The sequence below is a fragment of the Phycicoccus sp. M110.8 genome (assembly GCF_032464895.1).
In the GTDB taxonomy this organism is placed as follows: Bacteria; Actinomycetota; Actinomycetes; order Actinomycetales; family Dermatophilaceae; genus Pedococcus.
On record NZ_JAWDIC010000001.1, the window covers coordinates 1,982,734 to 2,213,419 of the forward strand.

Genomic DNA, 230,686 nt, shown 5'->3' on the forward strand with positions numbered 1-230,686 from the left:
TGACGACCATGTTCGTCAGGGCTGCCTTGGTGGCGGCGTAGTCCACGAGGTGGGAGCTGGGCTGGTAGGCCTGCACGGAGGTCGTCACCACGATGCTGCCGCCGTCGGCCAGCTGCGGCGCCAGCTCGTGCACCAGCCAGAAGGTCGAGAACACGTTGGTCTCGAACGTCCGCCGCACCTGGTCGGGCGGGAACTCGCGCAGCTCGTCGTGGGACATCTGGAACGCGGCGTTGCAGACCAGCACGTCGAGGCCGCCCAGGGCCGACACCGCGTGGTCGGCGAGCTCGACGTTGGCCTGGTGCTCCCGCAGGTCGGTGGCAAAGGACACGCCCTTCCGGCCCTCCGCCCGGATCGCCGCGACGGTGTCGTCGGCGTCGGCCTGCTCCTGGGGAAGGTGGGCGATGGCGACGTCCGCGCCCTCCTTCGCGAAGGCGATCGCGGTGGCCCGGCCGATGCCGGAGTCGCCGCCGGTGACCAGGGCGCGCCGCCCGGTGAGCCGGCCCCGTCCCTGCCAGGAGGTCTCGCCGTGGTCGGGTCGCGGGTCCAGGTCCGCGAGGCTGCCGGGCCACTCCTGCTCCTGGGCGGGGATCGACGAGAGGTCTGCGCGTTCGCTCATGCCCGCCTCTACCCGCGCCGGGCGGAGGTATGCCTGGCACGGTCGGTCACCGCATCCTCGGCCGAACGGCCGGAAACGGAGGCGTTCGCGCCGTTCCCGGCGGGAGGGGTGCGGCCGCGGCATACGGTCGCGACCGACCCCACCACCACGAAGGACGACCCGACGATGACGCCTGCCCCGCGACGGGCACAGTGCCGGCCCGCCGCCCTCGCCGGCGTCCTCGCCGGTGTGCTCGCCCTCGCCGCGTGCACCACGGACCCCGCACCCGCGACGGCGCCGACCACCCCGGTCGCTGCCCCGGCCAGCTGGAAGCCCGCGCTCGCCGACCCGCGGTCCTGGGCTCCGCACCCGACCACCGCCGGCGGGTTGTCCACGGTGGCGGCCGCCCAGGGGGACCGGCTGCTGCTGCACACCGGGCACGGCGACGTCGACTTCTGGTCGGGCGTCAACCTCGGGAGCACCACCCCCGGCCACAGCCCGGGCGAGCTCGCGATCAGCCGCGAGGAGTACCGGCGCTGGTTCGCCCAGATGGGCCAGATGGGCGTGCACACGCTGCGCGTCTACACGATCCACCCGCCGGCGATGTACGAGGAGCTCAAGGCGTACGACGAGGCGCACCGGGACGCGCCCATCTACCTGGTGCAGGGGGTCTACCTGCCGGACGAGTCCTACCTGCGCAGCCACGACCTGTTCGCGGCCGGGCCGACCGCCGCGATGGATGCCGAGCTGCGGGACGCGTCCGCAGCCGTGCACGGCGACCTCACGCGCGCCCCGCGGACCGGGCGCGCCGGCGGCACGTGGACGGCCGACGTGTCGCCGTGGGTGGCGGCCTGGATCGTCGGCGTGGAGTGGGACGGGTACGCCACCCGTGCCTCCGACGCCCGCAACGCTGCGAAGCCGCTGCACCGCGGCCGGTACTTCGCCAACACGACGGACGCGACCCCGACCGAGCGCTGGCTGGCGGCCCGGATGGACGAGCTCGCGACACGCGAGGCGGCGCGAGGGGTCTCGGCACCCATCGCGTTCGTCAACTGGCCCACCACCGACCCGCTGCGCCACCCGGCGGAGCCGCTCAGGAGCGAGGACGCCGTCGGCGTCGACGCCGACCACGTGCTGCCGACGAAGGCCTGGCCGGGCGGGACGTTCGCCAGCTTCCACGCCTACCCGTACTACCCGGACTTCCTGCGGCACCAGCCCGCCTACGCGAAGGCCGACGACCCGTACCTCGCCTACCTGCTCGACCTGAAGCGGCACTTCGCACCGCACATGCCGCTGCTCGTCACCGAGTTCGGCGTGCCGTCCTCGCTGGGCTCGGCCCACGACGGCACCAACGGCCGCGACCAGGGCGACCACAGCGAGCAGGAGGCGCTCGCGATGGACGCCTCGATGCTGCGGTCCTTCAAGGACGCCGGGCTCGCGGGCGGCCTGCTCTTCTCCTGGGTCGACGAGTGGTTCAAGTTCACCTGGAACACCATCGGGCGGCAGGCCGTCGTCGACGGCGAGCGCCGGGCGGTGTGGCACGACCCGCTGACCAACGAGCAGCACTTCGGGCTGGTCGCGCAGGACCCGTCACGGGTGGGCCGGAGCGTCCCGTGGGAGTCACGCTCCGGCGTGCAGCGGGTCACGGTCGACCACGACGCGTCCTGGGCCTACCTCACGATCGACCTGGACAAGGCGCCGACGGCGCCCGTGCGGCTGGGCTTCGACGTCGTCCCCGGCGGACTGGCCCTGCCCGGGGGCTCGACCAGGGCCGGGGGCGCCTACGACTACGCGGTCACCGTCGACCCGGCGGCGCGGACCGCCACGATGGTCGTCGACGGGGCGATCGACCCGGTGCTGCTCGACGGCCTGCCCGCGGCCTCCGTGCCCAGGCCCGCGGCCGACGGCTGGTCGCTGGAGCGGCTGACCGTGAACCGGCCGTTCGTCCTCCCGCTGACCGGGCAGCACAGCCCCGCCGAGTTCCTCGAGGTGGGCCGGCTGAGGCGCGGCTCCTGGGACCCTGCCGCCGCAGACTTCGACGACCGCTCCACCTGGCAGCTGCAAGGCGCCCGGGTCACCCTGCGGCTGCCGTGGTCGATGCTCGGCCTCGGTGACCCGTCCTCGAGGACGGCTGTGGTCCCGCGCGACCGGCGGCCGGTCGCCGTCCCGGTGCAGGACATCGGCGTCGTCGTCGACGCGGGCCCCGGGGGCCGGGCCGACCTGCGCCTGCGCTGGGACACCTGGAACCGGGCGACGCACACCGAGCGGGTCAAGGCCGGCGCACAGGTCTTCGTGGACGCGCTGGCCGACGTCTCGCGCTGAGGCAGCCGGCGCCGACCGGGTGAGGCCGCCGCGGCGAGGCTCGCCGGGGGAGAGGTGCCGAGGGGCCGGTCAGCGCCGCAGCCGGGCACCGCGCAGGGCGAGGACCAGCCCGACGATCGCGACCACCGGCCCGACGACGGCCCACAGGGTCACGCCGGTCATGGGGCTGCCGCCGACCACGCCGAGACCCTGGAGGGTCCACAGGACCCCGACAGCGAAGACCGCGCCGCCGAGCGCGAGGGCGAGGGGTCGGGACATGCGGCCAGCGTATGCCGTCGTGGACGCGTGACCACGAGAACGCGGCGGTGCCGCGGGACTTCACGGACATCACCGGCATACGGGCCTGTGGCTCTTGACCACAGGCATCCGCAGGAGGACCGTCGCGAACGAGCCCAAGCGCGCGGCGGGCAGCCGGGGGGCCGTGGCCGCTGCGGCGGGGCGGGGTGTGCCGGGTGGTCTTCGTGGTACGACCACCCGGCACACGACCTGTGCACAGCTCGTCGTCGGCTCAGAAGTCGTCGTCGAAGCCGACCTGGCCGGTCACGCCCACCTGGTAGGCCGAGACCCTGCGCTCGAAGAAGTTCGACAGCTCCTGCACGTCCTGCAGCTCCATGAACGCCAGCGGGTTCCTCGCCCCGTACTCCGGCTCGAGACCGAGCTGCGCCAGGCGCCGGTCGGCGACCGACTCCAGGTAGGTGCGCATGTCCGTCGTGGAGAGCCCGGCGACCCCGCCACCGAGGAGGTCCTCGGCGAACTGCGCCTCGGCGTCGACGGCCTCGCGCAGCATGGCCCGCACCTGCGCCGCCATCTCGTCGTCGAACAGGTCCGGCTCCTCGGCGCGCACCGTCTCGACCACGTCGAACGCGAACGCCATGTGCATCGACTCGTCCCGGAACACCCAGTTGGTGCCCGACGCCAGGCCGTTGAGCAGCCCGCGCGAGCGCAGGAAGTACACGTACGCGAACGCGCCGTAGAAGAACAGGCCCTCGATGCAGGCGGCGAAGCAGATCAGGTTGAGCAGGAACGCCTTGCGGTGCTCGCGCGTCTCGAGCCGGTCGAGCTCGAACACCGAGTCGATCCAGCGGAAGCAGAAGTCGGCCTTGTGCTTGATCGAGGGGATGGTGTCGACCGCCGCGAACGCCTCCGCCCGCTCCCTCTCGTCGGGCACGTAGGTGTCGAGCAGCGTCAGGTAGAACTGCACGTGCACCGCCTCCTCGAACAGCTGCCGGCTCAGGTACAGCCGGCCTTCGGGGGAGTTGACGTGCTGGTAGAGGTTGAGCACGAGGTTGTTGGCCACGATGGTGTCGCCGGTCGCGAAGAAGGCGACGAGGCGGGAGACCAGGTGGCGCTCGGCGTCGGTGAGCCGTTTCAGGTCCTTGAGGTCGGAGTGCAGGTCGACCTCCTCGACCGTCCACGTGTTCTTGATGGCGTCGCGGTACCGCTCGTAGAAGTGCGGGTACCGCATCGGCCGCAGGGTGAGGTTCATGCCCGGGTCGAGCAGCATCCGGGTGCTCGTGTGGTCACTGGCGGTGGTGGTGGTGGTCTGGTCGACGGTCACTGGCAGGCCTCGCAGCTCTCGGGGTTCTCCAGGGAGCACGCGATGGCCTCCTGGTCGGTCGGGGTCAGGGTGGGCTGTGCCGCGGCGGACGTCGCGGTGGTCGGGTTGGGCACCCTCGCGGCGACGGAGACCGTCGCCTGCTGGATCCGCGTCGCGGGTCGTGAGCGCAGGTAGTACGTCGTCTTCAGCCCGGCCTTCCACGCGTACAGGTACATCGAGCTGAGCTTCCCGATGGTGGGCGCGGCGAGGAACAGGTTGAGCGACTGGCTCTGGTCGACGTACGGCTGGCGGGCCGCGGCGAGGTCGATCAGCGCCCGCTGCGGCAGCTCCCACGCGGTGCGGAACAGCAGCCGCACGTCCTCGGGCAGGTCCAGCACCCCCTGCACCGAGCCCTCGCTGCGCTTGACGGCCTCGCGCACCTCGGGCGTCCAGAGCCCGCGGTCCTTGAGCTCGCGCACCAGGGCGGTGTTGACCTGGAGGAACTCGCCCGAGAGCGTCTCCCGCTTGAACAGGTTCGACACCTGCGGCTCGATGCACTCGTAGCAGCCGGCGATCGAGGCGATCGTCGCCGTGGGGGCGATCGCCACGAGCAGGCTGTTGCGCAGCCCGTGGTCGGCGACGGCCGCGCGCAGCGCGCCCCACCGCTCGGTCTGGGTCGGCGTCACCCCCCAGAGGTCCGGCTGGAGGTCGCCGCGGGCCGCCCGCGTCTGCCCGTATGCCGGGTGCGCGCCGTGCTCGGCCGCGAGCTCGGCGGAGCGCTCCAGGGCCGAGAGGTAGACCTCCTCGGCGATGCGGGTCGACAGCTCACGCGCCTCGTCGGAGTCGAACGGCAGCCGGAGGGCGAAGAAGACGTCCTGCAGCCCCATCATCCCCAGCCCGACCGGGCGCCAGCGCGGGTTCGAGGCGGCCGACTCGGTGCTCGGGTAGTAGTTCACGTCGATGACCCGGTCGAGGTAGGTCACCGCGGTGCGGACCGTGGATCGCAGTGCGCCCCAGTCGATCCCGTCACGTGCGGCGGTGAGGTGCCGGGCCAGGTTGACCGAGCCGAGGTTGCAGACGGCGGTCTCGCCGTCGCTGCTGACCTCGATGATCTCGGTGCACAGGTTGGACAGGTGCACGACGGGGGAGCCCGGGCCCTGCTCGTCCGAGGTCTGGTTGCAGGTGCGGTTGCTGGCGTCCTTGAAGGTCATCCAGCCGTTCCCGGTCTGCGCCAGCGTCCGCATCATCTTCCCGTAGAGCTCGCGCGCGCTCACGGTGCGCACGACGCGGCCCTCGCGCTCCGCCGCGGCATACGCCCGCTCGAAGGCGGGACCCCACAGGTCGGGCAGCTCGGGCACCTCGCTGGGGTCGATGAGCGACCACTGCTCGTCGGCCTCGACCCGGCGCATGAACTCGTCGGGGACCCAGTTGGCGAGGTTGAGGTTGTGCGTGCGCCGGGCGTCCTCGCCGGTGTTGTCGCGCAGCTCGAGGAACTCCTCCACGTCGGGGTGCCACGGCTCGAGGTAGACGCAGGCGGCGCCCTTGCGCCGGCCGCCCTGGTTGACGGCGGCGACCGAGGAGTCGAGCGTGCGCAGCCACGGGACGATGCCGTTGGAGTGGCCGTTCGTGCCGCGGATCAGGGCGCCGCGGCCGCGGACCCGCGACCACGAGATGCCGATGCCGCCGGCGAACTTCGACAGCTTGGCAACCTGTGCGTAGCGTTCGTAGATCGAGTCGAGCTCGTCGCGCGGGCTGTCGACGAGGTAGCACGACGACATCTGCGTGTGCCGGGTGCCCGAGTTGAAGAGGGTCGGCGAGCTCGGCAGGTAGGCCAGGCTCGACATCAGCCGGTAGAAGTCGATCGCCTCCTGCGGGGTGTGCGCGAGGCCGCAGGCGACCCGCAGCAGCCAGTACTGCGGGGTCTCGATGACGTCGCGGGTCTGCGGGTGGCGCAGCAGGTAGCGGTCGTAGACGGTGCGCAGGCCGAAGTACTCGAACCGCCGGTCGGCGGACGGGTCGACGGCGTGGTCGAGCTTGCGCGCGTTCGCCTCGACGAAGGCGGCGGTCTCGTCGCCGACCAGCCCCTCGAGGTGGCCGAGCCGCACCGCCTGGCTGAACGACGCGACCTGCGCGCCGCGCACCTCCTTGTCGATGTAGTTCGACAGCAGCCGGGCCGCGAGCCGGGAGTACTCCGGCTCGGTGGCGGTCATCTCGGCCGCCGTCTGGATCGACAGCCGGTCGAGCTCGGCCGTCGTCGCGCCGTCGTAGAGCCCGCTGATCGTGCGGGTGGCGACCGTCATGGGGTCGACCTCGGGGAGGTCGTCGCACCAGCGCTCGACGGCGCGGACGATCTTCATGACGTCGACGGGTTCGGCGTCGCCGTTGCGCTTGCGCACCTGCATGGTGCTGCGGCGCGGCGTGGTTTCGGTGGTCTCCGGGGCGCCGGGCGCCCGGTCCTCGACCTGGGTCATCTGCTCTCTCCTCGCGAGCTGTTCCGGAGGAGCCGGGCCACGCGGGGAGGGGACGACGACACGGGGGCGCGTCCCCGGCATACCGCTGCCGCGCACGTCGCACCGCTGTCGCTGGACCCGCCCTCGAGGCCACGACTCCACCACGCGCGGGTGCGCGTGGCCGCTGGCAGGTCTTCGGACTCCCGGGCGTGCCGTGGACGGCAGGTGCCGACCACGGTTCCTACTGGCCGTCGCTTCCCACGCCCGGGGGCGCAGTGCTTGGTTGACGGCGGTCGTTCCCGGTCACCGCTGCGGGGCAGTCCCGGAGTCGCACCGGGTTCCCTCTTGCCCCGGAGCCGATGGATCTCGGCCCCGGACCAGCTGGGGACCACCATATGGGGTGGCGGGTGCGGAATCTCGGCACCAGATGTGGTGTCCGCGTGTCCCGGCGTGTCGCGCCGGGGTCGAAGGTCCCTGTGCCGGCCGGCGGCGGGCGCCCACCATGGGGCCGTGTCCGCGACCGGCCCCGACCGGCGGGCGCGGTCGCCGCTGCCCGCCTCCCGTGGCGCGCGGTGGCTGCGCGAGGGGGAGGCCGTCGCCGCCGCGCTGCTGGCGATCGCCCTGCTCGCCTTCGGCCTGCCGCGCGTGGCGGGCGTGGGCTGGGACCAGGTCGGTGCGGTGCTGGCCCAGCTGACCGTGGCCGAGGTCGGGCTGCTCACCGCCGTGTGGCTCGCCGGGCTCGCCGTGCAGACGGTGGCGCTCTCGGCCGCCCTGCCCGGCCTGAGCCACCGGCGGGCGTTCTTCCTCAACATCACCGGCAGCGCGGTGTCGAACCTCCTGCCGCTGGGGGGCGCGGCCGGGTCGGCCGTCAACTACTGGGCCGTGCGGGCCTGGGGCTTCGGGACCGCCGCGTTCCTGCGGTGGGCCCTGCTCACGAACATCTGGGACGTGCTGGGCCGGCTCGCGGTCCCGGCCCTGGCGCTCGGCTGGTTCCTCGCCTCGGGCACGCACTCCGAGGCGCTCACCACCGCGGGCCTGGGTGCCTGCGCCACCCTGCTGGCGCTGGTCGTGGTGACCGTGGTCGTGCTGCGCGAGCCCCGCCGCGTCGCGTGGCTGGGACGGGTGGTCGACCCCGTCGCGACCCTCCTGCGCCGCCTGCCCGCGCCGGGCACGTCCTACTCCGACCGCGTGGTGGCGGCCGTCGCGTCGGTCGCCGACCTCGTGCGGGTCGCGTGGGTGCGGCTGACGGTGGGCAAGCTCGCGTATGCCGTGATGCAGGCGGTGCTGCTCTGGCTCTGCCTCGACCTGCTCGGGGCGCGACCGCCGCTCGTGGTGGTGGCCGGGGCGTTCGCGGTGGAGCGGCTGCTGTCGCTGGCGGTCATCTCGCCGGCCGCGACCGGGATCGTCGAGCTGGGCATGACGGGGCTGCTCGTCGCCCTGGGCACCGCCCCTGCCCCTGCCGCGGCCGCCGTCCTGCTCTACCGCCTGTTCGTGATCGGCATGGAGGTCCCGGTCGGCGGGGCGCTGCTGGGCTGGTGGCTGCTGCGCCGGCTGCGGGACCGCGCGCGGGCTCGCCGGGCGACGGGGCCCGCCGTCGACCCCGGGCCCAAGGGCCCTAGGACGCCCACGGCGACGGCGCGACGGTCGAGGTGACACAGGAGGTCCTTCCATGGCTGCGTTCCCGACCGCACCGGCGGCGCCCGCACCGCGCCCGGTCGCCTACCCCGTCCACCTCGACGCCGACACGAGCCCGCACGCCTCCCGCTGGCTGTGGCTGGTGAAGTGGCTGCTGGCGATCCCCCACGTCATCGTCCTGGCGTTCCTCTGGGCGGCGTTCGCCGTGCTGAGCATCGTGGCGTTCTTCGCGATCCTCATCACGGGCGAGTACCCGCGGGCCCTGTTCGACTTCAACGCCGGGGTGCTGCGGTGGAGCTGGCGTGTGGCGTACTGGTCCTACGGCGCCCTCGGCACCGACCGCTACCCGCCGTTCACGCTCGCCGAGGTGCCGGACTACCCGGCCCACCTCGAGATCGACTACCCGGAGCACCTCTCGCGGGGCCTCGTGCTCGTGAAGTGGTGGCTGCTCGCCATCCCGCACTACGTCGTGGTCGCGGTCCTCGTGGGGTCGGGCTCGTACGCCGTGCACACGGCCGACCGCTGGCGGACGGTCGGCGCACAGACCGGGCTCATCGGTGTGCTCGCACTCGTCGCCGGAGTCGCGCTCGCCGTGACCGGGCGGTACCCGCAGGCCCTCTACGACCTGCTGCTCGGGCTCAACCGCTGGGTGATCCGGGTCGCCGCCTACGTCGGCCTCATGACCGACGCCTACCCCCCGTTCCGCCTCGACCAGGGTCCGCACGAGCCGTTCGCCATGGCCTTCGCCGCAGGGGGCGCGCCCGCGCCCACCGCCGGTGGTCCGGCGACCGGGTCGGTCGTCCCCTCGGGGTCCGGGGTTGGGGCAGGGCCGGCGCCCGGGGCGGGAACCGGCCCCGCGCAGCCGGGCGTCGCGGGTGGCGGACCGGGTGGGACCTACCCGCCCGCGCCGGCAGGGCCGCCGTCCGGACCCGTCGGTCCCGCCGCCCCGCGCACCGGGTGGGTCGCGGGACGGGTCGTCGGGGTGGTGGCCGGGTCCGTCGCGGTCCTGGTGTCGCTCGGCATGCTCACCGGTGGGCTGGCCCTCGTCGTCGCCGACAACGCCGCGCGCCAGGACGGCCTGGTCACCGTGGTCGACCGCACCGTCCGCTCGGCGGGGTATGCCGTCGTCACCCCGTCGGCCGTGGTGGACAGCAGGTCCGACGGGACCGACTGGGCCGCCAGGGTGGTCGGAGACGTGCGCATCCGGGTGACGCCGCAGTCCGCCGGCCAGTCGGTGTTCGTCGGCATCGGGCCGACGGCCGACGTCGACCGCTACCTGGCCGGGGTGGCGCGCACCCAGGTGGCCACGCGGTCCTCCGGCGACCGTGACCTGGCCGGGGTCGCCCCGGCGACGACGCCGACCGCGGCCCCGTTCTGGGTCGCCCGGGCGCAGGGCACCGGCACGGTCGACCTGCGGTGGCGTCCCACCAGCGGCGACTGGTCCGTCGTCGTCATGAACTCCGACGCCTCCGCCGGGGTCTCCGCCGCCGTGCTGGCGGGCGCCGAGCTCCCGTGGCTCGGCACGGTCGGCGTGGTGCTGCTCGTCCTGGGTGTGCTGCTGCTCGTCGCCGGGGCGGTCCTCGTCGTGGTGATGGTCCAGCGCGCCTCGGTGCGGCACCCCGGCCCACCCGTCCAGGCGGCCACGCCGTGAGCCGGCAGGGTCGCCCGGTGACCCTGCGTGGGTCCACGGCGACAGCGGTCGTGCTGGCCGTGGCGGTCCTGTTGCTGGTCGGCGCGTGTGCCGCCGACGCCAACCCGTCGGTGTCCTCCAGCCCGGGCGTCCCGGGCTTCTGGCTCGGCCTGTGGCAGGGGTTGATCAGCCCGATCACGTTCCTGGTGTCGCTGTTCCGCGACGACGTGGGCATCTACGCCGTGCGCAACTCCGGCGCCTGGTACGACTTCGGCTTCATGCTCGGCGTCTCCATCATCTTCGGCGGGAGCGCCCGCTCGGGCGCCGCAGCGAGCCGGGCGGCACCCCGGCGCCGGCGGCCCGGCAGCTGAGGGGCCCACCGGCACGACGTGCGGGGGGTGTGTCGGGTCAGGCCGGGCGGAGCCAGGCGGCGGCGTCGACCGGGAGCATCCCGGCGTCCACCGGCGCGCTGGCGAGCAGCACCTGCGTGTCGCCGGGCAGTGCGACCGGCGCGGACGAGATGTTGACGACGCACCGCAGGACCGACCCGCGCTCCAGGTCGAGCACCCCGTCGGCCGACTCCCGCCACCGCAGGCCCACGGCGCCGAGGCCCGGCAGGTCCCGCCTCAGGTGCAGGGCCTCGCGGTAGAGGTTGAGCATCGAGCCGGGGTCGTCGCGCTCGCGCTCCACGGTGTACCGGTCCCAGCCCTCGGGCTGCGGGAGCCAGGTCGACGCGCCCGCAGGGCTGAACGCGTACGGCGGGTGCTCGCCGGCCCACGGCAGGGGGACCCGGCAGCCGTCGCGGCCGCGCATCGTCCCGCCGCTGCGGGCGAACATCGGGTCCTGGAGCACCTCGTCCGGCAGGTCGTCGACGTTGGGCAGGCCGAGCTCCTCGCCCTGGTAGACGTAGGCGCCGCCCGGCAGTGCGAGCATGAGCAGCGCGGCCGCCCGGGCCCGGCGCGTGCCGAGCTCGAGGTCGGACTCCTCGCCGGCGCCGTCGGTGATGAAGACCGAGCTCGTCGTGCGGCGGCCGTACCGCGTGACGAGCCGGGTCTCGTCGTGGCTGCTCAGCACCCAGGTCGACGGGACGCCGATGGGTTCGTACGACGCGAGCGTCGCGTCGATCACCGACCGCAGCGCGCCGGCGTCCCACGCGGACTTCATGTACGGGAAGTTGAAGGCCGAGTGCATCTCGTCCGGCCGGAGGTACTTCGCCAGCCGCTCGGGCCCGTTGACGACGGCCTCGGCGACGAACACGCGGTCGCCCTCGTAGGTGTCGGCGATCCGGCGCCACCGGCGGAAGACCTCGTGCACGGTGTCGACGTCCCAGTGCGGGTTGTCGGTCCACTCCAGCGTGCGGAACTCGGCGACGTCGCCGTAGTCGGCGTCGGGCAGCCCGGCCGCCTTGCCCATGGCCGGGGCCGCGTCGATCCGCAGGCCGTCGACGCCGCGGTCGAGCCAGAACCGCAGCACGTCGTCGAAGTCGGCGAGCACGTCGGGGTTGGTCCAGTCGAGGTCCGGCTGCTCGAGCGCGAACATGTGCATGAACCACTGGCCCGGCCGGCCGTCGGCCTCGGTGACGCGCTCCCAGGCGGAGCCGCCGAAGCAGCTGATCCAGTTGTTGGGGGGCTCGTCGCCGCCGGGTCCGCGGCCGTCGCGGAAGAGGTACCGCGCCCGCTCCCGCGACCCCGGACCCGCCGCCAGCGCAGCCCGGAACCACGGGTGCTGGTCGGACGTGTGGTTGGGGACGACGTCGATGATGACCTTGAGGCCGAGCTCGTGCGCCCGGGCGATCACGGCGTCCGCGTCGGCGAGCGTGCCGAACATCGGGTGGATGTCGAGGAAGTCGCTGACGTCGTAGCCGCCGTCGGCCATGGGGGAGGGGAACCACGGCGAGATCCAGATCCCGTCGACCCCGAGGTCGGCGAGGTAGGGCAGGCCCTCCAGCAGGCCGGGCAGGTCGCCCTCGCCGTCGCCGTTCCCGTCGGCGAAGCTGCGCGGGTACACCTGGTAGATGACGGCGTCGCGCCACCACGCGCCGGCCGAGCCGCCGGTGGCCGCGTCGGGGGACGCGCTGGGGGACGCGCTGGGGAGGGTGTCGGTCATGCTGCGCTCCTGGGGCCGCGCCGGTGGGGCGATCCGAACCTAGTGCGCGCGGTCGTCCGTGTGCACCCGCTGACCGCGACCAGTCCGGCGTTCGGCCGGCGGCGGACCGCCGCCGGGGCCTGCGCCGACCGCGGCGGCGAACCGGGCCGACCAGTCGGCGAGCTCGGCCCGCACCTCCGGGGTGGCCTCCTCGATCGTGAACGGCGCGCCGATCACCCCGAGGCCGAAGATCGCCCACCGCGGCTCGAGCGCCTCCATCTCGATGCGGCACGAGTGCTCGTCCACCGGGGTAAGCGAGGCCCACGGCCCGGTCCGCGGCTCGACCTGGGCGGCGGGGGCGTGCACCAGCACGCGTACGGTCGTGCGGACCTCGTTGCGGGACAGGCCGTTGCGCACGTATGCCGCGGCGTCGCCGCCGGGCACCTCCCGCGGGCGGAACCGCGCCCGCGTGCCCTCGGGCTCGCTCAGCCGGTCCATCCGGAAGGAGCGCCAGTCCTGCCGGTCGAGGTCGTAGCCGAGCAGGTACCACCGGCGCCCGACGGTGACCAGCCGGTGCGGCTCGACGTGCCGCCGCAGGTCCGAGCCGGCCGCCTGGCCACCCCGGGCCCGGTAGGTGAACCGGAGCCGCTCGGTGTCGCGTGTCGCCTGGGCGACGACCGCGAGCACGTCGGCGCGCACCGTCGGTGCCTGGGAGAACGGCGAGTCGTCCGTGACGGCGCGCAGCGCCTCCGCCCGGCGCCGGAGCCTCGGTGGCAGGACCTGGACCACCTTCGACAGGGCGCTGACCGACGCCTCCGACAGCGTGCCGCTGGTGAGCTGCGCGGCACCGTTGAGCGCGACCACCATGGCGATCGCCTCGTCCTCCTCGACGGTCAGCGGCGGCATGGCGGCTCCGGCGCCGAGCTGGTAGCCGCCCTCGACGCCGCGCACCGAGTCGACGGGGTAGCCGAGCTCGCGCAGCCGCTCGATGTCCCGGCGCAGGGTGCGCTCGGACACCTCGAGCCGGCCCGCCAGCTCCCCGCCGGGCCAGAACCGGTGGGTCTGCAGCAGCGACAGCAGCCGGAGGGTGCGCGAGCTCGTGTTGGCCATGGGTCGACAGTCTCGCACCATGCGGTCAGGAAGTGACCGGAATGCTCCCTAGCGTCGTCGGGAGAAGCACACCGCAGCAGTCCTCGACGAAGGAGACCCCGATGAGCACCACGCTGGACACCGACCTCCCGGCCCCGGTCCCCGCGGCCGCCCCACCTGTCCCGCCCGACGAGGCGGGCGCGGCGCCGACGGCCTCCGCCCGCGCCCGCGGCCCCCTGCCGGTCGGCCGGGCCCGCACCATCGCCCTGCTCAGCCTGTTCCTGGCCTCGACGATGGAGCTGCTCGACACGACCATCGTCAACGTCGCCCTGCCGACCATCGAGTCCGGGCTGCGCGCCACCGACACGCAGCTGCAGTGGATGGCCGCGGCATACCCGCTCGCCTTCGCCCTCGCCCTCATCACCGGCTCGCGGCTGGGGGACCTGCTCGGTCGCAAGCGGGTCTTCGTCGCCGGGCTCGTCGGATTCACGGCCACCTCGGCCGCCTGCGGCCTGGCCCCCACCGCCGAGGCGCTCGTCGCCTTCCGGGCGGTGCAGGGCGTCGCGGCCGCGGCGATGATCCCGCAGGTGCTCTCCAGCCTGCAGGTGATGTACCGGCCGCACGAGCGGGCCCGGGCGATGGGCATGTTCACCGGGCTCGCCGGCCTGTCGGCGGTGCTCGGCCCCGTCATCGGCGCCGTGCTCACCCAGGCGGACGTGGCCGGACTGGGCTGGCGCGCGATCTTCCTCGTCAACGTCCCCTTCGGGCTGGCCGCGGTCGCGGCGGCCCTGCGCTGGGTGCCCGAGTCGGTCGCCGAGCGGCGCCCGCGGATCGACCTGCGCGGGGTCGTGGTGCTGGCGCTCGGGCTGCTGGGCGTGCTCTACCCGCTCACGCTCGGGCGCGAGCTCGGCTGGCCCGCCTGGGTGTATGCCGCGATGGCGGCCGGCGTGGCCGTCCTCGTCCTGTTCGGCCGGGCCCAGTGGCGGGCCGAGCGGGCGGGCCGCGAGCCGCTGGTGGCGACGAGCCTGTACCGCGGCCGCGGGTTCGCCGCAGGGTCGACGATGAACGCCCTGCTCTTCGCCTCGATGTCGTCGTACTTCCTGTGCCAGACCGTCTACCTGCAGGCAGGGCTCGGCTGGTCGGTGCTGCGGGCCGGGCTCGCCGGAGTGCCGTTCGCGCTGACCACCACGGTGTTCGCCGGGGTCGGCGTCGCGGTCCTCGCGCCGCGGATCGGCCGACGGGTGCTGCAGATCGGGGCCCTGACCTGGGCTGCCGGCGCCGTGCTCATCGGCGTGGCCGTGCACGGGGCGGACGCCTCGACGTCGCTGTGGGCGTTCCTGCCGGGGTTCGTCGTCGCGGGTGCCGGGTTCGGCCTCATGGTGTCGCCCATCGGGGTGTTCACGCTGGCCGACGTGCCGGTCGACAAGGCCGGGTCGGCGTCCGGGCTGTTCAGCACCACCGGGCAGCTCGCAGGGGCGACCGGGGTGGCGGCCGTGGGGTCGCTGTTCTTCTCCGTGGCGCAGGCGCACGCGTCGTCCTCGCCGGTCGAGGTCTTCCGGCCCGCGGTCGAGGCGTCGCTGGCAGTGCTGGTCGGGCTCATGCTCGTGGCCGCCCTCGTCGCCCGCGCGCTACCCCGCCACCCCCTGGTCACGGCCGAGGCGGCCGGCGTCGTGGCGGACGCCGACTGAGCCGCCGCGGCGTCCCCACCCTCGCTCGGCGTGGGTGGGGGCGTCGCGTCGTCAGCGGGGTGCGTCCTGCCGGCCGCGCGCAGGGGCGCCGGCCCGCGCGAGCTCGTGCACCCGTCGCGCGGCGGCCACGACCAGCGCCACGGCCAGCGGCAGCTCGACGAGCACCGCGCTGAGCACGGAGCCGAGGCGGTCACTCGCGTTGGCGGTGGTCACGTCGAACCACGCGTCGGCGCCCAGCATCCCGGCGGCCGCCACCGCAGCGAGCGCGAACTCGGGCCGGCGGCGCAGGCCCAGCCACGCGGTGGCCGCGAGCAGCGCCGCGACGAGGACGTCGAACCCGACCCACGCCAGGCTCCACGTCGACACGGTGTAGCGGGTGGGCAGCGAGACGCCCAGGTATGCCGCCCACGGGACCAGGGCGGCCGCGGCGAGGAGCAGGAGCAGCCGCCGGAGGCGCGTCGGGCGCTCGTGGTTCCGCAGGTCATGGATGACGCTCATGTCGGCCTCCTCGTCCCCGTGCCCGACCCGGTCGGGTCGTCGGCGCGGTTCGAGCATCGCCCCGCGGGCTGGCCGCCACCCGGGCCGCACCTGTGCCGGTGCTGTGACTGCGCGCGCCGGGCAGGCCTGTGCCAGCCGGATCAGGACCAGCCGTGGACGACGAGCAGCGCCACCTCGACCGCCGCCCCGACGGTGGCGAGGCCCAGGACCACAGCGGTGGTGGTCCACGCCGACCACCGCCAGGTGAGGGCGCCCGTCGTGCGGCGCTCGGGCGCTCGGAAGACCGACCACCAGCGGTTGTCGGCGAGCGGGCCGTACCGGCCGTCCGGTCGAGGGACGAAGGGCGCCCACCAGCTCCCCTCGCGCCGGGCTCGCAGCCCCTCCTGCGCGACGGTGACGGTGACGGCGCGGAAGACCCAGGCCAGCGCGGCGAGCAGGAGCAGCGCGACCACGACGAGGAACGTGCGCGCGCCCCAGAGGAAGAGCTGGCCGCTCACCGGCGGCGGGTGTCGAGGAACTCGCCGATCCGGCCGATCGCCTCGGTGAGCACCTCGACGTCCGGCAGGGTCACGAGCCGGAAGTGGTCGGGCTCGAACCAGTTGAAGCCGGTGCCGTGCGTCACGAGGATCTTCTTCTCGCGCAGCAGCTCGATGACGAACGCCTGGTCGTCCTCGATCGGGAACTGCTCGGGATCGAGGCGCGGGAAGCAGTACAGCGCCCCGTGCGGCTCGACGCAGGACACGCCCTCGATCTCGTTGAGCAGCCGCCAGGCCGTCTTGCTCTGCTCGTAGAACCGGCCGCCGGGGTGGATGTACTCCTCGATCGACTGGTAGCCGCCGAGCGCGGTCTGGATCGCGTGCTGCCCGGGGACGTTGGCGCACATCCGCATGTTCGCCAGCAGGGTCAGGCCCTCGAGGAAGTCCGACGCGAGCGACTTCGGGCCGGACACCATGACCCACCCCGCCCGGTAGCCGCACACGCGGTAGGCCTTCGACAGCCCGCTGAAGGTGAGGCACAGGACGTCGTCACCGGCATACGTCGCGGTGTGGTGGTGCACCGGCTGGTGCTGGTCGTCGGCGAAGAGGATCTTCTCGTAGATCTCGTCGGACATGAGGACGAGGTCGTGGCGCCGGGCGATGTCGACGAGCCCGCGCACCGTCCCCTCGCTGTAGACAGCGCCGGTGGGGTTGTTGGGGTTGATGACGACGAGGGCGTGGGTGTTGGGGGTGATCTTGGCCTCGATGTCCTCGAGGTCGGGGTTCCAGCCGTTCGACTCGTCGCAGCGGTAGTGGACCGGGGTGCCACCGGCGAGCGTCACCGCGCCGGTCCACAGCGGGTAGTCGGGGGCCGGCACGAGGATCTCGTTGCCCTCGTCGACGAAGGCCGTCAGCACCATGGAGATGAGCTCCGAGACGCCGTTGCCGATGAAGACGTCGTCGACGTGCGTGTCGGTCAGGCCGCGCGACTGGTAGTAGTGCGCGACGGCCGTCCGGGCCGAGTAGATGCCGCGGGAGTCGCTGTAGCCCTGGGCGTTCGGCAGGTGGTGGACCATGTCCTGCAGCACGGCCTGCGGCGCCTCGAAGCCGAACGGTGCGGGGTTGCCGATGTTGAGCTTGAGGATCTTGTGGCCCTCGGCCTCCAGCCGCTGCGCCTCGACCAGGATCGGGCCACGGACGTCGTAGCGGACCTGGTGCAGCTTGCGGGACTGGGTGATGCGGCGCACGCGTGCAGTGTGCCAAACCCCGGCGGGTACGGCCCTCCAGGCGCCACCACCCGGACGGCGCGGCTTCGTCACACGCACCCTCGCACGCCGCCCCGCGCCCCTCCCCGGGTCAGCGGCTCCGTGACGGGTCCAGCAGCTCCACGGTGGTGACGACCCGGGTCAGCCCGGGCGTGCGGGGCGTCGAGGAGAAGCCGAACGAGCACGGCGGGTCGACCGGGGCGAGGTCGCCGAGGTCGGTGCCGCGCCAGGTGCCCGACAGGGAGGTGACCCGGTGCAGGTCGGTCGCGCCGTACCACTCGCGCCGGCCCTCGAGCGCCGCGCCGCGGGTGCGGACGCCGCGGAGCACGGTCCTCGCGACCGGGTCGACCGCGCCGGCCCACCACGTGCTCGTGGCGACGGGCTCGGGCACGGCGCGCAGCAGCCAGCCCAGCGGTGCCCGCCGGCCGATGCCGAGGCGCAGGGACAGCACCCCGCCGGCGGTGACCCGCCAGCCGCGACCGCGCGGGCCACGGTCCTCGGCGACGGCCACCGGCACCTGGACGACCTCGTCGAACGCGTAGGTCTGCGCCACGAAGTCGGCCACCCCGGGCGACGGCGCGAGCAGCGTCCGGTGACCCGCTGCGTCCTCCACCATGACGTCGGCGAAGGTGCCGAGCGGTGACTCGAGCCAGCGCCCGACGACGAGCCGCGCACCCGAGGTCGAGCCCGCGCCCGCGATCGCGCCCACGAACCGCAGCCGGCTCACGGCGCGGGCCAGCCGGGTGCGGGCCTGCGGGGTGCGGGCCTGCAGGGTGTGGCTGGGTGTGGGGCGGGCACGGGGCTCTGCCTTCCGGACGGGGACCCGCGCCGGCTGCCGGCGCGGTCGGGCCAGTATCGCCCGGGTCGCCGGGCCGCGCCCCGGACGGCGACACGCGTGCGACCTCCGCCGGGCGACGTACCGTGGCCGCGGGCTGCGCCCGTACTCTTTCGCCATGTCCCGTTCCCCGCTCGGCGAGCTCGAGGTCGAGCTCACGCGGCTCATGCGGCGGGCGCGCAGCGCCCAGCAGCGGACCGCCGCCGAGGTGCACCCGGACCTGGACTCCGCCGGGTATGCCGTCCTGATCGCCGTGCGCGACCTGTCCGCCTCGGGCGGGGGCGCCCGCGGCGGCGAGGTGTCCGAGGTGCTGGGCCTGCACAAGTCGACGACCAGCCGGAACCTCACGACCCTCGAGGACCTCGGCCTCGTCGAGCGGATCCCCGACCCCGACGACGCGCGGGCCCGCCAGGTGCGGCTGACGCCGCAGGGCGCCGAGGCGCTCGACCGCTCGGTCCTCGGGCGCCGCGCGCGCCTGCGGGCTCAGCTGCAGGCCTGGGAGGCGGCCGACATCGCCGCCCTCGCCCGCCTCCTGCGCAAGCTCAACGACTCCGGCACCTGACCGCAGCGCCGCCTGACTCCGGAGCCGGGCCGCCTGACACCGGAACCGGCTGACGCGCTCCTCCCCGCGCGACCCCGAGGGGGCCCGACCGCCGGCGCTCTGTCCTTCCGCACAACGGCGGTTGCGCGGCAACCCGCGGCTCATCAACCCGCGGTGTGCCGAGCAACCGCCGTTTTGGTGCTGTCGGGTATCAAGTTGCATTCAGCAACTAAGTGATTTAAAGTTGCGTAGCGCAACCAAAGGAGTTCCCCAATGACCACCACGGCCCCCACGGCACCGACGAGCGGCGCGCCCACCGACGCCGCCGTCGACCACGCCCTGGAGGTGCTGTCGGCACTGACCGGGCTGATCCGCACCAGCCGGTCGATCGGCCGCCGCCTCCAGGAGGAGGGCGCCGGCGCGTCGGGCACCCCCGTCGCCGTCCTCAAGGCCCTGGCCCGCGCCGACGGGCACGACCGCCCCGGTGACCTCGCCGTCGCCGCCGGCGTAGCCCCCTCGGTCGTGAGCAGGGTCCTGCCCAAGCTCGAGGAGGACGGCCTCGTCCGCCGCCGCCCCGACGAGTCCGACGCCCGGTCCTGCCGGATCGCCCTCACCGACGAGGGCGTGGCGCACCTGGCCCGGGTGCAGCGCCTGACCGCCGCGCGCCTCGCGCCGGCGCTCGACGGAATACCCCCCGGCGACCTCGACCGGCTGCCCCGGCTGCTCGCCGAGCTCGACCGCGCGCTCGTGCGCGCCACCGACCCCCACCCCGCAACGACGCGGCACCACGAGACCACCACGACCCCACAGGACAACGACTGATGTCAGCCACCACCGTGCCCGCCACCGGGATCCCCGAACAGACCGGGGAGATGAGCCACCGGCAGATCCTCGAGGCCATGACCGGCCTGCTCGCCGGCCTGTTCACCGCCCTGATGAGCAGCACGATCGTCTCGACCGCGCTGCCCACCATCATCGGCGACCTGCACGGCACCCAGCGCCAGTACACCTGGGTCATCACCGCCTCCCTGCTCGCGACCACCGTGAGCACCCCCATCTGGGGCAAGCTCTCGGACCTGTTCAGCAAGAAGCTGCTCGTCCAGCTGTCGCTCGCCGTGTTCGTCCTCGGCTCGGTGGCCGCCGGCCAGTCGCACAGCGTCGGGTTCCTCATCGCCTGCCGCGTCGTCCAGGGACTCGGCATGGGCGGTCTCACCGCCCTGACCCAGTCGATCCTCGGCGCCATGATCGCCCCCCGTGAGCGTGGCCGGTACTCCGGCTACATGGGCGCCGTCATGGCCGTCTCCACCGTGAGCGGCCCGCTCCTGGGTGGCTTCATCGTCGACAGCGGCCTGGGCTGGCGCTGGACGTTCTACGTCTGCGTCCCGCTCGCGATCATCGCGATGTTCATCCTCCAGGCGACGCTGCACATCACCACGCCCAAGCGGATGCCGAAGATCGACTACCTGGGCGCGGTCCTCATCGCCATCACGTCCTCGCTGCCGCTGCTCTGGGTCACCTTCGCGGGCAACGACTTCCCGTGGTGGTCGACGCAGACCGCCCTCTACCTCGGCGGCACCCTCGTCGGCCTGGCGCTGACGATCGTCGTGGAGCTGCGCGCTGCCGAGCCGATCATCCCGATCCGGCTGCTGCGCAACCTCACCACCGGCCTGGTCATCATCGCCAGCGTGGCGGTCGGCGTCGCGATGTTCGGCGGCACGACCTTCCTCAGCCAGTACTTCCAGGTCTCGCGCGGCTACAGCCCCACCCACGCGGGGCTGCTCACCATCCCGCTCATGGGTGCGCTGCTGCTGTCCTCGACCATCGGTGGCCGCTACGTCAGCAACACCGGCAAGTGGAAGGGCATCATCGTCGTCGGCGGCGTCCTGCTCACCGCGGGCCTGGTCTGGCTCGGCCGGCTCGACCACCTCACCCCGCTGTGGCAGATCGGCACGGCCATGGCCCTCATGGGCCTGGGCATGGGCATGATGATGCAGAACCTCGTCCTCGCCGTGCAGAACTCGGTCGACGTCCGCGACATCGGCGCCGCCTCCGCGAGCATCGCGTTCTTCCGCACCCTCGGTGGCGCCATGGGCGTCTCCGTTCTGGGTGCGGTGCTGGCCAACGGGGTGCGCGACCACGTCGCGGAGGGCCTGCGCGCCCTCGGCCCGAAGGCGGCTGCGGCGGCACAGTCCGGCGGCGGTACCGGCACGCTCGACATCAAGGACATGCCGGCACCGATCCGCGAGATCGTCCGCGCCGCCTACGGCGACTCCACCGGGCACATCTTCCTCATCGCCGCGGTGTTCGGCGTCGTGGCCCTGCTGGCGGTGCTCTTCGTCAAGGAGGTGCCGCTGCGCACCACCGTCTCGATGACGGAGGAGTCCCCGGTCGCCGCGGCCGCGGCGACCGCCGCCACCACCGGGACGGGTGCGCCGGAGGCCACCGGCCTGGTCACGTCGACCGGCGCGCAGGAGCGCACCGACAGCCCGGCCGAGGACGTCCTGGCCGGTCCGTCGGCGGCCGAGCCCGTGGTGGTCGAGCCGGCGGTGGCGGCCCCCGAGCGGGTGCTCGAGCCGCAGTCGCAGGCGGATGCCGAGGAGCTCACCGCCGTCGCGGCCCTCGACGTCCTCAGCGCTGCCGAGCAGGAGGTCCGGCGACGCGCCCGGGCCGGCGACGAGGCCGTCGCGGCGGCTCGCACGCTGGTCACGTCGCTGGGGCGCGAGGTCGAGGAGGCGCTCGAGGGCTTCCAGCGCGGGCTCGCCTCGGTCCTGCGGGACCTCGACGACCCGGCGGCCGGACGCCACTCCACCCACCGCGTCGCCGAGCAGCTGCACGACCTCGAGTTCACCCTCCTGCGCAGCAGCCAGGCCACGGCCGACCGGGTCGTCGCGGCGGCGCACGCCGAGGCCGAGACGATCGTGGCCCGTGCCCGGCTCGAGGCCAGCCGCGTGGGCGGACGGTCCGCGCCGGCTGCGGACCGCGACCTCCCGGCGGACCGCATCCCCTCCGCCGACCGCACCGATGCCGCGGACCCCACCTTCCCGGCGGACGGCGCGGCCTCCGGGGACGGCTCCACGGCAGGGCAGGAGCCGGCCGAGCCGGTCAGCCTGCCGAACCGGCCGGCCCAGGACTGAGGCGCCCCGCCCCCACGTCGCCGTGGTCCTGCCCCGCTCGCTCGAGCGGGAGCAGGACCACGGCGCGGGTGCCGGGTCCCGCGTCCTCGAGCCGGACCGAGCCCCCGTGCCGGCCCACGAGCTCGCGGACGATCGCCAGGCCCAGCCCGCTGCCGCCGCTGTCGCGGTCGCGGGCGTCGTCGAGCCGGGCGAACCGGTCGAACACGCGCTCGCGGTCGGCCTCCGGGATGCCGGACCCGTCGTCGGAGACGGTGACCTGCGCGACGTCCGGGCCGTCCTTCGCCGGGTGACGGGAGACCTCGACCACGACGCCCGACGCGGCGTGCCGCACCGCGTTGTCGAGCAGGGCCGACAGCGCCCGGTCCAGCTCCTCGGGCCGGCCCCGCATCACCACGGGACCCGCTCCCCCCACGGGACCGGCTCCTTGCGGGGGGCCTGTTGCCTCGGCCCCGTCACCGGCCCGGACGGTCACGGGCACGCGCGCCACGGCATACCGCGCCACGACACCGGCCGCGAGTGAGCCGAGGTCCACCGGCTCCAGCCGTCGGGACGGGCTCGGTGCTCCCGCCCGCGCGAGCACGAGCAGGTCGTCGACGATGCGTCCGAGGCGCTCGACCTCGGGCAGCAGGTCGGCTGCCAGCCCGTTGCCCTCGCCGAGGCGTTGGGCCACCTCGAGCTGGGTGCGCATCGTGGCGAGCGGGCTGCGCAGCTCGTGGGCCGCGTCCGCCACGAACGCACGCTGCCGCGCGCTCGCGTCCGCCAGCCGGGCGAGCATGCCGTTGAGGGTCGTCGCCAGCGCCTGCACCTCGTCGCGGGTCGGCGGCACCGGCAGCCGCTCGCCGGGGTCGGCGGCCTCGCCGATCCGCTCGGCGCCCCGGCGCAGCGCCTCGACCGGGCGCAGGGCCGACCCGATGACGCGCCAGGCGATGGCCGCGATGACCAGGAGGAAGGCGGGGAAGGCGACGAGCAGCAGGGTGCGCACGACCCGCCGGCTCGTCTCGAGGTCGGCCGTGGGCACCGCTGCGACCACGAGCACGGGCGCGTCCGACGGGCCGGCCGCGACCCCCGCCACCTCGAGCGGACCCGACACACCGGCGCGCGAGCCCGGCACCCGCACCGGGTCGCCGCGCAGGACCCGCGGCCTCTCCTGCGGCGTCACCACCGGGGTGAGCCGGTCGGCCGCGACCGAGCCGGAGAGCACCCGGTTCTGGGCGTCGAGCACCTGCACGAGCTGCGCCCCGCTCACCGGCACCGGGTCGGGCAGCCGCCCGTCGTTGACGAGCACCGCCACGTCCTGCGCGCTGGAGCGGGCCTCGGCGCGGACGGCGCGGTCGAGCGCGGCGCCGGTCGCGGCATACAGCACGCCCCCGCCGAGCAGCAGCGCGCCGATGATGCCGACGAGGCCGATCGTCATGAGGCGCACCCGCAGGGTCCGCCGCGAGTACCAGCCCGAGACCCTCATGCCCGCAGGCGGTAACCGCTGCCGCGCACCGTCTCGATCCGTTCCCGGCCGAGCTTGCGGCGCAGGTAGCCGATGTAGACCTCGACCACGTTGGGGTCGCCGCGCTGGCCGGCACCCCAGACGTCGTCGAGCAGCGACTCCTTGGACACCACGCTCGGGTGCGCGCGCAGCAGGTGCTCGAGCACGAGGAACTCGGTGCGGGACAGGTCGACCGCAGCCCCCTCGACCTCCACCCGGCGCGACGACGGGTCGAGGGTGATGCCCGCCGCGTCGAGGACCGGCGGCCGCGGCGCCGGGCCGCGGCGCATGAGGGCGCGCAGCCGGGCGACCAGGACGACGAACGAGAAGGGCTTGGTCAGGTAGTCGTCGGCGCCGTAGTCGAGCCCGTCGGCCTGGTCGTACTCGCCGTCCTTGGCCGACAGCAGCAGCACGGGCACGCCGTTGCCCTCCTCGCGCAGGGTCCGCACGACCGTGTAGCCCGACAGGCCCGGCAGCATGATGTCGAGCACCACGGCGTCGTACCCGCCGAAGCGCGCCGACTCCAGCCCGGACGGCCCGTCGGCGGCCACGTCGACGACGAAGCCCTCGGCGCCGAGTCCCCTGGCCAGCGCAGCGGCCATCCGCTGCTCGTCCTCGACCACCAGCACCCGCACGGCGACCACTCTGGCACGACGGCCCGCAACGGGACCGCCGCTCGGGTGCAGGGCAGCTCCGCGTCGTCTCAGACTCCTCACAGGTGGGCGGGCGCACGATGTCCCCATGAGCGTGTTCTCGACCCATCCCGCCACCCGCTGGCTCGCCCCCGGCGCAGCCGTCGTCCTCGTCGGGGGAGTGGCCCTCGCGGCCAACCACCGCGCGAGCGCGGACCCGAGCCTGCCGCCGCGGTCGGCGGCCCAGCTGCTCGTCGACGTCCAGCAGGCGCGCCTGGCGGGCCTGTCGGGCACCGTCGTGCAGACCTCCAACCTCGGCCTGCCCTCCATCGCCGGCCTCGCCGGCGGCGGTGGGGCCGAGGGCGGCTCGGGCGGGTCGTCCGCGCTCTCCTCGACGGTCGCCGGCACGCACACCTGGCGGGTGTGGCTCGCCGGGCAGGACAAGCAGCGGCTCGCGCTCGTGGGGAGCCTCGGCGAGTCCGACCTGATCCGCGACGGCCGCAACGTGTGGATGTGGTCGAGCAAGGACAAGACCGCCACCCACACCGTGCTGCCGGCCGAGTCGGCAACCGGTGACCACTCCGGCGCGGCGGGCGGCGCCCCCGGCACCGGCGGCTCGACGCCGTCAGCCACCGACCTGCCGAAGACGCCGCAGGAGGCGGCGCAGCGCGCGCTCGCGGCCCTCGACCCCACCACCTCGGTGACGACGAGCGGCACCTCCTCGGTCGCGGGCCGCTCGGCCTACGACCTGGTCCTCAAGCCCAGGGACGCGCAGAGCCTCGTCGCCCAGGTGCGCATCTCGATCGACGCCACGAAGCACGTGCCGCTGCGGGTGCAGGTCTACTCGACCAAGATCGCCAACCCGGCGTTCGAGGTCGGCTTCACCAGCGTCGACTTCGCCACCCCGGCGGCCTCGCAGTTCGCGTTCAACCCGCCGCCCGGCACCAAGGTCACCGAGCACACCCTCCCGGCGAAGGCGGACCTGCAGAGGGGCTCCGCGACCGCGCGCGCCCAGGCGGCCGCCGCCCGCCCGACCGTCGTCGGCAAGGGCTGGACGACCGTCCTGGTCGGCAAGCTCCCCGCCTCGACCCCGTCCGGCAGCACGGGCAGTGGCAAGCCCGGCGACAAGGCCGGCGCGACCGGCCCCAACGGTGCCCAGCTGCAGCGGATGCTGGCGCTGCTGCCCAAGGTCTCCGGCTCGTGGGGCTCGGGGCACCTGCTCAGCGGCACCCTCTTCTCGGCGGTGGTGACGACCGACGGACGGTATGCCGTGGGCGCGGTCGCACCGGACCGCCTCTACGCGGCGCTGGCAGCCAAGTGACGCAGCTGGCGGACCCGACGCGGCGGGCGACCCTGGGGGCGCCCGCCCCGTCGGGTCGGGGGGACGCCGACGACTCGCTCGCGGTGCGCACCGACGGGCTCACCAAGCGGTTTGGCCACCAGGTGGCCGTGGACTCGCTGGACCTGCGGGTCCCCCGCGGTGCCGTCTACGGCTTCCTCGGCCCCAACGGCTCGGGCAAGACCACCACGATCCGCATGCTGCTCGGCCTGGTCGAGCCGACGGCCGGGAGCCGGTCGCTGCTCGGGCTGCCGATCCCGCAGGGGGCGACCGAGGCCCTGCACCGGGTCGGCTCGCTGGTCGAGGGGCCCGCCTTCCACCCCTACCTCTCGGGCCGGGCGAACCTCGTCCGCCTGGACGCCGCCGACCTCCTCGCCGACCCGCGGACCAGCGCCGAGCGGATCGACCGGGCGCTGGACCGCGTCGGGCTGCGGGCCGCCGCCGGCAAGCGCTACCGCGCCTACTCCCTCGGCATGCGGCAGCGGCTGGCCATCGCCGCGGCGCTGCTCGCACCGCGCGACCTGCTCGTCCTCGACGAGCCCACCAACGGCCTGGACCCCCAGGGCACCCGCGAGGTCCGCAACCTCATCGGCTCGCTCGCCTCGGACGGCACCACCGTCCTCGTCTCCAGCCACCTGCTGTCGGAGGTCGAGCAGATCTGCACCCACCTCGGCGTCATGCGCGAGGGCCGGATGGTGGCGCAGGGCACGACCGCCGAGGTGCGCGGAGCCGGCGTGGTGACCGTGCGCGTCGAGACCGGCCAGCCCGAGCGGGCGGCCGAGGTGCTGACCCGGATGGGCGCGACGTCCGTCAGCACGAGCCCGACCGGCGTGCGCGCCGACGCGGGTGACCTCGAGCCCGAGGCGGTCGTCGCCGAGCTCGTGCGGGCCGGGGTGGGGGTGCGCGGGTTCGCGCTCGACCGCCCGAGCCTGGAGGACCTTTTCGTCACGCTCACGGGGGAGGGCTTCGATGTCAGCGGCTGACGTCTCGACCAGCACGACCGGCACGACCACGACCACCGGGGCGACGGGCCGCGCCACGGCTCGACCGGCCCCGCACCGCCTGCTGTCCACCCGTCTGCTGCGCTCCGAGCTGCGGCTCATCGGTGGTCGCCGGCGCAACCAGGCAGGCCTGGCGGTCCTCGCGGCGGTGCCGATCGTCATGGCGATCGCGGTGAAGATGTCGACGCCCCGGGCCGGGGAGGGTCCGGACTTCCTCTCCTCGATCACGAGCAACGGCCTGTTCGTCCCGCTCGCCGCCCTCGGGGTGGAGATGGGGATGTTCCTGCCGCTGGCGATGTCGATGCTCGCCGGGGACGCGATCGCCGGCGAGGCCAACATCGGCACGCTGCGCTACCTGCTCACCGTCCCGGTCGGCCGCACCCGCCTGCTGCTCGTGAAGTACGCGTCCCTGTGCATCGGCGCGTTCTGGGGCGTGCTGGCCGTCGCCGTGCCCGGCGCCGTCGTGGGCATCGCGATCTTCGGGACCGGACCGCTGACGACGCTGTCGGGCAGCCAGATCTCCTTCGGCGCGGCGCTCTGGCGGCTGCTGCTCGTCATGCTCTACCTGTCGGCCGGCCTGGCCGCGCTCGCCGCCGTGGGCCTGTTCATCTCCACCCTCACGGAGCAGCCGATCGCGGCGGCCATCGCGCTGATGATCTTCACGATCGTGTCGTGGATCCTCGACTCCGTGCCGCAGCTGGCCTGGCTGCACCCCTGGCTCGTCGTCGACCACTGGCTCGCCTTCGGCGACCTGCTGCGCGACCCCATGGGCGGCAGCGGCGAGATCACCCGTGGGCTGGCCCTGGCGGCGGCGTATGCCGTGGTCTTCTGGACCGCCGCGTGGGCCCGGTTCGCCGGCAAGGACATCACGAGCTGAGCCGCGGCGCGGGGAGCCCGGGGCGGGTTCGCGGTATGCCGGGGGGCGCCGCGGGCCCGCCCCGTCACCTCGCCCCGCCGTGGAAAGGCCTGGGCGCCCCGCCGTGGACACCCCGGCGGGCACGGCGCGGATGTGGTGACGAGCGACACCTGCTGGGCGGTATCGCGCTTACCGGTCGGTAACTAGGCTCGACGGCCATGACGACCCTTGCAGGCAGGACGATCCTCATGTCCGGCGGCAGCCGCGGCATCGGCCTCGCGATCGCGGTGCGCGCCGCCCGCGACGGCGCCAACGTGGCCCTGGTCGCCAAGACCGACCAGCCCGACCCGCGCCTCGCCGGCACGATCCACACCGCCGCCGACGCGATCCGCGAGGCCGGCGGCAACGCCCTGCCGATCGTCGGCGACATCCGGGACGACGCGACCATCGCCGACGCGGTCGAGGGCACCGTGGCCGAGTTCGGCGGCATCGACGTCGTCGTCAACAACGCCAGCGTCCTCAACCTCAGCCCGACCGCCGACCTCGACCCCAAGCGGTACGACCTGATGCAGGACGTCAACGTGCGCGGCACCTTCATGCTCACCCGCGCCGCGATCCCCCACCTGCTCGCGAGCCCCGACCCCAAGGTCCTCACCCTGAGCCCGCCCATCAACCTGGACCCGCGCTGGTTCGCCGGGCACCCGGCATACACGATGGCCAAGTACGGCATGACGATGGCGGCCCTCGGCTTCGCCCACGAGCTCGGGCAGAAGGGCGTCTCCTCCACCTGCCTGTGGCCGGCGACGCTGGTGGCCACCGACGCGATCGGCAACCTGCCCGGCGGCGACCAGATGGTGGCGGTGAGCCGCAAGCCGGACATCGTGGCCGACGCGGCGTACGAGGTGCTCACCACGGATGGCCAGGAGCTCAACGGGCAGACGATCATCGACGAGGACCTGCTGCGGTCGCGCGGCGTCACCGACTTCGCGGCGTACTCGATGACCGGTCGCGACGAGGGCCTGGCGCCGGACATCTTCCTGTCCTGACACGGGGCTTGTCCGGCCGCCCGCGGCGCGGTGGGATGGGCCCATGACATCGCTGTCGCACGCCGTGGGCGAGACCGAGCCGGCCCTGCTCGAGCAGACCATCCCCGACAACCTCGACGCGACCGTGGCCCGGTTCGGGGAGCGCGAGGCGCTCGTCGACGTGCAGCAGGGCATCCGGTGGACGTATGCCGAGTTCGCCGGGCAGGTGGACCGGCTCGCCCGGGCGCTGCTCGCCTCTGGGGTGGCCAAGGGGGAGCGGGTCGGCATCTGGTCGCCGAACCGCGCCGAGTGGACGGTCGTGCAGTACGCCACGGCGAAGATCGGTGCGATCCTCGTCAACATCAACCCGGCCTACCGCACGCACGAGCTCGACTACGTGCTCGGGCAGGCGGGCATCACGCGCGTGTTCCTCGCCGACTCGTTCAAGACCAGCGACTACGTCGCGATGCTGGCCGAGGTGCGCTACAACCGGCCCGACGTCAGCGACGCCTGGGTCTTCGGGCAGCAGTCGTGGGACGACCTGCTCGCCCGCGCGGAAGAGGTCTCGCAAGAGCAGGTGGCGGAGGTCCAGCGCGGCCTCGCGCCGGGTGACGCCATCAACATCCAGTACACGTCCGGCACGACGGGGTTCCCCAAGGGGGCCACCCTCAGCCACCGCAACATCCTCAACAACGGCTACTTCGTCGGCGAGCTGTGCCGCTACACCGAGGCCGACCGGATCTGCATCCCCGTGCCCTTCTACCACTGCTTCGGCATGGTGATGGGCAACCTCGCGGCCACCACCCACGGCGCCTGCATGGTGATCCCGGCGCCCGGGTTCGACCCGGCGGCGACGCTCAGGGCGACCGCCGACGAGAAGTGCACCAGCCTCTACGGCGTCCCCACGATGTTCATCGCGGAGTGGGCGCTGGCCGACCACGCGGCCTACGACCTGTCCTCGGTGCGCACCGGGATCATGGCCGGGTCGCCGTGTCCCGCGACGATGATGCAGAAGCTCATCGACGCCGGCATCGACGAGATGACCATCTGCTACGGCATGACCGAGACCTCGCCGGTGTCGACCCAGACCCGCGTGGACGACTCGTTCGAGCACAAGGTCGGCACGGTGGGGCGGGTCATGCCGCACCTGGAGATCAAGGTGGTCGACCCGGTGACCGGCGAGACGGTCCCCCGCGGGACGCCGGGGGAGTTCTGCACCAAGGGGTACTCGGTGATGCTCGGGTACTGGGAGCAGCAGGACAAGACCGACGAGGTGCTGCAGGACGGCTGGATGCACACCGGCGACATCGCGGTCATGGACGAGGACGGCTACGTCCAGATCACCGGCCGGATCAAGGACATGGTCATCCGCGGTGGGGAGAACATCTACCCGCGCGAGATCGAGGAGTTCCTCTACACCCACCCCGACGTCCTCGACGCCCAGGTGATCGGGGTGCCCGACGAGCGGTACGGCGAGGAGCTGTGCGCGTGGATCCGGATGCGCGAGGGGGCGCAGCCGCTCGACGCCGAGGGGGTGCGCGCGTTCGCCACCGGGAAGCTCGCGCACTACAAGATCCCGCGCTACGTCATGGTCGTCGACGAGTTCCCCATGACGGTCACGGGCAAGGTCCGCAAGGTCGAGATGCGGGAGAAGACGGTCGCCGACCTCGGCCTGCACGCCTGACCCCGGCACGCTCCACCCACGACGGAGCCCGGCACCCCCTCCGGTGTGCCGGGCTCCTCGTGTGCGGTCGGGCGCCTGACGCCGTGCCGACCGACGACCAGTGCGCCGGCCGGGCGGCGTGTCCCGGCCGGCGCGCCGTGGTCAGGCGCGAGCCGGTCGCTGCTCCGCGGGGTGGCTCGGCCACCAGAACCGCTCGCCGAGCAGGCTGACCAGCGCCGGGACGAGCACGCTGCGCACGACCAGGGTGTCGAGCAGCACGCCGAACCCGACGATGACGCCGATCTGGGCCAGCTGGACCAGCGGCAGCACGCCGAGCACGGCGAACACCGCGGCGAGGAGGATGCCGGCGCTCGTGATCACGCCACCGGTGACGGCCAGCGCGGTGACGATGGACTCGCGGGCGTGGGAGCCACCGGCGGCCTCCTCGCGGGCCCGGGTGGTGAGGAAGATGTTGTAGTCGACCCCGAGGGCCACGAGGAACAGGAACGCCAGCAGCGGGGTGCTGACGGCCAGCGGCGGGTAGTCGAGCAGGTGCTGGAACGCGAACCAGCTCGCGCCCATGCTCGCGACGTACGTCGCGACGACCGTGGCCACGAGGACCAGCGCGGCGACCACGGAGCGCAGCAGGAGCAGGAGCACCACCACGACGATCCCCAGGATGAGGGGGAACAGCACCACGCGGTCGCGGTCGGCGGTGGTCTTGGCGTCCAGGGCCTCCGCGTCGCTGCCGCCCACGAGGGCGTCGGCGCCGGGGACGGCGTGGACCGCGGTGCGCAGCGCGCGGACCTGGTCGAACGCCTTGGTGGTCCCGGGGGACGCGTCGAGGACGGCGCTCAGCTCGACGAGCCGGTCGTCGCCCCCTGCCTTCCGGACGTCCTGCACGCCCTCGACCCCCTTGGCGGCATCGGTGACGGCCGCGGCGGCCGAGGCCTTGGCGATGATGGTTGCGGGCTCGCTCGTGCCGGCGGGGAAGGCGGCGGCGAGCTGTTCCTGGCCGACGACGGCCTCCGGCTTCTTCAGGAACTGCTCGTTCGGGGACTGCCCCACCGACAGGGTGAGGCCGCCCAGCGCGAGGACGACGAGCACGGCCACCGACGAGACGGCCACGACCACGGGCCGCCGCGTCACCGCGTCGCCGAGGCGGCGCCACACCCCGGCGTGGCTGGGGTCGAGGGTGCCCACGCGGGGGACGAACGGCCAGAACAGCCGGCGCCCGAAGAGGACCATGGCGGCGGGCAGCACGAGGAGGGCGTACAGCAGGGCGACGACGATGCCCAGGGCGCCGGCGTAGCCCAGCGACTGTGCGAAGGGATCGTCGGCGAGGCCGAGGCTGAGCAGGGCCAGGGTGACGGTGCCGCCGCTGGCCAGGATGGCGGGCGCGGCGGAGCCCAGGGCGGCTCGCATGGCGTCGTGGCGGTCCTCAGTGCGGCGCAGCTCCTCGCGGTAGCGGGCGATGAGCAGCAGGGCGTAGTTGGTGCCGGCACCGAAGACCAGCACCGACGTGATGCCGGTGACCGCGCCGTCGGCGCGGACGTCGCTGATGCGCGACAGGATGGTGAGCGCCTTGCTCGCGACCTGGTCGCCGGTGCCGACGACGGTGAGGGGCACGAGCCACAGCCAGGGGCTGCGGTAGGTGATGAGCAGCAGGACGGCCACCACGGCCGCGGTCGCGCCGAGCAGGCGGATGTCGGCGCCCTCGAAGACGGCGCCGATGTCGGCGCCGAAGGCCGGTCCGCCCGTCACCGTCGCGGTCAGGCCCTGGGGCAGGCCCTCGCGGACGGCGGTACGCAGGGCCGCGACCGCGTCGGAGTTCTCGCCGTCCGGCAGGTCGGCCTTGAGCGGCACGATGACGATCGCGGTGCCCTTGTCGTCGGACAGCTGGGGCGGGATGGCTCCCGCGGGCGCGCCGCCCGCACCGGTGCCGCCGGGCGCGCCGCCGGCGTCGGGCGCCCACTGCGTCACCGCCGCCACGCCGCTGTCGCGCGAGGCCTCCACGGCCTTGACGTCGACCGGGCCGGAGGCGGCCTTGTAGACGACGATGGCCGGGGCCACGCCGCTGGACGGGAGCTGCTCACGCAGCGCGATGACCTGGGCGGCCTCGGCGCTGTCGGGCAGGGACGCCGCGGTCGTCGAGACGGCCTTGGGCTCGCCGGCGAAGGCGAAGGCGGCGGCGGAGACGAGCACCGCGAGCACCACGACGACCCACTTGGCGCGTCGGCCGACCAGGCGGCCGAGCACGCGCCCGACCGGGGAGAAGAAGCCGTGCGGGTCGCGGGTGGGCGTTTTGTCTCCACTCTGGAACATTTCCATGATGGAAATACTAGACTGACCCGGTGACGTACCGCGACCCGACGCCTCCTGCGGCCATGGAGGCGGCCATCATCGAGCGGCTCCGCGAGTTCACGACCGCCATGGACCACTACATCGACGCCCACGGCGGTCGCCACGGGCTGCACCGCACCGACCTCAACGCGCTGGGCCACGTGATGGAGGCCAACCGTCGGGGTGAGGACCTGGGTCCGGGGGAGCTCGCGTCGGCGCTCAACCTCAGCGCGCCCGCCACGTCCGCCCTCCTCGCCCGGCTCGAGGGGGTCGGCCACGTCCAGCGCCGGCACAGCGCCACCGACCGCAGGCGCGTGTCGATCGAGATGACCGACGAGGCGATGCAGGTCGGCCGGGACGTCTTCGCCCCCATCGGTGGCGCGATCCGGGACGTCATCGCCGGCTTCACCCCCGAGGAGCGCGAGGTCGTGCTCCGCTTCCTCGGCGAGGTCGTGGACCGCACCAACGCCGCGGCCCGGCAGGCGCCGCCGGACCCGGCGGCCCGCTGACCGGGGTCCGCGGGCCCATGGCGCCGGCCCTCCAAGCCCCTGACCTGCGCGTATGCCGCGAGCTCGCGCCCCGCTCGGCATGCCACCACGCGGTTTCGGGGCTACGTTCGAGGGTGCGGCCGGCACCCCGGCCGCAGGGATCAGGAGGTCGGGATGGACACCAGCACCATCATCTGGATCATCGTCGTGGTGGTCGTCGTCGCCGTCGCGGTGGCGCTGTTCGCGCGGCGGTCGTCGGCGCGTCGCGTCGAGGCGCAGCGCGCCGAGGCGGACAGCATCCGCGAGGAGGCGCGCGAGCACGACCGTGAGCTGCGCGCACGGGAAGCCCGCGCCGAGGAGACCGAGGCGCAGGCAGCGGCGGCGCGTGCCGAGGCCGACCGCAAGGCCGCGGAGGCCAAGCGGCTCGAGGCCGAGGCGGAGCGCCACGGCCAGGGCGCGGAGGAGGTGCGCGCCGTCCGGGACGACCACCTGCGCCGCGCCGACGAGCGCGACCCGGACGTCGACACCGACGAGGCGTCGCGGGACGACACCGCCGACGGCGTCGGCGGCCGGACGGAGATGACTGACCGGGACGCGATGGACGCCGACGAGGTCGACCGCGCGCCGCTGGGCCGCCGCTCCGAGGTGGACGGCTCCGAGCCGGTGGCACCCGCCGCGACCGGTGCCCGGGACGGGCGCGAGGGCGAGTACCGCCGCGACTGACCCGCGCCCCGAGCCGTGCCGCGGAGTGGGGCGGTGGAATGTCTTGACGACGGTCGGCGTTGGCGAGGATAGTTGAATTTGAAACTATCCGATGGAGGGACCATGCCAGCCGTCACCGTCTCCGACCTCACCGTCCTGCCCCGGGTGCCCGCACCCTCGCCGGCGGCCACGTCGCGCCCCGTGCGGTCGATCACCAGCGCCCCGGGCGGGCTCGAGGGCGAGGGCTTCCCGGTGAAGCGCGCCTTCGCCGGCGTCGACCTGCGCGACCTCGACCCCTTCATCCACATGGACGAGATGGGCGAGGTCGAGTACGCCCCGGGCGAGCCCAAGGGCACGCCGTGGCACCCCCACCGCGGCTTCGAGACCGTCACCTACATCATCGACGGGATCTTCGACCACCAGGACTCCTTCGGTGGTGGTGGCACGATCACCAACGGTGACACCCAGTGGATGACGGCCGGCTCCGGGATCCTGCACATCGAGGCCCCGCCGGAGCACCTCGTCGTCAGCGGCGGCCTCTTCCACGGCTTCCAGCTGTGGGTGAACCTGCCGCGCGTCGACAAGCTCAAGCCCCCGGCATACCAGGACCTGCGGTCCTCGGAGGTCGGGCTCCTGACGTCCGCGGACGGTGGCGCGCTGCTGCGCGTCATCGCCGGCGAGGTCGCCGGGGTGACCGGGCCCGGCTCGACGCACACGCCGATGGCGATGGTGCACGCGACGGTCGCCCCGGGCGGCGAGGTCGTCCTGCCGTGGCGCAGCGACTTCAACGCCCTGGTCTACGTCATGAGCGGCGACGGCTTCGTCGGTCCGGACCAGTCGCCGATCGGCACGGGTCAGCTGGCCGTGCTCGGCGCGGGCGACACGCTGCGGCTGTCGTCGGCGCGCACCCAGCAGGAGCGGTATGCCGCCGGGCTCGACGTGCTCGTCCTCGGCGGGCGGCCGATCCGCGAGCCCGTCGCGTGGGCCGGGCCGTTCGTCATGAACACCAAGGCCGAGGTCATGAAGGCGTTCGAGGACTTCCAGGCCGGCCGGCTGGGCCAGCCCGTCCCGCACGGTGACGTGGGCGGCGCCACGTCCTGACGGCGGACCGGGGGAGGGTCCTCGGGTGGCAGGTCGTGAGGCGATACGATACGGTTCGTATCGTATCGAGAGGAGGCGAGCACAGATGACCCGGACCATGACTCGCACCCGCGCGGAGCACCGCGCCCGCGCCGCCCACGAGGCTCGGCGCTACCCCCACGACTACCTGCACACCGACCGCACCTACGAGCAGTCGCAGCGCGACATCGGCGGCAGCCTGTTCCTCGGCGCCGTCACGCTCATCGCGCTGATGGCGCTCATCGTGACCGGCCTGCTGTTCTAGCAGCAGGCCGGCCCTGCGCACGACGAAGCCCCCACCCGGTCCGGGTGGGGGCTTCGTCGCTGCCTCAGGCCTCGGGCAGGGCCGCGAAGGTCGCCTTGGCGTCGCGGTACCAGCCCATCGAGCGCTTCGGGTGGCGCCAGCGCCCCTTCATGTCGTCGCGGGCCTGCTGGTGGGTGGTGTCGCCGGCCCTCTCCGCCTCCCTGAGGTGCCGGTCCTGGGCCTTGATGACCTCGTCGGCGCTCTCGCCGCGGTGCTCGAGCTCGCAGGGTCCGCCGAGCTGGCGGCAGGTCATGGTCTTCATCGCTTCTCCTCCGGCCGGTCGGCCTCGGTGTCGGGGTGGGTGGTGCCTCTGCCTGTCTGACGTCCGGGGCGGCGGAAGTGTGACCGGCCACGCGAGCGGGTCCCGCGGGACCCGGTCAGTCGCGCGGTGCGGCCGCCTCGCGACGCGTCACCCGCGACAGCACCTCCGGCTCGGCGCGGAACGTGATCGCGGTGACGAGCCCGTCGACGAGGGTGAAGTCGAACAGGACCTTGGCCTCGCCCTGCAGGTACCAGGCGGCGCCGGGACGGTCGTCGACGAGGACGGGCAGCGCGGACTTCGCGGACCCGTTGAAGAAGGTCGCCACCTCGTCGCGGCCCTCGATCCGCTGCGGCGTCCCCGCGAGGACGGCCGCGTCGTCTGCCGTGATGACGGCGTCGGGGGCCAGCAGCTGCACCAGCCGCGTGAAGTCGCCCTGGCGCGCGGCGGCCAGGAACGCGTCGACGACCTCCCAGTCGGCCAGCGCGTCCTCCGACGCGGGCTGGCGCACCTTCGCCCTCGCGCGGGAGGCCAGCTTGCGTGCCGCCGCCGGGGTGCTGTCGAGCACCGCGGCGATCGTCGCGAACTCGAAGCCGAACGTGTCGTGCAGGACGAACGCCACCCGCTCCTGCGGGGTCAGCCGGTCGAGCACCACCTGCAGGGCGACACCGACCGTGTCGGCGAGCACGACGTCGTCGGCCGGGTCGGGGGCCTGCTCGGCCACCTCGACCTCCGGCACCGGCACCGAGCGCCGGGCCCGCAACCGGTCGAGGCACAGCCGCGTCGTGACGGTGGTCAGCCACGCGGGCAGGTTCTCGATGTCGTCGCCCGCGGCGTCGAGCCGCAGCCAGGCCTGCTGCACCACGTCCTCGGCCTCGGCCGGGTCGCTGAGCACGCGCGTGGCGAGCCCCACCAGCCGTGGCCGCTCCGCCACGAAGATCTCCGTCCGGTCCACGGTGCCGACCCTTCCACGAAACGACGCTGTCGCCCCACTGACGCACCACGTGCCGCCGATGTGACGGCGCGAGGCCGGCGCGGACCTCGCGTTCGGACGGCGCGAAGGTGGCGTCTCACGGGGTCCAGACAGTGGACGCGACAGGCGACCGTGCTCACAAACCCGCCACTCTCGGACGCCCAGCCCATAGGTTTGGGCGCGTCACGGCCTTCCAACGACGGGAGCAACAGTGCGGATCGGTGTCCCTGCGGAGTCCAAGCCGGGTGAGACCCGGGTCGCCGCCACGCCCAAGACGGTGGGGCAGCTCGTCGGCCTCGGGTACGACGTGGTCGTCGAGCGCGGTGCGGGGGCGCGTGCCTCCTTCCCCGACGAGTCGTATGCCGCGGCGGGCGCCACCTGCGTCGACCCGGGCGAGGCGTGGACCTCCGACGTCGTGCTCAAGGTCAACGCCCCCGACGAGTCCGAGGTCGCGCGCCTGCGGGCGGGCACCCTGCTCGCCTGCCTGCTCTCGCCGGCCTTGCGCCCGGACCTGGTCGAGCAGCTCACCGCCGCGGGCGTCACCGCGCTCGCCATGGACGCCGTCCCGCGCATCTCCCGGGCCCAGTCGCTCGACGTGCTGTCCTCCATGGCGAACATCGGCGGCTACCGGGCGGTCATCGAGGCCGCGCACGAGTTCGGGTCGCTCTTCACCGGCCAGGTCACCGCTGCTGGGAAGGTGCCCCCGGCGACGGTGCTCGTCGTGGGTGCCGGTGTCGCCGGCCTCGCGGCCATCGGCACGGCCAACAGCCTCGGTGCCGTGGTTCGCGCGTTCGACGCCCGCTCGGAGGTCGGCGAGCAGGTCGAGTCGATGGGCGCGAAGTTCCTTCGGATCGACGTGGAGGACGAGGGCCCGTCGGCGACCGGCTACGCCAAGGAGATGGGCGAGGACTTCAACCGCAAGGCCGCCGAGCTCTACGCCCAGCAGGTCCGCGAGGTCGACATCGTCATCACGACCGCGCTCATCCCCGGTCGCCCGGCGCCCCGGCTGATCACAGAGGAGATGGTGGCCTCGATGAAGCCGGGCTCGGTCGTCGTCGACATGGCCGCCGCGAACGGTGGCAACGTCGCCGGCGCCGTCGCCGACGAGCTGGTCACGACGCCGAACGGCGTCAAGATCATCGGCTACACCGACCTGCCCGGGCGGCTGCCGACGCAGGCGAGCCAGCTCTTCGGCACCAACCTCGTCAACCTGCTCAAGCTGCTCACCCCCGGCAAGGACGGCCGCGTCGTCCTCGACCTCGACGACGTCGTCCAGCGCGGCATGACCGTCTGCCGCGACGGCGAGACCCTGTGGCCCCCGCCGCCCGTCCAGGTGAGCGCCGCGCCCGCGGCGCCTGCGGCCAAGGCACCCGAACCCGCGGCCCCCAAGCCGCCACCCGACCCCAGGCGCCGGTATGCCGTGATGGCCCTGGCCGCGGTCCTGTTCGGCCTCGTGGCGGCCAACTCCCCGTCGGTCTTCCTCGGCCACTTCACGGTCTTCGCGCTCGCGGTCATCGTCGGCTTCTACGTCATCTCCAACGTCGCCCACGCCCTGCACACGCCACTGATGTCGGAGACCAACGCGATCAGCGGCATCATCCTGGTCGGCGCGATCCTGCAGGTCGGCAGCGGCGACCCGGTCGTGCGCACCATCGCCCTGGTCGGCATCGTCATCGCGAGCATCAACATCTTCGGCGGCTTCGCGGTGACCGGCCGCATGCTCCAGATGTTCCGGAAGGACTGACCGGTGGCCACCCACATCGATCGCCCCCGCTCCTCGTCCCTCCGGGCCTCGCTCCTTCGTCGCTCGTGTCCTCGGGAGGTCGTCGCGTGACCAGCAACCTCGTGCAGGCGGCATACATCGTCTCGGCCGTCCTCTTCGTCCTCTCCCTCGCCGGCCTCTCGAAGCACGAGAAGGCCAAGGAGGGCAACGCGTTCGGCATCGCCGGCATGGTGATCGCCCTCGTCGCCACCCTGTGGCTGTCGGCGTCACGGTCGGGGAACGGGCTCGTCACCATCCTGCTCGTGCTCGTCGCGATGGCGGTCGGCGGCTCGATCGGGCTGTGGCGGGCGCGCGTCGTCGAGATGACCCAGATGCCCGAGCTCGTCGCGATGCTGCACTCGTTCGTCGGCCTCGCCGCGGTGCTCGTCGGCTTCAACTCGTTCGCGGAGGGCGGCGACGCGGGGACGGGCGAGACCCTCCACCTCGTCGAGGTCTTCCTCGGTGTCTTCATCGGCGCCGTCACCTTCACCGGGTCGATCGTCGCGTTCCTCAAGCTGTCGGCGCGGATCAAGTCCTCGCCGCTCATGCTGCCGGCGCGCCACTGGCTCAACCTCGCCGCGCTCGTCGTCTCGGCCGGCCTGCTGGTGTGGTTCGTGGCGTCGGCGTCGATCCTGCCGCTGGCGCTCATGACCGTCATCGCGCTGGCGTTCGGCTGGCACCTCGTCGCCTCCATCGGGGGCGGCGACATGCCGGTCGTGGTGTCGATGCTCAACAGCTACTCGGGCTGGGCGGCCGCCGCGGCGGGCTTCATGCTCGGCAACGACCTGCTCATCGTCACCGGCGCCCTCGTCGGCTCCTCCGGTGCGATCCTGAGCTACATCATGTGCCGGGCGATGAACCGCTCGTTCTTCTCGGTCATCGCCGGCGGCTTCGGCCAGGAGGTCGCGGTCGGCGCGGACACCGACTACGGCGACCACCGCGAGACCACCGCGGAGGACGTCGCAGAGCTGTTGCGCGACGCGTCGTCGGTCGTCATCACCCCCGGCTACGGCATGGCCGTGGCCCAGGCGCAGTACCCCGTCGCCGAGCTCACCAGCCAGCTGCGCAGGAAGGGCGTCAACGTCCGGTTCGGCATCCACCCCGTCGCCGGCCGCCTCCCCGGGCACATGAACGTCCTGCTCGCCGAGGCGAAGGTGCCCTACGACATCGTCCTGGAGATGGACGAGGTCAACGACGACTTCCCCGACACCGACGTCGTCCTCGTCATCGGCGCCAACGACACGGTGAACCCCTCGGCGTCCGAGGAGCCGTCCAGCCCCATCGCGGGGATGCCGGTGCTCGAGGTGTGGAAGGCGCGCAACGTGGTCGTCTTCAAGCGGTCCATGGCGACCGGGTATGCCGGGGTGCAGAACCCGCTGTTCTTCAAGGAGAACAGCGCGATGCTCTTCGGCGACGCCAAGGAGCGCGTCGAGGACATCATCAAGGCGCTCTAGCGGTCGGGCCACCGGCGCCGCCCGCGCCTCAGCGGTCGCTCCCCCGGCGCCCGCGCCTCAGCGGTCGGTCCACTCCTCCGGACCGGGGTGACCCGGTTCGGCGACCACGCACAGCTCGTTGCCCTCGGGGTCCGCCATGACCTGCCACCAGACGCCCACCGTCTCGAGCAGGTCGACCACCGGCTCCCCGAGCCGGCTGCCGCCGAGGTCCTCCAGTCGCGAGACGAGCCCGGGCAGGCCGAGGTCGAGCGGCGGGTGGACGTCGACGTGCATGCGGTTCTTGCCGCGCCGGTCCTCCGGGACCTGCTGGAGGATGAAGACGGGGCCCCTGGGCTCGCCCTCGGCGGGCCTCAGGACGACGAAGCCCGGCAGCTCGGAGGCGACCCGGTAGCCCATCGCCGCGGACCAGAACGGCGTCAGGCCCTGGGCGTCGAGGCAGTCGAGGACGACCGACAGGTGCATGGTCAGGTCCCGGACAGGCTGGGGACCTCACCCTCGCGGGCCCGGCCGGCGAGGCGGCTGTTCCGGTAGCTGTAGGCGCCGTAGATGACGAAGCCGAGCGCCATCCACACGAGGAACCGGATCCAGGTCTCGACCGACAGGTTGAGCATGAGGTAGAGCGAGGCGAGGGCGGCGAACCCGGGCAGCCACGGCGACAGCGGCACCCGGAAGGCCCGCTGGATGTCGGGACGGCGCCGGCGCAGGATCGGCACCGCGATCGAGACGAGGGTGAACGCGGCGAGCGTGCCGATGTTCACCATCTCCTCGAGGTCGACGTGGTTGCCGAGGTAGCCGGCGATGAACGCGACGACGACGCCGACGAGCACCGTGATCCGGATCGGGGTCCCCGTGCGCGGGTTGGTGCGGCCGAGGCCGGAGGGCAGCAGCCGGTCGCGGCACATCGCGAACAGCACGCGGGTCGCCCCGATGATGAGCGTCATGACGACGGTCGTGAGGCCGGCGACGGCGCCGCACGAGATGACCGTCGCGTACGCCGACTTGCCCACGTCCTTGAAGGCTGTGGCCAGCGCGGCGTCCGGGTCGATCTTGTCGTACTTGACCATGCCCGTGATGACGAAGGCGACGGCGACGTAGAGGATCGTGCAGATCACCAGCGAGGCGATGATGCCGATGGGCAGGTCCCGCTGCGGGTTCTTCGCCTCCTCGGCGGTGGTGGCCACCACGTCGAAGCCGATGTAGGCGAAGAACACGATGCCGGCGCCGGCGAAGATGCCGCCGAGGCCGTAGGTCGACGGGGTGAAGCCCAGGGCGGCCTGGATGAGGGGCTGGGTCAGCCCGGACGCGGACTCGCCCGCCTTGGCCGGCGGCACGAACGGCGTGTAGTTCGCCGTCTTGATGTAGGCGATGCCCGCGACGATGACGAACAGCACGATGAAGAGCTTGATCGCGACGAGCACGAGGTTGACCCGCATCGACTCCTTGATGCCCCAGGCCACGAGCGCGGTCAGCACGGCGACGAGCAGGAACGCGAGCAGGTTGAACTGTCCGCCCGGGTTGTCCTTGGTCAGCGGCGCCAGGGCGGAGGGGAGGTGGATGCCGAGGTCGTTCAGCAGGAGGTTGGCGTAGGACGACCACCCCTGCGACACCACCCCGGCCCCGAGGGCCAGCTCGAGCAGGAGGTCCCAGCCGATGATCCACGCCACGATCTCGCCCAGCGAGGCGTACGAGAACGTGTAGGCCGAGCCCGACACGGGCACGGTCGAGGCGAACTCCGCGTAGCAGAGGGCGGCGAGCCCGCAGACGACCGCGGCCACGACGAAGGAGATGGTGATCGCCGGCCCGGCATACGCCTGCGCGGCCTTGCCGGTGAAGGTGAAGATGCCGGCGCCGATGATGACGCCGATGCCGAACACCGTCAGGTCGAGCCAGGACAGGCTCTTCTTGAGGGCGAACTCCGGGTCGTCGGTCTCGCTGATGGACTGTTCGACCGACTTGGTCCGCATCACGGACATGGGCGCGACCTCCAGTGGCTCGACGGCGAGGCCACGGCGGTGTGGCCCGGTTGGCCGACCACGCTAGCGCTCGTCGTCCTCCCGGGCGCGGCGACGCCGCAGCGGGATCGGCCCGGTGTCCGCGCTGCGGTCACGGGCCCGCAGGTCGGGCGACCGGTAGAGGGTGTCCCCCCGGTCGCCGGTCGGCGTGCCCGGGTCCCCGGCCGAGGGGTGCGCCGGGGTGTGTCGCGGCGAGTTCCAGTCGGCATACGGGTCGGGCAGGTCCGCGCGGACCGGCACCGGCTCGGTCCACGGCTCGTCGCCCCACAGCTCCTGCCCGGGCTCCTGCGCCTGCGGTTCGTCCCACTGCTCGTCCCACGGCCGGCCGGCCGCGCCCCACGGGCCGCGTCCTGCCCGGTCGCGGCCCGGGCCGCGGAACATCTCCGCGCAGATGACGCGGTAGTTGTGGTCGGGCTGGGGGACCCAGTTGACCTCGTGCAGGGCCTGGTCCTGGCCGGCGGACTCCATGACGAAGCGGCCGTAGCCGAGGAGTCGCCCGGGCACCGACCGCTCGTAGGACATGTCCGTGACCTTCGTCAGCGGCATCATCGCGACCTTGCGGGTGATGAAGCCGTAGAAGAGCAGCAGCCGCTTGTCGGTGGCGACGAACCAGTCGTGCCGCCACTCGACCACCCGGTAGGTCATCCGCGCCACGAGCGCGAACCAGAGCCACCAGATGCCGGTGCTGAACCACCCGAGCGACGCCGGGATCCGGGCGTCGACGGACAGGGCGACGAACGCGCCCACGAGCACGCTGCCGACGGGCTCGGCCACCTTGCCCCAGTGCTGGTGGACGGCCGTGACGAGCCGTTCGCCGTCGAGCAGGTACCGGTCGAGCTCGGCGTGCCGGCGCGGCTGGGACAGGGGCCCCGGCTCGGGGAGGCTCACGGCCGCGGCCCGCTAGCGGCCGAGGAGGGAGTCGAAGAAGGTGCCGATGCCCCGGGCGCCGTCGGCGAGGATCGAGCCGGACGTCTTGACGATGTCGGCGGCCTGGTGCGGGGACGTGATGATCGCGTAGGCGGCGAACGCGACGAGGACCCAGACCAGGATCTTCTTTGCGCGCTGCATGGACACTCCTCGGACGTGGGGGGCCGGTCCGCCCGAGCGGGCACACCTCGACCCCCCATCCTGCCGGAGGGGGTCCTCCGTTCGGGGGAGGCGCGCCCGGCCCGTTCGGCCGAGGCCCGGTCAGACCAGGCCGTAGAGGCGGTCGCCCGCGTCGCCGAGCCCGGGGACGATGTAGCCCTTGTCGTTGAGCCGCTCGTCCATGGCGCCGGTGACGATGGTGACCGGGATGTCGAGGTCGGCGAGGGACTCCTCGACGTGCTTGACGCCCTCGGGGGTTGCGAGCAGGCACACGGCGGTGATGTCGTCCGCGCCCCGGTCGGCGAGGTAGCGGATGGCGTCGGCGAGGGTGCCGCCGGTGGCGAGCATGGGGTCGACGACGTAGCACTGGCGGCCGCGCAGGTCGTCGGGCAGGCGGTTCGCGTAGGTGATCGCCTCGAGCGTCTCCTCGTTGCGCTGCATGCCGAGGAAGCCCACCTCCGCGCTCGGCAGCAGCCGCACCATGCCCTCGAGCATGCCGAGCCCGGCGCGCAGGATGGGCACGATGAGCGGCTTGGGGTTGGACAGCTTGATGCCCGTGGTGGGCGCGACCGGGGTCTCGATGTCGAACGGCTCGACCCGCACGTCACGGGTGGCCTCGTACGCGAGCAGCGTCACCAGCTCCTCGGTCAGCCGCCGGAAGGTGGGGCTGTCCGTCCGCTTGTCACGCAGGTAGGTGAGCTTGTGCGTGATGAGGGGGTGGTCGGCAACGTGGACGCGCATAGGCGAAACTTAGCGCGTGACCTCCACCCGCGGCCCGGCGCCCGACGGCAGGTATGCCGCGTGGATGGGGGAGGCGCTCGACCTCGCCGCGCAGGCCGCGCTCGAGGGTGACGTGCCCGTGGGTGCGGTCGTCGTGGACGCCGCCGGTGAGGTCATCGGGCGGGGTCGCAACCTGCGCGAGGTCGAGCACGACCCGACGGCGCACGCCGAGGTCGTGGCGCTGCGCGAGGCCGCCTCCCGCCGTGGGGAGTGGCGGCTGGAGGGGTGCACCCTCGTCGTCACCCTCGAGCCCTGCCCCATGTGCGCGGGCGCCCTGCTCCTGTCCCGGGTGGACCGGCTCGTGCTGGGCGCCTGGGACCCGAAGCTGGGCGCGACGGGCTCGGTCTGGGACCTGGTCCGTGACCGCCGCGCCAACCACTTCGTCGAGGTCGTGGGCGGGGTCCGCGAGCAGGAGTGCTCGGCCCTGCTGCTCGACTTCTTCGCCACCCACCGAGAGGCAGCCCGGTCGTGAGCGGACTCGTCAGCAGCCTGGTCGACACGGTCCTCGGCGCCCCGCCGTGGCTGGTCTACCTCATCGTGGGCCTGGTCGTCTTCGCCGAGGACGCGCTCTTCGTGGGGTTCGTCCTCCCGGGCGAGACGCTCGCCATCATCGGCGGCGTGACGGCCAGCATCGGCCACACGTCGTTCGTGGTGGTGCTGCTCATCGTGATCGTGTGCGCGATCGTGGGCGACTCGGTCGGGTACGAGATCGGCAAGCACTTCGGCCCCCGGGTGCTGGAGCTGTCGCTCCTGAAGAAGCGGCGCAAGCGGCTGGACGAGGCGCAGGACTTTCTGCGCCGCCGGGGCGGCTCCGCGGTCTTCCTCGGGCGCTGGACGGCGTTCTTCCGTGCCGTCATGCCGGCGCTGGCCGGCCTGAGCGGTATGCCGTACCGCATGTTCCTGCCGTGGAACGCGGTCGGTGGCATCGCCTGGGGCGCGACGGCCGTCACCGGCGGCTACCTCGCCGGGGAGTCCTACCGCCGCGTGGAGAAGTGGCTGGGGACCGGCGCGGCGGTCGTGGTCGGCGTCATCGTCCTCGTCGCGGTGGTGGTCGTCGTCGTGCGGCGTCGCCGCCGCGAGCGCGCCCGCTCTGCCGGCTGACGGCACACCCGGACGGCTCGCTCGCACCTCGGGCGACGGCATACGCGCGGCGCGCGGGCCGCGGGCCGGCCTCGAGGTCCACGAGTTCACCTGATCGTCGCCCGGGCGGGGACCCCGTGTTCACCTCGGCGCGGGAGAACACGGTCGTCCCCCCCTCGACAGGAGCCCTCCATGCGTCGCACCCGTGCCCTCGCGGCAACGGCCGCCACCGCCGCCGTTGCCGCCTTCGTCCTCACCTCCGGTCCGGCGCAGGCCGCCGACGGGCAGTCCAAGCCCGGCCACGAGACCTTCGCGGTCATCGGCGACGTGCCCTACGGCGCCACGCAGGTGGCCGAGTTCCCCGGCTGGGTCGACCAGATCAACGCCGACCCGGACGTGTCCCTGGCCTTCCACGTCGGCGACATCAAGAACGGCTCGACCCGGTGCGACGACGCCTACTACCGGATGATCCGCGCCCAGTTCGACCGGTTCGTCGACCCGCTCGTGTACACGCCCGGCGACAACGAGTGGACCGACTGCCACCGTGCCAACAACGGCGCGTACAACCCGCTCGAGCGGCTCGCGTTCGACCGCTCGGTGTTCTTCGACCACCCGGGCACGACCCTCGGGGCCCCGGCAAAGGTGTCGGTCGCCGACCCGGCGTTCCCCGAGAACGTCTCGCTGCGGCGGGACGGTGTCGACTTCGCCGCCCTGCACGTCGTCGGCTCGAACAACGACCTCCAGCCGTGGACCGGCATCGGTGAGACGACCGCCACCCCCGAGCAGGTGGCCGAGGAGCGGGCGCGGATGGACGCCTCGATCGCGCTGCTCCGCAGGACCTTCGCCGAGGCGCAGCAGCGCCACGACCGGGCCGTCGTCGTGCTCCAGCAGGCCGACATGTTCGACCCGACGTACACGCCCACGGCCGACGACATCTCGGCGTTCACGCCGCTGGTGCAGGCCCTGGTCGACGAGACCTCGGCGTTCGACGGCGACGTCTACCTCGTCAACGGCGACTCGCACGTCTACAACTACGACCGGCCCCTGGCGCCGGGCTCGGTGTGGCTCGAGCGGTACGGCGTCACCGGGTCCGCCGCCGGACTGCAGCGGATCACGGTCGACGGCTCGAGCAACAACAGGGACTGGCTCAAGGTGACCGTGAACCGGCCCGGTGCCGACCGCGTCCTGAGCTGGGAGCGCGTGCCCTACACGAGCTGACCGGGCTGGGTCCCGGTCACGCCGGCTCCGGTTCCGCCTCGCGGGCCGGGGCCGGCTGCGTGTCGGCCCGGACGCTCGGCATGAGCACGCCGGCGACGACCGTGAGGGCGGCGGCCAGCAGGACGGCGACGAAGACGGCCCTCCCGGACGACGTGGCGGTGGCGGGGTCGGTCTCGGGGCGTCCCGTGGACGCGACGACCGCGTTCGCGACTGCGCCGAAGACGGCTGCACCCAGGGCGCTGCCGATGGAGCGGGCGAACATGTTGGTGCCCGTCGCAACCCCGCGCTCGTGCCACTCGACGCTGGCCTGGGCCGCGATGAGCGACGGCGTTGCGACCAGGCCCATGCCCATGCCCACGACGAAGCAGGTCACGGCGACGACGAGGACCGACGGGTGCGCGGACAGCAGGGCGAGGGCCGCGGCCCCCAGCAGCACCAGGGCGAGCCCGATGAGGATGGTCGGGCGGAAGCCCCAGCGCAGGTAGAACAGCCGGCCCGACACGGTGGCCGCGAGGGGCCAGCCCAGGGTGAGCGCCGCGAGGGCGAGGCCGCCGACGAGCGGGGAGACCCCGAGCGAGTTCTCGAGGTAGGTCGGGACGAACGACGTCAGGCCGATGAGGATCACGCCGACGCCGAGCGACAGGGCGGTCGTGGTGACGAGCAGACGCCGGCTGAGGACCCACAGCGGGAGCACGGGCTCGGCGGCGCGGCGCTCGATCCACGGGAAGAGGGCCAGCAGCGCGGCGCCGGCGGCGAAGGCCGCGATGCTCGTCGGGGAGGACCAGGCCCAGGCCTGGCCGCCCTCGAGGACGCCCAGGATGACCAGTGCCATCCCGGCCGTCAGGACGGCCGAGCCGGCGTAGTCGATCCGGTGTGCACGGCGCTCGACGGACTCGTGGAAGTCGCGCGCGATGAGGAAGGCGGCCAGGAGGCAGAGCGGCACGTTGACGAAGAAGATCCAGCGCCAGATCCCCAGCTGCGAGAACACGCCACCCAGGGTGGGGCCGACGACCGAGGAGATCGCCCACACGCTGGCGAGGTAGCCCTGGGTCGTCGCCCGCTCGGCCACCGTGTAGATGTCGCCGGCGATGGTGATCGCCATCGGCTGGACCGCGCCGGCCCCGAGGCCCTGGACCGCACGGAAGGCGATGAGCGCCGGCATGCTCCAGGCGAACCCGCACAGGACGGATCCGGCGAGGAAGAGCCCGATGCCGAGCAGCATGAGCGGCTTGCGGCCGAAGATGTCGGCGAGCTTGGCGTAGACCGGGACCGAGACGCCCTGGGCGAGCAGGTACACCGAGAACAGCCACGGGAACTGGGCGAAGCCGCCCAGGTCGCGGACGATCGACGGCACGGCCGTGGCGAGGATCGTGGCGTCGATCGCGATGAGGCCGGTGGAGACCATGAGGGCCAGCAGGATGGGGCCGCGCTCGGAGCGCAGGCCGACGGCAGCACGGGACGTCGTGGTCACGTCCTGGTTCAAGTCCGCCGCGGGGGCGCCGCATTCCCGGGCATCCCAGGGACCGGTCACGGGCGGTGCCGGATGCCGGGCTGGGACCGGGACCGGGGCTGCCGGGGCGATTTCGGAACCGGTCCACCCCTCGGGTACCCTGCTCGGCGGTGGCGTGTCCGAGCGGCCTAAGGAGAACGCCTCGAAAGCGTTTGTGGGTGAAAGTCCACCGAGGGTTCAAATCCCTCCGCCACCGCCATACGACGAAGGTCACCCCGATGCGAAGCGAGGGGTGGCCTTCGTCGTATCTGGCGGGTGATGGGCACGTGGGATTTGGGAGGAGCGCGGGGACCGGCGAGGAACGAGCCGGCACCCGCGCGACGGCTCCCTCCGCCACCAGGGAACAAGACGCAGTGTCGCCGTTACCACGTCACTGATCAGCCCGGCCGATCAGTGACGTAGCACCCGCGACGCGTACGCCGCCCGAGGACCCCGGGGCTGCCGCGCCAGGCTCGGCCGCCCGGCATGCGCCCGGGGGAGTAGGTGGCGCTGCCGCGTGCGGGCGACGCCCACACGTCTCCTGCGCTCGTACGCTGGCGGCATGACCGCGCGCGACTCGCTGCCGTGGGGACCCCCGTGGGCGCGGGGCCGCGCGCACTGGGGGTATGCCGGGCCGCCGCCGGCCGCCCGCGTGCTGTTCGTGCTCGTGGCGGCCCTGGTGCAGGTCGGCGGCACGTTCGGGGCCGCGCACGGCCAGCCGGACCGGCGCCCGGTGGACGCGCTCGGCGTCTGCCTGCTGCTGGTCGGCCCGGCCGCCTTGGCCTTCCTCTCCAAGCGGCCCCGGGGCGTGGTGGTCGTGGTGGCTGCGGCGACCGGGGTCTTCCTCGGCCTCGGGTACCCGTACGGCCCCGTGTACCTCAGCCTCGCGGTCTCGCTGGTCGCGGCCGTCGTCGGCGGGCACAGGGGGACCGCGTGGCTCGCGGGCCTCGCCGTCGTGGCGGCCGACGGGAGCGGTCGCCTCCTCGGCGGGCGCAGCGCGTGGTCCTGGGCCGCCCTCGCCGGCGAGCTGGCCTGGCTGCTCGTGATCCTCTCGGTCGGTGAGCTCGTGCGCGGCCGGGCCGAGCGGGCGGCCTCCTTCCGGCAGGCGGCCCAGGAGCGGCGACGGCGCCAGGCGGGTGAGGAACGCCTGCGGATCGCCCAGGAGCTGCACGACGTCGTCGCCCACCACATGTCGCTCATCAACGTGCAGGCGGGCGTCGCGCTGCACCTGGCCGACCGGCGGCCGGAGGCCGTCGAGCCCGCCCTGCGGGCGATCCGCGACGCGAGCAAGGAGGCGCTCACCGAGCTGCGTTCGCTCGTGGACGTGCTCCGCGACCCCGACCGGCCGGCGCCGCTGTCGCCCGTCGGCACCCTGTCCGCCCTCGACGACATGGTCGAGCGTGCCGGCCACGCCGGCCTGCAGGTGCGCAAGACCGTGGAGGGCACCGCCCGGTCCGTCCCCGCCGCGGTCGAGCTGGCCGCGACGCGCATCGTGCAGGAGGCGGTCACCAACGTCGTGCGCCACGCCGGCGCCCACCACGCCGAGGTCCGGCTCCTCTACGGTGACGGCGTGCTGGGGGTGCGCGTCGACGACGACGGCGACGGGGGCGTCACCGACTCCGAGTCGTCGGTGGGCAACGGGATCAGGGGTATGCGTGAGCGCGCCGCCGCCCTCGGCGGGACCCTGCGTCTCGCCGCCTCACCCCTCGGGGGCACGCGCGTCGACGCGGTGCTGCCGACGGGCCCGGGACCGGGCGAGGACACCGTCGGGAGGACGCCATGATCAGGGTGGTGCTCGCCGACGACCAGGTCCTGCTCCGCGCGGGCATCCGGGCGCTGCTCGACGCCGAGGACGACATCGAGGTGGTCGGCGAGGCGTCCGACGGTGCGGAGGCCGTCGAGGTCGTGCGCCGCACCGCGCCCGACGTCGTGCTCATGGACATCCGGATGCCGCGCACGGACGGGCTGGCAGCGACCCGGGCGATCACGCAGGACCTTGCGACGACCGCCACGCGGGTGGTCGTGCTCACCACCTTCGACCTCGACGAGTACGTCTTCGAGGCGGTCCGCATCGGCGCGAGCGGGTTTCTCGTCAAGGACACCGAGCCCGCAGAGCTGCTGCGCGGCATCCGGGCGGTCGCCTCCGGCGACGCGCTCCTGTCGCCCGGCGTGACGCGGCGCCTCATCGGCGAGTTCGCCACCAGGAGCCGTCCAACCACCGTGCGCGCCGACCTCGGGGTCCTCACCGAGCGCGAGCGTGAGGTCGTGGCGCTCGTCGGCGAGGGCCTGTCGAACGACGAGATCGCGGCCCGGCTGTTCCTCAGCCCGGCGACCGCCAAGACCCACGTCAGCAGGGCGATGGTCAAGCTCCAGGTGCGCGACCGTGCCCAGCTCGTCGTCCTCGCCTACGAGAGCGGGCTGGTGCGCCCCGGCTGGTCCCAGGACTGACGCCGGCGGGAGCCCCCGCCTGCGGGGCCCCGCCGCACGTCCCGGGCCCATCGGCATACCGCCCCGGAGGTAGGGGAGGTGTCGCCCGCGGAGGGATTCGCGCGCCGGCTCACGGCCGAAGGATGGAGACATCATCCGACCCGACCAAGGAGCACACCATGGGCCTCGCCCTCCCCGCCACAGCACTCCCCGCCGCAGCCCTCGCCGCCAACGGCCACTGGAACGGGCCCGGCCCGTGGTGGCCGATCTTCCCGCTGCTGTGGTTCCTGTTCGTGATCGCACTGTTCGCGACCTTCGGCTTCCTCGGCCGGCGCCGGTGGTCACGCTTCCACGCCCAGTCCGGCCAGCGAGCCGGCGAGGCCCGGCTGGCCGAGCGCTACGCGGCCGGTGAGATCGACGAGCAGGAGTACGAGCGACGCCTCGCCACCCTGCAGCGGCTGGGGTCCCGGGACCGTTGACCGGCGTGCCGCGCGGGCAGACGATGGTGGTGTCAGGTCCGCCACGGATCGACGGACCACGTCTCCACAGAGGTGGTTGACATGAGAAACCGGATGCACCCGCAGGACATCATCCCGCTCGTTGTCGGCATCTACGCCGCGCTGGCACCCATCTGGACCACGACGACGACCAAGGCGACCTGGACCATGGTCGTCCTCGGTGTGGTCACCGCGGTCCTCGCGCTCGTCGAGATGTTCCGTCCCGACATGATGAGCGTCGAGGGGCTCATGGCGGTCATGGGTGTGCTGTTCTTCATCGCCCCGTGGGTGATGGGGTTCTCGGACCTGCGTGCCATGTCCTGGACGGCGTGGATCGCCGGCGTCGTCACCGTCGTGGTCGGTGCCGCCGACCTGCAGGTCACGCGCAGCCACCGCGGAGGCATGGCGGCCCAGCACTGACCACCTCGGTGGTCGGTGACGGTCGCGGCCCGGCCGGCGCGTGCCGGCCGGGTGTGCTCGGCGAACCGCGCGTGCCTCAGGTGATCTCAGGCCTGAGATGAACCGGGGCCTCAGGTGAAGCTGAGCAGGGCCAGGGCGTAGGCGCACTCGACGTCGGGGTCGCGGAACACCGCGCGCCCCACGTCGGGGTCGACCACGTCCACGACCCACGCGTCGTCCTCGCGGCGCAGGCCGGTGAAGCGGTCGCCGAGCAGCTCGCGGAGCTGGTCCTCGCGCGGCAGCCACAGGGCCGTGTCGAGCGTGACCGAGTCGAGCGCCCACTCCGTCGTGCCGTTGAAGCCGAGCAGCGGCTGGCCGTGGAACGTGTGCACGTCGATCGTGAGGTGGCTGATCCAGAACACCTCGCCGACGACGTTGGGCTGGTCGATGGTGAACCGGTCGCCGGGCGCCGGCTCCCACAGCACGCCGGCCTCCACGAGCTGCCGGGCGAGCTCGACCGTGATCATGGCCCGAGCCTACGTCCGGGGTCCGTGGGGGCGCGCGGTCACGGCCCGGTATGCCGCGCGGCCAGGGCGCGCACGCGGCATACCGGGGTCGGTGGGGCCGACGGCCCACGGCGCCCGCCTCAGAGCAGGTCGAACGCCTCGAGCTCCTCCTGGGTCATCAGCCGGGACCGGATGAGGAAGCGAACGCCCTCCGGGGCCTCGACCGAGAACCCGCTGCCACGACCGGCGACGACGTCGACGGTGAGGTGGGTGTGCTTCCAGTACTCGTACTGCGAGGCCGACATCCAGAACTCGACCGGGTCGGGCACGCCGTCGACCGCCAGGTCGCCGAGGTGGACGTCGGCGTCCCCCGTGAGGAAGTCCCCCCGCGGGTAGCACATGGGGGCGCTCCCGTCGCAGCATCCACCGGACTGGTGGAACATGAGCGGGCCGTGCCTGCCGGTGAGGCGGCGGAGCAGGTCCGCCGCCCCACCGGTCAGGTCGACCCGGGTGCGCTCGCCCGGATCCGCCATCGGCCTAGAAGAAGCCGAGCGCGTCGGGCGAGTAGGAGACCAGGAGGTTCTTGGTCTGCTGGTAGTGGTCGAGCATCATCTTGTGGTTCTCGCGGCCGATTCCGGACTGCTTGTAGCCACCGAACGCGGCGTGGGCCGGGTACTGGTGGTAGCAGTTCGTCCACACGCGGCCGGCCTTGATGGCGCGGCCGACCCGGTAGGCGCGGGACCCGTCCCGGGTCCACACGCCCGCCCCGAGCCCGTAGAGCGTGTCGTTGGCGATCGAGAGGGCGTCCGCCTCGTCGGAGAAGCCCGTGAGCGACACGACCGGGCCGAAGATCTCCTCCTGGAAGGTCCGCATGTCGTTGGTGCCCTCGAACACCGTGGGTGTCACGTAGTAGCCATCGGCCAGGTCGCCGTCGAGCACGTTGCGCTCGCCGCCCGTGAGGACCTTCGCGCCCTCCTGCCGGCCGATGTCGATGTAGGACAGGATCTTCTCGAGCTGGTCGTTGCTCGCCTGCGCGCCGATCATGGTCTCGGTGTCGAGCGGGTTGCCCTGCTTCACCCGGGCCACCCGGTCGAGCGCGTCGCCGACGAAGTCGGAGTAGATGGAGCGCTGCACGAGCGCCCGCGAGGGGCACGTGCAGACCTCGCCCTGGTTGAGCGCGAACATGGTGAAGCCCTCGAGGGCCTTGTCGTAGAAGGCGTCCGACGTCGCGGCGACGTCCTCGAAGAAGATGTTCGGGCTCTTGCCGCCGAGCTCGAGCGTGACGGGGATGATGTTCTGGCTGGCGTACTGCATGATCAGCCGGCCGGTCGTGGTCTCCCCGGTGAACGCGACCTTGGCGACCCGCGGCGAGGACGCGAGCGGCTTGCCGGCCTCGACCCCGAACCCGTTGACGACGTTGACGACGCCGGCGGGCAGCAGGTCGCCGATCAGCTCGATGACCTTGAGGATCGACCACGGGGTCTGCTCGGCCGGCTTGAGCACCACGGCGTTGCCCGCCGCCAGCGCCGGCGCGAGCTTCCACGTCGCCATGAGGATCGGGAAGTTCCACGGGATGATCTGCGCGACGACGCCCAGCGGCTCGTGGAAGTGGTACGCGACGGTGTCGGCGTCGATCTCCGAGCTCGACCCCTCCTGGCCGCGCAGCACGCCCGCGAAGTAGCGGAAGTGGTCGACCGCGAGCGGCAGGTCGGCGGCCAGGGTCTCGCGGACCGGCTTGCCGTTGTCCCACGTCTCGGCGACGGCCAGCATCTCCAGGTTCTGCTCGAGCCGGTCGGCGATCCGGTTGAGGACCAGCGCCCGCTCGGCGAGGCTCGTGCGCCCCCACGCCGGTGCGGCTGCGTGCGCGGCGTCCAGCGCGGCCTCGATGTCCTGGGCCGTGCCCCGGCCCACCTCGGTGAACGCCCTGCCGTTGACCGGCGAGATGTTCTCGAAGTAGTCGCCCTTCTTGGGCTCGACCCAGTTGCCGCCGATGAAGTGCCCGTACCGCGGCTCGACCGAGACCAGCGAGCCCTCGGTGCCGGGGGGTGCGTAGACCGTCATGGTGGTTCTCCCAACGTCCTTGGTGGTGCCCCGTCAGCGGGGTGGGGAGAACGCTAGGAACGGCAACGTTGCGACCACGTTGCACCGGTGGTGGCGTATGCCGGTCAGCCGGCTCCGAGCTCGCGGTCGAGCCGGGCGACCTGCCCGGCCACGAGCGGCCGCAGCGGCGACGCGGGGGTGAGGGCCGCGAGCTGCGCCGTCCACATCTCGTAGTCGTCCGAGCCCCAGGCCGAGCGCGTCCACGTCGACATGAGGTCGGGCTCGCGACTTGCGAGGACGGCCCGTCGCAGCGCTCCCTCGACGCTGCGTCGCACCCGGACGACGCCGGGCGCCGTGGACGACGGCAGCACCGGACCACGGTAGGCCCGCAGCCCCGAGGCGACGTCGCCGGCGGCCAGGTGTGCCTCCACCGCCAGCCAGTCGGCCGCCACCTCGGCCGTCAGCCGGTAGGGCCGGGAGGCGAGCAGGTCCTCCCCGAGCAGGCTGCGCAGGCGGTTGAGCTCGGCGCGCAGCGTGGAGGGCGAGACGTCGTCCTCGTACAGCAGGACGGCGAGCTCGTCGCCCGACATCCCTCGCGGGGTCGAGGCGAGCAGCAGCACGATCTCGCCGTGCCGGCGGCTGAGCCGCACGGTGCGGCGCGAGTGGCGCCCGTCCTCGAGGACGAGGAGGGCCTCGTCGCGGCCCAGCGCCTGCAGTCCCACGCGCGTGCGCGAGGACAGGGGCGGTTCGGGCTCGGCGCCGCGGGCCAGCAGCTCGCGGGCCAGCTCGGCCTCGGCCATGCGGGCCGCGGCCCGCACCATCGCCATCGTCTGGGGGACGACGATCTCGGCGCCGCCGGTGATGTCGAGGACCCCGAGCAGCGAGGCGTCGGTGGGGTCGTGGATCGGCGTCGCCGCACAGCTCCAGCGCTGCACGCTGCGCCGGAAGTGCTCGGCGCCGACCACGTTGACCGGCTGGTCCAGGGCGAGTGCCATCCCCGGCGCGTTGGTGCCGGCCACGCGCTCGTCCCAGTTGCTGCCCTCGACGAAGCCGATGCCCTCAGCCCGGCGCAGCACGCTGGGGGTCCCGCAGACCCAGAGCAGCTGGCCGGCGGCGTCGGAGACCGCCATGATCGCGTCGCACTCGCGCGCCGCGCGGCCGAGCACGTCGTCGAGCAGGGGGAAGACCTGTGCCAGTGGGTGCGCCTGGCGCAGGTCGCGCAGCGCGTCCTCCGGGACGGTGATGGGGGCGTCGACGAGGCCGGTGTCGACACCGGCCGCCGCCGAGCGCAGCCACGAGTCGGCGACCTGTGGCCGCACGGACGTCATGGGCTCCATGACGGCAGTGTGCGTGGCCGCCGGCCGCCTGTCACGGGTCGTCTCGGCTGGCGGCGTCGGGCGGACGAGCCCGGGCGCCGGACGGTTGCCGTCCTGCTGCCGCCCCCGGCTGGGGCCCCTGGGTCTAGCAGCCGGTGGACGGGGTGGCGGTGGCGCCCTTGGTCGCCGTGGCGCCCTTCGTCGTCGCGGTCGTCGTGGGTGACTGCTTCACCGGCGGCGCGAGTGCCTTGTACCTGGTGCCGAGGACGAGGTCGACGGAGGAGTCGTTGCGTGCGTCCTGCACGCCCCTGGCGCCCTTGACCAGCTGGAGCACGAGGGTCGCGTCCTTCTTCCCGCTCGGCCCGTAGCGGACCTCGGCGGTGCCGGTCACCTTCTTCTGCAACGGGTCGTTGGACACCGTCGCCACGAGGAAGCCGCGCTTGCGCACCTCGGCCGCGGTCTTCTTGGCGAGTCCGTCGCGGGTGGTGGCGTTGTAGACGTTGACCGTCACGTCCGCCGGTCGCAGGGCCGCCGTGGACGTGGTGCAGACCGCCGCGGGCACAGCCCGCCGGTGGTTGTCCGCCCGGTAGTAGGAGTAGGCGTACCAGAAGGCGAAGAACAACATCAGCGCGACCAGCCCGAGCGTGATCAGGGCTCGACGGCGGCGAGCACGGCGCTCCTGCGACGGCGCCCCCGCCTCGACGTAGCTCACCCCACCACCTCCGCCCGGTCCCGGACTGCTGCTGTGGGGTCAGTCAAGCACGAGGACCCGTGCGTGGAGGGTAGGTCGCTGCTGGAGAGCCGCGCGCAGGGCGCGGTGCAGGCCGTCCTCGAGGTACAGGTCGCCCTTCCACTCCACGACGTGGGCGAACAGGTCGCCGTAGAAGGTCGAGTCCTCGGCGAGCAGCTGTCCGAGGTCGAGGGTCCGCTTCGTGGTGACGAGCTCCTCGAGCCGCACCATGCGCGGGGGCACGTCGGCCCAGTCCCTCGGGGTCTGCTTGCCGTGGTCCGGGTACGGACGTCCTTCGCCCACCTTCTTGAAGATCACCGAGACACCCTATGCGTGCCGTCCCGCGCGCGCCTTCGATGACCGCGCCGGGTATGCCGTCCCGCACTAGAGTGCCGAGCGTGACCGACACTGCGGCGGGGAAGTCCGAGTCGTCCACCCAGCTCGACGAGATCCGGGCCGGGTACGCCTTCGAGGGAGGGGCGCTGCTGTTCGGGGCGGCCGTCGTCGACGGCACCGCCCACCCGGACGCACCGGTGAAGATCCCCCTCTCGACGCTCAACCGGCACGGCCTCGTGGCGGGCGCGACCGGCACGGGCAAGACGAAGACGCTGCAGCTCATGGCCGAGCAGCTCTCGGGCCAGGGCGTCCCGGTGTTCCTCGCGGACATCAAGGGCGACCTCTCCGGCATGGCGACCGCCGGCACCAGCAACGACCGCATCACGAGCCGGGCAGCCGACGTCGGGCAGCAGTGGGTCGGCACGGCATACCCCACCGAGTTCCTCTCCCTGGGAGGGATCGGCAAGGGCATCCCGATCCGCGCCACGATCACGTCGTTCGGTCCGACGCTGCTCTCGAAGGTGTTGGGGCTCAACGACACCCAGGAGTCCAGCCTGGGCCTGGTCTTCCACTACGCCGACAAGAACGGGCTCGCGCTGCTCGACGTCAAGGACCTGCGCGAGGTCGTCTCGTTCCTCACCTCCGACGAGGGCAAGGCCGACCTCAAGGAGCTCGGCGGACTGTCGTCGGCCACCGCGGGCGTCATCCTGCGCGAGCTCGTCGCGTTCTCGGACCAGGGCGCCGACGCCTTCTTCGGCGAGCCCGAGTTCGACACCAGGGACCTGCTGCGCACCGCGGCCGACGGCAAGGGCCTGGTCACCTGCCTGGAGCTGCCGGCCGTGCAGGACCGGCCCGCCCTGTTCTCGACGTTCCTCATGTGGCTGCTGGCCGACCTGTTCCACGACCTGCCCGAGATCGGTGACGCCGACAAGCCGAAGCTCGTCTTCTTCTTCGACGAGGCGCACCTGCTCTTCCAGGACGCGAGCAAGGCCTTCCTCACAGCGATCGAGCAGACGGTGCGGCTCATCCGGTCCAAGGGGGTGGGCGTCTTCTTCGTGACCCAGAGCCCCAAGGACGTGCCGAGCGGGGTGCTGGCGCAGCTCGGCAACCGCGTCCAGCACGCCCTGCGCGCCTACACGCCCGAGGACGCCAAGGCACTCAAGGCGGCCGTGTCGACCTACCCGCACAGCGCCTACGACCTCGAGGAGCTGCTCACCTCGCTCGGCACTGGCGAGGCCGTCGTGACGGTGCTGTCGGAGCGGGGTGCCCCCACGCCGGTCGCGTGGACGCGCATGATCGCGCCGCAGTCGCTGATGGCGCCCTCGGACGACGCGACGGTCGACGCCCTCGTCGCCGCGTCGCCCCTCGCGGCCAAGTACGCCACGGCGGTCGACCGCGAGTCGGCGTACGAGAAGCTCCGCGCGCGGCTGGAGCAGGCGCCCGCCGCCCCCGCTGCTCCCGCGCCCCAGTCGGCGCCGGCGCCGGCGCCCGCGCCGCGCGCCCCGAAGCCGGCGAAGGAGGAGCCGGGGATGGTCGAGCAGGTGGTCAGGTCCCAGGCGTTCCGGTCGATGATGCGCTCGGCCGGCACGGTGATCGGCCGCGAGATCACCCGGTCCCTTTTCGGGACCGCACGCCGCTCGCGCTGAGGCGCACGCGCCCGAGCGCCGGGCGTCGAGGCGTCGGAACGCCCGCGGCACAGGGGTCGGTACCGCCGGCGGCTCAGGCGTCGGAACGCCGAGCGCCAGCCGTCGGAACGCCGGCGGGTCAGGCGTCGGAGCGGCGGGCGATCGTCGCCACGGCCCGGTGCACGGCCCCGGCGGGCGTCGCCGGCACGAGGTCCTCGAGGAACCCGAAACGCCGGCGGACCGAGAGGGCCTCGGCTGTCGTCCCGTGGTCGCGCACCCGGTGCCACCAGTCGGCGATGTCGCCCCAGCCCGGGGCCGCGAGCGACCCGCCGAACTCCTGCACCGCCAGGGCCGAGCAGAGGCTGGCGAAGTTGAGCCGCTGCCCGAGCGGCCAGCCGGCCAGGGTGCCCAGCGTGACGGCGGCGTCGAACACGTCGCCCGCACCCGTCGGGTCGATCGCGTTGACGCGAAGCCCCGGCACCGCGGCCTCCTCGCCGGTGAGCGCGTCGATGGCCAGGGCGCCGTCCTTGCCGTTGGTCACCACGGCCAGCGGCACCCGGTCGGCCAGGCAGTACAGGGCGTCCTGGGCCGTCTCGGTGCGCGTGTAGGCCATCGCCTCGACCGCGTTGGGCAGGAAGGCGTGGCAGCTCTGGAGCTGGTCGAGGACCGAGGGGTCCCAGCGTCCGGTGGAGTCCCACCCCACGTCGGCGAAGAGGAGTGCGCCGTCCGTGCGGGCCTTGTCGGCCCACTCCCGGTCGGGGTGGCCGGCGCCGAGCGGCTCGTCGGCGCGCAGGTCCAGCAGCACCGCACGCGACCGCGGCGGCTGACCCATCATGGCGGTGGCCGGCTCGGGTGCCTGGTGGCCGTGCGTGACCATCCGGCGCTCGCCGTGCACCGCGATGGACACGGTGACCGGGGAGTGCCAGCCCGCGTACCGGCGCGAGCGCGAGAGGTCGACGCCCTCCTGCTCCTCCAGCGTCCGCCAGCAGAACTCGCCGTAGTCGTCGTCGCCGAAGGCCGCGCCCAGCGCTGTCTGGAGGCCGAGGCGGGAGGCCGCGACGGCGAGGTTGGCGATGCCGCCGGGGGAGGAGCCCATGCCCTCGGCCCACACCTCGGTGCCGTTCTTGGGCATCGCGGACAACCCGGTGAAGATGATGTCGAGGAAGACCATCCCCTGGAGGAAGACGTCCACCTCCGGGTCCCCGTCGCCGCGCAAGTGTGCGAGCGGGTCGAAGACACGGTCCGCGGGCACGGTTGCTCCCTCCTCGGCCGCGACCCTGCCCGCCGTCCCGGGCTGGTGCCGTCGCGGTCGTCCCGCCATCGTGTCGCGGCGGCTGCGGGCCGTGCAACCGACATTCGGCCGAGCCCTGCTGGGTAGCCTGCTGCCGTGCGGCTCACCATCCTCGGCGGCGGCGGGTTCCGCGTGCCCCTGGTGCACGGCGCCCTGCTGGCCGACCCCGAGCACCGTGTGGACGAGCTGCGCCTGCACGACCCGGACGCCGGGCGCCTCGCCGCCGTCGTCGCGGTGCTGCAGCAGCAGGCGGCCGGTGCGACGCGGCCGCCGCGCCTGGTCGTCGCGCCGACGCTCGACGACGCCCTGGGTGGCACCGACGTCGTCTTCTCGGCGATGCGCGTCGGTGGCGTGCGCGGACGCACGGTGGACGAGCGGGCAGCCCTGGACCTCGGGCTGCTCGGCCAGGAGACGACGGGTGCCGGCGGCGTGGCATACGCCCTGCGCAGCGTCCCGGTGTCGCTGGAGGTGGCGCGCCGCGTGGCCGCGGTCGCCCCGCAGGCCTGGGTCATCAACTTCACCAACCCCGCCGGGGTGGTCACCGAGGCCATGCAGACCGTGCTGGGGGACCGGGTCGTCGGCATCTGCGACTCGCCGGTCGCGCTGGCGCGCAGGGCGATGCGCGTGCTGGGGCTCGAGCCCGCGGAGACGACCGTCCACTACGTCGGGCTCAACCACCTGGGCTGGCTGCGAGGGCTGCACTCGGGCGGCACCGACCACCTGCCACGGCTGCTCGCCGACGAGCGGCTCCTGGCCCGCACCGAGGAGGGGCGGCTGTTCGGGGCGCCGTGGCTGCAGGCCCTGGGTGCCATCCCGAACGAGTACCTCTTCTACTACTACTTCACCCGGGAGGCGACCGCGTCCGTCCGCGCGGCGGGGCGGACCCGGGGGGAGTTCCTGCGGGAGCAGCAGGAGGCGTTCTACGCCGAGGTGGCCCGCTCGCCCGACACCGCCCTGGAGACCTGGCGGCGCGTGCGTGCCGAGCGCGACGCGACCTACCTGCAGGAGGCGCGCGCCGAGGGCGAGGCGCGCGACGAGCTCGACCTCGACGGCGGCGGGTACGAAGGGGTCGCGCTGGCGCTCATGGGAGCCCTGGGTGGTGGCGCGCCGGCCGAGCTGGTCCTCGACGTGCGCTCGGCCGGTGCGGTGCCCGGTATGCCGCACGACGCCGTCGTCGAGGTGCCGTGCACCGTCGATGCCGGTGGCCCCCGTCCCCACCCGGTCGCCGAGCCGGAGGGGCACATGCTGGGGCTGATGCAGTCGGTGAAGGCGGTCGACCGCCTGGTTCTCGAGGCCGTCCTCGCGCGCTCGGAGGCGGCGGCGCTCAAGGCCTTCGCGCTGCACCCGCTGGTCGACTCGGTGACCTCGGCGCGGGCCCTGCTCGACGCGCACCTGGCGCAGGCGCCGGAGATCGCAGCCCTGTTCCGCCGCTGACGGGAGGTGTTCGGCCTAACCCAGCCAGGCGGCCACGAGCAGGATCACCGGCACCGCGCCCACCGTCGTGACGAGGATGGTGTCGCGCGCCAGCACGGTGGCCCGCTGGTACCGCGTGGCGTGGACGAAGATGTTCTGCGCCGTCGGCAGGGCGGAGGTGACGACGATCGCCAGCAGCGCGTGCCCCGACACCCCCAGCAGCACGTCGGCGACGAACCACGCGACGAGCGGCTGCACCAGCATCTTCAGCGTCGAGGTCGTCACCAGCTCGGCCACCGATCCCGTGCGACCCAGCCCCGGACCGAGCCGCAGGGCGATGCCGTACGCCACGAGCATGCTCGGCACCGCCATCGCCCCGAGCAGCGCGAGCGGGTCGGACACGGCGGCCGGCAGCGTCCACCCCGTGACCGACAGCAGCAGCCCGACCAGGGAGCCGACGGTGAGCGGGTTGCGCAGGGGCCGCAGGGCCAGCTGCCACCAGCGCAGCTCGCGGCCGCGGGCGTCGGCGTCGAGGAAGCCGAGCGCGAGCGGCTGCAGCACCAGCAGCTGCAGCAGCAGGGTGGGCGCCACGAACGCGGCGTCACCGAGGACGTAGCTCGCGACCGGGATGCCCAGGTTCCCGGCATTGACGTATGCCGAGGACAGCGCGCCGATCGTGGTGTCCCCCAACGGCCGCCGCCACACCAGCCGCGCCGGCACCACGTAGAGCGCCACGGCCACGGCGATGCCGGCGAGCGAGGCAAGCAGGTTCGCCGACAGCACCTGGTGCACGTCGGCCCGGCCGAGGGTGCCGACCATGAGGGCGGGGCTGGCGACGAAGAAGGCGAGGCGCGACAGCACCTGCTGGGCGCCGGCGTCGACGATGCGCAGGTGGGCGAGCAGGGCACCGACGGCGATGACGACGGCGATGGTCGCGAACCCGGTGAGTACCCCCTGCACGTCCGACAGGCTAGGGCGGCGGCGCGAGGACGGGTGCGAGGGTCTCGAGGACCGAGGCGTCCTCGATCGTCCCCGGCACCTTCGCCGGCAGCCCGTCGGCCATCTCGCGCATCGTCTTGCGCAGGATCTTGCCGGAGCGCGTCTTGGGCAGGGCCGCGACGACGTCGACACGTTGCAGGGACGCGATCGCGCCGACCTCGTCGCGGACCCGCTGCCGCAGCTCGGCCGCGACCGCGTCGGCCGAGCCCCGGTCGACACCCGCCTTGAGCACCACGAGCGCTCGCGGCACCTGCCCCTTGAGCTCGTCGTGCACGCCGATGACGGCGCACTCGGCGACGGCCGGGTGGCCGGCCAGGGCCGCCTCGATCGACCCGGTCGACAGCCGGTGGCCGGCGACGTTGAGCACGTCGTCGGTGCGGCCCATGACGAAGAGGTATCCGTCCTCGTCGAGGAAGCCGCCGTCACCGGTGAGGTAGTAGCCGTCGAACGCCGACAGGTAGCCGGCGACATAGCGGTCGTCGTCGCCCCACAGGGTGGGCAGCGTGCCCGGCGGCAGCGGCAGCCGGATGCAGATCGCGCCCTCCTCGCCCGCAGGCATGGGGCGACCCGCCTCGCCGAGGACCTCCACGGCATACCCCGGCACGGGCACGGTGGGGGAGCCGGGCTTGATCGGCATCGGTTCCAGGCCACGCAGGTTCGCCGCGATCGGCCAGCCGGTCTCGGTCTGCCACCAGTTGTCGACGACCGGAACACCGAGCCGCAGGGTCGCCCACTCCCACGTGTCGGGGTCGAGGCGCTCACCGGCGAGGAACACCGTCTCCAGCGTGGACAGGTCGTACCCGGCCATGAGCGCGCCCTCGGGGTCGTCCCGCTTGATGGCGCGGTAGGCGGTCGGCGCGGTGAACATGGCCTTGACGCCGTAGTCGGAGACGACCCGCCAGAACGCGCCCGCGTCGGGCGTGCCGACCGGCTTGCCCTCGTAGAGGACGGACGTCGCCCCGGTGAGCAGCGGCGCGTAGACGATGTAGGAGTGGCCGACGACCCACCCGACGTCGCTCGCGGTGAACCACGTGTCGCCCGGGTCGATGCCGAAGACGTTGGTCATCGACCACCGCAGCGCGACCGCGTGGCCGCCGTTGTCGCGCACGATGCCCTTGGGCCGGCCGGTGGTCCCCGACGTGTAGAGGATGTAGAGCGGGTCGGTGGCCTCGACGTCGACGCAGTCCGCCGGCTCGGCGTCGGAGACGAGCTCGGCCCAGTCCAGCTCCTCCCAGTCGGTGTCGCGCTCGCCGACGGCCGCCCGGGCCTGCTCGCGCTGGAGGACGACGACGGCCTGGGGCTTGTGGCTGCTGCGGTCGAGCGCGGCGTCGAGCAGCGGCTTGTACTCCACGACGCGGCTCGGCTCGATGCCGCAGCTGGCGGCGAGGACGACCACCGGCCGGGCGTCCTCGATCCGCGCGGCGAGCTCGGCCGGCGCGAACCCGCCGAACACCACCGAGTGCACCGCGCCGATGCGGGCGCACGCGAGCATGGCGACCACGGCCTCCGGCACCATCGGCATGTAGACGACGACCCGGTCGCCCTTCCCGACGCCGAGGCTCGCGAGCGCCCCGGCGAAGGTCGCCACCTCCTCGAGCAGGCCGGCATACGTGAGGGTGCGCCTCGTGCCGGTGACCGGGCTGTCGTAGTGGATCGCCGGCTGGTCGCCGCGCCCGTCGCGCACGTGCCGGTCGAGGGCGTTGAAGCAGGTGTTGAGCCGGCCACCGGCGAACCAGCGGTGGAACGGCGGACGGTCGGAGTCGAGCACCCGCGCCGGCGGCGTCGACCACTCGACCGCCCGAGCCGCCTCGCCCCAGAAGCCGTCGGGGTCCTGCAGGCTGCGCTGGTATGCCGCGGAGTAGGCGCCGGTGCTCATGGGCCCATGGTGGGTCGCGCGGCACGGCGGCGCCAGAGGTGGGCGGCTGCGGTCCGCCGAAGCACCGCCGGTCCGCGCCGAGCGGTCGGGTGGTGGGGTGGGCGGATCAGCCCACGGGCGGCGCCCAGCCGGGCCGCGGGACGAGGCAGAACGGGTGACCGGCCGGGTCGGCGTAGACGTGCTCGCCCCCGAGCGGGGTCGCGCCCAGCTCGACCGCCAGCCGCCCGGTCACGTCGGGGTCGTCGGCCATGACGTCGACGTGCAGCTGCTGCGGGCGGGCCGGGTCGCCCCACACGGGCGGCTGGTGGTCCGGCGCGAGCTGGAAGGCCATGCCGGAGTGCCGGTCGTCGACGGCCACCACGACCCAGTCGTCACTGGTGTAGGTGATCGGCAGGCCCAGCAGCCCGGACCAGAACCGCGCCAGGCCGTGCGGGTCCCGGCTGTCCAGGACCACGTGGTGCAGGCGACCGGCCATGGCGTCGGCGCTCAGCCCTGGGGGGTGGTCTGGTAGCGGATCCAGGCGGAGGAGTCGGGGTGCCACAGGCGCACCACCGCCCACACGCCGACGAGCAGCAGCACGACGGCGAGCACCTGGTGGAAGAGCCCGGCGGTGGGGAGCAGGCCTCCGAAGAAGATGCCCACGGCGAGGGCCAGCAGCACGCAGGCGCCGATGCGCCCCCACTTGGACCCGCGCGCGGTCACCCGGGACATCCAGAACCACAGCGCGGCGGCGAGCAGGCCGACCACGGTCGACACCGTGAGGGCCACGGTCACGAGCCGGTCGAGCTCCTCGGGCGTGGCACCCCTGCCCTGCGTCGAGGCGGCCTGCGCGAACGCGTCGTGCAGCGATCCCCGGGTGAGCCAGGCGCGGGCGACCTCCACGAGGCTCAGGACCGCTCCGACCTGCATCGCGCGGACGGCCTCCACGACCGAGGCCGGTGGGACGAGGGGCGTTCCCGGTCGCCAGACCGCCCGCTCCGGGCGCCCGGTGCCGGGCCGGTCGGGGCTGAGCACCCCACGCCACGAGATCTGTCGAGCCATTCGCTGCCGGTCCCTTCGCCGTACCTGACGGCATCCTCCCTGCCGTTCGCCGACCAGCCAAGCCCGACCCCTTGAACCGGAGGGCCTGTGTAGGTAAGTTCCGCAAACAGGACCAATCGCGTGAATCGTTCACATCCGCTCTGGAGGAGCCATGTCCACGTCCAGCGTCTCCCGTCGCACGGTGGTGGCCGCAGCCGCCGCAGCAGCAGTCCTGGCCGCGGGAACGGCCCCGGCGCTCGCGAGCGTGCGCTCGGGCCCACCGCCGACCAACCCCGATGCCCGTGAGGGCTGGGTCGCCTCGACGATCGCGCGGATGACCCTGCCCGAGAAGGTCGGCCAGCTGTTCATCCAGAACGTCTACGGCAAGGACGCGACGACCCCGGACTCGCGCAACATCCCGCTGTACGGCGTCGCGACTCCGGCCGAGGTCGTGCAGAAGTACCACCTCGGCGGTGTCATCTACTTCGCCTGGACCGACAGCGTGCAGAACCCGCCGCAGATCGCGGGCCTGTCCAACGGCCTGCAGAAGGCCGCCCTGTCGCAGCAGTCGAAGGTCGACGTCCCCCTGCAGATCGCGACCGACCAGGAGCAGGGTGTCGTCACCCGCATCGGGCCACCGGCGACGCAGTTCCCCGGCTCGATGGCGCTCGGCGCCGGGCGGTCCACCGCCGATGCCCGGACGGCTGCCGCCATCACCGGCGAGGAGCTGCGGGCAATGGGGGTCAACACCGACTTCGCGCCCGACGCGGACGTCAACGTCAACCCGCTCAACCCGGTCATCGGCACGCGCTCGTTCTCCTCGCGCCCCGACCTCGCCGCGCAGATGGTCGGCGCCCAGGTCGACGGCTACCAGAAGGACGGCAACGTCTCCGCGACGGCCAAGCACTTCCCCGGCCACGGTGACACCGCGACCGACAGCCACGTGGCGTTCCCGATCATCACCCACACCCGCGAGCAGTGGGAGCAGATCGACGCGCCGCCGTTCAAGGCGGCGATCGCCAGGGGCATCGACATGATCATGACCGCCCACCTCAACGTGCCGGCGCTCGACGACTCCGGCGACCCGGCGACGCTGAGCAAGCCGATCCTCACCGGGGTGCTCCGGAACGAGCTCGGCTTCAAGGGCGTCATCGTCACCGACTCGCTGGGCATGCAGGGCGTGCGGGACAAGTACGGCGACTCCGAGGTCGCGGTGCGGGCACTCTCGGCAGGTGTCGACCAGCTGCTCATGAGCCCGTCGATGGACGAGGCGTACGGCGCCGTCATCGGCGCGGTGGAGAGCGGCCGCATCCCCATGGCCGACCTCGACGCCAAGGTGCGCCGCGTGCTCGAGCTCAAGTGGGACCGTGGCATCGTGGCCAAGCCCTACGTGGACCCGGCCGCCCTCGACTCGGTGGTCGGCACACCGGAGCACCTGGCCACGGCTGACGCCATCACCGACCGCACCACCACCCTGGTGAAGAACGACGACAAGACCCTGCCCCTCGCGGTGAGCGGGAAGAAGGTCCTCGTCACCGGCTACGGCGTGACGACGACCCAGACGCTCGGTGACGCGCTCAAGGCCCAGGGTGCCGCGACCACGGTCAAGCAGACCGGCTCGTCCCCGACGGACGCCCAGGTGGCTGCAGCCGTCGCCGCCGCGCAGGGCCAGGACGCCATCGTGGTCACGACGATGAAGGCCTGGGACACCTCCGTCACCGACCCGCGGGGCGGGCAGCAGAAGCTGGTCCAGCAGCTGCAGGCGACGGGCAAGCCGGTCGTCGTGGTGGCGACGCGCGACCCGTACGACATCGCCTACCTCCCGGGCACGAGCACGTACCTCGCCACCTACTCCTACAGCCCGGTCGCGATCGAGTCCGTCGCCCGGGTCATCACCGGGGCGGTGAACCCGAGCGGCAAGCTGCCGGTCGACATCCCGGTGAAGGGCGACCCGGGGACGGTCCTGTACCCGTTCGGCCACGGCCTGTCCTACTGAGGTCGCCGGAGATGCGCTGGACCGGGCTCGTCGCGTCCACGCTGGTCGCCGCGGTGGCCGCGGGTGTCTCAGGGGCACCCACGGCCACCGCGGCGGCACCGCCGCCGGGGTCCGAACCCCCGCCGGTGGTGGCCCGGTTCGCCACGTACAACATCCACGCGGGCGCGGGGTCGGACAACGTCTACGACCTCGACCGCACGGCGGCCACCATCCGCGCGCTCGACGCCGACGTGGTCGGGATCGAGGAGGCCGACGTCCACTGGGGTGACCGCTCGCGCTTCGAGGACACCGTGGCCGAGCTCGGCGGCCGGCTCGGGATGCAGACCGGCTTCGCCCCGATCTACAGCCTCGACCCGCTCCACGCCGGGGACCCCCGCCGCGAGTACGGCGTCGCCGTCCTGTCGCGGTACCCGCTCGTCGCCCTGGAGAACCACGACATCACCCGGCTCTCGACCCAGGACCCGAACCCGGTCCCTGCTCCGGCGCCCGGCTTCCTCGAGGCCACCGTGCAGGTCAGGGGCGCCCGGACGCACGTCTACGTCACCCACCTCGACTACCGCGGCGACCCGTCCGTGCGGACCGCCCAGGTCGCCGACACGCGGCGGATCATGGCGCAGGACCCGCCCGGCGCGAACCAGGTGCTCCTCGGCGACTTCAACGCCGACGCCTCCGCGCCCGAGCTGGCACCCCTGTGGCAGGAGCTCGACGACGCCTGGGCGGTGGCGCGGACCCGCGTCGGCGAACCCGGCCTGACCTTCCCGGCCCTGCGCCCGGTGAAGCGGATCGACTTCGTCACCGTCCGGAAGGGCACGCCGGTGACCACGGCCGAGGTGCCCTCCGACCCCGCCCTGCTCGCCGCCAGCGACCACCGCCCGCTCGTCGCCACCATCGAGCTCCCCGTCCCCTGACGACCCGGCCCCCGCCGACCGCCCCTGACCGACCGCACCGCCCCGCTCTGCCCGACCGCCCCACCTCGACGCCGCACCCTCGACGAAAGGCCTTCCGATGACCCGCCTGAACCGCCGCCAGCTCCTCACCGCCGCGGGTGCGAGCGCCCTCGCCCTCCCCGTCGGCGCCTCGCTCGCCCAGGCAGCTCCGCCGCGCTCGAGCGCGCCGAACTACCCCGCCCGCCCGGTCACCCCCGGCGCGGACCGTGAGGCGGCGAACGGCTGGCGCACCCTCGCCGGCCAGAAGGTCGGGGTCATCACCAACCCGACGGGCATCCTCACCAACCTGCGGACCATCGTCGACGAGATGCACGAGGCTGGCACGGTCGACATCGTCGGCGTCTTCGGACCCGAGCACGGGTTCCGCGGCACGGCCCAGGCGGGCAGCTCGGAGGGCACCTCGACCGACCCGCGCACGGGCCTCACCGTCTACGACGCCTACGGCGCCAACGCCTCGAAGATGGAGCAGCTGTTCCGCACGGCCGGCGTCGAGACCGTCGTCTTCGACATCCAGGACGCCGGCGCGCGGTTCTACACCTACATCTGGACCATGTACACGGCCATGCGCGCCGCCGTCGCGACCGGATCCCGGTTCGTCGTCCTCGACCGGCCCAACCCCACGGGCGGCACCGCGCGCGGCCCGATGATGACGACGGCATACACCTCGGGCGTGGGGGCCAAGGAGATCGTCCAGGCGCACGGCATGACGGTGGGTGAGCTCGCGCGCTTCTTCGACGCGGAGTTCCTCCCCGCGGACGCCGGCGGCCGGCTCGCGCAGCTCGACGTGGTCGAGGTCAGCGGCTGGCGCCGCGACATGCCGTATGCCGCGACCGGCCTGCCGTGGGTGATGCCCAGCCCCAACATGCCGACGCCCGACACCGCGCTGGTCTACCCGGGCACGGGGATGTTCGAGGGCACCAACATGTCCGAGGGCCGTGGCACGACGCGGCCGTTCGAGCTCATCGGCGCCCCCTACGTCGACTACAGGTGGGCCGAGCGGCTGGAGGCACGCGGCATACCGGGCGTCGCGTTCCGCGAGGCGTACTTCACCCCCACCTTCAGCAAGAACGCGAACAAGGTCTGCGGCGGGGTCCAGGTGCACATCACCGACCCGTCGGCGATGGACCCCGTGCGGGTCGCGGTCGAGATGCTGGTGGCCGCCAAGGCCCTCTACGCCGACTTCGCCTGGCGCTACGACAGCTACGACCCGGCGCGCCCGTACTGGATCGACAAGCTGAGCGGGTCGACGCGCCTGCGCGACCAGGTGACCGCGGGGGCGTCCGCGGACGAGGTGGTCGGCGCCTGGAAGGCCGAGCTCGCCGAGTTCGACCGGCGCCGCCAGCAGTACCTCATCTACCGCGGCCCGAACGCCTGAGCCGGCCGGGGGACCAGGGATGCGCAACCGCCGACCCGTCCGCCGACAGGCGCTGGCGCTCGCCGCAGCCACCGCCGTGCTGGGAGGGCTGCTGACGACCACGCCTGCTGTTGCCGACGACTTCAGCAAGCCCTTTCGTGGGTACATGCCACCCAACACCGTGCTGAGCGACGCCTCGCCGCAGTCCGTGGGACTCGACCCGGCGCCGATCGCCACGGCGGTCCAGGAGATCCGCGGGCACGAGGAGGCGCCGCCCGGCGGCCACCCCATGTATGCCGGGGCCGTGGGCCTCATGGGCCACGACGGGAAGGTCGTCGAGCGCGACGCCAGCGGCTGGGCGCTGCGGTGGAAGACCGACACCGAGGAGCTCCCGCGCGACCAGTGGGTGCCCATGGGCGAGGACACCGTCTTCGACCTGGCATCGGTGTCCAAGCTCTTCACCTCGATCGCCGTCGTCCAGCTCATAGACGAGGGGAAGGTCGACCTCGAGGCGCCCGTCGCGACGTACCTGCCCGAGTTCGCGGCGAACGGCAAGGAGGCCGTGACCGTCAAGCAGCTGCTGACGCACACGTCCGGCTTCACGTCGTGGCTGCCGCTGTACAGCAGGTACCCGGACAAGGCGTCGCGGATCAGGGCGGTCATGGACCAGCCGCTGACCAACCCGCCGGGCAGCACGTACCTCTACAGCGACCTCAACATGATCACCCTCGGCGTCATGGTCGAGCGGCTGCGGGGCGAGTCGCTCGACAAGGTCGTCGCCGAGCGGATCACAGGTCCGCTGGGCATGGCGGACACGGGCTACAACCCGACCGACCGGACGCGCACCGCGGCGACGGAGTACCAGCGCGTCCCGGCCCGCGGCATGGTCTGGGGCGAGGTGCACGACGAGAACGCCTGGTCGCTGGGCGGCGTCGCCGGTCATGCCGGCGTGTTCTCGACGGTCGACGACTTGGCCGTGCTGTCCCAGGCGCTGCTCAACGGAGGCAGCTACCGCGGCCACCGCATCCTGACCCGCAAGGGCGTCGACGCCCTGACGACCAACGTGAACCAGGCCTTCCCGGGTGATGCGCACGGCCTCGGTTTCGAGCTGGACCAGCGCTGGTACATGGACTCGCTGTCCGGGCCGCGCACGGCCGGGCACACCGGGTACACCGGCACCTCGATCGTCATCGACTTCGCGTCGCACTCCTTCGCGATCCTGCTGACCAACCGCGTGCACCCGTCCCGCAGCTGGGGCAGCAACAACGTCGCCCGCCGCGAGTGGGCGGGCGGCCTCGGCCAGGCCATGGCCGTCCGGCCGAAGCACGGTGACACGGCGTGGTTCTCGGGGGCGAAGGACGCCACGACGACGACCCTCGCGACGCCCGCGCTCGACGTCCCCACGTCCGGTGCGCGGCTGTCGTTCGACCTTTTCCTCGACACCGAGGAGACCGACCGGCTGGTGCTGGAGAAGTCGGTCGACGGCGGGCAGACGTGGACGCGGCAGCCCTTCACCGTCCGCGACCGCGGCGACACGACGTCCAGCGACGGCACGGTGTCGGGAGCCGGGGAGCGCCACTGGGCGCAGGCCCGTGCGGACCTCGCGGCCGGGACGCAGGTGCTGCGGTGGCGGTACACGACCGACGGCTCGTACCTGGGCCGGGGCGCGTACGTCGACGACGTCCTCGTGCAGGCCGACGGCGGCGCGCTCCTCGACGGGGAGAAGACCCCGGGCGCCTTCGTCGCCGACGGGTGGACCCTGCAGTCACGGTGAGGCAGCCCGGCGCGCTCCGGGACGGACGTCCCGGTGGGCCGCGCCCGCACGTCGTAGCGTGGGGCCATGGCCGCGACCGAGACCTCCCGAGACCAGGCGGCCGGCGCGCCCGGTGCCTCCCTGCTGGTGCGGCTGCGCGGCATACGGCCCTCGCTGTCCCCGGCGGAGGACCGCGTCGCCGAGAAGGTGCTGGCCGACCCCAGGGCCGCGGCGGCGCTGACCATCAGCGAGCTGGCGTCCGCGGCGTCGACCTCCGAGACGACGGTGCTGCGGTTCTGCCGTCGGCTGGGCCTGCCCGGCTACCCCCAGCTGCGGCTGCGGCTGGCGGAGGAGAGTGCCCAGCCTCGGACCAGCACGACGCAGGACACCGACATCAGCGCCAAGGACACGATCGCCGACATCATCGCCAAGGTGGCGTTCGTCGACGCGAGCGCGGTCGAGGAGACCGCGCAGCAGCTCGACCACGAGAGCCTCGCCGAGACCGCCCGGGCCATCGCGGCCGCCAAGCGGGTCGACATCTACGGCGCCGGGGCCAGTGCGATCGTCGGGACCGACCTGCAGCAGAAGCTCCACCGCATCGGCGTCGTCGCCTTCGCCTGGAACGACCCCCACATCGCGCTCACGAGCGCGACGCTGCTGGACCGGGGTGACGTGGCCATCGCGATCTCGCACTCGGGCACCACGTCGGAGACGATCGAGGCGCTCGAGGCGGCCCGGTCACGCGGCGCGACGACCGTGGCGGTGACGAACTTCCCGCTCTCCCGTCTGGCCGAGCGCGCCGACCACGTCCTGACCACCGCGGCACGGGAGACGAGCCTGCGCTCCGGCGCGACGGCCAGCCGCATCGCCGCCCTCACGGTCGTCGACTGCCTCTACATCGCGGTGGCGCAGCGGCACCTGACGCGCGCACGCAAGGCCGTCAAGGAGACCCGCCAGGCCGTCGCCGGCCACCACGTCGGCTCCTGAACCGGCCGCGACCGGAGGCAACCGGACCCAAACGCTCGCGGTACTTTGTCACGTCGTTGAATCTCCGGTTGTGGAAAAGTAACCTGCGACGCATGCCCCGCGACGTGAGCCGAGTGACGGCGCCGACCGAGCAGCGCCACCCCGGCACCGTGGCCATCGACAGCGAGCCGACGCTGCAGGTCCTGCAGCGGATCAACGCGGACGACGCCCTGGTCGCCCCTGCCGTCGAGCGCACCCTGCCCGAGCTGGCGCGGCTCGTCGACCGGGCCGTCGACGCCATCCGGGGCGGCGGCACGGTCCACTACTTCGGGGCCGGCACCTCCGGGCGGCTCGCGGTGCTCGACGCCGCCGAGCTGCTGCCGACGTTCAACGTGCCGGAGGGGCTCGTGGTCGCCCACCACGCCGGCGGCCCCGCGGCCCTGCTGCGCGCGGTCGAGGACGTGGAGGACGACGCCGAGCAGGGCGCTGCGGACGCGCGGGAGGTCCGGGGCGGCGACGTCGTCATCGGCCTGGCGGCGTCGGGCCGCACGCCGTACGTCGCCGGGGCGCTGCGGCGCGCCCGCGAGGTCGGCGCGGTGACGGCGCTCGTGACGGCCAACCCCCGGGCCGAGCTGGCCCCGCTCGCCGACCACCTCATCGCCCCCGACACCGGTCCGGAGGTGCTCACCGGCTCGACCCGGCTCAAGGCCGGGACCGCCCAGAAGATGGTCCTCAACGCGTTCTCGACCGCGGTGATGATCCGGCTCGGGCGGACCTGGTCCAACCTCATGGTCGACCTCGTCGCGACCAACGCCAAGCTGCGCGGGCGCGTCCTGCGCATCCTGCAGGAGGCGACCGACGCCGACGAGGAGGCGGCGCAGGCTGCGCTCGAGGCTGCCGGCGGCGAGCTGAAGCCGGCGCTGCTGTCGATGCTCGCGGGCTGCCCCGCCGACGAGGCCCGCGCGGCCCTGGACGCCCACCAGGGGTCCGTCGCCGCGGCGCTCGCCGACCTGTCGGGCGGTGGCTCGTCCCCCACCGCGGCAACAGGCGGCCGGCCCTCCTGAGCCGGCCCGGGCCGTCTGGCCAGCCGGCCAGTCTCGCCCGAAGACCCGGTCTGATGTAGGCGCTCGAGTTCCCTGGAGGATGGGGGAACCGTCGCTCGCTCGTTCCTCGCGAGCTCCTCCCAAATCCGGTAGGCCTCAGATACACGACGAAGGACCCCGCGATAAAGCGCTGCGGGGTCCTTCGTCGTGTGGCGGAGGATGGGGGATTTGAACCCCCGAGGGTTTTATCCCAACACGATTTCCAATCGTGCGCACTAGGCCACTATGCGAATCCTCCGCGGAGGAGGCTACCCGAGGACCGGCCTCTGCCAGAAATCGCCCTCGAAGCCGCCTCGGCGACCCCGGTCCGGTGCCAGACTGCGTCCATGACCGAGGGGGAGGTCGCGGGGAGCCGGGTCGTCGAGCACGCGCCCGACGCGGTCCCGAGGGCACTGGGGGTGAGCCGTCCCAACGGCCTGCGCGTCCTGGGCCTGGCCGTCCTGGCCCTGTGGGCGACCTGGGCGGTCCTCACGTGGCTGTCGTCACCCCGGTTCGTCACCGACGAGCAGCTCCACGCCGACCTGCAGGCGGGCCGCATCCAGACCTGGCGGCTGGCGACCGACCTGCACCCGGAACGGGACTGGCCGCCGGCCGGCGCCGGATCCTGGAGCTTCGGGACCCTGGCGCAGCGCGAGACCGACGGCCTCCCCGCCGAGTGGGACCGCCGGACGGTCGACGCGGTCGTCTACTGGGTCGACGGCGACGTCGCCCCAGTGCGCTTCGCCGGTGCACTGCCGGGGGGCGATCCGCTCACCCTGATGTCCGAGCTCCGGCAGGCCGGTGCTCCCCAGTCGGCCCCGGCCACCTTCCGCCCACCGGACCAGGACCGCGGTGCCCCGTGGGGCCTGGCTGCCTTCGCCCTCGGCCTGCTCGTCGTCGTCGGCAACACCACCCCCACCCGCGGCACCCGCTGGTTCTGGTTTTGGCTCCAGTGGGCCCCGCTGGGCCTCGGCACGGTGGCGTATGCCGTGGTCGAGCTGGCGCTGCCGGGCCGCCCCTGGCGAGTCCTGGGTGTGACGGGCGACGTGCGGCAACGCCGCCTGCGCGGCTGGGAGGCCTTCCTCGTGCTGGCCCTCCTCACCGTCGTGGTGGTGCTCGCCACGTCCGGCCTCCGGCACGCCGCCGGGCCGCTGGTCGTGCCGGGTCGCTGAGAGGGGATTCGTCGTCGCGCTGGCCCGCCCTCTACACTGACGACCGGCACCCCGCGTGGTGGTACCTCCCCGAACTCCCCCAGGGCAGGAATGCAGCAAGGGTAGGAGAGCTCTTCCAGGTACGCGGGGTGTCCCTGTGTCCGCGTCCGGGTGGGCGCACCGTCCGGTGCTCCCCGGCACGCGCGTTGCGGAGCCCGCGGTCCCTCCCCCCCCGCCCGCACCTCCCGGCCCGCACGGCGCAGCTCGTCAGACGCGGTGGGCCTCGTCGAGCAGGCGGACGCGGCGACGGCCGAAGAGCACCGCGGCATACGCACCCAGGAAGAGCAGCGGCACGGCGTTGCCGGCGCCCGCCCGGGTGAGCACGGCGGTGGCTCCCACGCCCGTGACGAGGGCGAGCAGCAGCGGGCGCGAGTACCAGAAGGCCACGGCGAACACCGCGGACCCCGGCGAGAACAGGGTGACTGGCGGCAGCCCGCGGAACGCCGCCAGCAGCTGGCACCCGGCCAGCAGCGGCACCATCGCCAGCGGCCACCAGGCGGCCGTGGCACCCGCGTCGGAGGTGGCCGTGACGGCGCCGCCCGCGGCGAGGGCGACCACCGCGTACAGGGCCGACGGGGTGACGAGGTGCGCGAGCGCCTCGACCCGGGCCGGCAGTCCGAGCAGCGCGGGCGTGCCCGCGTTGTCGCCCTGGAGGCGCAGCCCCTCGCACCAGGCGCCGTACCCGAGGTAGCAGCCGAGCACCCCCGCGAAGGCGACGATGCTCGGCACCCCGGGAGCGGTCGCGTGCGCGAGGGCCCACGAGCCTGCCCCCGCGAGCACCAGCCCGGTCAACGCGACGCCGGGCGACCGGCGCAGGCCGAGCAGGTCGCGTGCGGCCATGACGGCCACGGGTCCACGCCCTTTCAGGCGGGTCCGGCGCAGGCGGGTGCCGGGTGCCGCGACGTCCAGTCGCGCGGCGCGCAGGTCGCCGGCCAGCACGGCGCCGCCCATCGTCACCGCCCGGGCGGACTGGGTCCGCAGCGCGACGTGGTGCAGGACTCGCAGCGACGTGCGCTCGCGCAGCACGGTCGACGGGCCGCGCGGTCCCGTCGGCCACGACCGCACCTGCCCCCACAGCCACGCCCCGGCCACGGCGAGCCCCACGAGGAGCCCGGCCACGCTGGTCGGGAGGAGGACCATCGGCGACGCGACCGCGGCCACGAGCATGCCCGTGCCCGTGACAGCCCCCGCGAGGAGCCCGCCGAAGAGACAACCGAGCAGGCTGAGCCGCCACCAGCGGCGCAGCACCAGCGCCCGGTCGAGCGGGCTGGTCGCGACGTGGTCGAGGTAGGGCAGGTCGGGCACCACCGGTCCGCGCAGCGAGCCGAGCCGGTGGGCCAGCAGCACGAGCGCCACCACGGCACCGCCGACGACCAGGACGCCCTGGACCCCGGTGAGGTGGCGCGACAGCCACGCAGGGTCGACGAAGAGGAAGAAGGCGCGCGCGGCCGGGACGCCGTAGGTGAGCGAGGCGATGACGGCGACGTACGCGGCATACACGACGTTGCCGCTGCCCTCGGCGGGGCGCTCGCCGCGGACCACGCCCCGCGCCTGCTCCAGCCGCTCGGCGTCGGTGCCCACGCGGTCCTCCGGCACGGCGCCGGTCACCGGCTCACCCACCGGAGACGTCGACGACACGGTCGGCGAGGGCCTCGGTCATGACGGGGTCGTGGCAGGCCACGACGAGGGCCGCGCCGGCGGCCTTGCGCTCGAGCAGGATCGTGGTGAGAAGCCCGCGCTTGTGGGTGTCGAGGCGCTGCTCGGGCTCGTCGAGCAGCAGCACGGACGCCGGCCGGAAGAGCACGAGCGCGAGGTGGAACAGCTGCTGCTGCCCCGACGACAGCTCGCGCGGGAACCGCTCGGACAGGTGGTCGATCTCCAGGGTGGTCAGCAGCTCGTCCGCGCGCTCGTCGGCGGTGTCGATCCGGCCGCCCCAGGTGGAGTCCACGAGGACGAGGTGGTCGACGACCGTGAGGTCGCGGTATGCCGTGGGGGAGCCGAGCAGCGCTCCCACCCGCGCACGGGTGCCCGGGTCGCGCTCGTCGACCGGGGCGCCGTCGAGCAGGGCCGCGCCGGTCGAGGGCTCCAGCGAACCGGCCAGCACCCGCAGCAGCGTCGTCTTGCCGCTGCCGTTGGCGCCGCGCAGCACGACGCACTCGCCCGAGCGCACCGAGAGGCTGGTGGGGGCCAGCAGCACCGCGCCGTCGATGTCCTTGCCGACCTCGGTGGCCTCGAGCTGGACCGGGCCGGCAGGGCTCGACGGTGCCTCGCTCGCCACCCGGCTGCGTCGTCCGAACATGGGCCTCCCTCGTCGCGGCACAGTGTGTCACCGGTGCCTGCGGCCGGGTGCCGTGGGCGCCTGCGTCGGGGGTCACCCGTGCCGGCGACCGGGTGCCCGTGGGCGGAGGAGAGCGCCTGTGCCGTGTCAGGTCGGCCGACTAGGGTTCCGGGGGTGAGCACCGCCCTGTACCGCCGCTACCGGCCCGAGACCTTCGCCGACGTCATCGGGCAGGAGCACGTCACCGAGCCGCTCATGCAGGCGCTGCGCACGGGCCGCGTCAACCATGCCTACCTGTTCTCCGGCCCCCGCGGCTGCGGCAAGACCACCAGTGCCCGCATCCTCGCCCGCTGCCTCAACTGCGAGCAGGGGCCGACCCCCACCCCGTGCGGCACCTGCGACTCGTGCGTGGCCCTCGCCCGCGGCGGCTCCGGCAGCGTCGACGTCATCGAGATCGACGCCGCCAGCCACGGTGGTGTCGACGACGCGCGTGACCTGCGCGAGCGGGCGTCGTACGGCCCGGCCCAGAGCCGGTTCAAGATCTACATCATCGACGAGGCGCACATGGTGACGCCGCAGGGCTTCAACGCCCTGCTCAAGATCGTCGAGGAGCCGCCGGAGCACGTGAAGTTCGTCTTCGCGACGACCGAGCCGGAGAAGGTCATCGGCACGATCCGCTCCCGCACCCACCACTACCCGTTCCGGCTCGTGCCGCCCGGCCAGCTCACCGACTACATGGCGCGGATGTGCGAGCAGGAGGGCGTCGCCGTCGCGCCCGGGGTGCTGTCGTTCGTCACCCGCGCGGGTGGCGGGTCGGTCCGTGACTCGCTGTCGGTGCTCGACCAGCTCATCGCCGGGTCGGGCGAGGAGGGGCTCACCTACGAGGGTGCCGCGTCGCTCCTCGGGTTCACCGACAACGAGCTGCTCGACGCGATCGTCGACGCCTTTGCCGCCGGTGACGCCGCGGGCGTGTTCCACCAGGTCGACCGGGTCATCGAGACCGGGCTCGACCCGCGCCGTTTCGTCGAGGACCTGCTCGAGCGGCTGCGCGACCTCATCGTCGTCGCCGCCGTGCCCGACGGTGCGTCGTCGGTGCTGCGCGGCCTGCCCGAGGACCAGCTCGAGCGGATGCGCCAGCAGGCGGCCGCCTTCGGCGGCGGTGCCCTGTCGCGCGCCGCCGACATCGTCAACGCCGGCCTCACCGAGATGACCGGCGCCACCGCGCCGCGCCTCCAGCTCGAGCTCATCTGCGCGCGCGTCCTCCTCCCCGCCGCCTCCGGCGAGAGCGGGTATGCCGCGCGCCTCGACCGGCTCGAGCGCCGCCTCGACGTCGAGGGCGTCCCCTCCGTCACGCGGTCGCCGGGCACGCCCATCGCCACCGTGCCGATGCCGGCGTCCGCCCCCGCGTCTCGTCCGGCCGCGCCGGAGTCTCCCTCGGCCGCGCCGGCGCCCGCCGCGTCTGCCGCCCCGGCGGCACCCGCGCCCGCGGCATCCGCGCCGGCAGCGGCTCCGTCGTCCCCGGCTGCTGCGGCGCCGGCATCGGACCCGGCCCAGGCAGCCCCGCCGGCGCCCTCACCTGCTGGCCACGCACCGGCGGCCGAGGCAGCTCCCACGCGGGCCCCGGGCGACGAACGCGGGCGGCCCGGCCCGGGCCAGGGCGGCCACGCGGCGACGGCCGAGCGCGCCGCCGGTGGCTCCGTGCCCGAGGCCCAGCGGTCCCAGCAGGCTCCTGCCGCGTCCCCGGGACGTTCCGCGTCGACGCCGCCTGCCGCCCCGGAGCCGGCTCCCGGTCCGTCCCCGGCACACGGTGGGATCGACACGGCCGCGATCCGGCGGGCCTGGCCCGACATCCTCGGGTGGATCTTCAAGCACAAGCGCACGACGTGGACCCTGCTGTCCGAGCACGCGACGGTCCACGACTACGACGGCTCCAAGGTGGTCCTCGCGATCTCCACCGTGGGCATCGCGCACACCTTCCGCAGCGGTCCGCACGCCGACCTCGTCCGGCAGGCGCTCATCGACGTCCTCGGCGTCGATGCCCGGGTCGAGGGCATCCCCGTGCCCGACGCGGCGGCGTCCGCCCCCAGTGGTGCCTCGCACCCGATCGTGACGCCGGGGCAGCCCGACGACGACGCAGACCCCGCCGGCGCCCCGGGCCCGACCCGGCAGCAGGGCACGGGCCAGTCGGCTGCTCCCGGGCCCGCCAGCCGTCCGTCCGGCGGCGACGCGGGCTCGGCATACGAGCGCTCCGCCGACATGGGCCTTCCCGCGGCCCCGCCCCCGGAGAGCGGTGGCGGTGGCTGGGCCAGCGCAGCCTCGGCGCCCGACAGCGGTCCGTCGTGGGCGGCGCCCGAGCCGGGCACCGGCCCGTCGAGCGCGAGCCAGGCGTCGAGCTCCGCCCAGGCGGCGGCTCCGGCGCCGTCGGGCGGCCAGGCCGGCCAGTCCCTCCTCGCCCGGGCCCAGGCGGCGGTTGCTGCCGAGCAGCCCGTCGACGCCCCACGGCGTGTGGCCGACGACAGCGTCGTCAGCGCCGACGACGAGGACATCGAGGAGCTCGGCGACGTGGGTCGCCCGGTGATCGAGCGCATCCTCGGCGGACGGGTCATCGACGAAGGTCGCTGATCCCATGGGCGCGCGGCTCGACGAGGCGCTCGTGCGGGCCAGCCCCAGCGAGCGCGCCGCGCCCCTGCCGGGCGACGAGCTCGTGCCCGATGCCGTGGTCGTGATGGACCGCGCGTTCACGCTGCCCGCTCCACCCGCGGACGTGTGGCCGTGGTTCGTGCAGCTCGGCCGGCGGCGCGGCGGCTGGTACCTGCCCGGCTGGCTCGAGCGTGTCGTGCCGCCGAGGGGCAGGGCCCTGCGTCACCTCGAGCCGGGACTGCTCGGGCTCGCGGTCGGCGACGTCATCCCCGACTGGGGCGGCCGCGACGCCACGTTCACCGTGGCGCAGCTCGAGCCCGGCAGCCACCTCGTGCACTCGTCGCGTCGCGGCGCCATCCGGCTGTCCTGGTGCATCGCGCTGCGACCGGCCGGTGGGGTGCCCGAGGGCGGGACGCGGGTCCACCTCAGGCTCCGGCTCGGCGGCGTCCGGCGGCCGTGGGTCGGCGAGGTGGGCGGTGGGGCCCTCGACCTGCTCACCGTGGCCGGCCTGGCGGCGGGCCTGCGGGAGCGGCTCGTGGGCGGCAGCCGTTCGCCAGTGACCGGAGGCGGTTCCCCAGTGACCGGCGGCGGTTCCGCAGGCACCGGAGGCGGGTCGACCGGGACGGGCGGCGGGTCGACCGGGGGCGACGTCGGCGGGAGGGCTTAGGCTCGACGTGTGTACGAAGGCGTGGTCCAGGACCTCATCGACGAGCTCGGGCGGCTGCCCGGCGTGGGGCCCAAGAGCGCCCAGCGGATCGCGTTCCACCTGCTGCAGGCCGACGCGGTCGACGTCAAGCGGCTGGTCGACGCCCTGACGGAGGTCAAGGAGAAGGTGCGCTTCTGCGCCACCTGCGGGAACGTCGCCGAGGGCGAGCAGTGCCGCATCTGCGCCGACTCCCGGCGTGACGGCACCTCGATCTGCGTCGTGGAGGAGCCCAAGGACGTGGTGGCGATCGAGCGCACCCGCGAGTTCCGCGGCCGCTACCACGTGCTCGGCGGGGCGATCAGCCCCATCGAGGGCGTCGGCCCCGACGACCTGCGCATCCGCGAGCTCATGACCCGCCTCGCCTCCGGCGAGGTCACCGAGATCATCATCGCGACCGACCCCAACCTCGAGGGCGAGGCCACCGCCAGCTACCTGGCGCGGCTGATGCGGCCCATGGGGCTCAAGGTCACCCGCCTCGCCTCGGGCCTGCCCGTGGGTGGCGACCTGGAGTATGCCGACGAGGTCACCCTCGGCCGGGCGTTCGAGGGCAGGAGGCTGCTCGATGTCTGACGACCTGCAGGTGCTCGCCGACGACTGCGCCGCCGAGGCCCGCACCTTCCTCACGACGATGACCGAGGTCGCCTCCGGCAGCGAGCCGGCCGCCGCCCTGCCCATGACCCTGCTCGCGGTGTCGCAGGTCCTGCTCATGGGCTCGCGGCTCGGCGCCGTGCAGGACGTCGTCCCGGTGGAGCGCTTCGAGTCCGACCCGGGCCCGGACGTCGACGTCGACCCCCTGCGGACGGCGCTGGGCAACCTGTTCGAGGGCATCGACGACTACGCCCACGTGGTCGACCCGCTGCTCGACGTCGACATAGCGCGCAGCTCGGTCTCCGACGACGTCGCCGAGATCGCCCTGGCCCTCTCCCACGGCCTGCGGCACTACGACGCGGGGCGACCGGTCGAGGCGCTGTGGTGGTGGCAGTTCAGCTACCTGTCGACCTGGGGTGACTCGGGTGCCCGCGCGCTGCGGGCGGTCCTGTGCCTGCTCGGGCACGTCCGGCTCGACGCCGACGACGACGCGGCCGCCGAGGCCGAGTTCGACGCGCTGCACCCCTGACCCGGCGGGCGGGTCGGCGCCTCGGGAGGTCAGGCGATCCGCGTCCCGTTGGGCAGCCGGCGCACCGGTGTGCGCAGACGGCGGGCGGCCACGGTCGTCGCCCCGGCCCCGAGCACGAGCAGGAAGCCCAGGCCGTACGGCCACACCGGCCCGGTCTCGAACGCCTTGTCGAACGGGTCCTGGTAGGCCTGAGCCGTCGCGTCCCCGGTCGCGAACCGGCACTCGTCGACCACGGCGTCGGGACCCTTGCGGGCCGTCCGCGCTCCGCCCGCGATCCAGCGCATGGGCGTGAACCCGCCGACGTACGCGTCGTCCGCACCGGCGTGGTTCGGCGCCCGGGACGGCGCCGCGTCCGCGACGACGACGAACGGGTTGAGCGGGAGCATCCACCAGATGCGCTCGGTGTGCGACACCGACTGGGTGCGGGTGTAGGTCACGCAGTCGGCGGCAGTGGGCTGGCCCGCCTGCTCGAGCTGCTTGAGCTGCTCGGGGGTCAGGTTGGGGTCCGACGGGTCGATCGCCGGGGGCTGGTGCGCCTCGTACCAGTTCGCGGGGATGCCGTGGACCCGCTGTGGCTCCTTGTCCGTCACCAGGAAGACCGACAGGCCGAAACCGATGGCCGTCCCGAAGACCAGTGCCCCCATGGCGAGGTACGTGAGGACCGCGGACGCGACCGGCCGCGCGGTCAACGTCGAGAACATGAGCCCCACGGCGCAGACCACCGCCAGGACGAGCACCAGGACCAGCAGCGAGAGGAGGATCCCGACGGCCGCCACCCCGCCGACGGCCCACGCCCACACGAGGAAGGGCAGCGACGCGGCGAGGAAGGCCATCGCCACGAGCCAGGCGGCGAGCAGCTTGCCCACCACGAGGTCCCAGTGGGTGAGTAGGGTGGTCTGCAGCGTGGCCAGCACCCCGTGCTCGCGGTCGCCGTTGACCGAGGTCGCGGTGAGCGAGGGGACGATCAGCATCGCCAGGCCCAGGACGAAGAACACGACGACGTCGTACATCGCCCGCCCCGACCGCAGGTCGGGGTCGCGCGTGGCGTAGTACGCCAGGAACGCCACGAGGGCGATGACGACGAACCAGATGCCGAGGACGACCGGCCACCGGGACGTCCGGGCGCGCTGGCGCAGCTCGAGGGCCGCGACCGTGCGGATGCCGTGCCAGCTCATCGTCGGTCCTCCGTCGCGGCGAGGTAGGCGGTCTCGAGCGCCCCCTGGCTGGGGGTGAACGCGGTGACCCGGACGCCGTCGCGCACGAGGTCGGCCAGCAGCCGGGCGGCGTTCTCCTCGCCCAGGACGTGCACCTCCGTGAGGCCGCCCCCGACCCGGGTGGCGGGCACGTGGTGGTCGGCGAGCCAGGCCCCGAGCCGCTCGGGGTCCAGCGAGGAGATGCGGTATGCCGCGGGCGTGGTCGCGGCGACGTGGCCGCCGACCTCCTGCGTCTCCAGGCTGCGGCCGCGGGCGACGATGACCGCCCGGTCCGCCACCTCCTGCAGCTCGGTGAGGATGTGGCTGGAGACGAGGACGGTGCGGCCCTGAGCCGCGAGCCCGCGCAGGACGTCGCGCAGCTCGATCCGGCTGCGGGGGTCCAGGCCGGACGCGGGCTCGTCGAGCAGCAGCACCGAGGGGTCGTTGACGAGCGCCCGGGCCAGGCCCAGCCGCTGCTTCTGCCCCCGGGACAGCACCCGCGCCCGCCGGTCCGCGAGGTCGGACAGGTGCACGGTGGCCAGCAGCTCCTCGGTGCGGGCGCGCGCCACGTCGGGCGCGATCCGGTAGGCCGCGGCCACGGTGTGCAGGACCTCGCGCACCGTGAGCGCGTCCCAGGTGCCGAAGCCGTCGGGCATCCATCCGATCCGCGCGCGCACCTGCGCCGGCTCGGTCACCGGGTCGAGCCCGTCGACCCGGATCGTCCCCCGGTCCGGCACGAGCAGCGTCGCCAGCATCAGCAGCAGCGTCGTCTTGCCCGAGCCGTTGGGCCCGATGAGTGCTGTGACCTCCCCCGGACGTGCGGTGAGGCTGATGCTGTCGACCGCGAGGACGTCGCCGAACGCGCGACGCACCCCCTCCACCTCGAGAGTCATGCGCGAAGGCTAGTGGCGGCGTGCGCTCCAGCCCTGCGCTTTCCTACTCATCCCCGGCTCCCGGCGGCCGGCCCACGCCGGCTCACACCGGCCGGGGCGCCGCTCCCGGCGACCCGCGCGGCGGCGCAGGCCGTCCGGCATACGGCACCCGCGTCTCGCCTGCCGAGCCACCGTTAGACTGTCCGCGCCGCAGCCACCGCACCACACTGGGGAGTCCCACCGTGCCCATCGTCGTCCAGAAGTACGGCGGCTCCTCGCTTGCCGACGCCGCGAGCATCAAGCGGGTCGCCCGCCGGATCGCCGAGGCGAAGAAGGCCGGCAACGACGTGTGCGTCGCCGTCTCGGCGATGGGTGACAGCACCGACGAGCTGCTCGACCTCGCCAACGAGGTCAGCCCGCAGCCGCCGCCCCGTGAGATGGACATGCTGCTCACCGCGGGCGAGCGGATCTCGATGGCGCTCGTGGCGATGGCGATCCACGACCTCGGCTACTCGGTGCGCTCGTTCACCGGCAGCCAGGCAGGCGTCATCACCGACTCCACCCACGGCAAGGCCCGCATCATCGACGTCACCCCGGGCCGCGTGACCGACGCGCTGGAGAAGGGCCACATCGTCATCGTCGCGGGGTTCCAGGGCGTCAGCCAGGACACCAAGGAGATCACCACGCTGGGTCGTGGCGGCACCGACACCACCGCGGTGGCGCTCGCCGCCGCGCTCGGCGCCGACGTCTGCGAGATCTACACCGACGTCGACGGCGTCTTCACCGCCGACCCTCGGATCGTGCCCAGCGCGCGCAAGATCGACACCATCTCCGCCGAGGAGATGCTCGAGCTCGCGGCCTCCGGCTCCAAGGTCCTGCACCTGCGCAGCGTGGAGTACGCCCGCCGCTTCGACATCCCGATCCACGTCCGCAGCTCCTTCTCAGCGAAGGAGGGCACCATCGTCACCGACCACCCAGCCCAAGGAGACACCGTGGAAGCCCCGATCATCGCCGGTGTCGCCCACGACCGCAGCGAGGCCAAGATCACCGTCGTCGGCGTCCCGGACCACCCGGGCAAGGCCGCCGAGATCTTCCAGACCTGCGCCGACGCCCAGATGAACATCGACATGATCGTGCAGAACGTCTCGGCCACCGACACCGGTCTCACGGACATCTCGTTCACCTGCCCCAAGACCGACGGCCGCACCGGCGTCGAGGCGCTCAAGCGCGTCCAGGAGTCGGTCGGGTTCGCCTCGATCCAGTACGACGACCAGATCGGCAAGCTCTCGCTCGTCGGGGCGGGCATGCGCTCGCACCCCGGCGTCTCGGCGACCTTCTTCAAGGCGCTCGCCGACACCGGCGTCAACATCGAGATGATCTCCACCTCCGAGATCCGCATCTCGGTCGTCACCCGCGCCGACGTGCTCGACGACGCCGTGCGCGCCGTGCACACCGCGTTCGGCCTGGACTCCAGCGAAGGCGAGGCAGTGGTCTACGGGGGCACCGGCCGGTGACCTCCCCCGCCTCCCGGTCCCCCCGGCCGACGCTCGCCCTCGTGGGCGCCACCGGTGCGGTCGGGCAGGTGACCCGGCAGGTGCTCGCCATGCGGGCCGACATCTGGGGCGAGCTGCGGGCCGCGGCGGCGGTCGAGGACGCCGGTGCCGTCATCGACGTCATCGGCCGCGACGTCGTCGTGCAGGAGCTGACGCCCGAGTTCTTCGACGGCGTCGACATCGCGCTGGTCGACCTGCCGGCACCCGTCGCGGCTCAGTGGGCACCGGTCGCGGCCGAGCGCGGCGCCGTGGTCATCGACAACAGCTCGGCCCTGCGCGGCGACCCCGACATCCCGCTCGTCGTGCCCGAGGTCAACCCGGCGCAGGTGCGCCACCGGCCCAAGGGCATCATCGCCAACCCCGGGGCGACCACCCTGACCATGGTCGGGGCGCTCAGCGCCCTGCACTCGGAGTGGGAGCTCACCGAGCTGGTCGTGGCCTCCTACCAGGCGGCGTCCGGCGCGGGCCGGGTCGGCATGGCCCGGCTCTACGACGAGCTCGAGGTCGTAGCCGGCCACCGCGAGCTGGGCCACCAGCCGGGTGACGTCCGCCGCCTCATCGAGCACGAGCTCGGGTCCGACTCGCCCTTCCCGGCGCCGCTGGCCCTCAACGTCGTCCCGTGGATCGGGCGCGCGGCTGAGGACGGCTGGACGACCGAGGAGCTCAAGATCCGCAACGAGACCCGCAAGGTCCTCGGGCTGCCCGACCTGCGGGTCGCCGCCACCTGCGTCCGGGTGCCGGTCGTCACGACGCACTCGGTGGCCGTGCACGCGACGTTCGCGCGCCGGGTCGACGTCGACCGGGCGCGTCAGGCGCTCGTCGAGGCGCCGGCGGTCGTGGTGCTCGACGACCCGGAGGCGATGGAGTTCCCCACCCCGTCCGACACCGTGGGGTCGGACCCGCGGTTCGCGGGTCGGCTGCGACAGGCACGGGACTTCCCGCACACCCTCGACTTCTTCATCTGCGGCGACAACCTGCGCAAGGGTGCCGCCCTCAACATGGTGCAGGTCGCCGAGCTGGTCGCGAAGGACCTGGCCCTGGTGGGCTGAGCCGTCAGCGGCGCACGGACGCCGTGACCCCGGCGTCGCCCGTGCCCACGGTGAGGGTGCCCTCGGCCGGGAGGTCGACGGCCGCGCAGCCGTCCAGCACGTCGACCTGGCCGGCCGAGTAGAGCAGGCACAGGACCCGGCGACCGGTGGTGCGCAGCGCAAACCGGCCCGTGTCGTCGACGGTGACCAGCGTCCCCCCGGCCTGGCTGACGGCCTCGTGCAGCACCCGCCCGGAGACGTAGCCCAGCTGGTCGTCCGGCGGGGTGTCCAGGCCCGACCGGGAGAGGTAGTCGCGCAGCTGGTCGTCGGTGAGGACCGCCACCCACCCGCCCGGGACGGCCGCACCGGTGCGGCCCTTCGCGACGCTGACGACCCGACCCTGCAGGCCGTCGGGACCACCGCAGGCGGCAACGGCCGCGGCAGCCGTGAACGCCAGGACGGCCGCGAGGCCGGCGCGGGCTGGGGTCACGGGTCGTGGACGGGACCGGGCGGGCATGGGCCGACAGCATGGCAGCCGTGGTGACCGGGTCGCGGAAGGCGGGCCCTTCGTCACGGGTCGGTGACGAAAAGAAGGCCTAGCGTGTCGCTTGACACGGTACTGATGTGACAGGTGTGACGATTGTGACTCGAGACGGAGAGACTGGCGGAAGCCCCGCCGCAGCAGAGCCAGGGGGAGACATGACGGACGAGGACCGCACCGCCTCAGACGACGACCGCACCGCGACGGAGGTCTGGCGCAAGCACCGGCTGCGCCAGATCCTGCTGTTCGTGACCGTGCCCGGCGTGCTCCTGGGCACCGCGAGCATCACCGCGGCATACTCCGCCGGCCTCATGACGCCCCCGAAGCCCAAGCCCGCCTGCACCCCCCAGGTCGTGCCGGCGCCCGCCCGCGGGTCGTTCACCGTCAACGTCATGAACGCGACCGGGCGCTCCGGCGTCGCCGCCGAGGTGGCAGCCGGCTACGGCAAGCGCCAGTTCAAGGTCGGCGGGATCAGCAACGCCCCCGACTCCTGGTACGTCACCCAGCCCGCCGTCGTGCACTACGGGCCGGCAGGCCTGGACCAGGCACTGCTCGCTGCCCAGCAGATCCCCGGCGCCAAGCTCTTCGAGGACGTCCGCGCCGGCACGTCGGTCGACGTCGTCGTCGGGCTCGGGTTCAAGGGCCTGGTCCCGCTGCCCCCGCGGCTCAAGCCGATCCCCTCCGAGGTCGCGGTCAACGTCTACAACACGACCTACAAGACCGGTCTGGCCAAGGTCGTCGCGACCGAGCTCAAGGGCCGCGGCTTCAAGGTCAAGGACGTCTCGAACGACCCGCTGCGCACGATGCAGCTCGGCACCGCCGTCATCCGCTACGGCGAGCTCGGCGACCTCAACGCGGCGCTGCTCGCCGAGCACGTGCCCGGCGCCGAGCTCGTCAAGGACACCCGGCCGGACGCGTCCGTCGACCTCGTCATCGGCAACAAGTACACCGCGCTCGTCCCGGCCGCCGAGGTCCCCCCGCTGCCGCCGCGACCCAGGACCGTGACCCCGACGGTGGCCCGCCCCTGCAGCGACGGCTGAGTCCGCCCCCGCCGGACCCGGCTTGGCCGGGCGGGGGTGCCCGGGGCACAGTGGTGTCCCGATGCAGTCCCGACGCCGGTATGCCGTAGCCCCCGCCTGCCTCGCCGTGGCCCTCGTGGCCGGGTGCGGCGGGTCTCCCGACCGCTCCGCCGCCGCTGCGACGCCGTCGGTGGCTGCCACGTCCTCGGCGGCGACGAGCACCTCCTCGACCACCCCGCCGAGGACGTCCACCACCCGGGCGGCCACCACGACGACGCGGACGTCGACCCCGCCACGCCCGTCCACGACCAGCCGGGCGCCGGCTGCCTCCGCGGGGGCCCTGCTGCCCGTGCCGCGGGCCGGCGCCGAGCCGTCCGTCCGGTTCCCGCGCAACGAGCCGGCGGTCGGCGCCGGCGCGAACGCGACCGTCGGCCCGGTCCCTGACTCCGTGTGGGCCCGGATGGTGGGGTACTCGTGGACGCCCGGGTGCCCCGTCGGGCGCTCGCAGCTGCGCTACGTGCGGGTCAACTTCTGGGGTTTCGACGGCAAGCGGTCACGTGGCGCCGTGGTCGTCAACGCGAGCATCGCGGACGCCGCGGCGGCCGGCTTCACCCGGCTCTACGACCTGCGGTTCCGGATCCGGCAGATGCGGCCCATGGACTCGAGCTGGGGCCGGAACCCCAAGGGGCCGGGGGCCGACGACTACGCGGCCATGCGGGCCGACAACACCTCCGCCTTCAACTGCCGCTACGTCGGCGGCGAGGAGGCGTCCAAGGTGTACAGCAAGCACGCCTACGGCACGGCGATCGACGTCAACGACTTCGAGAACCCCTATGTCGACAGCGACGGCACGGTCTACCCCGGGCCGTACTGGCTGCACCGCCGCGACCCCGCGCCGGGAGTCTTCTCCTCCAGTGGCAGCGCCGCCGTGCGCGCGTTCACGAGCCAGGGCCTGCGCTGGGGCGGCCTGTGGTCCCAGCCCGACTACCAGCACTTCGACCGGTGAGCCGCCGTCCCCGGCCGTCCCGGCCCGCCCAGTCCCGGTTCGCGCTCGTCGCCGTCGGCGCCGCCGCGGCCCTGGTGGTGCTCACCGGCTGCGGTGGCGGCGGCCCCTCGGTCTCTCCGACAGCGGCACCCAGCAGCGCCGCCTCGACGACGACACCCCCGACCACGACCTCCACCACGACGGCGCCGACGACGACCACCACCCGGCCACCGGCCCCGAAGCCGACCCGGAGCACCCCCATGAAGCGCCCGACGCCGACGGCCACCCCCTCGCGCAGGGCCTCCGCGACGACGTCGTCCCGCCCGCGCTGCAGCGTGCCCTCCGGCGTCACCGCCACCCAGGTCGTGCTGGTCAAGGGGTCCGGCTCGTCGGCGACCGTACGCGCCTGCCGCCGGGTCTCGGGCACCTACCGGCTCGAGCTGGGTCCGTACTACGGCCACGTGGGGCTGAACGGCGTCACCTGGTCGAAGCGGGAGGGAGACCTGCGGACGCCGGCCGGCACCTTCCCGCTGCGTGGCGGCTTCGGCGTCTACGGCAACCCGGGCCTCGCGCAGGGCTGGTTCCGCGTCGACGCGAACGACGTGTGGGTCGACGACCCGGCCTCGAGCCTCTACAACACCCACCAGCGCAAACCCGCGAACGGGCGCTGGTCCTCCGCCGAGCCGCTCCTGCAGGTGCCGGCGTACGACTACGCGCAGGTGGTGGGCTACAACGAGTCCCGCACCCCGGGCAGGGGGTCGGCGATCTTCTTCCACGTCGACAAGGGCCGCGGCACCGCCGGCTGCATCTCGCTGCCGACGGCGTCCCTGCTGGCGGTGTTCCGCTGGGAACGCCCCGGCGCCGTCATGTCGATCAGCTGACCGCCGCCGCCCCCGCCGGTCGCGACGCACCCCGGACGGTGGCGACGCGCGCCGGGCGGTCGCGACGCACCCCGGACGGCTCTGGTCGTCGGGACGGCGAGTTGGCAGAGTGAGGGCATGACCGACGTGCGCACTGTCGCCATGCTCACCGCGGGCGGCCTCGCCCCCTGCCTGTCGTCCGCCGTGGGCGGCCTCATCGAGCGCTACACCGAGGTGGCGCCGGACGTGCGGATCATCGCCTACCGCAACGGGTATGCCGGCCTGCTCACCGGCGACTCGGTCGAGGTCACCGACGAGGTGCGCAGGGCCGCCCACCGGCTGCACGCGTTCGGCGGCAGCCCGATCGGCAACAGCCGGGTCAAGCTCACCAACGTGCAGGACTGCGTCCGGCGCGGTCTCGTCCAGGAGGGGCAGGACCCGCTCCAGGTCGCGGCCGAGCAGCTCACGGCCGACGGCGTCGACGTCCTGCACACCATCGGCGGCGACGACACCAACGGCACCGCGGCCGACCTCGCGGCATACCTGCGCGAGCACGGGCACACCCTCACCGTGGTGGGCCTGCCGAAGACGATCGACAACGACGTCGTCCCGATCCGGCAGTCCCTCGGCGCGTGGACCGCAGCCGAGCAGGGCGCGCTCTTCGCGCGCAACATCGTCGCCGAGCACTCCTCGAGCCCCCGGATGCTCGTCGTGCACGAGGTCATGGGCCGCAACTGCGGCTGGCTCACCGCGGCCACCGCGCTGGAGCACCACCGCTGGGTGCAGGGCGCGGAGTTCGCCGGCTGGCTGGAGAACTCGCCCGAGCGCTGGGACGTCCACGGGGTCTACGTGCCGGAGCGGCCGTTCGACATCGCCGAGGAGGCCAGCCGGCTGCGCGGGCTCATGGACTCCGCCGACGGCGTCAACCTGTTCGTCTCCGAGGGCGCGGGTGTCGCCGAGATCGTCGCGTCGATGGAGCAGGCGGGGGAGGACGTCCCGCGGGACCCGTTCGGGCACGTGCGGCTCGACGACATCAACCCGGGGCAGTGGTTCGCCAAGCAGTTCGCCGAGCAGCTCGGCGCCGACAAGGTCCTCGTGCAGAAGAGCGGCTACTTCGCCCGCTCGGCCGCCCCCAACGCCGCCGACCTCGAGCTCATCCGCCGGTGCACGACGTATGCCGTGGACGCGGCCCTGCGGGGCGAGTCCGGCGTCGTGGGGCAGGACGAGGAGCGGGGCGACGAGTTGCGCGCGATCGAGTTCGAGCGGATCAAGGGCGGCAAGGCCTTCGACCCCTCGGTCGACTGGTTCGCCGGCCTGCTGCGGGACATCGGCCAGGCCTAGCCGCCGCGCCGCCGGCCCTCGGCACCGCTGGGGCGTCGGTGCGTTGGCGCGCCCGCGGGCCGGGCGCATTCCGGCGCTAGGCGCGGCCCGCCAGTGCCGCCAGGACCTCCGAGGTCGTGGTCGTCTCGCCGAGCCGGGGGAAGATCGAGGCGACGGAGTGGTCGTGCGACTCCTGGCTGCGGTCGGTCATCGCGTCGGTGACGAGCACGACGTTGAAGCCGAGCTCGTGGGCGAACCGTGCCGTCGACTCGACGCCGACGCTCGTGGAGATCCCGGTCAGCACGACCTGGGTGACGCCGCGCTCGCGCAGGTACTGCTCCAGCGAGGTCCCGGTGAAGGCGCCGAACGTCTGCTTGGTGACCAGGTGGTCCTCCGGCTGCACGCCCAGCTCGTCCACGAGCTCGGCCCAGTCCGCGGCCGGCTCGGGACGGGCGCCACCGGTCTGCTGCTGGTCCGTGCGCCCCGGGGCGCCGCCGGTGACGTTGACGAGGACCACCGGCTGCCCGGCGGCCCGGAACGCCTCCGCGAGGGCCGCGCTGCGCTGGACGACCGTGTCGGCGTCGTGGGCGGTGGGCAGCGAGACGATGCCCTTCTGCAGGTCGACGACGACCAGGGCGGTGTGCGGGTCGAGGGTCGTGAGCGGCATGGCCGGTGCTCCTTGTCGGTCGGTCGGAGTTCGGTGGGGGTGGTCAGGTCCCGGTCCGGGCGAGCGAGCGGTCCGCGAGGGTCACGACCAGCATGGCAACGGCCACGCCGGAGGCGAAGAGGGCGATGTCGTGCAGTCCGGCGGTGTCGGCGGAGGCGCCGAGGAACAGGCCGCTCGCGGACGAGGCCACGATGGCGCCGAAGTACATGAAGGTGCGCAGCAGCCCGGCGGACGAGGCGATCCGGTCGGCCTGGGCCTGGTGGTAGACCGCGTTCTGGTTCGCCAGGCTGAGCAGGCCCTGCGGGACGCCGAGCAGGAGCACGATCCCGACGAGGACCACGACGCTGCTGTGCGCACCCAGGCGCAGCATGAGGACCGTGGCGAGGACCTGCACCGCCCCGCCCGCGAGCAGCTTGCCGCGGATCTCGGGGTGCCGCCCGGTGGTGGTCGACACGACGATGGCGGTGGCGAACATGGGGAGCAGGACCAGGCCCGCGACGGAGGGCTGCAGTCCACGGCCGTCCTCGAGCCACTGGGTGAAGCCGTAGAGGACCACGTAGCTGACGGTCGCCGACAGCATCATCCGCACGTAGGTCAGTGCCAGGGGCAGGTTGCCGCGCAGGACCCGGAGGTCGACGAAGGGGGCGGCGCTGCGCAGCTCGACGACGACGAAGCCCGCGCCCAGCACTGCGGCCGCCGCGAGTAGCCACGGCGTCGCCGTCCGCAGCTGCATGAGCCACAGCAGCAGGGTGACGAGCGCCCCGGCGAACAGGGCGATCCCGGGCAGGTCGAGGGTGCCCGCGAGGGACCGGGACCGTGCCGAGGCCGGACTCGTGGTGCGCGGGAGGCGTAGCCAGCCCAGGACCAGGCAGGCCAGCGAGAGGGGGATGTTGACGGCGAACGTCGAGCGCCATCCCCACACCCCGATGAGGGCGCCGCCCAGGGGTGGCCCGATGACGGCGACGGTCTGGTTCGCCACGGCGAGGGTGGTGAGGATGCCGGCCGGTGACGACTGCCCGGTGCGGTCGGCCTCGCGGCGGATCAGGTCCATCGAGCTGGGGTACCCGGCGCAGGTGCCGAGGCCGAGCACGACGCGGGCGACCACGAGCCAGCCGAGGCTCGGCGCGAGGAGGCCGAGCACCCCGGCGAGGCCGACCAGTGCCGTGCCGGTGAGGTAGACGGCTCGCGGCCCGACGAGGTCGACGAGCCGTCCGACGACCGGCTGCCCCACGGCCGTGGCGAGGTACAGCGCCGAGATGAGCCAGACGGTCTGCGCCGGGGCCGCACCGAGGTCGCGGCCGATGGGCACGAGCGACACGGCGATGATCGAGCTGTTGACCGGGTTGAGCACCGACCCCAGGACCATCGGCGCGACGAGCCGCCGGTCGAAGCGGTCCGCAGCGGGCGCCGGGCGCGTCGCCGCGGTCGCAGGAGAGTCCTTAGGATTACTAAGCATTACGTTAGGTATATTAAGCGCTGTGGAGACCCGTGCCAAGTCCGGCGGCCGCAAGGGCGAGCGGCCCGCGCCCCCGGCCGCCCCGGGGCAGGACGAGGACGAGCTCGTCTTCGCCGTCAAGCACGCCGTGAGCCGGGTCTACAGCCGGTTCCGCTCCGAACGGGTCGAGGGCGACCTCGGCGAGGTGGCCCTGTCGGTGCTCGCCCGCATCGAGAAGTACGGCCCCCACACGCTCACCGCCCTGAGCCAGTACCACCGCGTGACCCCGCCCTCGATGAGCCAGGCGGTCAACCGGCTCACCGGGGCCGGGCTGGCGCAGCGGGTCCCCGACCCCGACGACGGCCGACGCGTCCTCATCGCGGCGACAGCCGAGGGTGCCCGGGTGTCCCGCGAGGCCCGCGCACGTCGCAACGCGTGGCTCCAGGCATGCCTCGACGACCTGCCCGAGTCGGACCGGAGGGTCCTGGCCCGGGCCGCCGAGCTGCTCACCCGCATGGCCGACTCCTAGGGCTGGACGTCCAGCACCCTCTCCTCGAGCACGGTCTCGACGTCCAGGGTGCGGTAGCCGGCCTGTTCGAAGAGCACGGTCACCCGGCCGCCCTCCTCGTGCATCACGGTCCCCGGACCGAACTCGTCGTGGACCACTCGTTGCGAGGGGTCGAACTCCCGGTTCGCGAGCTCGCCGCCGCTGGTGGACAGCCCCTCGTCGCAGGCGTCGCAGTTGCCGCACGGCCCGAGCCGGTCTTCTCCGAAGTAGCCGAGCAGGAACCGCCGGCGGCAGTCCCGCGCCTCGGCGTAGCCGCGCATCATCTCAAGCCGCGACCGCGCCATCGCCTGCCGCTCCTCGGCGACATCGCGGGCGGCGGCGACGACGTCCTGTTCGGAGCCGGGACGGCCTGTGGCCCGCACATTCCGGCCCTCGTCCACCATGAGGCCTCCGCAGTCCTCGAGCAGGCCCACCACAGCGGTGGCCCGCCGGCGGCTGAGACCCGTGGCCTCGGACAGGGCCTTGATCGTGCTCCCGTCCGGGGGCAGGGCGCCAAGCACGGCCCGCACGGCCTCCTCGTCGAACGGCACGCTGCCGAGGTAGCGGCGCAGCCCGAGGTCCTCCGTTCGGTAGAACAGCCGCACCCGGGCGGGGTCGCCTCCGCGGCCGGCACGCCCAATCTCCTGGTAGTACTCGTCGACCGACTCGGGCAGGTGGGCGTGCGCCACCGTCCTGACCTCGACGTTGTCGATGCCCATGCCGAACGCCGAGGTCGCGACGACCACGTCCAGCTCGCCCTCGCGGAACGCCTGGTGCACCTCTTCGCGGTCCGCGCGCCGGCGGCCCGCGTGGTAGGCGGCCGCGCGCAGGCCCCGCTCGGCCAGCTGCTCGGCATACCACTCGGTCTCGCTGCGGGTCCCGGTGTAGACGAGGGCAGCGCCGGGCTCGCCGGACACCCACTCCAGCACCGCGTCGCGTCGAGCCGCCTCCTCGAGGACGTGCTGGGCAGCCAGGTGCAGGTTGGGCCGGTCGAAGCCGGCCACCACCTCGTGGGGACTGCGCAGCCCCAGGCGCTCGCGGATCTCGGCCCGCACGGGTGGAGCGGCCGTCGCGGTGAGCGCGACGAGTACCGGCTCGCCGAGGCGGGCGCGGACGTCGGCGAGGCGCAGGTAGTCCGGACGGAAGTCGTGGCCCCACGAGGAGACGCAGTGCGCCTCGTCCACGGCGAGCAGTGCGGGGCGCAGCCGTGCCACGCGCTCGACGGTCGCGTCGTCGGCGAGCTGCTCGGGGGTGAGGAAGAGGAAGTGCGCGCGGCCCTCTCCGACCGCCCGCCAGGCGTCCTCCACCTGGCCACCGGTGCGCAGGGAGTTGACCGCCACTGCGGCCTCGTCCCCGAGCCGCTCCACCAGTCCCGCGACCTGGTCGTCCTGGAGGGCCACCAGGGGCGACACGACGAACGTCGGGCCTGTCAGCAGCAGGCCCGCGAGCTGGTAGACCGCCGACTTGCCCGCGCCGCTGGGGAGCACGGCCAGGGTGTCGTGGCCGCCCAGGACCGAGGTGACGGCCTCGAGCTGGCCGGGGCGCAGCCGGGGCCAGTCGAACCGTTCGCGGGCGAGGGTGACGACGGCGTCCCGCTGGTCGGGATGGCGGGTGGCGGGCTTCGGCGGCACGGCATCGGCATACCCAGCCCGCGCGATCCCACACACGTCGCGGCCGGATGGTTGCGCGACCCATCCTCGCGGGGGCAGGGTCGGGCCATGGCACCCTCGACCGCCACGGCGGCATACCGCGCAGCCCGCGACCAGCTCGTCTCCCTCTCCGGCCGGCACGACGACGCGATGCGCGAGTTCCGCTGGCCCGATGTGGGGGACCGGTTCAACTGGGCGGTCGACTGGTTCGACGCCATCGCCCGCGGCAACGGCGCCACCGCCCTGTGGATCGTCGAGGAGGACGGCAGCGAGCAGCGGCTCACCTTCGATGAGCTCGCCTCGCGGTCCGACCAGGTGGCCGTGTGGCTCGCAGATCTCGGTGTGGCACAAGGCGACCGGGTGCTGCTCATGCTCGGCAACCAGGTCGAGCTCTGGGAGACCATGCTGGCCGTCTTCAAGCTCGGGGCGGTCGTCATGCCGACCACGGCCGCCCTCGGCCCGAACGACCTGCGCGACCGCGTCGAGCGCGGCGGCGCGAAGGTGGTCGTCGCCAACGCCGCCGACGCGCCGAAGTTCGCCGAGGTGCCCGGGGACTACCTGCGCGTGGTCGTGGGCGAGGCGCAGGGGTGGCACTCCTACGCCGATGCGTATGCCGTGCAGGGCCACCCGTTCGAGACCACCACAGCCCCCTCGGACCCGCTGCTGCTCTACTTCACGTCGGGGACGACCAGCAAGCCCAAGCTGGTCGAGCACACCCAGGTGTCCTACCCCGTCGGGCACCTGTCGACGATGTACTGGATCGGCGTCCGGCCCGGCGACGTGCACCTGGCCATCAGCTCGCCCGGGTGGGCCAAGCACGCCTGGTCCTGCTTCTTCGCCCCGTGGATCGCCGAGGCCACGATCTTCGTCTTCAACTACGCCCGGTTCGACGCCGCGGCACTGCTCGGGCAGATCCGACGCGCGGGCGTGACGACGTTCTGCGCACCACCGACGGTGTGGCGCATGCTGATCCAGGCCGACCTCGGCGGCGCCGAGGGCAGGGGATCGCTGCGGGAGCTGCTGGCCGCCGGGGAGCCGCTCAACCCGGAGGTCATCACCCAGGTCGAGAAGGCGTGGGGGCTCACCATCCGTGACGGCTACGGCCAGACCGAGACCACGCTCCAGGTCGGCAACATCGCCGGCGACCGGGTCAAGCCGGGGTCGATGGGCCGCCCCATGCCCGGTGTCCCGGTGGAGCTCGTGGACCCCCTGACCGGTAAGCGATCGGACGAGGGCGAGATCGTCCTCGACCTGTCGCAGCACCCGGTCAACCTGATGACCGGCTACCTCGGCGACGAGGAGCGGCAGGCCGAGGCGATGGCGGGCGGTTTCTACCACACCGGCGACGTCGCCCAGCGCGACCAGGACGGCTACATCACCTACATCGGGCGCACCGACGACGTGTTCAAGGCGAGCGACTACAAGGTGTCGCCCTTCGAGCTGGAGTCGGTCCTCATCGAGCACCCGGCCGTGGCCGAGGCTGCCGTCGTCCCGGCGCCGGACCCCACCCGCCTGGCCGTGCCCAAGGCATACATCGCGCTCGCGGCGGGGCACGCACCCGACGCGGAGACCGCGAAGTCGATCCTGGCCCACGCCCGCGCCAACCTCGCGCCGTACCTGCGCGTGCGCCGGGTCGAGTTCTACGAGCTGCCCAAGACCATCTCGGGCAAGATCCGCCGGGTCGAGCTGCGCGACCGGGAGCAGCGGGCGTACGACGGCGGGACGTCACTGTCGGAGGAGTTCCGCGACGACCAGTTCCCCGAGCTGTTCCGCTGAGCCTGTGACTCGTGGGCGACGCAATCCGTTGCGGCGCAATGGTCTTGGGGGAAATGCGCAGATAGCGGGCAAAAAGGCCTGACGAGCGCGCGGTTGACCGGAGTCGGGCGTCGTTGACCCCTGTCGGGCCGGTTCGGTCGCGAGTAGCGTGAAGTGCGGTGGTTCCGCCAGGGCCGCCGACCGCACGACCGGGGCAAGCGGGCCGGGGGCACATGCGCACCTACCCATATGCGTTCCACGTCGCCCTCGACGGCAACGGGCTGAACGGGCTCGAGGGCCGAGCCGGCGTGTGCCTGTTCCACTACGACCCCGTGACCGGCGACCACGCGTACAAGGTCACCTACTTCGACGGCGCCTCCGGGGGCCACGCGCCGAGCGTCGACCCCAGCCGCCGGATCGGGTTCCTGGGCAACACCGGCCAGCACCTGCTCTTCTACGACCTCGCCACGCTCGAGGAGGCAGACCGGGTCTCCACCCTGCGGTTCGAGGTGCCGGACACGACGATCAAGGGCAGCACCCACCTCGTCTGGCTCGACGACACGCAGTTCGTCACCTCGATCGGCGAGCACCTGTGGACGTTCGACGTCAACCGGCTCACCAAGGCCGAGCAGGTCGCGCCACACCAGCTCAAGATCCCGCACGCCATGAAGCGCACGGCCTCCGGCCGCTACGTCGTCTACGGCGGGATGGACCACCCGACCCGCGGTGAGGCCAAGGAGGTCGGGATCCTGGACACCGTCACCGGCGAGGTCCGGCGCGTGCCGCTGCCGACCACCTGCTGGCACGTCATGTGCCACCCGGTGCTCGACGTCTTCTACGCGATCTCGTTCCGGGTGCACCCCGCCGACCGCAGCGACTACGAGCACTGGGGGATGGCGTGGCTGCGGCAGTACGCCTTCGAGATCGACGCCGAGGACGGCCGCGTCGTGCGACACTGGGCCGCCGACCGCGACCTGCCGGCCCACGTCAACTCCGACGTCACCATCTCCGACTCCGAGCTGATCTTCTGCACCGGCGGCAGCCACACCGTCGTCCTCGTCGACCTGCTCACGCTGAGCCACCACCGCCTCATCGACGAGCACCCGGGCGCGCTGGAGAGCCTGGCGCTGACGCGCCAGAGCGCGTCGACGGTCGCCGAGGCGTTCATGCGCGGCAACGTCTTCGGCAACAGCCACCTGTATGCCGAGTCGCTGCGGGTGAGCCGTGGCGCGTTCGTCGACGGCATCTACGCGTGCCAGCTGTCGGCCGACCAGACGCTGCTGTTCACCGCCAACCGCGGGCAGAACCACATCACCGTCTACGACTACCCCTCGCTGGAGCTGCGCGACCGCGTCGTCATGCCGGAGCTGCAGGACCTCGACCCGAGGGTGGGCGCGTTCGGCGACCCGCGCCTCGGGTTCCACCACTCCTACCTCGTCAGCCCACCCGCGCCCACCGCAGGAGAGCCCTGATGGCCAACTACAGCATCGACACCACCGTGTACGGGGGCAGCACCGTCAGCTCCGACGTGAACGCCGACGTGACCTCCACCCTCACCGGGCTCGACGACATGAAGCTCACCCTGGCCGGCGGGACGACCAACACCAACAACGGCACCAACACGGTGCACTCCGACGCGACGATCACCCTCGAGCCGGTGACGACCACCTCGACGGTGAACACCACCTCGAACCTCGAGAGCCGGTCGAGCGTGGACACGACGTCGTCGGTGGACCTCAAGCCGGTGGCCGTCGACACGTGCGTCCGCCTGGAGCTGGGGCCGCCGCCCGCCACCGAGGTGTGCACACCGTACGAGCAGACGTGGGGCTGGTCGGTCCTGGGCCTGGAGCTGTTCTCGCTGACCGTCCGGGGGCGTGCCACCGCGCACATCCGCCCCGAGCACCACGGCCCCGTCGTGATCGACCTGTGAGCGCGCGATGCCGACCAGCCGCCGCAAGCCCACCCCTCGCAAGGACGCCCCGCGCGCCGACCGCGCCAGGACGGCATCGGTCGCCGACGAGATCGTCCTCACCGGCCCACCCGGCCGGCTGCACGCCACGGTCTCGGTCGAGAACGCCGTCTCCGAGCGGGTGTCGGTGCGCGGAGCAGTCCTCCACCGGTCCGGGCAGGAGCCGGTGCCCGGCCTGGCGACGGCCCTGATCTCGCCGGGGACGACCGCCTCGGTGCCCGTGTCGGTCAGCCTCTCCCGGACGACGCCGCCCGGTGAGCTCGAGGCCGAGCTGGAGGTCGGCGGAACCCGCCGGCCGGTGCGCGTCCTGGTCGAGCCGGAGCTGGACCTCCACCTGAGCCCCTCCCGCGTGCTGGCCGTCCCGGGACGCCAGCGCGTCCCCCTCACCCTCGTCAACCACGGCAACGTCGACATCCCCCTGGCCGCCCTGACCCGGGCGCGGACCGACGACGGCGGCCCCGACCCGGGACCCGACGTCTCGCTCACGGTGCTCGACCCGACCACCGTCGAGCCCGGCGCCATCGTGAGCGTCGCGGCGGAGCTCACCGTGCCCGACGAGCTCGACCCCACCCGGCGACACGTCGCCCGCATCCCCGTCGGGACCGCCGACCTCGAGGTCGTCGTCCTGCCCCGCACCACATCGGAGGAGCTGACATGAGCACCACGGCACCGGAGTACCTCACGACGCTGCGCACCGGCCTCGCCGAGGCCGTGCAGCAGTGGGCGGACCAGTCGACCACCGCCTGGGAGCAGTGGGCGCGGGCGTGGCAGCCGGTCGCGGACGCGGGCGCCGACGCCCTCGGTATGCCGCGGGTGCAGCCCGGCTCGCCGCCCCGCGTCGTGGGACGGGGGGACACCGCGGGGCGCGATTACCGGCCCGGCAGCCACCCTGGCCACGAGCCCCACCACCACGGCTGGGAGGAGCGCGCCGGGCACCACCACGAGGGCTGCGCGTGCGGGGAGTGCCGCGGCCACGAGCACGCACGCCACCACGAGGGCTGCGGGTGCGGCGACGGCCGCGGCCACGAGCACCACGGCCACGAGCACCACGGGCACGAGCGCCCGGACGACCATCAGCTCGGCTGCGGGTGCGGGGACCACGGCCATGGCCACGGGTGCGCCTGCGGGGGACGCGAGCACGTCCACGGCTGCTGTGCCGGGCCCTGCGACTGCTGCGTCCCGGAGGCGGACGTGGTCGTGCGGGCGCGCGCGGGCGAGGTCCGCGTCGTGCCGTTCCGCCTGCACAACCCGTGGCGCCGGGAGCGCGAGGTCACCCTCGAGGTCGGGCCGTGGCACGCCTGCGGAGGCGACCAGCTCGAGGTCCGTGCGCGCCTCGAGGACACGAGCCTCACGCTCGCCCCGTGCGAGGACCGCGTCGTGCGGCTGCTCGTCACCGCGACGGGTTCGAAGCAGGCCGGCGACACCGCGACCGAGCAAGCGGGGAAGCCGGGACAGGCTGCTCCAGCCGAGGACGAGCGGGCGCGCACCACCGCCGACGTGGCGGAGGAGGCGGTGCGGCAGGTGTCCGTCCTGCGGGGCGTGGACGTGGACTCGTGCTCCACGGCGTACGCCGACGTGCGGTTCGAGGGCTGCGGCCGTCCCCAGCGGGTGGCGCTCGTGGTGCTGCCGGCCGGGTGCGACCCGGTCGACGTGGGGTGCGGCTGCGGGTGCTGCGACGGGGGGCACCGGTGAGCGAGCGCACGACCGGCACCGACGAGACGCTCTCGCGGATCACTGAGCTCGCCAGGCAGGCGCTGCAGGCGCAGGCGACGCTGGCGAAGCAGTCGCTGGAGCTCGGCCGGGCCACCCTGAGCGGCGACGTCGACCGGTCGAGCGCGGGCCGCGCGTACCTGGACGCCGTCAGCCGCGAGGGTGCGCGCTACTGGCGCGAGGTCGGGGCGCTCGGGCTCGACTACGCCAGCGAGCTGCTCGCCCTCGGCACGCGCAGCGCGGCGCGCGTGGTGAGCGAGGCCTCGGCAGCCGGCTCGCGAGGCAGGGACCACAGGGCGACCAGGGGATCGTCCGCGGGCGGTCCGCCTCCGGCCGAGGGTGCGCCTGACGGCACCCGCCGCTCGGCGGTGGTCCTGCGCGGAGTGCTCGGCCAGACCGCACAGGCCACCGTGACCGTCGTCAACCGGCACACCCGCGCCCGCCGGGTGGAGCTCACCCCGAGCGACCTGCGTGACACCGGGGGCGCCCTCGTGGCAGCCCGGCTCCGGGTCGACCCCGAGCACGTCACGGTGCCCCCCGGTGGGGACCACCCGGTGCGACTCGAGGTCGACCTCGATGCGGCCGACGCGGCGGTCGGCGACCGCTACGAGGGGACGGTCGAGGTCAGCGGGGGCGACGAGGCCACGCTGGAGGTGACCGTCGAGGTCGTGGCCTGACCGAACCGGCGGCACCCGGTGCCGGACCCCTCGCGGCCGACCCGGCGGCGCCGGGCTCCGGGGCGTCCGCCCCCTCCGGGGCGTCGCCGAGGGGCGCGGGCACCAGCGCCCGGGCGGACCGCACGTCCGGGTGCAGCCGCAGTCCCTCGCGCGCCCAGCGCGGCAGGTCGCGGCTCACGGCCAGCCAGGCCAGCGAGGCGGCGACGGCCTCGCGCGCCGGCCGCGCGGCATACCCGAGCTCGTGCGCCTTGGCGCTGGAGTACCAGTAGTGGCGCCCCACGGTGCTCGCCTCGTCGCGGGTCGACAGCGGCTGCTGCTCGGTGAGGCTGGCCCACCACTCGGTGACGGCGGCGATGCCCCACGCGCTCGCGGCGGGGAGCTCGGCGAAGGGCCCGGGCAGCCCGGCCAGCTCGGAGACGAGGGTGTGCAGCGTCCGCCAGGTGACGTCCTCACCGCCGAGCAGGTAGCGCTCGCCGGGCTCGCCCCGCTCGAGCAGGACGACGTGGCCGGCGCCCACGTCGCGGGCGTCGACGACGTTGCAGCCGCCGGGGAAGGTGCTGCGGGTCGGGTCGAGCAGGTAGCGCAGGACGATGGCGTTGCTGGGGGCCAGGCGGGTGAACGGGCCGCCGAGGACGACGGTGGGCAGGGCGAGGACGACCGGTATGCCGTGCACCCGTCCGGCCGCGAGGGCCGCCTCCTCCTGCGCCACCTTGCTCGCGTAGTAGGCGGGAGCCGGCTCGTCCCCGAGCCGGTCGTCCTCGGTGCGGGCGACGGGGAGCAGGCTCGAGCCGCGCGTCACGCTCGAGCTCGTCACCACCACCCGGTCCAGCCCCGCGTCTGCAGCGGCGTGCACCACGGAGGTGGTGCCCTCGACGTTGACCCGTCCCACCTCCTGCGCCCGCGCTGCCCCGAACGCGTAGACGGCGGCGCAGTGCACCACGGCGTCACAGCCGGCGAACGCCCGGCGCAGGGCGTCGGGATCCGTGAGCGGGGCGACGCGTCGCGCGACCGTGGCACCGCCGGTCACGGGCACCGGGGGTCCCGGGTCGCGTGTCACGGCCACGACCTCGTGCCCGTGCGCGATCGCTGCCGCCGCCATCTGCGTGCCGACCATCCCGGTGGCCCCGGTGACCGCCACCCTCATCGCGGTCCCCGGACGTGGGTGAAGCCGTGGTCGTCGACGACCGGCCCCTGTGCCGGGTCGCCGGCGGTCGGCTCGCGGGAGCCGGTGCGGTCGGCGACCCACTCCCGCGCGGCGGAGAGGAGCAGCTCCACCGACCGGGTGAGCAGGGGCTCGCCCGGGTCGGGTGGCGGTCGGCCGATGCGGAACTCCCGCCCCTCGAAGCAGGCCTCGAGGTTGTCGAAGGTCGTGGTGAAGAACCGGCGGTAGGCCTCCTCCAGCAGGGGGGTGCGCACCTCGGGCCACAGGTCGAGGTCCACCCCGGCCCACGCCGGTGGCAGGGAGAAGAGCTGGCGACCGCGGACGGTGACCCGGGTCCCGCGGCCGCTGCGCCGGAAGCTGAGCAGCCCGTCGTCGTAGGTGGCAGACCCGTTGGGGCTCAACACGGTCCGCCAGGTCAGGCGGTGCTCGTCCGCGCGCCGCTCCACGAGCTCGATCTTGCCGACGTCGATCGCGCGGCCGCCCCAGGCCGCCACCCAGTTCGGCTGGGGGAGGTAGAGGTTGCGCTCGGCCTGCCGCGTCGCGCCGGGGTCGGGGCTGCCCGGCACGGCGACCCGTCGTCCGCCCAGGTAGTCGGCCATCAGGCTGATCCCGGCCGCCACGTCGACCCGCGCGACCCACGCGTCGAAGTCCGCCGGCACCTCGCGGGACACCTCGAAGACCGTCGCGCCGTCGACGAGCCGCCACCGCATCCCGTCGGCGTTGGGCCCGGTGCCGTCGAGCAGCGCCTCGAACGGTGCGAGGAACGCCGGCAACCCGTCGTACGCCTCGCCCGGCCAGTCCGCGGGGTCGAACCCGAGCGGGACCTCGCGCCGGTCGACCGCCTCCTTGTCCGCGGAGACCGCCCAGGCCCGGGCCGAGCCCGCGACGCCGTGGGCGAGGGTGAGGAGCGACTCCAGGGCCAGCTGCCCGGCGGGGTCGTCCGCCGCCTCGACCAGTGGGGTGACCAGGCTGCGCAGGGCCGACAGCACCGGGTCGGCCGGCTCGCCGCCCTCGTCGTGGCCGCCGACGGCCGCCCTGAGCACCCGCTCGAGCCTCGGTTCGGCGGCGAGCGCCGCAGCGGCCGCCCGCAGGCGCGGGTGCGGACCCAGGGGCCGCGACGGGGCGGGCACCCGGCCCTCCAGCCGACCGGGTGAGGCCCCGAGCCGCTCCACGGCGCGGCCCACGAGGCGCGAGGCGCCGCGGTCCTGACCGAGGAGCGCGGCGACGCAGGTGTCCGCCAGGACCGCGTCCGTGGCGACCACGAGGACGCCGCCGGCGGCCCCGGAGTCCGCGGGTGCAGGCAACCGGGCCCCGTCGACGCCGCCCGCCGGCGCCAGCGCGTCGACGACCACCAGCGTGGGCGGCAGGCGGGCCAGAAGGTCGACGGCGACGTCCGCCGGCTCGGCCCCGGCCACCTCGGGGGCCGCTCCCAGCAGGGTCTCCAGCGACCCGGCGAACCCGTCGACGAGGTCGGTGACGGCACGGCCGACCACCACCCGCGTGCGGGCTGCTGCCCACACGGCGCTGCACAGCTGCCCGGAGAGCACGGCCGTGTCGGGCACCGGCGCCGTCACGAGGTCGTCGGCCAGGTCGACGACGGCATACGACCGTCCCTCGTCGGTGCGCCCGGTGAGGCCGGCGTCCACCGCGAGCAGGGTGGCGGAGCGGTGTCCCCGGTCGTGGTCGCCGACGGTGAGCCGTACACCGACGGACACGTCGTCGCAACCGCGCTGGTGGAGCAGGTCGACGACGGTGTGGACGACCGCGGCGCTCGCGGGGGTGGGCGGGCTGACACGGGTGAGGACGACGGCGGGGCCGGCGGGCTCGACCCCGAGGCGGTCGCACGCGGCGGCCAGGCCCGCGACGCCTCCACCGCTGACCACGGTGCAGGCAGGCGGTTCCCGGCTCACGACACCGTCCGGTGCCACGCGTCCATGAAAGCAGCGCATCCCTCGCCCGCGGAAGGCCTCGGTGCCATAGTGGGCGCGTGGCCGAGGACATCGACATCCAGCAGCGCATCAAGGGACTCATCGACGAGGAGCACTCGCTGCGGGCGCAGCTCGGCGACGGCGACATCACCGTCGAGGAGGAGAACTCGCGGCTGCGGGCCCTCGAGGTCGAGCTCGACCAGTGCTGGGACCTGCTGCGCCAGCGCCGCGCCCGCCGGGAGTTCGGCGAGGACCCGGGTGGTGCGCAGGTGCGTGACGCGGCGACGGTGGAGAACTACCGGGGCTGAGCGCCGACTGCGGCGGGCCCCGCCACGGCGTGGCGGCTCGTGACCTTCGACCGTCCCGTCCTACCGTCGAACTGGCTACCGTCGAAGGTGGCCGGTACCCGACACGAGGGGGTGCGGAATGCGCACAGCACTCGACCACCTGCACCTGCCACACCACCAGCCCCGGTGGTGGGTGGGACACACCATGGCCGCCGTGGCCGGCGTCGTCGCGGTCCTGTATGCCGCGGCCGTGCTGCTGACGGTGCTGCTCCGCGCGGGCATCTGAGCGCGAGCGGCCGCACGCCCTTCCGCCGCACGGCGCGGGGGAGGACCATGGCGCCGTGAGCGAACAGACCACGCCCTCGACGCAGGGCGTCACCGTCGAGCTCCTGGCCGCCGTGGACCTCGGCCCGGAGATCGAGGGCATGCAGGGCCGCCAGCTGCGGATGCGCCTGGTGACCATGGCGCCGGGCGCCACCTTCGGCCCCGAGCACGACCACAAGGGCAGGCCCGGCACGGTCTACGTGCTGCAGGGCACCATCACCGACCACCGCGACGGGGTGGCGACGGAGTACGGCCCGGGCCTGGGGTGGCCGGAGGACCGGAACACGCTGCACTGGCTCGAGAACCGCGGCACCGAGACGGCCGTCGAGGTGTCGGTCGACATCGTGTCGGCTCCGACCTGACGAGACGACTCAGTCGCGGATCGTCGCGCCGTTGAGCTTGAGGGAGTCCCACGAGCGAGCGTTGAAGACGAACCGGGGCAGGCCGTCCATGGTCACCGTGAGCGCCCCGCTGGCGTCGATGGAGTACCCCACCGTGCGCTCCTCCTCCGGCAACGTGCAGAAGAACTCCACCGTGCCCTGCGCGCCGACGGTCGTGAGGATGACCTCGAGGTAGGTCCGCAGCCCGAGCTCGGGCACCCGGGTCGAGGCCGACGCGTCCCTGGCCGCCCGGAGCGTCCCCTGCCACACCTCGCTCTCGAGCGTGCCGTCGTGGTCGAGGTAGTTCCACCGGACCAGCACGGTCGGCTCCTGCGCCTCGATCTCCCACAGCTCCTGCGCCATCCAGCACGTCCTCTCCCGGGTCCGCCCACCGACCGGCAGGCGCGCATGGCCGAGGGCACCGCCCTCGGCGCCTGCTCCTACCCACCCGGGCGGCCGTCTACACCGGATCCGGGCCGAGGTGGCGCGCGATGGCGGCGCGGAGGTCGTCGTGCCGAGGCCCGAGCGCCGTCGCCGGGTCGGACCAGTGGCTGGGCGGGTAGAGCCAGACGGGCTTGCGCACGAGCTCCGGCGGTTCCCAGCCGTAGCGGGGCCACACGTGGGCGTGCAGGTACGGGTCGGTGTTCCCCAGGATCTCCAGGTTGACCCGGCGGAACTCGGGGTCGCGCTCGGCGCAGGCGCGCTCGACTGCCTCGCCGAGGCGGGCCATCGAGTCGAGGAACTGCATCCGCCGGTCGGTCGGCAGGTCGGACAGCCTCTGGACCTGCGGGTCGTCGGTCAGCAGGACGCAGTACCCGGGGAGCCACTGGACGTCGCCCACGACGGCGAAGCCGCCCGGCACACGTCGCAGCACGGTCGGGTTCTCTCCCCGGAGGGCCGCTCCGATGCGGTCCGCGCGCCAGTCGTCCATGCGGCGCACGCTCTCACATCTGCGGCCGGCGGTGGCGCGTGACCCCGCCGGTGCGGCGCACCCGAGAATGGGCCATGGCCACCAGCCCGATCCCACCTCGCCGCCTCGAGCGGTTGCGGTCCGCACCCCTGACGTATGCCGCCGTGGGCGCCAGCGGGACGGCGTCGGCCCCGGCGGGCTACCGGACCGTGCACGAGGAACGAGTGCTGCAGCGCCTGGACCTCGACGGGGCGGCCGAGGACCTGCTCACCTGGCGGGTGCACCAGAGGGCGGGGCTGCGGGTCGCCGCGTCGACGCCGCGGGCGGCCCCGGGTGCGGTCGTCGACATGCGCCTGGGGCCCGGGCCGCTGTCGGTCCGGATCCCCTGCCGTGTCGTCTGCGTCGTCGAGGAAGCGGACCGTCGCGGGTTCGCATACGGGACACTGCCCGGGCACCCCGAGTCGGGCGAGGAGCTGTTCCTGCTGCGCCGCGGTGCCGACGGGCGGATCACCTTCACCATCACCGCCTTCTCGCGACCGGCGACCGCGCTCGCGCGCGTCGGTGGCCCGGTCGGCACCGTCGTGCAGGACGCGATGACGCGTCGCTACCTCGCCGCCCTCGACCGCTTGGTGGGCCGACCGCCCTCGTGAGCCGACCGCCCTCGTGGGCCGACCGCCCTCGTGGGCCGACCGTCCTGGTGGGCCGCCGTTCTCGTGGGGTGACCGATGACTTCTGGCGGGTCGACCGGTCAGAATGACCACCGCGTGGCCCGACCGCAGGGGCGGCGCACCGTCGAGCTGGAGGGGAGTCGTCGTGAAGCTGCTGCTGACGTCCGGGGGTGTCACCAACCCGAGCATCCGGGAGCGGTTGGTCAGCCTCCTCGGGAAGCCCGTCGAGGAGTCCGCCGCGCTCTGCATCCCGAGCGCCGAGTGGGGCCACCCGTGGTGCACGCCGCAGTCGGCCTGGCGCTTCGTGTCGGGGCTGGCCCCGGGCGGCGAGCCGTCGTCCCCCATGGTGGACCTGGGCTGGAAGTCGGTGGGGCTGCTCGAGCTCACCGCGCTTCCGAGCATCGGCCGGGAGCGCTGGGAACCCTGGGTGCGGGCTGCGGACGTGCTGCTCGTCGACGGTGGCGACGCGACGTACCTGTGCCACTGGCTGCGCGAGTCCGGGCTCGCCGAGCTGCTCCCCTCGCTGGACGACACGGTCTGGGTCGGCGTGAGTGCCGGCAGCATGGTCATGACGCCACGGATCGGCGAGGACTTCGTCTCCTGGAGCGGGACGACGGACGGCGACCGGACCCTCGGGGTCGTCGACTTCTCGATCTTCCCGCACCTGAACCACCCCGACATGGCCTGGAACGTCATGGCGAATGCCGAGAAGTGGGCCGCCGAGGTGGGCGGCCCGGCATACGCCATCGACGAGCAGACGGCGATCGCGGTCGTCGACGGGACCGCCGAGGTGGTCTCCGAGGGCACGTGGAAGGCGTTCTCCTGACCCGTGGGACCGTGCTGTCAGGGCACGACCAGCAGGGCGGGAGAGGATGAGCCGTGCCGAAGGACCTTGCTGACGTCGCGTGGCCCGTGACGACCGACCGCCTCTCGCTGCGACAGGCCCGTGCGGAGGACGCCGACGCCGTGCTGTCCTACCGACGGCAGCCCGAGGTCGCTGCCTGGATCGGCGTGCCTCCGGAGGACTTCGCCGAGCGGTTCGCCGCACCCGAGCGGCTCGACCTCCTGCTCCTCGTCGAGCGCGACGGTGAGGTGGTCGGTGACCTCATGGTCAAGGTGGAGGACGCGTGGGCTCCGGCGCGGCTGGCCGACAAGGCCCGCGGGGTGCAGGCGGAGCTCGGCTGGTCGCTGAGGCGGGAGGTGACCGGGCGCGGCTACGCGACGGAAGCCGTCGAGGCCGTGCTCCGCATCTGCTTCGAGGACCTGGAGCTGCGCCGGGTGACCGCGGGCTGCTTCGCCGGCAACGTCCGGTCCTGGCGTCTCATGGAACGCGTTGGCATGCGCCGCGAGGCCACCAGGGTCGCGGACGCGCTGCACCCCTCGGGTGAGTGGCAGGACGGCTACACCTACGCCCTGCTCGCCGAGGAGTGGCGCGGCCGACACCGCTGACCGCTCAGGACGTCGGCTCGGCGTCCTGGACGAGTTGGACGAGGTGGCCGTCCGGGTCCGCGACCCAGGCGATGAGCAGGCGCCCCAGCCAGGGCGCCGGCGCCTTGACCGGGGTCGCGCCGAGCTCCTGCAGGTGCGTGTATGCCGCGGGGGTGTCGTCCGTCCACAGGATCACGGCGGCGCGCTGTCCCTCGACGACGGGGTCCAGGCCGTGGTCGTCCCTCGTGGAGGCCTCGCTCGCCAGGCCGATGCGGTAGCCGTCGAGGACCAGGTCCACGTGGATCGGGTCCCCCTCACGAGGCGTCCTGAAGATCTCCTCGAAGCCCAGCCGCGTGTAGAACTCGACCGCGCGGGGGAGGTCTGCGCTGAACAGGACGATCTGGGGGCTGGTGAAGGTCGGCACGCGCGCCAGCGTGCCAGACGAGCGCACGCCACCACGGGAACCGGGACGGCCGAGCGGTCAGCCTCCGCGGCGTTCAGTCGGCGCGGCGCGCCACGAGGTACAGCGGGAGGAAGAGAACCACCACCAGCAGGCACAGGGCCGCCCACACCTCGGGTCGGTCGACCGTCAGGCCACCGAACGTGGCGACGACCGGCCGCCCGAGCCTGGCGCGTGACCGGGCGTCCTGCAGCACCCAGAGGCTGGCGGTGGCGACGACCACCGCCGCGAGAAGGCCACCCAGCACGGCAGCACCCATGTCCCCAGTATCCGCGCCGGTCGCCGGTGCGCGTCCATGACGAAGGCCCTCCCCGCCTGGTGCGGTGGAGGGCCTGTGACCTGCTGAAACGTGTGGTCGGGGTGACAGGATTTGAACCTGCGACCTCTTCGTCCCGAACGAAGCGCGCTACCAAGCTGCGCCACACCCCGTGGCAATCGCCACCCCGAACCGCGGTCCGGAAGCAGCGACAGTGAAGGATAGCCCACCACCCGTTCCGGCTCCCAATCGGTATGCCGTCGTGCCGGCGCGAGCCGAGTTGCCGGGACGACAAGCCCCCGGGTGCATCGTCCGGTGGGGGCCATTCGTGCCCGATCCGGCACGAATCGCCCCGGCGGACGGCGAGCGAGGGCGATTCGTGGCCACAGTGGCGCGAATGGCCCTGGCGCGAAGGTGCGAAGGTGCCAAGGGGCGGGGTGCGGAGACGCGGAGGTGTGGACGCGGTGCGGAGTCCGGCCGCCGGCTCGCGTCAGGTCGAGGCCGTCTGCGGCACGAGGGTGAGCAGCGTGGCCTCCGGGCGGCAGGCGAACCGCACGGGCGCGTAGGGCGAGGTGCCCAGCCCGGCCGACACGTGCAGCCACGCCGCGTCCTCCGGCGCCGCCCACTGGGCTGGATCGCCGCCACGCAGGTGGACCTCGCCCCACCGGTCGAGCTTCTGGTGCCACTGGGCCCCTCCGGCATACGGCGCGCCTGCACCGGGCCACCAGCGCGACAGGCCCTTCGCCCGGTCGGTGGGCAGGTCGCAGTTCGTGACCAGGGCGCCGTACCCGGGGACGGCCAGCTGGCCGCCGTGGGTGTGGCCGGCGAGGACCAGCCGGGCACCGTCGGCGACCATCGGGTCGAGCACGCGCTGGTACGGCGCGTGGGTCACGCCGACCGTCAGGTCGGCCGACGGCGACGCGGGCCCAGCCACGGCGGCATACCGGTCGGCCCGGATGTGGGCGTCCCCCGTGCCCACGAGCTCGAGCTCCCGCCCGGCCACGGAGACCGTCGTCCGCGCGTTGTCGAGGTCGAGCCAGCCCCCCGCGACCATGCCCTCGCGCAGGTCCTCGGTGGGCAGCCGCAGGCGGCCCGGGGGAGCCTCCGCGTGCCGGCGGGTGAGATAGCGCGCCGGGTTCTTGGGCACCGGCGCGAAGTAGTCGTTCGAGCCCATCACGAACGCTCCGGGGAACCGGAACAGCGGCTCCAGGGCCTCGAGCACGCTGGGCACGGCGTCGAGCGCCGCCAGGTTGTCCCCGGTGTTCACGACCAGGTCAGGGGCGAGCGTCGCCAGCCCGCGCACCCACTCGACCCGTGCCCGCTGCCGCGGCACGAGGTGCAGGTCCGAGACCTGCAGCACCCGGATCGGCGCGGAGCCCGCGGGCAGCACGGGCACGGTGAAGCGCCGCAGCGCGAACCAGTTGCGCTCGACCAGCGCCGCGTACGCCACCGCACCCGCTCCGAGTGCGACCGCGCCGCCGACCGTCGTGCCCACCGTTCGCATCATCGCCAGCCATCCTCGCAAATGTCCCCGCAGGCCGCGCGGATACCCGGTTGCCGCGGCCTGAGAGACTGGCCCTCATGAGCGACAAGAGCCTCAAGGCCACCGTGCAGGACGACCTCACCAGCGCCATCCGCGGCCGCGACCAGGTCCGCGCCGGCACGCTGCGCCTGGCCCTGACCGCGATCACCAACGAGGAGGTCTCCGGCACCTCCGCCCGCGAGCTCACCGACGACGAGGTGCTCAAGGTGCTGGCCAAGGAGGCCAAGAAGCGCAAGGAGGCCGCGGCCGCGTACACCGACGCGAACCGGCCCGAGCTCGCGGCGAAGGAGGAGGCGGAGTACGCCGTCCTCGAGACCTACCTGCCCGCCCAGCTGTCCGACGCCGAGCTCGAGCAGATCGCCGCCGCCGCGGTGGAGGAGACGGGCGCGACCGGTATGCCGCAGATGGGGCAGGTCATGAAGGCGGCCCAGGCGCGGGTCGCCGGCCGGGCCGACGGCGGCCGGGTGGCCGCCGTCGTCAAGGCCGCTCTCTCCGGTCGCTGAGGCGCCCGCGAGAGCGCGACTCCGGGGCCGCCCGGCCCCTCAGGATGTGAGAGGGGCTCCCCACCGGTGGTAGGGAGCCCCTCTCGTGCCGGCGGGCCGGTCAGCCCTTCTTGCCGGGTTTGGTCTTGGTGGGCTTGGGCGTCGGCGTGCTCTTGGTGGTCGGCGGGGGCTGCTGCTGCGCCTGGCCGCTCGACAGGTAGAGCCCGATCGTCGTGCCCTTGGTCGCCGTCCCGCTGGGGTTGGTGTAGACCACGAGCCCGGGCGAGAGGCCGCTGCTCGTGCTGCCCGCGACCTGGGCGCTGAACCCGGCGGCCTGCAGCACCGAGGTGGCCTGGGCGACGGACATCCCGCTGACATAGGGGATGGCGACCTTGTCACCGTTGAGGATCTTGTTGCTCGTCTCGCCGAAGTCGCGGTCGGGCAGGTCGGTCGAGGCGGCCTGGAGGATGCCCTTCCAGATCGGCGCGGCGATGTCGCCACCGAAGACGCCCTTGTACCACTGTCCGGCAAGAGTGATGCCGTTCATGCCTCTCTGGGACCACGGCGTGCCCACCCAGACAGCGGCGGCGCGCTGCGCGGTGTAGCCCACGAACCAGGACTCGATGTGGTTGTCGGTTGTGCCGGTCTTGCCCGCTGCCGGCCGAGAGCCGAGGGAGGCCTTCGTCCCGGTGCCGCTCTTGATGACGCCCTTGAGGAGCTCGGTTGCACCCTTGGCGACGTCCGGGTCGATGACCTGCTGGCACGGCGTGGTGCCGATCTTGACCGGCTTCTTGTCGGGGGTGGTGATCGACAGGATCGGGTTCGGTGGGCAGTACTTGCCCTCGTTGGCGAGGATCGCGTAGGAGCTGGCCAAGGTCATCGGGGTGACGTCACCCGTGCCCAGGACCGACGAGGGATTGCACCCGATCTTGCTGCCGTCACCCTGCAGGAGGTGCATCTTCGTCATCGTGTCGCGCACCTTGGGCGTGCCCAGCTTCAGCATCAGCGACGCGAACGCGGTGTTGATCGAGTCCGCGGTTGCCTTGCGGAACGGGATCGGCTTGCCGCCGACGGCGTAGTCGTTGCGGACGTTCCAATCCACGAGGGAGCCGCAAGCACCCTGCTCCTTGGGGGAGTAGGACGCCGCTTGGTGCGGGGTGGCGAACTTTGAGGGGATGGTGCCGTTGACCGAGATGCCCGTCTGGAGTGCCCGCACGATGGCGTACATCTTGGCCGTGGACCCGAATTGGAAGCCGCTCGTGCCCCCGTACTTGGTGTCGACGTTCCAGTTGACCTGCGTGTAGCCGTAGGCGGTCTGCTGCTTGGACGTGGTCGGGTAGCTCGAGTTCTGCACCATGGCGATGATGCGCCCGGTGCTGGGCTCGAGCAGTGTCGCCGCTGCCCCGACCATGCGAGAGATGCCGGCCTTCGTCTTGTCGTACTGCTTGTCCTTCGGCATCGCCTTGTTGCCCTTGGGCACCCGGGCCGTCAGGTCGGCCAGGGCGGCCTTCTGGACGGTCGGGTCGAGGGTGGTCTGGATCGTCAGACCACCCTGGGTGATGTTCTTGACCCGCTCCGGGACGGTCTTGCCGAGGGCATCGAGGTTGTGGTTGCTCGTGTCCTTGAGGTACGCCATGACGTAGTTGCAGAAGTACGGTTCGCTCGACGCCGCGCAGTTGCTGAGCGGGTCCTTCTTCTTGAGCATCTTCGCCAGCGGGATGGCCTTGGCGGCCTTCCAGTCCTTGTCGTTGATGATGCCGAGCTCGTGCATGCGGTCGAGGACGACGTTGCGGCGGGCCTGGGCACGCTCGGGACCGTTGTTGAACGGGTCGGTGCGGCTCGGGTTCTGCACCAGGCCGGCCAGGGTGGCGGCCTGCGGCAGGTTGAGCTTGCTCGCGGGGACCGAGAAGTAGTGCTCGGCCGCCGCCTGGATGCCATACGCGAGGTCTCCGTAGTAGGCGAGGTTGAGGTAGCCCGCGAGGATCTGGTCCTTGGTCATCTCCTTCTCGAGGGTGACCGCGTACTTGATCTCCTGGATCTTGCGGGCCGCGCTGACCCGGACCGCGGCGTCGGCCGCCTCCTTGTCGTTGTTCCGCAGGGCGTTCTCCTGCAGCGTCAGCTTCACGTACTGCTGCGTCAGCGTGGACGCACCCTGGACGTCGTGGCCCTGGAAGTTCGACACGGCGGCGCGGGTGATGCCCCGCGGATCGACGCCGCCGTGCTCGTAGAACCGGCTGTCCTCGATCGCGACCTGGGCCTTCCGCATGATCGGCGCGACCTGGTCGAGGCGGACGATGACCCGGTTCTCCTCCTGCGGCGTCGCCAGCACCCGGCCGCGGGCGTCGACGATGCGTGACTGCTGCGACAGCGGTGACGTGCTGAACTCGCTCGGCAGGTCGTCGAAGGCCTTCACGCCCGCGGTGGCGACACTGCCGGTCGCGCCGACGGCGGGGATGAGCAGTCCGGCCGCCAGCAGGCCCATGACCAGCGCCGTGGCGACGAAGGCTCCGAGCAGGCTGACGACGTTCCCGAGGTTGGCGGCGCGTCCAGGCATGTGCCAAGGGTAACTGCCGATTCGTCCCGGTCCCGGGTGGCGGGACGCCGGGGTCCCGGGCAGGGCGGCGGCGGGGTTCGCGCAACGTGCCACGACAGGGCTGGTCAGGACCACGAAACGGTGTGGTTCGCAATGACTAGTCCCTTCGGTCATCGCAGAACTACACGAATGGACCATGTCCCGGAACCGCCCGAATTCCTATCGTTTTCGAACGTCGACAACGACGTCAGACGCACGGAAACGCGTCTGGAGCACAGCTGGAGGGGCACCAGGATGACGATCGCACCGGAGCAGGACATGCGGCAGCGTCCCCACGGGTCCGCGTGGGTCGACGACTGGGCGCCGCTGGGTGCGTGCTCCACGTCGGACCCGGACGCACTCTTCGTCCAGGGCGCGGCCCAGCAGACCGCCAAGGTCGTCTGCCAGCGCTGCCCGGTGATCGCCGAGTGCCTGGCCGACGCGCTGGACAACCGCACCGAGTTCGGCGTCTGGGGTGGCATGACCGAGCGCGAGCGCCGGGCCCTGCTCAAGCGCCGGCCCAACATCACCTCGTGGGCGGCCCTGTTCGCCCAGCACCGCTCGGCCCAGATCGAGACCGCCTGACCCTCGCGCCACCCGGCGCCGGCGCCGCCGGAGCTCGCCAGCGCTGACCGCGCGACCGCTCCGGCGTCGCGACCGCTCCGGTCGGCCCGGTGCGCTCAGCGTGCGGTGAGGGCCGAGCCCATCGTCCGCAGGCCGTCCAGGTCGTGGATGTCGCCACCGCTGGCCGGCACCTCGACCACCGGTATGCCGGGGTGCCCCGCGGTGAAGCGCCGCACCAGCCGCTCCTGCCGCTCGGCCGTCTCGGCCAGGTCCGCGTGCAGCCGCAGCAGGTCCTGCGTCACCTCCGCGCTCGCCGACCGGGGCTCCAGCGTGGTGAGCTGGTCGAGGGCGGCCCGCGCCTGCGGCGCGGAGATGGCCGCCGCCACGCGCTGGATCCGGTTCACGACGAGGCCGGCGAGCGGCATACCCTCCTCGTCCAGCCGGCCGGCGAAGAACGAGGCCTCGCGCAGCGCGTCCCGCTCGGGCGCCGCCACCACGAGGAACGCGGTCTCGGGCCGCTTGAGCAGCGCGTAGGTCTGGTCGGCCCGCTCGCGGAAGCCGCCGAACATGGTGTCCAGCGCGGCCACGAACGTCTGCACGTCCTGCAGGAGCTGGCCGCCGAGCAGCTTCGACATCGTGCTCGTGACCATGCCGACGCCCATGCTGAACACCTTGAGCCCGGCGCGCCCGCTGGCCTTGGCCGGCGTCGAGATGAGCCGGATGAAGCGGCCGTCGAGGAACGAGCCGAGCCGCTTGGGCGCGTCGAGGAAGTCCAGCGCCGAGCGGGACGGCGGGGTGTCGACGATGACGAGGTCCCAGCGGCCGTCGCGGTCGGCCTGCGCCCGCAGCTGGCCCAGCTTCTCCATGGCCATGTACTCCTGCGTTCCGGCGAAGGAGCTGGAGACGGCCTGGTAGAAGGGGTTGGCGAGGATCTGCGCGGCCTTCTCGGGGGTGGCGTGCTGCTCGACCACCTCGTCGAAGGTGCGCTTCATGTCGAGCATCATCGCGTCGAGTGACCCGCCCATCGAGGTGTCGACGCCGGACACCGGTCGGGGCGTGTTGTCGAGCTCGGTGAGCCCGAGCGACTGGGCGAGCCGGCGGGCCGGGTCGATCGTGAGGACGACGACCTTGCGCCCCTGCTCGGCCGCCCACAGGCCGAGCGCCGCCGCGGTGGTGGTCTTGCCGACGCCGCCGGCGCCGCAGCAGACCACGATCCGGGTCGCGGGGTCGCGCACGAGGGAGGCGACGTCGAAGCCGTTCGCGGCGCCGCGGGCGCCCGTGCCGGCCACGTCAGACCAGCCCCTGCTCGGCGGCGGCGCCGGCCAGCAGCGCGATGCCACCGGACTCGACGCCCTCGGGCAAGTACGGCAGGCGGGCCACGAGACGGCCCTGCTCCCGGACGACCTCGGCCAGCCGCTCCTCGAGGTCGAGCCGGTCGCGGTACTCGCGCGCCTCGGTGACCAGCGCTGCAGCCATCCCGTTGGTGACGGCCACCCCTGCGGCCTTGAGGTCGGACGCCACGCCGGTCGTGGGGCGCGAGCGCCCGATGGCGCGCAGGGTGGGCTCGGACAGCAGCGGCTCGCGGACCTGGTTGACGACGATCGCCCCCAGGGGCAGCTGGGCCGACCGCAGCTCGGCGAGGGCGTCGACGGTCTCCTGCACCGGCATCTCCTCGAGCAGGGTGACGACGTGCACGGCCGTGGTGTGGCTGCGCACCATGCGGGTGATCGAGTCGGCCTGGCTGCGGATCGGGCCGACCCGGGCCACGTCGGCCACCTCGGCGTTGACGTTGAGGAAGCGCACGACCCGGCCCGTGGGCGGGGCGTCCAGCACGACGGCGTCGTAGGCGAGCTCGCCGTGCGGCCGGCCCGAGCGCGTGTCGCGGCCGCCCGCCCGACGGCCCGCCGCCTCGTAGACCTTGCCGATGAGCAGCACGTCGCGGACGCCGGGAGCGATGGTCGTGGCGAAGTCGATGGCGCCGAACTTCTCCAGCACCGACCCGGCGCGGCCCGCCTTGTAGAACTTCTGGAGGTACTCCAGCAGCGACTCCTTCGGGTCCACCGACAGGCCCCACACCTCACCGCCGCTGCGGTCGTGCAGGATCCGGGTCTCGGTGTGCCCGAGCGGCGGCACGTCGAACGTCTGCGAGATCCCCTGCCGTCCCTCGACCTCGGCGATGAGGACCCGGCGTCCCTGACGGGCCAGCGCGACGGCGACGGCCGACGCGACGGTGGTCTTGCCGGTGCCGCCCTTGCCCGTGACGACGTGCAGCCGCACGTGGGACAGGTCGGGGTGGGCCATGCGGCAAGCCTAGGAGGCGAGCAGGTCGACCGCTGCGAGCACCTGCCCGAAGGCGGGGTGCTCGGGGTCGATGAGCCCGTAGTGACCCCCGTCCGCCACCGGGCGCAGGCGCACCGAAGGCCCGTGGTGCGCCGCGGCATACCGCTCGCTGAGCTCGAACGGCACGACGTCGTCGTCGCGGGCGTGGACGACGAGGGCGGGCACGTTCGGGCCGAGCCGCACGGGGTCGGCCGCGGCGTAGGCCTCGGGGACCTGCTCCGGGGTGCCGCCGAGGAAGGCCTGGATGGCGTCCCCGCCGACGTCGGTGGCCTGACCGTGCGCCAGGTCGAGGACGCCGGCGAGGCTGACCACGCCGCGCAGCCCGTGCGCCCACGGCTGGGCCGCCGCCCAGGCGACGAGCTGGCCGCCTGCCGAGTGCCCGACCATCACGATCGGGGAGCGGCCCACCTGCGGGTCGCTGCGGATCGCGGCCAGGGCGTCGCGGACGTCCTCGGCGGTGCCCGGCCAGCCCCCGCCGGGGACGCCCGGGCGGCGGTACTCGACGACCGCGACGGGGTAGCCCGCGTCGGCGAAGGCCTGCGCCTGCCGGCTCGCGTGCGCCCGGTCGTACTCCGCGCGCCAGAAGCCGCCGTGCACGACGACGACCGTGAGGCCGCGGGTCGCGTGGGCCGGCAGCCGCACGTCGTACACCTGGTCGGGGTGCTCGCCGTATGCCGTGGTGCGGGCCGGCGGCGCGGCCCGTTCGTCGAGCACCTCGATGGGGTCACGGGCCATGGCGACCATCCTCTCAGCGGTGGCTAGGCTGCGACACATGAAGAAGTTCGAGTACGCCACGGTGCCGCTCATCGTGCACGCGACCAAGCAGATCCTCGACCAGTGGGGCGAGGACGGCTGGGAGCTCGTGCAGGTCCTGTCCGGCGACGGTGGCAACCTCGTCGCCTACCTGAAGCGGGAGAAGGCCTGACATGAGTGCTGTCGAAGACCGCCTGGCCGAGCTCGGCCTGTCCGTCCCCGAGGTCGTGCCGCCGGTCGCGGCGTACGTCCCCGCGGTGCAGGACGGCCGGCGCATCTACACCTCGGGCCAGCTCCCGATGCAGTCCGGCGCCCTCGTCCAGACCGGCAAGGTCGGCGACGGCCACGGGCTCGTCCCGGCCGAGGACGCGAAGAAGCTCGCCGAGCTGTGCGCCCTCAACGCGATCGCCGCCGTCAAGGCGGTCGTGGGTGACCTCGACAAGGTCGCCCAGGTGGTCAAGGTCGTCGGCTTCGTGGCCTCCGACCCGTCGTTCACCGGCCAGCCCGGCGTCATCAACGGCGCCAGCGAGCTGCTCGGGAAGGCGTTCGGGGACAAGGGCGTCCACGCCCGGTCGGCCGTCGGCGTGGCCGTGCTGCCGCTCGACGCCCCGGTCGAGGTCGAGATCGTCGTCGCGCTCGAGGACGACTGACCTGTCCGACATGGTGACCCGGGAGTTCCCGGTCGCCGAGTCGCCGACGCTGCGCGAGCGCGCGGAACGGTGGCTGGCGGCCGGGGACCCGGTGACGCCCGTCGAGCCCCGCAGCGCCGCGACCGTCATGGTCGTGCGGGACGGGTCGACCTCCGTCGAGGTCTTCATGCTGCGCCGGGTCGCGACGATGGCGTTCGCGCCGCGGATGATGGTCTTCCCCGGCGGCGGAGTCGACCCCCGTGATGCCGCCCCCGACCTGCCGTGGGCCGGCCCGTCGCCCGCGGAATGGGCGGCGCTGATGCAGGTCGAGGAGGGCACCGCCCGCGAGCTGGTCGCGGCGGCGGTGCGCGAGGTCTTCGAGGAGTGCGGCGTCCTGCTGGCCGGCCCGTCGCCCGAGGTCGTCATCGACGACGTGAGTGGCGAGCACTGGCACGCCCAGCGCCAGCGGCTGCTGTCCCGGGAGGCCTCGCTGTCGGAGGTCCTGCGCGAGCACGACCTCGTGCTGCGCTCGGACCTGCTGGGCTACCGCGCCCACTGGGTGACCCCCGAGTTCGAGGCGCGGCGCTACGACACCCGGTTCTTCTCCGCCCTCCTGCCGCAGGGGCAGCGGGCCGACGACCTCACCTCCGAGGCCGACGTCGCCGACTGGGTGCAGCCGGGCGAGCTGGTCGCCGCCTGGCGCGACGGCGCCGCGCTCATGCTGCCGCCCACCGTGGTCGCGGTCGAGGAGGTCGCCGCCGCCGGGTCGGCCGCGGCGTTCGTCGCCGAGCGGCCGCGCATCGCGCGCGTCCAGCCCGAGCTGGTCGACACCGGCGACGGCCTGGTCCTGCGCGCGGAGCTGCCGCGGTGAGCCCGACCCCGCCACCGGCCCCGTCGGCCGCCGTGGGGGACTGGCACGGCGGACGGGTCACCGAGCGGGCGCTCTGCGTGCTCGCGCCCAACCCCAGCCCGATGACCCTCGACGGCACGAACACGTGGGTCCTGCTCGAGCCGGGCGCGACCGAGGCGGTCGTCATCGACCCCGGGCCGCTGCACGAGGAGCACCTGCGCCGAGTCGTCGCCGAGGTCGAGGCGCTCGGCGCCCGGGTGGGCGCGACGATACTGACGCACGGGCACGCCGACCACGCCGAGGGGGCGGAGCGGTTCGCGGAGCTGACGGGGGCGCCCACGCGGGCCGTCGGGCGCGGCCACGACGACCTCGCCGACGGCGACGCGGTCCGGGTCGGTGGCCTCGAGCTGCGGGTGGTGGCCACCCCGGGCCACACGTCCGACTCCCTGTCCTTCGCCCTGCCCGCCGACTCCGCCCTGCTCACCGGCGACACGGTCCTCGGGCGCGGCACCACGGTGGTGGCGCACCCGGACGGCGAGCTCGCGGCATACCTCGACTCGCTCGAGCGCATCGCCGCGCTCACCGGCGGCGGCGCGGTGACCTCGATCCTGCCCGGGCACGGCCCGGTCGTGCCGGACGCGTCGGCGATGGTCGCGTTCTACCGCGTCCACCGGGCCGAGCGGCTCGAGCAGGTGCGCCAGGCGCTCGCCGACGGCGCGGCGCAGGCGCCGGACGTCGTGCAGGCGGTCGTGGAGCGCGTGTATGCCGACGTGCCCCGCGAGGTCTGGCCGGCGGCCGCGCAGAGCGTGGCGGCCCAGCTGGAGTACCTGCGCGCCCGGGCCTGAGCCCGGCGTCGGGTCAGCGGGCGCGGCGCCTGAGCCGCTCGACGTCCATGAGGAGGACGGCGCGGGCCTCGAGCCGCAGCCAGCCGCGGGTGGCGAAGTCGGCCAGCGCCTTGTTGACCGTCTCGCGGGAGGCGCCGACGAGCTGGGCCAGCTCCTCCTGGGTGAGGTCGTGCGCCACGAGGACGCCCTCCTCGACCGGCCGGCCGAAGCGGGCGGACAGGTCGAGCAGCGCCTTGGCGACGCGACCCGGAACGTCGGTGAAGACGAGGTCGGCGAGGTTCTCGTTGGTGCGCCGCAGCCGCTGGGCCAGCGCGGCCAGCAGGACCTTGGCCACGCCGGGGCGACCCTCGAGCAGGCCGTTGAGGTCCTCGTTGCCGAGACCGAGCAGCTGCGTCTCAGCCACCGCCGTGGCGGTCATGGTGCGCGGGCCCGGGTCGAAGAGCGAGAGCTCGCCGAACATCTCGCCGGGGCCCAGGATCGCGACGAGGTTCTCGCGGCCGTCGGCCGAGCGGCGGCCGAGCTTGATCTTTCCCTCGCGGATCACGTAGAGCCGGTCGCCCTGGTCGCCCTCGTGGAACAGCACGTCGCCGCGCTCGAGCCGCGTCTGCGACATCGACCGCATCAGGGTCGACGAGGCCTCGTCGTCGAGGGCTGCGAACAGCGGGGCCTTCTTCACCACGTCGTGATCCACGGGCGACAGTGTGCCACGAGAGGGACTGCGCGCCACGAGAAGCGCGCTGTGGTGGGAACGTTCGCGTCCTCGGGCGTGGCGAGCCGGCCGCTGGACGCGCGCGGTGGGCGTCGTCAGGTGCCTGTCAGGCTTCGCCCGTAGGCTGTCCCGGTGCCAGGACCCCGTGCCCGCGACGTCGCGCAGGAGACCCCGCTCGCCCGGACCCGCCGCGCCCGGCGGATGTACAAGCTGCTCCACGAGCGGTACCCGTACGCCCACTGCGAGCTCGACTTCGAGAACCCGCTCCAGCTCCTCGTCGCCACCGTGCTCTCGGCGCAGACGACCGACGTCATGGTCAACAAGGTGACGCCGACCCTCTTCGCCCGCTACCCCGACGCGGCCGCGCTCGCCGCTGCCGACCGCGAGGAGCTCGAGACGCTGCTCAAGCCGACCGGCTTCTTCCGGGCCAAGACGAACTCCGTGATGCGGCTCGCCGCCGACCTCGTCGAGCGCTTCGACGGCGAGGTCCCGCCGCGGATGAAGGACCTCGTCACCCTCCCCGGCGTCGGGCGCAAGACCGCGAACGTCGTGCTGGGCAACGCGTTCGGCATCCCGGGCATCACCGTCGACACCCACTTCGGCCGGCTCGTCCGCCGCTTCGGCTGGACCGCCGAGGAGGACCCGGTCAAGGTCGAGCAGGTCGTCGGCGAGCTCATCCCCCGCAAGGAGTGGACGATGCTCAGCCACGTCCTGATCTTCCACGGCCGCCGCACCTGCCACGCCAAGAAGCCCGCCTGCGGCGCGTGTCCCATCGCCTCCCTCTGCCCGTCGTACGGCATCGGAGAGGTCGACCCGGTCAAGGCGGAGAAGCTGCTCAAGTTCGAGCTCGCGCCGGGGGCCGCCAACCCGTATGCCGCCGACCTGCCGGGGGTGCCGTCACCCGACGCCCCTGTGGGTGCCGCGGCGGGCGGCGCCGTCGACGGCATACCGGGCGTCGTCCCGGACGTTGTGCAGGCATGACCCGACCCGCCTGGATCGACCGCGCGCGTGACGCCATCGCCACGGCGGACTCCGGCTACTTCGAACGCTTCTCGCCACCCGAGGAGGGCGGCCGGCAGTCGAGCGTGCTCATCCTCTTCGGCCCGCACGACGGCGGCGGCGAGGACGTCGTCCTCACCCAGCGCGCCCACACGCTGCGCAGCCAGCCGGGCGACGTCTCCTTCCCCGGCGGCAAGCGCGAGCCCTCCGACGCGACTCCGGCGGATGCCGCCCTGCGCGAGACGCACGAGGAGGTCGGCATCGACCCGGGCACGGTCGACGTGGTGGCCGAGCTGCCCGACATCTACCTGTCGCCGCGGCAGTTCGTCGTGACCCCGGTGCTCGGCTGGTGGCGCGAACCAGGACCGGTCGACGCCGTCGACCCCCGCGAGGTGCACCGGGCCGTGCGGGCGCCGTTGGCGCACCTGCTCGACCCGGCCGCCCGGTTCACGGTGACGCACCCCAGCGGCTACCGGGGCCCGGGGTTCGAGTTCGACGGCCTGTTCATCTGGGGGTTCACGGCCGGGTTGCTCTCCGCCGTGCTCGATTTCGGTGGGCTGACCGTTCCGTGGGACCGTGACGTTGAGCGACCGCTGCCTGACAGCTACCGTCCGGGGGGTCGACGAGACGCCCTGACCCAGACTGCGACGGAAGGCCGGAGCTAGATGTTCCTCGGACTGACCGTCCTGGACTACGTCCTGATCCTGCTGTTCGCCAGCTACGCCGTCACCGGGTACCGCCAGGGCCTCGTCGTCAGCGTGCTGTCCCTGGCGGGGTTCCTCGCCGGGGGTGCGCTGGCCATGTGGCTGCTGCCGCTCGCGGTCAACCAGTGGGCGGCGCTCGATGCCTCGCCCCTGCTGCGGTCGGTCGTGCTCATCGCCGGGGTGTTCATCCTCGCGTCCGTGGGCCAGGCCGCCTTCGTGGCGGTCGGCGGCCGGCTGCGCCGCGCAGTGCGCATCCGCCCCGCGCGCGCGGTCGACTCCGGCTTGGGCGCCGTCGTGGTCGTGCTCTCCGCCGCGGTGCTGGTGTGGTTCATCGCGGGCGCGCTGCGCGGGGGTGCCCCGGCGCCGATCGCCAAGGCCATCGGTGAGTCCCGGGTGCTGGCCACGATCGACCGCGTCGTGCCACCGCAGACCTCACGGCTGTTCGCCGGGTTCCGCGAGGTGCTCGACCGCGAGGGCTTCCCGCGGGTGTTCGACGGGCTGCAGAGCGAGCGGATCACGCCCGTGGCGCCGCCCGACCCGTCGGTCGCGCAGACCGCCGGGGTGCGCGAGGCCTCGGCTTCGATCATCAAGATCACCGGCGTCGCCGAGTCGTGCAACCGCGGCCAGGAGGGCAGCGGCTGGGTCGTCGCGCCGGAGCGTGTGGTCACCAACGCCCACGTGGTGGCCGGCATGACCCGGGCGACGCTGCGCATCCACGGCACCGGGCGGTCCTACACCGGCCGAGTCGTGCTCTTCGACGCCCGCCGCGACCTCGCGGTCCTCGCCGTCCCCGGCCTGCCGGCCCAGCCGCTGCGCCAGGGCCCGGACCTGCGCCGGGGGCAGGGCGGCGTGGTCGCCGGGTTCCCGCTCGACGGCCCGTACCGCCTCGACGCCGCGCGCGTGCGCGAGGTCGTCCAGGCGCGCGGCTCGGACATCTACGGCCGCCCCGGCACCAACCGCGAGGTCTACTCGCTCTACGCGCAGGTGCGCCCCGGCAACTCCGGCGGCCCGCTGCTGAGCGCCGACGGCCGCGTCGTCGGTGTCGTCTTCGCCAAGTCGCTCGACGACGCCAGCACCGGCTACGCGCTCACCATGGACGAGGCCCGGCCCGTCCTCGACGCGGCCGCGTCGGCGAGCACCCCGGTCGGCACCGGCCCCTGCGTCGCCGGCTGACCGGCCGCTTGCTCGGAGGTGCACGTGGCCGCGGGTCCGGCGCAATACGGCAGTTGCTGACGTGGAACGGCAGTTCTGAAGCCCCGTTTCGTGCCAGCAACTGCCGTTTTGCCGAGGCGGGGCCGGCGGGCTGCAACCTGCCGAGGGCCCAGGCCCCTGCCTCAGCCGAGGTCGCCGAGCCAGCGGACCAGGTGGCGGTTGACCCGTTCGGGCGCCTCCTCGGGCAGGAAGTGCCCGACCCCGGGCAGCAGGTGCCGCTCGAACCGGCCCTCGCAGTACGCCTCGGACCCACCGGCCGACGACGGCAGCACCGCCCGGTCGTGCTCGCCGTGCAGCTGCAGCACGGGCACCCGGATCGGCGTGCGCATGCGGGCGGCGAACCGCCAGCCGTCGGGCCGCAGCTGGCTGCGAACCACCCAGCGGTAGTACTCCGCCGCGGAGTGCGCCACGAACGGCAGCGCCATCGCGTCGGAGTACAGCTTCGCCTCCTCGGGTGAGGGCCAGATGCCCTCGGGGCTGGCCCACTCCCGCAGCAGCCGCTGGACGTAGCCGCCGTGCACCGTCATCTGCCGCTCCGGCACGAACGGCCGCTGCAGCCCGCCGAGGTAGGCGTTGGCGCGCAGCTGACCGGCGTGGCTGAACGAGGCCTTGCGGAAGACCAGCGGGTGCGGCATCGACAGCGACGCCACGGCCCGGGTCACGGTCGGCTGCAGCGTCGGCATGCTCCACGCGATCCAGCCGCCCCAGCCGTGGCCGACGACCGCGGCGGAGGAGGCGCCGAGCGAGCGCAGCACGCTCGCCACGTCGGTGGCCGAGGTGTAGGTGTCGTACCCGCGGGGCGGCTTGTCGGAGGCGCCGTAGCCGCGCAGGTCCAGGGCGCAGGCGCGGTAGCCGGCCTCGGCCAGCGCGACCATCTGGTGCCGCCAGGCCCACCAGAACTGCGGGAACCCGTGCAGCAGCAGCACCGTCGGGCCCTCACCCAGCTCGGCGACGTGGAAGCGCGCACCGTTGGCCGCGACGAAGCGGTGCTCCCACGGGCCCTCGACCAGGGCCAGGGACGCGTCGAGGCTCATCGCGTGCGGGTCGGGTCCGGTGCGGTGGGGCTCAGGACGCGCCCTTGATCGCGTCGATGGTCTGCTCGGCGTTCTTGATGGTCCGCTCCGGCTTGCCCTTCATCCGCTTGAGCTGCGAGCGCCCCACCATGGCGAGGATCCCCGCGATGGCGAAGAGCAGCGCGGTGGTGATGAGGTAGGCGGCCCACTCGGGAAGCCAGATGTCGAGGACCGCGACGACCGTGTGGAAGAGGAAGATCAGCCCGAGCAGCCCGACGAAGGCGGCCCCGGCGAACATCCCGGCCCCGGTCCCGGCCTTCTTCACGTCGGCGGTGATCTCGGCCTTCGCCAGCGCGATCTCGCTGCGGACGATGGTCGAGACGTCGTGGGTGGCGTCGGCGACGAGCTGTCCGATGGTGCGTTCGGGCGTGTCCTGCGGGGAGGTCATGCGCCTTCACCTGCGCTTTCGTCCGGTCGGGTGGGCCACGACCACCCTAGCCGCGTGAGGTCGGCTCCACATCCGGCGCGGCCTGGTAGCAGTCCGGTATGCCGTCGCCGTCCTCGTCGCGCGTCTCCAGCTCGGCGAGCCTGCGGTACACCCGGTTGCGCGCCCGCAGGACGACCGTCGCGAGGCACGCGGAGACGAGCGACCCGGTGAGGACGGCGAGCTTGACGTGCTCGTCACGCGGGCTGCCGGCCCCGAACGCGAGCTCGCCCACGAGCAGCGAGACGGTGAAACCGATCCCGGCGAGCAGCGACAGGCCGACGACGTCCCACCAGGCGAGGTCCTCGTCGAGCTCGGCCCGCGTGAACCGGGCGAAGGCCCAAGTGCCGCCGAGCACCCCGACCAGCTTGCCGACGACGAGGCCGAGCACCACGCCGATCGCCGCGGCGTCGGTCACCGTCGCGCCGGCGCCGCCACCCACGACGCGCACCCCGGCGGCGAAGAAGGCGAAGACCGGCACCGCCACCCCCGCGGACAGCGGCCGCAGCCGGTGCTCGAACCGCTCGGCCACGTCGAGGTCGCGGGGCAGCGTGCTCAGCCGCTCGGGCACGCGCGCCCGGGGCCGCACCGGCACGACCAGCCCGAGGAGCACGCCCGCCACGGTGGCGTGGATCCCGGAGGCGTGGACCAGCGCCCACGTCGCCACCGCCAGCGGCACGAGCAGCCACCACCGGGCGACCCGCCGCTGCACCAGCCAGGCGAAGGCGGCCAGCGGGACGAGCGCCAGGCCGAGGGCGGGCAGGTCGAGGGAGTCGGTGTAGAAGACGGCGATGATCGTGATGGCCACGAGGTCGTCGACCACGGCCAGGGTGAGCAGGAACGAGCGCAGCGCCGAGGGCAGGTGGGTGCCGATCACCGCGAGCACCGCGAGGGCGAAGGCGATGTCGGTCGCGGTCGGCACGGCCCACCCGCGCAGGGCGTCGCCCCCGGCACCCACGACGGTGACGCTCCCGGCATACACGAGGGCGGGCACGGCCACCCCGCACAGGGCGGCGGCGACGGGGAGGGCGGCGCGCGCGGGGTCGCGCAGCTCGCCCACGAGGAACTCGCGCTTGAGCTCGAGCCCGGCCACGAAGAAGAAGAGCGCGAGCAGCCCGTCGGCTGCCCACTGCCCGACCGTGAGGTCGAGGTGCAGCGCGTGCGGCCCGAACGTGGTGTCCCGCAGCCCCGCGTATGCCGTGTGCCACGGCGAGTTGGCCCAGACCAGTGCCGCGACGGCCGCGACGAGCAGGAGGGCGCCACCGACGGTCTCGGTGCGCAGGGCCTCCGCGACGCGTTGGGCCTCGGCCCAGCTGGACCGGGCGAACAGGCGGGGCTTGGTGGTCAGGCTCACGAGGGGCCTTTCAGGGGAGGCAGCACGAAGGACGTGTCGACCAGACTTCCCGACGCACCGTGGTCCAGCCTACCGGTCGAGGGGAGCCCGGGCCGCAGCCAGCAGCCCGTCGAACATCGTTGCCAGCGCGGCCTCCTCCTCGGGCCCGGCGCCGACGACACCGTCGAGCGTGAGGGTGTCGTCGAAGGACAGGCCGGGCCCGTCGACGACGACCATCTTGACGCGCTCGAGGGTCTGCCGCAGCGCCGACTTCGCGTACGACGCGCCGTGCCAGCCGTAGCCGACGCACGCCACGGGCAGGCCCTCCCACTCGGCGTAGAGGTAGTCGACCGCGTTCTTCAGGGCCGCGTTGTAGCCGCGGTTGTACTCGGGCATGACGAGGACGAGCGCGTCGGTCGCGAGCATGGCCGCCGACCAGCGACGGGTGTGCTCGTGGGCGTAGTTGCCGTCGGCCGGCTGCCCCGGCTCGTCGAGGAACGGCAGGTCGAGCTCGCGTAGGTCGTGGACGGTGACGTCGAGGTCGTCGGGCACCCGGGCGAGGACCCAGTCGGCGACGTGGTGGCCGATGCGGGTCGGCCGGGTGCTGGCGATGACGACGGACAGGCGGGGACGACCCATGCCGGCAGCCTAGGTGGAGGCCTCAGCCGGAGGTGAGCCGCTCCACCCACTCGGGCGGCCACGGCGCGCTCTGCGGACGGCCGGGGCCGCTGCGGTCGAGGTGCACCGTGACGTACCGGCCCCTGGCGGCCCGCACCCGCGGCGTCCCCTCGAACTCCTCGCCCCAGACCTCGAAGGAGAACATCATCGACGACGTGCCCAGCTCGGTCACGGTGACGGTGGTGGTCACCTCCTGGCCGAAGAACAGCGGCGCCTCGAAGTCCGCCTCGAACCGGACCCGCGGCGCGACGGGGAAGTACCCGTCGAGGCCGCGCTCGCGGGCCAGCGACGCCTCTGCCGACTCGACCAGCCGGGTGACGGTGCTGTTGTGGTAGATCCCGGCGGCGTCGGTGTCGATCCACTCGATCCGGGAGCGCAGCGTCGCGCTGGCGTTCGGCGTCCTCACACCGACACGGTCTCAGGCGCCGGCGCGGTGGGCGTCCCCGCCCCTGCCGCCTCGGGGGCTCCTGTCGCCTTGGCACCGGGGCGCCAGCGCAGGTGGACCTGGCCCTGCTCGCCCTCGCGCAGCAGCGCGAGCCGCGGCGGCACCCGGTCGGTGCGCGAGGTCGGCGGACGGCGACGCCCCGCCTTCCAGGGGTCGGGCCACTCGGCGGCCGGCCCGGCATACCCCTGCTCGGCGGCGGCGTGGAGGGTCCACTGCGGGTCGTAGAGGTGGGTGCGCCCGAGGGCGCACAGGTCGGCGCGACCGGCGAGCAGGATCGAGTTGACGTCGTCGTACGAGGAGATGGCGCCGACCGCGATGACGGCGACACCAGCGGGCCGCGCGACCTCGTGGCGGATGCGGTCGGCGAACGGTGTCTGGTACGACCGGCCGAACGCCGGCTTCTCGTCCTGGGTGACCTGGCCGGACGAGACGTCGATGGCCGCGGCGCCGTGCTCGATGAAGGCGCGCGCGATCTCGACGGCGTCGTGCTCGGTGTTGCCGTCGGGGACCCAGTCGGTCGCCGAGATCCGCACGGTGACCGGCACCGGCTCGGGCACGACCTCGCGCACCGCGTCGAAGACCTCGAGCGGGAAGCGCAGCCTGTTCTCCAGCGACCCGCCGTACTCGTCGGTGCGCACGTTCGAGATCGGCGACAGGAAGGACGACAGCAGGTAGCCGTGGGCCGCGTGCACCTCGACGAGGTCGAAGCCGGCCTCGACGCCACGTCGGGCGGCGTCCCGGAAGTCGGCGACGACCTTGTCCATGTCGGCCCGGGTCATCTCGCGCGGCACGTGGGTGGCCTCGCCGTAGGGCAGCGCCGACGGGCCGACGACCTCCCAGTTGCCGTCGGGCAGCGGCTCGTCCATGCCCTCCCACATGAGCTTCGTCGAGCCCTTGCGGCCGGAGTGGCCCAGCTGGAGCCCGATCTTGGCGGTGCTGCGCTCGTGCACGAACCGGGTGATCCGCGCCCACGCGTCGCGCTGCTCGTCGTCCCACAGGCCGGGGCAGCCGAGGGTGATGCGGCCCTCGGGAGAGACGCAGGTCATCTCCGACATGACCAGGCCGGCGCCGCCGAGGGCCTTGGAGCCCAGGTGCACGAGGTGGAACTCGCCCGGCACGCCGTCGACCGCGACGTACATGTCCATGGGGGAGAGCACGACGCGGTTCTTCAGCTCCAGCGCGCCGATCCGCACCGGCTGGAACATCGCCGGCGCCTCCTCGTCCGGTGACGACGGGGCGGCGCTGCCGGCAGCCGCCGGCGCCGCGGCGAGGTCACCGGCGACCTGCCGTGCGTAGGCCGCCCGGATGCGGGCGGCGAACTCCGCGTCGCGCTCCTCGAGGTTGGCGTAGGTGATCCGGCGCGAGCGGGTGAGCAGGTTGAAGACGAACGAGTCGTGGTCCTGGTCGGCGGCGTACATCCCGATGTTCTCGAACCACTCCAGGCTGGCCTGGGCCGCGCGCTGGGTCGACTCCACGACCGGCTTGCGCTCCTCCTGGTATGCCGTGAGCGCCGCCTCGACGGTCGGGTGCTCGTGCAGGCAGGCGGCCAGGGCGAGGGCGTCCTCCATGGCCAGCTTGGTGCCGGAGCCGATGGAGAAGTGGGCGGTGTGGGCGGCGTCGCCGAGCAGCACGACGTTGCCGTGGTGCCAGGACTCGTTGCGGACCGTGGTGAAGCTGATCCACTTCGAGTTGTTCGTCAGGATGCGGTGGCCGTGCAGGTCGTCGGCGAAGATCTCGGCGACCCGCTGCACGGCGTACTCGTCGGAGACCCCGGGCGGGAAGACCTCGTGCTCGGTGCGGTCGAAACCCGCTGCGCGCCAGACGTCCTCGTGCATCTCGACGATGAAGGTCGAGCCCTGGTCGGAGTACGGGTACCCGTGGATCTGCATGGTCCCGAACTCGGTGTTGCGGACGATGAACTGGAACGCCTCGAAGACGAGGTCGGTGCCGAACCAGATGTACTTGTTGTGCCGGCGGTCGAGGCTGGGGCCGAAGGCGTCGGCATACCTCGTGCGCACCTGCGAGTTGAGGCCGTCGGCGGCCACGACGAGGTCGTGCGTCGCGCGCAGCTCCTCGGTGTCGGGCGCCTCGGTGCGGTAGTGGACGACCACGCCGAGCTCGGCGGCGCGGGCCTGGAGCAGCCGCAGCAGCTCCTTGCGGCTCATCGCCGCGAAGCCCTGGCCGCCGATCGTCGAGGACCGCCCGTCGACGCTGACGTCGATGTCGGTCCAGCGCGCGAACTGCCGCTCCATCGCGGCGTGGATCGTGGTGTCGGCGTTCTCGATCCCGCCGAGCGTCTCGTCGGAGAAGACGACGCCGAAGCCGAAGGTGTCGTCGGGGGCGTTGCGCTCCCAGACGGTGACCTCGTGGGCCGGGTCGAGCTGCTTCATCAGGGCGGCGAGGTAGAGCCCACCGGGCCCCCCGCCGACGACTGCGATCCTCATGACGTCTCCTTGCCGGCCGTGCCGGCGGTGTCGGACAGGCCGGCCGCGCCGGCGGTGTCGGCTGGGTCGGCCTGGGCGTGCTGCGCCTGCTCGCGCAGCTTGAAGTGCTGGAGCTTGCCGCTGGTGTTCCGGGGCAGCCGGTCGACGAAGCGGACCCGCCGCGGGTACTTGTACGGGGCGAGGGTGGCCTTGACGTGGTCCTGGATCTCGCGGACCTTGGCGTCGTCGCCGACGACGCCCTCGCGCAGGACGACGAAGGCGCTGACGATCGAGCCGCGCTCGGCGTCGGGCTCGCCGACCACCCCGACCTCGACGACGTCGGGGTGGGCGTCGATCGCCGCCTCGACCTCGGGAGCGCCGATGTTGTAGCCGGAGGAGACGATCATGCTGTCGGTGCGGGCGCGGTAGAAGAAGTAGCCGTCCTCGTCCTGCACGAAGGTGTCACCGGTGACGTTCCACCCGTCGACGACGTAGCCGAGCTGGCGCTCGTCGTCGAGGTAGCGGCAGCCCACCGGGCCGATCACCGCGAGGCGCCCCTCGGTGCCGGGCGGGACGGGACGGTCGTCGGGGCCGAGGATCGTGGCGCGGTACCCGGGGACCGGCCTGCCGGTGCTGCCCGCGCGGATGTCGTCGCCGGCCGCGGAGATGAAGATGTGCAGCATCTCGGTGGCGCCGATGCCGTCGATCACCTTGAGCCCCAGCTCGTGGTGGATCGTCTCCCACACGTCCTGGGCGATGTGCTCGCCGGCGCTGACGGCCTTGCGCAGGCCGCGCAGGCGCCCGAGGTTGCCGCTCTTGATGACCTGCTTGTATGCCGTGGGCGCGGTCGCGAGGACGGTCACCCCGTGCTCCTCGACGATCTCGGCGAGCTGGACCGGCGTGGCGGCCTCGGTGAGCAGGGCGCAGGCGCCGGCCCGCAGCGGGAAGACGACGAGCATGCCCAGCCCGAACGTGAAGGCGAACGGCGCGGTGCAGGCGACCACGTCGTCGGCCTCGAGGCGCAGGACGTGCCGGCCGAAGGTGTTGTCGATCGACAGGATGTCGCGCTGGAAGTGCGTGGTGATCTTGGGGACGCCGGTGCTGCCCGACGTCGGGCCGAAGAGGGCGACGTCGTCGGCTGCGGTGTCCACGGCCTCGAACTCGCCGGACTTCGTGGCAGCGCGGCGGGTGAGGTCGTCGGCGGAGTCGCCGGCGTAGGGGACGACGACCAGGTCGGGCGCGACGGTGTCACGCACGGCGTGGACGTCCTCGACGAAGCGGTGGTCGACGAGGGCGACCGACGGCTGTGTCTTCTCCACGATCGGCCCCAGCTCGCGGGCGCGCAGGGCGGCCATGGTCGTGACGACCACCCCGCCGGCCTTGAGCGTGCCGAGCCAGGCGGCGACGGTCCACGGCGTGTTGGGGGCGCGCAGCAGCACGCGGTTGCCCGGGACGAGCCCGAGGTCCTCGGTGAGGACGGCAGCGACCTGGTTGGTGCGGGTGAGCAGCTCGCCGTAGGTCCACACCGTGCCGTCGGGCGTGCGGAGCGCGGGGCGGTCAGGGCCGTGGGTGCGGATGGTCTCGTCGAGCAGCTCGACGGCGGCGTTGAGCCGCTCGGGGTACTGCAGGTCCGGGGTCGTGAACTCGAGCACCGGCCACTGCTCGGCCGGCGGCAGGTGGTCGCGGGCGAACGTGTCGACGTGGCCGCTCGGCGACAGGCCGGGCCGGGGACGGGTGGGGGTGGACGACATCACGAGCCTCCGGAGCTGGTGCGGATCATGCCTTCCTGCACGACGGTCGCCAGGTGCTCGCCGTCGGGGGTGAAGAAGCGGCCGAGGCCCACACCACGGCCGGTGTCGGCGGCGACGGCCTCCTGCGCGTAGAGCAGCCAGCCGTCGAGGACGCCCGGACCGGGCGCGCGGTGGAACCACATGGCGTGGTCGAGGCTGGCCGTGACCAGGCCGGGCTGCGCCCACGGCACCCCGAGCACCCGCAGCACCGGCTCGAGGATCGTGTAGTCGCAGACATAGGCGAGCGCCGCGAGGTCGCGCTGCGCGTCGGTGAGCCCGTCGACCGGCCGCAGGGCGTCGAACGGCTTGACCCACACGGCCTGCTGGGGCGCGCGGCCGCCGTCGACCTCGACGTAGACCGGGCCCGGGACGTGCCGCATGTCGAAGCTGCGCCCGCCCGCCCAGTACCCCTTGGACTCCGCGGTCATCGTCGTGCCGTCGCCCGGCACCACGTCCGCGAGGTATGCCGCGGAGCTGGGCAGCGACTCCGGTGCCGGTACGCCGGTGGGCGCGGCCGCGGCATACCGGCCTCCCTCCTCGCCGGCGGCGAAGCTGGCGAGGCAGGCGTAGGCGGGCTTGCCGTTCTGGAACGCGCGGACCTGCCTGGTCGCGTAGCCGCGTCCGTCGCGCAGTACCTCGACCTCGTAGGTGACCGGCGCCCCGATGTCGACCGGGCGCATGAAGTAGCTGTGCATCGAGTGCATGGCCTTGCCGTCGGTGACCGTGAGCATGGCCGCCGCGGCGGCCTGCGCCACCATGTCGCCGCCGTAGGCCTTCGGCCACGGGCACGGCTGGGTCGTGGCGGTGAAGGCCACGTCGAAGTGGTGCGGCTCGGTGGGGGTGAGGACCAGCGCAGCGGCGAGGACCTCGGACGTGGGTCCGCTCACGGGCGGTCCACCCAGTTGCGCAGGGCGGCGTCGTCGACCTGCGGGAGGTTGACGACGATGTTCTCGGGGGTGCGCGTGGTCATCCAGGTGAGGGGGTTGTTGCGGTCGAGGTTGCACTCGACGTGGGGCATGAAGGGCGGCACGAAGACCCAGTCGCCCTCCTCCATGTCGAGGTAGTCCTCGAACCGCTCCCCGAAGTAGATGCGGGCCCGGCCGGAGAGGACGTAGCCGCCGGTCTCGGCCTCGCCGTGGTGGTGGGGGACCGAGCGGTAGCCGGCCTCGTTGCTGACCTTGCCGAACCAGAGCCGCTTCGCCGGCGTGTGCTGGATGCTGACGCCCGAGACGCGCGTGGCGCCGCCCGACTGGCCCGTGTCGCCGAGCTCTGAGCCGGCCCGGGTCACGACCGGGACGACGAGGCCGTTCTCGCTCGCCCAGGGGGTGGGGTCGCCCTCGAGCTGGTACTTGCTGAAGTCGGGTTCCACGGGAGCTCCTTGGTCGTCAGGTGGGGCTGGGTCGTCAGGTGAGGCGGATCGTGTTGCGCAGCAGGCCGATGCCCTCGATCTCGGTCTCGAGGACCTGCCCGTCGGCGAGGAAGCGCTGCGGGTCACGGGCGGTGCCGACCCCGCCCGGCGTGCCGGTGAGCACGAGGTCGCCGGGACACAGGACCGTGAAGGTCGAGATGTAGGCGAGCAGGTCGGCGGCGTCGAAGACCAGGGTCCCGGTGCTGTCGCGCTGCACCTCCTCGCCGTCGACGCGGCAGGTGATGGTCAGGCCGGCTGCCGGGTCGACCTCGTCGGGCGTGACGACGACCGGCCCGGTCGGGGTCGAGCGGTCCCACGCCTTGCCCTGGAACCACTGCAGCGTGCGGTATTGCCAGTCCCGCACCGAGACGTCGTTGGCGACCGTGTACCCGGCGATCGCGGCCGAGGCCGTCGCGCGGTCGGCCCGCCGGATCGTGCTGCCGACGACGACCGCCAGCTCCGCCTCCCAGTCGACGTCCACGTCGGCCGGCAGGTCGATGTCGTCCTTCGGGCCGACGAGGCTGTCGGCGTACTTGGCGAAGAGCGTCGGGTGCGTCGGTAGGTCGCGGCCAGTCTCGCGGATGTGCTCGCCGTAGTTGAGGCCGCAGCAGACGACCTTGCCGGGGCGGGGGAGCGGGGCGAGCACCTCGACGTCGTCGAGCAGGTCGCCGAGCGGGGCGCTGGCGTCGAGCCGGCCGCCGCCGGCGAGGTGCGCGGAGAGGTCGGGCGCCGCGAGCGCGCGCCAGCCGTCCGGGGTCCGCGCCGCGGCCGTGTTGGTGCCGCGCGTGGCGACGGTGCCGAACTGCATATAGCGAGATTTTCACGATCGTCGTCAAACGTCAATAGGTCCGCTAGGCTCTCCGTCGTGCCACGGCGCCCGGCGCCGACCACCCGGGCGTTCCGTGGACCCCGACGCGCACGCGAGTGCCCCGAGGGCGCCGACCGAGGACCTGTCCGACCGCTGGAGGACCCATGACCGCCAACCCACTCACCCCCGTCGCCGTCAACCCGGCGTCGCTGCCGGCGCCGAGCGGCTACTCGCACGGGACGCTGTCCGGCAACACCCTCTACCTGGGCGGCCAGACCGCCCTGGACGCCGACATGCGGATCGTCCCGGGCGGGATCGTCGAGCAGTTCCGCCAGGCGTTCTCCAACGTCCTGGCGACCCTGGCCGAGGCCGGCGGCGTGCCGGAGGACCTCGTGAGCATCACGATCTACCTCACCGACATCCCGGACTACCAGGCGCACGGCCGCGAGATCGGGCAGGTGTGGCGCGAGCTGGCCGGGCCGGTCTACCCCGCGATGGCGGGCATCGGCACGACGGCGCTGTGGCAGCCCGAGGCCATGATCGAGATCCTCGGCGTCGCCGTCATCCCGGACGAGCGGCTGAAGCCTGCGCGGTGACGAAGTCGTGCGCCGGCCCGGCCAGGGCGCGGTGCAGCGCGAAGAACGTCTCCGCCGCACGGGTCCCGGACCAGTCCTCCGGGAGCAGGTCGGTCGGCAGGCCGGGGTCGAGGTAGGGTAGGCGGCGCCACGCGGTCAGCGCCCGCAGGTGGTCGGCGAACGCCTCCCCGTCGCCCGGCCGGGCGACGGGCTTCCCGGCGGCTGCCGCCTCCCACCTGCGCAGGGCGGGCTCGTGCGCCTCGAGGAAGTCGTCGTAGAGCTGCTCGAGCGCGTCGAGGTCCCACCAGTGCGCGACCTTCGTCGCCGGGTCGCCGAAGGCGAGGTACTCCGCACGGAAGAGGTCGACGTACGGCTCCAGGCCGTCCGCCAACAGCGCTTCGCGGGTGTCCTGCGCGAGGTGCCCCGGCGCGATCCACACGCCCGACGACACGGTCCCGAACCCCAGCCACGACAGCCGCGCGCGCAGGGTGTGCCGCTTCTGCCGCTCGCTCTCGGGCACCGAGAACACGGCCAGCACCCAGTCCCGCTCGGAGGCGGGCCGGGTGGCGAAGATCCGGCGGTCGCCGAGCTCGAGGACGCGGCCGGCATACCCCGACAGCGCGTAGCCCGCCACGCCGTCGCGGCGCTCGGACTCGACGATGCCGCGCCGCTTGAGGCGGGTCAGTGCCGAGCGGACGGCCTGGTCGTCGACGCCGGCTGCGGCCATGAGCCGGATCAGCGCGCTGACGCTGATCCAGCCGCCGAGGTCGCGGACGTACAGCCCGAGCAGGGTGACGATGAGGGCCCGGGGTGGCTGGGGGCCGCGGTCGGCGCCGCCGTCGAGGTCCGTCGTCGTCACGGGGGCACAGTAGCCCGTGGGCGAACCGGTGGACGGGGGTTGTCCGGCGAGGACGCCTGCCCGTAGTCTTCCGTCAGACAGAACCGTGAATCCGTATCGTGGAAGAACGAGGCCGACCGATGCCTGCTCCGAGTCCCGGGTACTCCATCACCGTGCGCGCCGAGGCGCCCGCCGCGATCGACACGACGGGGGTGGTGGCCGCGGCGGTCGCGGAGGCCGGCGGCGCCCTCACCGCGCTCGACGTCGTGGAGTCGCGCGGGCAGAGCCTGGTCGTCGACGTCACGTGCAACGCCTCGGACGCCGACCACGCCGACCGCATCACCGCGCAGATCGCCGCCGTGCCCGGCGTCAAGGTGCGCAAGGTCAGTGACCGCACGTTCCTCCTGCACCTCGGCGGCAAGCTCGAGGTGGTGCCCAAGGTGCCGCTCAAGCACCGCGACGACCTGTCCCGCGCCTACACGCCCGGCGTCGCGCGCGTCTGCCTGGCCATCGCCGAGAACCCCGACGACGCAAGGCGCCTCACCATCAAGCGCAACACCGTCGCCGTCGTCACCGACGGGTCGGCGGTCCTGGGGCTGGGCAACATCGGCCCGGCGGCCGCGCTGCCGGTCATGGAGGGCAAGGCCGCGCTCTTCAAGCAGTTCGCGGGGGTGGACGCCTGGCCCGTCTGCCTCGACACCCAGGACACCGAGGAGATCATCCGGACGGTCAAGGCGCTCGCCCCCGTCTACGGCGGCGTCAACCTCGAGGACATCTCCGCGCCGCGCTGCTTCGAGATCGAGCAGCGGCTGCGTGACGAGCTGGACATCCCGGTCTTCCACGACGACCAGCACGGCACGGCCATCGTGGTGCTCGCCGCCCTCACCAACGCGCTGCGGGTCGTGGGCAAGAAGGTCGAGGACGTCCGGATCGTCGTCTCCGGGGTGGGCGCCGCGGGCCACGCGATCGTGCGCCTCCTCGACGCCCAGGGCGCGCGCGACATCGTGGGCTGCGACCGGCACGGCGCCCTCGACCCCGACGCGCAGCACAGCGACGAGTTCCGCGGCTGGATCGCCAGGAACACCAACCCCCGCAAGGTCCGCGGCACGCTGAAGGAGGTGCTCGCGGGCGCCGACATCTTCATCGGCGTCTCGGCCCCGAACCTCCTGGACGAGGACGACATCGCCGGCATGGCGCACGACGCGATCGTCTTCGCCCTGGCCAACCCCGATCCCGAGGTCGACCCCGTCGCTGCGAGCCGGCACGCCGCTGTGGTCGCGACCGGGCGGTCCGACTACGCCAACCAGATCAACAACGTGCTGGCCTTCCCCGGGTTCTTCCGCGGGCTGCTCGACGCCGGGGTCAGCGACATCACCGACGAGATGATGATCGCCGCGGCCACCGCCATCGCCGACTGCGTCCACCCGGATGAGCTCAACGCGAGCTTCATCGTGCCAAGCGTGTTCGACCCCGAGGTGGCGCCCGCGGTGGCGTCGGCCGTGCGGCACGCCGCCGGTGCAGAAGGGAAGGCCTGACCGATGACGTTCGACGCCACCGACCTCACCCGCGAGCTCGACGAGCGCCTTGTCGGCGCGGATTCCGCTCTGGCACAGGGTTTCCCGGGCGAGCGCCCCGACCGCCAGCCGGTCCACACCGTCTACGCCCCGGCCAGCCGGTACGACGCCGGCCTCGTGCCCCGGTGGGGCGAGGAGGCCCTGGCCGTCCTCGACGAGCACGGCGGGGACGCGCAGGCGTATGCCGCGCTGCTCGGCATCGCGCCCGACCTCGCCGAGGACGTGGTGGGCCGGGTGCGGGCCAAGCTCGCGGCCGAACCGGTCGAGGACCTGCGGATCGACTTCGAGGACGGCTACGGCTCGCCCGCGGACGACGTCGAGGACGCAGCGGTCGACGCGAGTGCCGCGGCCCTGCTGGAGTCGGTGCGTGGCGGGACGGCGGCGCCGTTCCACGGGATCCGGTTCAAGAGCTTCGAGGCGCCGACACGGGCGCGGGGCGTGCGGACGCTGGCGCGGTTCGTCGAGGCGGTCGCCGAGGACGGTGCGCTGCCGGACGGCTTCGTGGTCACGCTGCCCAAGGTGACGTCGGTCGAGCAGGTCGAGGCGATGGTCGTGGCCTGCGACCGGATCGAGTCGGGGCTCGGACTGCGTTCGAGGACAATAAGATTCGAGATCCAGGTCGAGACGCCGCAGGCGATCCTGGGGCCCGACGGCACCGCTCTCGTGGCGCGCATGGTCCACGCCGCGGCCGGCCGCTGCACCGGGCTGCACTACGGCACGTACGACTACTCCGCCTCTCTGGGCGTCGCGGCGGCATACCAGTCGATGGAGCACCCGGCCGCCGACCACGCCAAGGCGGTCATGCAGGTGGCGGCCGCCGGCACCGGGGTTCGGCTCTCGGACGGCTCCACCAACATCCTGCCCATCGGCAGCCGCGAGGCCGTGCACGCGGGCTGGGCGCTGCACGCGCGGCTCGTCCGGCGCTCGCTCGAGCGTGGGTACTACCAGGGGTGGGACCTCCACCCCGCCCAGCTGCCGAGCCGGTATGCCGCGACGTACGCCTTCTACCGCCAGGGCCTGCCGGCCGCTGCCGAGCGGCTGCGCAACTACGTCGGGCAGGTCGACTCCGGGGTGATGGACGAGCCCGCGACGGCCCGGGCACTCGCCGACTTCGTGGTGCGGGGTCTGGACTGTGGCGCCACGGACGACCCGGAGGTCAAGGAGCTGACGGGCATCGACCGGCACCGGCTGGACGTCCTGGCCAAGCGCGTCGGGGGGTAGCTCGCCGCGGGGTGATCGGACGACGGTGGTCCGGGTCTCGATCTTGTTGGGCTGCACCGCGATTCGGTGCGGACAATCCTGTTGAAGGCGTTCGAACAGGTGTACGATTGGGGAATGTCGACCACCCCACTCGCACAGGCCCGGGAGTCCCGGCAGCGTGCGCTGTGGGCCCGCACGGCGCAGGTCGCCGGGCGGCTGAACCGGGCCCAGGCGGAGCTCGTGGACGTCGCTGCCGAGCTGGTCGACGACGGCCTCTGGGGGGACGGCGGTTTCTCCTCGCCAGAGCACTACCTCGTCGTTCGGGCCGGCCTGTCACCGTCGCATGCGCGGGACGTGGTGGCGATCGCCAAGCGGCGCACCGAGCTGACTGCTGCGGCCGAGGCGCTCGACGCCGGTGAGCTGTCGCTCGACCAGGTGGCGGTGCTGGCCCACGGCGTGCCGGCGACGCACCAGGCGTCTGCGACGGCGCTGGCCCGCGAGGCCACCGTGCCCCAGCTGCGCCGGGCCGTGGCGCGGCACGCCTTTCCCGCTGCGACTGCCGGCGATGGAGCCGACCCTGCAGATGCGGTCGCCGGGCCCGGGGCGGAGGATCCGGTGTCGGTGGTGCGCGAGGTGGACCCGATGTCGCCTGCGGAGAAGCGGGCGTGTGCGAGGCCGCAGCTGTCAATGTCCTACGACGCCGACGGGCGCTTCCAGCTGCGGTACTCGGCGCCCGCGACCGTCGGCGCGCTCGTCGAGCAGGCGGTTCGCGAGGCCAAGGACGCCCTGTTCCTGCGACGCGGGGACACCAAGGGCGACGCCATTGGCGTGGAACGCCCACACGACCCCGGCGCGGGCCTGCCCACGTACGCGGATGCGTTGGAGGAGGTGGCAGTGCGCTCGCTGGCGAGCGTGGAGTCGACGTCGCGGGCAGCGCACTACCGGGTGTACCTGCACCTCGACACGGACGGCGCCTGGGTGTCCGGCGGGCACGCGATCCCGTTGCGGCTGCTGGGCCGTCTCGTCTCCGACGGCGTGGTCCAGCCCGTCTGGGAGACCGAGGGCAAGCCGGTCTCGGTCGGTCGGGCCATGCGGATCCTGCCCGAGCGCAGCCGCCGCCTGGTCGTCGACCGCGACCGTGGGTGCCGGTTCCCCGGCTGCACCAGCACCCGGTTCGTCGAGGTTCACCACCTCGATGCCTGGGCCGACGGCGGGCGCACCGATCTGGACAACCAGGTCAGCCTCTGCACGGTGCACCACGACGGCATCGACCGCGGCGACCACGTCATCAGCGGCGATCCCTCCCGGCCGGACGGCCTCGTGGTCACCAACCGGTACGGCCTGCCCGTTCGGCCACCGCGACCCGCCGAGACCGCGCCACCACCGGGCGGCGACCCGCCGGGACCCGAGGACTGCTTCCGACCGCCCAGCGGAGGGCCGGTGCGCTGGAGCGACCTCGAGATCACGCCGGACGCGCAACGACCTGGTGAGCAACGCCCGTCGCCGCGGTGCGTGATCTCACCGGCGCAGGACCTCGCGTCGCCGGAGGAGCTCACGGCCCGCCTGCTGCAGGAATGGCAGGACGAGGTGGCCGCGAGCCGCGACTCGCTCGTCCGCGACAGCTTCCGTCGTCACTGACCGTGGTCGACGCGGTCGGGCCACGTCTCGTGCGGCGGACCCGGGGGAAGTACCGTGACCGACATGCGGGTGCGAGCGGAGTTCACCACCGAGCCGTTCCACGGGGAGGACGAGCACGTCCCCGCGCACGTGACCGCCGCGGCTGCCGCCCTGGTGGACGCCGGCCTCGAGCCCGACCTCGGCCCCCTGGGCACCGCGGTCGACGGTGAGGCGGACGCGGTCGTGACCGCGGTTGCCGACGCGGTGCGGGCGGCCCTCGCCCAGGGCGCCACCCGGGTGACCCTCACGGTCAGCGACCTCGCTGCACCGCTCGGCGAGACGCGGGCGCCCCAGCTGGCCGCGGCCCGCCGCCGGGGCACCTCTCGCCGCGCCGCAGCACCCCCGGCCACCGACCTGTCGGACGGGCTGGCCCGGCTCATCGCGGCGGTCGAGGAGGAGCTCGGCAGTCCGCTTGCCGACCTGCCCCGGGCGGGCAAGCAGCAGGCCGTGCGGCTGCTCGAGGAGCGGGGCGCGTTCGAGATGCGCCGCAGCGCCGAGACCGTCGCGGAGGCCATGGGCCTCACCCGGTTCACCGTCTACAACTACCTCAACCGGGTCCGCGAGCCCGTGGAGCCCCCGGCCAGCTGAGCCGCTTGCCGGCTGGGCCCGGTCGCGGGTGCCGGTGATGTCTGAATTGGGTGCCCGTACCCCCTTCCCGAGACCCCGGTCGTCCGCCACACTCCTTTTCAACAAACTGTTGACGCGGCTCCGCCGTCCACCTATCGTTCCATCATTCGTAAATTGGTTTCCGCATCACGGAATCAGGAACCGACCGGCGCACTCATCCCAGCGCCACGCGGCATACCGGCCCACAGGCCTCGTGTCGCGGCACACGGCCCCGCATCGAGCGGGCGCCCGGACCCGAACCCATCCGCCCCGGCACCTGCCGCGTGGCCCGACGGAGCACCCGCGAGGAGCACCTGTCATGACCTACGTCCTCGGACCCAACCAGTACGGCAAGGCGGAGAACCGCGTCGTGCGGATCTACCGCGACACGGCCCGTCACGAGATCCGCGACCTCAACGTCTCCAGCGCCCTGCGCGGCGACTTCACCGACGCGCACGTCACCGGCGACCAGGCCAACGTCCTGCCGACCGACACCCAGAAGAACACGGCGTTCGCCTTCGCCAAGCAGCACGGCATCACCTCCCCGGAGGACTACGCCCTCGCCCTCGGCTCCCGCTTCCTCGACGTCACGCCGGCCGCCACGGCCAGCCGCGTCGAGGTCGAGGAGTACGCCTGGGACCGCATCGACGTGGGCGGCCAGGGCCACGACCACGCCTTCGCCCGCCGCGGCGGCGAGGTGCGCACCACCGTGGTGACCCAGGACCGCAGCGGCGACACCCCGCGCCAGTGGGTGGTGTCCGGCCTCAAGGACCTCGTCGTCCTGAAGTCGACCGGCTCGGAGTTCAAGGGCTTCCTCCAGGACGAGTACACGACCCTGCAGGAGACCGACGACCGCATCCTCGCCACCTCGCTCGTCGCCCGCTGGCGCTACGAGACCACCGAGGGCGTCGACTGGAACAAGTCCTTCGACGACATCCGCACGGTGCTGCTCGAGACCTTCGCGACGACCTACAGCCACGCGCTGCAGCAGTCGCTCTACGCCATGGGCTCCGCGGTCCTCGAGGCCCACCCCGAGGTCGCCGAGATCAAGTTCTCCGCGCCCAACAAGCACCACTTCCTCGTCGACCTCAGCCCGTTCGGGGTCGAGAACGACGGCGAGGTGTTCATCGCCGCCGACCGGCCGTACGGCCTCATCGAGGCCACGGTGCAGCGCGAGGGCGGGTCGGACGCCGGCGACGCCTGGCTCACCGTCCCGGGCTTCTGCTGAGGCCGGCATGCGACTGAGCAAGCGGACAACGACGTCCGCGCCCCGCACCGGCCGCCAGCACACCGGCCGCCCCGAGGACCAGAAGTACGGTCCCGGACCCCTGCTCGCCTACGGCACCCAGCACATCCTGACCATGTACGGCGGGGTCATCGCGCCCCCGCTCATCGTCGGCGGTGCCGCCGGCCTCAAGCCCACCGACATGGCCCTGCTCGTCACGGCCGGCCTGTTCGTCAGCGGTCTCGCGACCCTGCTGCAGACCCTCGGCCTCGGCCCGTTCGGCAGCCGCCTGCCGATCGTCCAGGGCATCTCCTTCGCCAGCGTCTCGACCATGGTGGCGATCGCGAGCGAGGGCGGCCTGCGCCCGGTCTTCGGCTCGATCATCGTCGCGGGGCTCATCGGACTGGTGGCGTCGTCGTTCTTCGCCCAGCTCGTCCGGCTCTTCCCGGCCGTCGTCACCGGCACCATCATCACGGTCATCGGGCTGTCCCTCCTGCCCGTCGCGTTCCGGTGGGCGATGGGCAACAACGACAAGGCCCCCGACTTCGGGTCGGTCGGCAACATCGGCTTCGCCGGGCTGACGCTCCTCGTCATCCTCGTGATCAGCCGGGTCTTCCAGGGGGCGGTCTCACGCCTGTCGATCCTCATCGGCCTCGTCGTGGGCACCGTCATCGCGGCCCTCACCGGACGCGCCGACTTCTCCAACGTCGGCGACGCCAAGATCGTCGCGCTGCCGCAGCTGTTCCACTTCGGCTCGCCGACGTTCCAGGCCGGCGCGATCGTGTCGATGACGATCGTCGTCTTCGTCATCATGACCGAGACCACGGCCGACATCCTCGCCATCGGCGAGATCGTCGGCACCCCGGTCGACGCCCGCCGCGTCGCCGACGGGCTGCGCGCCGACATGGCTGCCACGACCGTCGCCCCGGTGTTCGGCACCTTCCCCGCCAGCGCCTTCGCGCAGAACGTCGGCCTGGTCGCGCTCACCGGCATCAAGAGCCGGTATGCCGTGGCGGCCGGGGGCGGGGTCCTCCTCCTGCTCGGGCTGCTCCCCGTGGTGGGAGCGGTCGTCGCGGCGATTCCCTACCCGGTGCTCGGCGGTGCCGGCATCGTGCTGTTCGGCTCGGTGGCCGCCAGCGGGATCCGCACGCTGTCCCGGGTGAAGTACCACGACAACCTCAACATGGTCATCGTCTCGGTGGCCGTCGCCGTCGGCATCATCCCGATCGCGGCGCCGACCTTCTGGGACCGCTTCCCGGACTGGTTCGCGACGATCATGCACTCGGGCATCAGCGCGACCGCGGTCGTCGCCGTCCTGCTCAACGTGCTCTTCAACGAGGTCAGGGCCGGCAACCGGCCCGGCGCCTCGGTGTTCGCCGCCGCCGAGAGCGAGAAGGACGAGCTCGGCGACACCCTCGACGACGAGCTCCGCGGGGAGAAGCGCCCCGTGCCCGGCTCGCGTCGCTGAGACCCCGGCGGGCGGCGCAGCCCCCGGGGCGCGCCGGCCGCCGGCAGCACCACCCCCGCACCACAGATCGAGAACAGCCCCACCCCATCCCGACCCTTCTGCCGGAAGGAAGGTGCCTGTCATGAGCGCAGCCACCGACACACCCCGCACCACCTCACGCCCGTCCCGCCACCCCGTCGACGAGGTCCTGCCCGTCCCACGGCTCGCCGTCTACGGCTTCCAGCACGTCCTGGCGTTCTACGCCGGCGCGGTCATCGTGCCGATCCTGCTCGCCAGCGCCATCGGGCTGTCGACCCAGCAGCTGATCCACCTCATCAACGCCGACCTCTTCACGTGCGGCATCGCCTCGATCATCCAGTCCGTCGGGTTCTGGAAGGTGGGCGTCAAGCTGCCCCTCCTGCAGGGCGTGACCTTCACCGCGGTGTCGCCGATGATCGCGATCGGCCTCGCGGCCGGTGGCGGCACCGACGGCCTGCTCGTCATCTACGGCGCGGTCATCGTCGCCGGGCTCTTCACCTTCCTCATCGCCCCGTACTTCAGCCGGCTCATCCGGTTCTTCCCACCGGTCGTCACCGGGTCGGTCATCACGATCATCGGCCTGGCCCTGCTGCCCGTGGCCGCGGCGGACGCGGCCGGCGGAGCCGGCCCGACGCTGCACCCCGAGAGCGGCGCCAACCTGGCATACGCCATCGGCACCCTCGCCCTGATCGTCGCGATCCAGCGCATCTTCAAGGGGTTCATGGCCACCGTCGCGGTCCTGGTGGGCCTCGTCGTCGGCACTCTCGTCGCCTGGGCCCTGGGCGACGCCAACTTCGACGCGGTGTCGGGCTCCGGCTGGGTGGGCGTCACGACGCCGTTCCACTTCGGCTGGCCCAAGTTCTCGATCGCCGCGATCATCTCGATGATCGTCGTCATGCTCATCACCGCCGTCGAGACGACGGGTGATGTCTTCGCCACCGGCGAGATCGTCGAGAAGCGGGTCGGCCGCGAGGACATCGCGCGGGCGCTGCGGGCCGACGGCCTGTCCACCACCATCGGTGGCGTCTTCAACTCCTTCCCCTACACCTGCTTCGCCGAGAACGTCGGCCTCGTCCGGCTGACCCGGGTCAAGAGCCGCTACGTGGTCGCGTCGGCCGGCGCGATCATGATCCTCATCGGGCTCATCCCGAAGGCGGGCGCCATCGTCGCGGGCATCCCGCACCCGGTGCTCGGCGGCGCGGCCCTGGCGATGTTCGCGACCGTCGCGGTCGTCGGCTTCCAGACGCTGTCGAAGGTCGACTTCCACGACCACCGCAACGTCGTCATCGTCGCCACGAGCGTCGGCCTGGCGATGTACGTCACCGCCCAGCCGGACGTCTCCAAGGCCGTCCCGCAGTGGGCGCAGATCATCCTCGGCTCGGGCATCACCCTGGGCTCGATCACCGCGATCGTCCTGAACCTGCTGTTCCACCACATCGGCAAGAGCCGCGGCCCGGCCGTTGCCGGCGCTCCGGGCAGCGGGCTCGTCCGGCTGGCCGAGGTGAACGCGATGTCGCGCGAGCAGTTCGTCGACACCTTCGGCGGCCTCTTCCAGGGGCCGCGGTGGGCAGCCGAGCGCGCCTACGACAGCCGGCCGTTCAGTGACACGACCGACCTGCGCCGCTCGTTCCAGGAGGCGCTGTTCTCGGCGACCACGGAGGAGCAGCGGCAGCTCATCGACTCCTACCCCGACCTCGGCGCCGAGAGCGTGGCGGAGGGCATGGAGGGCCACGGCTCGCTCGTCGACCAGGCCTCGCTCGGCCTGACCCGCCTCGACGAGAAGGCGCAGGGCGAGCTGGCCGACCTCACCAGCCGGTACCGCGACCGGTTCGGCTTCCCCCTGGTGACCTGCGTGCGCGACCGCGACTCCTTCGAGCAGATCGTGCGGGCAGGATGGGACCGGCTCGAGAACTCCGAGTCGCAGGAGCACGCCGCTGCGCTCGTGGAGATCGCCAAGATCGCCGGGTACCGGTTCGACGACCTCGTCGCCGACGCCAACCCGATCCACGCCGCTCGTGCCCGCTTCGCCCACGACTGAGGAGGACGGCGTGACCCTGACGGAGTTCAACACGCTGCCGCCGCAGGACGCGGACGCGGTGCTCACCCGGTGCCTCCCGGTGCCGCGGTGGGTGGCCGCCGTCCGTGACGGCCGCCCGTATGCCGAGTGGCCCGAGCTCGAGGCCCAGGCGGCCGAGGCCGCTGGTCACCTCGACGACGGCGAGCTCGACGACGCGCTGGCCGGGCACCCGCGGATCGGGGAGCGGGCGTCCTCGCCCGCCCACCACGCGGAGGCCAGCGCGCGCGAGCAGTCCGGGGTCGACGGGTCCGACGCCGAGGTGGCGCGGGCGCTCGCCGAGGGCAACGCGGCATACGAACGGCGCTTCGGGCGGGTGTTCATCATCCGTGCCGCGGGCCGGTCGGCCCCCGAGGTGCTGGCCGAGCTCGACCGCCGGCTCGGCAACGACGACGACACCGAGCGCGACGAGACCGTCCGACAGCTGCGCGAGATCGCGCTGCTCCGACTCCGGGAGGTGGCCTCCTGATGGGGACCCTCAGCACGCACGTCCTCGACACCAGCCTGGGCCGGCCCGCCCGGGGGGTGGCCATCCGGCTCGAGACGGCGGCCGGTGAGCCCCTCGGCGACGGCGTGACCGACGCCGACGGACGGGTCGGCACGATCGGTCCGGAGCGGATGGAGGCCGGCGACTACCGGCTGCGTTTCGCCTCCGGCGACTACTTCGCCGCGCAGGGGACCGCCGGGTTCTACCCCGAGGTCGTCGTGGTGTTCACGATCGGCGACGCCGACCAGCACTACCACGTGCCGGTGCTGCTCAACCCCTACGGCTACAGCACCTACCGGGGCAGCTGACCCTGCCCGGCGCGACCCACGGGTCGCGCCGGGCGCGGCCCTCGTGGGCCGCGGCGCCGCCGGCGGCCGGATATATCCGGGCCGCAGCGTGAGACGCCCCCCGGCGACGGTTGACGCCGCCGGAGGACGACTCCTACCCTCTCACTAGTTGGAAAACAGATTCCGCATTGCGGAAACAGTGATCGAAGCACGGAACGGACGGGGACGATGACCACGAGCGACCACGGACTGCGCTACGAGGCGAACTGCTCGCTGCTCTTCACGGAGGTGCCGCTGCTCGAGCGGCCGGCCGCGGCGAAGGCGGAGGGGTTCGACGCCATCGAGTTCTGGTGGCCCTGGCCGGACCAGCCGGTCCCGTCCGACGCCGAGGTCGACGCCTTCGTGGCCGCGGTCCGCGACGCCGGGGTCCAGCTGGTCGGGCTCAACTTCTTCGCCGGCGACCTGGCCGGCCCGGACTGCGGTGTGCTGTCCGTCCCGGACCGCGTGCAGCAGTTCCGCGACAACGTCGACGTGACCGTCGGCATCGGCGAGCAGCTCGGCGTGCAGGCGTTCAACGCGCTCTTCGGCAACCGGGTCGACGGCGCGAGCCCCGAGCAGCAGGACGAGCTCGGCCGGGAGTCGATCGCGTTCGCCGCCAAGGCCGCCGACCGGGTCGGCGCCTCGGTCCTCGTCGAGGCCGTCAGCGGCCCCAAGCCGTACCCGCTGCGCACCGCCGCGGACGCGGTCGCCGTCGTCGACGACGTGCGGGCGACCGGCGCCGCGAACGTCGGCTTCCTGCTCGACCTGTTCCACCTCGCCGCCAACGGCGACGACGTCGACGCCGCGATCGCCACCTACGCCGACCGCACCCTGCACGTCCAGGTCGCCGACTTCCCCGGCCGCGGGGAGCCCGGCACCGGCGAGCTCGACCTCCAGCGCCACCTGGGCGACCTCGCGCAGCGCGGGTATGCCGGGTGGGTGGGCCTGGAGTACAAGCCCACCACCGCGACCACCCCCGAGAGCCTCGCCTGGCTCCCGCGCGAGCGCCGCGCCGCGCGCTGACCCACCCACGACCGGGATCGGGGGTGCAGGAGTGACGCATCCGTCACGGCCGCACCCCCGAACCCTCACAGCAAGGAGCACGACATGAGCACCATCGCCTTCATCGGACTCGGCATCATGGGCAGCCCCATGGCGGTCCACCTGCAGAACGCCGGGCACGACGTCGTCGGCTACAACCCCAGCCCCGAGAAGACCAAGCCCCTCGTCGAGGCCGGGGGACGCGCCGCGGAGTCCGTGGCCGACGCCGTCCGTGACGCCGAGGTCGTCGCGGTCATGGTCCCCGACAGCCCCGACGTGCAGGACGTGCTCCTCGGCGAGGAGGGCGTGTTCGCCTCCGCCAAGGAGGGGACCCTCGTCATCGACTTCTCCAGCATCCGGCCCGACGTCACGGTCGAGCTCGCCAAGGCCGCCCGGGACAAGGGGTTCCGGCTCCTCGACGCGCCGGTCTCCGGTGGTGAGGCGGGCGCGAAGAACGCCGCGCTGTCGATCATGGTCGGCGGGTCCGCCGAGGACTTCGCCGCGGCCAAGCCGGTCTTCGACGCCGTCGGCAAGACCGTCGTCCACGTCGGCAGCAACGGTGCCGGCCAGACGGTCAAGGCGGCCAACCAGCTCATCGTCGCCGCGAACATCCAGGCGCTCGCCGAGGCGGTCGTCTTCCTCCAGGCCTACGACGTGGACCTGCAGGCCGCGCTCGACGTCCTCGGCGGCGGCCTCGCCGGCTCGAAGGTCCTGGACCAGAAGCGCGACAACATGGCCAGGGGCAGCTTCGAGCCCGGGTTCCGGATCGACCTGCACCACAAGGACCTCGGCATCGTGACCTCGGCGGCCCGCGAGGCCGGCGTGGTCGTACCCGTCGGCGCGCTCGTCGCGCAGCTCATGGCCTCCGCCCGCGCCAACGGCGACGGCGGCCTGGACCACTCCGGCCTGCTGCGCGGCGTGCAGCGGCTCTCCGGCCGGCTCGACTCCTGAGCCGACCCCCCTCTCGCCACCCGGCACACCCAGACCTCGCACCAGGAGAACTCCCATGGCACGCATGACCGCGGCCCAGGCAGCCGTCGAGATCCTCAAGAAGGAGGGGGTGACGAACGTCTTCGGCCTGCCGGGGGCGGCGATCAACCCCTTCTACAAGGCGATGAAGACCAACGGCGGCCTGCACCACACGCTCGCCCGCCACGTCGAGGGCGCCTCGCACATGGCGGAGGGCTACACCCGCGCCAAGCCGGGCAACATCGGCGTCTGCGTCGGAACCTCGGGGCCAGCCGGCACCGACATGATCACCGGGCTCTACTCGGCGAGCGCCGACTCGATCCCGATCCTGTGCATCACCGGGCAGGCCCCTGTGGCCAAGCTGCACAAGGAGGACTTCCAGGCGGTCGACATCGCCTCGATCGCCAAGCCGCTCACCAAGATGGCGGTCACGGTTCTCGAGCCGGCCCAGGTGCCGGGGACGTTCCAGCAGGCGTTCCACCTCATGCGGTCGGGTCGCCCCGGCCCGGTCCTCATCGACCTGCCGATCGACGTGCAGATGGCCGAGATCGAGTTCGACGTCGAGACCTACGAGCCGCTGCCGGTCTACAAGCCGGCCGCGACCCGGGCCCAGGTGGAGAAGGCGCTCGACCTGCTCGAGGCGGGCGACAAGCCGCTGATCGTCGCCGGCGGCGGCGTCATCAACGCCGACGCGGCCGACCTCCTGCTCGAGCTGGCGGAGCTGACCGGCGTCCCCGTCGTCCCCACCCTCATGGGCTGGGGCACCGTCCCGGACGACCACCCGCTCAACGCCGGCATGGTCGGGCTGCAGACGAGCCACCGCTACGGCAACGCCACGATGCTCGAGTCCGACGTCGTCCTGGGCATCGGCAACCGCTGGGCGAACCGCCACACCGGCGACCTCGAGACCTACACGCAGGGCCGCACCTTCGTGCACGTCGACATCGAGCCGACCCAGATCGGCCGGGTCTTCGCCCCCGACTACGGCATCGTCTCCGACGCGAAGGCCGCGCTCGAGCTGTTCGTCGCCGCCGCCCGCGAGCGCAAGGAGGCCGGGCGCCTCAAGGACCGCTCGCAGTGGGCCCAGGCCTGCCAGGACCGCAAGCGGACCCTGCTGCGCCGCACCAACTTCGACGTGACCCCGATCAAGCCGCAGCGGGTCTACCAGGAGATGAACCGCGCCTTCGGCCGCGACGTCCGCTACGTCTCGACCATCGGCCTGTCCCAGATCCAGGCGGCCCAGCTGCTGCACGTCTACAAGGACCGGCGCTGGATCAACGCCGGCCAGGCCGGGCCGCTCGGCTGGACCGTCCCGGCCGCGATCGGCGTCGCCACCGCGTGCCCGGACGAGACCGTCGTCGCGCTCTCGGGTGACTACGACTTCCAGTTCATGATCGAGGAGCTGGCGGTCGGCGCGCAGTTCAACGTCCCCTACGTCCACGTCCTGGTGAACAACGCGTACCTCGGCCTCATCCGGCAGAGCCAGCGCGGGTTCGACATGGACTACTGCGTCCAGCTGTCCTTCGACAACCTCAACAGCCCCGAGGTCGGCGGCTACGGCGTCGACCACGTCAAGGTCGTCGAAGGCCTGGGCTGCAAGGCGATCCGCGTCACCGACCCCGACGAGATCCTGCCCGCGCTCGAGAAGGCCCAAGGCATGGCGCAGGAGTACCGCGTGCCCGTCGTCGTCGAGGTCATCCTCGAGCGCGTCACCAACGTCTCGATGGGCACCTCGATCGCGAACGTCACCGAGTTCGAGGACCTCGCCGAGCACGGCGAGCACGCCCCGACCTCGGTCTTCGCCAACCTGGACTGAGGTCGTCGTGCCCCGCGTCCTGCTCGCCCCCGACAAGTTCAAGGGCACCCTCACCGCGGCCGAGGTGGCGGCCCACCTCGAGGCCGGCCTCCGCTCGGTGGTGCCGGACCTCGAGGTGGCCGTCGTCCCCGTCGCCGACGGGGGCGACGGCACCCTGGCCGCGGCCGAGGCAGCCGGGTTCGAGCGCGTGCAGGTGCGGGCCACCGGCCCGACGGGTATGCCGTGCTGGGCCGCCTACGGGCGGCGCGGCGACGAGGCCGTCGTCGAGCTCGCCGAGGTCTCCGGCCTCGCCCGGCTGGGGGAGGGCGAGCTCGCACCGCTCACCGCCACCAGCCGCGGCACGGGCGACCTCGTGGCCGCCGCCCTCGACGCCGGCTGTCGCCGGGTCGTCGTCGGCATCGGCGGCAGCGCGAGCACCGACGGCGGCGCCGGCCTCCTCCAAGGGCTCGGGGCGCGGATCAGCGGCCGGCGAGGCCGGGCGCTGCACGCCGGGGGCGGGCCGCTGGTCGACGTCGTGTCGCTCGACCTCACGGAGCTGCACCCGGGCCTGGCCTCCGCGGAGCTCGTCGTCGCGTGCGACGTCGACAACCCCCTCACCGGACCCAGCGGTGCGGCGGCGGTCTACGGGCCGCAGAAGGGCGCCACCCCCGACGACGTGCAGGCGCTCGACGTCGCCCTGTCGGCGTGGGCCGACGTCGTCGCCCGGGCCACCGGGCGGGACCTCCGCAACCTCCCGGGCGCGGGCGCGGCCGGCGGTGTCGGGTTCGCGCTCCTCGCCGTCCTCGGCGCCCGCGCACAGCCCGGCGCCGAGCTCGTCGCCCAGCTGACCGGCCTCGCCGACGCCGTCTGCTCCGCCGACCTGGTCGTGACCGGTGAGGGCTCGCTCGACGAGCAGACCCTGCACGGCAAGGCCCCGGCGGCCGTGGCGGCGCTGGCGCGGGACAAGGGCGTGCCCGTGGTCGCCGTGGCCGGTCGGGTCGCCCTCGACCAGCCGGCGCTGCGCGCAGCCGGCGTCGGCACGGCATACGCGCTGCTGGCGGCGGCCGCCGACGAGCGGGAGGCGTTCGAACGTCCCGGGCCGCTCCTCGAGCGGATCGGTGCCCGCATCGCCCGCGAGCACCTGGTGGGTGCGTCGTGAGGGTGGCGCGGGTGGGTCCGGCCGGTGCCGAGCGACCGGTCGTCGTCGCCGCCGACGGCACCCTGCTCGACCTCGGTGGCGTGACCTCCGACGTCGACGCCGCGTTCCTCGGCTCGCTGGCCGGCGTCGACCCCTCCTCGCTGCCGGTCCTCGCCGCCCCGGGCGACCAGGACGGGCCACGCTTCGGTGCGCCGGTCACCCGCCCGGGCAAGGTCGTCGGGATCGGCCTCAACTACCGCGACCACGCCGCCGAGGCCGGGATGCCGCTGCCGACCGAGCCGGTGGTCTTCCTCAAGGCGCCCACCTCGGTGAGCGGCGCGACCGACGACGTCGTCATGGTCCCCGGCTCGACCACCACCGACTACGAGGTCGAGCTCGGCGTCGTCATGGGGCGCGAGCTTCGGGGCGAGACCGACCCGGCGCGCGCGCTCGCCGCGGTGGCCGGCTACGTCCTCGCCCAGGACGTGTCCGACCGGGCGCTCCAGCTCGAGCGCGGCGGCACGTGGACCAAGGGCAAGTCGGCGGACACCTTCTGTCCGCTCGGCCCCTGGCTGGTGACGCCCGACGAGCTCGGCCCGGGCGGGCCCGCCGCGGTGCGGCTGCGGCTCACGGTCGACGGGGAGCAGCGCCAGGACGGCTGCACCTCCGACATGGTCTTCGGCGTCGGCGAGCTCCTCTGCTACACCAGCGGCGTCATGACCCTCGAGCCTGGCGACGTCGTGCTCACCGGCACGCCGGCCGGGGTCGCGATGGGCCGCCCCGAACCTCGCCCGTACCTGCGCCACGGCCAGGTCGTCGAGGCCGACGGCGGCGTGCTCGGCCGGCAGCGGACCCGCGTGGTCGACCCCGCCCGCGCCCGGCCCGCGGAACCCCGTGGCGCCGCACCCATGGTCCTCGACGAGGAGGCAGCGGCAGGATGACCGGTACTGGTTACATGGCATTCAACCGCGCACCCGGCACCCCGGCACCGCGGTCGAGCGAGAGGAGTCCCGTGACCGAGCAGGTGGCGTTCCGCGCCCGACGGGCCGTCGTCGGCGACCGCGAGGTGGCGGCGACGGTGGTCGTGGCAGACGGCCGGGTCGTCGCGGTGGAGCCGTACGACGCCGAGGTCGCCGACGGCACGACCGTCGTCGAGCTGGCCCCGGACGAGGTCCTGCTCCCCGGGCTGGTCGACACGCACGTGCACGTCAACGAGCCCGGTCGCACCGACTGGGAGGGCTTCGCCAGCGCCACCCGGGCCGCCGCGGCCGGGGGCGTGACGACGATCATCGACATGCCGCTCAACAGCATCCCCCCGACCACCACGGTCGAGGCGCTGCGCACCAAGCAGGACGTGGCGCGCGACCAGGCGTACGTCGACGTGGGTTTCTGGGGCGGAGCCATCCCGGGGAACGTCCCGGACCTGCGCCCGCTGCACGACGCCGGCGTCTTCGGGTTCAAGTGCTTCCTGCTCCACTCCGGGGTCGACGAGTTCCCCCATCTCACGACGCCGCAGATGCGCGAGGCGCTCGCCGAGATCGCGTCGTTCGACGGGCTGCTCATCGTCCACGCCGAGGACGCCGAGGTGATCGACGCGTCGGTGTCCCCAGGTGGCAGGGCGTATGCCGACTTCCTCGGCTCCCGGCCCCGCGAGGCCGAGGAGCGCGCCATCCGCACCGTCGTCGACGCCGTGCGCGACACCGGCGGCCGGGCGCACATCCTGCACCTGTCCGACGCGGACGCGATCCCGATGCTGGCCGACGCCCGCGCCGAGGGGCTCGCCCTGTCGGTCGAGACGTGCCCGCACTACCTGACCCTCGAGGCCGAGGGCATCCCCGACGGCGCCACACAGTTCAAGTGCTGCCCGCCGATCCGCGAGCACGAGAACCGCGACCGCCTCTGGCAGGGCCTGGCCGACGGCACGATCGCGACGATCGTGTCCGACCACTCGCCGAGCACGGCCGACCTCAAGCTGCTCGACGTCGGCGACTTCGGGCAGGCGTGGGGCGGCATCGCCGGGCTCCAGCTGGGCCTGCCGGCCATCTGGTCCGAGGCGCGCGAGCGGGGCCACGACCTCGTCGACGTCGTGCGCTGGATGGGCCGCAACACCGCCGACCAGGTCGGCCTGCACGACCGCGGCCGGATCGAGGTGGGCGCGACCGCGGACCTCGTGGTCTTCGCGCCGGACGAGCGGTTCACCGTGGACGTCGCCGCCCTGCACCACAAGAACCCCGTGTCGGCGTATGCCGGTCGCGAGCTCACCGGGGTCGTGCGCCAGACCTGGCTGCACGGCATCCCCGTCGACACCGATGACGCCCCCCGCGGGCAGCTCCTGAGGAGAGGACAGCCATGACCGCCGCCACGCCGCCCCGGTACCACGTGCCCACGGGGGGCCTGCCGCCCCAGACGCAGCTGACGACCGACCGCGCGGTCTTCACCGAGGCCTACGCCGTCCTGCCACGCGGCACGATGACGGACATCGTGACCAGCCAGCTGCCGTTCTGGGAGCAGACGCGGCTGTGGGTGATCGCGCGCCCGCTGTCCGGGTTCGCCGAGACGTTCTCGCAGTACATCGTCGAGGTGCAGCCCGGCGGCGGCTCGGACCGCCCCGAGGGCGACCCGGGCGCCGAGGGCGTGCTCTTCGTCGTGGGCGGCACCCTGACGCTCACCCTCGACGACACCGCGCACGAGCTCGCGCCCGGTGGCTACGCGTTCATCCCGCCGGGCCAGCGCTGGACGCTGCACAACACCGGCGACGAGGCCGCGACCTTCCACTGGGTCCGCAAGGCCTACCAGCGGGTCGAGGGCATCGACGTGCCCGAGGCGTTCGTGACCAACGAGGCCGACGTCGAGGGTGGCGAGATGCCCGACACCGACGGCGCCTGGACCACCCAGCGCTTCGTCGACCCGATGGACGTGCGCCACGACATGCACGTCAACATCGTCAACTTCGAGCCCGGTGGGGCCATCCCCTTCCCCGAGACCCACGTCATGGAGCACGGCCTCTACGTCCTCGAGGGCAAGGCCGTCTACCTGCTCAACAACGACTGGGTCGAGGTGCAGGAGGGCGACTTCATGTGGTTGCGCGCGTTCTGCCCCCAGGCCTGCTATGCAGGAGGCCCTGGACGGTTCCGCTACCTGCTGTACAAGGACGTCAACCGGCACGCGGTGCTGAGCCGGCAGCTGCTCTGACCCGTCAGCTGCTCTGACCCCACGGGAAGGGGAAGGCCCATGACCCAGCCGCGGCGACGGTCGGGGATCGTCGGCCTGCTCGTGCGCCCCGAGGGGTACGTCTCGGGGCCGCAGGTCCTCTCCGAGCTGCGGCGGGTCATCGCCTCCGGTGAGGTGCCCCCGGGCAGCCCCATCCCGCTGGACGACGTCGCGGCGTTCTTCGGCGTCAGCCTCATCCCGGTGCGCGAGGCGCTCAAGACCCTCCTCGGGGAGGGCCTGCTCGAGCACCAGCCGCGACTCGGGTACACCGTCACCCAGCTCAGCCCCGCCGAGATCGACGAGCTCTACGTCGTCCGCGGTGCGCTCGAGGCCGCGGCGCTCGACGCGGCCGTCCACAACGCCGGCGCCGCCGACCACGAGCGCGCGGCCCGGGCGCACGCCCGCATGGGTGAGGCGGTCGAGGCCGCGGACGCCGAGGGCTTCCAGCGCGCGAGCCGCGAGTTCCACATGGCCCTGCTGGAGCCGTGCCGTATGCCGCGCCTGCTCCACATGCTCGACATCGCCTGGAACGTCACCGAGCCGGTCCAGACGATGATGCGGGTCACTGACGCGGAACGTGCCCACATGCGGGCGGACCACGAGGAGATGCTCGCGGCGTTCGTCGCCCGCGACGCTGACCGCCTGCGCGAGACGGCGCAGGCGCACCACGAGCGCCTGTGCGCCGCCGTGACGCGCGGTGGCACGGGCGCTCCGCACCAGCCCCCGGGCTGACCCCACGCTGTCGGTGCCACGGCCGGGCGGGTCGACAGGGGCGTCCGCGCGGGGCCGGCAGATATACGCAGATATACGGTTCACGGCATTCCCCGGAATCCGTTGTCTCCCTAGTGTTTGAGCAATTCTCAGACCGGGAGGTCAGCATGACCCAGATCCAGCAGCCACTGAGCGAGTCCGCCGCCGACGCCGCCGGCTTCGCGACCCACCACGGCCCCCACGACCACGGGGCGGGCACGGGGCTGATCAAGCCCTCGTACGACCCCCGCCTGGCCAACGAGGACCTCGCACCCCTCAAGGACCAGAACTGGTCCTGGTACAACATCTTCGCGTTCTGGATGTCCGACGTGCACAGCGTCGGCGGCTACGTCACCGCCGGCAGCCTGTTCGCCCTCGGCCTCACGAGCTGGCAGGTCTTCATCTGCCTCATCGTCGGCATCACCATCGTGCTCGGCTTCTGCAACCTGGTCGCCAAGCCCAGCCAGCGCACCGGTGTCCCGTACCCGGTCATCTGCCGTGCAGTGTTCGGCGTCCTCGGCGCCAACATCCCCGCCATCATCCGCGGCCTCATCGCGGTCGCCTGGTACGGCATCCAGACCTACCTCGCGTCCGCCTCGCTCGACATCCTGCTCGTGCGGATCTGGCCCAACCTCGAGCCGTACTCCAACGTCGCGCAGCACGGTTTCCTCGGCCTCTCGGCCCTCGGTTACGTCACGTTCGCGATCCTGTGGGTCGCGCAGGCCGCGGTCTTCTGGACCGGCATGGACACCATCCGCCGGTTCATCGACTTCGCCGGACCGGCCGTCTACGTCGTGATGATCGCGCTGTGCGTCTACCTGCTGTCCAAGGCGGGCTGGAGCGTCGACCTCAACCTGTCGAACCACACGCTCTCCGGCACCTCGGTGTTCACGACGATGCTCGCCGCGACGGCGCTGGTCGTCTCCTACTTCTCCGGGCCGATGCTCAACTTCGGTGACTTCTCCCGCTACGGCAAGACCTTCAAGGCGGTCAAGCAGGGCAACTTCTGGGGCCTGCCGGTCAACTTCGTCTTCTTCTCGCTGCTGACCGTCCTCACCGCGGCGGCGACCCTGCCGGTCTACGGCAAGCTCATCACCGACCCGGTCGAGACCGTCGGCCACATCGACAACACCTACGCCCTCGTGCTCGCGGCACTGACCTTCGCGACCGCGACCATCGGCATCAACATCGTCGCCAACTTCGTCAGCCCCGCGTTCGACTTCTCCAACGTGGCGCCGCAGAAGATCAGCTGGCGGATGGGCGGCATGATCGCCGCCGTCGGGTCGGTGCTGCTCACCCCGTGGAACCTCTACAACAACCCCGAGACGATCCACTACACGCTGGACACCCTCGGCGCCTTCATCGGCCCGCTGTTCGGGGTGCTCATCGCGCACTACTACGCCGTGCACAAGCAGCGGGTCTGCATCGACGACCTCTTCACGCTCGACCCCTCCGGTGCCTACCACTACAAGCGCGGCTACAACCCGCCCGCCATCATCGCCACGGCCCTCGCGGCCCTGTGCGCCCTGGCCGTCGTCTTCGTCCCCGGCGCCAAGGTGCTCGACGACTACAGCTGGTTCATCGGGTGTGGTGTCGGCTTCGTGGCCTACGCCCTGATCGCCCCGCGGATGGGTGTCTCGGACCGCGTCCTCGACTCGAAGAAGTGCGTCAAGTGACCATCCGGATCAGCGTGGTCAACCCCAACACCACGCAGTCGATGACCGCCCTGATCGAGGCGGAGGCCCGCAGGGTCGCCGCCCCCGACACGGTGGTGACGGGCCGGACGCCGGCGATGGGGCCGGCGTCGATCGAGAGCCACTACGACGAGGCGCTCGCAGTGCCCGGCCTGCTCCAGGTCGTCCGCGAGGACACCGAGGCCGACGCGTTTGTCCTGGCCTGCTTCGGGGACCCGGGTCTGGACGCCGCCCGCGAGGCGGCGTCCCGGCCGGTCATCGGGATCGCGGAGGCGGCGATGAAGACCGCATCGCTGCTCGGGCGCTCGTTCAGCGTCGTGACGACGCTGAGCCGGACCGTCGGCCGGGCGTGGGACCTCACCCGGGTCTACGGGCTGGAGCGGCAGTGCGCCGGCGTCCACGCCTGCGACATCCCCGTCCTCGAGCTCGACGAGGACCGCGACCGGACGTATGCCGTGATCCTCTCGTTCGCCAAGACGGCGATGGCCCAGGACGGCAGCGACGCGGTGGTGCTCGGCTGCGCGGGGATGGCCGGCCTGCCCGAGCTGCTCACCGCCGAGCTCGGTGTGCCGGTCGTCGACGGGGTGGCCGCCGCCACGGTGATGGCCGAGGGGCTGGTGCGGCTCGGCCTCCAGCCGTCGACGCACGGGGAGCTCGCGCCCCCGCCGCCCAAGGCGTACACCGGCATCCTCGCCGGCTTCGGCCGCGGCTGAGGTCCGGGCGCCGAGGCCCCCAGGCCCCCTACGTCCCCGGATCGCCCTGCCGGCAGCACGGGCGATCCGGGGTCACACCGCGGACGCGGTGTCGGGAGCGGGATTCCACCTGGTGAAATCCCGCTCCCGAAACCCTTGATTCAACAGTTTGTTGAGAGCTACCGTCGTCGGAACCTCGGCGGCCGTTGTTCTGCATGGATAACCGACGGCCCGCTTCACGCACCGAACCATGCACCGGCCCGGACGGGCTGGTGGATGATGGACCCCGAGGACGGGGCGACGGGAGCGCGCGATGGCTGCGAACGACGGACACGGCGGCGGACACCAGGTCACGGTCAACGGGGGGATCTGCTCGCTGCAGGGCACCGACCCGGCGACCAACGCCCTGGACTGGCTGCGCGGCCAGGGGCTCACCGGAGCCAAGGAGGGCTGCGCCGAGGGCGAGTGCGGCGCCTGCTCGGTGATGGTGGCCCGCCCCGACGGGGATGGCGGCACCCGCTGGACCGCTGTCAACGCCTGCCTCGTCCCGGCCGCCGCCCTCGACGGCCAGGAGGTCGTCACCTCCGAGGGCCTGGGCACTCCTGAGGAGCTCCACCCCGTGCAGCGGGAGATGGCGGTGCGCGGTGGCTCGCAGTGCGGCTACTGCACCCCCGGATTCGTCTGCAGCATGGCCGCCGAGTTCTACCGGCCCGACCGGACGCCCACGGCGGCGGCGGAGGGCGACGGCCAGCGTGCGCACGACGCGGGTGGCGACCACGAGTGCGGGCCGAACGGGTTCGACCTGCACGCCCTGTCCGGCAACCTGTGCCGCTGCACCGGGTACCGGCCGATCCGCGACGCGGCCTATGCCCTCGGCACCCCGGAGGCGGGCGACCCCTTCGCCGCCCGGGTCCGCGAGCCCGCTCCCGCCGCGGCCTCCACCCGGCTGACCGGTGCCAGCGGCACCTACGCCCGCCCGGCCGACCTCGCCGAGGCGCTGGGACTGCTCGCCGAGCGCCCGGACGCCGTCCTGGTCGCCGGCTCGACCGACTGGGGCGTGGAGACGAACATCCGCGGCTCACGGGCTGCCTTCGCCATCGGGATCGACCGGCTGCCCGAGCTGCGCACCCTCGACGTCGGCGACGACGTCATCGAGGTCGGCGCGGCCCTGAGCCTGTCCGAGGTCGAGCGCGGGCTCGCCCGACGGATCCCGTTGCTGGACCAGCTCTTCCCGCAGTTCGCCTCGCGGCTCATCCGCAACGGCGCCACCATCGGCGGCAACCTCGGCACCGGCTCGCCGATCGGCGACACCCCACCGGCCCTGCTGGCCCTCGAGGCCGAGCTCGTGCTCGCCTCCGCCGGTGGGGAGCGGGTCGTCGCCCTCGCCGACTACTTCACCGGCTACCGCCAGACCGTCCGCGAGCCCGGCGAGCTGATCCGAGCGGTGCGGATCCCGTTGCCGCTCAGCGGGGTCACCGCCTTCCACAAGGTCGCCAAGCGTCGGTTCGACGACATCTCCAGCGTCGCCGTCGGGTTCGCCCTCGACGTCGTCGACGGGGTGGTGGCCAAGGCCCGCATCGGCCTGGGCGGGGTCGCCGCGACGCCCATCCGCGCCCTGGCCACCGAGGCCGCCCTCGAGGGCCGGCCCTGGACCCGTGAGACGGCGCGCGCCGCCGCGGCGGTGATGCGCACCGAGGGGACACCGATGGACGACCACCGCGCCAGCGCGGCATACCGGGCGGCGACCCTCGGCACCGCCCTGCTCAAGCTCCATGCCGACACCGCGACCCCGCAGGAGGTGGGGGCATGACCACCCACACCACGAGCACCGACACGACGAGCACCGACACGACGGCCACCGCGGGCAGCCCGCTGTCCCGCCGCCCGGCCAACCCCATCGTGGGGGAGTCGATCCCGCACGAGGCGGCGGCCCTGCACGTCACGGGTCAGGCGCTCTACACCGACGACCTCGTCGGCCGCATGCCCGGAGCGCTCCACGCCCACCCCGTCCAGGCGCCGCACGCCCACGCGCGGGTCACCCGGCTCGACGTGGCGCCCGCGCTCGCGGTCCCGGGGGTCGTGCGCGTGCTCACCGCCGACGACGTGCCGGGCGTCAACGACGCCGGGGTCAAGCACGACGAGCCGCTGTTCCCGTCCGAGGTCATGTTCTTCGGGCACTCGGTCTGCTGGGTCCTCGGCGAGACGCTGGAGGCCGCGCGGCTGGGGTCGCTCGCGGTCGAGGTCGAGTACGAGCCGCTCCCGTCGCTCGTCACCGTGACGGAAGCCATTGCGGCAGAGAGCTTCCAGGGCGGGCAGCCGACGATGGAGCGCGGCGAGGTCGATGCCGCGTTCGAGAGCGCCCCGCACGTCTTCAGCGGCGAGTTCGAGTTCGCCGGCCAGGAGCACTTCTACCTCGAGACGCACTGCTCGCTGGCGCAGGTCGACGAGAACGGCCAGGTCTTCGTCCAGTGCAGCACCCAGCACCCCACCGAGACCCAGGACATCGTCGCGCACGTCCTCGGGCTGCCGAGCCACGCCGTGACGGTGCAGTGCCTGCGCATGGGCGGCGGCTTCGGGGGCAAGGAGATGCAGCCGCACGGGTATGCCGCGATCGCGGCCCTGGGCGCGACCCTCACCGGCCGCCCGGTGCGGCTGCGGCTGTCGCGGGCGCAGGACATGACGATGTCGGGCAAGCGCCACGGCTTCCACGCCCAGTGGCGCGTCGCGTTCGACGACGACGGCATGCTGCAGGCTCTCGACGCGACCCTGACGAGCGACGGCGGGTGGAGCCTCGACCTGTCCGAGCCGGTGCTGGCCCGCGCGCTGTGCCACATCGACAACGCCTACTGGATCCCCAACGTCCGCGTGAACGGCCGGATCGCCAAGACGCACAAGACGTCCCAGACGGCGTTCCGCGGGTTCGGCGGACCGCAGGGCATGCTCGTGACCGAGGACATCCTCGGTCGCTGCGCACCCCTGCTCGGCATCGACGCGGCCGACCTGCGCCGGCGCAACTTCTACCGCGACGGCCAGAGCACCCCCTACGGCCAGCCGGTCCGGCACCCCGAGCGGGCGGGCTGGTGCTGGGACCAGGTCGTCGAGTCCGGTGACCTCGCCGCCCGCTGGCGAGAGGTGGCGGCATGGAACGAGGCGCACGAGCACACCAAGCGCGGGCTGGCCATCACGCCGGTGAAGTTCGGGATCTCCTTCAACTTCACCGCCTTCAACCAGGCCGGCGCCCTCGTCCACGTCTACAAGGACGGCTCGGTGCTCATCAACCACGGTGGCACCGAGATGGGCCAGGGCCTGCACACCAAGATGCTCCAGGTCGCGGCCACGGCCCTCGGCGTCCCGCTGTCGATGGTGCGGCTCGCGCCGACCCGCACCGACAAGGTGCCGAACACCTCGGCCACGGCGGCGAGCTCCGGCGCCGACCTCAACGGCGGTGCGGTCAAGGACGCCTGCGAGCAGATCCTCGAGCGGCTGCGGCCGCTGCGCGAGGACCCGGCCAACGCCGGGCTCTCGTGGCCCGAGCTGGTGAGCAAGGCGTACTTCCAGCGGGTCCAGCTCTGGGCGGCGGGGTTCTACCGCACCGAGGGCCTGCACTGGGATTCCTCGGTCATGCACGGGTCGCCGTTCAAGTACTTCGCCTACGGGGCGGCCGCGGCCGAGGTCGAGGTCGACGGGTTCACCGGCGCCTACCGGCTGCGGCGGGTCGACATCGTCCACGACGTCGGCGACAGCCTCTCGCCGCTGGTCGACATCGGCCAGGTCGAGGGCGGGTTCGTCCAGGGCACCGGCTGGCTGACCCTGGAGGACCTGCGCTGGGACGAGTCCGACCGCCCGACGCGGGGCCGGCTGGCGACGCAGGCGGCGAGCACCTACAAGCTGCCGAGCCTGTCGGAGATGCCCGAGGTGTTCAACGTCGCGCTGCTCGAGCGGGCCCACGAGGACGGCGCCGTCTACGGTTCCAAGGCCGTCGGCGAGCCCCCGCTCATGCTGGCCTTCTCGGTGCGCGAGGCGCTGCGCCAGGCGGCGGCCGCGTTCGGGCCGGCCGGCACCAGCGTCGACCTCGCCTCGCCCGCCACGCCGGAGGCCGTCTTCTGGGCGGTCGAGGAGGCGCGCGGCGGTGCCGAGCCGCCGCACATGACCCCCATGCGCGAGGGTGCGCCCGGCGACGTGCCGGACCAGCCCGGCGACGGGGCCCCGCGGCTGCGGCCGCACTCCGAGCGGGTCGCCGAGCCCGCCGGCCAGACGGGAGCCTGAGGTGTCGTGGGTCCGGGCCGTCGAGCGGCTGCGGCGCGAGCGACGGGCGGGGGTCCTGGTGACACTCGTGTCCGTGCGCGGGCACTCGCCCCGCGAGGCCGGCGCCAAGATGGTGGTCGCCGCCGATGCGACCTGGGCCAGCATCGGGGGCGGCAACCTGGAGGCCACCGCGGTCACGCGCGCCCGCGCCATGCTCGCCGATGGCGCCCGCGTCCCGGAGCAGCTCGAGCTGGCGCTCAACGAGCGGGCCCCCGTCGAGCACGGCCAGCAGTGCTGCGGCGGCGAGGTGGTCGTCCTGCTGGAGCCGCTGGCCGTCGTCCCGGCCGTGGCGGTCTTCGGGATGGGGCACGTCGGGCTCGAGCTGGCCCGCGTGCTCGCCCGGCACGACCTCGAGCTGCACCTGGTCGACTCGCGCGCCGACCAGCTCGAGCCGGCCCGGCTCCGCGCGCTCGACGACGCCGTGGCCCGGGTGCACGTCCACCACGCCCCCGTGCCCGAGCTGGTCCTCGGCCAGGTCCCGCCCGGCACGCACGTGCTCGTCATGACCCACGACCACGCCGAGGACGCCGCCCTGTGCGATGCCGCGCTGCGCTGCGGGCACCTGGGCTCGGTCGGGCTGATCGGCTCGTCGGCGAAGTGGCGCCGGTTCGCCAAGCGCCTTGCCGCAGAGGGTCATTCGCCCCAGGACCTCGAGCGCATCCACACGCCGATCGGCATACCCTCGCTCGCCGGCAAGGAGCCCGCCGTCATCGCCGTCGCCGTCGCGGCCGAGCTGCTCGAGTCGTTCGCGGCGGAGCGTGCGGAGGTGTCCCGGTGATCATCCGCGCGACCGTCCTCGACACCCCGACGGACCCGTTCGCCGGTGGGGAGCTGCGCTCGGAGGAGGACTGCGGCCTGCTCGTCGAGCACGGCGTCATCACGGCCCGCGGGCCGTTCGCCGAGGTCCGCGCCGCCCACCGCGAGGAGGAGGTGCTCGACCTGCGCGAGGGCATGGTCCTGCCCGGGCTCGTGGACACCCACGTCCACTTCCCGCAGGTGCGCGTCATCGGCGGTCTCGGCATGCCGCTGCTCGACTGGCTCGACCAGTGCGCCCTGCCGGAGGAGATCCGGATGCGCGAGGTCGACTACGCCCGCGGCGTGGCCCGCGACTTCGTCACCGGCCTGGTCGACGCCGGCACCACCACGGCCCTCGTCTTCGGCTCGCACTTCGCGTCGGCCGTCGACGTCATGTTCGAGGCCGCGGACCTCTGGGGGCTGCGCGTCGCGACGGGCCTGGTCACCTCCGACCGCATCCTGCCCGAGCCGCTGCTCACCACGCCCGAGCGGGCGCACGAGGAGGCGCGCGGCCTCGCCGCCCGCTGGCACGGCAAGGGCCGCCTGCGGTATGCCGTGACGCCGCGGTTCTCGCTGTCGGCGAGCGACGCCCTGCTCGAGTCGTGCGCCGCGACGATGTCCGAGCTCGAGGGTGCGCTGTTCACCTCCCACGTCAACGAGAACCTCCGCGAGATCGAGGAGGTCGGTGCGCTGTTCGACGGGGCGTCCTACGTCGACACCTACGACCGCCACGGCCTCGTGGGGCGCCGCTCCGTCCTGGCGCACAACGTGCACCCGACCGACGCCGAGCTCGCCACGCTGGCGGCCAGAGACGCGTCCGTGGCCCACTGCCCGACGAGCAACGCAGCCCTGGGCTCGGGGCTGTTCCCGCTCCGGCGGCACGTCGAGGCGGGTGTGCGGGTCGGGATGGGCTCGGACGTCGGCGCCGGCACCGGGTTCTCGATGCTCAAGGAGGGGCTACAGGCGTACTTCATGCAGCGGCTGCTGGCCGACGAGGGCCTGCCGCTCACGTCCGCGCACCTGCTGTGGCTGTGCACCGCGGCGGGGGCGCAGGCGCTCGGTCTGGACGACGAGGTCGGCGACCTGTCGGTGGGCAAGCAGTTCGACGCGGTCTGGCTGCTGCCGGAGGCGGGTGACCCGCTCGCCGTCGGCCTCGGCAACGCCAAGTCGCCGCTCGACGCCCTGTCCAAGGTGTTCGCGCTCGGGACGACCTCGGACGTCGCGGGGGTGTGGGTCGGCGGCGACCAGATCGCCGCGAGCCGCTGGCGGATGCCGCCCCGCCGCTGAGCCCAGTCCCCGAGCCCCCGTCCCAGCCGGCCGGCATACGCAATCTTGGGCCAACATTCGCGCAGCGGGTGAAGGTTCACCCGCCCACGGAATGTTGGCCCAAGATTCGCGGACGGTGGACGCGGTCAGGCGCGCTCGGCGCGCAGCACCTCGTCGTAGGCCGGCAGGGTCAGGAAGTCCGGGAAGTCGGGGTCGATCGCGCACTCCACGAACAGCTTGCGGGCCGTCTCGAGTGAGCCACGCACGGCCTCGTCGTCGCCCGCGGACTCGAGCAGGCCGGCATACTCCTCCTCCACCACGCGGTCGACGAGGTCACGGGTGACCTTCTCGCCGGACTCGAGCTCGGCCTCGCTGTTGAGCCACTGCCAGATCTGCGAGCGCGAGATCTCGGCGGTGGCGGCGTCCTCCATGAGGTTGTTGATGCCGACGGCGCCGTTGCCGCGCAGCCAGGCCTGGAGGTACTGGATGCCGACGGTGACGTTGCCGCGCAGGCCGTCGAGGGTGCGCTCGCCCGGCGTCTTCGAGGCGGCGAGCAGGTCGTCGGCGGCGACCGAGACGTCGTCGCGCTGCTTGGCGAGCTGGTTGGGGGAGTCGCCGAGGGTCTCGGTGAAGACCTCCTTGCACAGCTGCACCATGCCGGGGTGGGCGACCCACGAGCCGTCGAAGCCGGCGGAGGCCTCGCGCTCCTTGTCGGCGCGGACCTTGGCGAAGGCCTGCTCGTTGACCTCGGGATCCTTGCTCGGGATGAAGGCGGCCATGCCACCGATCGCGAAGGCGCCGCGCTTGTGGCAGGTCTGCACGAGCAGGTCGCTGTACGCCTTCATCATCGGCGCGTTCATGGTGACGGCGTTGCGGTCCGGGAGGGTGAACTCGGGCCCGGAGTCGCGGAAGTACTTGATGATGGAGAACAGGTAGTCCCAGCGGCCGGCGTTGAGCCCGGCGGCGTGGTCGCGCAGCTCGTAGAGGATCTCGTCCATCTCGAACGCGGCCGGGATGGTCTCGATGAGCACGGTCGCGCGGACGGTGCCCTGCGGGACGCCGAGGCGGTCCTGGGCGAACGTGAACACGTCGTTCCACAGCCGGGCCTCGAGGTGGGACTCCATCTTCGGCAGGTAGAAGTACGGGCCGCTGTGCCGGGCGAGCAGCTCGGTCGCGTTGTGGAAGAAGTAGAGGCCGAAGTCGACGAGCGCGCCGACGAGCGGCTTGCCGTCGATCGTGAGGTGCTTCTCGTCGAGGTGCCAGCCGCGCGGGCGGGGGACGATGACCGGGACGGAGTCCGGCTCCTTGAGCGCGTAGTGCTTGCCCTCGGGGGTGGTCAGCTCGATGGTGCGGCGGACGGCGTCCTTGAGGTTGACCTGGCCGCCGACGACGTTCTGCCAGTGCGGGGTGTTGGCGTCCTCGAGGTCGGCGAGCCAGACCTTCGCGCCCGAGTTGAGGGCGTTGATCGCCATCTTGCGCTCGGTCGGCCCGGTGATCTCGACCCGCCGGTCGCGGAAGTCCTCGGGCGCCTCGGCGACCCGCCAGTCGCCCTCGCGGACGTCCTTGGTCTCCTCGAGGAAGTCGAGGCGGCCGGTCCGCGAGACCTGGGCCCGCCGTTCCTTGCGCGCGGCGAGCAGCTCGTCGCGCCGGGGCCCGAACCGGGTCTGCAGCTCGGCGAGGAACGCGAGCGCCTCGGGGGTGAGGATCTCCTCGCTGCGCTCGACGGTGCTGGGGGCGTCCACGGTCACGGTGCTGTCCGACATGCCTGTCCTCGGGTCTCGATGGGGAGGGTGCCACCGTCGAGCACGGCGGCGGGCTACGATTGTTCCATGATACGGAATCTTCCTTTCACTGGCATCCGCCGCGGGGCAGATATATGAGCGCCGCGACGTCCGGAGCCGGGGCCGCGGCTGCCGGTCCCGGGGCCGCGGCTGCCGGTCCCGGCAGCGCCGGTGCGAAGGGGACCGGTGGCGTCCAGTCGCTCGAGCGCGCCTTCGCGATCCTCGAGACGATGGCCGACGCCGGCGGTGTCATCAGCCTGTCGCAGCTCGCGAACGACGCCCAGCTCCCGCTGCCGACCATCCACCGACTCGTGCGCACGCTGGTCGACCTCGGCTACGTCCGGCAGGAGGCGTCGCGCCAGTACTCGCTCGGCCCGCGCCTGATCCGCCTCGGCGACACGACCTCGCGCATGCTCGGGCGCTGGGCCCGGCCGCACATGGAGCGCCTGGCCCACGAGCTCGGCGAGTCGGTCAACCTCGCCATGCTCGACGGCGACCAGATCGTCTACGTCGGCCAGGTCATGGCGTCGCGGAACTCGATGCGCATGTTCACCGAGGTCGGCCGCCGGGTGCTGCCCCACTCCACCGGTGTCGGCAAGGCGATCATGGCCTCGATGGACCGCGACGAGGTGCTCGCGCTGCTCGACCGCACCGGCATGCCGGCGATGACCAGCCACACGATCACGACGCCCGAGGCGTTCGTCGCCGAGCTGGACCGCACGCTCGAGCGTGGGTACGCCCTGGACGAGGGGGAGCAGGAGGTCGGCGTCCGGTGCGTGGCCGTGGCCGTGCCCGGTGCGCCGCAGCCGCTCGCCCTGTCGGTCTCCGGCCCGCTGCCGCGGATGACCGACGACTTCGTCGCCGAGGCCGTCGCCCCGCTGCACCAGGCGGCCGAGGCCGTCGCCGCGCAGATGAGGGGAGCCACCGGCTGAGCCGCGCCGTGCCGGTCCGCTGACGGAGGAGCCAACAGTCGCCGTCGGCGGCGTGAACTCTGTGCAGGACAGGGGCTCTCGCGCCCTCCTCCGGCTCGGCGGGAGGCACGCTGGGCCCCATGGCATACGGCGGAGGGTCCCTGCCGCTCGCGGTCGCGCACCGTGGCGGCGCCGGCCTCGCCCCGGAGAACACCCTGGCGGCGTTCGAGCGGGCCGCGGCGCTGGGCTTCCGCTACCTCGAGACCGACGTCCGGCTCACCGCCGACGGGCAGCTGCTCTGCTTCCACGACGCGACGCTGGACCGCGTGACCGGCCTGCGCGGCCCGGTCCGGCGGCACACCCTGGCGCAGGTGCGGGCCACCCGGGTCGACGGTCACGAGCCGGTGGTGACCCTGCGCGAGGCGCTCGCCGCGCTGCCCGGGGCGGCGTTCACCGTCGACCTCAAGGAGCGCGCAGCCATCGCGCCGCTGGCGGACCTGCTGCAGGACAGGGACGTCCGCGACCGCGTCTGTGTCGCCGGCGCGTGGGACGACTGGCTGGACGAGCTGCGTGCGCGGGTACCGGGGGTGCGCACGGCGCTCGGGTGGCGGTCACTCACCGCGCTGGTGACCTCGGCCCACGCGCGGATGCCGTGTGCCCGGCGGTTCGCGACGGCGGAGTTCGCGCACGTGCCGCTGCGGGTGGGGCGGGTGCCGGTGTTCGCGGAGCGGCTCGTCGTGGGCGCCCACCGGATCGGGGTGCGGGTCGTCGTGTGGACGGTCGACGACCCGGCCGTCATGACGCGCCTGCTGGACGCCGGCGTCGACGGCGTGATCACCGACCGGCCGGACGTCCTGCGCGAGGTGCTGGTGGCGCGGGGGCAGTGGGCGCCCATGACCATCGCGCCGAGCGACCCGCCCCGACCGGCCACGAACGGCGCAGCGCCCGGCCCGCTCGGGTGCGGGTCGGGCGCCGGTGGTGCGGTGCCGGTCAGGACAGGTTCTGCAGCGCCTTGACCTCGTCGCGCGCCGCCACGACGGCGGTGTGCTGCTGCTGGACGAGCGAACGGAACCCGTCGCTGAGGTCGTCCTCCTCCAGCGCCTTCTCGTACTCGGACACGGCGTGGTCCTCACCCGTGACCGCGGCGCCGATCACGCCGGAGGCGTCGTCGCCGGTGAGGGCGTCCTTGAGCGAGAGCCAGCCACGGTGCAGCGCGGCCGTCGCGGTGCCGCCCTTGTCCACGTCGTCGCCGTACTCGTGACCCATGGCCACGATGTCGCGGGCGAAGCCGGCCCGCTGCTCCGACAGGCGCTGGAACGTCGCGGCGGCCTCCGGGTGGTCGCTGTCGCGCAGCTTGTCCGCGGCCGAGGCGAAGCCCTTCTCGCCGTCCTTGAGGGTCTCGACGAGCTCCTTGGCGACCTTTGCGTCAGCTGACATGCGGTACTCCTTCGGTGTCGGTCGGCCCTGCGTGTCGGGCCGACCTCGCGTCTGTGTGGTCCTTCGACCCTGACACAGGACCCACGTTCTCGCAGGTCACGCGGGTGTGGCGTCCTGCAGCCCGGTTGTACCCGTTTCCCGTCCGGCGCAACCGTGGGGGTCGTATCGTCGGCCGGGGCGCTGCTCCTCGACCCGGGAGCGCGAGTGGTGGGGGTGGACGTGGACGGCCCGAGGACGATCAGCACGCGCGAGGAGCTCGACGCGGCCCTCGGGGTCCTGCGGGAACGCGGCGGCGACCCCGAGGCCTTCGAGCGCGACCTCCTGGCCCTGGCCCCATCCGTGGTGCGACCGGTCGGGGCCACCGCCCTGCTCCGGATGGCACGGCTTGGGTGGGAGGCGTATGCAGCGCCGGCGCCGGTGCCGTCGGCGGAACCGCTGCGGTTCCTCGGCCGGCCGCAGCAGCCCTCCGCGCCCCGGGAGCCGGGGACTGGGGGACCGCGCACCGCACCAGACCCGGGAGAGACGCAGTGGCGGTACCTGCGCTACCTGGCCGACGACGTGCGGGCGTTCGCGGCACGGTGTGGCGAGCCCCTGTCGGGGGTGGTGGCCGAGAGCGTCGGGGTCTACGTCGCCCTGCTGGGGCGGGACGACTTCCGCGAGGTCCTCGGCTGGAGCCGGTCCCAGGACGCGCACGCCCTGGCTGCCCTCGTCCACGACCGCACGGCCCGCGTCTTCGGGGTGGGCGCCCTGGAGCCCGCGGTCGAGCAGCTGCTCTTCCGTTGGCTGCACCTCGCGACGTACGCGGAGGTGACGCCGGACGACCTGGCGGAGCAGGCCGCGCGAAGGGAGCTGCGGACGGCGCACGAGGCGCTGCCGGCCCACGAGGTGGCCGTGATGACCTGCGAGGTACCGATCGCAGGCCTGCCGATCGACGAGCTCTGCGACCGCGTGCTCCAGGCCGGGCTGCCCGTCCAGGCCCTGACGGGCGACGCCGACGCCGGGGACGCCGGGGATGCCGGGGACGCCGAGCGGCTGGACCTCACCGCCCTCGTGGAAGACGCACCCGGTGCAGACCTCGCGACCCTCGACAAGCGCCTCTGGCACCACCTGCTGCGCTGGCTTTCCGACCGGGACGTCGTCGTCACCGCGGTACGGTTCGCGATCGCCCGGGACTACGTCCACGAGGTGGTCCGTGACCTCGGTCGCCGCCACACGGACCTCTCGATGCACCCGGTCCTGCACGCCCACTTCGTCGCGATGCTGATGCTCCGCCGCGAGCTGCCCGTCGGGCTGCCGGACGAGCTGGCCCTGCTCGCCTGGGCCTGCGACCAGGTGCCCCTCGGCCTGGCGCTCCACCCGTTCCTGGGGGCGAGGGCCGCCATGCTGGCCTGACCGGGCGCGCCCGGGAGCCGGCGGCCCACGACCGGTCCACGGACGGCTCGAGGCGGCCAGGCCCTTCGGTCTCAGGGAAGGCTGCGGCCGAGGAAGAGGGCGCCCGGGAAGGTGTCGTCCAGGACCTCGAACCCGAGCCGGCCGTAGAACCGCACCGCGCGTTCGTTGGCCGTCCCGACGCCGAGGTGCAGCCCGGGTGACCCGGCGGCCGCGAGCTGGGCGAAGAGCCGTTCGAGCAGCACGCGACCCCAGCCGCCGCCCTGCCAGCGCGGCAGCAGGTCGACGTGCAGGTGCGACGGGTGCTGCGCGACCACGTGGGCCGGCGCGATGGGTGGCTCGTGCAGCAGGTGCACGAGCCGGGCGTCCGCGGTCCCCTCGGGCGCCGAGCCCTCAGGGTGGGCCGACCGAAGGGTCGGCCACCACTCGCGCTCGCAGCGTGCCTCGAACGCCCGGGTGTCGAGGGTCCCCACGACGTAGCCCTCCGCCCCCGCGCCGTCGTCGAGCACGGACGCGAGCTCGGGCTCGAGCTCGAGGTAGGCACCCAGGTAGACCTCGGGCAGGAGCTGCGGCACGGCATACAGGTCGCTGGCGTCCTCGCCGTTGGCCCCGGTGCGCACGCACACGTCGTAGAGCGCGGCCCGGTCGCGCGGCGTGTACCCGCGAACCGGGCCGGCCCCGAACCCGCCCGGTGGCCCCGTGTCGGGGCCACCGGGCAGCTGGTCGCGCGGCGGCTCCCCGGCGGGGCCGCCCGTGGGGGCGATGGCTCAGTCCTCGGAGGAGGCGCCCGAGCTCATGCCCTCCTTGATGAGGCTCATGACCGAGGAGTCGGCCAGCGTCGTGACGTCGCCGACCTCGCGGTTCTCGGCGACGTCGCGCAGCAGCCGGCGCATGATCTTGCCGGAGCGGGTCTTGGGCAGCTCGGGCACGACCATGATCTGCCGCGGCTTGGCGATCGGGCCGATCTCCTTGGCCACGTGGTTGCGCAGCTCCTGCACCGTCTCGTCGCCGTGGTCCTCGGCACCCCCGCGCAGGATGACGAACGCGCACACGGCCTGTCCGGTCGTCTCGTCGGTCGCGCCGACGACCGCGGCCTCGGCCACAGACGGGTGCGACACCAGGGCGGACTCGATCTCGGCGGTCGACAGGCGGTGGCCCGAGACGTTCATGACGTCGTCGACGCGGCCGAGCAGCCAGATGTTGCCCTTCTCGTCGTACTTGGCACCGTCGCCGGCGAAGTAGTACTTCTCGCCGAACCGGCTCCAGTAGGTCTCCTTGTAGCGCTCCGGGTCGCCCCAGATGCCGCGCAGCATCGACGGCCACGGCTTCGTCAGCACGAGGTAGCCGACCTTCTCCGGCTCGGTGAACGGGTTGCCGTCGTCGTCGAGGATCTCCGCGCTGATGCCGGGGATCGGCTTCTGCGCCGAGCCGGGCTCGAGGTCGGTGACGCCCGGCAGCGGGCTGATCATGATCGCGCCGGTCTCGGTCTGCCACCAGGTGTCGACGATGGGGCAGCGGTCGGACCCGATGTGCTTGCGGTACCAGAGCCACGCCTCGGGGTTGATCGGCTCGCCGACGGAGCCCAGGACGCGCAGCGACGACAGGTCGTACTTCGCCGGGATGTCGTCGCCCCACTTCATGAACGTCCGGATCGCGGTGGGGGCGGTGTACAGGATCGTCACCTTGTACTTCTCGACGACCTCCCACCACCGGCCCTGGTGCGGGGTGTCGGGCGTGCCCTCGTAGATGACCTGGGTCGCGCCGTTGGCCAGCGGCCCGTAGACGATGTAGGAGTGGCCGGTCACCCAGCCCACGTCGGCCGTGCACCAGTAGACGTCGCTCTCCGGGTGGACGTCGTGGACGACCGAGTTCGTGTATGCCGCCTGCGTCAGGTACCCGCCCGTGGTGTGGAAGATGCCCTTGGGCTTCCCGGTGGTGCCGCTCGTGTAGAGGATGAACAGCGGGTGCTCGCTGTCGTGCGGCTGCGCCTCGTGCTGGTCGCTCGCCGACTCGACCACGTCGTGCCACCAGACGTCCCGGGAGTCGTCCCACTCGACGTCCTGCTCGGTGCGCCGGACCACGAGCACCTTCTCGACCGGGGAGCCGTCGGCCCTGACCGCCTCGTCGACGGCGGCCTTGAGGGGTGCGGGCTTGCCGCGGCGGAACTGCCCGTCGCTGGTGACGACGACCTTGGCCTCGGCGTCGGCGATGCGGGTGCGCAGCGCGTCGGCGGAGAAGCCACCGAAGACCACCGAGTGCGGGGCGCCGATCCGCACGCACGCCAGCATCGTCACGACGGTCTCCGGGATCATCGGCATGTAGATCGCGACCCGGTCGCCCTTGCGAACCCCCAACGACTCCAACGCGTTCGACGCCTTCGCCACGTCACGCTGCAGGTCGGCATACGTGATGGTGCGGGTGTCCCCGCCCTCGCCCTCGAAGTGGATGGCGACGCGGTCGCCGTTGCCGGCCTCGACGTGCCGGTCGACGCAGTTGTATGCCGCGTTGAGCTCGCCGCCGACGTACCACTTGGCGAACGGCGCACCGCTCCAGTCGAGGGTCTGCCCGAAGTCCGTGGACCAGCTGATCCGCTCGCGGGCCTGCGTCGCCCAGAAGCCCTCGAAGTCGGCGGCCGCCTCGTCGTACATCCCCGCCTGCCCGTTGGCCTGCTCGGCGAACTCGGCGCTCGGCTCGAATGACGTGGACTGGGACACGGTGGACCTCCTGGCATCAACGGCAGGCGGCTCGGCGGGCGAGCACGCGGGTACCCGCCCAGCCAACCCGCATCCGCCGCGTGGGACAAGGGGAGGGGGAGCTCGGCTCGACCGACGGACGGTTGTGGCGCCGGGCGGCTACCCTCGCGTCGTGACCGAGAAGACGGCACCGCTCGCCGCGACCACGCAGGACCGGCCGGGCCGCGCCTCCGGCGCTGCCGTCGGGTGGCGGCGCACGTCGCGCAGGGTGTGGCCGTGGGTGGCCGTCGTGGTCGGCGCGGTGCTGTGGTGGCCGGCCGGCTTCTGGGGCCTGGAGGTCTGGCCGCGGCTGCCGCTGCGTCCGCTCGACGGCGACCTGCTGCTCCTGGGGGCGACGGCTGCGGCGGCCTCGGTGTCGCTGGTGGTGCGCTCGCCCTGGCCCCGGTTCTTCATCGTCATCGGCTGGAGCGCACTGGGCTGGCTGGTCAGTGCTCCCTCGCACGACACCTACCCCGACGAGCGACAGTCGCTGGCACTGATCCTGGCCGGCAGCGCGTTCGTCGGGATCGTCCTCGGTGCCCGCGGGCACAAGGGACCGCTCGGCGCGGCCGGTGCCCTGGCGTTCGTGGCGGGGTTCTCGCCCGCGACCTGGCCGCACGGGGCGCCGCTGGCCGTGGCCCTCGCGCTGCCGTTCGCGGTGGCGACCTGGCACCGCGTCGCGCCGACGGTGCTGAGCGTGCTCAAGGTGCTGGTCACCTGGCTGGTGGCGGCCCTGCTCGCGGCCGCCTGCCGGTACGGCTGGGACGTGCTGCACCCGCGGATGGACATCGGGTCGCGTCGCGGCGAGGCCCGGGTCGTGGCGAACGCCTGCTGGGACTTCGTGCGGACCCAGTGGTGGACCTCGAGCGAGGCGATGCTGCGCGCGCAGGCCGGCTGGTTCTGGGTGGCCCTGGTGCTGGCCGTGGCGATCGCGGCGACGCGCGCGGTCACGGGACGGGTGCGGGGCCGGACCGCAGCGGGGCAGAAGCGGTCCTGACAGCCAGGCGGTCCTGGCACGTGGGCGGACCTGACAGCCAGGCGGACCTGACACAGAAGCGGACCTGACAGCGAAGCGGTCCTGACGGCACGGTGCCGTGCCCCCTGCTGCGGGGACACGGCACCGTGGTCGGGGAAGCCTTGCGGCTAGTGGCTGGTCGCCTTCTCGGCACCGTGGCCGGTCAGCGAGCGGACCTCCATCTCGGCGAACTTCGCCTCGTTGTGCTCGCTGCTCGTGACCGTCCCGATCCAGCCGAGCAGGAACCCGACCGGGATCGAGACGATGCCGGGGTTGTCGAGCGCGAACCAGTGGAAGTCGGTGCCCTGCAGCATCGACAGCGACTTGCCGGTCACCGGGTCGACCGGCTTGCCCGACACCACCGGGCTGAAGACGATCAGCGTCAGCGCGGTGATGAGCCCGCCGTAGATGGACCACAGCGCTCCGCGGGTGTTGAACCGGCGCCAGAACAGCGAGTACAGGATCGTCGGCAGGTTCGCGCTCGCGGCGATGGCGAAGGCGAGGGCGACGAGGAACGCGACGTTCTGGCCGTTGGCGAGGATGCCGCCGAGGATCGCGAGGATGCCGATGACGACCGCGGTGATGCGGGCGACCCGGACCTCGTCGGCCTGGGTGGCGGTGCCCTCCTTGATGACCGAGTTGTAGATGTCGTGGCTGAGGCTGGCGCTGGCCGTTATGGTCAGACCCGCCACGACCGCGAGGATCGTCGCGAAGGCGACCGCCGAGATGATGCCCAGCAGCAGCTCGCCGCCGAGCTCGTAGGCCAGCAGCGGTGCGGCGGAGTTCGCCTTGCCCGGCGCGGCCGCGATCTCCTTGGGCCCGACGAGGGCGGCCGCGCCGTAGCCCAGCACCAGGGTGAACAGGTAGAAGATGCCGATCAGCCAGATCGCCCACACGACCGAGCGGCGCGCCTCCTTCGACGACGGCACGGTGTAGAAGCGCATCAGCACGTGGGGCAGGCCCGCGGTGCCGAGGACGAGGGCGAGCGACAGGCTGATGAAGTCGATCTTCGTCGTGCCGGTCTTGCCGTACTGCAGCCCCGGGTCGAGCACCTTCTTGCCGCCGGACGCCTCCACCGCGTCACCGAACAGCGAGCTGAGGTTGACCCCGAACTTGCCCAGCACCCACAGGAACATCACGCCGGCGCCGATGATGAGCAGCACCGCCTTGATGATCTGCACCCACGTCGTGCCCTTCATGCCGCCGATGAGAACGTAGGCGATCATCAGGATGCCGACGACCGCGATGACCAGGGACTGGCCGGCCTTGTCCTCGATGCCCAGCAGCAGCGCGACGAGGCCGCCGGCGCCGGACATCTGCGCGAGCAGGTAGAAGAAGCAGACGGCGAGGGTCGAGATGGCCGCCGCCATCCGGACCGGGCGCTGCCGCAGCCGGAACGACAGCACGTCGGCCATCGTGTACTTGCCCGCGTTGCGCAGCAGCTCGGCGACGAGCAGCAGGGCCACGAGCCAGGCCACGAGGAACCCGATCGAGTACAGGAAGCCGTCGTAGCCGTTGAGCGCGATCGCACCGGCGATGCCGAGGAAGCTGGCCGCCGACAGGTAGTCGCCGGCGATGGCGATCCCGTTCTGCTGCCCGGTGAACGCCCGCCCGCCGGCGTAGAAGTCCGCGGCGGACCGGTTGTTCCGCGAAGCCCGGATGACGATGCCCAGCGTGATGACGACGAAGATGCCGAAGATCGTGATGTTGAGGGTGGGGCTGCCGACGTCGGTTGCGGCGACGAGCGCGGGCGCGGTCCCCTGGACGAGCGCGGTCACAGGTCCACCCCCTGCTCCTCGAGGCGCTCGTGCAGCTCGGCGGCCCGCGGGTCTAACTCGCGGTCGGCCCAGCGGGCGTAGAGCATCGTGATGACGAACGTCGAGACGAACTGGCCGAGCCCGAAGATGAGGCCCACGTTGATGTTGCCGAACACCTTCGTGGACATGAAGTCGTGCGCGTACGTCGACAGCAGGACGTACAGGAAGTACCACGCCAGGAACAGCGCGGTCATGGGGAAGACGAATCTGCGGAACCGGGTCCGCAGCTCAGCGAACTCCTCGGACCGTTGCAGGTCGAGGTAGCGGTCGCTGTCCGTGCGAGCGTCGTTGCTCACGGCAGGCACCTCCAGTGGTCGCGCGGGCCACTCCCGCGTTGCGCGCCACTGTGGCGCCGGTCACCCCGCCGGGGGAGGGATGCCGGGCCGCCTCTCGGCGTACGGGGGACGCGGTCGCCAGGTGGTGCGCGGGCGTGCGCCGAGCGGTCGTCCCCGCGCGACGAACGGGCGCCCCAGGGGCCGGCGGTGGCTGGTCCGCCTGAGTCGAGGACGGGTCAGCCCCACCGAGGACGGGTCAGCCCCGGTCGAGGGCCAGGTCCTCGGGGGTGTGCAGCCGCACCATGGTCCGCGCCGTGTGGCGCGGGATGCGGCCCGGGGTCGCGAGGGAGACGAGGACGCTCGTCGCGAAGGCCAGCGGGATCGTCCAGGCCGCCGGCTGCCCGAGCAGCGCCCCCGGCCAGCCGTCGATCGGCCCGGCCAGCACCGTGATCCCGACCGCGGCGGCCGCCAGCACGCCGCCGACGACCAGCCCCGCTGCCGCTCCCACCGTCGACAGGCCGCGCCACCAGGAGCCGAGGACCAGCAGCGGGCAGAAGGTCGACGCCGCGACGGCGAACGCCAGGCTCACCATCGTCGCCAGGCCCACGGGCTCGACGACGCGCGATGCGGCATACGGCACCACCACGGCCAGCACCGCCGCGAGCCGGAAGCCCTGCACCGTCGTGGCGTCGTGCGACGTCACGCGCGCGAGCCGCGCCCGCAGGACGTCCTGGTCGAGCACGCCGGCGACGGAGATGGTCAGGCCGCTGGCGGTCGAGAGGAACGCGGCGAACGCCCCGCCCGCCAGCACCGCCGACAGGACCTCGCCGCCAGCCCCCTCCAGCACCCGCCCCGGCAGGCTGAGCATGACGGTGTCGGGGGCGGTGCCCGCGGGCAGGCGGGGCAGGTAGACGCGGCCGAAGAGGCCGTAGAGCGGCGGGAAGAGGTAGAAGACGCCGAGCAGGGCGACGACGGTCAGCGTGGTCCGGCGGGCGGCCCGGCCGTCGGGGTTGGTGTAGAAGCGGACCAGAACGTGCGGCAGCCCCATGGTGCCGAGGGCCAGCGCCAGCAGCAGGCTGTAGGTCGCGTACACGGGGTGGCCCTGGCCGGCGAGCCCGTGCAGTGGCTGGGCCCACCCCGGGTCGGAGCGCAGGACGTCCGGGGCGGGCGTGCCGTCGCCGACCCAGACGGCCAGCAGCACGAACGCCGGGACAGCGATGGCGGTGAGCTTGATCCAGTACTGCACCGCCTGGACGAGCGTGATCGAGCGCATGCCGCCGGCGGCGACGTTGGCGACCACGACGACCGCGACGACGAGCCCGCCGAGCCAGGACGGCGCGCCCGTCACCGCCCGCAGCGCGAGCCCCGCGCCCTGGAGCTGCGGCAGCAGGTAGAGCCAGCCGATGCCCACGACGAGCAGCGAGCACAGGCGCCGGATCGCGGTGGACTCCAGCCGTGCCTCGGCGAAGTCGGCGAGGGTGTACGCCCCGGAGCGCCGCAGCGGGGCAGCGACCAGGACCAGCAGCACGACGTAGCCGACGGTGTACCCGACCGGGAACCACAGCATGTCGAGCCCGCCGGTGTAGACGAGCCCCGCGATGCCGAGAAAGCTTGCGGCAGAGAGGTACTCGCCGCCGATGGCGCTGGCGTTGCGATAGGGCGTGACGGTGCGGCCGGCGACGTAGAAGTCGCTCGTGGTGCGCGACAGGCGCAGCCCGAAGGCGCCCACCGCGAGCGTCACCGTGCAGACCAGGACGATGGCGACGACGCCGTATGCCGTGTTCACGCCTCGTCCCTGCCGCCGCCCCGCGCCGGGTGCCCCGCAGCGCCGGGAGCCGTGGTCGCGCGCGTCACCGTCGCCCCACCTCGCGGCTGAACTGTGCCTCCACCCGCTCCGAGGCGCGCACGTAGTACCGGGCGACGACGAGCGCGACCGGGTAGACCACGAGGGCCAGCACCAGCCACGCCAACGGCACCCCGCCCAGGGACAGCGCCCGGGTCGCAGGCACCAGGAGGAACAGCAGGGGCAGCCCGCCGAGGCCGACCGCGCCGAACGCCAGCACCTGCAGGGCGAGCCGCAGCTGTGCGGCCATGAGTCCCGACATGTAGACCTCGCCGAGGGTGCTCTGTTCGTCGAGGTCCCGGGTCAGCGGCCGCGGGGTGCTGCGGGTGGGGGCGTCGCGCCGGCTCGAGGTGACGCGCACCCGCTGCGGCGGCTCCTCGCGCTCGCTCACGGCCCCGTTCCCGGCGTCGGCCTCGGGGCGCGCAGCAGCCGGTCGCGCAGCTCGCGCGTGTGCCGGCGGCTCACCTGCAGCTCGACGTCCTCGAGGACCACGCTGCAGCGCCCGTGCTCCATGCGGACCTCGCGCACGTGGGGCAGCGACACCAGCGTGCTGCGGTGGATGCGCACGAAACCCGCTGCAGCCCAACGCTCCTCGAGCGTTGACAGCGGGATGCGGACGAGGTGCGAGCCGGTGTCGGTGTGCAGCCGGGCGTAGTCGCCCTGGGCCTGCGCGTAGCGGATCCGGCTGCGGGCCACGAACCGCGTCACCCCGGCCAGCTCGACGGGGATCGTCTCGTCGTCGGGCTCGGTGCGCGGCGCGGGGGGACCGGGCTCGCGCGCGGCGACCACGCGGCGTACGGCCTCCGCGAGGCGGTCCGCCCGCACAGGCTTCATCACGTAGTCGGTGGCCTCGACCGCGAAGGCGTCGACCGCGTGCTTGTCGTGCGCCGTGACGAAGACGACCTGCGGACGCTGGCTGAAGCGAGCGATGACCCGCGCGAGCTCCATGCCGTCGAGCCCGGGCATCGAGATGTCGGAGAAGACGACGTCGACGTCGCCGGCGTCCAGGGCCCGCAGGGCGTCCGCCCCGCTGGAGGCGGTGCGCACCTCGCGGACCCGGGTGTCCTGCCGCAGCAGCCAGCTGAGCTCCTCGAGGGCGGGCGCCTCGTCGTCGACGACGAGGGCGCGCAGGGCCGGACCCGCGGCGCCGCCGTCGGCGTCCTGCGGGCGGACGGGCTCCGGGTCTGCGGAGGGGGCGCCGGCCACGGGCGAAGCCTACGTGGTGGCGTGGACGCCGGGCGCGTACTTGGGCACCCGGAAGGTGACCTTGGTGCCCGCGCCCGGGGCGGTCTCGACGACGAGGCCGAAGTCGTCGCCGTAGACCTGGCGCAGCCGGGCGTCGACGTTGCCGAGCCCGATGCTGTCGGCGTCGGCGTGGCCGTCGAGCGCAGCCCGGACGACGACCGGGTCGGAGCCGACGCCGTCGTCCTCGACCGTGATGGTCGCCGCGGCTCCGTCGTCCGTGGCGACGATCCGCACCTGGCCGCCGCCCTCCTTGCCGGCGAGGCCGTGGCGCACGGCGTTCTCGACCAGTGGCTGGATCGCGAGGTAGGGCACGGTGACCGGCAGCACCTCGGGGGCCACCAGCAGCGAGATCCGCAGCCGGTCGCCGAACCGCGCCTGCTCGAGGGTGAGGTACCGCTCGACGTTCCGCAGCTCCTCGGCGAGGGTGGTGAACGCGCCGCCGCGCCGCAGCGCGTACCGGGTGAAGTCCGCGAACTCCAGCAGCAGCTCGCGCGCCCGGGCCGGGTCGGTCCGGACGAACGTCGCGATCGCCGCGAGGGCGTTGTAGATGAAGTGCGGGCTGATCTGGGCGCGCAGGGCGCGCAGCTCGGCCTCCATGGCCCGGCTGCGCTGGTGGCCGAGCTCGGCGAGCTCGGCCTGGGTCGCCATCCAGCCCGCCACCTCCTCGGTCGCCCGGGCGAGCCCCGCCGACGCCTGCGGCCCGTATGCCGTGATGGCCGCCACCACGCGGTCGCCGGTGACGACTGGGGCCACGACAGCGGTGCGCACCGGGCAGTCGGGGTCCGGGCACTGCACCCGGTCCGGGCCCAGGACGATGGTGCGGCCCGAGCGCAGGACCTCGGCCGCGTGCTGCGGGGCCGCGGCGGTGTGCTGGTCGGGGAGTCCGTCGGCCGCCACGAGCCCCGTGCCGTCGCACACGGCGACCGCCGGTGCGCCGAGCAGGCTGCGAAGGTGGCGGGCCGCCTTGGCGGTGCCCTCGGGAGTGAGCCCGTCCTGCAGGTGCCGGGCGGCGAGGGAGGCGGTGTGCAGCGTGCGGTAGGTGGCCTGGTCCACGTCGGAGACGAACCCGCGGCGGGCGCTGCGGCCCTGGTGGACCAGCCGCACCAGCGCGTAGAGGAGCGCCATCGCGCCCGCGACGACGATGGCGGTGGGGACGGAGAAGCTGCCCGACACAGGGGAACTGTAGGGCGCAGGGCATCCCGGTGGGTGTCGTCCGGTGGCGCACAGGGGTGGTCGCCGGTGAACGGCCGCCGTCACGCGCGCGTGGGCGCCGCTGTCCGCGGGGTGGCTGCCTGCGCTCGGTGGCAGCCGCCTCTCTAGGCTGCTGGACGTGGTCGACGTCGCCTCCTCCCTCACCGCCCTGGGCGAGCTGCCCGGCATACCCGAGAAGGTCGCGGCCGCGCGGCAGGCGTGCGAGCAGCTGCGTTGGCACGAGGCGCTGCGCCGACGGATCCCTGAAGCGGCGGCGGAGTCGCGGGTGCGCGGTGCCCAGGCGAGCGCCGCCCTCGAGGGGGCGACCGTGCCGCTCGACCTGGTCCGCGACGTGGTGCGCGGAGCGGCGCAGTGGCCCCTCGAGCCGGACCCCGTCGAGCAGGTGGCCCGGAGCGCGGTCCAGGCGACCGCCGAGAGCGAGCACGTGCGGGCGCTCGTCTCGTCGGCGCCCCTGCAGGCCCTGGCGCGGCTGCACGTCGCCGCGGCCGCCGGCCTCGTGGCCGCCGACCAGCTCGGTCGCCCGCGCACGGGGGACGAGGTCAGCGCGGAGTTCACCGACCTCGGGCCCGCCCCGGACGCCGCGTCGCTGGCGGCGCGGCTCGAGTCCCTGACCGCGGTCCTCACCGTCGACGCGGCCGTGCCCGCCCTCGTCGTCGCGGCCGTCGCCCACGCGGAGGTGGTCACGGCGCGGCCGTTCGTGCGTGGTAACGGCGTGGTCGCCCGGGCGCTGGCCCGCGCGGTCGTCCAGGCCCGTGGGCTCGACCCCACGGGAGTCGCGGTCGTGGAGGCGGGCCACGCCGCCCAGGGCGGGCCGGCGTACCTCGGTGCGCTCGCGGCATACGCCACCGGCTCCGGCGCAGGAGTGGGGCTGTGGATCGAGCACAGCGCCGACGCGCTCGTCGCGGCGGCCGGTGCCGGGGTCGAGGTCTGCGACGCCGTCCGCGCCGGCCGGCTGACCTGAGACCGGTTCCCTCCGGGCGGGCTCCCGCGCAGGCGCGCGCCCATGCCCACCCGGTCACGGATTGCTGAGCGGCCGCGGACGGCTGACCTGCGGCGACGCGCTCGGCGCGCACCCGGGACCAAAGTCAAGGCTTACGTTGCCCCGCCGACAGGGGTAGACATGAGGTAAGTCGACGTACGCGAGTCCGACGACCACCGCGATCCTCCTCGGGCACCCACGCGCGGGCAGTCCACTGGTGGACCGATCGTGGGCGGGCTTGTCCCGCTGCGACAACTGAGTGCACGCCTGGTAACCCGAGCCGGGTCGCGGTCGATGGCACCTCGCACGAGCGGGGTGCCATCCCGCGTCCGGGCTCGGCCGGCCGCCCCCGCGGCTCGGCCCGTGCCCGTCCGGGGCTTGCGCCGTGCCGACCGCCGCGGATCGCGGGTGGCTGGGTTCGGGTGGCTGGGGTCGTGGCCCCCGGTGCTGACGCCGGGCGGCTGGGGCCCGTCGGGCCCCACCCGCCTCTCCCGTCCGCGGGCTCGCCACGCCGGGCGCGTGGCGAGTTGCGGTTGAAGGCTAAATGGTCCACGATTGGTCCGTTCGCTCCCCCTCGGGGTCGAGCGGACCGGCGCACCTGCTCCTCCCCCCCGGAGCATGGCGCGTCGACGGCCCCGGTTGTCCCCCCGACCGGGGCCGTCCCCTTTTCCGGCACAGGTCCGACTCGGCGTCGCCCGCCCTCGTCCACAGGGTGCGGACGTGTCCTGGTTCGTCCACAGCCCCGGGGCCTCGTCCTGTCAGCGCCCGCCGTCCCGCACGACGCTGGCGGCATGGACCACCACGTGATCGGTGTCGTGGGCGCCTCCGGAGGCCTGGGGGCGTCGACGCTGGCCGTCGCCCTCGCCGTCCGCGCTGGCCCCCTCGTCGGCGTCAGCGCCTGTGTCGACGGGCGACCCCGCGCCGGTGGTGTCGACGTCACCGCCTGCGTGGAGCACCTGCCCGGGCTGCGTTGGGGCGACCTCGCCGACCTGCGCGGCCGGGTCGACGGTGCCGCACTGCTGCGGGCCCTGCCCGGCGAGGGGTCCCTGCGCGTGCTGGCCGCGCGGGGCGACCCGCCGGGCTCCGTCACCGTGCGTGCAGCGGTCGAGGGGCTGGCGACGGTGGCCGGCCTCGTGGTCCTCGACACCGGCGCCGATCCGGAGCTGCTGGACCTGTGCACCGCGGTGGTGGTGCTCGCGGGCGTGAGTGCCCGGCGGCTGGCGGACGCGGGCGCGCTGGTCCAGCGGGGTGTGCTGCCGGGTGACGCGCTGCTCGTCCTGCGCGGCGCCCGCCGGGAGCCGGTCGCCCCTGAGGACGTGGCCGTGCACCTGGACCTGCCGCTCGCCGGGGTCCTGCGGGACGACCCGCGGGTTCGTGCCGACGAGGACCGGGCCCGGCTGCCGGGCTCCCGGGCGCGCGGTGCCGTCGAGTCGGTGGCCGACCGGTTGCTGGCGCTCGCGGGGGTGGCGAGGGCGCAGCGGGCGGCCGTCGCGACCACGACCACCGTCGCGACCACCGTCGGGCCCGGTGGCCCGCTGACGTCGCCGTCCACGCCGTCCACGCCGTCCTCGGCCTCCTCGGCGTCCTCGGGACCGGGCGCCGAGCCGGCTGCCGTGAGCCGCGGGGGTGGGCTGTGACCCGGTCTCCCGCCGAGCGCGGCGGGCTCGGGTCGGCCGCACCCGGGCAGCGCCGGGCGATCGCCGACCAGATCCGACAGGGCCTCGCCCCGGACGAGCACCTCGTGGGGGCGGTGGCCGCCGTGGACACCGCGACACTCGGGGCCGCCGGCGTCCGAGCCGCCCGCGAACGGCTGGCGGCGGAGGTGCTGGGGGCAGGCCCGCTCGAGCCGATGCTGGTCGACCCCGACGTCACCGACGTGCTCGTCAACGGTGACGGCTCGGTCTGGGTCGACCGCGGGGACGGTCTCGCGCGGGCCGACGTGCGCCTCGAGGACCCCGGTGCGGCCCGCCGCCTGGCCGTCCGGCTCGCCGGGCTGGCCGGACGGCGGCTCGACGAGAGCCAGCCCTGGGTGGACGGGCTGCTGCCCGGCAGCGTCCGCCTCCACGCGATCCTCCCGCCGCTCGTCGAGGGTGGCGCCCACGTGAGCCTGCGGGTTCCGCGGGCCCGCGCCGACGGGCTCCGCGCCCTGCGTGCCTCGGGCATGTTCGGGTCCGAGACGGAGGAGCTGCTGCGGCGCCTGGTGCTCGCCCGGTGCTCGTTCGTCGTGACGGGTGGGACGGGGTGCGGCAAGACGACCCTGCTCGCCGCCCTGCTGGCGGAGGTCCCCCACGCGGAGCGGCTCGTCCTCGTCGAGGACGTGCGCGAGCTCCAGGTGGGCCACCCCCACGTCGTGCGGCTGCAGGGCCGTGGCGCCAACGTCGAGGGCCGCGGGGCCGTCGGGCTCGTCGACCTGGTGCGACAGGCGCTGCGCATGCGGCCCGACCGGCTCGTGGTGGGGGAGGTGCGTGGCGCGGAGGTCCGCGAGATGCTCGCCGCGCTCAACACCGGGCACGAGGGCGGCTGTCAGAAACGGCCCAACATGACACTTCACGGGTGATCATGACACTCGGCTGGCACTGATTCTGGCTCATCATGACACTTGAAGTGCCTGCAAATCGGCACAAGATGGGCACAGTGATGAGCCGAACTTGAACATCCGCTCATGCCGCGAGCCGCGTGCTCATCCGCAGTGTGGTTAGCCGACGGGCGTCTCAGGGAGGGGTACCAGGTATCGATCCCAGATGACGGCTTTGCGGTAGGGGCCGAGACCGTCGGCGGCGAACTGCGGTGATCGAACTCGACGGAGTACTCCACCTCATCAGGTCGAGGATGTGCGTTGCGTGGCGCAGCCGGGGTGAACGTCGCGTCGATCGTGCCTTCGAATTCTTCGCGCCATGGACCGTCCCACGTCTCGGCCCTTATGACCAGCACCCGGGTGCTGACAGGTAAAGCATCCTCTGGCCAAGGCCCATCCAGGCGATGGCCCACGATCGTCAAGGGCTTCGCGGTCACGCGTGGACTGACCCCGTACCTCATCGCTAGTCATGGCCGCCAGGCATCGGCGCGGGGATCGATCGGGTCCCACCTAAGGCTCTCGGCCCAACGGCCTGCCGGTTTGCCGTCATGATGTCGGCACGCTTCTCGCCTGGGGACGTCGCTCTATCGAACTCGTGCCGTTGGGTTATCAGTTCCCAGATCACCCTGGAGGGGGAGGCGAGTGGAACTGGGACGCAAACTGGCTCGTGATCCGCGGGAACGTCTGCGATGAGGATCTCTTCTGGAGCTTCGAAGACCCCAGTCTGACCACGCGAGATGCTTACGAACTGCTGACGTGGCTTCGGGCAGTTGCCGACGGACGCCCAGCCAGTCGATACGTGGACTTCACTGAGCCGAACGTGCACCTCGAGCTGGTGTCACGGACTGATCGAGAGATCGCTCTACTCGTCTTCTTCTCGCAGGAGTCCTCGCCGCCCGGCTCCGTTGGCGAGATCCGATTCGGCGAAGGTCACCAAGTTCCGGTGTGGCTCGACCCGGCATCGCTCCACCGTGCTGCCGAGAGTGGGAAAGCGAACTCGCCGCCTTTCCGCAGCGGTAAGACTGCGGCAGTCCCGCCCGCGGTGAAGCCCCGCTCCCTGCCGCCACCCGCGCGCGTTGGCAACGACGGTGTCCCATACCCTCTCATCGCCTCCCGACCTGACGGGTAATGAGGCGGACACGCGGCCCGCCTGCCCGAGGCTGTCGGTTGCGCAGCGGACACTGGCACCGGCATGACCGCACAGAGGGGGTCGCAGACGATGACCGATGCCAAGAAGATGGCGCTGGAGTGGGCGCACCTCACCCAGCCCGAGTTCGACCGGCTCGCCGAGCAGCTCATCCACCGCAAGTTCCGGAACGCCCGGGTGGAACCGGTCGACGGCCGTGGCGGCGACGCGGGCATCGACGTCCTCAAGGTGGACTCCGACGGCCACACGACGATCTTCCAACTGAAGTTCTTCCTCGACGGGTTCTCAGGCAGAAACCGGGCCCGGCAGCGCCAGATCCGCGACTCCCTGACCTCCGCGCTCGCGCACCAGCCAGATCAGTGGGTCCTCGTGCTGCCCTCAAAGCTGACTCGGCCGGACTGGGCGTTCATCTCCAAGCTACGCCTTGAGACGGACACGACCATCACGGTGTGGCACCAGACCGTTCTGGACGACCTGCTCATCGAGCATCCGGACGTACTCAACGTGATGCGTCGCGACCACGCGACCATCGAGCTGCTGAAGCAGCTCGGCCTTGAGAAGGCTGCACTGACCGAGCCGGAGCATCTGGCCGAGCGAGTGGCCGGACTAGGCGACGTGGTCGACTCGGTCGACCCGCACTGGACGTTCGACTTCTCCCGCGAGGGCAACACCGTGGTACAGACCCTGCGCGCCAAGCACGCCGACGCCGCCACCTTCAGCCCGGTGACGCTGAAGTTCGACACGGTCTTGGGACCAGCCCACACCCGCCTGCACCACGACATGACCCGCACCCTCGGATACGGCCTGGCCGGGTCGGTCACGCTACCCGCCGGGACGGTCAAGAACTTCCGCATCGACGGGCCACCGCTGGTCCGTCGAGGTGCCACGGATGACGTGCAGGTGTCGTGGACGATCCCGCTGAACAGCAACGTTGCGGGGACCCCCGTCGTCGTCACCCTCACCGACCCCGCGGGGAACCGGGTCGGCACTCACCGCGGCAAGGCCGTCGACGGGTCTCTAGGTGTCATGGGGAACTCTCTTCAAGCCCTGTTTCACGACACCCTCACCCTGACCTACCTGGTCCCGCACGAGGCGGCAGGCACCTGCCGGTTGGACCTGTCCTGGGACGTCGGCGGCGCAGCCGGCTCCCCCGCTGTCCTGCGCCGCGCCACCCAGATGGTGTTCGACCTCGCCACCGCCTCCGACATGCGCGTCACCATCGACGGCGCGCAACTGCTGCACGCGTGGACCACCACGAGTTTCGCCATGCCCAACGGTGAGGACTGGCTCGCCGAGCTCCGTGAGCTGAACGAGCTCGCTGACGACCTCGACGTCATCAACCGTGCCACCGGCGATGACATCCCCATCCCGGCCTCCATGACCACCCAGGAGCGCATCTACCTGCGCTGCGCACGTCTCATGCTCGAGGGTCAGTGCGTCATGACCCCCGACGTGCGGTCGTTCACATTCACCCTCAAGGCAGGGCTGGACGTCACCGAACCTGGCCTGAGTCAGTTGCTGAACGATGCTGAAGGGCAGATCCGCATCACCCACGAGCCGTGGACGCCGACGATCGCCGGTCACACGCTGCAGCTGCCTGACACGCTCCTGTGGCACCCCAACATGCGCTTGCGGAACCGTGCGAAGGTGCGATCGCAGGTCATTGCCGGCATGGAGACGGCGGCCAACATCGAACCGGCCGACGGGACCACCTTCCGGATGTTCATGCCGAGCCGCGTGGCCGACCCGGACCGACCACTCTCACCGGTGCCCTGGAACCTCACCGGCATCGACGAGGAAGTGCCTAGGCCCGGCGCAGCCGGCTAACTTCCGGCCGGTCCGCCGTGCTCGCGGTATCGGCCGGCCGCGCTACCTGCGTCGCGTCGCAAGGAACCGCGCGTCGGGGAGCGAACACCCCTTCGTTCCCGGACGCGGCCGAACCGTTGGCCCTCAGATTGCCGGGGCCACCGCGGCGCTGGCAGGGGTCGGTCAGTCGTCAATCCAGTCGTCGTGGTTGGTCCTCCAGCGCGCCAGCCGCCACCGCAGTGGGCCACCCGGCACCACCGCCGTGACAAGTTCCATGCTCCAGTGACCGCGCACGTCGACCGGCTGGTGTGGTGCCCCGGCGTACACGGTGTACGGAATGTCGACGTAAACCAGGACTTGCATCCCAGGGTGCTCGCCCGGGTACCTCCACGAGCCGAGCACCTTCATCGTGTAGTTCCGCAGCGGCTCAGCGCGGATGAACCGTTTCTGGTCATCCCGCCAGGAGAATCCCCACGTCGCCTTGTTCGCCTTCACCTGGGCCGCGAACGCCTGGTGCACCGCCGGAGTCATCTCCGACGCCCAGTCCGCGGGGTCCCTGGTCACCGGCAGCATTTTCATGTCGTAGGTCGACCTGCGCATGAAGTCGTTTAGCCACTCCAAGGCGTCGCGCTGCTCAGCCCGGGAGAATCCGGACAGGTTGTCGTCCAGCGCCAGCTTCGGCTCAGCCGTGTCGAGGCTCGGGTCGCTCCCGGCCCGAGGGTCACGACCGCCCTTGCGCTTGGCGATTGCCGCCGCTTCGACGTCCATGGTGGCTAGCTCGGCCTTGGACGGCTCGGTCGGCTCAGCAGCGGCTGAAGGCGCCCCGGACTTGGTCGCGGTAGAAGCTGCGGTGCTGGCGTGGGTGAGAGTCGGTGTGGCCGCCGAACCGCCACCGCCGCACGCGCTCAAGCACGCAGCGGCAACCATCACCCCCGCGAGCGTCCGTCCCCAGAACGCGTCCATGCGCACGCACGCACGATATCCGTCGACGAGCGCCACTGTTCTGCAAACGCCGCTTACCCCCAGGCGCGGGCCGCGGTCGAGGCGTACTCGGGCGAGACCTGGCAGTGGCGATTCGAGCGGCGGCGAGCGAGGGCGACGCCAGCGCGTCAGGTGCCCGGCGCGTCTTGCGGCGCCGCAGAGGCATCCCAAGGGAGTGCGACGTTGTCGTGGTCGTGGCGAAGGCGCGCTCGGATCGCGTCAGCGAAGCCGGGGCTTTCAAGAACGACGCCGAGGACGCGTCGTCCCACTCGAGGCGAATCAGCTTCACCGTCGAACCCGGGTGACCCTCGTGATGTGCAGGCCGGGTTGCCGTCGGTTAGCCACCGCTCGTGGGTGTTGTTGAAGTCGAGCCCTCGGGACGCGAGGGTGTGTTGTGCGCCCTCGCCGAGGGTCGCCTTGTCCAGGGCGGGCCTTGGAGCTCGGGCCGTCACGAACACGGGGCGGTCCGCTCGTGCACTGACTGGTTGCCGAGAAGTTGCGATGTCAGCACCTGCTGCCAGCCTGAGCTCATGGTGGTCAACCTCCTTCCGGGCACCGACGCCCCAACTGCCCTGAACGCTCTCTCCTGGGTGAAGAACGAACTGAGCTCTGTCGGGTCGGGGGACGTTGCGACGGTTCATAACGCCTACCTTCGATGGGCGAACGACGCTGCCGACCACTTGGGTCGGAGCTTTGACCCGGCTGAGGTTGATCGGCTTGTGCTGACGCCGCGCCACTGGGCGCTCCAGGCCATGGTCCCGGGACCGTACTCAGCCCTGATGTCGCTGGTTCAGCTTGAAGTTCGAGAGGCGACACATCGCCTCGAGGGCGCCTTGACGGCGCTGTCCGAAAGGTTCGAGCAGTGGCGTCGGACCCCTGGCGTGCTGGTAGTGCCGGACACGAACGTCTACCTGCACCACCGCATGGAGTTCGACGATGTGGACTGGGCCGGCGTGGCGCAGGCGCAAAACCACGTTCAGGTGAACGTGGTTCTTCCGATGCTTGTCATTGACGAGCTGGACCGACACAAGCGAACCAACCAGCGCACCCGCGCACGCAGCGCCCTTCGGCGCATCAACGCGCTGGTTCCTGACTCAGGTATCTCGGCCACCCTGGCGCCAGGGCATGGGAGCGCAGGTCCAACCGTGATTCACCTCCTCCTTGACGACCCGCGTCACGTTCGGCTGCCGCACCCGGACAGTGAGCTCGTCGACCGCGCTCAGGCGCTTGCGGGACTTACCGGCAGACCGGTCACGCTGATCACATTCGACACGGCCATGGCGGTGCGTGCCCGCGCCGCGAAGCTCCAGGTGTGCCACCTCGACCTCGCTGACGAGAAGGCTCCCTGAGGCAGCGCGGACCGCGCCGGCCGCTGCGGGCGTCGTCCCGGCGACAGGTGGCCCCCGCCTGCGCGGGGACGGCGCCGAGGCTCACCGCGATGGGTGCCGCTTCATGAGTCGCATGGCTCCGGTGATGACCAGGCGCCAGCGGGCCATCGGCTCGCTGCAGCCGAAGTGGTCGGCGACGGCAGCGACGTCCATGCCGGACGGCTGGGGCCAAGCACCGGCATGCCTCGGCGTATCCGGGGGCGAGTGCCGCGACGGCGGCTCGGGCACCATGAAGCCATGCGCGGTGGTGAGTTTCTCCCCTTCCATGGCCACGTCGTGTGGCTGACGAAGGAACAGGGCGGCCGCGACTCGGGGCCGCCCGCGACTCCGGAGGACCAGGACTACGTGGCGACCGGATTCGTCCCGCCAGCGCCGCTCGAGTCCGGTCTGGCTTCGGTGGTGCTGCGAGTGAGGGACCGAACAGCGTTTCGGTCGCCCGCGGACGCGTGCTGGCTGGTGGTCGACAACGTCCCGCCGCACCAGGTAGGGCCCGGTGACATCATCGTGGTCACTGAGGGACAGCGGACGGTCGCATACTTCCACGTCAGTGACGTTGACTCGGACGTGCCTGGACCCGAGCGCTGAACCCCCAGCGAGCGCGGCTGTTTCCACGTGGGCCCTCGGTTCCACCGCCGTCGGCCCGGGGCCCCGGACGAACTCCCATCAGTGCCAGCTGCCGCGAGCGGCGCCGTTACGGCCGGTTGTGCGCTCGCAGGTGTGACCGCAGACGAAGGACCTTCGCCGGGCAGCGCGGGCACTGCACCAGGGGCCGGGCGCTCTCCCACTCCTCGACGGTTGCTGGCCACCACCAGCGCAACTGCCCAGCGACTCCGTACCGGCCGTCCTCGGTGGGGAATGTGCCTCGGGCAAGTTTCTGGAAGATGTTCGCCGCCGACCACCCGAACCGGTCGCTGACGTCACCGGTCGTCAGCCGGGGTGGCAGGCCCTCCAACGCGCGAGCCAGCTGCGTGGGTCCGAGCCCGGTGCTCGCGGCGATCTGCTCCGGGGGTTCGCCTGCAAGCCACGCCTGCTCCACGCTTCGGCGGACCAGGTCAGGCACGCCGACCTTGTCGGGCAGACCATGAAGGACCAGGCGGTGCCCGGCTCGACGTGGCCGCATGGGTGCGACGTCGTGGGAGTACCGCAACGCGACCGACAACGCTGTCCGTGGGAGCTGGTCACCCTCGAGGTTCGCGTGGGCGCGCGCCTTGATGACCGCCGGGGGGAACCCTGCCAGGCGCATCGCGACCATGCGGTAGTCGCGGGCGGTGAGGAAGTCGCTGCGCGCAAGGGTCAACCGCACCCACCCGGCCGCCGCGTCCGCGTGCCATTGCCGTCCGTCGCGCGGCACGCCGGCGGTGCGCAGCTCGCGCTCAAGGGTGGCGGCCCAGGCCGGGGCCAGCCGCCATTCCTGCAAAAGCTGGCGCGTTGTCGGCATCGCGTCCCCCTCCTTCGCGCCGGCGTGCACTGGCACCGTACTGCTCTCGAGGCGCCCCGACGGCTCACGCACTGCGGGCGCAAGCCCGACTCGTCCCCCGTACACGGTCGGCACGGTGCCCACATGGCATGGCCCGGGGGGCGAGTCCCGTCACGCGGGTTGTTACGCGCTCTGTTACCGGGGTTCCGCGACTCCGCCGGACCGGGCAGAGCGGGCCCGCTGCGCGGCGGTACGACGCCTACGCACCCGGTACACCAGGGACGGCGCGTACTCCAACGCCGCTTGCCTCTGCAGCAGCGCGTTGAGCCGCTGGTAGTACCCGTTAGCGCTCCACCCGAACACCACCCGGATGGCCTGTTCCTTGGCGCCAGCACCGGGGAAGGCCGCGGCTTCGAAGTCCAGCAGTTCGCGCTCGAGCGCGGTCAGCTCGTCCTTGGCCGGATCTGCCATGTCGTGAGTGTATGGCTCTACACGTAGCTCGCGCAGGCCGTCGCGGCGGACGGCTTGTGCGTGGTCAGTTGGGCGCTGCGGCGACCTGGTGCTGGCGCCCTTGAGCGTCGGTCCAGCTCACTGCGGCTGGGGCGTGGGGTTTGGAGGTGCCGGTGCGGTACTCGCCTACGACGGCGCGCCACTGGTTGGTGGCGGCGCTGAGCTGGGTGATGGTGACGGCTTGCGCGCCGACCGGGAAGTGGAAGTCGACGTTGGTGGCGCCGGGTGGGATGGCGGCGATGATGCGAGCTCCGGACGGGGTTGCCGGGTCGTCGCCGGGGAGTTGGATCCGGTCGAGGAATGCGGCGGCGCTGGTGCCGAGCGGGTGGGAGCTCCAGGTCATGCCGTCGTTCGTTTCGGCGTAGCCGAAGAAGCCGGCGCGCTGGTCGATCCACGTCATCCCTTGTTGACCGGTCAGGTTTGAGCGGTACGGCCGTGAAGGGAGGTTCCCGGCAGGACCTGCCAGGGTGCCGGTGGGTGTGGCGAACACCATGCCGTGGAATCCGGCTGCGTCGTTGGGGTTGTCGAACTGGCGGATGAACGGCACTCGCCCTCCGGGCAGCGGTTGCCCCTGGGTTCCTGTCATGCCTTGGGTCAGGGCGGGGTTGAGCAGGTCGTGCGGGTGGCCGGTCAGGGTGCGGGTCACGCCGACGATGACTCCGGCACGGCGGTTCGCGGCGGGGGCCCATGTCTCCATGCCGTCACCGAGGCGCAGGACGGCGTAGCGTTCGTATGTTTTGGCGCCGAGCTGTTTGCCGCTGACTTCGACTTCGCCGTCGGGTTGGGTTCGGAAGCGGAACGCGAACCCTTCGAATGCGATGTTGACGGTGCCGTTGGTGGTGCTGGCGCCGGCGGGGACCGCGGTCTGGTCGCCTGAGGAGTCGGCCAGGCCCCACGCGGTGCCGGTGGCGACGACCGCGACGAGGGCGGCGGCCGCTGCGACCCGGCGCGTCCGCTGCCGTCGGCGTACCCGGGTGATGGTGGTGCCGGGGTCGACGTGCATGGGTGGCAGGGCGACGGTTTCGAGGTAGTCGGTCAGGTCAGTGGACATGTTCGCTGTCCTCCCGGTGGATGAATGCACGGAGCTTGGCTGCGCCTTTGGACGCGCTGGACTTCACGGCGCCGACGCTGATGCCGAGGTGGGCGGCGACGTCCGCTTCGGACATGCCGACGTAGTACCGCAGGGTCACCACCTGCCGTTCGCGCGGCGGCAGCTGTGCCAGGAGCCGAGCCAGGTAGGTGTGGTCTTGGGCGTTGTGGTCGCGCCATCCGGGGTCGGGAACGTCGGCGACGACGGTTTCACGTCTGTGTTCGCGGGTCTGGTCGCGGTGCAGGTTCAGCATGACGGTGCGCGTGTAGGCGAGGGGGTCGCCGTCGCGGACCCGCCGCCATCGAGGCAGGACCTTCTCCAACGCGCCCTGTACGAGGTCTTGGGCGGCGTGGGCCTCACCGCACAGGAACCACGCGGCCCGAAGCAGCCGTGGGGATGCCTGCTGAACGAACGCTGCGAACTCTGCCTCCACCTGGTCCTGGCCCATCACACCCCCCTCTCACGCATCGCCATTGAGCACCCTGTCGCCTCTACAACTGCGTGCGGGCCAATCAGGTTGCCTGCCAGCGCACCGAGGATGACTCAAGGCGCCTGAAAGTATGCCCGGGGTACGAGCAGGTCCGGCGGGTGTCAGTGCGCCGGCAGGACGCGGTAGCGCCACGCGCCTGGCCGGTCAGGCTCGGGTTCCACCCAGGTGATGCGGGCGGGCATCTCGGTGCCGGGTGGGTCCCCGGCGTCCCGTTCGGCGACGAGGTCCCCCGCTGCGAGCGGGTGTGGCAGGGCTTCGTTGTCTTCGTCGGTGGACCAGGCCGGCACGCCGCGAGGGTCGGGCAGCAGTGACTCGTCAACGACCAGGACCGGTAGGGCTCGCAGCTGAACGACTTCGTCCGCGCCCTGACCGGTCCGGTCCACGACCTGCACCCACACCCGTTCACGTGGACTGGCCCCACCCAGCAGCAGCGCCCCTGGCTTTGCCGCCTGCGGGTGCGTCAGCTCGTCGACGAGCACCCGCATCCGACCCGAGGAGTCCGTCCACGAGAAGCTCAGCTCCACGTCGACGTCTGTTCCGGTCAACGCCTTTGCCACGACGAACCCGCCGGCGTCCTTGACGACGCCTGCGACGGCCCGGGCCCCGCCGGGCCCGGACAGCCACACCCGGTCCCCGACGTCGAAGGCTGCCACGGCGCCCTCTGCGCGGTCGGGTCGGAACGCGGTCACCGTCTCACCCGGGGCCACCACTGGTCGCAGCACCCGCAACGTCCGGTGCGCCCATGGGTTGTGCAGCTCGGGGTCGCGGGTGAGCCAGGTGGGAGCGTCCTCCCAGGTCCGTCCGAGGCGTGCTGCCGGGTCGTGGAACAGTGCGCGCGCCCACGCCCGGGCGGAGGTCACCTGACCGTCCAGCTCGGCCAGGGCGGCTCGACCGTGCTCGAGCGTCTGCTGCCGCTGCCGACCCTGGAGCTCCGTGCCGGCCAGTGCGGTCAGGGCGTCGAACAGGCACTGGCTCGGATGGGTGCGCGGGTCGTGGTCGAACACGGGAGGCAGGACGGCGTGGTCGTACAAGAACTCGGGTGCGAGGTCGGCACCGTTCGGCCACACGATGGTGCCGGCTTCCTCGTCGACGCGCACCGCGGCGAACAGCGCCGGGTCGGTGCGGAGGCGGTTGAAGGCTGGCCCCCACAAGAACGGGCCGACGTCGAAGCTGCCGCCGGAGCCGTCATCGAACGTCAGCTCAAGGATGTGTCCGGGCCCTGTGCGCACGCTGCTCACATGCCTGAAGTCGCCGTCACCGCTCACGCCGCGTCCCCCGTTCGTTGCCGATGCGCGTGAGTGTAGAGCTCTGCACAGACAGTGCGCCGCCTGCAGTCTGTGTTGCGGCGGCGCGGGCGTTCGATGTGGCTATGGCCGCGGCGGCCGCGGGTGCCCCACGCGGCCCAGACGCCGCCCGGTGGGGTCAGCGAAGTCTTCGGCGGTGACTTCGGGTCCGCGGTCGGCGCCCTTGAGCAGGTCCGCCATGGTGGCAGCCTGTGTGGCGGTCAGGTGGTTGGCGTGTACGCGTGAGTGCAGCAGCCCATGGATGGACGTCGCACTCATCTGTGGCACCAGGGACGCCACTCGTCGGGCGTCGTAGTCCTCCGAAAGGAGCATCTTCACCGACGTTGACGTCGTCTGGGCTGCGCTGCGGCCCATTGCGATGATCGTCGACTCTGCCCAGTGCTGCATGTCGTCGTTGAGGGGTCGACCGTCGGCGACGTCTGCCTGGGCGTCCTGCACTTGTCCCAGGTCGACGTAACGGCCTGTGTCCACGCGGATCCAGTTCGTTGGGACGGTGTCGAGCGCGGACTGCGCCAGGTGCGCTGTCTGGGGTTGGGTGGCGCGGTACTCGAGCTCGTCCACGACGACGTCGACGAGCATGACGGGGTTGTTTCCGAGTTCCGCCAGCACGGCCGCGGTGATGGTTGGGTCCACTGCCATGGACAGCAGTGAGGCCGTGTCCGGAAACCAGATGTGCCGGGGTGTCGGCCTGCTCACGTGCACGCCGCGGCGGGCTGGTCGAACATCACCTCGTCGAAGAGGCGCTCGTCGTCTTCGCGGCCCAACACGGCAGCGACGGTGTTCATGCCGACTGTGCCGCGGCGTGCCGCCTCGAGGGCTGCCGTGGCCAGCCGGGCCGGGGGTCGCTGCTCGCGCAGCGTCTGTTCGGGGCCTGGCCTGCCTGGAATGAGCCGTTGCGCAGCGCGAACGAGGCTGCCTGGGTGCAACGCGTCGGCCAGCTCGGCGCGCCTGGTGACCTTGAGGAATCCTGCGTCGACGAGCTGCCCGAGCGCACACGGCAGCGAGACGCCGTAGCGAACCATCAGGTACCCCACGGCCAGGCGTCCGCGTTCTGTGGCGCCGGCAACGTCATCGGCGGTCACGCCAAGCCATGCCATCGTGGTGGACACGGCGGCGATGGGCAGAAGGAAGTGCGCTGCGAAGCTGTTGACGCGACGTTCGACGAACGTGCCGTCGAGCATCTGGCTCTGACTTTCTTCGATGACGTCGCGAGCATCGCGCAGCAGGTGGTGACCGAGCTCGTGCGCCAGCGTGAACCGTGCACGCCCCCACGGGAAGTCTGTGTTCACGACCAGCAGTGCCGCGTCACCGTCATGGGCGCACAAGCCGTCCGAGCCCGGTCCCAACGGGCTGAGGGCGACATCAGCCGCGAAGTGCATCTCGATCAAGGCGGGCAGGTCTCCCACCTCGGCAACACCGAGCTCGAGCCGACGGCGCACATCTTCGGCCAGCGACCGCCCCTGGCGCCCAGCTTCTGCTCTGGTGCGAGGCGTCCGCTGGTACTCCTGCGCGACCAGTTGGCTGATGGCGGCACCCGCGGGAGACAGGTACCTGCCTGGCAGGTCGGTGTTCCGTGAGAGCCGGTCCTCAGCTTCGAGGATTGCGACCGCCCGGGTGCGAGCTGCGGACGTGGCGCGCTCGCCTTCGCCGGCGGCAACTCGGTGCGCCAGCGCCAACGCTGAGCGGGACGCGTCGGCGGTCCCCAGCAGCCAAGGCATCGACACGCCGAGGGCGCGAGCCAGCGCGGGAAGCTCCCGTGGCGACACGCGACGCTTGCCCGACTCGATCTTGGACAGCTTGTCCGGTGTCAGACCGGCCAACGGTGCGGCCTGGCGCCCATCCAGTCCGGCGCGACGACGAGCCAGGCGTACACGTCGACCGACCTGGGAGTCTCGCTCGGGCACCTGCTGGGGCACGTCCGCGGCAAGGTCGGTCCGCGGAGTGAGCCCCAGCAGGGTCTCCACCTGGTCCACCGAGTCGTTGCTCGTCATTGCCTCAAACCTCTTCCTCAGATGCCAACGGCTGCTGCTGGGCCGCGACGGTGTCAACCGTAACAGCAATCGCAACTATTCCAACACTCGATTGCGACACCGGTGCGTGACCTGCTCCGGTGGCGCCGCAGAGGCGTCCACCGGAGCATGGCCAATGCTCGCGGCACCCAGGGCGCGTCGTCCTCGACCGAGACCACGAAGAGCGAGGCCCCGGCGACGGGCAGTGGCTTGAAAGGTGGGCGCCGCCCACGGCTCAGCGAGGAGCCCGGGTCCTCGTGGCAGTCGACCGTCGCGTCCCGCCGCGTTCTCCCCGGCCGGTCAGACTCGCCGGTGGCGCAGTGCTGGCCGTGACGCCCCTCGGCGTCCAGACGTGTTCGGCTTTTAGGGTGGGTTCACGGTTCGTGAATGGCGCATCGAAGCGCGTCCTCGGTTCATCGAAACCGGGGGCGCGCTTCTTCGTGCGCGCCGCCTGCGGACACGCCAAGCCTGCCCTGCGGCGGGGCATCTGGTGTGGAGCTGGACGGGCGCGGCGTGTCGGGTGGCTCCCGTGGAGCGCATCGTGTCGTCAGGTGCCGAGGGTGAGCTGCTTGCGGTGGTGTGCGTAGTGCAGCGCCGGGTATGCGTACACGGAGGCCAGGGTCATGTGCGGTTCGAAGTAGGGGTCCCAGCTGGTCGGGAACGGCATCCAGCGACCCAGCCTGTCCTCGGGTTCCTGCTCGAGGCTGGTGACCAGGTGGTCGATGGTGTGGTCGCATAGCCGGCCCATACGGGCCTGGTTGAACACCAGCGCACCGCCGCACGACCCGGCGTAGTTCACCCAGTGCAAGGGGACCCGTCCCGCGTCGAGCAGCCAGGCGAAGCTTCGGCCGACCCAGCGCGGCAGCCTGGACATGACCCGCACGAGCGGGAGCAGCCGGCGCACGATGAGGAACCCGAACACCATGTGGAAGAGCAGCTGCTCGTTCGTCCACTTGGTGCCGTTGCTGTGTCCGCGCAGCTGAGCCGGCGTCGCGGCAGCCATCAGGGTGTGCAGGTCGTCGCGGCAGCCGTTGAGGCCGGCGGCGATGCCAGCGCGGTCTACTGGGTGGGCGTGCTGGCCTCGCGGACTCACCCCCCGGTCTGGCATCAGGGCAGGTGTCGGTTCAGGCGGCGCAGCACAGGGCCGAGCACCGGCCAGTGCTGCACTCCGGCCCGCATGACCCGCCCCCGCGCGGCCAACGTCGCCCGGCGAAACACAGCGCCCGGGGTACGTGCGCCCCCGTCAGCTGCGGCGCGGGCACGCCGAGCCAGCCAGACAGCGCATCCGCCGCACACCCCGACCTCGGGGTGGGACCCGAGCCTCGACAGGTCCCGCTCCTCGAACGAGTTCCCGCAGCACCAGCAGGTGGGACGCTCCTCCTGCGCGTGCTCAACTGCCGCAGCCGCCGCCATGCGCCCATCGTCACCCAGGACCCGGCTGCTGACCAGAGGCCGGACGTGCCGATTCAGGCGGTGCGCCGGGTGAGGGCGTCGGCGAGCTGCTCGACGGTGGGCGAACCGGCCAAGCCGTCCGGGGTGGTGTACACCCGGCAGGACAGGGCCGAGATCTCCCCGGGCTGGGGGAACGGGTCGGTTCCGTCGAGCAGGATGGTCGGCGACCCGGTGAACCCGAGCCGGTCCGCGTCCTCGGTGGACTCGACCGCCTGCGTGCTCACCTGGACTGTCACGCCGGTCCGGTCCGCGGCGGCGTGCACATGCTCGATGGCGGTCTGCCAGCCGGGCAGCCGCCGAAGTACAGAACCGTGACGTGCACGCTCATGACTCCATCGTCGTCCCCGTCACCACGGCGGGAGTCACCGCACTAGTTAGGGGTTGTGGTTGACCCGACCTCCGGGGCGGCCCAGCCGCGGGTGGGTGCATTGACAGGCCCCGCCCACGCGTGAGCCTCCATGCCGCTCGGGCGCTACCCGCTCAGCCCGACACCGGCGCCTGACGCCCCGGGTTCACGGGGCAGGCGGCGCCTGGTTCCCCGCCTTGGCGGCCCGGTAGCCGCGGTACATCCAGCGCCACTGCCGCACTAGCAGCACACCCATCCACACCATGATGGCCACCAGCCCGACCAACACCGCGACCGCGTACCCGCGCTGCGCGGTTCCGGTCAGGTGCCGGCCGAACAGCAGCAACGTCGCAGCCACCACGACGACGTACACGCCGCCGACGACCCGGACGCGCTTGTTGTAGCGCCGAGCCGCCTCCTTCACTTGCTGGCTGTACAGGATTTCGGCTTGGGTGTGCGGCCCGAGCGGCGCCCGGCGCTGACGCGGCCGGTCGGCGCGTTCGCGCTTTGCGGCGGACAGCTCGGCCGCGACCTGATCGCTTCCCCACGCCGGCTGGGGCTCGCTGGCTTCGATGTACGTGATGTTCGAGGGGAGGTCCTCCAGGTTGATGTATCGGCTGGGGTTCACCCCGTGTTCCACCATGCGGCGCAGCAGGTGCCCGGTCGCGGCCCGCGCCCGGTCGCCCGGCGCGTACGTGATGCCGGACGCGTGCTCGGTCGGGTCAACGTCCTCACCCGCGGCGCGCCGGACCTCGATGCCGGCACGGACGTCCTCGATGGCGGCCAGGTACTCGGCCTCGGTGTCGAACGCGTCGACGACGACGTGCCGGCGCTCGTGACGGTCGGAGTCGTACCGGTAGTGGCGCACGACGAACCGTTGGATGGTGTCGTCGTCAGCGTCCACGCGGGCCACCCGTGCAGGCTACGGCCCGCGGACCGGCCGCGAGGCGTTGTCGGTGCCAACTGGCAAGGTCACGTCATGGCGACAGAAGCAGCGCACGAGAACGACCACGTGCAGAGCCCTACATGCGACAGCGTGAACGAGCTGGGGCCCGGGATGGGTGGAGTGTGGTTGGTGTCGTCGCTGAAGGCCACGACGACGCATGTGTGGGACCTGGACGCGATGACGTACCGGCGTCAGCCGGGGCCGGAGAGCTCCTCGATGGAGTACGACGACGTGACGGTGCGCATCACCAAGGTGGGGGCGTGGCCGGAGGTCGGTAGGCGCAGCTTGGTGTTCTTCGACGACCCGGAGGACGAGCTGTGGGAGCAGTGGCGGATCTGTTCGACCATCGGCAGCATCACGCGCATGGAGCCGCAGGAGGGTGGTGGCGCGTCGTGAGCGGTGGTGACGAGGTGGAGACGGTGCAGCTGCCGATGGTGTGCACGTGCTCACCGGAGGGGGCGCAGGCGGCGGCCGAGCTGCGGGCTCGAGTGACCGAGCGGTTGTCTGAGGGGTCGAGGGTTCTGCGGGCGCGGCCGGTGACTGATGCCGGGTTTCTCTCTGCGGTGTGCTTGTCGTTGAACGCTGACTTCCAGGCGCACGTGGCGGGCATCTTCATGGACCAGTGGTTCCTGGTCGTGGTGGAGCAGCTGCTGCCCTCGAATGAGGAGCGTCGGGTTGTTGTTCAGGCTGACGCGGCGGAGGACGGCTTGGCTGCGGTGTGGGAGTGGTTGTCGCAGGCGTGACGGCAAGGGTTGCAGTTCCAAGTGTCCGGCGGCCTGGGTTGTTCGTGGGGCCAGATAGCAGCCCGTGCCGTTTTGATGGCGCCCCCTGACCCGGGCGCGGTGCCGACCCTGCCCTCGCACTGTTCTGAGCGCCTACGTGCCTGGCGGTGCCGGCTCCTCAATGTGTCCGTCGTTCCAGTGCATCATCACGACCGCTGGCGGGTTGTGGTCGGCGAGGTCTTGGAGGTGCCGTACCGCGTCGTCCAGCGATGCGTGCCGGTCGAGGACGGTCAACCCGCGGCGGCACGCCCAGGTGCCGTCGCCGTCCTGCACACCGCGAAAGAACCACGCCATTCCGGCACGCTAAACGCACCCGTGTAGGGCCGCGACGGGCCATTGGTCCCGACTGTCTGCGGTCAGCCGCGCCAAGCGTGCCGCGTTGCCCGTCGGGACCTTGGTCCCTGTACCAACGACAGAGCCCCCCGTCATGGTGGGAGCGCGGGTTCTCCTAGTCATACCCGCCGCGCCCCCGTCCACCCCCTGGCGGGGGCGCCCACTGCCCCGGCGAAGGCAGGGCCGCATCGCGCGTCGCGGGACCTTGGTCCCTAGCACGTGGGCCAGCTCGAGGATTGTGTTGGCCTACGCGCCGAACAGCAGGGCCCTGACTGTCGTGCGTGTAGGACGCCCGCACCCAACCGTGCGGGCGTCCGCCCCTGTCCGGCGTGCGGATGCGGGACAATCCGGGGGCATGACGCCGTCTGAGTACGAGAGCCCGAAGGGGAAGCCGTCCGCGCAGGACCAAGGCACCGCCGTCGACACCGACGCCCTGGCCCAGCAGCTCGCGGACATCGCCCGGTCCCTGGAGGCGGAGCCCGAACCCGGTGCGATGTTGGAGCAGCTCGTTCGGGCCGCCGTCGCCCTCATCCCGGGCACCGATGAGGGGTCGCTGAGCGTGGTGCAGGGACGGGCTGAGGTGTCGTCCCGGCACGCGACCGGTGACCTGCCACGCCAGGTGGACGACCTGCAGACGTCGACCGGGCAGGGGCCGTGCCTGGACGCTGCGTTCGAGGAGCAGACAGTCCGCGTGCCGGACATGGCCAACGAGGGCCGGTGGCCTGACTTCGCACCCAAGGCGGCACAGTTGGGGGCCGCGAGCATGCTGTCGTTCCAGTTGTACGTCGAGGGTGACAACCTCGGGGCGCTGAACCTGTACAGCCGAAGCGTGGACGCGTTCACCGACGAGTCCGAGCACGTCGGGTTGCTGTTCGCCAGCCATGCCGCCATCGCGTTCGCGGACGCGCAGAAGGTGCAGAACCTCAAGGTCGCCCTGGCGTCCCGGGACGTCATCGGTCAGGCCAAGGGCATCCTGATGGAGCGGTTCAAAGTCACCGGGGACCAGGCGTTCATGATGCTGGTCACGGCCAGCCATAACAGCAACCGCAAGGTTCACGACATCGCTGAGGAGCTGGCCATGACCGGCCACATCGGCCGCCCACGCTGACGCCCCGTCCGCGCCGCGGCCGAACAGTCGCAGCCCAGTCGGTCTGCGGCCTGGCCGCCGAGACGGGGCCGCACGCGATGTTTCACGGGCTTCCCGACTCACTGCGCGTGCATCGCGGCCGAGTCGGGGCCACCATCGAAGGGTGACCGGTGCCGCGAAGGTGACGTGCCCGCAGTGGGCGAGCGAAAAGGTGACGGCCGTCGTCGTTCCCCGTCCGCACGCGGGGCAGGAGCCCGGCAAGCCGCCAACGCGCCGGGCGTGGCGTTGCCTGCAGTGCGACGCCCAGTGGGTCTGACCCGGCAACGGAACAGTTCGCGTACTGCTGTGACTGGTCCGTCTGCTTGACTGGTCCGGTCACGTAGCGCTGTCCAACCCACTGCAGCCGTCTGCGGGCACCACAGAAGGTGGCGTCATGAATGCCAGATGCATCCTGCTGCGTCACATCCTGGGCCGCATCTGGCAGTCCGGCCCGCGGCCGTTGAACCAGCCCCAGTCGTGCGAGACGATGCCGGCATGAGCGGCTCGGTCGGGGAGTCGCCAGCGGACTTCGCGCAGGCAGCGCGGGAGCTGGCACAAGCACGCGGCGTCGTTCCCACCTTGCGCGCCGTCGTCGACAACGCCGTGTCCATGCTGAACTGCGACTGGGCGGCCGTGGCAGCGACCGAGCACCTGGGCACCCACCCGGCGAAGTTCTCCGCCACGAACAACGACACCATCGCCGAGGTCGTCGCAGCCGTGGCCGCCGACGCTCGTGACAGTCCCGGCATCAGCGCGTACCGGACCGGCCGCGTCGTCGTCTGCAACGACCTCACCACCGACGCCCGGTTCGGGCAGTACGCGGCCGAACTGACCGCCCGGACCCCGATTCGCTCCGTCCTGTCCGTCCCCCTGCGCATGAACGACACCTCCCTGGGCGTGTTGTCCTGCTACGCCCGGCGTCCGGGCGCGTTCAACGACACTGCCGTCGCCGATGCGGGCGTGCTGGCGGTCCATGCCGTGGTCGCTGTCGCAGCCGCTCAGGACGAGCTGCGAGCCGACAACCTCGAAATCGGGTTGCTGAGCGCACGGACCACCGGAACCGCCGTGGGCATCTTGATGGAGCGGTACAAGCTGACCTCTCAGGACGCGTTCACCCTGCTCAGCAAGTCAAGCCAGAACCTGAACCGGCCGCTGGCCATGCTTGCCGCGGAACTGGTGGAGACCGGCACCTTCGTCGGCTTAGGCGGTCTCACTCCGTAACTGCCGATCCTTTGTCCGTATGCTCGCGGGCCATTTTTCCGGCTCGGCGACGGGTGTCCCGGAGGCCCTGACGACCTCGTGGCCGTCCGCCGCGACCGACCCGTCAGCAGGCGCCGCCTCCTCCAAGGGGTCGGAGTGGGCGGTCAGGTCGAGAACGGCAGCCACGTCTGGCTGCTCGTCGCTGTCAGGGCGCTCGGCCTTCGTGTGGAGGGCGTTGGCCTGGTCGACGAAGTGCCTAGCTACCTCCCGCAGGTCGACGCTGCTCTTCTGCGCCAGGGTGGTCAGGTAGGCGAAGGCGGCGTGGTCGTCGAGGCCGAAGCGCTCCATCGCCAGTCCCACGGCCTTGCCGACCACCCGGTTGGTCTCGAGGGCGACCGTGAGCTGGTGCTCACGCTGCGCCTGGGCGAGGGCCAGGGCCGCCTGGCCGGCGAGCAGCTTGGCCTGGGCCAGCCGAACCATGTCGACGGGCAGGTATGCCGCGGAGTACAGGTTCAGGGCGCCGAAGGTCTTGTTTCCCAGGACGAGGGGCACACTGAGGATGGAGCGCACACCGGCCTCGACCGCCCGCGACGTGAACGGCGCCCAGCGGTGCTCGCTCTCGGTGTCGTCGGTCACGACCGTGTGGTCCTCGCGCAGGGCCGTGAGCCCTGGCCCCTCGTCGAGGTCGTTCTGGAGGGAGTCAAGGTCCCAGACGAGCTGGTGGTTGGCGACCAAGGTGGTGTACGTGCCCGAGCGGTTGGCGCCGCTGATCCCGACGAAGGTGCCGGGTGCCCACAGCTCCGCCATGTCGAGCAACGACTCGAGGGCGGGGAGCACGGCGCCGCCGCACCACGCGGAAGCCTGCCCGTCGAGTGCGACGAGGTTGGGTGAGGACGAATACGTCACGACGACTCCAGTCCGACTGCGGTGAGGATCACCAAGCGGTCGCGTTGCTGGGACGAGTCGCCTGAGGGTCACTGGTGGTGCCCATCAAGGTCCGGATGTGGACCTTGCGGTCAGCGTACGCCACATTCCCGTCGCATCGGCCCTGACCTGCGCATTTCTTCGGTTTGGCCGGCATGAAAGAGGAGCGCGCAGCCGCTCCGGCAGCCGGCCAGGTCGACAACGGGCACGACAGCGGTCAACTGCAAGTGCATGCCAGTGTGACCTGTGCTGGGGTCTGCACCTACTCGCACCGGCCCTCGGTGCACCGCGGCGCCCAAGTCGGATGGGTTGATTGACTTGTGCAGCACTCACAGTCGGTCGGGGGTGATCCGGTTGATCTTGACGAGGAACCCGTCAGGGGTACGCAGTTGCAGCTGTCGTCCGAAGCCTGTGTCGGTCGTCGGGGAGTTGATGGTGATGCCGGCCTCGCGCGCTGCCGACTCGATGTCTTCCAGCGGAGTCCGGGCTTCGAAGTTCAGCACGACGTCGCCTTCGCCTTGGTCCGGGTTGGGCGGGTGGGCGAGCACGCCCAGCTCAGCACCGCCGATGGCGACTTGGACCCAGTCACCGTCCTGGCTTCCCTGTGCGACGGTCCCTCCCAGCACTCGAAGGGACGCGACGGTGGCAGCCAGGTCTCGCACGTGAACCATCGGCTGGAGCACGACCTCAACCGTGGGGAGGTCGCCTTGCCCCGTCGTGCCTTCACTCGTCATGCCACGAAGCCCAAGCCGCGGCCAGGCGAACCTCGCGGGCAACGCCTCGACCCGGATGACCTCGAGTGGGTTCGCAACTTCCTGAGCCTGTCGGCCAAGCAGGTATGGGTCGACCATGGCCTGCGCCCCCGCGACGCGGCCTTGGCCAAGGAGTGCGCTGGCCGCGGACTCGCACCACACCAACTCGGCGCCCTCGTTGGAGCGAAACCGCTGTGGTGGTGGATCACCGAGGGCGGGCAGTCTGTCGACTGGGTACTCCAGCAACAACGTCTACGCGGCGAACGCGGCCAGAACCAAACCGGCTGAACCCGGTCAGCTCAGCGCAGAACCGGCGCCGCGTTAGCCGAGGTAACCAGTGGTAGCTGCGCCTTGGCGACTACAGCCGTCGCCGGGTCATGCACCTACTTGACGGCCGTGTAAGTGCGCCGACCATGGTGTGTAAGTGAGGAGCTGCCGCCGCCCAAGATCGCAAGGTCAGAGCATCGGTTAGCACCCCTGCGCCGCAGCGGCGGCAGGCAGGCGCCGAGCGGAAGGAACGCGACGACGTTGCCGAGGACCTCGCCGACCGAGAAGCGGCGCACCGCGTCCGAGTTGCTGAACAGGTAGTCCGCGATGGTCCTGAACGGGATCAGGTTCAAGGAGCGGACCGACCCCGGCGTCCGCGACAACAGCAGCAGCTTCGCCAGGAACACCAGGTAGTGCACGAACACGACGCACACCACAACCACGGCCAGCTTCGTACCGACGCCCAGCGAGGGCCACACCGCGGGGCCGTCGCTGGCTGGGTGGGACCGAGACTGCGCCTGCACGGCGTCAGTGTACGAATCGGCGCTGCGCGATTCGTGGAGGTGCCTGAGCCGGTGCAAACGCAGACGTCGCCGCGACCGTTAGCCCATGTCCCCAGAAGATGAAGGCGTCTGCGAAAGACCTCGCGACGGGGACCGCACCGTCCGGGTCTCGTACGCGTTGGCCAGCGGGGCGCCAGGGGCGGACGGCACTGTAGGGACTTTCGTCCTTGACCCGTGAGTGGGCGCCCCGGCAAGGTGGGGCGCACGCGCTTCGGGGGATTCCCGTCCCATCCACGTCAGCGCGTAGGACGCCCACACCCACTCACCCCGTGTGGGCGTCCGCTTGCCCCAAGCGTGGCAGGGGAACGCGACGGCTCGTGCCGCAGGCTGAGCCCGAGTCGCCAAGTTCGCGGATCTGGGCACGGCGGTCGTCCGAGCGGCGTACGGTGCTCACGCAGGCGGTGCCGGGGCGGGTGAGGTGTCAGCGTGGATGAATCGGGGCGCCTCGCCGTGGGCTGGGGTGGGACGCGAGGGTCAGCGGTGTTGACGACTGCTGTGTTGCTGCGGCAGCTGGGCTTGGGGCCTGCGTGGGCTGAGCGGCTGGAGGCGGAGCTGGTTCACGACGGTGTCGCACGCGTTGACCGGGCTTGGGACGTCGAGGCGACCCAAGGGTGGGTTCATCGCGTCGAGGCTGCTGGTGATCTGCTGACGGTTCGGGACCTGCGGATCGTGGTGATGTGGTCGGAGGGCTTTCCCCCGACGATCATCAAGGACCGTGCCAACACCAAGCTGCGACCGGAGCGTGTGCGCCGGACGGCGCTGACCGTGGCTCTGCGGTACAGGCAGCAAGCCGTACTGCTGCGTGGCGGCGCCGCGCACCGTCTGGTGCTCGGCGGCTTCCCACCGGCCGGGGCGGTCCCGAATGTTGTGCTGCGGGTGGTGGAGCGCCTGTGGTTGGGCGGCGCCCCTCGCGCTGACATTGCACGTGCTACCGGGCTGGGGCGGATGCAGCTGGCGCGCGCGGTGGCTGAGTTGCCGCCGCGGCTGTCAGTAGGAGAGGTCACCGCTCGATTCGGCTGGTCCCCAGCCAACGTGAACCAGAAGTTGGCGCACGGGTCCTTCCCACCTGAGGACGGGCGTGACGGTCCCACCCAGCACAAGCGGTGGTGGTGGCCCACCACGATCGAGGCGTGGGAGCAGTCCCGCACGCTGACCCAGTGCCCGCACTGCCCGGCGCGTGTTGAACGTCTGGTCCCGCACCTGGTCACACACCAGCAGTAAAACCAGCCGGTGAGGTACGACCCTGTCGCGACCAGGCCGCCACGGTCCGGTCAGGCAGGTTCGTCGACGCGGGGCCGGTCGACGCCCGTGCGCTGGAGCCAGGCGACCAATGCTCCGAAGAGGAGGAGGGCGACGAGGGAGACGGTGCCGTCGCCGAAGCCCAGGCCGCCGGCCTTGGTGTGGGGTTTGCCGAGCCAGTCGGCGATGGAGGCACCCAGTGGACGGGTCAGGACGTATGCCGTCCAGAAGCAGGTGACCGGGCCGAGGACCTGCAGCCGCCAGAGCGCGAGCGGCACGAGGATGAGGGCGCCGAAAACGAGGACGGAGGCGAGGTAGCCCAGCCGCAGTGTGAACGCGGTGAGGTCGCCGGCGGCGGTCCCCAGCGCGAAGGTGGCCACGACGGTGGCCCAGTAGAAGAGCTCGCGGCGGCGGGTGGTGATGCTGTGGATCGAGACGCTGCCCTCGACCTTCTGCCAGGCCGCCAGGCAGACGAGCACCGCGAGAAGGTAGCCCACGGTCGTCACGGCATACGGCACGCCCAGGACGACGTGCACCGCGTCGGCGACCATGGTCCCGAAGACGGCCACCATGGCCACGGCGGTCCAGTAGCGCACCGGGCTGTACGAGGCCGCCCCGAGCTGGATGCCAACGGCGACCACGAACGCGACGAATCCCACGCCCACGGCCACGACCGGGCTGCGCCCCGCGAGGAAGTCCGAGATAGCCTCGCCCATTCCCGTCGTCAGCAGCTTCACGACCCAGAAGGCGAGTGCGACGTGCGGGACGGTGGGGGCCACCCGCGCAGAGGTGGGCCGGGACAGGAGGGAGGGAGGCGACACGGCCCACACCGCACCACGTGGTCCTGCACGTTCCCTGACCAGACCCTGTGCGTCGGCTCAGGGCCTCGCCGAACCCGCTGTCCTTGCTCCGGACGTCGTCGAGAGCCGGGTCGCTGGAACCTTGCTCTGCTTCCCCCGGCAGGCCGGTCAGACCTGCGGTGCCGCGTTCCTTTGATGAAGCCGCCACAACGAGCGGCTGGCGTCAGGCGCGTCGGGCACACTGCGTTCATGGAGGGTGACGACGCGGCTGTCGACCGCGCTTCGCCCGGGCGGGCTCGGGGTGCATGGCCGACGGCTGGGGGGGTCGGCGGACTGTTCCTGGTGTGGTGCGTCTTGTGTGACTTCGGCGGCCTGTGGGGATGGCAGCTTGGGGTGGACAACGGGCCGGTGCCGGGCGGATGCGCCTGTTTCAACCCACTGGCTTTCCCTGTGGTGGTCGGGTGGGGGGTGCTCGGGGCCGGGCTGGCCGTTCTCGCGGTTTCGTTCGTGCTCGCCGCCGCTGGGCTCGGCCTTTACGTTCGGACCCGCAGGGCCGGACCCCGTGGACATGAAGCGGGTTGAAACGCTCCGGAACGGGCCTTGTCCCGGCATGCGGTGAACGGCTGTCATGTGCCCGCCTGACCCGCCGCCCGGGTGCGTGCTTCAGCTGCTGTCCGCCATGGTCGCGGACCGGCCGGCGTCCGCGCGAACGCCGGCTGGTAACTGGATCCGAACAGCAATGGCCAAGGAGGCCGGGTCATCTCGAGCGGGCACCCGCGGTCGAGGGCTTAGAGCCGTCGCCGCGCAGACGGGTGCGCAACGACATGGATCGGCGACTGACGTGGCTGCGCCTGTCTCGGCGGCGCGTGCAAGTCCGAAAGCGAGGAGTCGAGCGGACTCCTCAGGCCCCGAGGCCGCCGGAGTTGCCGCCCCCTCCACCGGGGAGTCGGGACTCCTCCGGGGCTCGCCCCGCATGGGTGTCCACACCCAGGCCGCCGCTACCACGGCGGCGCAGTACCAGACCGAGAAGCGCCACGGCAGCAACGACGAGCACTGCCCCTACGACGAAGGTCATGCCCCCTCCAACCTCCGGCCCGCCCTGGCCCGGTCTGAGCAGCGTACCGGGCACGCCGCCAAGGGCGCCGCATCTTCGTATGTCGGGGCCGAGCAGTTGGTGTGACCGCGTTCCTGCTGCCCGGCACGGCCCCGTCGCCGCACCGGTGGCCACCCTCGGTCCGCCGGTGCGACGACCACTCCCGCTGACCCCTGGGCGAGAGCTGTCCCCACCGTGGATGGTGCTCCCGTCCGCGGCAGGTGCGCCCCATGCCTTTGGGTGATGTGCGCGTAGTGCGTGGACACCACCCGCGACGGCATCGCTGGCCCGTACGCTGGCGCCCGCAGCGACCCACGTCATCGCCCCTCACCTTGACCGGTCGCGGCCGCGCCCCCACCGTAAACCCCTGCACGGTGGGGGCGCCCTCATGCACCTGGACCGGCTGTCGCCCCGGCCGGTTACCGTCGATGGACATGAGCGACCGGCAGACCGAACCCACTTACCGCCTGGTCGACCTGCACCCCGACGTCGACGTGGATGCAGCCGTAAGCGCCTACGCCCGCGAAGGGTGGACGTTCATGGGGCGCGGCGCCATCTGCCGCGTCGACGGTGTCGCCTACCGGCGTGTCAGCGTGCGCCGTATCGGTCGACCCGCCCCATCACCAGCCAGGCGGCGAGACCCGCGGCAGCCGTACGACGTGCCTCCCGGCTGGGTCGGGCCCCTCGAACCGGGCACAGCTGCAGCGCCCGCGCGGTGACGCTGAGCGCCTCGTGAGCGTGCTGGCTCAGCACCTACTGACGGAACTACTTCCCACGGGGCCTCCCGGTAACGCTCGTGAAGACTCCTCCACCCGCATCAACCGACACGTTGCGACCGGGCAGCGTCACGCAACCGCGGCGGCTGACGCTTCAGAGCCGCCGCGCTCTGGCTTCCCTTGCCAGCTGCGCCACCCGACCCTTCGACAACTGTGTCGCCGCAGCAATCCGGTCATAGCTCCACCCTTGCCGGCGCAGCTCAGCAACGGCCCGCAACCGCGGCAGCGCCACCTCAGCCAGAGCATCGTCCAACGACGCAAACACGTCCCCAACCGCAGCGATGACTTCCAACGGCTCTTCGAGCTCACCCACCCGTTGAGCTTCTTGGGCGATGGCTTCGCGCAGTTCGGGTGACAGGTGTCCAGGGCGGTAACCAAGGCGTCGACGTCGAGCGGGAGGCACCGACCAACCCGACCGCGTGCATAGCCCTACACGCCATTCGGCTCGCCGGACCGGTACCGCGGCATATAGCCCGTATAGCCCGAAACGTTGTTTCGAGCAGCGTCAAGCAAGTGCGGGCCACGGTCGGTCGGGGCAGAGCACTGGCGCCTCGTGGGCGCTCCCCCTGCTACAGGCTGGTAAGGGCACTATGGGACTCAGTCTGGCAACACGGTGATGCGCACAGGTCTGTCACAGGTACGCGAGGGCACTGCCTCGAGTGGGCTGCCGCTCGAGGGGCGGACGAGTACTCCTTGTTCGATGGGCGTGAGTTCGCGCCGTGGGACGCCTGCCGGGCGTGAGTAGTGTGTAGGTCGGGGGAGGAAGGGGGCCGTGGATGGGGCGTATCCGAGGCAAGGCGTTGCCAGCGGCGCTGGCGGTCGTTGTGCTCGCGGCCGTGGCGCTCGTCATGGGTGTCGGCCGGGACGCACCCACATCGTCAGACCAGTGTGCGCTGCCGCTTTCGCAGCGCACCGGCGGTCGGGTATGCCCGCAGCCGCCGACACCCTGATCGCGCCGGGCGTGGGCGGCGTGTGCCCATCGCCTGAACGCCACCGGTTTCAGCCAAGCGGTGGTGCGAGCCGCCGGTAGGGCCGCAGCCGTGACCGCCGAGGCGCCTTTGGGACCGGTCGGGCGTTTGGGCGTCAGGCTGGGCAGCTGCGGCTGAGCAGGGACGACAGTTCTGCCCGGGCAATGGTGAGCGGTATCCGCTCCTGCTCGATGCGGCGGTGACGCGTCCACTCGCTGGAGGTCCAACGGGCCGCTGACGGACCGGTCCGGCAGTGGCATCCAACCGGATCAGTTGCTGGGGCGAGGCCCGGTGCCCGCCCCGTGCATCGTGGCTCGGACCGCCAGACTCATCAGGCCCACCCACGTCTCCGAACCGAACTCAACGCCGGAGGAGTACTCCGCCAGATCGCGCATCGAGGCGAGCAGCAGAAGGCCGCTGTCATGGTGAACACGTGTCGCCCACGCGCCGTGCTCGTCCGGAAAGTCGTACCTGACCATGGGCGTTGGGTACGGGCCCTTGGGCCCGTCGAACAGCGCGACCGATTTGTCGAAGTGCATGTCCGCCACCAGGCGTATCGAGGGGACCTCGACGCGCCCAGACAGCAGCGAATCCCACGCGGCCATTCCCAGGGGGGCTGGACCGCCAACTGAGGCCAGGTCAGATGAGGGAACGGCCAAGGCCGCCATGGGGATCGGCAATTCGGGGCTGGGAAGGAGGCGATAGTGGTTCATGGTGCGACGCACCGTAGAACCTCTTGATCGCTCCGGGAGCGCCAAACACGGCTTTGCTCGGTGATTGGCACTTTTGTCCCATGGCTGGACTGAAGCGTGTCGGCGTCATAGGGACAGCGTCGGACCGGCCTCCCCGACCTGGACCAGGCACCGACCAAACCCCGCGGGACTGGTGCGGGGTGACCCACGGGTTGCACGAGACCTGACCGTCCGGCCCCATGAGCTGTGCGCCGATTCGCGCCCCTTTGTCCGAACGCTCCGGTAGCGTGCCGAGGCAGTCAGGCGGAAGGGGCCTGACGCTGCAGGGATGGGGAGCTTCACGGTGGGACTGCTGGACTGGTTGTTGGGCCCAAACCGCAAGACCAAGGCTGCCAGCCCACCCCAGCCCGGGGCGCCTGCGCCGCCACCGGCCGCACCCACACAACCGGCACTCCCCAGGCCATCCGAACCCCAGACGGCTGCCCCGGCACAGCAGCCTGCGCCGGCACCCCAAGCTGTTGCGAGCCCGCCTGCGACCCCGGCTGGGGTGTTCACGAGCCCGCACTCGGTATCGCGGCATGCGTCCTGGTACCCGGACAACGTCATGGTCACCGTGGCCGGGTACAACCTGCCCGGGATGGTGTACGTCGGACGCGGCCTGGCGTCGCCGAAGGCGAACCCGGACCCGTCCCTCATCGACCCGAACCTGCGCGTTGACACCCGCCGGCCCGACCGCGACGGCAAGTCACTGGGGTACTGGCCCTCGTACTCCAACCTCACACCCGGCGCCCGCGCCGCCTACCTCCACTGGCTCTCCACCGGCGCCAGCAACCCCACGGCCCCCATCGGGTACGTCTTCCTGTACTTCTACGGGCTGGAGCGGCGCGCCCTGATCGACATCGCCGCGAACAAGTCACTCGCGCCCGAGGTGGTGAGCATCCGCGCTGAGGTCACCCGGCTGCTCAACATGTACGGCAACAACGGCTCCTTCAGCTCGTACGCGTCCCAGTTCCTGCCCGTCCTGGACCTGCTGGAGGCAACGGCAGGCGACCCGGTCAACGCGCCGGTTCCGCCGCTGGTTCGCCAGACGTGGCCCATCCCCATGACCTTGCGCGTCGCCCTGGGCGACCTGGTGGCTGACGGCCTACCCATCCCGGCACGCTGGGCCCTGGCGTGGGCGTGGTACCACCCCGAGATCTACCCGCGCACGGCGGCCTACCGGTGTCCTGAGGAGTTCGCAGCCCTGTTCACGCTGCGGTACGAGCAGAAGCACAAGGCGGGCATCAAGGTCCGTTCCACGTCCCGGCCGGTGAAGGTGAGCTACTACACCGCCAGTGCAGGAATCGGCGCCGCTGAGCTGGAGATGACCGCCATTCCCGACGTGTTCGAAAGCGCCGGACCAGGTCGGCAGCTGCGGGACCTGTTCGAGGCGGTCACCGACGAACTCGACCCATACAGCCGATGGGTGGGCCGCAACCCCAACCCGACCCCCAAGCAGAGCTTGGCCGGTGCAGCGCTGCTGCCGGCTGGCCTGGTCGCGTCCGACAGCGCCGTGAGCGACTTCCGCGGCTTCGTCGAGAGCTCCTTGGACGGCAAGGAACAGACCGTCATCGACGGCACCGAACTCCTTCGCCGGTGGCCGGTCGCGAACCCGGACAAGTTCGCGAAGGCGGAGACGACCGCTCTGGCGGCCATGCTCGGCCAGTTCGGTGTCGGTGTCGAACCCGACGTCCGGCTCGGCGGACCACCCATCACTGCCGGCCCCGTCGTGCTGTTCCGCACCGGCCCAGCGACGCCGGCCGCTGCCACCCCGATGTACGCAGCCGCCACCACCCTGCTGCACCTGGCCGCCGTCGTGTCCGCCGCAGACGGCACCGTCAGCCCCGAAGAGCAGAACCACCTTGTCGAGCACCTGAACGCAGCCCTGCACCTGACCGACGGGGAACGCACTCGCCTGCGGGCGCACCTGACGTGGCTGCTGAACAGCGACCTGAAGACGACGGGGCTGAAGAAGCGGCTGGACGCCCTGAGTGTGGCTCAGCGTGAAGGCATCGGGCAGCTGCTGGTCACCGTCGCCGCCGCAGACGGAGTCATCTCCCCAGCCGAGGTCACGTCCCTGACCAAGATCTACACCCTGCTCGGCCTCGACCCCGCGTCGGTCACCAGCCGACTGCACATCTCCATGACCGAACCCTCCCGCCCAGCCACAGGCCCGGTGCGGGTGCGCGAAGCCGGACCCGACGATGCCGGGTTCGCCGTCCCCGCCCGTGGCCGGCACCGGGCACCGGAACCAGCAGCATCCGGTGTGGTGCTCGACGAGGACGTCCTGGCCGCCAAACTCGAGCAGACCGCGGAAGTGTCCGCGCTGCTGCGCACCCTGTTCACCGAAGACGACGACACGACCCCGCACACCACGCCGGCCCCGGCGCCTCAGGAAGACGCTCAAGCAGCCACGGCGACCAGCGCTGAACCGGCAGCACCCGCCGGTGAGGTCATTGCCGGCCTGGACGCGCCTACATCAGCCCTGCTGCGTGAGCTCAGCGGACGCAGCACGTGGACCCGGGCAGAGTTCGACGACCTTGCCGCCAAGCACTCCGTGATGCCCGACGGCGCCATCGACATGCTCAACGAAGCCGCCATCGACGCATGCGGTGAACCCGTCCTCGAAGGTGACGACGACCTCGACATCAACTCCGAAGGTCTGGAAGGACTGCTCGCATCATGACCACCCCCGCCACCGGCGTCGACACCGACCGCATCCGCCCCCGCGAACGCGACGCCGTCCTTCAGTCGTTGCGTGCTGGCGTCGTGCCGCGCACCGGTCAGCACCACATCCAGGTCGGCCGCGCCCCCGAAGTGACCGCGCTCCTGGCCGACATAGACCGCATCGTCGACGGCGGCTCCGGCAGCCGGTTCGTCATCGGCGAGTACGGGTCCGGCAAGACGTTCTTCCTGCACCTGGTCCGCTCCATCGCATTGCAGCGCAAGCTCGTCACCGTCCACGCGGACCTGTCCCCAGACCGGCGCCTGCACGCCACCGGCGGACAGGCCCGCAGCCTGTACGCCGAGCTCATGCGGAACATGGCCACCCGAGCCAAGCCCGACGGCGGCGCCATGGCCGGAGTCGTCGAACGGTTCGTCACCCAAGCCCTCGCGGAAGCCAAGTCCACCGGGCAAACCCCCGAGGTCGTCATCGCCACCCGTCTGGCGTCGCTGACCGAGCTCACCCGCGGGTACGACTTCGCCGAGGTCGTCGGGAAGTACTGGCAGGGGCACGACACCGGCGACGAAACGCTCAAGCTGGACGCGGTCCGGTGGCTGCGCGGCGAGTTCGCGACCCGCACCGACGCCCGCGCAGCGCTCGGGGTGCGCACCATCATCGACGACGCGAACTTCTACGACCAGCTCAAGCTACTGGCACGGTTCGTCCGCCTCGCCGGCTTCGACGGGCTCCTCGTGTGCCTCGACGAGATGGTCAACCTGTACAAGCTCGCCAACACCCAGGCACGCAACGCGAACTACGAACAGATTCTGCGCATCCTCAACGACAGCCTCCAAGGGACCGCGCAAGGTCTCGGGTTCGTCTTCGGCGGCACCCCTGACTTCCTCATGGACACCCGCCGCGGCCTGTACTCCTACGCCGCCCTGCAGTCCCGGCTGGCGGAGAACACGTTCGCCCGCGACGGCGCCGTCGACTACTCCGGCCCCGTCCTGCGGTTGGCCAACCTGAGCCCGGAGGACTTCTACCTGCTCCTGGCCAAGCTGCGGCACGTCCAGGCCAGCGGCGACCAGGCCCAGTACCTCATCCCGGACGCCGGGCTGCGGTCCTACATGGAGCACTGCGCCTCCCGCATCGGCGACGCGTACTTCCGCACGCCCCGCAACACCATCAAGGGGTTCCTGGACCTGCTCGCCATCCTCGAGCAGAACCCGCACCTGTCCTGGGACGACCTGGTCGCCACCAGCACCATCACCGCCGACAGCGACCCGGACCTCGAACCGCTCGAGGACGACACCGACACCCCCGCGGCCGCACCGGCCGCAACGGCCGGAGCCGAGGATGGCGCGACGGTCACCATCAACACTGGCGTCCCCACCGCAGGTGCCGGGTCGAACACGACGGACAGCGACAGTGGTGACGAGCTCTCCAGCTTCCGCCTCTGAGCCGGCCAGCGAACGACCCGCGGTAGGAGCTGGCACGCCAGTCCCGGCGCCACCCTCGAGCGCGTTCGGGCGGTTCCACCCGGCGGTGCAACGATGGGTGTGGGACCAAGGCTGGCCGGCGCTACGGCCCATCCAGGAGCACGCCGCCACCGCCATCGCCCCCGGCGACCGGGACGTCATCGTCGCCGCCGCGACGGCCAGCGGGAAGACCGAAGCGGCATGGCTGCCCATCATCTCCACCCTCGCTGGCGCCCCCGACAGCGTCGTCTGCGCGGACGCCGCGGGCGGTGGCGTGCAGGCGTTGTACGTGTCGCCGCTGAAAGCTCTCATCAACGACCAGGCCGACCGCCTGGAATCCCTGTGCGACGGCGCTGACATCCCCGTGCACCGCTGGCACGGAGACGTTGCCGCCTCCCACAAGCAGCGGCTGCGCAAGACTCCGTCCGGGGTGCTGCTCATCACGCCCGAATCGCTCGAGTCGCTGTTCGTCAACCATGGCAGCGACGCGGCCCGCATCCTCGCCGGCCTGCGTTACGTCGTCATCGACGAGTTGCACGCGTTCATCGGCACCGAGAGAGGCGCCCAGCTGCAGTCGCTGCTGCACCGCACCGAGCTCGTCATCCGCCGCCGCGTCCCGCGCATCGCCCTGTCCGCCACCCTCGGCGACCTGCGCACCGCCGGGCACTTCCTGCGACCAGGCGGCGGCGACCACGTCACCCTCGTGACCGATGACGGAGCCGAGCGCGGCGAGCTGCTCCTTCAGCTGCGCGGGTACGTCGACACCGACCCCCGCACCAACCCGGACACCACGCCCACGTGCGAGCGCGACATCGCCGACCACCTGTTCAGGGTGCTGCGCGGCCGCGACAACCTGGTCTTTGCGAACTCCCGCGCAAACGTCGAGACGTACACCGACCTACTCAGCCGGGCCAGCGAAGCCCTGCGCGTTCCGAACGAGTTCCATGCCCACCACGGCAACCTGTCCAAGGACCTGCGCGAACACGTTGAAGCGCGCCTGAAAGACCCAGCCACCCCGACGACCGCGGTATGCACCTCCACCCTCGAAATGGGCATAGACATCGGCTCGGCCGACTCCATCGCCCAAATCGGGGCGCCGTTCAGCGTGTCCGCGCTGCGCCAACGCATCGGACGTGCCGGCCGCCGCGGCAAGCCCGGCGTCCTACGCATGTACATCACCGAGCCGGAAGTGACGCCCACCACGAGCGCACCGGACCGCATCCGTGCCCAGCTCGTCCAGTCCATCGCCATGGTCGACCTGCTCCTGGACCGCTGGTACGAACCACCCTCGACGGGCGCCCTGCACCTGTCGACCCTGACCCAGCAGGTTCTGTCCGTCATCGCCCAGCGCGGCGGCGCGCACGCCGGCCAGCTGTTCGACGCCCTGTGCAGAACCGGGCCATTCCACCGGGTCGACCAAGCAACGTTCATCGCCCTGCTGCGCGACCTCGGCGCGGCCGAGCTCATCGAACAGGACGCCTCCGGCCTGCTGCTGCACGGCCGCATCGGCGAACGCCTCGCCAACCACTACTCGTTCTACAGCGCGTTCACCACCAGCGAGGAGTACCGCCTCGTCGCCGACGGCCGCACCCTCGGCTCCCTGCCCATCGAGCACCCACTCATGCCGGGCACGTACATCCTGTTCGGCGGACGACGCTGGCAGGTCGTGTCCGTCGACACCCGCGGCCACGTCATCCAGCTCACCGCCGCCGCTGGCGGACGCCCGCCCGCGTTCAGTGGCGGCAGCGGCCACATCGACGACACCGTCCGCCGCCGCATGCGCGACGTGTACCGCAGCCCCGACGTCCCGGCATACCTCGACGCGACCGCCACCGACCTGCTCGACGAGGGCCGGCGCGCGTTCCACCAACTGCGCCTGCACCTGCACTCGGTCCTGCCCGACGGGAACAGCGCCCAACTGTTCCCCTGGCGTGGCGACAAGGTCATGAACACCCTCGCCGTCGTCCTCGCCGCGCAAGGTCACCGCGTCGGGCAGGAAGGGGTGTCCCTGTCCGTCGCCGGCATTACCGCCCGTGATCTGCACCAGCTGATCCGTGACCTCGCCGGTACCGACCCGCCGGACGCCGAGGCGCTCGCCGCCACCGTGAGCAACACCGCCGTGGAGAAGTACGACGAGTTCCTCAGCCCGACCCTGGCGGCCCGCGCGTACGCGGCCAGCCAGCTCGACGTGGCCGGGGCATGGCAGGCCCTGGGCGACATCGCCGCCGAACCCACACCGGACTCGGCGTGGGTCGTGATCGAGCGCCGCGACACCGTGGACACGCCCGACCGGCCTGTCTTGGGCCTCACCCCGTTCAGCGTTATCGACGTCGAAACGACCGGGTTCGCCGCGCACCGGCGCGACCGCGTCATCGAGCTCGCCATCGTTCACACCGACCACACCGGGAACGTCACCGACACCTGGCACACGCTCATCAACCCCGACCGCGACCCCGGCCCCACCCACCTGCACGGCATCACGCCCGAGCTTCTCGCCGGCGCCCCCCGCTTCCCCGACGTTCTGCCGTACATCGCCGCACAACTGGCCGGCACCATCGTCGTCGCGCACAACGCCCTGTTCGACCTCGGGTTCCTGTCCGCAGAGTTCCTCCGCACCGGCCACCAACCTCCCGCATGGCCGGCGCTGTGCACCATGGACCTCGCCGGGCACTTCACCGACGCGCGTCGCCTTCACGACTGCTGCCACGCCGCCGGCATCACCCTCACCGGGGCGCACACCGCCCTCGGTGACGCCACCGCCACCGCAGCCCTGCTCGAGCATTACCTGCGCACCGCACCGGCCCTCGGCGTCGACCCGTTCGAATCACTGGCAGGCGACGACCTGCCCCTGACCGCAGCCGCCCCGTGCTCTGCGCCGACCGTCAAAGCCCGCACCGCACCGGCACCCCTGCCGGCGCGCCAGGGCCTGTCACTGCTTCGCGCACGAGCCGCACTCGCCGGTCCGGCCGACCCGGCAGCCAGTGCCTACCTGGACGTGCTCGCCCGCGCGCTGGACGACCTGCACCTCAGCCAGGAGGAGCGCCACGACCTCAAGCACACCGCGCACACGTGGGGCCTGGACGACGAGCACGCCCGTTCCCTCAACAGGCTCCTGCTGGCCCAGCTCAACCCGCACCTCAGCGAGGCCGAACGGGCGCGTGTCAGTGAAGCGCTCGACAGCGACTGACCGACGAGAGTCGAACACATCGCCGCACCCGCATCAGCCTGAAGGCCGGTGGTGCACCACCCGTCACAGGCGGCTGAGCCGTCACAGCCCGGGCTGCCCGGGCCGAGCTCACGGCCGAAACGGTATGCGCCCGTCGTGCACCAGGCGCCGCTGCGCGGCGTCCCACAGCCACCTCATCGGCGGGAATGACGTCGACGTCCACGGCAGCGCAGGCGCCCACCCCGTCTGCCCAACGATGACCGCAGCAATGACGTCTGTTCCACGCAAATCCAACGCCAACGGCGGCGCCCCCGGCGGGAAGAACTTGCGCCACTCACGTTCAGCCGTCCAGTCGTCCCGCCCCAGCTCGGTCCGCACCGCCAGGGCACTGCCGCCGGGGCCGTGAATGGCGTTGAGCGCGACCTTGTGAGCGTCGAACACCGCGGCGTCCGCGTACACGACAGGGCGAAACCCGTACGTCCACGCGGTAGGTCGGTCCAGCACGAGCGCCCACGGCTCCAAGGGCCCGCGACTGTTCAAGCCTTTCGCGAACGCGGTCTCCAGTTCCGCCGAGCACAGGTCAGACGCACACGTGACCGCAACGTCATCCGACCGGTACACCGGGTACCCGTGCAACCCCCCGGTTGTGAGGATGTTCGTCAGCCGCTCCTGCGCACTCAGATGGCGAACGTTCGCCGGCAACAACGTGTTGCCGCGGCGCCGGCCCACGAAGTGCACCACTCGGTCGGCCATAGCCGGATCCGTGTACTCGTTGAACACCGGGCTGCCGATATCAGGGTCAAAGGGGTACATCTTCACGGCGGTCACACACGTCATGGTGGCGCACCGCCACGACGTGGCACTGGCCAAATCGCGCCACGTCGCGCAGCAGCGTCACAACACCGGCCACCACGAGCCCCCAGTCACACCTCAGCCCGTCCGTCACACACCAGCCAACAGGCGCGCCGCAACCGAACCACCGCACCCCAGCTCACGACGTACCCGGTGCGCCGACGCCCCCTGCGCACGCATCGCATCCAAGTACCCCCCGAGCGAATCGAACCCCAGCTCCCGTACGCGCGCCTCCCACCGAACCCGAGCCGCAGCCGACCGCCGCGCCCGGTCCGCAGCCAACGCCACCGACGCACCCTGCCGCGAAGCAGCAACCCGCCCCTGCGCCCGCCTGGCACCCCTCGGCTGAGCAGCCGCCAATCTGGGTCGACGCGTTTGGGCTGAACTCGAAAAGCGGTGAGCACTGGAAACCAACCCACAAGGCTCACTCGTGCGAACCCGACACGTGGTTGCGTATCCGGCCCGCCAAGGACTTCGACCGCGAGGACGTCGGCGAGCTGACGGTCCCCGCTCCCGACCTGGACGACCTCGCGGCCGACCTCGCCGCAGGATTCGCCTTCCTAGGCGACCTCGACCCGCACGAGCGAAAGGCCGCAGCGATCGACGGTGCGGACCGTGCCCTCGTTCTGCGCATGCTGGCTGAGCTACCAGGAGAGCGACTGCCCTTCGGCAGCTGCTGGTAGCCGCACCGCCACACGCGGAGCGAACTTCCTTGACGTCAAGAGAAGCGCGGGACGGGAAGCCGGCCCGCACCGGGAACGCGCAGGCCGAACCCTCGTCTCGGAATCCAGCACCGCCCGCCACCGTCGGTTCGCCGGTGCGGCGATCGCTCCCGCTGACCCCTGGACCATCCGGGAGCTGTCCCCACCGCCCTGATGGTTCTCGGCGCGTACCGGGCTCGCCTCATCCTTTGGGGTGAAGGGCTCGTAGTGCACAGCCGCCACCCATGGCCCGGGAGAGCGTGCATACTCTGGGCGCCACCGCAAACGTGTCATGCCCCTCACTGGCACGGTTGCGGCTCCTGCGCCCCCACCGTGAACCCCTGCACGGTGGGGGCGCTCTGTCTGCTCCGGGCCGAACGTCGGGCCTGCAGGTTGCTGTCGTCTGGGCATGAGCAACCGGGAGGGCGAACGCACGTACCGGCCGGTTGACCAAGGCCGCGATGTGGACGTGTAGCACGAGCGACCGGCGGCGCCATCGTCCTGGTACCTGGGTGACGTGGACTTCGTACTGCTGCTTACATGGCCGGGCGAGCGTGGTCGGGTCGAGCAGCGAAAGCGAGTGCAGGACCCGCCAGGTGCTGTCGTGACGGCCCAGCATGGCGGAAGGAATCAACCACGAAGTCCCTCCGAGAAGGGTTCCGTCTGGTCTGAGTGTGCCCGGGGAGCGGCCTGCAGGGTGTCAGGGGGAGCGGGCATGCTACGCGCATGCAGGATTCCGTAGCCCGGGGCATCGCAGCCGCGTCAGCCGTCATCGCGATGACGACGCTTGCTTGGTCTGTGCTGTCGTGGCGACTTGCCGGTCCGACGTTGCGCATCCATTGCCTGGCCTACCGGGAAGAGCTGACGATCCGCGTCTTCAATGCAGGCCGGACAGCGGAGTCCCTCGAGCACATCGTGCTCGGCGGCCGCAAGGGCGGTGCGCGTGGCCTCGACCTCACTGCCCACCTTGGGCTGCCCATGCGGTTGGAACCCGGCCAGACCGGTCGCTGGCGGTTGAACCCCAGTGTGGAGCCGCTCGCCGGCCGGTGGCGCCAGGTGACTGCTGGGTGGTGCTCTCTGTGGGTGCTCACGGGTTCGATGCGCCAACCTCGGGTGGAGGTCATCCCCCTGCCGCAGAGCAGGCCGCCGGTGGTGGGGTGGCGTCTGGTGCCGAGGCGATCGAAGTTGGCGCGTTACGCGACGCTGCTTCTGGGGGTTCCGGTGGCGTTCGTTGCGGCCGTTGACCTTCGGCCTGTTGCTACGTACGCGGTCGTGTGGCTCGCCATCGGGGTCGTTGTGCGTGCCATCGTCGCTGCCGCCAGTGGCCCCGTGTTCGTTCGACGACGGGTCGAGCGGTGGGCGCTGGGCGCCGCATCGGCTTTGTCGGTGATCGAGTCCTTCAGGGCTACGGGTCGACCGACCGGGACGGACATGCCCACAGTCGACTACGTCAGCCTCATGGTGCTTGCCGTGGTCGGTATGACGTTGGCCACTCCGGGGCTTGCCGCGGACGTGGCCGCCGGGGCGCAGCTGCTCACCGAGCGGCTCCAGGGTCTGCTCACCGGCCGCCGTCGCCGCAACCCATCGAACGGGCTCGACGTGTAGTTGGCCCCCCATGGGCCACGCCCGGCGAGGTGATGCCCGCGGCGGAGCGGGGGGGATGACGTCGTCGTCGGACATGGCGCGATTCCGGTCGTCGCGGTATGACGCGGGTTTCGCGTCGCGACCAGGCATGACATCCGTCATGGCTTGCCTGTGACATACGGCCGGAGTTCGTTCAAGAGTTGGTCAAGCCGCCTCTTGTTCTGCCGGGCTCCCGACACAGTTCGAGCGCGGCCGTAATCGGGGTCGGGGGTTTTGCTTGGCAGGAGGGGTTGCTGTGATTCGTCGTGCGCGCTCGAGGGTGTCGACGCTCTGTGTGGTGGTCGCGCTGGCGTCCGCCGTGTCCGTGCAGGGGTTGCCAGTAGCGGCCGCTGCACCTGGCAGTACGACGAGCTCGGGTCCGACCCTGGTGGACAGCCTGACCACGCCGGTGCAACAAGTGTGGGAGAACCCGGACGGCACCCGGACCGCGGAGATCTCAGCCTCCCCGGTGCGGGTCAACAAGGCTGGGAAGTGGCTACCGATCGACACGACCCTGGTGACGGGTCCGGACGGGCTTCTGCGCCCCGCCGCGACCCTCGAGGACGTGGCGATCTCAGGAGGTGGAGCGACGCCATTGGTGACGCTGCGTTCTCATTCCACCACCATGGCGTTGTCTTGGCCCGCCTCGCTGCCCACGCCGTCTGTGGACGGCAACGTCGCCACCTATGCAGACGTTGCGCCCGGGGTCGACCTGCGTGTCACGGCGACGGCGGACGGCGTGTCCGAGGTCCTGGTCGTCAAGACTGCGGCCGCGTCCCACTCTGCGGTGGTGCGTTCGCTGACTCTGGGCACATCGGTCGCCGGGGGAGCGTTGACTTCGAACGGTGTCGGTGGGTTCGACCTGCGTGATGCTGCCGGCGCGCTGGTGTTCCGCAACGGCAGCGCGACGATGTGGGACACCGCCGCGCTCAACGCGTCGGAGAAGTCCCAGCTCGCCGCAGAGCAGCCCATCACCGGCACGTTGGCCGAAGGTGCGGCGGCGGCGGATGCGGTGCGCGCCCACCCGCAGCAGTCGCACCGCGGCACCGTCGGGGTTCAGCTGACCACCACGTCTGTGACCTTGACACCGGATACCTCCCTGCTCGACGACAGCACGACCCAGTACCCGGTGGTGATCGACCCGAGCCTGTCGCCGTCCACCGCTTCCTCATGGGGGATGGTGAACTCCGCGTATCCCACCACCACGTACTACAAGTGGTCCACGACCGATGAGGGTGTGGGTTACTCGGACTTCCAGTCGCCTGTGATGACGAAGAGGTTGTACTACGCCTTCGCCACCTCGGCGCTGGCGGGCACGCACATCATCAGCGCTCAGTTCTCTGCCACCGAGACCTGGTCGTCGGGGTGCGTGGCCCGTGAGATCGACCTGTGGCGAACCGGGAACCTGGCTTCGACCACGTCGTGGAACACGATGCCTGGGTGGACCACAAAGGTGACTTCGGCGACGGTGGCGCACGGAAACCCCTCATGCGCCACCAGCGGCACGACCATCACCCCCACGGACTATGCGGTGGAGTTCAACGCGCTGTCGGCCGTCTCCACGATCGCCTCGTCCAAACTGTCCAGCGCCACTTTCGGTCTCCGTGCCGCCAGTGAGACCGACGACTTGGCCTGGAAGCGGTTCAAGGCCGACGGCAAGCTCACCGTCACCTACGACCACTTCCCGAATACCCCCACGTCGTTGAACCTCGTCACCACCGCCGGTGCCGCAGTCGGATGCGGTACGTCGACGACGCCGGTGCCCATCAACTCGAGTTCGTTCTACGCGCGCGGCAACTTCACCGACCCCGACACCGGCGACCAGCTCACGGCCACGTTCAAGTACTGGTCAGTGGCGACGGGGACATTGATCTCGACACGCAACATCGGTCCCCAGGCGCAAGGGACGATCCAAACCGCCATCTGGGGCGGGATGAACACGGCTACCTACGGGCTGGTGTACCGGTGGCAGGCGTACTCCACCGACCCCTCAGGGCAGACATCGCCCATCGCGCCGAGCGCGTCCACATACTGCTATCTGAAGATCGACACGAGTGCCCCGAACCCGCCGAATGTCACAGCCAACATCAACGGCGTTGACACGGCCCCATCCTCGACAGGGCCCGTCAGCAACATCGCCGCCGGTACCGCCTTGACGTTCACCTTTAAGCCCGGCGGTTCGGTCACGACCGACACCTTCCGTTACCGCTGGTCGGTCAACTCCGACGCTCCCGGACCGGAGTACCTCCCGGCGACAGCCACTGCCGGCGCCGTGGTCACGAAGTCCATCACGCTGAAGTCGGCCGGTCCCACCACCGTGCGGGTGTGGGCGTACGACCAAGCGGGTAACCAGTCGGCACCGCTCGACTTCGACTTCGTCACCACAGGGTCGACACCGGCACGCTGGGCCCTCGACGAGACCACGTCGCCTTCGTCCTACGACACCAGCTGCAAGCCCACCGGGTTTGGTCCAATCGCCTCGGCCATGTCTTGGGGTGCGGGCGTCGTGTCGGCGGCAAGCCGATACGGCAACGGCCTGAGCCTGACCTCAGGCAGCGCCGCCACTGCTACCGCATCGCCGTTGTCCGCCCAGGACGCGCAGCAGAACCCGGCGGCCACGGCTACCGCGTGGGTCCACATCGACCCTGCGGCGTTGAGTGCGTCCTCGTTCGTGAACCGGACCTTCTTCAGCGTCGACGGACCCTCCGGCTCGGCTCTGACCGTGGGTATCGGGCTCGACAGCACCCAGACTCCGCGGTTGATGGCGCAGCTGAGCAACACCGGCAGCACGGCCCCCACACAGGTGTTCGACACCAACGAACTCAGCACCGATTACTGGTACGAGGTGGCGGCGAGCGTCGACTACGAGACCGGGCTCATTCAACTGTTCGTGTACGTCGCGGACGACTTCGGCGTGAACAGCCCCACGGGCGGGATCTCCACCTCGTGGGACCCCTCCAAGGTCACCCCGGTCCAGCTCACCGGGGTTCAGCGTGTTGGCGCTGCCAAGACCTCTGCCGGAGCCCTGACCGGGCAGTGGTTGGGGCAGGTGGACGAGGTGCGCACCTTCCGGGCCGCGTTCACGGCCGACAACGGGCTCGCTGCAAACACCCTGGACCAGTGGATGACTGACTACCCCACCCAAGGAGCACCGCTGTGCTGAAGCGATTCCCTCGTGCAGGCGCACTGGTGACCTTGGCCAGCGCCGCTCTGGTGGCAACCACTGCGTTGGCCGTCTCCCCAGGGGCGGCAAACGCGGCCACAACCCCCGTGCACGCCCCAGCGGTGACCAAGGACCGTGCCGGCAAAGTCACCCCCGTCACGGCCCGTCCAGCGCGCAAGCCGGTGTGGCCGACCGGCACCACAGTGGCCAAGGCGTGGCCGAGTCCGGGCCAAGCGACGCTCACGGTCGACACGACCCGCCGGCGCGCAGGCCAGCTCCCGCTGACGCTACGCGCTGCGAACGCGACCACCAGCTCGACGGCGACCACCGTCCGCCTGTGGCCCCGCCCCGCGGGGAACGCCCTGGGTCGCGGCGCCGACAGCATCGTCGTGTCGCTCTCCGGTGCTCTGCAGACGCCCATCCAACTGGACCTTGACGCCGCCGCGGCTGCCTCGAACACCGGCGGCGACTGGCTCACCAGAACCAGCCTCGTCCAGCTCACCGGATGCCGCGTCACCTCCACCAGCATCACCGGCTGCACCGGCACCAAGCACCTGGCCACGAAGAACGACGGACACGGTCACCTCACGACCACGCTGCCGGCCACCCCCAGCACCACCACCACGCAGACGATGCAGCCCATGGTGGTCGCCACTGCCACAAGCAGCTCCGGTCCTGCCGGAAGCTACGCTGCTACGCCCTTGGCCGCCGCGTCCTCCTGGAGCGGTGGTGGACAGTCGGGTTCCTTCTCCTGGAACCAGCAGCTGGCGTTGCCTCCGGTCCCCGGCGACCTGGCACCGCCGGTCACGGTCGGCTATGACTCCGGCTCGGTCGATGGACGCGTGTCGGCCAGCAACAACCAGCCGTCCTGGCTTGGCGACGGGTTCGACCTGGACCCCTCCGGGTACATCGAGCGACGGTACGTGCCGTGCTCGCAGGACATGACCGGCGGCAACAACACGGTGTCCACCAGCGACAACTGCTGGAAGTCCGACAACGCCACCATCTCCATCGCCGGGCACTCCGGGCCCTTGGTCAAGGACAAGACGTCCGCCACGTGGAAGCTCTACGAGGACGACGGGACCAGGTTCGCCCACTACGGCACCCTGGGCGCCGCGGGTGAGTACTGGACGATGACCACCCAGGACGGGACCGTCTACACGTTCGGCAAGGGCACCCCCGCCGTGGGAACCGGTGCCACCAACAGCGCCTGGGCCGCGCCGGTGTTCGGCAACCAGTCCGGGGAGCCGTGCTACGTCGCGGGCAACTACGCCGGTTCTGTGTGCCCGAACGCTGTCTGGCGGTGGAACCTGGACTCCATCGTCGACATCCACGGCAACGCGGTCTCGTTCAAGTACGCCACGGAGACCAACAACTACGGCGAGAACAACAACCACACCGTTGTCACGTACACCCGCGGCGGCTACCTGACCGAGATGGACTACGGGCAGCGCACCGACGCCCCCACAGCCCTCCCGGTCGGGAAGGTCCTGTTCAGCACGGCCGAACGGTGCATCACCGACTCCACGTTCACCAACTGCGCCGCGTCCAACCTGACCGCGAGCACGGCCTCGCATTGGCCGGACGTGCCGTTCGACCAGATCTGCACGGCCGCGACGGGCACCGTCACCGCACCGACCACCGGCGGGTGCGTCAACGTGCAGGCACCCGCGTTCTTCACCCGCATCCGCCTGACCGGGGTCACCACCCAGATCGTGTCCGGAACCACATACACCGACGTGGACTCGTGGGCGTTCACGCAGAAGTTCCTCGACCCCGGCGACGGCACCAGCAAGCTGCTGTGGACGTCCACCATGGCCCGCACGGGCAAGGTCGGGGCGACCCTGGCGACGCCGACCGTCACGTTCGTCCCGAGCAGCACTCCGACCCCGAACCGGGTCGACGCGGTCGGCGACGGTGCCCCAGCCATCTACCGGTACCGAATCTCCTGGATCGACAACGGACAGGGCGGCACCACCACGGTCGGGTTCACCGGCCAGGACTGCACCGCGACCGACAAGCCGACGGACCCTGCCAACAACACCCGGCGCTGCTTCCCGGCGCAGTACCTGGTTCCGAACCAGGTCACGCCGACGTTGAACTGGTTCAACAAGTACCTGGTCAGCCGGGTCGTCACCACCGACGCCGTGGCCAGCCAGCCGAGTGTGACCACGTCGTACCAGTACGTCGGTGCGCCGGCGTGGCACTTCGACCGCGACGACCTCACCCCTCAGAAGCTGCGCACCTGGGGGCAGTGGCGCGGATACGGCTCCGTACGGACCTTCGTTGGGGCCAGCCCCGGCCCGTGGTCGGCGTCGGAGGACACGTTCATGCGCGGCATGGACCACGACTGCCTCACCACGGCGTGCACCACGTTCAAGTCAGTCAGCGTCACCGACTCCCGCGGCGGCACCATCAGCGACGCCGACCAGGACAACGGGTTCACCCGCGAGAGCCGCCAGTACGCGTCCGGCACCCCCACGCTCGACTCCAGCGGCAACGTCACCTCCTCCACCGTGGGTGCCACCCTGAGCGAGACCCTGAACACGCCGCTGCTCGGTGCCGTCACCGCGGACGACGGCACCCGGCAGGCGCGGCTGCGCGTGCTGTCCGCGGCGTCCACCCGCAGCTACCGCGCCGACGCCACGTACCTGGAGACGAACGACTCCACCACGTACGACGCGTACGGGCAGCCCACCCAGGAAGAATCAGCCACCGCTGAGGCCGGCACCACGTGCACGCGCACCACCTACGCCAACGACACCGCCCACTGGATCCACGTCGCGGAAACGTCCCGCGAGACCGTGTCCGTCCCGTGCGCCACCACCCCGAACCGGGCCACCGACATCGTGTCCGCCGACCGGACCCTCTACGACGGCGCCACCACGTGGTCGGCGACACCGACCCTGACCAAGGGCGACGCCACCACGCACCAGGCTATGACGCGGTGGGACACCACGACCAACACCGGCGTGTACCAGACCACGTCGACCGTCACCTACGACGCCCTCGGGCGTACCACCAGCACGGCTGACGGGCTCGGGAACAAGTCCACGACCGCGTTCACCCCCGCCACGGGTGGACCGGTCACAGGGCAGACCGTGACGGATGCCGCCACCCACACAGTCAAGACGACGCTGCAACCTGCCCGCGGCCTGGTTCTGACCAGCACGGACAACAACGGCAACGTGACCACGAACGCGTACGACGCGCTCGGTGAGCTCACCGGAATCTGGCTGCCCGGCCGCGCCACGACGTCCACCGCCAGCCGCACCTTCACGTACACGTTCGGCACGCCGACGACACCGTCGGTGGTCAAGGCATCCGTGCTGCAGAACAGCGGCAGCTACACCACCTCCGCCACTTACTACGACGGGCAGCTGCGCCCGGTCGAGGTGCAGACCCCCTCCGCGGACACCCTTACCGGTGCCCGCCTGGTCACCCAGACCATCTACAACGAACGCGGCCTGAAGTCGATCGACTACGGCCCGGTTAAGGACACCACCGGCACCCCCGGCACCGGCCTCGTCGCCGTCAACGACGGCAGCGTGCCCTCACGCACTGACTACACCTACGACGCCGCCGGCCGGCTTACCAAGACCGCCGTCCGCTCCGGCGCGGGCAGCACCCTGTGGCACACGGTCACGACCACCACCGCGTACAACGGCGACGCCACGACCACCACACCACCGGCCGGCGGGACACCGACGACCACGTTCGTCGACTCCCGTGGCAACACGGTCAAGCTGCGGCAGTACACCACCTCGTCCGGCACCGCCGGCGCCTACCAGGACACCACGTACACGCACCGCGCGGACGGGCTCCTGTCCTCGATGAAGGACCCGGCCGGGAACACCTGGTCGCGCTCCTACGACCTGTTCGGCCGCGTGACCAGCGCCACCGACCCCGACAGCGGCACCACGACCACCACCTATGACGCGGCAGGGCACGTGCAGACCGTGCAGGACGCTCGCGGCAGCATCCTGTGGTTCGGCTACGACGCCCTGGGCCGCAAGACCGCCGAACGCAAGACGAGCTCCACGGGCACCCAGCTCGCCGGGTGGACGTACGACACCGCCACCGCCGGCGTGGGCAAGCCCGCGTCCTCGACCCGGTACGACGCCAGCGGCAATGCGTACACGCGGTCCGTGACCGGGTACAACAACTGGGGCCAGCCGACCGGGACCAGCCTGAGCATCCCCACCTCCGAGACCGGGCTCGCTGGCACGTACACGACGACCATCCGGTACAACCTCGACGGCCAAATCAAGAACTATCTGCAGCCGACCATCCCTGGAGTTGCGGCTGTCAGCCAGAACCCCGGCTACGACGGCCTCGGTGCCCCGGGCTCCCTCATCGCCCAGACCGCAACTGTCGTCGCCGGAACGACCCGCTCCGCGTACGGGCAAGCACTGCAGGTCACCCTCGGCCCACTGAACAACAGCGTGTACAGCAACTACACGTACGCCGACGGCACGCGCCGCCTCACGAATGTGAAGGTCACCCGGGACAAGGGAACCGGGTACCTGGCGAACACGAGCTACACCCAGGACGACTTCGGCAACCTGACCAAGGTCACCGACGCACCCACCGACCCTGGTGCACCGAGCACCAGCGTTGACACGCAGTGTTTCAACTACGACCCGCTGCAGCACCTGACCCGGGCGTGGACGCCCGCTTCCGCGGACTGCGCCGCGGCACCGACCGTGGCCGGGCTCGGTGGGCCTGCGCCGTACTGGACCGACTGGACCTACAACAACGCCACCGCAGTCCGGACCGGGCAGACGGTCCACGCCTCCACCGGCGACACCACCACCACGTACGCGTCCCCGGCCGCGGGTGCGGTCCGCCCGCACTCGCTGACCAGCCGCACCACCGGCACCGCCACCACCTCCTACGGATACGACGCGTCCGGGGACCTGACGTCACAGTCCGGGGCAGCAGGTGCGGCCACGTACACGTGGGATGACGAGCTGCGCCTGGCCTCCAGCACGGGTGCGGCAGGCGCGACGTCACGGGTGTACGACGCCGACGGGAACCTGCTGGTCTCGCGGGATCCGGCCGGCAAGACGCTGTTCGCGGACGACACCACGGAGGTGCGGTACACCACCAGTGGTGGGACGTTGCACGTGACGCATCACTACACGTTCGAGGGTCGCCCGGTCGCGACGCAGACCGACGCGGGTGCGTTGACGTTCCTGGTGACGGACCCGCACTCGACGGCGACGATGTCGCTGTCGGACACGACGAACACGGTCACGGCCTCGCGCCGGTTCGACCCGTTCGGCAACGCGCGCGGGACTGCGGCCGGGACGTGGCCGGACACTCGCGGGTTCCTTAATGCGCCCAAGGACGCCACCACGGGGTTGACGCATCTGGGGGCGCGGGACTACGACCCGGTGCTGGGCCGGTTCATCTCGGTCGACCCGGAGCTGGATTTGTCGGACCCGACGCAGTGGAACGCGTACGGGTACGCGAACAGCAACCCGGTCACGTTGTCGGACCCGTCGGGTCGACGCCCGGAGGGCTCGGGGGACTACGGGTGCTCGAACTGCGCGATGGTGGGCGGGTCGTGGCACTTCGGGAACGAGACCGCCGGCTCGACGTCGGTGCGCGGTGGGACGTACCACCAGTCGTACGCGGCCGCGCAGACGGAACAGACATACAAGGTTCACAAGAAGGAGGAGCAGCATCGCGCCGAGGCGGGGGATAACGTGTTGGCTCGCGAAGAGCAAGCAAGGCAAGTAGCTGCGGCGAAACGGGCCCAGCTCGTTCGGAGCAGGGCCGCCCAGGCTGAGGCCGAGGCTAGGTCCGGTTCCACGAAGCACGCATCGCTCTTGTCCGTCCGCACAGTTGGCCTTTGCGGGAACCTCAACTTCGTCGGGGGTGTTGGCCCTGGGGGAACTCTCTGCGGCGGCTGGTCGGGCTGGACGCCGTTCGTGGCTGTGACCGCAGCCGGCGAGATGGGCGTGCCCTCCGCCAGTGGCACGGTGGGGTTGATGGTGAGCAACGCCCGGCGGCCATCGGACCTCAGTGGTTGGGGTGGAAACATGGGGTTCAGCGTCGGCGAGTTCGCGGTAGGCGGAGGGGATGTGGGCATCACGAAGGCGTCGGACGGTAGTGTGATTTGGACCGCGCAGGGTAACGCTGGGGTAGGTCTGCTCCCCCCTGATGGGCTGCCCCCGTGGGAGATTCACGGAGGTGGTGGCTACACGTGGACAACACCAGACCGGTGATTGGCGCGCAGCAGGGAAGCCCGGGACGGGGGCCCGTCCTTGTACGCGGGGCGGTCATGATGAAGTTCCGCTCGGGAGCGGGGGTGTACGCGTCGTGGCCGTTCGGTCGCGCCGAGGTGCACGCAGCTGACGGCGTGACGTTCAGTCTGTCCCCTCCTTGGATTGCCCGAATGGCCCGCCTCCTGTTTGGTGGTGAGGTCGCCGAGTTTCGTCGCACTGTGCGGCCCCAGAGTACGAACGAAGTGCTGCGGTATCGCCGAATGTTTCTTTTCAGGTCCGATGCGGCGGGAGATGTCGCGTTCTGGGTGGGAACAAAGTCGACCGCCTCAGCTTGGGCGGAGCTGTTGGCGGAAGCGGGTTTCTCTATTCGGCTCAGCGCAACACGACCCGGAAGTCCACGATCGCCCGGCGTACCGACCTCTTAGCTGGGTGCGCGGATGGCGCCGTGCGACGTTGACCGATGCGGCGGAGTCGTGCGCCAACATCTTCACCGCCGACACGCGGTCCCGAGGGGTCGGTCGCCAAGACCTTGTCGCCGACGGCAACCGCGACGATCTGTTCAGGGTCCCGTCGGCCCCCAAACCGGGATGACCAGGCCGCAGCCGCGTGGTTGCGCTGATCCGGCCCGCCGGGGCGCACCGAATGGTCGACGTCACGCTCAGTGACGGGTCGGTGCTGCACTCCACCGACGGGCACCCCATCTGGGACGCCACCACCAAGAAGTTCACCACCGCCGCGGACCTGCACGTCGGCGATGACGTGCTCGGAGCCGGCGGAAGCCGAGCGACCATCGTGCGGCTCACCGTCCACCGTCAGAACCTCACTGCGTACAACCTGCAGATCGACACCATCCACACGTACTACGCCGGCACTTCGCCTATCTTGGTCCACGACAGCTGCGGAGACATGATGTCCCGTCCGCAGCAGATTGCGGACAGGTTCAATGCCACGACTCGTCAGGTCAAGGACGCCATCCATGCTGCAAAGAGGCAAGGTCTCCCGCGGAACGGTCCTGTGCGCAACCCGGACCTGAGCGTGGATACGAACACTGGCGAGATCTACCCGCAACTTCCAGATGGTGGCTACGGCGACTCGATCGGCAATCTCTGGGATTACCTCGAGGGAGGTGGCTGACGAGTGCTGAGGTCTGTTGCGCTTCGCATCCGATCGGGGACCCTCTCCTGTTCCGAACTGAGCGCCCTCGCTGCAGGTGTCGCCACCCATTGCACGGATCGAGGTGCTCCCGTCAGCTCCAGACGGCCAGCGGGACCTGCGCACTCCGTGACCTCCTGGATTCTGCAATCTTCCGGTCCTGGTGAATCGCTGGCTGACCACGTGGCTGGCCTCCAGGCGGCGCTTGCAAGTCTTGACGACGTTCGCGCAGCCGACCCCACAGTCAGCGTCGATCTTGTGATTGCAGTTGAAGGCGCGCCGCTGGGCAACCTCTACGAGCTTCCCGCAGCTGTCTTATCCCGATTGGCCGCTGTCAGTTGTGGATTGACAGTCGACGTGTACGACAGCGACCTTGCCACCCAAGGGGGTACCTAGACCTGCTACCCCTTGACAGCCGGTGGTCGCGCTGATCCGACATGCTGGGGCGCACCGGATGGTCGACGTCGTGCTCAGTGACGGGTGGGTGCTGCACTCCACCTTCGACCAGTGGCTCTTCGGGAGCGAGCGCCGCTCGACGTCGGTGCGCGATGGTGGGCTCAGTCGTACGGCCGCGCCCAGGAGCAGACCACCCAGACCCACCGGCGGGAGAAGGTTCACCCGGTCGACAGCGGTGACGACGCCCTGACCTCGGTTGGGTACCCAGGCGCCGGTGCCAACCCACGGCCACGATCTCATGCTGGCGGGGCAGCCACTTGCCTTCCAGTCCCCGCTGCGTGTAGACCTCTTTACCCAATGGTGGAAAGGTCGCCGGCGAGTCGCCGTTGAGATGGGGGGCGGTGTGGGGTGGTGGACAAGACCAGGTTGACGCTGGTGGTGGAGCCACGACCGGGTGAGGCGCTGTGGTCGTGGTTGATACGCACTAGTTCGCATGCCCTGTGTCCGCCGGGCCTGGTTGCCCGGCGCTTGGGATTGCCGGTGCGACCCCAATGGCGTGCCGGCGGCGCGCGGGTCGCCTGTTTCGGAGTGTTGCTGCCTCACAGCTCGGCGGAGGTCGCTGCCGCGGTCGCCGGTCTGTCACCGGCGGAGATCCAGCAGATGCATTTGAGCGCCTACGACGGCGCAGCGTTGGATCTGTCCGGCCTGGACGTGACCGACGAACGCACCCTGGGCGTTGTCGCCCGGCGTGAGTGGATGCTCCCATTCTCGACGCGGGCGTGCCCGGCGTGCCTTTCGACGGCGCCGGTGTGGCCGTTGTGGTGGCGCCTGCAACACGCCGGCTGCTGCCCGATTCATCGCCTGAGACTTGTGGACCAATGCCCCGCGTGTGGCATTCCGTTCACCCGCGGGTACCCGCTGCGTGCCCGCGCAAGGGCGCTGTCGGATGCGCGCATCCACGACCCGTACCGTTGCGGGAACCACACGCCGGACGGTCCGTGCGCCCAGGTCCTCGCGGACGTGCCCGCGGAACCGGTGACGCACGGCCAGACGGTGTTCCAGGAACTGGTCCTCAGCCTTGCCGAACCAGCGACACGAGGCGCCGCCTCGGGAGCGCGGATTCGGGCATGCGATGAGGAGGGCGAAGCGGTGCTGCTGGGCGGTGCAGCCCTGACCCGCGCGCAATGGTTCGACACACTGCGGGACCTGTCCGCTGTCGCACTGTGCTTGGCCGGAACCGACCCCCGTGCCCGTCCCCGCGCAGACCCCTCGAGTGGACCGTTGGCACAGTTCGTGGAGCAGTGGTCCGGTGAGCCCGGCCTCAGTCTCCCGACCGGGTACCGCAGCGGGCCACCGACCGCGCGAGCGTGCCTGGCTTTGTTCGACCTGGTGTCCGCTGCGATGACTGCCTCGACACGGGACTCGTTCGCGCAGGCGGCAGGCCCGTTGGTGCGCGCGTTCGTCGACGAGAGCGTGCGTCGAAGGCACGACCCGCTGAGAGCTCTGCCGGTGCGCGGACTGGTCGCTCGCCTGACCTTGGACCTGCGCAGGCCAAACTTCGGCCGAGTAGTGGCCCCGGTGGTAGCGACCCGCCACGTCGATTTCTCGGGGTCCGGGAGGTCCTCCGCCGTCGCAGTCGCTGCCCGCTTCCCGACGGGCGCGCCCGTGCCCGCACACGCCGAGGACGGGCGCGTAACACGCTGGTCCGTGCCTGCGGCGTGGATCCCCACATTGGTGCCCAATCAGCAGTACAACGAGTACATCGTGGAGCACCTGCCTGGCACGGCGACCACGACAGGGCGCCGGTTCGCCGCTCTGTCGGTAGCCCGCCTCGCCGGTGCGAGCACGTGGGCGGACGCCGGGCGCGCCCTGGACCTGGACCGTGCGGCCAGCGCACATGTTGCCGACGTCGTCGTCCGCCGCGTCGTGGCCCCGGACCGGTACTGGCGGGCAGTGGCCGCCGTCCTGGCAGAGCTCGGACACCAGGGTGTCGATTACCGGGCCAGGGCCCGCGACTTGGCCCATCTGCACAGCATCGACCCGTCCACCTGTGAACAGCTGACGCCGTCACGGCCCACATTCGACTTCACACCCGCCCGTCGTCGCCACGCGGCAGCTTGGGTATGGGCCGAGCACACAGGCGGACCGTGGACCGAGTCGCCGGCCGCGCTCGCCCCATGGCCGGTCAGCATCGACCGAGCCTCCCGCGTGGAGGGCTACCGGCGCTTCGTCGACAAGGCGCCCAGAGACCTGCTGGGCGCCCTGATCGCATGGGCGGCGTCAGCGAAGGGACCAGTCGGGCCCTGCGCGAATGCGCGGAGGTTGACGTGCCGCCCGTAGTCG

Annotated in this window: 206 protein-coding genes, 3 tRNA genes, 1 other RNA gene, 1 pseudogene and 1 riboswitch (2 of these 212 running past the window's edge); of the genes and pseudogenes, 118 read left to right on the top strand and 93 right to left on the bottom strand. The window is 72.4% G+C overall.

From position 1 onward, the window contains the following. Positions 1–616 carry the 5' portion of an SDR family oxidoreductase gene (locus RKE38_RS09440; protein WP_316007173.1) on the bottom strand. The gene continues 248 nt to the left of window position 1, outside the view, so the window shows 616 of its 864 coding nt (coding positions 1–616); the start codon lies at positions 614–616; its stop codon lies beyond the left edge, outside the window. Positions 617–781: 165 nt separating this feature from the next. Between RKE38_RS09440 and RKE38_RS09445 the strand changes: the two genes are divergently transcribed. Beyond that, entirely contained in the window at positions 782–2,917 is a 2,136-nt protein-coding gene (locus RKE38_RS09445; RefSeq protein ID WP_316007174.1) for a hypothetical protein, read from the top strand. A 69-nt stretch (positions 2,918–2,986) separates the two neighbouring features. Here the strand turns inward: RKE38_RS09445 and RKE38_RS09450 are convergent, their stop codons facing one another. From RKE38_RS09450 to RKE38_RS09460, 3 genes are all read right to left on the bottom strand, one after another. After that, positions 2,987–3,175, bottom strand: coding sequence for a hypothetical protein (locus RKE38_RS09450; protein ID WP_316007175.1), 189 nt, complete (start codon positions 3,173–3,175; stop codon positions 2,987–2,989). A gap of 250 nt (positions 3,176–3,425) precedes the next feature. Beyond that, positions 3,426–4,475: a ribonucleotide-diphosphate reductase subunit beta gene (locus tag RKE38_RS09455; protein ID WP_316007176.1), complete on the bottom strand. Its 1,050-nt coding sequence runs from the start codon at positions 4,473–4,475 to the stop codon at positions 3,426–3,428. After that, the gene (locus RKE38_RS09460) at positions 4,472–6,925 is read right to left on the bottom strand and encodes a ribonucleoside-diphosphate reductase subunit alpha (protein ID WP_316007177.1); all 2,454 of its coding nucleotides are present in this window, start codon (positions 6,923–6,925) and stop codon (positions 4,472–4,474) included. The genes RKE38_RS09455 and RKE38_RS09460 overlap by 4 nt, the downstream gene beginning before the upstream one ends. Before the next feature lie 147 nt (positions 6,926–7,072). Then, positions 7,073–7,301, bottom strand: a riboswitch (cobalamin riboswitch). A gap of 113 nt (positions 7,302–7,414) precedes the next feature. Here RKE38_RS09460 and RKE38_RS09465 point away from each other — a divergent pair. From RKE38_RS09465 to RKE38_RS09475, 3 genes are read left to right on the top strand one after another with little or no spacing between them, the layout of a single operon-like run. After that, a complete protein-coding gene (locus RKE38_RS09465; RefSeq protein ID WP_316007178.1) occupies positions 7,415–8,557 on the top strand; it encodes a lysylphosphatidylglycerol synthase domain-containing protein in 1,143 nt (380 codons plus the stop codon). Positions 8,558–8,573: 16 nt separating this feature from the next. Beyond that, the gene (locus tag RKE38_RS09470) at positions 8,574–10,190 is read left to right on the top strand and encodes a DUF4389 domain-containing protein (RefSeq protein ID WP_316007179.1); all 1,617 of its coding nucleotides are present in this window, start codon (positions 8,574–8,576) and stop codon (positions 10,188–10,190) included. 17 nt (positions 10,191–10,207) lie between these two features. Further along, positions 10,208–10,540, top strand: coding sequence for a hypothetical protein (locus RKE38_RS09475; RefSeq protein ID WP_316007180.1), 333 nt, complete (start codon positions 10,208–10,210; stop codon positions 10,538–10,540). 37 nt (positions 10,541–10,577) lie between these two features. Here RKE38_RS09475 and RKE38_RS09480 read toward each other — a convergent pair whose 3' ends face one another. Further along, positions 10,578–12,275: a glycoside hydrolase family 13 protein gene (locus RKE38_RS09480; protein ID WP_316007181.1), complete on the bottom strand. Its 1,698-nt coding sequence runs from the start codon at positions 12,273–12,275 to the stop codon at positions 10,578–10,580. Positions 12,276–12,314: 39 nt separating this feature from the next. After that, positions 12,315–13,364, bottom strand: a complete 1,050-nt coding sequence (locus tag RKE38_RS09485) for a YafY family protein (RefSeq protein ID WP_316007182.1) — start codon at positions 13,362–13,364, stop codon at positions 12,315–12,317. Between the two features lie 101 nt (positions 13,365–13,465). Between RKE38_RS09485 and RKE38_RS09490 the strand changes: the two genes are divergently transcribed. After that, positions 13,466–15,031 carry an MFS transporter gene (locus tag RKE38_RS09490; RefSeq protein WP_316007183.1) on the top strand — a complete coding sequence of 522 codons (1,566 nt, stop codon included), beginning with the start codon at positions 13,466–13,468 and terminating at the stop codon, positions 15,029–15,031. 51 nt (positions 15,032–15,082) lie between these two features. On the opposite strand, the gene RKE38_RS09495 is transcribed toward RKE38_RS09490, so the two are convergent. The 4 genes from RKE38_RS09495 to RKE38_RS09510 all read right to left on the bottom strand — a co-directional run bounded on the left by RKE38_RS09495 (position 15,083) and on the right by RKE38_RS09510 (position 17,997). Further along, complete coding sequence (locus RKE38_RS09495) at positions 15,083–15,529, bottom strand: hypothetical protein (RefSeq protein WP_316007184.1); 447 nt, start codon at positions 15,527–15,529, stop codon at positions 15,083–15,085. Between the two features lie 140 nt (positions 15,530–15,669). Next, positions 15,670–16,026, bottom strand: a complete 357-nt coding sequence (locus RKE38_RS09500) for a hypothetical protein (RefSeq protein WP_316007185.1) — start codon at positions 16,024–16,026, stop codon at positions 15,670–15,672. Next, entirely contained in the window at positions 16,023–17,252 is a 1,230-nt protein-coding gene (locus RKE38_RS09505) for a pyridoxal phosphate-dependent aminotransferase (RefSeq protein WP_316007186.1), read from the bottom strand. Before RKE38_RS09505 ends, RKE38_RS09500 begins: the two co-directional genes overlap by 4 nt. Positions 17,253–17,361: 109 nt before the next feature. Beyond that, positions 17,362–17,997 carry a hypothetical protein gene (locus RKE38_RS09510; RefSeq protein ID WP_316007187.1) on the bottom strand — a complete coding sequence of 212 codons (636 nt, stop codon included), beginning with the start codon at positions 17,995–17,997 and terminating at the stop codon, positions 17,362–17,364. A 226-nt stretch (positions 17,998–18,223) separates the two neighbouring features. Between RKE38_RS09510 and RKE38_RS09515 the strand changes: the two genes are divergently transcribed. The 3 genes from RKE38_RS09515 to RKE38_RS09525 all read left to right on the top strand — a co-directional run bounded on the left by RKE38_RS09515 (position 18,224) and on the right by RKE38_RS09525 (position 21,780). Next, positions 18,224–18,667, top strand: coding sequence for a MarR family winged helix-turn-helix transcriptional regulator (locus RKE38_RS09515; RefSeq protein ID WP_316007188.1), 444 nt, complete (start codon positions 18,224–18,226; stop codon positions 18,665–18,667). A 252-nt stretch (positions 18,668–18,919) separates the two neighbouring features. Further along, complete coding sequence (locus tag RKE38_RS09520; protein ID WP_316007189.1) at positions 18,920–19,468, top strand: MarR family winged helix-turn-helix transcriptional regulator; 549 nt, start codon at positions 18,920–18,922, stop codon at positions 19,466–19,468. Then, complete coding sequence (locus tag RKE38_RS09525; protein WP_316007190.1) at positions 19,468–21,780, top strand: MDR family MFS transporter; 2,313 nt, start codon at positions 19,468–19,470, stop codon at positions 21,778–21,780. Before RKE38_RS09520 ends, RKE38_RS09525 begins: the two co-directional genes overlap by 1 nt. On the opposite strand, the gene RKE38_RS09530 is transcribed toward RKE38_RS09525, so the two are convergent. Then, positions 21,749–23,242 carry a sensor histidine kinase gene (locus RKE38_RS09530; protein ID WP_316007191.1) on the bottom strand — a complete coding sequence of 498 codons (1,494 nt, stop codon included), beginning with the start codon at positions 23,240–23,242 and terminating at the stop codon, positions 21,749–21,751. The genes RKE38_RS09525 and RKE38_RS09530 overlap by 32 nt on opposite strands. Then, complete coding sequence (locus RKE38_RS09535) at positions 23,239–23,895, bottom strand: response regulator transcription factor (RefSeq protein ID WP_316007192.1); 657 nt, start codon at positions 23,893–23,895, stop codon at positions 23,239–23,241. Before RKE38_RS09535 ends, RKE38_RS09530 begins: the two co-directional genes overlap by 4 nt. 106 nt (positions 23,896–24,001) lie before the next feature. Here RKE38_RS09535 and RKE38_RS09540 point away from each other — a divergent pair, with 106 nt between their 5' ends. The 5 genes from RKE38_RS09540 (at position 24,002) to RKE38_RS09560 (ending at position 29,797) form a co-directional block, all read left to right on the top strand. Beyond that, entirely contained in the window at positions 24,002–25,213 is a 1,212-nt protein-coding gene (locus RKE38_RS09540) for a hypothetical protein (protein ID WP_316007193.1), read from the top strand. 5 nt (positions 25,214–25,218) lie between these two features. Then, positions 25,219–26,214 (top strand): ATP-binding cassette domain-containing protein, encoded by a 996-nt coding sequence (locus RKE38_RS09545; RefSeq protein WP_410055457.1) that lies wholly within the window; start codon positions 25,219–25,221, stop codon positions 26,212–26,214. Further along, on the top strand, positions 26,201–27,109 hold the full coding sequence (locus tag RKE38_RS09550) for an ABC transporter permease (RefSeq protein ID WP_316007194.1): 909 nt from the start codon (positions 26,201–26,203) through the stop codon (positions 27,107–27,109). Before RKE38_RS09545 ends, RKE38_RS09550 begins: the two co-directional genes overlap by 14 nt. Positions 27,110–27,306: 197 nt before the next feature. Beyond that, entirely contained in the window at positions 27,307–28,134 is an 828-nt protein-coding gene (locus RKE38_RS09555) for an NAD(P)-dependent oxidoreductase (protein ID WP_316007195.1), read from the top strand. 43 nt (positions 28,135–28,177) lie between these two features. Further along, positions 28,178–29,797 carry an AMP-binding protein gene (locus RKE38_RS09560; RefSeq protein ID WP_316007196.1) on the top strand — a complete coding sequence of 540 codons (1,620 nt, stop codon included), beginning with the start codon at positions 28,178–28,180 and terminating at the stop codon, positions 29,795–29,797. 141 nt (positions 29,798–29,938) lie between these two features. Here the strand turns inward: RKE38_RS09560 and RKE38_RS09565 are convergent, their stop codons facing one another. Beyond that, on the bottom strand, positions 29,939–32,107 hold the full coding sequence (locus RKE38_RS09565) for an MMPL family transporter (protein ID WP_316007197.1): 2,169 nt from the start codon (positions 32,105–32,107) through the stop codon (positions 29,939–29,941). Positions 32,108–32,130: 23 nt separating this feature from the next. On the opposite strand from RKE38_RS09565, the gene RKE38_RS09570 reads away from it, so the two are divergent. From RKE38_RS09570 to RKE38_RS09585, 4 genes are all read left to right on the top strand, one after another. Then, positions 32,131–32,628: a MarR family winged helix-turn-helix transcriptional regulator gene (locus RKE38_RS09570; protein ID WP_316007198.1), complete on the top strand. Its 498-nt coding sequence runs from the start codon at positions 32,131–32,133 to the stop codon at positions 32,626–32,628. A gap of 153 nt (positions 32,629–32,781) precedes the next feature. Further along, positions 32,782–33,330, top strand: a complete 549-nt coding sequence (locus RKE38_RS09575) for a hypothetical protein (RefSeq protein ID WP_316007199.1) — start codon at positions 32,782–32,784, stop codon at positions 33,328–33,330. A gap of 102 nt (positions 33,331–33,432) precedes the next feature. Further along, positions 33,433–34,410: a pirin family protein gene (locus RKE38_RS09580; RefSeq protein ID WP_316007200.1), complete on the top strand. Its 978-nt coding sequence runs from the start codon at positions 33,433–33,435 to the stop codon at positions 34,408–34,410. Between the two features lie 97 nt (positions 34,411–34,507). After that, a complete protein-coding gene (locus RKE38_RS09585) occupies positions 34,508–34,693 on the top strand; it encodes a hypothetical protein (protein WP_316007201.1) in 186 nt (61 codons plus the stop codon). 64 nt (positions 34,694–34,757) lie between these two features. Here RKE38_RS09585 and RKE38_RS09590 read toward each other — a convergent pair whose 3' ends face one another. Both RKE38_RS09590 and RKE38_RS09595 read right to left on the bottom strand, forming a co-directional pair. After that, positions 34,758–34,994, bottom strand: coding sequence for a DUF1059 domain-containing protein (locus tag RKE38_RS09590; protein WP_316007202.1), 237 nt, complete (start codon positions 34,992–34,994; stop codon positions 34,758–34,760). 115 nt (positions 34,995–35,109) lie between these two features. Further along, positions 35,110–35,946: a sigma-70 family RNA polymerase sigma factor gene (locus tag RKE38_RS09595; RefSeq protein WP_316007203.1), complete on the bottom strand. Its 837-nt coding sequence runs from the start codon at positions 35,944–35,946 to the stop codon at positions 35,110–35,112. Positions 35,947–36,175: 229 nt separating this feature from the next. On the opposite strand from RKE38_RS09595, the gene RKE38_RS09600 reads away from it, so the two are divergent. Both RKE38_RS09600 and pntB read left to right on the top strand, forming a co-directional pair. After that, the gene (locus RKE38_RS09600) at positions 36,176–37,708 is read left to right on the top strand and encodes a Re/Si-specific NAD(P)(+) transhydrogenase subunit alpha (protein ID WP_316007204.1); all 1,533 of its coding nucleotides are present in this window, start codon (positions 36,176–36,178) and stop codon (positions 37,706–37,708) included. 86 nt (positions 37,709–37,794) lie between these two features. Next, complete coding sequence (gene pntB, locus RKE38_RS09605) at positions 37,795–39,180, top strand: Re/Si-specific NAD(P)(+) transhydrogenase subunit beta (protein ID WP_316007205.1); 1,386 nt, start codon at positions 37,795–37,797, stop codon at positions 39,178–39,180. A 57-nt stretch (positions 39,181–39,237) separates the two neighbouring features. Here pntB and RKE38_RS09610 read toward each other — a convergent pair whose 3' ends face one another. The 5 genes from RKE38_RS09610 to upp all read right to left on the bottom strand — a co-directional run bounded on the left by RKE38_RS09610 (position 39,238) and on the right by upp (position 43,019). Beyond that, positions 39,238–39,642: a VOC family protein gene (locus RKE38_RS09610; RefSeq protein ID WP_316007206.1), complete on the bottom strand. Its 405-nt coding sequence runs from the start codon at positions 39,640–39,642 to the stop codon at positions 39,238–39,240. Between the two features lie 2 nt (positions 39,643–39,644). Then, complete coding sequence (locus RKE38_RS09615; protein ID WP_316007207.1) at positions 39,645–41,153, bottom strand: amino acid permease; 1,509 nt, start codon at positions 41,151–41,153, stop codon at positions 39,645–39,647. Positions 41,154–41,216: 63 nt separating this feature from the next. Next, the gene (locus RKE38_RS09620) at positions 41,217–42,080 is read right to left on the bottom strand and encodes a PH domain-containing protein (RefSeq protein WP_316007208.1); all 864 of its coding nucleotides are present in this window, start codon (positions 42,078–42,080) and stop codon (positions 41,217–41,219) included. Positions 42,081–42,092: 12 nt separating this feature from the next. Beyond that, positions 42,093–42,260: a hypothetical protein gene (locus tag RKE38_RS09625; RefSeq protein ID WP_310152763.1), complete on the bottom strand. Its 168-nt coding sequence runs from the start codon at positions 42,258–42,260 to the stop codon at positions 42,093–42,095. A gap of 120 nt (positions 42,261–42,380) precedes the next feature. After that, entirely contained in the window at positions 42,381–43,019 is a 639-nt protein-coding gene (gene upp, locus RKE38_RS09630) for a uracil phosphoribosyltransferase (RefSeq protein WP_310152766.1), read from the bottom strand. Positions 43,020–43,083: 64 nt separating this feature from the next. Here upp and tadA point away from each other — a divergent pair, with 64 nt between their 5' ends. From tadA to RKE38_RS09645, 3 genes are all read left to right on the top strand, one after another. Next, positions 43,084–43,530 (top strand): tRNA adenosine(34) deaminase TadA, encoded by a 447-nt coding sequence (tadA, locus tag RKE38_RS09635; RefSeq protein WP_316007627.1) that lies wholly within the window; start codon positions 43,084–43,086, stop codon positions 43,528–43,530. Further along, positions 43,527–44,159, top strand: coding sequence for a DedA family protein (locus RKE38_RS09640; protein WP_316007209.1), 633 nt, complete (start codon positions 43,527–43,529; stop codon positions 44,157–44,159). Before tadA ends, RKE38_RS09640 begins: the two co-directional genes overlap by 4 nt. A gap of 171 nt (positions 44,160–44,330) precedes the next feature. After that, entirely contained in the window at positions 44,331–45,356 is a 1,026-nt protein-coding gene (locus RKE38_RS09645; RefSeq protein ID WP_316007210.1) for a metallophosphoesterase, read from the top strand. Positions 45,357–45,372: 16 nt separating this feature from the next. On the opposite strand, the gene RKE38_RS09650 is transcribed toward RKE38_RS09645, so the two are convergent. Further along, positions 45,373–46,827 (bottom strand): MDR family MFS transporter, encoded by a 1,455-nt coding sequence (locus RKE38_RS09650; RefSeq protein ID WP_316007211.1) that lies wholly within the window; start codon positions 46,825–46,827, stop codon positions 45,373–45,375. 148 nt (positions 46,828–46,975) lie between these two features. Here RKE38_RS09650 and RKE38_RS09655 point away from each other — a divergent pair. The 5 genes from RKE38_RS09655 (at position 46,976) to RKE38_RS09675 (ending at position 50,189) form a co-directional block, all read left to right on the top strand. Then, a tRNA-Ser gene (locus RKE38_RS09655) sits at positions 46,976–47,065 on the top strand. A gap of 342 nt (positions 47,066–47,407) precedes the next feature. Next, positions 47,408–48,628, top strand: a complete 1,221-nt coding sequence (locus tag RKE38_RS09660) for a sensor histidine kinase (RefSeq protein WP_316007212.1) — start codon at positions 47,408–47,410, stop codon at positions 48,626–48,628. Continuing rightward, positions 48,625–49,293, top strand: a complete 669-nt coding sequence (locus tag RKE38_RS09665) for a response regulator transcription factor (RefSeq protein ID WP_316007213.1) — start codon at positions 48,625–48,627, stop codon at positions 49,291–49,293. The genes RKE38_RS09660 and RKE38_RS09665 overlap by 4 nt, the downstream gene beginning before the upstream one ends. 122 nt (positions 49,294–49,415) lie before the next feature. Further along, positions 49,416–49,751 (top strand): SHOCT domain-containing protein, encoded by a 336-nt coding sequence (locus RKE38_RS09670; RefSeq protein ID WP_316007214.1) that lies wholly within the window; start codon positions 49,416–49,418, stop codon positions 49,749–49,751. An 81-nt stretch (positions 49,752–49,832) separates the two neighbouring features. Then, positions 49,833–50,189, top strand: coding sequence for an SPW repeat protein (locus tag RKE38_RS09675; RefSeq protein WP_316007215.1), 357 nt, complete (start codon positions 49,833–49,835; stop codon positions 50,187–50,189). A 110-nt stretch (positions 50,190–50,299) separates the two neighbouring features. Here the strand turns inward: RKE38_RS09675 and RKE38_RS09680 are convergent, their stop codons facing one another. The 6 genes from RKE38_RS09680 to RKE38_RS09705 form a co-directional block, all read right to left on the bottom strand. Further along, positions 50,300–50,695, bottom strand: a complete 396-nt coding sequence (locus RKE38_RS09680) for a hypothetical protein (RefSeq protein WP_316007216.1) — start codon at positions 50,693–50,695, stop codon at positions 50,300–50,302. Between the two features lie 119 nt (positions 50,696–50,814). Further along, entirely contained in the window at positions 50,815–51,207 is a 393-nt protein-coding gene (locus RKE38_RS09685; protein WP_316007217.1) for a DUF779 domain-containing protein, read from the bottom strand. Positions 51,208–51,211: 4 nt separating this feature from the next. Further along, on the bottom strand, positions 51,212–52,735 hold the full coding sequence (locus RKE38_RS09690) for an aldehyde dehydrogenase family protein (RefSeq protein WP_316007218.1): 1,524 nt from the start codon (positions 52,733–52,735) through the stop codon (positions 51,212–51,214). Between the two features lie 104 nt (positions 52,736–52,839). Then, positions 52,840–54,051 (bottom strand): GAF domain-containing protein, encoded by a 1,212-nt coding sequence (locus RKE38_RS09695; RefSeq protein WP_316007219.1) that lies wholly within the window; start codon positions 54,049–54,051, stop codon positions 52,840–52,842. A gap of 124 nt (positions 54,052–54,175) precedes the next feature. Continuing rightward, positions 54,176–54,742: a LytR C-terminal domain-containing protein gene (locus RKE38_RS09700; RefSeq protein ID WP_316007220.1), complete on the bottom strand. Its 567-nt coding sequence runs from the start codon at positions 54,740–54,742 to the stop codon at positions 54,176–54,178. A gap of 39 nt (positions 54,743–54,781) precedes the next feature. After that, entirely contained in the window at positions 54,782–55,078 is a 297-nt protein-coding gene (locus RKE38_RS09705) for a type II toxin-antitoxin system VapB family antitoxin (RefSeq protein WP_316007221.1), read from the bottom strand. 53 nt (positions 55,079–55,131) lie between these two features. Here RKE38_RS09705 and RKE38_RS09710 point away from each other — a divergent pair, with 53 nt between their 5' ends. Beyond that, positions 55,132–56,742: a helicase HerA-like domain-containing protein gene (locus RKE38_RS09710; RefSeq protein ID WP_316007628.1), complete on the top strand. Its 1,611-nt coding sequence runs from the start codon at positions 55,132–55,134 to the stop codon at positions 56,740–56,742. A gap of 118 nt (positions 56,743–56,860) precedes the next feature. On the opposite strand, the gene RKE38_RS09715 is transcribed toward RKE38_RS09710, so the two are convergent. Further along, positions 56,861–57,973 (bottom strand): PfkB family carbohydrate kinase, encoded by a 1,113-nt coding sequence (locus tag RKE38_RS09715; RefSeq protein ID WP_316007222.1) that lies wholly within the window; start codon positions 57,971–57,973, stop codon positions 56,861–56,863. A 135-nt stretch (positions 57,974–58,108) separates the two neighbouring features. Between RKE38_RS09715 and RKE38_RS09720 the strand changes: the two genes are divergently transcribed. Then, positions 58,109–59,446 carry a 6-phospho-beta-glucosidase gene (locus RKE38_RS09720; protein WP_316007223.1) on the top strand — a complete coding sequence of 446 codons (1,338 nt, stop codon included), beginning with the start codon at positions 58,109–58,111 and terminating at the stop codon, positions 59,444–59,446. A gap of 15 nt (positions 59,447–59,461) precedes the next feature. Here the strand turns inward: RKE38_RS09720 and RKE38_RS09725 are convergent, their stop codons facing one another. From RKE38_RS09725 to RKE38_RS09740, 4 genes are all read right to left on the bottom strand, one after another. Then, positions 59,462–60,385 (bottom strand): AEC family transporter, encoded by a 924-nt coding sequence (locus tag RKE38_RS09725; protein ID WP_316007224.1) that lies wholly within the window; start codon positions 60,383–60,385, stop codon positions 59,462–59,464. 10 nt (positions 60,386–60,395) lie between these two features. Next, positions 60,396–62,300, bottom strand: coding sequence for a propionyl-CoA synthetase (locus tag RKE38_RS09730; protein ID WP_316007225.1), 1,905 nt, complete (start codon positions 62,298–62,300; stop codon positions 60,396–60,398). Between the two features lie 106 nt (positions 62,301–62,406). Beyond that, positions 62,407–62,775: a VOC family protein gene (locus RKE38_RS09735; protein ID WP_316007226.1), complete on the bottom strand. Its 369-nt coding sequence runs from the start codon at positions 62,773–62,775 to the stop codon at positions 62,407–62,409. Between the two features lie 11 nt (positions 62,776–62,786). Further along, positions 62,787–63,341 (bottom strand): hypothetical protein, encoded by a 555-nt coding sequence (locus RKE38_RS09740; protein WP_316007227.1) that lies wholly within the window; start codon positions 63,339–63,341, stop codon positions 62,787–62,789. Positions 63,342–63,492: 151 nt separating this feature from the next. On the opposite strand from RKE38_RS09740, the gene RKE38_RS09745 reads away from it, so the two are divergent. The 6 genes from RKE38_RS09745 to murQ all read left to right on the top strand — a co-directional run bounded on the left by RKE38_RS09745 (position 63,493) and on the right by murQ (position 71,400). Further along, the gene (locus RKE38_RS09745) at positions 63,493–65,316 is read left to right on the top strand and encodes a glycoside hydrolase family 3 protein (protein WP_316007228.1); all 1,824 of its coding nucleotides are present in this window, start codon (positions 63,493–63,495) and stop codon (positions 65,314–65,316) included. Positions 65,317–65,327: 11 nt separating this feature from the next. Next, entirely contained in the window at positions 65,328–66,224 is an 897-nt protein-coding gene (locus RKE38_RS09750; RefSeq protein ID WP_316007229.1) for an endonuclease/exonuclease/phosphatase family protein, read from the top strand. Between the two features lie 97 nt (positions 66,225–66,321). After that, on the top strand, positions 66,322–67,638 hold the full coding sequence (locus tag RKE38_RS09755; RefSeq protein ID WP_316007230.1) for a DUF1343 domain-containing protein: 1,317 nt from the start codon (positions 66,322–66,324) through the stop codon (positions 67,636–67,638). Between the two features lie 19 nt (positions 67,639–67,657). After that, on the top strand, positions 67,658–69,391 hold the full coding sequence (locus tag RKE38_RS09760) for a serine hydrolase (protein ID WP_316007231.1): 1,734 nt from the start codon (positions 67,658–67,660) through the stop codon (positions 69,389–69,391). 66 nt (positions 69,392–69,457) lie between these two features. Next, positions 69,458–70,357 (top strand): MurR/RpiR family transcriptional regulator, encoded by a 900-nt coding sequence (locus RKE38_RS09765; protein ID WP_316007232.1) that lies wholly within the window; start codon positions 69,458–69,460, stop codon positions 70,355–70,357. Between the two features lie 92 nt (positions 70,358–70,449). Then, positions 70,450–71,400, top strand: a complete 951-nt coding sequence (murQ, locus tag RKE38_RS09770; protein WP_316007233.1) for an N-acetylmuramic acid 6-phosphate etherase — start codon at positions 70,450–70,452, stop codon at positions 71,398–71,400. A 189-nt stretch (positions 71,401–71,589) separates the two neighbouring features. Here the strand turns inward: murQ and RKE38_RS09775 are convergent. Further along, positions 71,590–71,677 (bottom strand) — tRNA-Ser (locus RKE38_RS09775). 88 nt (positions 71,678–71,765) lie between these two features. On the opposite strand from RKE38_RS09775, the gene RKE38_RS09780 reads away from it, so the two are divergent. Continuing rightward, a complete protein-coding gene (locus tag RKE38_RS09780) occupies positions 71,766–72,590 on the top strand; it encodes a hypothetical protein (RefSeq protein ID WP_316007234.1) in 825 nt (274 codons plus the stop codon). Positions 72,591–72,632: 42 nt separating this feature from the next. Further along, positions 72,633–72,731, top strand: an RNA gene (ffs, locus tag RKE38_RS09785) — signal recognition particle sRNA small type. Positions 72,732–72,836: 105 nt separating this feature from the next. Here the strand turns inward: ffs and RKE38_RS09790 are convergent. Together RKE38_RS09790 and RKE38_RS09795 are read right to left on the bottom strand one after the other, a co-directional pair. Further along, on the bottom strand, positions 72,837–74,237 hold the full coding sequence (locus RKE38_RS09790) for a hypothetical protein (protein WP_316007235.1): 1,401 nt from the start codon (positions 74,235–74,237) through the stop codon (positions 72,837–72,839). A gap of 4 nt (positions 74,238–74,241) precedes the next feature. Next, a complete protein-coding gene (locus tag RKE38_RS09795; protein WP_316007236.1) occupies positions 74,242–74,928 on the bottom strand; it encodes an ABC transporter ATP-binding protein in 687 nt (228 codons plus the stop codon). A gap of 153 nt (positions 74,929–75,081) precedes the next feature. Between RKE38_RS09795 and RKE38_RS09800 the strand changes: the two genes are divergently transcribed. The 4 genes from RKE38_RS09800 to RKE38_RS09815 are packed head-to-tail and all read left to right on the top strand — an operon-like array spanning position 75,082 to position 79,370. Then, complete coding sequence (locus RKE38_RS09800; RefSeq protein WP_316007237.1) at positions 75,082–77,529, top strand: DNA polymerase III subunit gamma and tau; 2,448 nt, start codon at positions 75,082–75,084, stop codon at positions 77,527–77,529. Between the two features lie 4 nt (positions 77,530–77,533). Further along, positions 77,534–78,214: a hypothetical protein gene (locus RKE38_RS09805; RefSeq protein WP_316007238.1), complete on the top strand. Its 681-nt coding sequence runs from the start codon at positions 77,534–77,536 to the stop codon at positions 78,212–78,214. Positions 78,215–78,223: 9 nt separating this feature from the next. Beyond that, on the top strand, positions 78,224–78,823 hold the full coding sequence (gene recR / locus RKE38_RS09810; protein WP_316007239.1) for a recombination mediator RecR: 600 nt from the start codon (positions 78,224–78,226) through the stop codon (positions 78,821–78,823). Next, positions 78,816–79,370: a DUF5063 domain-containing protein gene (locus RKE38_RS09815; protein WP_316007240.1), complete on the top strand. Its 555-nt coding sequence runs from the start codon at positions 78,816–78,818 to the stop codon at positions 79,368–79,370. The genes recR and RKE38_RS09815 overlap by 8 nt, the downstream gene beginning before the upstream one ends. 29 nt (positions 79,371–79,399) lie before the next feature. Here the strand turns inward: RKE38_RS09815 and RKE38_RS09820 are convergent, their stop codons facing one another. Then, a complete protein-coding gene (locus RKE38_RS09820) occupies positions 79,400–80,545 on the bottom strand; it encodes an ABC transporter permease (RefSeq protein ID WP_316007241.1) in 1,146 nt (381 codons plus the stop codon). Then, complete coding sequence (locus tag RKE38_RS09825) at positions 80,542–81,456, bottom strand: ABC transporter ATP-binding protein (RefSeq protein ID WP_316007242.1); 915 nt, start codon at positions 81,454–81,456, stop codon at positions 80,542–80,544. Before RKE38_RS09825 ends, RKE38_RS09820 begins: the two co-directional genes overlap by 4 nt. 221 nt (positions 81,457–81,677) lie before the next feature. Between RKE38_RS09825 and RKE38_RS09830 the strand changes: the two genes are divergently transcribed. Continuing rightward, complete coding sequence (locus tag RKE38_RS09830) at positions 81,678–82,949, top strand: aspartate kinase (protein ID WP_310152863.1); 1,272 nt, start codon at positions 81,678–81,680, stop codon at positions 82,947–82,949. A gap of 41 nt (positions 82,950–82,990) precedes the next feature. Next, a complete protein-coding gene (locus RKE38_RS09835; protein ID WP_316007243.1) occupies positions 82,991–84,037 on the top strand; it encodes an aspartate-semialdehyde dehydrogenase in 1,047 nt (348 codons plus the stop codon). 4 nt (positions 84,038–84,041) lie between these two features. Here RKE38_RS09835 and RKE38_RS09840 read toward each other — a convergent pair whose 3' ends face one another. After that, positions 84,042–84,506, bottom strand: a complete 465-nt coding sequence (locus RKE38_RS09840) for a hypothetical protein (RefSeq protein WP_316007244.1) — start codon at positions 84,504–84,506, stop codon at positions 84,042–84,044. A gap of 209 nt (positions 84,507–84,715) precedes the next feature. Between RKE38_RS09840 and RKE38_RS09845 the strand changes: the two genes are divergently transcribed. The 4 genes from RKE38_RS09845 to RKE38_RS09860 all read left to right on the top strand — a co-directional run bounded on the left by RKE38_RS09845 (position 84,716) and on the right by RKE38_RS09860 (position 88,762). Beyond that, a complete protein-coding gene (locus RKE38_RS09845; RefSeq protein ID WP_316007245.1) occupies positions 84,716–85,597 on the top strand; it encodes a LytR C-terminal domain-containing protein in 882 nt (293 codons plus the stop codon). A 61-nt stretch (positions 85,598–85,658) separates the two neighbouring features. Further along, positions 85,659–86,582: a M15 family metallopeptidase gene (locus RKE38_RS09850; RefSeq protein WP_316007246.1), complete on the top strand. Its 924-nt coding sequence runs from the start codon at positions 85,659–85,661 to the stop codon at positions 86,580–86,582. After that, on the top strand, positions 86,579–87,442 hold the full coding sequence (locus RKE38_RS09855; protein ID WP_316007247.1) for a L,D-transpeptidase: 864 nt from the start codon (positions 86,579–86,581) through the stop codon (positions 87,440–87,442). Before RKE38_RS09850 ends, RKE38_RS09855 begins: the two co-directional genes overlap by 4 nt. Positions 87,443–87,559: 117 nt before the next feature. Further along, on the top strand, positions 87,560–88,762 hold the full coding sequence (locus tag RKE38_RS09860) for a pyrophosphate--fructose-6-phosphate 1-phosphotransferase (protein ID WP_316007248.1): 1,203 nt from the start codon (positions 87,560–87,562) through the stop codon (positions 88,760–88,762). Between the two features lie 76 nt (positions 88,763–88,838). Here the strand turns inward: RKE38_RS09860 and RKE38_RS09865 are convergent, their stop codons facing one another. Then, the gene (locus RKE38_RS09865) at positions 88,839–89,408 is read right to left on the bottom strand and encodes an isochorismatase family protein (protein ID WP_316007249.1); all 570 of its coding nucleotides are present in this window, start codon (positions 89,406–89,408) and stop codon (positions 88,839–88,841) included. Positions 89,409–89,451: 43 nt separating this feature from the next. Further along, positions 89,452–90,864, bottom strand: coding sequence for an MFS transporter (locus tag RKE38_RS09870; protein ID WP_316007250.1), 1,413 nt, complete (start codon positions 90,862–90,864; stop codon positions 89,452–89,454). A 22-nt stretch (positions 90,865–90,886) separates the two neighbouring features. Here RKE38_RS09870 and RKE38_RS09875 point away from each other — a divergent pair, with 22 nt between their 5' ends. Further along, entirely contained in the window at positions 90,887–91,372 is a 486-nt protein-coding gene (locus RKE38_RS09875) for a MarR family winged helix-turn-helix transcriptional regulator (protein ID WP_316007251.1), read from the top strand. Here the strand turns inward: RKE38_RS09875 and RKE38_RS09880 are convergent. Then, positions 91,369–93,021 carry a RecQ family ATP-dependent DNA helicase gene (locus RKE38_RS09880; protein ID WP_316007252.1) on the bottom strand — a complete coding sequence of 551 codons (1,653 nt, stop codon included), beginning with the start codon at positions 93,019–93,021 and terminating at the stop codon, positions 91,369–91,371. The two genes, RKE38_RS09875 and RKE38_RS09880, sit on opposite strands and share 4 nt — an antisense overlap. 87 nt (positions 93,022–93,108) lie before the next feature. Here RKE38_RS09880 and RKE38_RS09885 point away from each other — a divergent pair, with 87 nt between their 5' ends. The 6 genes from RKE38_RS09885 (at position 93,109) to RKE38_RS09910 (ending at position 99,150) form a co-directional block, all read left to right on the top strand. Next, positions 93,109–94,815: an AMP-binding protein gene (locus tag RKE38_RS09885; protein WP_316007253.1), complete on the top strand. Its 1,707-nt coding sequence runs from the start codon at positions 93,109–93,111 to the stop codon at positions 94,813–94,815. A gap of 212 nt (positions 94,816–95,027) precedes the next feature. Then, entirely contained in the window at positions 95,028–96,266 is a 1,239-nt protein-coding gene (locus RKE38_RS09890; RefSeq protein ID WP_316007254.1) for a hypothetical protein, read from the top strand. Continuing rightward, positions 96,266–96,724 carry a hypothetical protein gene (locus tag RKE38_RS09895; RefSeq protein ID WP_316007255.1) on the top strand — a complete coding sequence of 153 codons (459 nt, stop codon included), beginning with the start codon at positions 96,266–96,268 and terminating at the stop codon, positions 96,722–96,724. The genes RKE38_RS09890 and RKE38_RS09895 overlap by 1 nt, the downstream gene beginning before the upstream one ends. A gap of 7 nt (positions 96,725–96,731) precedes the next feature. After that, positions 96,732–97,421 carry a hypothetical protein gene (locus RKE38_RS09900; RefSeq protein WP_316007256.1) on the top strand — a complete coding sequence of 230 codons (690 nt, stop codon included), beginning with the start codon at positions 96,732–96,734 and terminating at the stop codon, positions 97,419–97,421. After that, on the top strand, positions 97,418–98,455 hold the full coding sequence (locus tag RKE38_RS09905; protein WP_316007257.1) for a hypothetical protein: 1,038 nt from the start codon (positions 97,418–97,420) through the stop codon (positions 98,453–98,455). Before RKE38_RS09900 ends, RKE38_RS09905 begins: the two co-directional genes overlap by 4 nt. Continuing rightward, positions 98,452–99,150, top strand: a complete 699-nt coding sequence (locus RKE38_RS09910; protein ID WP_316007258.1) for a hypothetical protein — start codon at positions 98,452–98,454, stop codon at positions 99,148–99,150. Before RKE38_RS09905 ends, RKE38_RS09910 begins: the two co-directional genes overlap by 4 nt. Here RKE38_RS09910 and RKE38_RS09915 read toward each other — a convergent pair. Both RKE38_RS09915 and RKE38_RS09920 read right to left on the bottom strand, forming a co-directional pair. Continuing rightward, complete coding sequence (locus tag RKE38_RS09915) at positions 99,098–100,294, bottom strand: NAD-dependent epimerase/dehydratase family protein (RefSeq protein WP_316007259.1); 1,197 nt, start codon at positions 100,292–100,294, stop codon at positions 99,098–99,100. The two genes, RKE38_RS09910 and RKE38_RS09915, sit on opposite strands and share 53 nt — an antisense overlap. Next, positions 100,291–102,240, bottom strand: a complete 1,950-nt coding sequence (locus tag RKE38_RS09920) for a hypothetical protein (protein WP_316007260.1) — start codon at positions 102,238–102,240, stop codon at positions 100,291–100,293. The genes RKE38_RS09915 and RKE38_RS09920 overlap by 4 nt, the downstream gene beginning before the upstream one ends. Positions 102,241–102,299: 59 nt before the next feature. Here RKE38_RS09920 and RKE38_RS09925 point away from each other — a divergent pair, with 59 nt between their 5' ends. The 3 genes from RKE38_RS09925 (at position 102,300) to RKE38_RS09935 (ending at position 103,213) form a co-directional block, all read left to right on the top strand. Continuing rightward, positions 102,300–102,548: a DUF2630 family protein gene (locus RKE38_RS09925; protein ID WP_316007261.1), complete on the top strand. Its 249-nt coding sequence runs from the start codon at positions 102,300–102,302 to the stop codon at positions 102,546–102,548. A gap of 118 nt (positions 102,549–102,666) precedes the next feature. Beyond that, the gene (locus tag RKE38_RS09930) at positions 102,667–102,813 is read left to right on the top strand and encodes a hypothetical protein (RefSeq protein WP_316007262.1); all 147 of its coding nucleotides are present in this window, start codon (positions 102,667–102,669) and stop codon (positions 102,811–102,813) included. A gap of 55 nt (positions 102,814–102,868) precedes the next feature. Continuing rightward, positions 102,869–103,213 (top strand): cupin domain-containing protein, encoded by a 345-nt coding sequence (locus RKE38_RS09935; RefSeq protein ID WP_316007263.1) that lies wholly within the window; start codon positions 102,869–102,871, stop codon positions 103,211–103,213. A gap of 9 nt (positions 103,214–103,222) precedes the next feature. Here the strand turns inward: RKE38_RS09935 and RKE38_RS09940 are convergent, their stop codons facing one another. Next, positions 103,223–103,594: a hypothetical protein gene (locus tag RKE38_RS09940; protein WP_316007264.1), complete on the bottom strand. Its 372-nt coding sequence runs from the start codon at positions 103,592–103,594 to the stop codon at positions 103,223–103,225. A 97-nt stretch (positions 103,595–103,691) separates the two neighbouring features. Then, on the bottom strand, positions 103,692–104,162 hold the full coding sequence (locus RKE38_RS09945) for an HIT family protein (protein WP_316007265.1): 471 nt from the start codon (positions 104,160–104,162) through the stop codon (positions 103,692–103,694). Positions 104,163–104,236: 74 nt separating this feature from the next. Here RKE38_RS09945 and RKE38_RS09950 point away from each other — a divergent pair, with 74 nt between their 5' ends. The 3 genes from RKE38_RS09950 to RKE38_RS09960 all read left to right on the top strand — a co-directional run bounded on the left by RKE38_RS09950 (position 104,237) and on the right by RKE38_RS09960 (position 106,258). Then, on the top strand, positions 104,237–104,791 hold the full coding sequence (locus RKE38_RS09950; protein WP_316007266.1) for a DUF1990 domain-containing protein: 555 nt from the start codon (positions 104,237–104,239) through the stop codon (positions 104,789–104,791). A gap of 163 nt (positions 104,792–104,954) precedes the next feature. Next, on the top strand, positions 104,955–105,635 hold the full coding sequence (locus RKE38_RS09955) for a Type 1 glutamine amidotransferase-like domain-containing protein (protein WP_316007267.1): 681 nt from the start codon (positions 104,955–104,957) through the stop codon (positions 105,633–105,635). Between the two features lie 53 nt (positions 105,636–105,688). Next, positions 105,689–106,258, top strand: a complete 570-nt coding sequence (locus RKE38_RS09960; RefSeq protein WP_316007268.1) for a GNAT family protein — start codon at positions 105,689–105,691, stop codon at positions 106,256–106,258. A 4-nt stretch (positions 106,259–106,262) separates the two neighbouring features. Here the strand turns inward: RKE38_RS09960 and RKE38_RS09965 are convergent, their stop codons facing one another. The 4 genes from RKE38_RS09965 to RKE38_RS09980 form a co-directional block, all read right to left on the bottom strand. After that, positions 106,263–106,661 (bottom strand): VOC family protein, encoded by a 399-nt coding sequence (locus RKE38_RS09965; protein WP_316007269.1) that lies wholly within the window; start codon positions 106,659–106,661, stop codon positions 106,263–106,265. Between the two features lie 73 nt (positions 106,662–106,734). Then, positions 106,735–106,956 (bottom strand): hypothetical protein, encoded by a 222-nt coding sequence (locus RKE38_RS09970; protein ID WP_316007270.1) that lies wholly within the window; start codon positions 106,954–106,956, stop codon positions 106,735–106,737. A gap of 93 nt (positions 106,957–107,049) precedes the next feature. Then, a tRNA-Pro gene (locus tag RKE38_RS09975) sits at positions 107,050–107,126 on the bottom strand. A gap of 317 nt (positions 107,127–107,443) precedes the next feature. Then, positions 107,444–108,457, bottom strand: coding sequence for a metallophosphoesterase (locus tag RKE38_RS09980; protein ID WP_316007629.1), 1,014 nt, complete (start codon positions 108,455–108,457; stop codon positions 107,444–107,446). Positions 108,458–108,534: 77 nt separating this feature from the next. Here RKE38_RS09980 and RKE38_RS09985 point away from each other — a divergent pair, with 77 nt between their 5' ends. Next, on the top strand, positions 108,535–108,999 hold the full coding sequence (locus RKE38_RS09985; protein WP_316007271.1) for a GatB/YqeY domain-containing protein: 465 nt from the start codon (positions 108,535–108,537) through the stop codon (positions 108,997–108,999). A gap of 100 nt (positions 109,000–109,099) precedes the next feature. Here the strand turns inward: RKE38_RS09985 and RKE38_RS09990 are convergent, their stop codons facing one another. Beyond that, a complete protein-coding gene (locus RKE38_RS09990) occupies positions 109,100–111,532 on the bottom strand; it encodes a transglycosylase domain-containing protein (RefSeq protein WP_316007272.1) in 2,433 nt (810 codons plus the stop codon). A 273-nt stretch (positions 111,533–111,805) separates the two neighbouring features. Between RKE38_RS09990 and RKE38_RS09995 the strand changes: the two genes are divergently transcribed. Beyond that, positions 111,806–112,135 (top strand): WhiB family transcriptional regulator, encoded by a 330-nt coding sequence (locus RKE38_RS09995; RefSeq protein WP_316007273.1) that lies wholly within the window; start codon positions 111,806–111,808, stop codon positions 112,133–112,135. 95 nt (positions 112,136–112,230) lie between these two features. Here the strand turns inward: RKE38_RS09995 and RKE38_RS10000 are convergent, their stop codons facing one another. The 3 genes from RKE38_RS10000 to RKE38_RS10010 are packed head-to-tail and all read right to left on the bottom strand — an operon-like array spanning position 112,231 to position 115,189. Continuing rightward, positions 112,231–113,403, bottom strand: coding sequence for an ArsA family ATPase (locus RKE38_RS10000; protein ID WP_316007274.1), 1,173 nt, complete (start codon positions 113,401–113,403; stop codon positions 112,231–112,233). 1 nt (position 113,404) lies between these two features. Then, positions 113,405–114,415 carry an ArsA-related P-loop ATPase gene (locus RKE38_RS10005; RefSeq protein WP_316007275.1) on the bottom strand — a complete coding sequence of 337 codons (1,011 nt, stop codon included), beginning with the start codon at positions 114,413–114,415 and terminating at the stop codon, positions 113,405–113,407. 9 nt (positions 114,416–114,424) lie between these two features. Continuing rightward, entirely contained in the window at positions 114,425–115,189 is a 765-nt protein-coding gene (locus tag RKE38_RS10010; RefSeq protein WP_316007276.1) for an alpha/beta hydrolase family protein, read from the bottom strand. Positions 115,190–115,226: 37 nt separating this feature from the next. Here RKE38_RS10010 and RKE38_RS10015 point away from each other — a divergent pair, with 37 nt between their 5' ends. Genes RKE38_RS10015 through RKE38_RS10030 form a run of 4 tightly spaced genes read left to right on the top strand, consistent with a single transcriptional unit; the run spans position 115,227 to position 117,531 of the window. Next, positions 115,227–115,379 (top strand): hypothetical protein, encoded by a 153-nt coding sequence (locus RKE38_RS10015; RefSeq protein WP_316007277.1) that lies wholly within the window; start codon positions 115,227–115,229, stop codon positions 115,377–115,379. A 1-nt stretch (position 115,380) separates the two neighbouring features. Then, on the top strand, positions 115,381–115,857 hold the full coding sequence (locus tag RKE38_RS10020; protein WP_316007278.1) for a RidA family protein: 477 nt from the start codon (positions 115,381–115,383) through the stop codon (positions 115,855–115,857). Between the two features lie 10 nt (positions 115,858–115,867). After that, the gene (locus tag RKE38_RS10025; RefSeq protein ID WP_316007279.1) at positions 115,868–116,707 is read left to right on the top strand and encodes an NUDIX domain-containing protein; all 840 of its coding nucleotides are present in this window, start codon (positions 115,868–115,870) and stop codon (positions 116,705–116,707) included. After that, positions 116,704–117,531 carry an MBL fold metallo-hydrolase gene (locus tag RKE38_RS10030; RefSeq protein ID WP_410055439.1) on the top strand — a complete coding sequence of 276 codons (828 nt, stop codon included), beginning with the start codon at positions 116,704–116,706 and terminating at the stop codon, positions 117,529–117,531. The genes RKE38_RS10025 and RKE38_RS10030 overlap by 4 nt, the downstream gene beginning before the upstream one ends. 13 nt (positions 117,532–117,544) lie before the next feature. Here the strand turns inward: RKE38_RS10030 and RKE38_RS10035 are convergent, their stop codons facing one another. Continuing rightward, positions 117,545–118,222, bottom strand: coding sequence for a Crp/Fnr family transcriptional regulator (locus RKE38_RS10035; RefSeq protein WP_316007280.1), 678 nt, complete (start codon positions 118,220–118,222; stop codon positions 117,545–117,547). Positions 118,223–118,441: 219 nt separating this feature from the next. Between RKE38_RS10035 and nth the strand changes: the two genes are divergently transcribed. The 3 genes from nth to RKE38_RS10050 are packed head-to-tail and all read left to right on the top strand — an operon-like array spanning position 118,442 to position 121,116. After that, entirely contained in the window at positions 118,442–119,221 is a 780-nt protein-coding gene (gene nth / locus RKE38_RS10040) for an endonuclease III (protein WP_316007631.1), read from the top strand. After that, positions 119,218–119,904, top strand: a complete 687-nt coding sequence (locus RKE38_RS10045; protein ID WP_316007281.1) for a CoA pyrophosphatase — start codon at positions 119,218–119,220, stop codon at positions 119,902–119,904. The genes nth and RKE38_RS10045 overlap by 4 nt, the downstream gene beginning before the upstream one ends. Continuing rightward, positions 119,905–121,116, top strand: a complete 1,212-nt coding sequence (locus tag RKE38_RS10050) for a MarP family serine protease (RefSeq protein WP_316007282.1) — start codon at positions 119,905–119,907, stop codon at positions 121,114–121,116. 161 nt (positions 121,117–121,277) lie between these two features. Here the strand turns inward: RKE38_RS10050 and RKE38_RS10055 are convergent, their stop codons facing one another. The 10 genes from RKE38_RS10055 to RKE38_RS10100 all read right to left on the bottom strand — a co-directional run bounded on the left by RKE38_RS10055 (position 121,278) and on the right by RKE38_RS10100 (position 131,537). Beyond that, positions 121,278–122,189, bottom strand: a complete 912-nt coding sequence (locus RKE38_RS10055; RefSeq protein ID WP_316007283.1) for an alpha/beta hydrolase — start codon at positions 122,187–122,189, stop codon at positions 121,278–121,280. Between the two features lie 31 nt (positions 122,190–122,220). Beyond that, the gene (locus tag RKE38_RS10060; protein ID WP_316007284.1) at positions 122,221–122,616 is read right to left on the bottom strand and encodes a phage holin family protein; all 396 of its coding nucleotides are present in this window, start codon (positions 122,614–122,616) and stop codon (positions 122,221–122,223) included. A 46-nt stretch (positions 122,617–122,662) separates the two neighbouring features. Beyond that, positions 122,663–124,006, bottom strand: a complete 1,344-nt coding sequence (nhaA, locus tag RKE38_RS10065; protein ID WP_316007285.1) for a Na+/H+ antiporter NhaA — start codon at positions 124,004–124,006, stop codon at positions 122,663–122,665. Between the two features lie 69 nt (positions 124,007–124,075). Next, positions 124,076–124,624, bottom strand: a complete 549-nt coding sequence (locus RKE38_RS10070) for an NAD(P)H-dependent oxidoreductase (RefSeq protein WP_316007286.1) — start codon at positions 124,622–124,624, stop codon at positions 124,076–124,078. Positions 124,625–124,646: 22 nt separating this feature from the next. Continuing rightward, positions 124,647–125,069, bottom strand: coding sequence for an acyl-CoA thioesterase (locus RKE38_RS10075; RefSeq protein WP_316007287.1), 423 nt, complete (start codon positions 125,067–125,069; stop codon positions 124,647–124,649). Next, on the bottom strand, positions 125,066–127,552 hold the full coding sequence (locus RKE38_RS10080) for a bifunctional salicylyl-CoA 5-hydroxylase/oxidoreductase (RefSeq protein WP_316007288.1): 2,487 nt from the start codon (positions 127,550–127,552) through the stop codon (positions 125,066–125,068). The genes RKE38_RS10075 and RKE38_RS10080 overlap by 4 nt, the downstream gene beginning before the upstream one ends. Further along, complete coding sequence (locus RKE38_RS10085; RefSeq protein ID WP_316007289.1) at positions 127,549–129,282, bottom strand: AMP-binding protein; 1,734 nt, start codon at positions 129,280–129,282, stop codon at positions 127,549–127,551. Before RKE38_RS10085 ends, RKE38_RS10080 begins: the two co-directional genes overlap by 4 nt. Next, positions 129,282–130,208 (bottom strand): acyl-CoA thioesterase, encoded by a 927-nt coding sequence (locus RKE38_RS10090; RefSeq protein WP_316007290.1) that lies wholly within the window; start codon positions 130,206–130,208, stop codon positions 129,282–129,284. Before RKE38_RS10090 ends, RKE38_RS10085 begins: the two co-directional genes overlap by 1 nt. Further along, complete coding sequence (locus RKE38_RS10095; protein WP_316007291.1) at positions 130,205–130,690, bottom strand: cupin domain-containing protein; 486 nt, start codon at positions 130,688–130,690, stop codon at positions 130,205–130,207. Before RKE38_RS10095 ends, RKE38_RS10090 begins: the two co-directional genes overlap by 4 nt. Before the next feature lie 34 nt (positions 130,691–130,724). After that, positions 130,725–131,537, bottom strand: coding sequence for a fumarylacetoacetate hydrolase family protein (locus tag RKE38_RS10100; RefSeq protein ID WP_316007292.1), 813 nt, complete (start codon positions 131,535–131,537; stop codon positions 130,725–130,727). 164 nt (positions 131,538–131,701) lie between these two features. Between RKE38_RS10100 and RKE38_RS10105 the strand changes: the two genes are divergently transcribed. Then, positions 131,702–132,133, top strand: a complete 432-nt coding sequence (locus tag RKE38_RS10105) for a RidA family protein (RefSeq protein ID WP_316007293.1) — start codon at positions 131,702–131,704, stop codon at positions 132,131–132,133. On the opposite strand, the gene RKE38_RS10110 is transcribed toward RKE38_RS10105, so the two are convergent. Beyond that, on the bottom strand, positions 132,099–132,971 hold the full coding sequence (locus tag RKE38_RS10110) for a PaaX family transcriptional regulator C-terminal domain-containing protein (RefSeq protein WP_316007294.1): 873 nt from the start codon (positions 132,969–132,971) through the stop codon (positions 132,099–132,101). The genes RKE38_RS10105 and RKE38_RS10110 overlap by 35 nt on opposite strands. A 119-nt stretch (positions 132,972–133,090) precedes the next feature. Between RKE38_RS10110 and RKE38_RS10115 the strand changes: the two genes are divergently transcribed. From RKE38_RS10115 to RKE38_RS10225, 23 genes and pseudogenes are all read left to right on the top strand, one after another. Then, positions 133,091–134,485, top strand: coding sequence for an NAD-dependent malic enzyme (locus tag RKE38_RS10115; RefSeq protein ID WP_316007295.1), 1,395 nt, complete (start codon positions 133,091–133,093; stop codon positions 134,483–134,485). Between the two features lie 3 nt (positions 134,486–134,488). Next, positions 134,489–135,745, top strand: coding sequence for a DUF6986 family protein (locus tag RKE38_RS10120; protein WP_316007296.1), 1,257 nt, complete (start codon positions 134,489–134,491; stop codon positions 135,743–135,745). Positions 135,746–135,859: 114 nt separating this feature from the next. Next, the gene (locus RKE38_RS10125; protein WP_316007297.1) at positions 135,860–137,362 is read left to right on the top strand and encodes a DUF222 domain-containing protein; all 1,503 of its coding nucleotides are present in this window, start codon (positions 135,860–135,862) and stop codon (positions 137,360–137,362) included. A gap of 63 nt (positions 137,363–137,425) precedes the next feature. Beyond that, positions 137,426–137,989 carry a helix-turn-helix domain-containing protein gene (locus tag RKE38_RS10130; protein ID WP_316007298.1) on the top strand — a complete coding sequence of 188 codons (564 nt, stop codon included), beginning with the start codon at positions 137,426–137,428 and terminating at the stop codon, positions 137,987–137,989. 337 nt (positions 137,990–138,326) lie between these two features. Continuing rightward, positions 138,327–139,235, top strand: coding sequence for a factor-independent urate hydroxylase (pucL, locus tag RKE38_RS10135; protein WP_316007299.1), 909 nt, complete (start codon positions 138,327–138,329; stop codon positions 139,233–139,235). A gap of 7 nt (positions 139,236–139,242) precedes the next feature. Further along, positions 139,243–140,700: a nucleobase:cation symporter-2 family protein gene (locus tag RKE38_RS10140; protein ID WP_316007300.1), complete on the top strand. Its 1,458-nt coding sequence runs from the start codon at positions 139,243–139,245 to the stop codon at positions 140,698–140,700. A gap of 121 nt (positions 140,701–140,821) precedes the next feature. Beyond that, positions 140,822–142,756 (top strand): 2-oxo-4-hydroxy-4-carboxy-5-ureidoimidazoline decarboxylase, encoded by a 1,935-nt coding sequence (gene uraD, locus RKE38_RS10145; RefSeq protein WP_316007301.1) that lies wholly within the window; start codon positions 140,822–140,824, stop codon positions 142,754–142,756. 10 nt (positions 142,757–142,766) lie between these two features. Beyond that, positions 142,767–143,261 carry a 2-oxo-4-hydroxy-4-carboxy-5-ureidoimidazoline decarboxylase gene (gene uraD / locus RKE38_RS10150; RefSeq protein ID WP_316007302.1) on the top strand — a complete coding sequence of 165 codons (495 nt, stop codon included), beginning with the start codon at positions 142,767–142,769 and terminating at the stop codon, positions 143,259–143,261. Beyond that, positions 143,261–143,587, top strand: a complete 327-nt coding sequence (uraH, locus tag RKE38_RS10155; RefSeq protein WP_316007303.1) for a hydroxyisourate hydrolase — start codon at positions 143,261–143,263, stop codon at positions 143,585–143,587. Before uraD (RKE38_RS10150) ends, uraH begins: the two co-directional genes overlap by 1 nt. Positions 143,588–143,794: 207 nt before the next feature. Further along, the gene (locus tag RKE38_RS10160; protein WP_316007304.1) at positions 143,795–144,628 is read left to right on the top strand and encodes a hydroxypyruvate isomerase family protein; all 834 of its coding nucleotides are present in this window, start codon (positions 143,795–143,797) and stop codon (positions 144,626–144,628) included. 63 nt (positions 144,629–144,691) lie between these two features. Next, a pseudogene (locus RKE38_RS10165) lies at positions 144,692–145,597 on the top strand (2-hydroxy-3-oxopropionate reductase); the annotation flags it as partial. A 55-nt stretch (positions 145,598–145,652) separates the two neighbouring features. Continuing rightward, a complete protein-coding gene (gcl, locus tag RKE38_RS10170; protein ID WP_316007305.1) occupies positions 145,653–147,431 on the top strand; it encodes a glyoxylate carboligase in 1,779 nt (592 codons plus the stop codon). Positions 147,432–147,438: 7 nt separating this feature from the next. Beyond that, complete coding sequence (locus tag RKE38_RS10175; protein WP_316007306.1) at positions 147,439–148,569, top strand: glycerate kinase; 1,131 nt, start codon at positions 147,439–147,441, stop codon at positions 148,567–148,569. Between the two features lie 11 nt (positions 148,570–148,580). Further along, positions 148,581–149,489: a fumarylacetoacetate hydrolase family protein gene (locus RKE38_RS10180; RefSeq protein ID WP_316007307.1), complete on the top strand. Its 909-nt coding sequence runs from the start codon at positions 148,581–148,583 to the stop codon at positions 149,487–149,489. 14 nt (positions 149,490–149,503) lie between these two features. After that, a complete protein-coding gene (gene allB / locus RKE38_RS10185) occupies positions 149,504–150,901 on the top strand; it encodes an allantoinase AllB (protein ID WP_316007632.1) in 1,398 nt (465 codons plus the stop codon). Then, the gene (locus tag RKE38_RS10190) at positions 150,898–151,740 is read left to right on the top strand and encodes a bifunctional allantoicase/(S)-ureidoglycine aminohydrolase (RefSeq protein ID WP_316007308.1); all 843 of its coding nucleotides are present in this window, start codon (positions 150,898–150,900) and stop codon (positions 151,738–151,740) included. Before allB ends, RKE38_RS10190 begins: the two co-directional genes overlap by 4 nt. A gap of 39 nt (positions 151,741–151,779) precedes the next feature. Further along, positions 151,780–152,490 (top strand): GntR family transcriptional regulator, encoded by a 711-nt coding sequence (locus RKE38_RS10195; RefSeq protein ID WP_316007309.1) that lies wholly within the window; start codon positions 151,780–151,782, stop codon positions 152,488–152,490. Positions 152,491–152,636: 146 nt separating this feature from the next. Next, complete coding sequence (locus RKE38_RS10200) at positions 152,637–154,184, top strand: NCS1 family nucleobase:cation symporter-1 (RefSeq protein WP_316007310.1); 1,548 nt, start codon at positions 152,637–152,639, stop codon at positions 154,182–154,184. Beyond that, a complete protein-coding gene (locus RKE38_RS10205) occupies positions 154,181–154,915 on the top strand; it encodes an aspartate/glutamate racemase family protein (protein ID WP_316007311.1) in 735 nt (244 codons plus the stop codon). The genes RKE38_RS10200 and RKE38_RS10205 overlap by 4 nt, the downstream gene beginning before the upstream one ends. A gap of 292 nt (positions 154,916–155,207) precedes the next feature. Further along, positions 155,208–156,704, top strand: a complete 1,497-nt coding sequence (locus RKE38_RS10210) for a xanthine dehydrogenase small subunit (RefSeq protein ID WP_316007312.1) — start codon at positions 155,208–155,210, stop codon at positions 156,702–156,704. Continuing rightward, positions 156,701–159,160 (top strand): xanthine dehydrogenase molybdopterin binding subunit, encoded by a 2,460-nt coding sequence (gene xdhB, locus RKE38_RS10215; RefSeq protein ID WP_316007313.1) that lies wholly within the window; start codon positions 156,701–156,703, stop codon positions 159,158–159,160. Before RKE38_RS10210 ends, xdhB begins: the two co-directional genes overlap by 4 nt. A gap of 1 nt (position 159,161) precedes the next feature. Continuing rightward, positions 159,162–159,977 (top strand): xanthine dehydrogenase accessory protein XdhC, encoded by an 816-nt coding sequence (gene xdhC, locus RKE38_RS10220; RefSeq protein ID WP_316007314.1) that lies wholly within the window; start codon positions 159,162–159,164, stop codon positions 159,975–159,977. Next, positions 159,974–161,281 (top strand): guanine deaminase, encoded by a 1,308-nt coding sequence (locus RKE38_RS10225; RefSeq protein WP_316007315.1) that lies wholly within the window; start codon positions 159,974–159,976, stop codon positions 161,279–161,281. The genes xdhC and RKE38_RS10225 overlap by 4 nt, the downstream gene beginning before the upstream one ends. 125 nt (positions 161,282–161,406) lie before the next feature. On the opposite strand, the gene aceB is transcribed toward RKE38_RS10225, so the two are convergent. Continuing rightward, positions 161,407–163,023, bottom strand: a complete 1,617-nt coding sequence (aceB, locus tag RKE38_RS10230) for a malate synthase A (protein ID WP_316007316.1) — start codon at positions 163,021–163,023, stop codon at positions 161,407–161,409. Between the two features lie 113 nt (positions 163,024–163,136). Between aceB and RKE38_RS10235 the strand changes: the two genes are divergently transcribed. Together RKE38_RS10235 and RKE38_RS10240 are read left to right on the top strand one after the other, a co-directional pair. Continuing rightward, entirely contained in the window at positions 163,137–163,973 is an 837-nt protein-coding gene (locus RKE38_RS10235; RefSeq protein WP_316007317.1) for an IclR family transcriptional regulator, read from the top strand. 119 nt (positions 163,974–164,092) lie between these two features. Beyond that, positions 164,093–164,968: a glycerophosphodiester phosphodiesterase gene (locus RKE38_RS10240; protein ID WP_316007318.1), complete on the top strand. Its 876-nt coding sequence runs from the start codon at positions 164,093–164,095 to the stop codon at positions 164,966–164,968. On the opposite strand, the gene RKE38_RS10245 is transcribed toward RKE38_RS10240, so the two are convergent. After that, the gene (locus RKE38_RS10245; protein ID WP_316007319.1) at positions 164,943–165,389 is read right to left on the bottom strand and encodes a PA2169 family four-helix-bundle protein; all 447 of its coding nucleotides are present in this window, start codon (positions 165,387–165,389) and stop codon (positions 164,943–164,945) included. The genes RKE38_RS10240 and RKE38_RS10245 overlap by 26 nt on opposite strands. A 153-nt stretch (positions 165,390–165,542) precedes the next feature. Between RKE38_RS10245 and RKE38_RS10250 the strand changes: the two genes are divergently transcribed. Then, a complete protein-coding gene (locus RKE38_RS10250) occupies positions 165,543–166,781 on the top strand; it encodes a hypothetical protein (RefSeq protein ID WP_316007320.1) in 1,239 nt (412 codons plus the stop codon). A gap of 71 nt (positions 166,782–166,852) precedes the next feature. Here RKE38_RS10250 and RKE38_RS10255 read toward each other — a convergent pair whose 3' ends face one another. After that, positions 166,853–167,398, bottom strand: a complete 546-nt coding sequence (locus tag RKE38_RS10255; protein ID WP_316007321.1) for a GNAT family N-acetyltransferase — start codon at positions 167,396–167,398, stop codon at positions 166,853–166,855. A gap of 147 nt (positions 167,399–167,545) precedes the next feature. Continuing rightward, positions 167,546–169,492 (bottom strand): acetate--CoA ligase, encoded by a 1,947-nt coding sequence (gene acs, locus RKE38_RS10260; protein WP_316007322.1) that lies wholly within the window; start codon positions 169,490–169,492, stop codon positions 167,546–167,548. 151 nt (positions 169,493–169,643) lie between these two features. On the opposite strand from acs, the gene RKE38_RS10265 reads away from it, so the two are divergent. Beyond that, positions 169,644–170,507 (top strand): hypothetical protein, encoded by an 864-nt coding sequence (locus tag RKE38_RS10265; protein ID WP_316007323.1) that lies wholly within the window; start codon positions 169,644–169,646, stop codon positions 170,505–170,507. Between the two features lie 146 nt (positions 170,508–170,653). Here the strand turns inward: RKE38_RS10265 and RKE38_RS10270 are convergent, their stop codons facing one another. The 6 genes from RKE38_RS10270 to RKE38_RS10295 form a co-directional block, all read right to left on the bottom strand. Continuing rightward, the gene (locus RKE38_RS10270; RefSeq protein ID WP_316007324.1) at positions 170,654–172,303 is read right to left on the bottom strand and encodes a cation acetate symporter; all 1,650 of its coding nucleotides are present in this window, start codon (positions 172,301–172,303) and stop codon (positions 170,654–170,656) included. Further along, positions 172,300–172,638 (bottom strand): DUF485 domain-containing protein, encoded by a 339-nt coding sequence (locus RKE38_RS10275; protein WP_316007325.1) that lies wholly within the window; start codon positions 172,636–172,638, stop codon positions 172,300–172,302. Before RKE38_RS10275 ends, RKE38_RS10270 begins: the two co-directional genes overlap by 4 nt. A gap of 235 nt (positions 172,639–172,873) precedes the next feature. Then, positions 172,874–174,403, bottom strand: coding sequence for a cation acetate symporter (locus tag RKE38_RS10280; protein WP_316007326.1), 1,530 nt, complete (start codon positions 174,401–174,403; stop codon positions 172,874–172,876). Between the two features lie 64 nt (positions 174,404–174,467). Beyond that, a complete protein-coding gene (locus RKE38_RS10285) occupies positions 174,468–174,851 on the bottom strand; it encodes a hypothetical protein (RefSeq protein ID WP_316007327.1) in 384 nt (127 codons plus the stop codon). Further along, positions 174,848–175,666: a LytR/AlgR family response regulator transcription factor gene (locus tag RKE38_RS10290; protein ID WP_410055440.1), complete on the bottom strand. Its 819-nt coding sequence runs from the start codon at positions 175,664–175,666 to the stop codon at positions 174,848–174,850. Before RKE38_RS10290 ends, RKE38_RS10285 begins: the two co-directional genes overlap by 4 nt. A 9-nt stretch (positions 175,667–175,675) precedes the next feature. Next, complete coding sequence (locus RKE38_RS10295; protein WP_316007328.1) at positions 175,676–176,878, bottom strand: histidine kinase; 1,203 nt, start codon at positions 176,876–176,878, stop codon at positions 175,676–175,678. Between the two features lie 157 nt (positions 176,879–177,035). On the opposite strand from RKE38_RS10295, the gene RKE38_RS10300 reads away from it, so the two are divergent. The 4 genes from RKE38_RS10300 to RKE38_RS10315 all read left to right on the top strand — a co-directional run bounded on the left by RKE38_RS10300 (position 177,036) and on the right by RKE38_RS10315 (position 183,445). Continuing rightward, positions 177,036–177,878 carry a Fic family protein gene (locus RKE38_RS10300; RefSeq protein WP_316007329.1) on the top strand — a complete coding sequence of 281 codons (843 nt, stop codon included), beginning with the start codon at positions 177,036–177,038 and terminating at the stop codon, positions 177,876–177,878. An 809-nt stretch (positions 177,879–178,687) separates the two neighbouring features. Beyond that, a complete protein-coding gene (locus tag RKE38_RS10305; protein WP_316007330.1) occupies positions 178,688–179,533 on the top strand; it encodes a hypothetical protein in 846 nt (281 codons plus the stop codon). Then, positions 179,530–180,453 (top strand): ATPase, T2SS/T4P/T4SS family, encoded by a 924-nt coding sequence (locus RKE38_RS10310; protein ID WP_316007331.1) that lies wholly within the window; start codon positions 179,530–179,532, stop codon positions 180,451–180,453. The genes RKE38_RS10305 and RKE38_RS10310 overlap by 4 nt, the downstream gene beginning before the upstream one ends. Before the next feature lie 1,342 nt (positions 180,454–181,795). Next, positions 181,796–183,445 (top strand): hypothetical protein, encoded by a 1,650-nt coding sequence (locus RKE38_RS10315; RefSeq protein ID WP_316007332.1) that lies wholly within the window; start codon positions 181,796–181,798, stop codon positions 183,443–183,445. A gap of 162 nt (positions 183,446–183,607) precedes the next feature. On the opposite strand, the gene RKE38_RS10320 is transcribed toward RKE38_RS10315, so the two are convergent. Beyond that, entirely contained in the window at positions 183,608–184,393 is a 786-nt protein-coding gene (locus tag RKE38_RS10320) for a hypothetical protein (RefSeq protein ID WP_316007333.1), read from the bottom strand. 542 nt (positions 184,394–184,935) lie between these two features. On the opposite strand from RKE38_RS10320, the gene RKE38_RS10325 reads away from it, so the two are divergent. Together RKE38_RS10325 and RKE38_RS10330 are read left to right on the top strand one after the other, a co-directional pair. Then, positions 184,936–185,754: a PIN domain-containing protein gene (locus RKE38_RS10325; protein ID WP_316007334.1), complete on the top strand. Its 819-nt coding sequence runs from the start codon at positions 184,936–184,938 to the stop codon at positions 185,752–185,754. 276 nt (positions 185,755–186,030) lie between these two features. Beyond that, positions 186,031–186,378, top strand: a complete 348-nt coding sequence (locus tag RKE38_RS10330) for a hypothetical protein (protein ID WP_316007335.1) — start codon at positions 186,031–186,033, stop codon at positions 186,376–186,378. Positions 186,379–186,484: 106 nt separating this feature from the next. On the opposite strand, the gene RKE38_RS10335 is transcribed toward RKE38_RS10330, so the two are convergent. The 10 genes from RKE38_RS10335 to RKE38_RS10380 all read right to left on the bottom strand — a co-directional run bounded on the left by RKE38_RS10335 (position 186,485) and on the right by RKE38_RS10380 (position 195,324). Beyond that, positions 186,485–187,345 (bottom strand): hypothetical protein, encoded by an 861-nt coding sequence (locus tag RKE38_RS10335; protein WP_316007336.1) that lies wholly within the window; start codon positions 187,343–187,345, stop codon positions 186,485–186,487. 60 nt (positions 187,346–187,405) lie between these two features. Beyond that, entirely contained in the window at positions 187,406–187,681 is a 276-nt protein-coding gene (locus RKE38_RS10340) for a DUF3263 domain-containing protein (protein ID WP_316007337.1), read from the bottom strand. Between the two features lie 64 nt (positions 187,682–187,745). Further along, a complete protein-coding gene (locus RKE38_RS10345; RefSeq protein ID WP_316007338.1) occupies positions 187,746–188,771 on the bottom strand; it encodes a hypothetical protein in 1,026 nt (341 codons plus the stop codon). Continuing rightward, complete coding sequence (locus RKE38_RS10350) at positions 188,761–189,258, bottom strand: SigE family RNA polymerase sigma factor (protein WP_316007339.1); 498 nt, start codon at positions 189,256–189,258, stop codon at positions 188,761–188,763. Before RKE38_RS10350 ends, RKE38_RS10345 begins: the two co-directional genes overlap by 11 nt. Before the next feature lie 143 nt (positions 189,259–189,401). Continuing rightward, positions 189,402–190,529, bottom strand: coding sequence for a DUF2442 domain-containing protein (locus RKE38_RS10355; RefSeq protein WP_316007340.1), 1,128 nt, complete (start codon positions 190,527–190,529; stop codon positions 189,402–189,404). 138 nt (positions 190,530–190,667) lie between these two features. After that, the gene (locus RKE38_RS10360; protein ID WP_316007341.1) at positions 190,668–191,243 is read right to left on the bottom strand and encodes a hypothetical protein; all 576 of its coding nucleotides are present in this window, start codon (positions 191,241–191,243) and stop codon (positions 190,668–190,670) included. Between the two features lie 53 nt (positions 191,244–191,296). Continuing rightward, positions 191,297–192,595, bottom strand: a complete 1,299-nt coding sequence (locus tag RKE38_RS10365; protein WP_316007342.1) for an XRE family transcriptional regulator — start codon at positions 192,593–192,595, stop codon at positions 191,297–191,299. Positions 192,596–193,160: 565 nt separating this feature from the next. Then, entirely contained in the window at positions 193,161–193,706 is a 546-nt protein-coding gene (locus tag RKE38_RS10370) for a DinB family protein (protein WP_316007343.1), read from the bottom strand. 373 nt (positions 193,707–194,079) lie between these two features. Beyond that, positions 194,080–194,289, bottom strand: coding sequence for a hypothetical protein (locus RKE38_RS10375; RefSeq protein ID WP_316007344.1), 210 nt, complete (start codon positions 194,287–194,289; stop codon positions 194,080–194,082). Between the two features lie 288 nt (positions 194,290–194,577). Further along, positions 194,578–195,324, bottom strand: coding sequence for a hypothetical protein (locus tag RKE38_RS10380; protein WP_316007345.1), 747 nt, complete (start codon positions 195,322–195,324; stop codon positions 194,578–194,580). A gap of 66 nt (positions 195,325–195,390) precedes the next feature. Between RKE38_RS10380 and RKE38_RS10385 the strand changes: the two genes are divergently transcribed. The 4 genes from RKE38_RS10385 (at position 195,391) to RKE38_RS10400 (ending at position 198,819) form a co-directional block, all read left to right on the top strand. Beyond that, a complete protein-coding gene (locus RKE38_RS10385) occupies positions 195,391–195,753 on the top strand; it encodes a hypothetical protein (protein WP_316007346.1) in 363 nt (120 codons plus the stop codon). Beyond that, complete coding sequence (locus RKE38_RS10390; protein ID WP_316007347.1) at positions 195,750–196,100, top strand: hypothetical protein; 351 nt, start codon at positions 195,750–195,752, stop codon at positions 196,098–196,100. Before RKE38_RS10385 ends, RKE38_RS10390 begins: the two co-directional genes overlap by 4 nt. 727 nt (positions 196,101–196,827) lie before the next feature. After that, on the top strand, positions 196,828–197,580 hold the full coding sequence (locus tag RKE38_RS10395; RefSeq protein WP_316007348.1) for a GAF and ANTAR domain-containing protein: 753 nt from the start codon (positions 196,828–196,830) through the stop codon (positions 197,578–197,580). 513 nt (positions 197,581–198,093) lie between these two features. Next, positions 198,094–198,819: a GAF and ANTAR domain-containing protein gene (locus RKE38_RS10400; protein ID WP_316007349.1), complete on the top strand. Its 726-nt coding sequence runs from the start codon at positions 198,094–198,096 to the stop codon at positions 198,817–198,819. Here the strand turns inward: RKE38_RS10400 and RKE38_RS10405 are convergent. From RKE38_RS10405 to RKE38_RS10415, 3 genes are all read right to left on the bottom strand, one after another. Further along, positions 198,799–199,704 carry a GAF and ANTAR domain-containing protein gene (locus tag RKE38_RS10405; RefSeq protein WP_316007350.1) on the bottom strand — a complete coding sequence of 302 codons (906 nt, stop codon included), beginning with the start codon at positions 199,702–199,704 and terminating at the stop codon, positions 198,799–198,801. The genes RKE38_RS10400 and RKE38_RS10405 overlap by 21 nt on opposite strands. Positions 199,705–200,051: 347 nt before the next feature. Beyond that, a complete protein-coding gene (locus tag RKE38_RS10410) occupies positions 200,052–200,573 on the bottom strand; it encodes a VOC family protein (RefSeq protein ID WP_316007351.1) in 522 nt (173 codons plus the stop codon). A gap of 284 nt (positions 200,574–200,857) precedes the next feature. Then, positions 200,858–201,265, bottom strand: a complete 408-nt coding sequence (locus RKE38_RS10415; RefSeq protein WP_316007352.1) for a VanZ family protein — start codon at positions 201,263–201,265, stop codon at positions 200,858–200,860. Between the two features lie 519 nt (positions 201,266–201,784). Between RKE38_RS10415 and RKE38_RS10420 the strand changes: the two genes are divergently transcribed. Further along, positions 201,785–202,525, top strand: coding sequence for a hypothetical protein (locus RKE38_RS10420; protein ID WP_316007353.1), 741 nt, complete (start codon positions 201,785–201,787; stop codon positions 202,523–202,525). A gap of 50 nt (positions 202,526–202,575) precedes the next feature. Here the strand turns inward: RKE38_RS10420 and RKE38_RS10425 are convergent, their stop codons facing one another. The 3 genes from RKE38_RS10425 to RKE38_RS10435 all read right to left on the bottom strand — a co-directional run bounded on the left by RKE38_RS10425 (position 202,576) and on the right by RKE38_RS10435 (position 206,905). After that, positions 202,576–203,364, bottom strand: a complete 789-nt coding sequence (locus RKE38_RS10425) for a hypothetical protein (protein WP_316007354.1) — start codon at positions 203,362–203,364, stop codon at positions 202,576–202,578. Between the two features lie 1,942 nt (positions 203,365–205,306). Beyond that, entirely contained in the window at positions 205,307–205,525 is a 219-nt protein-coding gene (locus tag RKE38_RS10430) for a hypothetical protein (RefSeq protein WP_316007355.1), read from the bottom strand. A gap of 924 nt (positions 205,526–206,449) precedes the next feature. Beyond that, entirely contained in the window at positions 206,450–206,905 is a 456-nt protein-coding gene (locus RKE38_RS10435) for a hypothetical protein (protein WP_316007356.1), read from the bottom strand. A gap of 571 nt (positions 206,906–207,476) precedes the next feature. Between RKE38_RS10435 and RKE38_RS10440 the strand changes: the two genes are divergently transcribed. From RKE38_RS10440 to RKE38_RS10450, 3 genes are all read left to right on the top strand, one after another. Further along, positions 207,477–209,597, top strand: a complete 2,121-nt coding sequence (locus tag RKE38_RS10440; RefSeq protein ID WP_316007357.1) for a TerB N-terminal domain-containing protein — start codon at positions 207,477–207,479, stop codon at positions 209,595–209,597. Then, positions 209,594–211,036 (top strand): ATP-binding protein, encoded by a 1,443-nt coding sequence (locus RKE38_RS10445; protein WP_316007358.1) that lies wholly within the window; start codon positions 209,594–209,596, stop codon positions 211,034–211,036. Before RKE38_RS10440 ends, RKE38_RS10445 begins: the two co-directional genes overlap by 4 nt. Before the next feature lie 97 nt (positions 211,037–211,133). After that, positions 211,134–214,241 carry a DEAD/DEAH box helicase gene (locus RKE38_RS10450; RefSeq protein ID WP_316007359.1) on the top strand — a complete coding sequence of 1,036 codons (3,108 nt, stop codon included), beginning with the start codon at positions 211,134–211,136 and terminating at the stop codon, positions 214,239–214,241. A 108-nt stretch (positions 214,242–214,349) separates the two neighbouring features. Here RKE38_RS10450 and RKE38_RS10455 read toward each other — a convergent pair whose 3' ends face one another. Beyond that, positions 214,350–215,048, bottom strand: coding sequence for a hypothetical protein (locus RKE38_RS10455; protein ID WP_316007360.1), 699 nt, complete (start codon positions 215,046–215,048; stop codon positions 214,350–214,352). Between the two features lie 473 nt (positions 215,049–215,521). Between RKE38_RS10455 and RKE38_RS10460 the strand changes: the two genes are divergently transcribed. From RKE38_RS10460 to RKE38_RS10490, 7 genes are all read left to right on the top strand, one after another. Further along, positions 215,522–215,755: a hypothetical protein gene (locus RKE38_RS10460; protein WP_316007361.1), complete on the top strand. Its 234-nt coding sequence runs from the start codon at positions 215,522–215,524 to the stop codon at positions 215,753–215,755. Positions 215,756–216,499: 744 nt separating this feature from the next. Further along, positions 216,500–217,378: a hypothetical protein gene (locus RKE38_RS10465; protein ID WP_316007362.1), complete on the top strand. Its 879-nt coding sequence runs from the start codon at positions 216,500–216,502 to the stop codon at positions 217,376–217,378. Between the two features lie 406 nt (positions 217,379–217,784). Further along, on the top strand, positions 217,785–220,559 hold the full coding sequence (locus RKE38_RS10470) for a hypothetical protein (RefSeq protein ID WP_316007363.1): 2,775 nt from the start codon (positions 217,785–217,787) through the stop codon (positions 220,557–220,559). A 122-nt stretch (positions 220,560–220,681) separates the two neighbouring features. After that, positions 220,682–226,795, top strand: a complete 6,114-nt coding sequence (locus RKE38_RS10475) for an RHS repeat-associated core domain-containing protein (protein WP_316007364.1) — start codon at positions 220,682–220,684, stop codon at positions 226,793–226,795. Between the two features lie 606 nt (positions 226,796–227,401). Further along, positions 227,402–227,929, top strand: coding sequence for a polymorphic toxin-type HINT domain-containing protein (locus RKE38_RS10480; protein ID WP_316007365.1), 528 nt, complete (start codon positions 227,402–227,404; stop codon positions 227,927–227,929). An 822-nt stretch (positions 227,930–228,751) separates the two neighbouring features. After that, complete coding sequence (locus RKE38_RS10485; protein ID WP_316007366.1) at positions 228,752–230,683, top strand: TniQ family protein; 1,932 nt, start codon at positions 228,752–228,754, stop codon at positions 230,681–230,683. Next, a protein-coding gene (locus tag RKE38_RS10490; protein ID WP_316007367.1) for a TnsA-like heteromeric transposase endonuclease subunit crosses the window boundary here: on the top strand, positions 230,614–230,686 show its 5' end (the start). It continues 791 nt past the right edge of the window; 73 of the gene's 864 nt are visible here — the first part of the coding sequence; the start codon lies at positions 230,614–230,616; the stop codon falls past the right edge of the window. The genes RKE38_RS10485 and RKE38_RS10490 overlap by 70 nt, the downstream gene beginning before the upstream one ends.

Bases quoted from the DNA above. Each gene is read 5' to 3' on its own strand.
- RKE38_RS09445 (WP_316007174.1), top strand. From the start codon at position 782: ATGACGCCTGCCCCGCGACGGGCACAGTGCCGGCCCGCCGCCCTCGCC.
- RKE38_RS09450 (WP_316007175.1), bottom strand. From the start codon at position 3,175: ATGTCCCGACCCCTCGCCCTCGCGCTCGGCGGCGCGGTCTTCGCTGTC.
- RKE38_RS09460 (WP_316007177.1), bottom strand. From the start codon at position 6,925: ATGACCCAGGTCGAGGACCGGGCGCCCGGCGCCCCGGAGACCACCGAA.
- RKE38_RS09470 (WP_316007179.1), top strand. From the start codon at position 8,574: ATGGCTGCGTTCCCGACCGCACCGGCGGCGCCCGCACCGCGCCCGGTC.
- RKE38_RS09480 (WP_316007181.1), bottom strand. From the start codon at position 12,275: ATGACCGACACCCTCCCCAGCGCGTCCCCCAGCGCGTCCCCCGACGCG.
- RKE38_RS09485 (WP_316007182.1), bottom strand. From the start codon at position 13,364: ATGGCCAACACGAGCTCGCGCACCCTCCGGCTGCTGTCGCTGCTGCAG.
- RKE38_RS09490 (WP_316007183.1), top strand. From the start codon at position 13,466: ATGAGCACCACGCTGGACACCGACCTCCCGGCCCCGGTCCCCGCGGCC.
- RKE38_RS09495 (WP_316007184.1), bottom strand. From the start codon at position 15,529: ATGAGCGTCATCCATGACCTGCGGAACCACGAGCGCCCGACGCGCCTC.
- RKE38_RS09515 (WP_316007188.1), top strand. From the start codon at position 18,224: ATGTCCCGTTCCCCGCTCGGCGAGCTCGAGGTCGAGCTCACGCGGCTC.
- RKE38_RS09520 (WP_316007189.1), top strand. From the start codon at position 18,920: ATGACCACCACGGCCCCCACGGCACCGACGAGCGGCGCGCCCACCGAC.
- RKE38_RS09525 (WP_316007190.1), top strand. From the start codon at position 19,468: ATGTCAGCCACCACCGTGCCCGCCACCGGGATCCCCGAACAGACCGGG.
- RKE38_RS09530 (WP_316007191.1), bottom strand. From the start codon at position 23,242: ATGAGGGTCTCGGGCTGGTACTCGCGGCGGACCCTGCGGGTGCGCCTC.
- RKE38_RS09540 (WP_316007193.1), top strand. From the start codon at position 24,002: ATGAGCGTGTTCTCGACCCATCCCGCCACCCGCTGGCTCGCCCCCGGC.
- RKE38_RS09550 (WP_316007194.1), top strand. From the start codon at position 26,201: ATGTCAGCGGCTGACGTCTCGACCAGCACGACCGGCACGACCACGACC.
- RKE38_RS09555 (WP_316007195.1), top strand. From the start codon at position 27,307: ATGACGACCCTTGCAGGCAGGACGATCCTCATGTCCGGCGGCAGCCGC.
- RKE38_RS09560 (WP_316007196.1), top strand. From the start codon at position 28,178: ATGACATCGCTGTCGCACGCCGTGGGCGAGACCGAGCCGGCCCTGCTC.
- RKE38_RS09565 (WP_316007197.1), bottom strand. From the start codon at position 32,107: ATGGAAATGTTCCAGAGTGGAGACAAAACGCCCACCCGCGACCCGCAC.
- RKE38_RS09575 (WP_316007199.1), top strand. From the start codon at position 32,782: ATGGACACCAGCACCATCATCTGGATCATCGTCGTGGTGGTCGTCGTC.
- RKE38_RS09580 (WP_316007200.1), top strand. From the start codon at position 33,433: ATGCCAGCCGTCACCGTCTCCGACCTCACCGTCCTGCCCCGGGTGCCC.
- RKE38_RS09585 (WP_316007201.1), top strand. From the start codon at position 34,508: ATGACTCGCACCCGCGCGGAGCACCGCGCCCGCGCCGCCCACGAGGCT.
- RKE38_RS09590 (WP_316007202.1), bottom strand. From the start codon at position 34,994: ATGAAGACCATGACCTGCCGCCAGCTCGGCGGACCCTGCGAGCTCGAG.
- RKE38_RS09610 (WP_316007206.1), bottom strand. From the start codon at position 39,642: ATGCACCTGTCGGTCGTCCTCGACTGCCTCGACGCCCAGGGCCTGACG.
- RKE38_RS09615 (WP_316007207.1), bottom strand. From the start codon at position 41,153: ATGTCCGTGATGCGGACCAAGTCGGTCGAACAGTCCATCAGCGAGACC.
- RKE38_RS09625 (WP_310152763.1), bottom strand. From the start codon at position 42,260: ATGCAGCGCGCAAAGAAGATCCTGGTCTGGGTCCTCGTCGCGTTCGCC.
- upp (WP_310152766.1), bottom strand. From the start codon at position 43,019: ATGCGCGTCCACGTTGCCGACCACCCCCTCATCACGCACAAGCTCACC.
- tadA (WP_316007627.1), top strand. From the start codon at position 43,084: ATGGGGGAGGCGCTCGACCTCGCCGCGCAGGCCGCGCTCGAGGGTGAC.
- RKE38_RS09645 (WP_316007210.1), top strand. From the start codon at position 44,331: ATGCGTCGCACCCGTGCCCTCGCGGCAACGGCCGCCACCGCCGCCGTT.
- RKE38_RS09660 (WP_316007212.1), top strand. From the start codon at position 47,408: ATGACCGCGCGCGACTCGCTGCCGTGGGGACCCCCGTGGGCGCGGGGC.
- RKE38_RS09665 (WP_316007213.1), top strand. From the start codon at position 48,625: ATGATCAGGGTGGTGCTCGCCGACGACCAGGTCCTGCTCCGCGCGGGC.
- RKE38_RS09670 (WP_316007214.1), top strand. From the start codon at position 49,416: ATGGAGACATCATCCGACCCGACCAAGGAGCACACCATGGGCCTCGCC.
- RKE38_RS09675 (WP_316007215.1), top strand. From the start codon at position 49,833: ATGAGAAACCGGATGCACCCGCAGGACATCATCCCGCTCGTTGTCGGC.
- RKE38_RS09680 (WP_316007216.1), bottom strand. From the start codon at position 50,695: ATGATCACGGTCGAGCTCGCCCGGCAGCTCGTGGAGGCCGGCGTGCTG.
- RKE38_RS09685 (WP_316007217.1), bottom strand. From the start codon at position 51,207: ATGGCGGATCCGGGCGAGCGCACCCGGGTCGACCTGACCGGTGGGGCG.
- RKE38_RS09690 (WP_316007218.1), bottom strand. From the start codon at position 52,735: ATGACGGTCTACGCACCCCCCGGCACCGAGGGCTCGCTGGTCTCGGTC.
- RKE38_RS09695 (WP_316007219.1), bottom strand. From the start codon at position 54,051: ATGGAGCCCATGACGTCCGTGCGGCCACAGGTCGCCGACTCGTGGCTG.
- RKE38_RS09710 (WP_316007628.1), top strand. From the start codon at position 55,132: ATGCCGTCCCGCACTAGAGTGCCGAGCGTGACCGACACTGCGGCGGGG.
- RKE38_RS09730 (WP_316007225.1), bottom strand. From the start codon at position 62,300: ATGAGCACCGGCGCCTACTCCGCGGCATACCAGCGCAGCCTGCAGGAC.
- RKE38_RS09735 (WP_316007226.1), bottom strand. From the start codon at position 62,775: ATGGCCGGTCGCCTGCACCACGTGGTCCTGGACAGCCGGGACCCGCAC.
- RKE38_RS09740 (WP_316007227.1), bottom strand. From the start codon at position 63,341: ATGGCTCGACAGATCTCGTGGCGTGGGGTGCTCAGCCCCGACCGGCCC.
- RKE38_RS09745 (WP_316007228.1), top strand. From the start codon at position 63,493: ATGTCCACGTCCAGCGTCTCCCGTCGCACGGTGGTGGCCGCAGCCGCC.
- RKE38_RS09750 (WP_316007229.1), top strand. From the start codon at position 65,328: ATGCGCTGGACCGGGCTCGTCGCGTCCACGCTGGTCGCCGCGGTGGCC.
- RKE38_RS09755 (WP_316007230.1), top strand. From the start codon at position 66,322: ATGACCCGCCTGAACCGCCGCCAGCTCCTCACCGCCGCGGGTGCGAGC.
- RKE38_RS09760 (WP_316007231.1), top strand. From the start codon at position 67,658: ATGCGCAACCGCCGACCCGTCCGCCGACAGGCGCTGGCGCTCGCCGCA.
- RKE38_RS09765 (WP_316007232.1), top strand. From the start codon at position 69,458: ATGGCCGCGACCGAGACCTCCCGAGACCAGGCGGCCGGCGCGCCCGGT.
- murQ (WP_316007233.1), top strand. From the start codon at position 70,450: ATGCCCCGCGACGTGAGCCGAGTGACGGCGCCGACCGAGCAGCGCCAC.
- RKE38_RS09780 (WP_316007234.1), top strand. From the start codon at position 71,766: ATGACCGAGGGGGAGGTCGCGGGGAGCCGGGTCGTCGAGCACGCGCCC.
- RKE38_RS09795 (WP_316007236.1), bottom strand. From the start codon at position 74,928: ATGTTCGGACGACGCAGCCGGGTGGCGAGCGAGGCACCGTCGAGCCCT.
- RKE38_RS09805 (WP_316007238.1), top strand. From the start codon at position 77,534: ATGGGCGCGCGGCTCGACGAGGCGCTCGTGCGGGCCAGCCCCAGCGAG.
- RKE38_RS09815 (WP_316007240.1), top strand. From the start codon at position 78,816: ATGTCTGACGACCTGCAGGTGCTCGCCGACGACTGCGCCGCCGAGGCC.
- RKE38_RS09820 (WP_316007241.1), bottom strand. From the start codon at position 80,545: ATGAGCTGGCACGGCATCCGCACGGTCGCGGCCCTCGAGCTGCGCCAG.
- RKE38_RS09825 (WP_316007242.1), bottom strand. From the start codon at position 81,456: ATGACTCTCGAGGTGGAGGGGGTGCGTCGCGCGTTCGGCGACGTCCTC.
- RKE38_RS09845 (WP_316007245.1), top strand. From the start codon at position 84,716: ATGACGGACGAGGACCGCACCGCCTCAGACGACGACCGCACCGCGACG.
- RKE38_RS09850 (WP_316007246.1), top strand. From the start codon at position 85,659: ATGCAGTCCCGACGCCGGTATGCCGTAGCCCCCGCCTGCCTCGCCGTG.
- RKE38_RS09860 (WP_316007248.1), top strand. From the start codon at position 87,560: ATGACCGACGTGCGCACTGTCGCCATGCTCACCGCGGGCGGCCTCGCC.
- RKE38_RS09865 (WP_316007249.1), bottom strand. From the start codon at position 89,408: ATGCCGCTCACGACCCTCGACCCGCACACCGCCCTGGTCGTCGTCGAC.
- RKE38_RS09870 (WP_316007250.1), bottom strand. From the start codon at position 90,864: ATGCTTAGTAATCCTAAGGACTCTCCTGCGACCGCGGCGACGCGCCCG.
- RKE38_RS09885 (WP_316007253.1), top strand. From the start codon at position 93,109: ATGGCACCCTCGACCGCCACGGCGGCATACCGCGCAGCCCGCGACCAG.
- RKE38_RS09890 (WP_316007254.1), top strand. From the start codon at position 95,028: ATGCGCACCTACCCATATGCGTTCCACGTCGCCCTCGACGGCAACGGG.
- RKE38_RS09895 (WP_316007255.1), top strand. From the start codon at position 96,266: ATGGCCAACTACAGCATCGACACCACCGTGTACGGGGGCAGCACCGTC.
- RKE38_RS09900 (WP_316007256.1), top strand. From the start codon at position 96,732: ATGCCGACCAGCCGCCGCAAGCCCACCCCTCGCAAGGACGCCCCGCGC.
- RKE38_RS09905 (WP_316007257.1), top strand. From the start codon at position 97,418: ATGAGCACCACGGCACCGGAGTACCTCACGACGCTGCGCACCGGCCTC.
- RKE38_RS09915 (WP_316007259.1), bottom strand. From the start codon at position 100,294: ATGAGGGTGGCGGTCACCGGGGCCACCGGGATGGTCGGCACGCAGATG.
- RKE38_RS09930 (WP_316007262.1), top strand. From the start codon at position 102,667: ATGCGCACAGCACTCGACCACCTGCACCTGCCACACCACCAGCCCCGG.
- RKE38_RS09940 (WP_316007264.1), bottom strand. From the start codon at position 103,594: ATGGCGCAGGAGCTGTGGGAGATCGAGGCGCAGGAGCCGACCGTGCTG.
- RKE38_RS09945 (WP_316007265.1), bottom strand. From the start codon at position 104,162: ATGGACGACTGGCGCGCGGACCGCATCGGAGCGGCCCTCCGGGGAGAG.
- RKE38_RS09950 (WP_316007266.1), top strand. From the start codon at position 104,237: ATGGCCACCAGCCCGATCCCACCTCGCCGCCTCGAGCGGTTGCGGTCC.
- RKE38_RS09970 (WP_316007270.1), bottom strand. From the start codon at position 106,956: ATGGGTGCTGCCGTGCTGGGTGGCCTTCTCGCGGCGGTGGTCGTCGCC.
- RKE38_RS09980 (WP_316007629.1), bottom strand. From the start codon at position 108,457: ATGCGAACGGTGGGCACGACGGTCGGCGGCGCGGTCGCACTCGGAGCG.
- RKE38_RS09985 (WP_316007271.1), top strand. From the start codon at position 108,535: ATGAGCGACAAGAGCCTCAAGGCCACCGTGCAGGACGACCTCACCAGC.
- RKE38_RS09990 (WP_316007272.1), bottom strand. From the start codon at position 111,532: ATGCCTGGACGCGCCGCCAACCTCGGGAACGTCGTCAGCCTGCTCGGA.
- RKE38_RS09995 (WP_316007273.1), top strand. From the start codon at position 111,806: ATGACGATCGCACCGGAGCAGGACATGCGGCAGCGTCCCCACGGGTCC.
- RKE38_RS10005 (WP_316007275.1), bottom strand. From the start codon at position 114,415: ATGGCCCACCCCGACCTGTCCCACGTGCGGCTGCACGTCGTCACGGGC.
- RKE38_RS10010 (WP_316007276.1), bottom strand. From the start codon at position 115,189: ATGGCCCGTGACCCCATCGAGGTGCTCGACGAACGGGCCGCGCCGCCG.
- RKE38_RS10015 (WP_316007277.1), top strand. From the start codon at position 115,227: ATGAAGAAGTTCGAGTACGCCACGGTGCCGCTCATCGTGCACGCGACC.
- RKE38_RS10020 (WP_316007278.1), top strand. From the start codon at position 115,381: ATGAGTGCTGTCGAAGACCGCCTGGCCGAGCTCGGCCTGTCCGTCCCC.
- RKE38_RS10025 (WP_316007279.1), top strand. From the start codon at position 115,868: ATGGTGACCCGGGAGTTCCCGGTCGCCGAGTCGCCGACGCTGCGCGAG.
- nth (WP_316007631.1), top strand. From the start codon at position 118,442: ATGTACAAGCTGCTCCACGAGCGGTACCCGTACGCCCACTGCGAGCTC.
- RKE38_RS10045 (WP_316007281.1), top strand. From the start codon at position 119,218: ATGACCCGACCCGCCTGGATCGACCGCGCGCGTGACGCCATCGCCACG.
- RKE38_RS10050 (WP_316007282.1), top strand. From the start codon at position 119,905: ATGTTCCTCGGACTGACCGTCCTGGACTACGTCCTGATCCTGCTGTTC.
- RKE38_RS10055 (WP_316007283.1), bottom strand. From the start codon at position 122,189: ATGAGCCTCGACGCGTCCCTGGCCCTGGTCGAGGGCCCGTGGGAGCAC.
- RKE38_RS10060 (WP_316007284.1), bottom strand. From the start codon at position 122,616: ATGACCTCCCCGCAGGACACGCCCGAACGCACCATCGGACAGCTCGTC.
- RKE38_RS10070 (WP_316007286.1), bottom strand. From the start codon at position 124,624: ATGGGTCGTCCCCGCCTGTCCGTCGTCATCGCCAGCACCCGGCCGACC.
- RKE38_RS10080 (WP_316007288.1), bottom strand. From the start codon at position 127,552: ATGAGGATCGCAGTCGTCGGCGGGGGGCCCGGTGGGCTCTACCTCGCC.
- RKE38_RS10085 (WP_316007289.1), bottom strand. From the start codon at position 129,282: ATGTCGTCCACCCCCACCCGTCCCCGGCCCGGCCTGTCGCCGAGCGGC.
- RKE38_RS10100 (WP_316007292.1), bottom strand. From the start codon at position 131,537: ATGCAGTTCGGCACCGTCGCCACGCGCGGCACCAACACGGCCGCGGCG.
- RKE38_RS10105 (WP_316007293.1), top strand. From the start codon at position 131,702: ATGACCGCCAACCCACTCACCCCCGTCGCCGTCAACCCGGCGTCGCTG.
- RKE38_RS10115 (WP_316007295.1), top strand. From the start codon at position 133,091: ATGCCTGCTCCGAGTCCCGGGTACTCCATCACCGTGCGCGCCGAGGCG.
- RKE38_RS10120 (WP_316007296.1), top strand. From the start codon at position 134,489: ATGACGTTCGACGCCACCGACCTCACCCGCGAGCTCGACGAGCGCCTT.
- RKE38_RS10125 (WP_316007297.1), top strand. From the start codon at position 135,860: ATGTCGACCACCCCACTCGCACAGGCCCGGGAGTCCCGGCAGCGTGCG.
- RKE38_RS10130 (WP_316007298.1), top strand. From the start codon at position 137,426: ATGCGGGTGCGAGCGGAGTTCACCACCGAGCCGTTCCACGGGGAGGAC.
- pucL (WP_316007299.1), top strand. From the start codon at position 138,327: ATGACCTACGTCCTCGGACCCAACCAGTACGGCAAGGCGGAGAACCGC.
- RKE38_RS10140 (WP_316007300.1), top strand. From the start codon at position 139,243: ATGCGACTGAGCAAGCGGACAACGACGTCCGCGCCCCGCACCGGCCGC.
- uraD (WP_316007301.1), top strand. From the start codon at position 140,822: ATGAGCGCAGCCACCGACACACCCCGCACCACCTCACGCCCGTCCCGC.
- uraH (WP_316007303.1), top strand. From the start codon at position 143,261: ATGGGGACCCTCAGCACGCACGTCCTCGACACCAGCCTGGGCCGGCCC.
- RKE38_RS10160 (WP_316007304.1), top strand. From the start codon at position 143,795: ATGACCACGAGCGACCACGGACTGCGCTACGAGGCGAACTGCTCGCTG.
- gcl (WP_316007305.1), top strand. From the start codon at position 145,653: ATGGCACGCATGACCGCGGCCCAGGCAGCCGTCGAGATCCTCAAGAAG.
- allB (WP_316007632.1), top strand. From the start codon at position 149,504: ATGGCATTCAACCGCGCACCCGGCACCCCGGCACCGCGGTCGAGCGAG.
- RKE38_RS10190 (WP_316007308.1), top strand. From the start codon at position 150,898: ATGACCGCCGCCACGCCGCCCCGGTACCACGTGCCCACGGGGGGCCTG.
- RKE38_RS10195 (WP_316007309.1), top strand. From the start codon at position 151,780: ATGACCCAGCCGCGGCGACGGTCGGGGATCGTCGGCCTGCTCGTGCGC.
- RKE38_RS10200 (WP_316007310.1), top strand. From the start codon at position 152,637: ATGACCCAGATCCAGCAGCCACTGAGCGAGTCCGCCGCCGACGCCGCC.
- RKE38_RS10210 (WP_316007312.1), top strand. From the start codon at position 155,208: ATGGCTGCGAACGACGGACACGGCGGCGGACACCAGGTCACGGTCAAC.
- xdhB (WP_316007313.1), top strand. From the start codon at position 156,701: ATGACCACCCACACCACGAGCACCGACACGACGAGCACCGACACGACG.
- aceB (WP_316007316.1), bottom strand. From the start codon at position 163,023: ATGTCGGACAGCACCGTGACCGTGGACGCCCCCAGCACCGTCGAGCGC.
- RKE38_RS10235 (WP_316007317.1), top strand. From the start codon at position 163,137: ATGAGCGCCGCGACGTCCGGAGCCGGGGCCGCGGCTGCCGGTCCCGGG.
- RKE38_RS10240 (WP_316007318.1), top strand. From the start codon at position 164,093: ATGGCATACGGCGGAGGGTCCCTGCCGCTCGCGGTCGCGCACCGTGGC.
- RKE38_RS10245 (WP_316007319.1), bottom strand. From the start codon at position 165,389: ATGTCAGCTGACGCAAAGGTCGCCAAGGAGCTCGTCGAGACCCTCAAG.
- RKE38_RS10305 (WP_316007330.1), top strand. From the start codon at position 178,688: ATGGACCACCACGTGATCGGTGTCGTGGGCGCCTCCGGAGGCCTGGGG.
- RKE38_RS10325 (WP_316007334.1), top strand. From the start codon at position 184,936: ATGGTGGTCAACCTCCTTCCGGGCACCGACGCCCCAACTGCCCTGAAC.
- RKE38_RS10330 (WP_316007335.1), top strand. From the start codon at position 186,031: ATGCGCGGTGGTGAGTTTCTCCCCTTCCATGGCCACGTCGTGTGGCTG.
- RKE38_RS10340 (WP_316007337.1), bottom strand. From the start codon at position 187,681: ATGGCAGATCCGGCCAAGGACGAGCTGACCGCGCTCGAGCGCGAACTG.
- RKE38_RS10345 (WP_316007338.1), bottom strand. From the start codon at position 188,771: ATGTCCACTGACCTGACCGACTACCTCGAAACCGTCGCCCTGCCACCC.
- RKE38_RS10350 (WP_316007339.1), bottom strand. From the start codon at position 189,258: ATGGGCCAGGACCAGGTGGAGGCAGAGTTCGCAGCGTTCGTTCAGCAG.
- RKE38_RS10360 (WP_316007341.1), bottom strand. From the start codon at position 191,243: ATGGCAGTGGACCCAACCATCACCGCGGCCGTGCTGGCGGAACTCGGA.
- RKE38_RS10365 (WP_316007342.1), bottom strand. From the start codon at position 192,595: ATGACGAGCAACGACTCGGTGGACCAGGTGGAGACCCTGCTGGGGCTC.
- RKE38_RS10385 (WP_316007346.1), top strand. From the start codon at position 195,391: ATGGCGACAGAAGCAGCGCACGAGAACGACCACGTGCAGAGCCCTACA.
- RKE38_RS10395 (WP_316007348.1), top strand. From the start codon at position 196,828: ATGACGCCGTCTGAGTACGAGAGCCCGAAGGGGAAGCCGTCCGCGCAG.
- RKE38_RS10400 (WP_316007349.1), top strand. From the start codon at position 198,094: ATGAGCGGCTCGGTCGGGGAGTCGCCAGCGGACTTCGCGCAGGCAGCG.
- RKE38_RS10410 (WP_316007351.1), bottom strand. From the start codon at position 200,573: ATGGTCGACCCATACCTGCTTGGCCGACAGGCTCAGGAAGTTGCGAAC.
- RKE38_RS10440 (WP_316007357.1), top strand. From the start codon at position 207,477: ATGGTCACCGTGGCCGGGTACAACCTGCCCGGGATGGTGTACGTCGGA.
- RKE38_RS10445 (WP_316007358.1), top strand. From the start codon at position 209,594: ATGACCACCCCCGCCACCGGCGTCGACACCGACCGCATCCGCCCCCGC.
- RKE38_RS10465 (WP_316007362.1), top strand. From the start codon at position 216,500: ATGCAGGATTCCGTAGCCCGGGGCATCGCAGCCGCGTCAGCCGTCATC.